The sequence below is a fragment of the Yersinia enterocolitica genome (genome assembly GCA_002082245.2).
Lineage (GTDB): Bacteria > Pseudomonadota > Gammaproteobacteria > Enterobacterales > Enterobacteriaceae > Yersinia > Yersinia enterocolitica_E.
This window is the reverse complement of the sequence record NBTC02000002.1, coordinates 1,499,457-1,730,142: the sequence shown is the minus strand read 5'-3', so window position 1 is coordinate 1,730,142 and position 230,686 is coordinate 1,499,457. Positions and strand designations below refer to the sequence as shown.

Sequence of the window (230,686 nt, the reverse complement as noted above, 5' to 3'; positions counted from 1 at the left end):
TCGATGATATCCGGTCAGGGCGTTTGGTTCAGGTATTGCCAAGCTGGCAGGGCGAAGTCTTACCCTTAAATCTATTGTGCCCCCACCGCTCGCAGGTGTCAGAGCGGGTCAGGGGTTTACAGACTTTTTTGCAACAACGATGCCGCGATTGGATGGGCGCTTACGGTGATTCCTGACCATTGTTGGATAAGCCCGCAGGGCCAATATCAGACAGTGGGGAGGATTCGGTCGTTTCAGTTTCATGTGGGGTGGTTGAACGAGTATAGATGTTCAACCCGGCGAGAAAAACGCCACCTAATGAACTCAGTGCCATTATCGCAATCAGGATAATGAGTGCTTTTCTTAGCATAATTTTTTCACTTTTTATCGAAACAGAGGGAATTATAATCTGTTCACTGAATGAAACAACCATGTTACATGGTTGATGCATCTATATTCTGGATAAAATAAACACGTCGGCCGTTGCAGCTTAACGAGGCTTAAACAGAAATTTCCCCAATGTGACCAATATTACCGCAGAAACAATCACCGCTAATGCACACCATTCAGTAGTTGATAAACTTTCACCGGCAAAGCCAATACCGAGCAACACCGCAACAACCGGGTTCACATAGGCATAACTGGTGGCGACCGCCGGGCGCACATTTTTTAGCAAGAACATATAAGCGCTAATGGCGAGCATTGAGCCGAAAACAATCAGGTAAAGTAACGAGAGAATGCCACCCATGGTCGGCATTTGTTCCAGTTGTTCACCACTTAGCGTACTGGCAAGTAACAACACCACACCTGCAACCAGCATCTGTGCGGCACCGGACATGGCACCACTGGGGAGCGCCAGCCGTGAAGCCCAGACCGAGCCAAATGCCCAACTGGCTGAGGCCAATAATATCAACATTGCCCCCACCGGATTACCTAATAAGTTGCTACCAGTATTGAGCAAGATGATACCTACCAACCCGAGAGCAATCCCAGACCATTCCAGTTTTGTGTTACGCATCCCCCATAACATACTGAAACACAAAGTGAATAGTGGAACAGTCGCCACCATGACGGCGGCAATCCCTGAGGGAACATGTTGATGTTCGGCGATGGTAACCAGCCCATTACCGATAGCCAATAATAAGATACCTATCGCACTGGCGCCCAGCCATTGGCGGAATGTGGGCAGGGCGTGACCACGAATGGCTAAAAAGCTGAACAGCAATACACCCGCAATCAGGTAACGTAAGCCAGCCATCATCAATGGGGGCCAGCTCTCTACCCCGATACGTATGACCAGGTAAGTCGAACCCCAAACGAAGTATAAAGTGAAAAGTGAACCAACCAGCAACCACAGATTACGGCTATTTTGCTTAAGCATAATTATTCAATAAAAAAGGGAGCGGTGAAACATCGAGGTATCAGTAAACATGAGAATAGCTGCCATTAGCAAAGGTTTTTATCATTTTTTTACGTTTTAATTTTTCGTCTGAAATTTACGCAAAAACAGTGAGTTATTCTTGAATATAATAACTGATGAGTTAATAAACAACTGATAGTTTCAGTGCTTCCCATGCAAGCTAAGGTTGCTTCAGGCATGATGCATAAAATCCGATGCTTATATTGTTAATTATCAGATAAGGTGAATTACTTATGACATCAACAGCTTTGCCAATCACTCGCCGGTTTGATTTTCGAACACTAAATCCGGTGCGGAGATACGCCGGGTTGATGGTGCTATTTATTTTGCTCGCAATCCCGTTTGCCGATGCAGCGCAGAGTAATTCGCTAAACAGTGACTATGCTTTTTTGTCTGCCAGTGAATTGCAGCATAACCAGCAGAGTATTGCGCAAAACCAGGCGCCAAAGGAGACCATACGGGCTTACCAGCAGTTATTACAGCAGGCGGATAAAGCGCTGCAACGGCCCGATCAAAGTGTCACAGACAAGAGTATTGTGCCGCCCAGTGGTTCGAAACATGATTATCTCAGTCTTAGTGCCTACTGGTGGCCTGATAGCCAAAAAAGTGATGGGTTACCTTGGATGCGCAAAGATGGGCAGATAAATCCGGCCAGTAAAAATGCGGATAGCGACGGGGTGCGTCTGGCTGATTTTACCGCTCAGGTACAGGCGTTGACGCTGGCCTGGTATTTTTCTGGCCAGCAGAAATATGCTGATAAAGCGATTAGCATGATTCGAACCTGGTTTATCAACCCGCAAACGCGCATGAACCCGAACCTCGATTATGCTCAGGGCGTGCCGGGTATTGCTGCGGGACGTAGCACTGGTATTTTGGATGGGCGCTACTTTGCCACTCGTATTGTCGATTCACTGATTATGTTGCGGCAGAATAAACGTTGGACGGCGCAAGATGAAAAGCAGATGCAACAGTGGATGACGGAATACTTACACTGGCTACAGCACAGCCCGGCAGGTAAAAAAGAGGCGGCGGCGCAGAATAATCACGGTAACTGGTACACAGTCCAGGTGGCTGGAATTGCCTGGTATTTGCAACAACCACAACGGGTTACCGAGATGGCTGAATTATTGAAAACCAAACTGGATACTCAACTCGCTGCGGAAGGCTCGCAACCCCTGGAATTGGCGCGGACCCGTTCTTTTCATTACAGTTATTTCAGTTTGCAGGCGGCGACGCTGATGGCGCAGTTGGCGGATAAAGTGCAAATCGACTTGTGGCGTTATCAAACACCGAATGGCAGTAGTTTGATTAAAGCGCTTGATTTTATGGCTCCCTATTCTGATGAACAGACAAAGTGGCCCCATCGCAGTCTTGATCACATGGGAGTGCGGTTGGTACCACTGATGGTTCAGGCAGATAAAGCGCTAGGCGAGAATCGCTATCAGCGGTGGATCAAACAAGCCGACTTTACTGTTATGCCGAGCAAGGAAGGGGCGAAGCGCAAAGGGGCGGTAACTGAAGCGCGGCGAGATATCTGGTTATTGGCCGTGACTACTCAGCAAAGTGAATAGTTAATTAGAGTATAAATAACAAAAAAAGCCGGGAGTTATCCCGGCGTAATAACAGGTAATAAATTCACAATGAAGCATTCAAACAGTAAATTAATGAGGGTCATACTAAGGCGAAAAATTTAGAACTGATAAACCAAACCGACCGCAACAACGTTGTCAGTATTAAGTTTCAGTTTATTATCATCACTCAACTGGTTAATTTTATAATCAACATAGGTGGACATGTTTTTATTGAAGTAATAAGACGCACCGATATCAACATATTTAACCAGATCAGTATCACCGATCCCTTCGATATCTTTCCCTTTAGATTGAACATACGCCAGCGATGGTTTCAAACCGAAATCAAATAAATATTGTGCCACTAATTCTACGTTTTGAGTTTTATTAGCAAAACCACTTACACCAGTTGACACATTATTAATGGTTGCCGTACCTGAGATAGGGGTCATATTACGGGTTTCAGCATAGGTTGCGGCCAAATAAACACCGTTGTCATCATATTTCAGACCCGTTGTCCAAGCATCAGCTTTATCGCCTTTACCAAAGTTGCCGTTCTTCTGCGCCGTAGTTCGGTTAGAAGAAGCATATGCAGCAGCCACGCTCACGCCAGCACCAATTTCATAACTGGAAGACAAACCGAAACCGTCGCCATTTTGTTTGGTGGCATCTGCGCGGTCGTTATTGCTATCGGCTTCGCTGCCGTTTTTGCCTTGGTATTGTAGCGAGAATTTCAGCCCATCAACCAGACCGAAGAAATCAGTGTTGCGATAAGTAGCCACACCGGTAGTACGACCGGTCATGAAGTTATCGGTTCTGGTGTAGCTGTCGTTACCGAACTCAGGCAACATATCGGTCCAGGCTGCCACGTCATATAACACACCGTAGTTACGGCCATAATCGATTGAACCTAATTTGCCGTAACGTAAACCAGCAAAAGCTAAACGTGTCTTATTGTCTTTTGTTTCCTGGCTTTCTGCGTAGTTAGCGGCAATGTTATATTCCCACTGGCCATAACCGGACAGTTGGTCAGTAATTTGGGTGGCACCTTTAAAACCAAAACGCACGTAAGATTTATCGCCGTCACTTTTATTATTATCAGAAAAGTAATGCAGTGCTTTGACTTTTCCATATAAATCAAGTTTATTACCGTCTTTGTTATAAATTTCTGCTGCATGTGACGTAGTGGCAACTAATAAAGCCGGTACCAGGATTGCCAGAAGATTACGTTTCATATTTTTGCCCTGTTTCTCTTATTTAAAAAGACGCGAGTAGAAGATTTTTTGCTGTATTCAATATCTATCTGAATTCGGCCAGCGCAGAATTTTTACCGCATCTGTGTGATATATTTATGACAAATCATAAATAACTGCGACATTGCGTAAATTTCATCACGCGGTGATTTGCCAGGTCAGAGGATTTCAGCTACTACGGCGGTGCTTTCGGGCTGACGCCAGCGTTGTGGTGTGGGACAATAGGGCAACACTCAGTTTAGATAAGATATGCATGGCGTTGTCCCCGGCAGTAAAAGAACAAATCAGTCAGTGGTATAAGGCTCTCCAGCAGCAGATCCCGGATTTTATCTCCCGGGCACCGCAGCGCCAGATGATCGCCGAAGTGGCGAAAACGCTGGCCGGTGATGCTGGCCGTCATTTGGCTATTGAGGCGCCGACCGGTGTTGGCAAAACGCTGTCTTATCTGATCCCTGGCATTGCAGTCAGCCGAGCAGAAAGCAAACCATTGGTGGTGAGCACCGCTAATGTGGCTTTACAGGATCAGATTTACAGTAAAGACTTGCCGCTATTGAAGAAAATTATTCCCGACCTTAAATTTACCGGTGCTTTCGGGCGTGGGCGATATGTGTGTCCACGTAATCTGGCGGCTATGTGTACGGATGTTTCTGGCCAAGGGGATTTATCGCTGTTTCTCGGCGATGAATTGGCCCCCGCCAATGGTGAGGAACAAGCAACTTGTCTGACGCTGTCTAAGCTACTGAGCAGCCATGTCTGGGACGGGCTGCGTGACCATCATCAGTTGGCGCTTAGTGATAGCCTGTGGACTAAATTGAGTACCGATAAGGCGAATTGCCTTGGGCGTAACTGCCATTATTATCGTGAGTGTCCGTTCTTTATTGCGCGCAAAGAAATCGAAAGTGCCGATGTTGTGGTCGCCAACCATGCATTAGTGATGGCTGCATTGGAAACTGAATCGGTGCTACCCAATCCGAAAGAATTACTGTTGGTATTGGATGAAGGCCACCATTTGCCTGATGTAGCGCGCGATGCGCTAGAAATTGAAGGTGAGATCACCGCGTTCTTTGCCAATATGCAGTTGGATATGATTGTGCGGCTGGTGGATCAATGCATGGTGCAATACCGGCCTAAAAATCCGCCTGGTTTAGCGAATCCAGAGCGCTTGAAAGACCATTGCGAGCAGTTGCGCGAGCTGATGTTGAGTGTGGAACAACAAGTCAGTCAGCTGCTTCCTGCCGATGCCAATCCGGCGGTGTACCGTTTTGAAATGGGTGAGTTACCGGGGAGTTTGACAGAAGATTGCGCCAAATTATTCAAACTGACCGATGCTTTGCGCGGTTTGGTCGAATTTGTACTGAACGATTTGAGTGAGCAAACCGGTAAGCACGATATTGTGCGTCTGCATCGCGCCATCCTGCAAATGAGCCGTACACTGGGTTATCTGGAGGCCATGAGCAAACTTTGGCGGCTTGCGGCAATGGAAAAAGCCTCGAATGCGCCGATATCCAAATGGGTAACCCGTGATTATCGCGAGAATCAAACGCACCTCTATTTCCACTGTGTTGGCATCCGTGTCAGTGACCAGCTAGATAAAATGTTATGGCGCAAAGTCCCCCATGTGATTGTGACTTCAGCGACATTACGTTCACTCAACAGCTTTGCCCGCTTGCAGGAGCTCAGTGGCCTGAGTGAGAAGGCTGGCGACCGGTTTGAAACACTGTCATCCCCGTTTAACCATATTGAACAGGGGAAGTTGATTATTCCCAAAATGCGCTTCGAGCCAACTATGGCCCATGAAGCTGAACATCTGGCTGAAATGGCGCAATTTTTCCGTGCGCAGCAGGCCAGTGGGCGGCATAAAGGAATGTTGATTTTGTTCAGTAGTCATCGGGCGATGCAAACCTTTCTCAGCCATGTGACCGATCTGCGTTTGATGCTGCTGGTGCAGGGGGACCAACCCCGTTACCGACTGGTGGAAGAGCACCGTAAGCGGGTCAATAACGGTACTGCCAGTGTATTGATTGGTCTGCAATCATTTGCTGAAGGGTTGGATTTGAAAGGTGAATTGTTGACCCAGGTTCATATTCACAAAATTTCGTTCCCACCGATTGATAGCCCGGTGATTCTCACTGAAGGGGAGTGGCTGAAGTCGTTAAAACGTTATCCGTTTGAAGTGCAAAGTTTGCCAAGTGCCTCGTTTAATCTGATCCAACAGGTTGGTCGTTTGATTCGTAGTAATCAATGCCACGGTGAGATCGTTATTTACGATCGGCGTTTATTGACTAAGGGTTATGGTTCACGATTGTTGGCGGCACTACCGGTCTTCCCAATTGAACAACCGGAGATGCCGGCGGAGGTGATTATGCCGGCTGCGGTAATAAAAGCCCCGGCGAAGGCGGCGGTAAAAAGAGGGCGGCGGAAACGGACTGTTTTATAAGTATGTTTTCTTTATTCATTAAAACGATATGTTTTCGCGAAGACCAAAACACTCGGTATTCTGTTGAGATAAAAGGCCGGCATCACCGGCCTTAACCTTTAGTTAAACAGTCGGAGTACGTGATCTAGAATTAACGAAGACAATGTAAAGTCTGGATCGGCGAAAGTAACCCCCTGAGCGCCCAAATGAGAGAACAAAGGCAATGTTAGTGCTGGTAGCACGCATAAAAGCAGCCCGTTAATACCACTGGCGATAAGTGCTCCACGGAACCCCCCCGTCGCATTGCCAAAAATAGCGGCTGCACCGCCGGTAATAAAACTGGCCATAATGCCTGGTACGATAATGGGCAATCCAATAAATGGGAAGATAAGGATACAAACCAGCTCGACGGAAAAACTCATCAAAAATCCGATTAGTGTCGCATTAGGTGCTTTGGTAAATAGCACCATAACATCAACGGCAGGTACAGAGCCTGGTGCAAATACTCGCGCGAAGCCTTTAAACGCAGGGACGATTTCAGCGGTAAATAAATTAACTCCAGCCTTAGCTAAATAGAGTCCGCATGTAAAAATAGCCGACTGCTCCAAGATGAAGATAATCACATTTTTATCAGCAGCACCGGCCCCATAAACCAATTTCATTGCATCTGTAATCTGCGGTTGTGTCGCAAAAATACAAGATATCAATAACAAAATTAACATGGTTAATAGTGTGGCAATATTGGGTTCGCGCAGGAAATCAAACTTATTACTGATTTTAATGTTTTCAGTATCAGAGTTTTTATTACCGAACCATTTCCCCATGTAAGATCCTATTACGTAAGAGGAAATTGCGGCATGGGAAATAGCATACTCATTTGAACCAATGATTTCACGACTGAATCGGCTAAGAATATAGGGTGATACGGCCATATAAAAACCAATAATAATTGTGGCGATAATAACTATTGGATAATGGCTGTAGCCCAGTTGCATAAGCACGGCAGTCAATGCAAAAGCCATAAATAAAACAAGGTGTAATGATAAATAGATAAATTTGAACCGGGTAAATCTTGCCAACAGAATGTTGAGTATCATAGAAAATAGCAGAATAAGTGCTGCTGTTGCACCAATTTTATCAATTGTTGCCGCCATGATAGCTTCATTACTGGGTACGACACCGACAATATTAAATGCACTGGAAAATAGTGTGCTGAATGCCGTAAGTACCTTCATTAAAATACTGCCACCGACTTTTATCATCGTAAACCCGATAAAAGAGAGGAAAGTACCGGTAATTAAACGAGAAACAGATGCTTTTTGAAAGAGTAAACCTAAAAATGCCACAATGGCAATTATTACTGCTGGCGTTTTTACTAAACTAAGCAATATATCCAACTTACCACCTCACCCCGAAGATATGCATATCGTAAAATATGTTTTTATTAACATTTTTATGACAAATGATGTTGTCACAAATAAAGTATCCCTTTAATGCTAAAAGTTATTCGAGCTGCGCATCACACATTTAAAACATAATTCCATTTTATATGGAATGCTATTTTAATTTTGTTTTTATTGTGTTCTGAATTTGTTGTGAAAATGCATATAAATACAGTGAAAACTGTTTTCATCTGAAATCTTTTTCTATGCGTATAAATCCAATGACTAAGATTATATAAGCCGCTGGTGAGCTGACTCTAACAAGTCATGCCTGGCAGTACCTCCGGTGTAAATTGCTGGTTATTGGTTAGCGGCAACGTTAACTGTTATCGACATGTTAGCAGGCAGGGGTAAAGCAGAATGAAACAGCTAATGGCAGAGTTTATTGGCACTTTCTGGCTGGTGTTAGGCGGGTGTGGTAGCGCAGTATTGGCTGCAATGTTCCCGGTGGCGGGTATTGGATTTTTGGGGGTGGCATTGGCGTTCGGGCTGACTGTCGTCACGATGGCGTATGCACTGGGGCATGTCTCAGGTGCGCATTTTAACCCAGCAGTGTCACTCGGTTTATGGGTGGGTGGGCGTTTCTCTGGCGCACAATTAGTGCCTTATATTGTAGCGCAAGTGCTGGGGGGGCTGGCCGGGGCCGCCATTTTGTATTTAATCGCCAGTGGCAAAGCCGGGTTTGATGTTAGTGCCGGGTTCGCCAGTAATGGTTTTGGTGTTCGCTCGCCGGGGGGATATAACTTACAAGCGGTACTGGTGGCTGAAGTGGTTCTTACCATGGGGTTTGTGATGGTTATCATGGGGGCGACCGATAAACCTTCTCATGCAATTGCAGCGCCGTTGGCTATTGGGCTATGTCTTACACTGATCCATTTGATCAGTATTCCAGTGGATAATACTTCGGTAAATCCTGCACGTAGTACCGCTGTGGCTATTTTTGCCGGTGGAATAGCATTGCAGCAGTTATGGGTATTCTGGCTGGCCCCGTTGGTAGGAGGAGCCTTAGGTGGCGCTATTTATCGGGTATTGTTTAGCCCACCGGAAGAGTTAAACAAACCACTGTAGTTTGCCTGTCACTGCCGCAAGTTGTTCTGGCAGTGGCGGGTTTCACCCGCTAGCCTACCATCAGTACGACTCATCTCTATTAGCCGCACAGTTCTAATTATTTCGGGTATCGATATCACTATTAGTGATAAAGTTTCAGCAATAAGTTACCTGATTTATGTGTAACCGCGACGGACAGGGGAAATGCCGCACCATGGATTACAGTAAAATTATTAAAGAGATTGGGCGCGGTAAGAATCATGCGCGTGATCTGGAAAAGCTTACCGCTTATGAACTGTATAAAGTCATGTTGGCAGGGCAGGTCCCTGAGTTGGAGCTAGGGGGGATCCTGATAGCCTTTCGTATTAAAGGTGAATCCGAACAGGAGATTCTGGGCTTTTATCAGGCGATGCAAGAACAGGTGATGCCACTACGCGCGCCAATGGATTATCCACTCCCCGTGGTGATCCCAAGTTATAATGGTGCACGCAAACAGGCTAATCTGACCCCGTTATTGGCATTATTACTTTCACGCCTAGGGTTACCGGTGGTGGTACACGGCGTGACTGAGGACAGCAGCCGGGTAACCAGTGCCGAGATTTTCCAGCAACTGAATATTCCGTGGTCACTTGATGCCGCTGAAGCCCAACAACGGCTTGATAGCGGGTTGCCGGTATTTATCCCTGTATCAGCATTATCGACTCAATTAGACCAACAATTACAGTTACGCTGGCGGATGGGGGTTAGAAATAGCAGTCACACATTGGCGAAACTGGCAACACCGTTTATTCACGATAATGCATTGCGTCTTGCCAGTGTTTCGCACCCAGAATATATGCAAAAAGTCGGCGGCTTCTTTCAGGCGATCGGCGCACCGGCACTGCTACAGCAAGGGACCGAAGGGGAGGTTTATGCTAACCCATCGCGTTGCCCACCAATTCATTACATCAATGGGGGGGAACAGCAAATTTTACTGGATCGCCAGTTAGAGCAGGGCGAACTGGTGTTACCCTCGTCGAAAGATGCCGCCATAACGGCCCGCTGGATTGAAGGTTGTTTGGCTGGTGAATGGCCTATTCCTGATGCTATCCAAAAACAGTTAGCATGTTGTCTGGTGGCAGTCGGGCGGGCTGATACCCTCGAGCATGCGCTGCAACAGATTGAGACTATGTGAGTTTTTGCGCGAGCAACGGGGTAAAGTGGTATCAGAGAGTGGCACTGAACTAAGCCCATTTATTCTGAGTAAATCGTGGTGATGACATCAAATGAAGTCGCCTACCGATAGGATTCGCTTTTATTTTGATGGCAATACCCACCACCCGTTCTGCGGCAATTTATGCTATCTTACGCGCCAGAAAATGCCGATCAGAGAGCCAGACGATGGAAAACAAAAAAATATTCCCCAAAGAAAAAAGCGGATTGCATCCCCGAAATCGTCATCGCTCACGCTATGATTTTGATGCTCTTTCAGTAAGTTGCCCGGAGTTAGTTCCTTTTCTGGCAGCTACCGCCTATGGTGATATTTCTATCGATTTTGCCGATCCTCTGGCGGTCAAAATGCTCAACAGGGCATTGCTGAAGCATTTCTACGGTATTGAATATTGGGATATTCCAGCTGACTTTTTATGCCCACCGATCCCAGGTCGTGCTGACTATGTGCACCATCTGGCCGATTTATTGGCCAGTTGTAATGACGGGGTTATCCCGCAGGGTAGAAATATTGCGCTGCTGGATATTGGCGTCGGTGCCAACTGTATTTATCCGATTATTGGTCAGCGGGAATACGGCTGGCGTTTTACCGGGACTGACATTGATCCGCAAGCACTCAGTGCGGCAAAAATGGTGGTGTCAATGAACCCGACGCTGAAAAACACCTTGCGACTTAAACAGCAAAAAGACTCACAAGCTATTTTCGACGGTATTCTGGCGGTGAATGAACGTTACGATGCCACACTATGTAATCCGCCGTTCCATGCCTCCGCAGAAGAGGCCGCAGCAACCACGCGTCGCAAGTTGCACAAACTGGGTAAAAGTGAAGTTGCCGCTAAACCAGTACAAAACTTTGGCGGGAAAAATAGCGAATTGTGGTGTGAAGGTGGAGAAGAAGGGTTCGTTAGTCGCATGGTGGCAGAGAGCGCAACTAAGGCGCAAAACTGTTTTTGGTTCACTTCATTGATCTCGAAGAAGACCACCTTACCGGCAATCTATCATGCCCTGCGCTATGCCAACGCCGTTGAGGTCCGCACCATTGATATGGCACAAGGGCAAAAAGTCAGCCGGTTTGTGGCATGGACGTTCCTGACGCCGGAGCAGCAGGCGGCGTGGAAAGTTGAACGTTGGTAATACCCTTCGTCCTTGACGCCGCAGGGGTGTTGGCTGCGCGCACTTACCCGAATCACTGACTTGAGTCAGCTCATCGGGGTGCGTTTACTGGCCGCCTACCTGCAACGTCAATGACTTTGGGTATGTCCTTCTTCGTCCTTGACGCCGCAGGGGTGTTGGCTGCGCGCACTTACCCGAATCACTGACTTGAGTCAGCTCATCGGGGTGCGTTTACTGGCCGCCTACCTGCAACGTCAATGACTTTGGGTATGTCCTTCTTCGTCCTTGACGCCGCACGGGTGTTGGCTGCGCGCACTTACCCCAATCACTGACTTGAGTCTGTAATATCTATGGGCAATATTCTATTATAGGGATATTGCTCTATTTCCCACGGTTTTATTTCCCTCTCATTGCACTAACAGCAAACCCCCATATTTTCGTCTATGCTAATTAAGATAAATCTTAGTCAGGCGCTATAGCTGACAAATCTTGCTTATATTGTGATGATTTTTTCTTTTTGATTTTATTAACTCAGCTACCTCATCGTCCAGGGTGAAGAATAAAACTTACACCTGCCCTCTTTCACGGGGCAGGGGTTTTATTGTGCAAATAGGTTGATAGCCACATGACTTATTTGCTGCTTAATCATTCGCCATAAGGACTCAATTTATGTTGTTCAATTTCAGCTCATCTCAGGCATCCCCTCGTGCCGAACTGACATCGATTGATAGTGCTGTCCCGATGATTATTTTCAAGCCAGATGGTACGGTAAAACACGCTAATACATTATTTTTACAAGTAATGGGATACCAACAGGATGAGGTGGTCGGCAAACATCATAAACTGTTCTGTGACCCACAATATGTACTCACTGATGCCTACCGCCGCCACTGGCAACTGCTCAATGAAGGGCGACCGATTACCGATAATATTAAGCGTATCCGCAAGGATGGCAGCATTGTTTGGTTGCAGGGAACCTATACATCGGTACTCGATAGTAGTGGAAATGTGATTGAAATTATTAAGCTCGCCAGTGATGTGACCGAGCGTATTTTGCAATCTCAGGAACACCAGAGTTTGCTAAAAGCACTTAACCGTTCAATGGGGATGATCACTTTCACACCACAAGGCATTATTTTGGATGCCAACGAGAATCTGCTGAAGGTTATTGGTTATACACTGGCAGATATTCAACATAAATCTCATCAGATACTCTGCACACCAGAATTTGCACATAGCGATGAATACTACCAGCACTGGCAGCGGTTAGCCCATGGTGAGTTTATTATTGGCCGTTTTGAGCGTCTTAATAGACATGGCAAACGGGTATGGCTGGAGGCCAGTTATAACCCGATTATGGATAACGAGGGACAAGTGATTAAAGTGGTGAAGATTGCTCAGGATATTACACAATTGATGTTGCAGCAGGAGCATGAGGAGAACCTGATCCGCGATGTGCACTATTTATCATTAACCACCGACCGTTCAGCGTCACAAGGGGCTGAGATTGTTCAACAGGCTGTTCGTGGTATGCAAGAGGTTGAGTCTATTGCACGCGAAACCTCTGATGTGGTCAGTGATTTGGGCCGCTGCTCACAAGAGATTGGTACCATGGTGGAAGCGATTCGTAAAATATCGTCTCAAACCAATCTATTAGCGATCAATGCCTCGATTGAAGCGGCTCATGCCGGTGAGCATGGCAAGGGTTTCTCGGTGGTGGCAAGTGAGGTCCGTTTATTGGCGGACCAGTCACGCAAGGCAGCGACTGAAATCGAGCAGATGACAAAGAGCATACAAAATGGGGTGATGGCGGCTATCAAGGGTATGGGGACTTGTGTCGAACAAGCGGGGGGCGGGGTGACGCTGACCCAAGATGCCGGTGAGGTTATTAATCAGGTCAATATTGGGATGCAGGATGTGGTGAAACTCATGACCGCATTTGCTCAGGTCAAGAATCAACAAGCGCCGGTATGATTGGCCTATCAGCATAAAAAAATCTGGCGGGGATCATCAAGATGCCCGCCAGAGGTATTTTAGGGTAATGTCAGCCTGCGCCTCAGGAAACGTGTTGGAGGAATTCCCGTAAACGTTCACTTGGCGGATTTGAGATAAGGCTATCCGGGTTGCCATCCTCAGCGACCCGACCTTTATCAATGAAGATAAGACGCGATGCCACTTTCTGGGCAAAACCCACTTCATGGGTGACGATGACCATGGTCATGCCTTCTTCGGCCAAGTCCTTCATTACCGTCAATACTTCGTGACGTAATTCTGGATCCAGTGCCGAGGTCGGCTCATCAAACAACATCAACTTGGGTTTTACCGCCAGCGCACGAGCGATAGCGACACGCTGCTGTTGGCCACCCGATAGCTCTGCGGGAAAATGATGTGCGCGTTCTGCCAATCCAACTTTGGTTAACAACTCCATAGCGAGTTTGTTGGCTGCTTCTTTAGAAGCACCACGAACGCGAATCGGACCAAAGGCGACGTTTTCCAAGGCCGTCAGGTGGGGGAACAGATAAAACTGTTGGAACACCATGCCAGCTTCCTGACGGATCAGGCGCTCATCGACTTTGGGGTCATTGACATTCAGACCATCGACAATCAACTCACCACTGGTGATAACTTCCAGCTTATTGATACAACGCAGCAGGGTGGACTTACCCGAGCCGGAAGGGCCAATAATAACCACCACTTCACCCTTGGTGATATTCAAATTGATGTCGTGAAGCACTTGGGTTTTACCAAAGTGTTTAGAGACGTTTTTGAATTCAATCATATTATTTTCAGCTTTCTTTCTAACCGGCGCAGAACGAAGCTCAGAGCCAAGGTGATAATCAGGTAGATCACCGCCACCGCACTCCATATCTCCATGGCGCGGAAGTTGCCGGCAATAATTTCCTGACCCTGACGAGTCAGTTCTGCTACGCCAATCACGATAAACAGTGAGGTGTCTTTAATACTGACGATCCACTGGTTACCGAGTGGTGGCAGCATACGGCGCAGAGCCAAAGGGGCTATTACGTAACGCAAGGTATCGCGTTTGGATAAGCCGAGAGCCAGACCGGCCTCGCGAAATCCATTGTGGATTGACAGCACCGCACCACGGGTAATTTCTGCGATGTAAGCCCCTGAGTTAATAATAATGGTCACAACGGCTGCTGAGAAAGGATCGATGCGCACCGGCATCATCATCGGCAACGCAAAGTAGATAAACATCACCTGCACCACAATCGGCGTGCCACGGATCAGTTCAATAAAGACTAATGCGATATTTCTGCTCAGCCAACCGCCATAAGCGCGGGCAAACCCTGCTATAACCCCAATAATCAGGCCGCCAAGCAACCCCAGGACCGAGATCCATAGGGTTAACTTGGCGCCTTCAAGCAGGATTGGGATGGCGGGCCAAATAGCGCTCCATTCAAACTGCATGGATATTCTCCTGGTCTAAAAACGGCAAAAATGAATTACTTAGGTTCTACGCCGAACCATTTTTTATAGATTGCAGCGTAAGTGCCGTCTTCTTTCAGAGATTTCAGAGCAACGTTAACTTTGTCACGCAGGTCACTGCCTTGTGGGAATGCAACACCATATTGCTGAGCTTTGATAGATTCACCCACCGCTTTGAACTGGCCATTGCCGGCAGTTTTGATGAAGTAAAGGATGTTTGGCGTGTCATGCAAAACGGCATCAGCGCGGCCAGTACCTAACTCCAAATAGGCGTTATCGATATTCGGGAATTGGCGCAGGTCTTTGGTTTTGATGTTGGCTTTAGCATAATCGACAGAACCGGTGCCGCTTTTTACTGCCAACACTTTACCTTTCAGATCAGCTTCGCCTTTGATGTCATTGTTGTCAGCTTTTACCATCACCAGCAGGCCGCTGTTGTAGTAGCCATCAGAGAAATCAACGGCTTTTTTACGTTCGTCGGTAATAGTGATACCGGCTAGTGCCAGATCCACGTTCTTGGTTTGCAGTGCTGGAATGATACCGCTGAAATCCATTGGTTTCAGGGTGTATTTCAAATCCAGTTTCTTCGCGATGGCATCCCACAAGTCGATATCAAAACCGACATATTTATCCCCTTGTTTGAATTCAAAAGGGACGAACGCGGTGTCGGTAGCAACGATCAATTCTTTTTCTGCGGCGTGAGAACTAACAGCAAAGGCCAGCGTAAGTGCGACCAATGAAACTTTGACAAGTGACTTCATAAGTGGGAGTTCCTTTGTACTTTTGTGGATGGAGATCCGTTTTTTATATTTCAGATAGCAATATGAAAAGATCGTGCCAGAAATGCAAGTTATTTAAAAATAACGAAATTATTCTAAGTGATTAGCATGCAATTACTTAGCTGACATTGTTTGCACCATCATGACTCACCAAAATAGTGCGTTAATATCATTTTGGTGCAACTAATCCATTATTTACTTATTATTAACTAGTTCGTTAATAATGTACAATCGATAATCAACATCAATGTAACAATATTGTTAACTATCTCCGATTTTTGTTCGATAATGGTGCAATAAGGGGGATGAAGGGGAGGGATTGCTATCTGAGTTGGCTATCTTTACTGCCACGGCGGTTATATCCGGCATGGCTGGCCTGATGCTTGTCTAATTGATTCTGGCAGTTCAGGCAATATTTTACCCCCGCCAGAACTTTACGCCGTGCTTCTGGAATGGCTTGACCACATTCAAGGCAATATAGCTCACTTTCACCACTGCCAAGCGCCTGTCTTGCGCGTTGTACCGCATCTTCAACGGTGGAGTCAATTTGATCTTGTACTGCGCCGTCGCCGGCCCATCCACTTGCCATATGACCTCCGTGCGTAGGGCCGGATAACCGGCCCTGTACCCATCTTCGCTAAAATTGCAGGTGTATTGGCTATTCTCATTACCCGGTCTATCTTCCTGCCATTTTACGATCTATTGGGTATCATACTGAGGATTACTCAATATTTGACTCGATAAACCACAGGAATTTATCCAGATCACGTGATGCGGCAGTAAACATATCAGCACTGTCTTCATCTTCTACTTCTGAAATTGCCTTACGAATATCATTAGCAACCACGGCGTAGCGATCTGCCAGCGCTTTAAGATGTTCTTGCACGCTATGGATATTGGTTGGGTAACTTTTCAGCGGTGTTTTATCATTAATGACTTGTGTGGTTCCGAGCGCGACACCACCGAGTTGTACCGCTCGTTCTGCGAAGGTATCTAGGTGATCAGTGAGGGCTGTGCGGAAGCCATCCAGCATTTCATGCACCGCGATAAAGTTGGCACCGCGCATATTCCAGTGAGCCTGTTTGGTCATCAGCGACAGATCAATAAACTGAATAACCATACGGTTTAATACTTTCACTGTGTCAACTTTGACATGTTCTTCAACATCGTTGCGAGTGTAGAGCAGTTCGGAAGATTTTGTTTTTACCAGTTTTGCTGTACTCATAATAGGTATCCCTTTATTGAGTTGATTACCAATTTCTTCACCGCAATAAGTATAACAAAGATATTTAAGTTTGTAGGGTAGATTCGGCCTATCAATTAAATAGTTGATAGTGGTGTTTATTTGTAAATGTAATTTATTGTTTCTTTTTAATAATATTATCATCGCGGTGTTTATGGCTAATTGAAAATAACTATTGCTGTGATTTGTATGGTTTTTATGAGGCCAATATCCATTTGGATGCTTTCAATAATATTTAATGCCACGGATGAGGCGAAGGTGTTATTAATTAATAGCTTGGCGAACATGAGTAATATATATAATGCGATGAATAGTTCCATACCGGAACGAATCAGCAGGTATGCCAGTCAATAAATTCAACCAGCATACCCGGTATGACTACTGAGCGTGGGCAACAATAAACAAGCGGGGGAATGCCAACAAACGGCGACCATCGGCCTGTTGCGGATAGGCCACATCAATGATTGCCAGATAGTCTTGCAAAAAATCCAATCGCATTGCTTCAGAGAGCGGTTCAAGAAAAGGCCGTAAACCTGTGGCTCGCAGCCAATCGACGATGGCTTGCGCTGAAGGCATCGGGTGGTAATAGGTAGTGCGCCAAATATCTATCCGCTCTGCATTGGGGGCCAGTAAGTCATAATACTGATTGGCTGACAGAACCTTCGCCCGTATTGCCCCCGCCTCTTGTAGTGTTTGCTGCCATGGACCGTTTTCTGCAACTTCACGCATAGCTCGATGGCTGGGCTCCTCCAGATTATCTGGCATCTGGACCGCAAGTATGCCGTGGGTAGCCAACTTGGAGAACAAATAGGGAAAGAGTTGCTGATGATCGGTTAGCCATTGTAACGATGCGTTAGCATAAATAAGATCTTGTGGCTCAGCGGGTTGCCACTGGCGAATATCCGCTTCAAGAAATGCACATGCCGGCAGGCGCTGTTGCGCACTGGCCAACATCGCCACCGAGTTATCAATCCCAACCAGCTGCGCCTGCGGAAAACGCTGGTGCAGCAATTGGGTAGAGTTGCCTGGCCCACAACCTAAATCGCTGATGCGCTGTGGCTGGGTAGTGCTGATATGTGCGAGCAAATCACCGGCAGGGCGGGTACGTTCTGCTTCAAATTGGCGGTATAAATCAGGATCCCAGTCTTGCATGCATAACCTCCGGTAGAAAAAGATCAGTAATGCGGATAAGTGATAGCCGCTGACGCGTGCATATTTATCTATTATAGATTCTGCAATGGCCCGCTAAACAGCACCGCACCGGTTGGCTGGCCAGTGGGCGAGCCGCCGTGAGGCTCCAGACTGATTGCTAATAACGAATTCGCCATTAACTGGTTTTCAGTCAGAGTCAGTTGTGTTGGCCCATGGGTATTGAGTAACCCCAGTGAGTGTGGTTTTTCACCCGCCGGAATACTCCATAATTCAAGGCTATTACGCTCACTGACTACCACGGGGTTAAGGGGAGTTAATGTCAGGCTACGAGTCGATTTCTCCAGACTGACCACCCATTGACCACTTTGCTGACTATTGGAGAGCACGGCCACCGGGACGGATGTTGGTGGCTCTACCAATAAACGTGGGATCACCAGGACTGCGGCCAGTGCGGCGGCGACAGCCCACCCCAAATAAGACCAACGATTACGTTTGATATGGCGCAGGTTGATTGGTGGTAACTCTAACTCCAGCCGCTTCCATACGCGTTCAGGAGGCTCCAGCGGGGCCAATTGATTATCCAGTTGGGTAAACAGACGCTGCCAACTGGCAACATCTGCCGCCAACTGTGGGTCACGACGGAATCGGCGTTCAAAATGCAGCCGGGCAAGTCCGCGCAGGGTTCCCAGCGCATATTCAGCGGCCAATGCTGAGTCATATTCGCGTCTGTTTTTCATAAGCCTACGCAGCCCTTCAAGTGATCGAGTGCACGACGTATCCAGCTTTTTATCGTACCAAGTGGTTGTTGTAGATGAGTAGAGATCTCCCCATGAGAAAGCCCCTGATAATAAGCCAACATAATACTTTGTCGTTGCTCAACCGGCAGATGTGCCAAACAGTCTGCCAATTGTTTAGCTTCACTGTCTTGCTGCAATTGAGCCAGAGGCGTCAGTGTGTCATCGGTCAAATAATCGGTTTGGTCATCGTTCAACGTTTGCAGACGATTATCACTGCCGCGCATCAAATCGATGGCCCGATTACGCACAATATGGGTCAACCAGGTTAATGGGGCACTGAGTTGCGCATTGTAATTATCGGCCCGATGCCAGACGGTGAGGAAACAGTCGTGCAAAACCTCCTCTGCCCGAGCAGGGTTGCGCAGCATTCTTAAGGCGACCGCGAATAGTCTGGGGGAAGTGAGCCGGTATAGTTTTTCAAACGCGGACTGATCACCTTGAGCAATGGCATCGATCAGCCCGATTTGTTGTTCCAGTGAGTATTCATTCATGCGCCAATCCCTAAAAAAGCCGTCAGGTGCAGTGAGACACTGCACCCAGTATAGACGGGTTTTATTTAGGCATCAGAACAGTATCAATCACATCGATCACGCCATTTTTCTGTTGTACATCATAGGTGCTGATATTGGCGATGTTCCCTTTTCCATCTTTAAGCTGAATGTTATGTGGCCCGTTGTTCATAATCCATAGTGATTGGCCATTGACAGTTTTCAGCTCGGCAGTACCCCCTCCGGCTTTAATTTTACTTTCTAACTGTTTCATATCGTAGTTCCCGGCCACCACGTGATAGGTCAAGATTTGGGTGAGCATGGCTTTATTTTCTGGTTTGACCAGACTTTCAACGGTACCGGCCGGCAATTTTGCAAACGCGGCATTGGTGGGCGCGAACAGGGTAAATGGCCCAGGGCCTTGCAGGGTATCAACCAACCCCGCAGCTTTAACCGCAGCGACTAAGGTCGTGTGATCTTTTGAGTTAACCGCATTCTCGATAATATTTTTACTCGGCAACATCGAAGCACCACCTACCATAACAGTTTCGGACATCATGGCGGCCATAGAGACAGTACTGAACAGTAAGGAAGCACAGATAGCAGAACGAAGAAGCGTTTTCATAATGTATTCCTTTTAGGACGGTTGAGGTGAAGTCTTGCCTCACATCTACCTATACGAATCAGCCTGGTGTTTTGGATGCAAAAAAAGGAAAATAATTAATAAAAAACGCCAACCCGTGCAGTGCTGGGCTGGCGTTTGATAAATAACAATAGGATAGAAGGTGAGAGGGCTGAACTAGCCCTGATGCGCGCAGCACCCTTCAGGCAATTTGATCCAGTTGTGGCTTGGGTTTGATAGTCAGTGTGGCCCCGATAGAGGCACTGATAATTGATGCCAGAGCCAACCATTGAACCCATGTCAGATGTTCATTTAAGAATACCAACCCTGAAATGGCCGCCAGTGCTGGCTCCAGACTCATTAACGTGCCAAATGTGCGCGTAGGGAGCCGGGTCAGTGCGACCATTTCTAGTGAGTAGGGTAATGCCGTCGACAAAATAGCGACAGCCAGAGCAACGGGGAGAATGGCGGGATCGAACAGGGCAAGGCCGTTATATGCTACGCCAATTGGGCAAAATACCAGTGCTGCGATCAGAGAACCTACCGCGACAGTCCCAGGACCGTGATCACCGCCGGCTTTCTGCCCTGAAATAATATACAGCGCCCAACAGGCTCCAGCACCCAAGGCACAAGCCGCGCCAAATAAATCAATGGTACCAATGTTATGTCCCAGCGGTAATAAGAACCATAGCCCCAGAACGGCCAACCCTACCCAGATAAAGTCCACCGGGCGGCGAGAAGAGAACATGGCAACCGCCAACGGGCCGGTGAACTCCAATGCGACGGCAATACCCAATGGCACCGTTTTTAGTGACAGGTAAAACAAAAAGTTCATTCCACCTAATGTCACACCATAAATAAGCAGGGGTAAGCGGCTGCCTGAGGTGAATCGCATTCGCCAAGGTTTAAAGATGACAAACAAAATAAGTGTGCCGATACCGAGCCGCAGCGAGGTTATTCCTTGCGCGCCAACCAGTGGGAACAAACTTTTCGCCAACGATGCACCACTCTGGATGGAGATCATGGCAATCACCAGTAACAGAATAGGGACTAAGGGAAGTGAATGTTTGGATGAAGGAGACAAAGACATCCTGTTAAGCCTCAAAGAAAATTATTAGGTAGCTATTTTTGCCAGTGTAAATGAAATGTCAGCCAAGTGTTTGAAAATCACCAAAGGAGCGAAAAAAGAAACGGAAAGCAGTGAAAGAAATAATAAATTTTCAGCATTGCGGTTTTTTAACGCTATTTCTGCTGGTTATTTAAGCGCTAAAACTAAGAATAGTCTGGAATGGCTTTTGGTGATGGGAGTCACAAAAAGGTGTAGAATGGCGGAAATTCGTAAGCGTATTAGTAAGATGGAAGATTCTTGAAACCCTTTGTTACACCAAATAAATGATTAGACAATCATATGTAGGCAGAGTTTCCTACTATTTATTGTTATAATTTCATGGTGTTTTTGTTTCATCTAAAAATTTGCGTCTTTCGAGGTGGTTATGAATAAAATTGCATGTCTTTCAGCAGTAGCAGCTTGTGTATTAGCAGTGACCGCAGGTTCAGCCTTTGCCGGTCAAAGCACCGTTTCTGGTGGTTATGCCCAGAGCGATTATCAAGGTGTTGCTAACAAATCTTCAGGTTTCAACCTGAAATACCGTTACGAGTGGAGTGATTCTCAACTGGGTTACATCACCTCTTTCACTCACACTGAAAAAAGCAGCTTCGGTGACAGCTCGTCGGTATACAACAAAGCACAATACAATGCTATCACCGGTGGTCCAGCTTACCGTATCAACGATTGGGCTAGCGTTTATGGCCTGGTAGGTGTGGGTTACGGTCGTTTCAGCCAGAACTACCCAACTTCTGCTAGCGATAAAAGCAGCACCAGCGATTACGGCTTTACTTACGGCGCAGGTATGCAGTTCAACCCAATGCAAAATGTTGCCCTGGACGTTTCTTACGAACAGAGCCGCATCCGCAACGTTGATGTCGGTACTTGGGTTGCTGGCGTAGGTTACACTTTCTAAGCGACCGCTTAGAATAGTTAGCACTCATCTTTCACGGTGTTATGCTGTGTCTGATAAAAATCCGCTTTCGGGCGGATTTTTTTTCGCCTGTCATATGATGCCGATGTGAGGCTGGCGTGTGATAACTATTTAACCGCATTTACGGCATTGACAATCAGCGCGATTATCTGCTGTGGATGAGAGAGTATCGAGGCGTGGCTGGAGGGTAACTCAATCACCTTTTGGGCCTGAATTCGAGCAGCAAAACCGCGTTGTGTTTCGACCGGCAGCATTCTGTCTTCCGTTGAAACCTGATACCAGCAAGGTTTGACCCGCCAGGCAGGCTGAGCAGACTTATCAGTAAAAGCGCGAGTTGCTAAGGGTTTTTGCACCATAGACATCACCAGTGCTTCATTCTCATCAATGTCCTGACACATATTTTCGTGGAACTGGTCAGTGTCAATCCATAGAAATCCATTATCATCCGGGCGAATATAAGCGGCGCCAACAGGCGGTTCACGCAGTGCAAAAGTACTGGATAAGCTCTCTCCCGCATCGGGGGCAAAAGCGGCGAGATAGACCATACCGACCACATTTTGCAGATGCCCGACTTGTGTAATGACCATGCCACCATAAGAGTGGCCCACTAATAGGGTAGGGCCATATAAGGCGGTAGTTAGCTTAATGGTCCGCTCCACGTCATCTGCTAATGATGTCAGCGGATTTTGTATTGCAATGACCCGGTGCCCCATGGTGTGCAGGGCTGGGATAATATAGCGCCACTGTGAGCCATCAGCCCATGCGCCATGGACCAATACAATATTAAGTTTTGTCGCCATATTTCCTCCTGAACGGGTATTAGTCCAAGCGGTGCATAATATCGTTATGCAGAAATAGCATTCTTGACGAATAACAACTTCTACTCATTTACCTGCATTAATGAAAAATCTTGTTTATAGCCAGATGTTATTAAAATTAAACAAATCTGTTATTAGGTTTAAAGTATAAAGCGCTGAGCGCTGATGGCTTTAGGATAAGGATGAAAATGAAGTACCGAATAATCCATTTGGATATCAATTGGCGATATAAAATTCCTGCGAATAGGATTCGCTATATTTTAAATTAATAAAAACAAGAGATTAACAAGGTTCTCTGTCTGGGTGTTACTGCGTAATTTACTGGTAAAAATGAGATAATATGACACACTACTATTAGTGCGGATTAACCTTCAGGCTCTTATCGTGATTCACGCATTAAGCTAAATAAAAAAATTGATGGTCATAAAACAGTTGGTTGTAATAAACGATAGGTTGTAATAAAACAATAGGTTGTAATAAAAAATGGGTTTAAATCATGACGACACTCAGTGAACAGGCTCCACCTCTGTTACATGACACCAAGCTTGAACAGCAGATTTTAAGACGTTCAATTTTTTGCACTTTGTTTATCGCCATTATGGGGATTGTTTTTGGTATCGTATGCGGTTCGATGTCGATTATTTTCGATGGTATGTTCTCTGCTTTAGATGCTGGAATGTGCAGTTTATCGCTATTGGTTTCCCGATTACTTGGTCAGCCGCACAGTCGGCGTTTTCAATACGGTTTCTGGCATGTTGAACCACTGGTTCTGGCTTTCAATGGCAGCTTGCTGGCCTTTCTTTGTCTTTACGCATTCGTCAATGCCATTAAGGGGATTTTCGACGGCGGCAGGGAATTGGAGTTGGGGTGGGCGATTGTTTATGCATTAGTGGTCAGTATTTTCTGTTTCACCCTCTTTTTAAAACAACGTCGTTTAAATAAACGAGTCAAATCCGAGCTAATTGCATTGGATACCAAAAGCTGGTTAATGTCGGCCTGCATCAGTTCTGCGTTATTAGTAGCCTTCTTGCTTTCATGGTGTATGGAAGGTACCCGCTATGCGCATTTGATTGTTTATACCGACCCCGCTGTATTGGCCTTGTTAACCTTGGTCTTAATACCTGTGCCAATAAAAACAGTCATTTCGGCAGTTCGTGAAGTATTACAAATGACGCCAGACAATCTGGATAATGCCATTGAGAGCTTAATGGATAAGTTAATGGCAAAATATAAATTTATTGATTACTCCCACTATGCCACCCGCATGGGGCGGGGGTTGTTTATCGAGATTCATGTGGTTATTCCACCAGATATGGAGACGAATGGTGTCAGTTATTTTGACAAATTACGCGATGAAATAGCCAAAGAAATTGGCGAGTCCGGCCCTCATCGGTGGCTAACGATCTCCTTTACCCGCGATGCAAAGTGGTTATAGCATCAACATCAATAGCGGGTATGGCGGCGTGTAAATAAATTAACCAAGGTAATGATTCTTATGAACAAGATGATTATTAAGCGTCAGATAAAACTTAACGCTATTGATACGCCGCCAAGGTTTGATGCTGTTACTAAGGTAGCCATTAATGATGAAACCATCGAATATCGCAAAGCTAAAGTTATTAGTAATATGCGCCGTGCCGATATCGATTATTTATTGGTGTATGCGGACAAAGAGCATGGGGGTAACTTTGAATATCTGGCGGGGTTTATTCCCCGTTTTGAAGAAGCGGCTCTGGTGTTACATGTGTCAGGTGAGGTCTATTTATTATTAGGTAACGAGAATTTAAAGTTATCTGACTATGCCAGAGTCAGAAATACCGTGATTCATGTCCACTATTTTTCATTGCCAAATCAACCAATGGACAACAGTAAAACGCTTACTGAATTATTGGCAGCAACCGGGATTCAGCAGGCTAAAAAGATTGGGGTTGCAGGATGGAAACTGTTTACCAGTAAGTTGGACGATAACAGTCAGCTATTTGATATTCCGCATTTTATTTTGGATGCAATTAAAAAGTCTGCTTCACCGGTAGCAACGATTATTAACGCTACCAGTCTATTTATTGGCAGTGATATTGCAGCTAGAGTGACCAATAATGCTAATGAATTGGCGCACTATGAATATGGCGCTAATTTGGCGTCGAATTGTATTCTTAATGCATTGGCGGCGGTTGATATCGGCATAACAGAAAAGCAACTGGGCAGTTATCTGGCAGATGAAGGCCAACCGAACACTGTTGTGATAATTGCTGCGACTGGCGCCAGATTTGAACAGGCAAATTTATATCCCAGTGATAAAGCGGTACAACTCGGCGATAAAATATCATTGACCACTGGGTTTAAAGGCGGTTTGAGCAGTAGAACCGGCTATGCGGTTCATCATGTAGATGAACTACCGCACGCGGAAAGAGATTATCTTGATAAGGTTGCGCTACCTTATTACACAACAGTCGTCGCTTGGCTGGAAAATATTCGTATTGGTATGCCAGGGAAAGAGATGTACGCATTAGTGGAAACGGTTTTCCCTAAATCACAATACCATTGGTCGCTAAATCCCGGCCATTTAGTTGCTGATGAAGAGTGGTTGTGCTCTCCCATTTATAGCGATTCTGAAGAGATAATTCGCAGTGGGATGATATTCCAAATCGATATCATTCCTTCGGTAAAAGGTTATGCCGGAGTGAGTGCTGAGGAGTGTATTGCACTGGCTGATCAGCATTTACGTAATGCGCTCGCTACTCAGTACCCTGATGTTTGGCAAAGAATACAAAAACGGCGTAGTTATCTCAGCGATATCCTGAATATCCATCTCAGCGAAGAGGTGCTACCGATGTCTAACACAGTTGGCTATCTGCGGCCATTCCTGCTGGATAAATACAGTGCATTACAATGTATTGATGAGTAACAGCACGAATAACCTAGGGTTTAGGGTATTTATTTAAGGGGCTAATAGCCCCTTTTAGTGGCATCAAGCTTTTATTGCCGCAGCCACTTACCGTCAGATTTAAGCGCTTGCTGAGATTTCGTGCAAAACTGGAGGCGATACTCTTGCCATCTTGTGGCATAATGCGCGCCGAATCACATTTTCTATAATTCTTGAATATCCCTATTCAGTAATCCAATCGAGAGCGAGCTCTGTGCTAAGTACTAACAATATCACCATGCAATTCGGCAGCAAGCCGCTGTTTGAAAACATTTCAGTAAAATTCGGTGGCGGTAATCGCTATGGTCTGATCGGCGCTAATGGCTGTGGTAAATCCACCTTCATGAAAATCCTTGGCGGTGATTTAGTTCCTAGCGGCGGTAACGTATTCCTTGACCCGAATGAGCGTCTGGGTAAGTTACGTCAGGACCAATTCGCCTTTGAAAACAACACAGTGCTGGACACCGTTATTATGGGTCACGGCGAGCTGTGGGAAGTAAAAGAAGAGCGCGACCGCATCTACGCTATGGCTGAAATGAGCGAAGCAGACGGCTATAAAGTGGCTGATCTGGAAGTTGCCTACGGTGAAATGGATGGTTACAGCGCAGAAGCCCGTGCCGGTGAATTATTGCTTGGTGTAGGTATTCCGGTTGAACAACATTATGGGTTGATGAGCGAAATCGCTCCTGGCTTTAAATTGCGTGTATTGCTGGCGCAAGCCCTGTTCTCAGACCCGGAAATTTTGCTCCTCGACGAACCGACCAACAACCTGGATATTGATACTATCCGCTGGTTGGAACAAGTGCTGAACGAACGTAGCAGCACCATGATTATTATTTCCCATGACCGTCACTTCCTGAACATGGTGTGTACCCACATGGCGGATCTGGATTATGGCGAACTGCGTGTTTATCCGGGTAACTATGACGAATACATGACGGCGGCGACGCAAGCTCGTGATCGTCTGTTGTCAGATAACGCCAAGAAAAAGGCCCAGATCTCTGAGCTGCAATCTTTCGTTAGCCGCTTTAGTGCCAACGCCTCTAAATCCAAACAGGCGACGTCTCGCGCCCGCCAGATTGATAAAATTCAGCTTGATGAAGTGAAAGCATCTAGCCGCCAGAACCCGTTTATCCGCTTTGATCAGGATAAAAAACTGTTCCGTAATGCGCTGGAAGTTGAACTGTTGGCCAAAGGTTTTGATGACGGCCCGCTGTTTAAAAAACTGGATTTGCGCCTGGAAGTGGGTGAAAAAGTGGCTATCCTCGGGCCAAACGGTATCGGTAAATCGACTTTGCTGAAAACCTTGGTAGGGGATTATGAGCCGGATTCTGGCACCGTAAAATGGTCTGAAAACAGTAAGATTGGTTACTATGCACAGGATCATGCCAGCGATTTTGAAATCGATCTGACGGTATTTGACTGGATGAGTCAGTGGAAACAGGAAAAAGACGACGAGCAGGCTGTGCGCAGTGTGCTGGGCCGTTTACTGTTTAGCCAGGACGATATTAAGAAGAAAGTACAGGTCTTGTCTGGTGGTGAGAAAGGGCGGATGTTGTTTGGTAAGCTGATGATGCAGCGCCCTAACATCATGGTAATGGATGAGCCAACCAACCATTTGGATATGGAATCGATTGAAGCGCTGAACATGGCATTAGAAATGTACGAAGGCACGCTAATCTTCGTTTCCCATGACCGTGAGTTCGTTAGTTCTTTGGCGACCCGAGTGATTGAAATGACACCAGGCAAGCTGATCGACTTTACCGGTAACTACGAAGACTATCTGCGTAGCCAGGGTATTCAGTCCTGATTAGTTGATGGTGTGTTGATAAGAGAGCTGATGCATTGCATCAGCTTTTTTTTTGCGCTAAATAGGCGGCTAATCTTTGCCACAGACTTCACAGTGGGCATCTTTGGCTAGCTTCATGGTCCGAAACTCTGCCGTTGCGGCGTCATACATCAATATGCGCCCAGATATCACCTGACCATAATCAGCTAACAGCTTTATGGTTTCCATCGCTTGTAAATTACCAATAATCCCCACCAAGGGCGACATTACCCCGGCTTCAACACAGGTCAGTGCATTGTCACCGAATAACCGACTGAGGCAGCGATAGCAGGGTTGGTTTGGCTGATAAGTGAAAACACTAATTTGCCCCTCCATGCGAATTGCTGCACCTGAAACCAGTGGTTTACGTTGTGCATGACACAGTCGATTGAGTTGCTCGCGGCTGGTGACATTATCGGTACAATCCAACACCAACTGATGTTCAGCAATGGTTGCCGCGAGTTGTTGGTCATCTAACTGACCATCAATGGATTTCAGTGCCAAATGAGGGTTCATTTCAGACAGCGTCAGTGCCGCAGAGGCCACTTTTGACATTCCGATACGATTATCGCGATGCAAAACCTGCCGCTGCAGGTTGGAAAGCGAAACCGTATCAAAATCCAGCAGGGTAAGGTGGCCCACGCCTGCTGCTGCCAGATATTGTGCGGCTGCGCATCCTAGCCCCCCTAATCCAACGATTAACACCTTGGCAGCATTCAGTTTTTCCTGACCGTCAAAATCAAAACCGCGCAGCACGATTTGCCGGTTATAACGCAGGGCTTGGGCATCGGTCAGTTCTGGCAGCATCTCAGCCTCTCCACCATGTACAATTTATTGCCCCAATAGCCCGTTAAACAGTTCGATTTCAACTGTTTCACCGACCGAGACAGAACCGCGTTCTCGTTCCAGCACAATAAAGCAGTTACCTTGGCTGAATGAACTGAATACGTGAGACCCCTGATGACCTGTGGTGCGTACTTCCAATTCACCGTTAGCATTGGTGGAGAAAATACCGCGTTGAAAATCTAAACGGCCGGGGGATTTCTTCAATTTTGTCGCCGCGACCGCGTTGAGGCGCAGTGGTGGACGCCACCCCGCATGGCCGGAGAGTTTAGCAATAAGGGGTTGTACCAACTGATAGAATGTTAGCGCCGCCGAGACCGGATTACCCGGTAAGCCGCAGAACCAGGCGTTATCCAATTTGCCGAAAGCAAACGGTTTGCCGGGTTTTATCGCCAACTTCCAGAAACCGATATCGCCTAACTCTTCCAGCATCTGTTTGGTGTAATCCGCTTCACCCACCGAGACACCACCACTGCTGATAACAAGGTCAGCGGCGGCATCGGCTTGTTCAAATGCTTTGCGCAATGCGAGTTGATCGTCACGGATCACGCCAAGGTCAACTATTTGGCAGCCTAACTGTTGCAGCATCAACCGTACCGCGAAGCGGTTAGTATCGTAAATCTGTCCTTCGCCTAAGGGCTGCCCGACTGGTTGCAATTCATCGCCGGTAGAGAAAATAGCCACTTTCAGTGTGCGAAACACGGCAATCTCTGCAATGCCTAATGAGGCGAGTAGCGGTAATTGCGCCGCGCCTAATTTTACCCCCGCGGGGAAAACGGCAGCACCCTGTTGGATATCTTCACCCGGCAAGCGGATATTTTGCCCAACCTGCACCTGGCTATTGAATATGACACCTTGTTCGCCAGCCACGGCCTGTTCTTGCATGATGACGGCATCGGCTCCCTCAGGAATAGGGGCACCGGTCATGATTCGCACGCAAGTATTGGCTGGCCACTCACCTTTAAACGGTGCACCGGCAAAAGCCTTGCCGGCCACCGGCAGCGGTAATGTGCTGCTAAGCTCATTACAACGCACGGCATATCCGTCCATGGCTGAATTGGCGAAGGGGGGCACAGCAATCGGTGATGTAATTGCACTGGCGGTGATACGTCCCGCCGCTTCGGTCAATGCGATGATTTCTGTTGCCTGCAATGGCGTAACCTGCGACAGCATTTTAGTCAGAGCTTGTTCGAGAGAGAGTAAATCCGAGGTATTACTGTGATCCATGCTGGACTCCGTGGTCAGTGTGCACCGTTAGCTAGAGGTAATTATGGGTGCTGAGCTACCATCAAATAATGAAACCATTATGGCAGAGATTGTCAGGTGGGTGAATGGATGGCGGCGCAAAGAGACGATAGATTGATACTGCCTTGATCAGTGCTATTATTTTCATGGGTATAAACCTTCGGCAGGCAACACAGGGGTGTGACATGGAGTATCAATCGATTCTGGACTTTTGGTTTAACGAGATGGACCCGGCGTTGTGGTTCAAAAAGGATGAGGATTTTGATGCTCTGCTACGCAAGCGGTTTGGCCCGGTTTGGCAAGCGGCATCAAAGGGGGAATTGGCCCACTGGCGGTTTAAAATTGAAGGGCGTTTGGCGGAAATATTGATACTGGATCAATTCAGCAGAAACCTGTTCCGTGATTTACCTGCATCATTTTCTTGTGACGGGATGGCGCTGGTGCTAGCGCAGGAAGCAATCAGCAGTGGTCAGACGAAACAATTATCTGATATTCAACGCGGCTTTCTTTATCTTCCTTTTATGCATTCCGAATCGGCGCTTATTCATAAACAGGCATTAGAACTCTTTACCGAATTGGGTAATGACAATCAGCTTGATTATGAGTTACGCCATAAAGCGATTATTGATCGCTTTGGCCGTTACCCACACCGCAATCATATCCTTGGGCGAGTCTCAAGTGCAGAGGAACAGGCTTTTCTTCTCCAGCCTGATTCTGCTTTCTAGACAGAAAAGGGCAGACGAATACAGGGTCAGCAAAATCGCTGTGCTGGCCACTTATCGTCACTTTGACTACGTACTGTTCCCGTTTTTTCTGTCGTGCCGCTCACAAAAAAACCTTCACCAAACAGTCGACTTAACATATTTATGTAATTGACATCACAAAGGAAATTGAGGTTTTTCCTAAACTACTCTCTGCGCTATAACTCTCATTGAAACGATAATGTTACCAATATATAACAATCTAACAATATAAAAATGAGAGTTCAGTGTCTGTGATTTCTCGGTTCTGAGCTTATATGGCATGGACGTTTAACAATGTGGCAGACGCATCATTATGGTTGAAACAACTTCATTAGACACTACTGTGGTAGAAGGTCAGGGAACATCAGCACGTCTGACAGATAAAGCAGATACCCGGCAACGGATACGAGCCATTGTTGGGGCCTCTTCTGGGAATTTGGTTGAATGGTTTGATTTCTATATTTACTCTTTTTGCGCGCTCTATTTTGCCCCGCTTTTTTTCCCCAGTGATAATCCAACCACCCAATTAGTGCAGACTGCCGGTGTTTTTGCTGCTGGTTTTTTGATGCGGCCGATTGGCGGCTGGTTATTTGGTTATATTGCTGACAAACATGGCCGCAAGTTATCCATGTTGATTTCGGTCTATATGATGTGTGCCGGCTCGTTGATGATTGCCTGCCTGCCAACCTATGCGTCAATTGGTAGCCTGGCACCGGTCTTACTGTTAGTCGCCCGTTTATTCCAGGGGTTATCTGTTGGGGGCGAATATGGTACCAGTGCCACCTATATGAGTGAAGTCGCAGTGAAAGGGCACAAAGGGTTTTATGCTTCGTTCCAATATGTCACATTAATTGGCGGCCAATTGCTGGCATTATTGGTACTGGTTCTATTACAGCAAACACTTTCATCAGAGGTATTGCACAGTTGGGGCTGGCGTATTCCTTTTGTTCTGGGGGCACTGTTGGCAGTGGTTGCTCTTTACTTACGCCGTTCACTGAATGAAACCTCGGATGAGAAGAACCGTAATAAGAAAGATGCGGGTAGTTTGAAAGGGCTATGGAAGAACCGTCGCGCATTTATTATGGTACTAGGCTTCACCGCGGGTGGCTCTCTTTCTTTTTATACCTACACCACTTATATGCAAAAGTATTTAGTCAATACCGCCGGGATGGATGTGAAAACCGCCAGCCTGGTCATGACGGCGGCATTATTTATTTTTATGTTGGTACAACCTTTATTTGGTGCATTATCCGATCGCATTAGCCGCCGTACATCTATGCTAACGTTTGGCCTATTATCAATGCTATTAACGGTACCTATTCTGCACGCCCTAAAAGGGGTAACCAGTCCATATATTGCGTTTATGCTGATTATTACCGCCCTGATTATTCTCAGTTTTTATACTTCTATTGGTGGGTTACTAAAAGCAGAGATGTTCCCGCCAGAAGTCAGAGCCTTAGGTGTTGGCCTGTCTTATGCAGTTGCAAATGCCATGTTTGGTGGTAGTGCTGAATACGTGGCGCTGTCTCTTAAGTCTTTTGATATGGAAAACAGCTTCTTTTGGTACGTTTCGGCAATGTGCTTCGTTACCTTCCTGGTTTCATTGCGCCTGCACCGCAAAGGGCAGGAGGTTGAGTTATAGTGCGAAACCTACATTAATTGCTTTTACCTCCATATGATGAGTTAACTCTTTATTAAATAGAGTTAACTCATCACCATCCAATAATTGGCTAGCAGGGATCTTCCCGATGAGATAGGCCGATAATGCTTTATATTCATGCGAGGTTAATTCCTCCAGTTTTCTAATATTTACGTCTCTAATATTAACGCTATCTATGTTTACGATGGGTATTATATCACGCATGTTGCGCTCCTATTTTTAAGTTAATTTTCCATCTCTCATGGTTATGATTCTATTACCATATGTGGCGGCTTCATCTGAGTGTGTAACCATTATTATGGTTGTTCCGGTCTGATTTATTCTGCTTAATTGTTCAAGTACATTTCGGGTGTTTTTACTGTCCAAATTACCGGTTGGTTCATCAGCTAACAATAATGCTGGATTGGATACCATGGCACGGGCAATGGCGACTCGTTGTTGCTGACCACCCGATAATTGCATTGGTTTATGATCTCTACGATTCTCGATAGCAAAAAGGTTTAAAATCCGATTAACGCGTTCAATACGTTCTTTTTTTGCAACATGGCGATACTTCAGTGGTAACTCAATATTATCGAATATTGATAAATGTGGAATAAGATTAAATGATTGAACAATATAGCCTATCAACTCACGCCTTAATATAATTCGTTGTGAGTAACTTAGGGATACGACATCCTTTCCTGTTAAGGTAAGTGAGCCACTATCAAGTGAGTCAAACATGCCTATAATGTTGAGCAGAGTCGATTTCCCCGATCCTGATGGACCCATAATTGATACGAATTCACCTTGTTCCACAGCGAGGTTCAGGTGATTAAATACCCGGGTTTTAATCGTTTTTGTTATGAAACACTTTTCTGCATTTTGTATGTTTAGCATATTATTTAAACTCAATTATATTATATTGGTTACTGTTTGAATATGAAGGGATGATAATACGTTGACCTGAATTTAGTCCTGCTGTTATTTCTGTTTTTTCTGCGTTGCGGCGCTTAATTTCTACTTTAGTTTTAATCGCATGATCATGTTTTTGTTGGTAGATATAGAGGTAGTTACCCCCATGTTTATCTGAAGTAATACTTTCATTGGGTACTAATAATATCTTCTCTTTCTCATCTTGCAATGAGATTTCTATTTCAATAGATTGGCCTCTTTTTAGCGGGACTTTGTTTAATTGAGTCGGTGTCAGCTTTGCCTTAAACTTGCCATTATCAATAACTGTGGAGACCGATTCAATAAGCAGTACAATATCCTGGCCATTTATTTTTGCAATAACACGAGTTTGTGGTTTTATCTTATCCAAGTAATATTCACTCAAAAAAACATTGAAATAATATGAATTGAAATTATCTACGACTGCTATTTTTTCACCAGGCTTTATTTGCTGGCCTAACTCAATGTCCAAAACAGATAAAGAGCCATCAATAGGTGCAGTTATTACTAATTGATCGATGCCCGTTTCAATCATTCCCATCATTCGTTCAAGTAATAAAATAGAGTCATTAATATTATTTAATTGCTTAGGAAGTGATTTTTGGTTTTTGTTATTATGTTCTAGTAATATCTCACTCTTAGTTTTCCAATTTTTCAGTATATCTTTTTGGTTTTCTAACTCTGATTTTGCAATCATCGATTTTGTATCGAGGACTTGATGCCTGACAAGGTTTTTGCTAACAACCCCGATCTGGTGTCGAGCTTCTTGTAGGCTGAGTTTGGTATCTCGATTATCTTGTTCCAATTGCATTTTCATATTACGCAGATTATTTATTTGTTCGGTGATATCTGCCATTCTGGAGGTTGTTTCTAACATGAAATCATAATTGGATAAACGAACGATAACATCACCTTTGTTAACCGCTTCAAAAGCTTTTTTGGCAATTTCAATGACTTTCCCCCCACGTTCACTTGATATAATCGTGCTTTCCTTCGGTACCGTAATGGCACGTGTAATTAATACGTCCTGAAATTCCTCAGGCTTAACCGTAATGAAAATAGTGTTTTCCCGCGCAACTAATAACGTATTTTGGCTTGTGAATAAAGAGTAAATGTAAAAAAAACAGGCAATCAGTATAAGTGATACACCTATAATAATTAACGTTATGCGTAAGTTTGTATGTGCATTTTTTTAAATTTTTATATCCATGTATTTATTGTTTCTTTTTGGTATTTATGTTGTCATTATTAAAGATCAGCGTAATAGTCATAATGACAACTATGCTAATTATGAAAATAAAAAGTGTAGCAGTGGCATTGACGTATGAAAGATTATCCACAGCATGGTATTGAACCAACCATCGATGCAATAAAAAGAAACCCATCGAGAATGCTATTATAGCAGCAAAAATAATGGGGGCGATATTTTGCTGTATAAAGAAAACGATATGGGTATAAATAGAACCACCAATAGACTCCATTATTCTTAATGTCTTACCGATTCGTTTGGTTTCGGATATACTGATGATTACCGTGCTTATTAATATTAATAAAATTGAAAGTATGGCAACAAAATTAGCTGTTTTTTGCATAAGTCTATTCGTATTGAAATATGCTTGATGTAAATGTTCCACTGTTTGTATTTGCGTGGGGTTAACCCGATATCGCTCAAGTGTTTTTTTAACTTCCCCAAGATCCTGTATATATTGCAATTTTAATGCGCCATATCGTTGGGACTTGTTTTCAATAAATATCAATAGTGGTGTGGTGTTTTTATTGACATCTGCAAGATAAAAATCATTTATTATTCTAAGGATTCTTATTTTATGTTCAGAGTCATTATCATTAATGTAAAATATGCTATTCAATGTTTCATCATAGGAATGTTGCCCCATTAAAGTCATAAAGGATTGAGTTGCTACCGCATGGACAATATTATTATCATCACTCGGCATTAGCACATTATCATACCCTGCTAATACCTTAACTCCCCAGGTATCAAGGAAGTGTTTATTAGCATTAAGTGTATTTACTGTTACTAACTTATCTTTCTCTTGCTGATTAAGATGAAATATTGACGTGTTTGTCCTCGACATGTCAAAGGGTTGCCAGCTACTAAGTGCGATAGACTCTATATTTACAGTATTCTTCAATTCATTTTGTAAACTATTTATTGCTGCTTGATCAATTAACTCATCACTTAAAGTAAATGTCACTATATTGTCTTTTTCATAACCAAAATTATGATGCTGCATAAAATCATTCTGTGTCAATATTCCTGCCCATAAGTAAACTATTATGCCTGCGATTGTTATTTGTATGCACAGTGCTCCTTGATGGACGTAGCGTGATATTGGCTGTTGATTATAAATATTATAATGGCCAGATTGATTGGGAAAAACGGTAACATATAGATATGTTATATGAGAATTGCTGTATAAATTGAAATTAATGTAAAAAAGAAGGAGGCTAGTAATGTTTTAGTTTCTTGAATGAGAATTAACTCTTTAACGCCTGTAGATAGCTGTATTAAAACAATCAGAAAGAGGATTGCTAACAGGAGTACAAAAAAGGCTTGAAGCAGTGCGATGGAAAGTGCTTCAGTCAATAGTTGATAACGAGAGGCTCCGAGAGATTTCTTTATCTGGAAACTGTTTTTTTTATTGGTATTTATTACATTGTTAACATTAAAAAAGTTCATGGTGGTTGTTAGAAATATAAAAATACCGGCTGCATATAAGCTGTATAAATAGGATTTTGCAATAACTGTGCTGATCTCATCAGGTAACCCATTATCGTAATGGATATCGGTAATATTACGTGCAGATAATTGAATGAACTCTTCGGGGCTGAATGGTGCTCCAGGGAGTTGGGGGGCGTAACGGGTAACGAGTGTACCCAATTGTTCAGAATCGGGTTTTTCTCCTGCGTCCATTGTAATAAAGGCATAAGCGTGCATATCGTACCAATCATGCCTTTTATCATGATAGCCATCTATGAGTTCGGGAGAAAATGCAATCACGGCGTTGGTTTTAAAACGGCTATCCTTATGCAAACTAATCATATCTTTAATGACGAATTGGCCTTTGTTCCCTAAGGTGATAACGTGCCCGACCGGATTATCCAGATGAAGATATTGACGATTAAATTCTGGCGTAATAATAATTTCATTCTGGGTCAGATGAGGGCGGTATTGAGAAATATTTGGTTCATATAGATTAGGTTGATCATTACTCAGTTTATAGGGATTAATGACATTGAAGAAATTCGGACTAACGGTATAAATCTCTACTTTCCTGTGAGTTTGGTCATTCACTTGTAAGTCTGTAAATAGACGTAGTGCATAGATAACCTCTTTAATGTTCTTTGCATTCTGCAATGCTGGAATCAATGGAAAAGGTACTTGTGCTGATTTTACATCGTCACCGTTTGGCAAGTTAAACTGAGTTTCTATGCGATATATTTGTGCGTGGTCATTGTGGTAATTTTCAATACTTCTATCCGTTAAATAAAGCAGTAATACTAAAAATGATGAGAGCATACCTAAAGCCGTTATTATTATCGCTAATATACTTGCCATCGGGCTAAGCTTTACATCATTAATGAATTCACTTGTAAACATACAAGAATATCTCAATTTATTTATCCCCATGATTTCAAGACGTAAATGTGTTGGATGCGTTTATTTCTGCCTTCCTTCCTACATATTGAAACCTATAAGGTGTATTGAATTGCTTTCATTGTTACTGCTATGTGGAGCAAGGTTAGGCCATTAATGATTTATGGCCTAACCAATAATTTCTGAATGGTTCATGTTTTTCTATTCTTCAGCAAAGCTTCTTGACCAGTTCCATGCTGTTATTTTGCTTCGCAGGGTATTGTTTTTTATTTTTTCTATTTCATTGTCATTTATATAAAATGCATTACTCTTAAATGATTCTTCTAATGATTGCAACTTACCTTTTAGTGCTATTAAGTGGCTGTATTTTATTTCTTTATCATCTGATTGCTTTGAAATATTCATATAATACTCCATTTAAATAATTATCTTTGAATGTAATTAAGTACCAAAAAGATTCTTACTGTTTATTTGTAATTCTATTTTTGGAGTTTATCAATATTTTTATTTATAGATATGTTTGTATGGAATGTGATTAGCTATCATGTTTTTTTAATTTTTCGATTGTTAATTAGCTATAACTGTAACGGGAATAACTATGCATTTCTACGTTAAAATAAAAAAGCCCCGTAGGGCTTAAAATAGTTATAATTGATAGTCACGTTAATTACATCGATTACGGATGTAAGAATTCCGCATGGAAGCGTAAGTGATCTTCAATAAATGTGGCTATGGTGAAATAGCTATGGTCATAACCCGGTTGAATACGAAGTGTCAGTGGCCAATCGCGCTGTCGCGCCAATTCAGCTAATTTTGCCGGTTGTAACTGGTCAGCCAGAAACTGATCACCATCACCTTGATCTACCAGCATCGGCAGTTGGGTGTGCGCATGTGTAAGTAAGTGGCAACTATCATATTGCAACCACTGACTCTCATCGGTACCCAAATACGCAGTCAAGGCTTTGCGCCCCCAAGGCACCTGACACGGATTGACTATCGGCGCAAAGGCCGAAGCTGATTGGTATTGCTGCGGGTTACGCAGTGCTAGCATCAATGCCCCGTGCCCCCCCATTGAATGGCCACAGATAGACTGACGGTCACTCACTCTGAAATGTTGGGCGATCAAAGCCGGTAACTCTTGGCTGATATAATCATACATCTGAAAATGTTTAGACCAAGGGGCTTGTGTTGCGTTGAGGTAGAACCCCGCGCCTTGTCCTAAATCATAACCTTCGTCATTCGGCACATCATCGCCACGTGGGCTGGTATCCGGCATAACCAGTACCAGACCCAACTCAGCGGCCACCCGCTGAGCACCGGCTTTCAATGTAAAGTTTTCATCATTACAGGTCAGACCCGACAGCCAGTAAAGCACCGGTGGCGGGTTGTCATCCCGTAAGGGGGGCAGATAGATGCTGAAGGTCATATTGCAATTCAGGCTGCTGGCGGTGTGGCGATAGCGTTGCTGCCACCCGCCAAACATCCGGTGCTCTTCGAGAAGTTCAAGTGACGTATTCATGCGTTGCCTGCCTCCTTGCCTTATTTGTTTTGTGAAGAATCATTAAAATGGATCACGGTACGGATAGATTTACCTTCATGCATCAAATCGAAGGCTTCGTTGATTTGATCTAGCCCCATGGTATGGGTAATAAAATCATTCAGAGCGAATTTACCGTCCAGATATTGCTGCACGATGCCCGGTAACTCGGAGCGTCCTTTAACGCCACCAAATGCTGAGCCACGCCATACGCGGCCTGTGACCAATTGGAATGGACGAGTCGAAATCTCTTCACCGGCACCAGCAACACCAATGATGACTGATTCGCCCCAGCCTTTATGGCAGCACTCAAGCGCTGAGCGCATAACATTGACGTTACCAATACATTCAAAGGAGAAATCTACGCCGCCATCGGTCAGCTCGACGATCACATCCTGAATAGGTTTATCATAATCTTTCGGGTTAATCAGGTCTGTTGCGCCCAGTTTGCGGGCCAGCTCGAATTTACTGGTATTGAGATCAATACCAATGATGCGGCTAGCGCCAGCCATTTTCGCCCCAATCACTGCCGATAAACCAATGCCACCCAAGCCGAAGATGGCGACAGTGTCGCCCGGTTTGACTTTTGCTGTGTTCATCACAGCCCCCATGCCGGTGGTGACGCCACAACCGAGCAGACAAACTTCTTCTAATGGCGCTTCTTTATTGATTTTTGCCAGTGATATTTCCGGTACCACTGTCAGTTCAGAGAAGGTTGAAGTCCCCATGTAATGGAAGATCGGTTGGCCATTTTTAGAGAAACGAGTGGTGCCATCAGGCATCAAACCCTTGCCCTGAGTGCTGCGGATCGCCTGGCACAAATTGGTTTTACCGGAGCGGCAGAATTTACATTCACCGCATTCTGGAGTGTACAGCGGAATGACGTGATCACCCACTGCAACGCTGGTAACACCTTCGCCGATTGCTTCTACAATCCCACCACCTTCATGGCCGAGGATCACTGGGAATATCCCTTCGGGATCTTTGCCTGACAAGGTGTAGGCATCGGTGTGGCATACGCCACTGGCGACAATCCGTACCAGCACTTCGCCTTTCTGCGGTGGCATCAAATCAACTTCTTCAACCGATAGCGGCTGGTTTGGCCCCCATGCGACTGCGGCGCGAGTTTTAATCATCTGCATGGTGTTGCTCCTATAGCTTCTGTGTGGTGACTGTTATATAAATTAATTGTTTATGTGTCTAATATGTTGCATCTGGCTGTCTGGACGTAAGTCAACATGGTTTGTATAAATTATGGCCGATAAGCGGCAAGCCGTCAGATAAGTCACTGAATTTCAATCTGCTCGATAATCAGTTCTTTTAAGGTGCGGACATTGGGGCTAAAGGCATCTTTACGCCAGATAAGCCAAGTTGCGGTATCGGCAATATCAGCCGGTAAGGCATGAACTTGTACCCGTTCATGGCCCGGCAGTAGCGCCAATACGGAATGGGGTATCAATGCCAGCCCGGCACCACTGGCAACACAGGCCAGCATGGCATGGTAAGACTGGATTTCCATAATATGGCCCGGTAAGACACCGGCCTGACGGAACCAACTCTCCAGGCGCAAGCGGTAAGAGCAGCTGGGGCGAAAGGCAAACAGTGTCTCATCCACCGCATCGCGGGCTTGCATAATCGGAGGGTGGTCCAAACAAGAAATGATCACCAGTTGTTCGTCGAAAGAGCGACAACCGTGCAGTTCATCATGTTGAACTGGCCCATCAACGAGTGCTGCCGCCAGTGTTCCGGCCCGTACCTGTTCAATGATTTCACCCGATGTCCCGGTGATCAGCGATAAGGACACCTGTGGGTAGCGCTGATGATAGGCCGCCAGCAAATTAGGCAGACGGGTGGCAGCAGTGCTTTCCATCGAGCCTAACGGGAAATTACCCGCCGGTTCGCCAGCATGCGTAATGCGCATTGCCTCTTCGCTTAGCGCCAGGATCCGGTTGGCATAGCAGAGGAAGTTATGTCCCATCGGGGAGAGCCGCAGGCGCTGTTTTTCACGGATAAACAGGTCGGCACCCAGCTCAACTTCAAGTTGGCGCAGGCGGGTCGTCAAATTTGACGGGACGCGGTGCATCTGCTCCGCTGCCCGGGCAACGGAACCGGTTTCTGCTACACAGCAAAACATGCGTAGCTGGGTCAGGTCCATAGGTGTTCTCTTTTTGTGATGAACTTAGTTAGTATTATTCATTTTTTGTGATTCTAATGCTCAGGCATGATATTGGCAACTTTCTTTTAACCGTCTGGCAGGAATTATCTGTCAGCAAACAATGGGCAGGGCAGATGGCATTAAGAATTGCATTAAGTGGTTTTCTCGCGTTAGTGGTGGCGATGGGAATTGGCCGTTTTGCTTTTACGCCGCAAGTACCGCTAATGATCGCAGAGCATCAGTTCACCCTAACCGGTGCCGGGCTGGTGGCAGCCTTTAATTATCTGGGATACCTGTTTGGCGCTTTTGATGCTATGCGTGCCAGCCGCCATGTGGAGCGCCGTTTATGGCTCGGATTGTGGGGAGCGGTAACGCTTACGCTGCTATCCGCAGTAGTTGATGGGCCGTGGTGGCATGGCGTGGTACGTTTTGCCATTGGCTGGGCCAGTGGTTGGTCGATGGTACTTATCGCCGCCTGGACCAATGAACGTCTGGCCCACTTTGGCCGTCCGGCACTCAGTGCCGCAGTATTTGCCGGACCAGGCGCGGGCATATTCATCAGCGGTATGTTGGCAGTGGTTATTCATAGCTATGGCTTATCGGCCGCAGAAGCCTGGCTGGTCTATGGTGTATTGGCGTTAGTTATTATTGCCATGATCAGTATTAATCTGCCGCGAAGTGGGGAACTACATCGCCCGCATATCGCTGCGATTCCACTGACCTTAACGCCAGCACTCAAGCGCCTGGTGTGGAGCTACAGTCTGGCGGGATTCGGTTATATTCTGCCCGCAACATTTTTATCGCAAATGGCAGCAGCGCGCTTCCCAGATAGCCTGTTTGCCCAGTTTGTCTGGCCGGTGTTTGGTGGCGCGGCGGTGATAGGGATCACTATCGGTATTTTGACCCGCCATTGCCTGAGTTCGCAAACCCGCTTGGCATTAACACTCTGGGTACAGGCATTGGGGGTATTGTGCGCGGAGCTAGTGCCGGGAGTTAGTGGGTTGGCATTAGGGGCATTACTGACCGGTGGCGGTTTCCTGAGTGTGGTGCAACTTTCATTGCAGCATGGCCGGGAGCTGGCACCGCAACACACCCGCTATATGGCTGGTTTACTGACCACCGGTTATGCTATCGGACAACTGGTTGGCCCAATATTATCCGCTATCTCAACAACCTTGACTCACCGGTTAGAGCCTGCGCTGTACGTGGCAGTGGTGGCACTGTTCATTGCTGGAGGGTTGGTTATCAAAACGCCACGTCGCGCTCAGGAAACAGTTACCGGTTGATTTACGCTACAGTGGATGCACCAAATGCAACTATTTCATCATGATGTAAATAACGATTCGATATGAATAACAATCACTGGATAATCATTTTGCTCTCAACTAAAGTGGGGAGCAAAATCCGAACGTGATCTACATCATGTTTATACTGTTCGGATGTGTACGCCTGCTGGAGAAAAGAATGTCATCGCTAAGTAAAGAAGCTGAGTTGGTTCATGAGGCATTGCTGGCCCGTGGTCTTGAAACCCCGCTGCGCAAACAAGAGTTAGATGCCCAAACGCGTAAAACCAAGATTCAAGCGCATATGACTGAAGTCATGCAATTGCTGAATCTTGATTTGTCTGACGATAGTCTGGCGGATACGCCAAGACGTATTGCCAAAATGTATGTTGATGAGATTTTCTCTGGACTGGATTACGAAAATTTCCCCAAAATCACCCTGATTCAGAATAAAATGAAGGTCGATGAAATGGTCACGGTACGAGATATCACCCTGACCAGTACCTGCGAACATCATTTTGTCACTATTGATGGTAAAGCCACTGTCGCTTATATTCCCAAAGACAGTGTGATTGGTTTATCTAAAATCAACCGTATCGTGCAGTTCTTTGCTCAGCGCCCGCAAGTGCAAGAGCGGCTGACACAGCAAATCCTGTTGGCACTACAGACACTGTTAGGCACTAATAACGTCGCAGTTTCTATCGATGCGGTGCATTATTGCGTTAAAGCGCGCGGTATTCGTGATGCTACCAGTGCGACCACCACGACATCATTAGGCGGGTTATTCAAATCTAGCCAGAATACGCGCCAGGAATTCCTGCGTGCTGTTCGTCATAATAGCTAACGTCACAACGGCTAATTAGCCTTTTCCAGAGAGGGTACCAGTGGGTGCCCGTACACAGGATGTCGGGTATGCGTCAACGCATCGCAACGTTAGACAGTGCGCGAGGGCTGGCCATCCTTGGCATTCTGCTGCTTAATATCAGCGCCTTCGGTCTGTCAAAGGCTGCTTATCTTAATCCGGCCTATCTGGGCCTTCCTTCGCTATCCGATGCCTGGACTTGGGCCATTCTCGATATTGTGGCACAGGCCAAGTTCTTATCTATTTTCGCCATTCTGTTTGGTGCGGGCCTTGAGCTATTACTTAAACGCGGCAAGAGCTGGATTCGGGCGCGACTTTCCTTATTGCTATTACTGGGATTAATTCACGGTATCTTTTTCTGGGATGGAGACATTCTATTTGCTTATGGTTTGATCGGTCTGGTGTGTTGGCGAATGATTCGTGATGCCAAAGATGCCGCCAGTTTGTTGCGTACCGGTGCGGTGCTTTATTTAGTGGGTGTCGCGGTATTGCTGTTACTGGGGTTTATCACTAATGGCGAACCGGGGCGATTTTGGCAGCCGGGGCCTGCGGATCTGCAATATGAGCAATTTTGGAAGTTGCAGGGGGGCATGGAAGCCTGGAAGAATCGGTTAGATCTGTTGTCATCCAATTTGATTGCTATCGGCGCCCAATATGGCTGGGAGCTGGCTGGCTCGATGTTATTTGGTGCTGGGTTAATGCGTTCTGGCTGGCTACGCGGTGATTTTAGCTTGCGCCACTACCGTTTGCTTGCGGCATGTTTGATACCGCTTTCATTAGTTATCCAAATACCGGGGGTGGCACTGCAATGGGCAGTGGGCTGGGATTACCGTTGGAGCGGTTTTTTGTTGCAAGTTCCCCGTGAGTTAGGGGCTCCATTACAGGCTGTGGGCTATCTGGCTCTGCTGTATGGCTTCGGTCCCACAATATCCGGTTGGCGTGTCAATCATTGGTTGGCACAGGTAGGGCGCATGGCTCTGAGTAATTATTTACTGCAAACATTGATATGTACGTTGATTTTCTATCACTTCGGCTTATATCAACAGCTTGACCGCCTACAACTCCTCGCGATTGTTCCACTGGTCTGGCTGTGTAATATCCTATTCTCCCTGCTATGGCTGCATTACTTTGCCCAAGGGCCACTCGAGTGGTTATGGCGAAAATTGACCGCCTATGCTTGCGGTCAATCGTTACAACCACGCAACACTAAGCCCTGAATGCGTCTGTAAAGTAAAAATGATCGAGCGGGTTGCAAATTTGTATGTAAACGTTTTCTTTCTTGTGACGCATTTCACGTGGCAAATTCAACAAACTGGGTAGGATAAGCCACCTGCCATGCCCAGTTCACATCAACACGCGCATGGTTACTTATTCACAGGATAAGGTCATGGCTGCTCTGCATTCATCTGGAAATAGTATCACCATTCGTGATGTGGCCTCGCGGGCTGGCGTTTCGCTGGCTACGGTATCCCGTGTCCTCAATAACAGCGCTGCTATTCGGCCAGAAACGCGCGCCGCAGTGCTGAAAGCAGTGTCAGAACTGGGCTACCGCCCAAATGCTAATGCACAAAAACTGGCAACACAAAGTAGCGATACTGTCGGTGTGGTGGTGATGGATGTCTCTGATCCCTTTTTTGGTGCCTTGGTGAAAGCGGTAGACACCGTAGCCCAACGACATCAAAAATATCTGTTGATTGGTAATAGCTACCACCAGGCCGATAAAGAGCGTCATGCCATTGAAGTGCTACTGCGTCAACGCTGTAATTCATTGGTTGTTCACGCTAAGGCATTGAGTGACGGTGAGTTAATCGCTTTTTTAGACCAGGTTCCAGGTATGGTTCTGATTAATAGGATTATTCCTGGGTTTGAGCACCGTTGTATAGGATTAGACAATGTTAGCGGTGCGCAAATGGCATGCCGTTTACTGCTTAAACAAGGGCACCAACGTATCGGTTTTCTCGGTTCCAACCACCCCATTGATGATGTTATCCAGCGTCAAACGGGTTACCTAAATGCGCTTGAGACCGCCGGTATCACTGCTCCTGACAGTTGGCGAGCATTTGGTACTCCTGATCTGGCTGGGGGGGAGCGTGCCATGATTGACTTGCTGGGGCGCAATTTACAGCTCAGTGCGGTGTTTGCCTATAACGACTCAATGGCTGCTGGTGCGCTGGCGGTGTTGAAAGAAAACGGTATCAGTGTCCCTGAGCAGTTTTCGCTGGTGGGCTTTGATGATATCCCTATTGCCCGCTATACCAGCCCCAAATTGACCACAGTTCGTTATCCTATTGTTTCTATGGCAACTTTGGCCACGGAACTGGCACTTGAAGGGGCCTGTCGCTCGCCAGACCCGCACGCGGCTTATTGTTTTAAACCCACATTGGTGCCGCGTCATTCTGTCGCAATTTGTGGGGTCGCTCACTAGTTCGGTATTTATTCTTGTGTAACCGTTTTCAATCTGTGAGAAAATTCACAGATTCTTAACAACGGCCCGTCTATGCTCTAGTTGTTTTCTACCTGAATGTATCAAGATGTCATCGGTTACCGGATAAAAAACACACGGTAGCGGGTTTTAGAATAGTAATTTACAAACACACGTTCCGCAGATGTTGAGTTTGTAAGTGGCATGGTTTTTGACGACTCAGGCGGCTTTCTCGGAGTGGAGTGCGCTCAAGGACGATAGATATTCAGTGTCAGCAGCTTTGAACGATGGGTCTTTCTCACGTTAAGGCGACGGTGTTATCACCCTGTACTACCCTACATAAACCCGGAGATACAAATGAATAAGAAGGTTTTCACATTAGCGACCCTGGTTGCCAGCATGATGTTTGGCGCGGCTGCTCAAGCTGATACCCGTATTGGTGTCACTATTTATAAATATGATGACAACTTTATGTCCGTGGTCCGTAAAGCTATCGAGAAAGATGCTAAAGCATCTCCTGACGTTACCTTACTGATGAATGACTCCCAAAATGACCAGTCCAAGCAAAACGATCAAATTGACGTATTGCTGGCTAAAGGTGTGAAAGGGCTGGCCATTAACTTGGTTGACCCAGCAGCAGCACCGGTTGTTATTGATAAAGCCCGCGGCAGCGATATTCCGATTGTGTTTTATAACAAAGAACCTTCACGTAAGGCATTGGATAGCTACGATAAAGCTTACTATGTAGGGACTGACTCTAAAGAGTCTGGTGTTATTCAGGGTGAGTTGATCGCGAAACACTGGAAAGCCAACCCAGCATGGGATCTGAACAAAGATGGCAAAATCCAATTTGTGCTGCTGAAAGGCGAACCGGGCCATCCAGACGCTGAAGCACGTACAACTTATGTCATTAAAACGTTGAATGACAAAGGTATTCCGACTCAACAATTGCAGTTAGATACTGCAATGTGGGATACCGCGCAAGCTAAAGATAAAATGGATGCCTGGTTATCTGGCCCTAACGCCAACAAGATCGAAGTGGTTATTGCTAACAACGATGCGATGGCGATGGGTGCAGTAGAAGCCTTGAAAGCCCATAACAAAACCAGTATTCCAGTGTTTGGTGTTGATGCCTTGCCAGAAGCGTTAGCTCTGGTGAAATCAGGTCAAATGGCCGGTACCGTGTTGAACGATGCCAACAATCAGGCTAAAGCAACTTTCGATTTAGTTAAAAATCTGGCTGCCGGTAAACCTGCTGCTGAAGGGACTAACTGGAAAATCGAAAACAAAATTGTACGTATTCCGTATGTAGGCGTTGATAAAGATAACTTGGCTGAATTTACTAAATAACAGCCTGTCGTAATAGGTGGTGCCCAAAGCCGTGTCAGTGCTAAGGGTAAAGCAGTAATTATTAACCTTCTGGCCCCGATATTGGGTAACCAGCATTGGGGCGGAAGGTTTTTTGCATTGATCCTTATTTTGAATATGCACTTATCGGCGGATAGGGTATTTATCTCGCAGGTGAGTAGCAATTCTTAGCCAGGTATAACTATGGCCGATATTAATACAGCACAACCCCGCGAGTGGTTGCTGGAAATGAGTAATATCAATAAATCATTTCCGGGTGTAAAGGCGTTAGATAACGTAAATCTTAAAGTGCGGCCAAGTTCGATCCATGCATTAATGGGAGAAAATGGTGCAGGTAAGTCAACGCTATTAAAATGTCTGTTTGGTATCTATAAAAAAGACTCCGGGAGTATTCTCTTTCAGGGGCAAGAAATAGAATTTAAAAGCTCTAAAGAAGCATTAGAGCACGGTGTCTCTATGGTTCATCAGGAATTAAACCTGGTGTTACAACGAACAGTGATGGACAACATGTGGCTGGGGCGTTACCCAACCAAAGGCTTTTTTGTCGATCAAGATAAAATGTACAAAGATACCAAAGCTATCTTTGATGAGTTGGATATTGATATTGATCCCCGCGATAAAGTCGCAACATTATCAGTATCTCAAATGCAAATGATCGAGATTGCCAAGGCGTTCTCTTATAACGCTAAAATCGTCATTATGGATGAGCCGACCTCTTCATTAACCGAGAAAGAGGTTAATCATCTATTTACGATTATTCGTAAATTGAAAGAGCGCGGTTGTGGCATTGTTTATATCTCTCACAAGATGGAGGAAATATTCCAACTGTGTGATGAAATCACTATTTTACGTGATGGTCAGTGGATTACTACCCAGCCGCTGGAAGGGCTGACCATGGATCAGATAATCTCAATGATGGTGGGGCGCTCACTGAGTCAGCGTTTCCCTGATCGCCTGAATAAGCCGGGTGAAGTCATTCTGGAAGTGAAAAATCTGACCTCGCTGCGCCAACCCTCGATCCGTGATGTCTCCTTTGATTTGCATAAAGGTGAGATTTTGGGGATTGCCGGCTTGGTTGGGGCCAAGCGCACCGATATTGTTGAAACCTTATTTGGTATCCGCGAAAAAGTGGCCGGGACCATTAAGCTACATGGCAAAAGTATTAATAACCATAGTGCCAATGAAGCCATTAATCATGGGTTTGCACTGGTAACTGAAGAACGCCGCTCAACCGGGATTTACGCCTATCTCGATGTGGGGTTTAATTCCCTGATTGCTAATATCCGTAACTATAAAAATAAATTTGGGCTGTTAGATAATACGCGCATGAAAAGCGACACCCAATGGGTTATCGATGCGATGCGGGTAAAAACACCGGGTCACCGTACCAATATTGGCTCTTTATCCGGTGGTAATCAGCAGAAAGTAATTATTGGCCGTTGGCTACTGACTCAACCAGAAATATTAATGTTGGATGAGCCGACTCGAGGTATTGATGTCGGTGCTAAGTTTGAAATCTATCAGTTAATGACTGAATTAGCGAAGAAAGACAAAGGGATTATTATTATCTCTTCTGAAATGCCTGAGCTATTAGGGATCACTGACAGAATTTTAGTAATGAGTAATGGTCAGGTTGCGGGAATTGTTGATACTAAGCAAACCACGCAAAATGAAATATTACGTCTTGCATCCTTGCATCTCTAATCTAGTCGAAGGTTCTTATTATGAATGCGTTAAATAAGAAAAGTATGCTCACTTACCTTAAAGAGAGCGGGATTTATGTGGTGTTGTTCGTATTACTGGCAATTATTATTGTTAAGGACCCGACGTTTTTAAGTCTGATGAACTTAAGTAACATTCTGACCCAATCATCGGTGCGTATTATTATCGCACTGGGCGTGGCGGGGCTGATTGTTACCCAAGGGACCGACCTGTCAGCCGGCCGTCAGGTAGGCTTGGCGGCGGTAGTTGCGGCAACCATGTTGCAAGCAATGGATAACGTTAATAAAGTTTTCCCTGATTTGCACACTGTACCGATTCCGATTGTTATCTTAACCGTCTGTCTGATTGGTGCGATTATTGGTTTGGTCAACGGTATTATCATTGCTTACCTGAATGTGACACCATTTATTACCACATTAGGTACTATGATTATCGTCTACGGGATTAACTCTCTGTATTACGATTTCGTTGGCGCATCACCGATTGCAGGTTTTGATCCGGCATTCTCAACCTTTGCTCAAGGGTTCTTACGATTTGGTGATTTCAAACTGTCTTATATTACCTTCTATGCTTTGATTGCTATCGGCTTTGTCTGGGTGCTGTGGAATAAAACTCGCTTTGGTAAGAATATTTTTGCCATCGGCGGTAACCCGGAAGCGGCAAAAGTTTCTGGTGTGAATGTGCCACTAAACTTGATCATGATCTATGCCTTGTCCGGTGTGTTCTATGCTTTCGGCGGTATGTTGGAAGCAGGCCGTATCGGTAGTGCGACTAACAACCTTGGCTTTATGTACGAGTTGGATGCGATTGCCGCCTGTGTGGTGGGCGGTGTGTCCTTTAGTGGTGGTGTTGGTACCGTTATCGGCGTAGTGACAGGGGTAATTATCTTTACCGTTATTAACTACGGATTAACTTATATCGGTGTGAACCCTTATTGGCAGTATATTATTAAAGGTGCGATCATTATCTTTGCCGTCGCATTAGACTCACTGAAATACGCTAAGAAGAAATAATCGGTTATTGTGAATTAACGTAACAGCCAGTCAGGGGTAAACCCGACTGGCTGTTCTGTTATGGGTGTCACTTTTATTCACGTCATTTCGTCAAATTTGTCGATATCAATGGCGCTATTGACTCAATGAGCTGGATTGCGCAGATAAATAATCCAATAGGTCAGGCCAACCAATAACCCACCACCAATAATATTGCCGATAGTCACCGGGATTAGATTATCGATAATAAAGTTATTTAGGGTCAGCGCAGAAAATTGATCCGGGGTAGCATTAATTGATAGCCAGAACCCCGGTGATGCATAATCGCGGATGACAATAGCTAATGGGATCAAAAACATATTGGCAATGCTGTGTTCAAAACCGCTGGCGACAAACATGCCGATAGGCAGTAACATCACCACAATTTTATCCGTCAAAGTATGGCCGGAATAGCTCATCCATACTGCCAGACAGACCATTAGATTAGCCAGAATCCCCAAACACACCGCTTCTACAAACGTATGATGCAATTTGTGTTCGGCAGTTTGCAACACATTCAAGCCCCATAAACCATTTGCCGCCGTATGCTGACCGGCAAACCAAATCAATGCCACAAAGAACAGTGCACCAATAAGATTACCGAAATAGACATTCACCCAATTACAGATTAATTGCCGCCAACTGATTTTGCCACTGGCTTTAGCCACCACAATGAGTACTGTGGATGTGAATAAATCAGCCCCACAGATAATCACTAAAATCAGGCCAAGAGAGAAACACAGGCCGCCTACCAACTTTGCTAACCCAAATGCCACCACGCCAGCAGTGCCGGTTGTTGCAGTAATGTAGAAGACAAAAGCGATAGAGATGAATACACCGGCAGTCATGGCTAAATAAAAGGTGGTGGCCGGATTCTTAGTGGCTTTATATATACCGACTTGCTCTGCCAGTTTTGCCATATCAATCGGAAGCCGCAGATCAAAGGGATTTTCAATGCTCATTGATAACTCCTTACTTATTATTTTATCGGTGTAGGGGAATGAAAACTAAATATTAATAAATTATTTTCCTGACCTAAATGTAATGCATTTTTCATACCAGGCATTCATTGAGCGGTTTTTACTGTTGCATTTTGTATTTTTCCTAAAATTGCTTTTTTTCGAATCAGATATTAATACGTATCTTTTATTTCGATATGTATTTATTTATATAGCGCCAGTTGTGATTTGATACTCCATATGTGGTGAGTATCACATGTAACCTAATGTTTTTATTTATCTTACGATGAAAATGAGACGTAATTTCAACTGATTGGTAAGATGGATAAATTGCGGAGAAATAGTTTGTTAACCCAGATCAAGCTTATCGGCTGTTGATATATATTTGTTCAGTTTAATACCTTAAAGTAGTGATCATTTTTCTGGGCTTAATAACGACGTTTATGGATAGAGCAAAAAAACTACCCCGTCCCACATTGGCTCAAGTTTGGCAAGATACACTGTTCACGGTATCAAAAAAGTTATTATTGCTACGGGATATAACCGATTTAGTGAATGAACTCAGAAAGCTCTCTTTTTCTGTGGTGCGTTTTCAGCGGGTCAATTTATTATTGCTTAACCCTCTTTATAACCAAAATACCCTTTATACCCATGACGATGCGACCAACAGGGTGCAGGGATCGCAAAATATCTTGTTTGCCGAAGGCCCCGGTGGCTTAGCCTGGCAGCAGCAGACGCCTTTGCAGACTGACCATCGCCGTATGCAAAGGGAGTTTTCTGCTGTTTGTGATTTGATTCCCTATCAGGAATTGCACTCTGGCTGCCATTTTCCCTTGGGCCATGACAATCATTGGTCAGGCTGTATTGAATTTATTAAAACTGATGACAGTGAGTTTGATGAACAAGCAGTTACTTTTCTGGGGTTACTGGCAGATGTAGTGGCAATTGCCGTTGATAATATTGCTGAGATTAATCGGGCATTTTCTGAGCGTGAAAAACTGCGCTTTGAGCGCGACCATTATCGGATTTTAGTGGATGTGACCAATACGGTTATTTCTAAGCTGGAATTGGATGTATTAGCGGCAGAGGTTTCAAAAGAGATACATCGATTTTTTAATATTGATTACATTAGCTTAGCGCTCTGTGGTACCCATAAGGATAAAAATAAGTTAAATGTATTCTCTACCCGCTACCAGAGTGGTAAGGCCGTACAGTATCAGCAGGCATGGGTGGATATTACCGGCACTTTGGCTGGGCAGGTTTTACAGAGCAAAGCGTTATTGTTGGTTAATTTGGCTGATATCTCTCTTTTAGCACCGGATGATAAGCAACTGGCAAATATGCTGGATGAAGGGTTACAAGTTGTTTGCCTGTTGCCGCTTTTTTTCGGTCACAAAATGTTAGGTGTTTTGAAACTGGCACAATGTCAGAGTGATATTTTCACTGATAGCAATGTAAAACTGTTGCGCCAAATTGCAGCTCGTATTGCCATTGCGGTTGATAACGCGCTGGCCTACAACGAAATTACCCGCCTAAAAGATTCGTTGGTAAATGAAAATCTCTATCTAACGGACCAGATTATTCATAATGAAGAGTTTGGCGAGATAATCGGTAATAGTGCAGGGATTAAAGCAGTACTGGAACAAGTTGAGATGGTGGCTTCCAGTGATTGTACCGTATTGATCCTGGGGGAAACCGGCACCGGCAAAGAGCTGATTGCCCGGGCTATTCATAATTTGAGTACCCGCAAGAATAAACGCATGGTGAAAATGAACTGTGCAGCCATTCCATCGGGATTGATGGAAAGTGATCTGTTCGGTCATGAGAAGGGGGCTTATACCGGTGCATCATCACAGCGTATTGGCCGGTTTGAAATGGCTGACGGCGGCACACTATTTCTTGATGAAGTGGGCGATATTCCTCTGGAACTACAGCCTAAATTATTACGTGTATTGCAAGAGCGGGAAATAGAACGCCTTGGCGGCAGTAAAATTATTCCGGTGGATGTTCGCCTGATTGCTGCGACCAATCGTGATTTAAAATTGATGATGGTGAATCGCGAATACCGCAGCGACCTTTATTATCGTCTTAATGTTTTTCCGATTGTGATCCCTCCGCTGCGTGAGCGGCCGGAAGATATACCGTTGCTGGTGAAATTCTTTACTCAGAAAATAGCCAAACGGATGAATCGCACTATCGACACAATTCCTGGTGAAACATTACGTTTGCTTAGCCGTTTACCGTGGCCAGGCAATATTCGTGAATTGGAAAATGTTATTGAGCGGGCGGTCATCCTTAGCCGTGGTACTACGCTGAATTTGCAGTTACAAGAGCTGGAATATCATCTGTCACCGCTAGAGGTTACTAAACCTGTGGCAGAAAGGGTTGTGCATAAAACCTTATTACCTGAAAGTGAAGAGCCAGAATCTTCAGAGTCTGAGCGCGCGCGAATTATTCGAGTATTACGCGAAACCAACGGCGTGGTTGCTGGGCCAAAAGGGGCTGCCATTAAGTTAGGGCTAAAACGCACCACCTTGTTATCCCGTATGCAGCGGTTAGGAATATCAGTAAAAAGTATCGAAGATGAAGATGGGATGGATTAACTCATTTATTTGCTTCGAATAAAACTAATATCTATTTACCGAATACCGTGTTGAACCAAGCAGTGCCAAACCCTTCTACCTGAACGCGGCGTCGCGAGCAAAGCCAGTCTGGGCGCGCTCAGCGCACAGCCACCGGAGTGTACATATAAGTACATGACGGTGGCGAGCACTGCGTAAACCCAGAATGGCAAAGCGCAGTAGCCGTTAACCGATCACCCCACTTCGGCTTCTCTACGTAACCGCGCCTTCAACTGACTGTATTCCTGTTGCACATAGTTTTCTGCCCACGTCTGATCTGGGATGGCTTCCAGCTTCACCGCGCAATATTTATATTCCGGTGTTTTGGAAATCGGATCCAGATGGTCCAGCGTCAGCTCATTACAGGCACCAATCCACCACTGGTAGGTCATATATACCGCACCGATATTAATGCGTTCACTGACTGAGACCCGCGTGATAACTTTACCACGACGCGATTCAACCCATACCAGTTGTTGATCCTGCAAGCGCATTTTATCTGCATCCTGCGGGCTGATTTGTACATAACCCGGTTCATCGGCCAGCGTTTGCAGTGCGGAACAGTTGCCAGTCATCGAACGGCAGGAGTAGTGGCCGACCTCACGCACGGTACACAACACCAACGGATATTGCTCATCCACCAGTTCCATTGGCGCACGCCATTCACTGGCAAATAACAACCCTTTGCCGCCAGGGCGGTCAAACTTATTACCGGCATATAACCAGGGTGTACCGGGGCTATCTTCAGTGGTACATGGCCACGGGATATAGCCCAAACCAGCCATTTTTTCGTAGGTTGCGCCATAGTACAGCGGGCATAACTCACGCAGTTCATCCCAAATCTCTTTGGTATTGTTATATTTCATCGGATAGCCGAGTGCGGTCGCCATCAGACTAATAATTTCCCAATCTGGTTTTACATCACCTTGTGGTTCAACCGCTTTTTCAAACCGCTGGAAACCACGGTCTGCCGCAGAATAGACCCCTTCATGTTCACCCCACGAGGTGGCGGGGAAGATAACATCCGCCTCGGCTGCGGTTTTAGTCATAAAGATATCTTGCACAATCAGCAGTTCTAATTCGCTGAAGGCTTCACGCATCATGGACAAATCCGGTTCGGTCTGGAGTGGATCTTCGCCCATCACGTAGTTGGCTTTAATTTTCCCCTCTTTCACTTTATGTGGAACATCGGTCAGCGAGTAACCGACTTTATCGGACAGGGATGGTACCCCCCAGGCTTTGGCAAATTTTTCCAGTGTGGCGGGATCGGTCACAGATTGATAACCCGGATACATATTTGGCAATGCGCCCATATCGCAGGCACCCTGCACGTTGTTTTGCCCGCGTACCGGACCAACACCGACATTCGGGCGCCCCAGATTACCGGTTAACAGTGCCAGTCCTGACAACCCTTTCACGACATCTACGCCCTGGCCCCACTGAGTGACACCCATCCCCCACAAGATGGTGGCTGAAGGGGCGGCGGCATAGATACGCATGGCTTCACGAATTGATTTCGCCGGCAGGCCAGTAATGCTTTCGACATATTCCGGGGTGTATTTGGCGACGATTTCACGGTACTCGTCGAAGCCCTCGGTATAGCGGGAGACATAATCTTTATCGTACAGCTCTTCAGTGATCAACACATTGGCAAAGGCATTCACCAGTGCCATATTGGAGCCGTTTTTCAGGGGCAACCAGAGATCTGCAATACGCGCCGTTTCGATATGGCGTGGATCGCAGACAATCACTTTCGCGCCTTTTTCTTTGGCTTTCAGAATACGGCGGGCCACGATCGGATGGGAGTCAGCGGCGTTGTAGCCAAACACTAAAATACATTTGGTATCTTCAATCTCGCAGATTGAATTACTCATCGCGCCATTACCCAATGTCACTTGCAGCCCGGCGACCGACGGGCCGTGGCAAACACGGGCGCAGCAGTCAATGTTGTTGCTGCCGGTAACCGCACGGGCAAATTTCTGCATCACATAGTTGGTTTCATTGCCTGGGCCACGGGATGAACCGGTATGCATAATGGCTTCCGGGCCATATTTTTCTTTGATTGCTCGCAGTTTACTGCTAGCAAACTCAATCGCTTCATCCCAGGATACCGCCTCCAGCTTGCCGCCTTTTTGGCGACGGATCATCGGCTGTTTAAGGCGCGGAGTTAGCAATTTGGTGTCATTGAGAAAGTCCCAACCATAGTAGCCTTTCAGACACAACTCACCCTGATTGGTGACGCCATTTGCGCCTTCAGCGCCAACCACTTTGCCATTCTCAACCAGCAAATTGATTTTGCAGCCGGAGCCACAGTACGGGCAGACCGTTAATGCTTTTTTCATAATAATTACCCTTCGTTCTTGGAGCCGCAGCCTTATTGACTAAAAGCTCATTTCGTTGGCTTCATCCAAAGCAGCGCGCATCTGTTTTTTGCGCAGCATGGCCTGCATGGTGTCGCGGCCAATCATGTGCAGCGCCTGCGTTGGGCAAACGGAGATACACGCCGGGCCGGCGGCTTGCCCTTCGCACAAGTCACATTTCTGTGCTTCGGCTTTCAGGCAGAATCCTTGTGAGAGGCCGTTAAACATCACTTCGACCTGTTTGGTCACGACGCTCATCGCACCATACGGGCAGGCAACGACACAGGTTTTGCAGCCAATGCATTTTTCCTGCAACACTTGAATACTGTCCGCTGCCCGAACAATTGCGCCGTTCGGGCAAACATTGGCACAAGGGGCATCTTCACAGTGCCGACACATAATGGCGGTACTGACATTTAGCCCTTTAACCACCTTCAGCCGAGGCGCGAAATTGGCTTTAGTTAGCGTGTCCAGCTTGCCACCGTTGTGTGCCAGCACGCAGGCCACCTCACAGGTGCGGCAGCCAATACACTTTTTGGGGTCTGCGATTATGAACCGGTTCATTGTGTTCTCTCCTTCCCCTTCATCTTTCAAGTTGCAGATGTGTTGGCTGCACTTGCTTACCCGAATCACTTACTTGAGTAAGCTCATCGGGACTCACTCGCTTGCCGCCTTCCTGCACCTTGAAATCTATTGGGGATAAATATCTTCATCTTTCAAGTTGCAGATGTGTTGGCTGCACTCGTTCGCCCGAATCACTTACTTGAGTAAGCTCATCGGGACTCACTCGCTTACCGCCTTCCTGCACCTTGAAATCTATTGGGGATAAATATCTTCATCTTTCAAGTTGCAGGTGTGTTGGCTGCACTTGCTTACCCGAATCACTTACTTGAGTAAGCTCATCGGGACTCACTCGCTTACCGCCTTCCTGCACCTTGAAATCTATTGGGGATAAATTGATAGATCTGGCAGATTCACGTTTAGAACAGCTAATCTGGCTCATTACCTTACATACTGCATGGTTTATGCCAACTTGAAGTGGTCAGGTAAAAGTGAATAAATGTGATTGTTTTATAAAGGATTAGTGGATGCTGATGTGGGCGGGGAGGTTAACAGGAAACTGTCGGCTGGCATGACGTCGGCAAATTTGACGACGGCATGCCGTCATTTCGCTATAAATGCGCGAAACCACCGTCACCTTGCCAGTGTGGCAGTTGTTGATACACCGTTTCTACCGCCTGTTTTACTGGCTCGGTCATTGGGAAGTAAAACGCTACTAAGGTGGGTTGAATCCCTACAAAAATGACTTCGCTAATATCTTCCTTTAACTGATCAATTAGAAAGTTGAGCGGTAAATTATGGGTGCTCATGATAAACATTTCGGCAATTCGCTCAGGGTCAATGATGCGAATCTCACCCGGCGGCAGCTCCATATCGGCAGCATCGACAATAACTAATCGCGTCGGTTGCAATGCGCGAATACGATGCACCACATTTTCCGGTGCCGAACCACCGTCAATCACCTGCCAGTCAATCAGTGGTTGTTGTGTCATGCGTTCAGCCAGTAGTGGGCCTGCGCCGTCATCGCCCATCATGCTGTTGCCAACGGTTAACACCAGATTGAGGGCGGTGGTGTGAGTGGCGGGGGGATGTGGCATGTTCATGGGCGGCGTTTCACCATTAAATAGATGGCAGGTTCCTGCTCGATATCGTACAGGGTTTGCAGCAGTTGTTGGCTCCATGGCTGGTGGAGTGAGGCGGAGTTTTCAGCCAGTGGTGCGAAGGCTTTTGCCAATAACTGGGTATGGGTACTGTCGATGGTGATTTCACCAAACTTCAGTAAACCGGCCATCTTGCGGTGAGCCTCGCCGGCGGGCAACTGACCAAACCATTGTTCATATTCTGCCAGCGGGCATTCCATGATGGCTTTTAAGCAATCAATCACCCCCACATGGTGGCCGATAGCCAGTGAGTAATACATCACTTGTTGTGCTTGCTCGGGCATATCGTCATCACTGTCGAGGAATTTCTGATTCAGTGCATAGAAAATAACCTTAGCGGACATCAGCTTTGCCTCCCGCCAATTGTATCAGGGCAATGTGTTGCAAGCTGGCGAATATCTCGCTCAGACGCGGATCATCTTGTTGGCGCAGGTAGTTCTGGCAGCGCTGTTCAAATTCCGGTAATGGCTGATTGGCCAGCAGCGACAAGAAACTGTCGGTGATTTCCCGCCCCTGGCGATAGCCGGCCATACGGCGCGCTTCACGCTCCAACAGCACTCGCAGATTGAGCGGTGCATCGGGGTGAATCAGCGCGACGCGTTCATCGGCACTCTCCTGATGCTCTTCGCCTTTCAGTTTTTGCTCCAGCAGACCCAATGCCACGGCAAAACCATAGATGGTTGCGGCTGGGGTCGGCGGGCAACCGGGAATGTACACATCAATCGGTACGATGGTATCGCTGCCACCCCAGACACAGTACAGGTCATGGAAGATGCCACCACCACAACCACACGCGCCGTAAGAGACGCAGATTTTTGGGTCCGGTGCCGATTCATAAGCGCGCAGTGCCGGTGTGCGCATGGCGCGAGTAACCGCACCGGTAAACAGCAAAATATCCGCGTGGCGGGGGGAGGCGACTACTTTGATACCAAAGCGCTCGGTGTCGAACAGTGGGGTGATTGAGGAGAAAATCTCAATCTCACAGCCGTTGCAGCCACCACAATCCACCCGATAGACATAGGCGGAGCGCTTGATATCTTTCAATAATTTACTTTTTAACTGGGCAACCGAGGGATCAAGTGCGATCGGTTGACTAACATGGTGCCCCCAGCCCGGTTTTAATGAATGTGGTTGGCTCATAGCTTGCCCCTCCCTTCGCTATGCTGATCCAGCATGACGTTGTTATTAATAACGATATTCTGTTTGCGCTTACACTCAGGGCAAGTTTCAAAATGTGGCCGCTGCTGCTCGACATCCTCGGCCGCCATCCCGGAATGAATCAGCAGTGCCATGACATAATCCACTTCTTTTTTCGGTGCAAAGGGTTGCTGGCATTGCTGGCAATGGGCAAGGGTAAAACTGGCGCGCTGATACAAATCCGCTTTGTTGAAGACGGCCAGTTCAAACTCTTGTGATAACACAATGGCGCGGGTCGGGCAGACCTCCTCACAGCGGCCACAAAAAATGCAACGCCCGAGAAATAACTGCCACTGACGAGTGCCACTAGCAAGATCGGTTTCCATGGTTAGTGCATTGGCAGGGCAGGCCATGGTACAAGCGCCACAGGCGATACATTGCTCGGCATCATATTGCGGTTTGCCGCGAAAACCGTGGCTGACCTCAAGCGGCTTAAACGGGTATTTCACCGTGGTGTCGCCCACTTTCAGGATGGTTTTAAACAGTTTTAACATTCTTCATCCCTCTATTTGAGCGGCGAATGGGTGCGCTCAATGCCATAACGCTCGATCTCTTTGTACGGCACAGTGACGGATTTTTGCTTGCGCACATCCACCAGAGTGACCCGGTCAGTACAGGAGTAGCAGGGATCGAGGCTGCCGATAATCAGGGGCGCATCGGAGACGGTATTGCCGCGCAACATATAACGCAGCACCGGCCAATTGGCGTAAGTTGCCGCACGGCAGCGCCAGCGGAATAGCTTCTGGTTGTCGCCGGTCATGCTCCAATGCACATCTTCGCCACGTGGTGCTTCCGAGAACCCGAGGGCGAACTTGTAAGGTTGGTAATTGACTTTTTCTTCCAGCAGCGGCCCGCCAGGCATATGGTTCAGGCCATATTCAATCATCACCAGCGAGTCAAAGAACTCGCGCACCCGCACCAGCAGGCGGGAGTGGACATCGCAGCCATCAAGGGTAAACAACTCTTTGGGCACATTGGCATAGTTGGCGTAGCTGTGGTCATGGCGCATATCACGCGCATAGCCACTGGCGCGGATCATTGGGCCGACCGGACTGAAATCGCGGGCGATTTTGCGATCCAGCAGGCCCACCCCCACGGTACGTTGTTCGATATTGGCGGTGCTCATCAACATATCCACTAACTGGCCGATATCGGCACGCATCTCCGAGACCAATTGCAGCGTTTTGATGCGATCCGCTTTCAGGATATCGCGGCGTACGCCACCAATCAGATTCAGACCGTAGGTTTTACGTGCGCCAGTGAGCATCTCAGCAATCGTCATCGCTTTTTCACGCACGCGGAAGAACTGCATAAAACCGGTATCGAAACCAACAAAGTGACAAGACAAACCGATATTGAGCAGATGGCTGTGCAGCCGCTCTACTTCAAGCAAAATGGTGCGGATCATCTGTGCCCGTGGCGGCACGATAATGCCCAAAGCATTTTCAATGGAAGAGGTGTAGGCCACGCTGTGGGTGAAGCCACAGATGCCGCAGATGCGATCTGACAGGAAGGTGACGTCGTTGTAACCCATGCGAGTTTCGGCCAGTTTCTCCATGCCACGATGGACATAAAATAGGCGGTAATCGGCATCAATAATATCTTCGCCGTCGACAAACAGCCGGAAGTGACCCGGTTCGTCAGAGGTAATATGCATTGGGCCAATAGGCACCACCCGGCTACTGCTGCCTGCTTCGTTTTCAAACTGATAGGTTTCTGTATCGCTGGTGGGCGTGGGGCGCTGGCGATAGTCCATGGTGTCTTTACGCAACGGATAGAGGTCATCTGGCCAATCATCGGGCAGCACTAAACGGCGCTCATCAGGCAGACCAACCGGTTGCAGACCATACATATCGCGTACTTCTCGCTCGCCCCAGACGGCGGCAGGTACCCGAGGTGTGACTGACGGGAACTCCGGTCGTTCGGGGCTGATAAGTGCTTTGACAATCACCCAGCACTTATCGCCATACTGCTTACCGGTCTCTTCGCCATATTGTTCACGGCCTTCCATCGACAGCACATAGTAAATGGCAAAATAGCCATTCAGGCTGCGTTCATCATTACCAAACAGCACCGACAACCAGCCACCTTGTTGATAATAAAGGTGCTCTACCACATCGGGCAGGCTATTTAGTTTGATGGTAATGGTCAGTTGATCAGGGGTTTGCCACTCTTCATCTAAAATCGCCGCAGGAAATTGTTCACGCAGGCGGGCTACATAGGCTGCACCCAGCTTTTCACCGCTGTGTGGATGGCTTGACACCGGCTGACCTGAACCCGGAATAGCTGAAATAGGGGTTTCGCGAGTCACGTTACATCTCCTGACGATTCGGGGTTAGTTGCACCGCACTATGGCTCTGTGCAACGGATGGAATGGGCTGAGTTACGGGTTGCGGTGGAGAGAGGTGCTGCCACGGCAGCATAAATTGTTGCTGGGTTGGCTCACTGCCATCGTTATTGAGAACAATCTGGGCCGCATCGGTCAATAAACGGGTCACTGGAGCCGGAATATGCACGCCAAGCAACAGCATCAACAGCAACAGTATCGCCATCGGCGCGGTGGTCAGAATACCCAGTTCGCCTTTGCTGACCGCTGCCGGTGGTGTTCCCAACACGGTGTTGGCTATCATGCGTACCAATCCGGCCAGTACCAGTGTTAGTAGCAAGAGCAGGGCGATAACCAGCCAAATATGGCCGGCGTCAATCGCGGCAGCCACCACCATAAACTCACTGATAAATACGTTAAACGGCGGCATCCCGGCCAGCGCTAATGCGCCACCAGCCAGTAACACCGCAGTCAGCGGTGCGACGCGGATAATGCCTTTAATCGCGCCCATATCCCGCGTGCCGTATTTCAATAACACATTGCCGGAACCACAGAACAGCAAGGTCTTAGCCAGGCTGTGATTCAAGGTGTGGAACAGTGCTGCCAGCACACCTAGCGGGCCGCCAATGCCCAGCGCAACCGCAATTAACCCCATATTCTCGACGCTGGAATAGGCCAGTAAACGCTTCATATCGCGCTGAGCCAGAATAAAGAAGGCGGATACCGCAACCGACATCATGCCGAACACCAACAGCAGCATTTGTGGGAAATGTGGCCCGATGGCGGCGCTGATAATGATGTAGTAACGGATGATAACCAGCAGGGCGCAGTTAAGCAGTACGGCGGATAACAGGGCGCTGGTGGGGCTAGGAGCTTCACTGTGGGCATCCGGTAGCCACGAATGCATTGGGAACAGCCCGGTTTTGGTACCGAAGCCAATCAGGATAAAGACAAACGCCAGATGCATCAGGCTGGGGTCCAACTCTTTAGCGTGTTCAGAAACCACGGTCCAGAAGATAGCACTGCCCGGATCTGCCAGCACATTCGCGGCATTGGCATATACCAGCACTGTGCCGTACAACCCGAATGCCACACCGACGGTACAGATAATAATGTACTTCCACGCCGCCTCCAGTGAGGAGCGCTGCCCGTATAATCCCACCAAAAAGGCTGAGCTGAGGGTAGTGGCTTCAATACCAACCCACATCAGGATCAGGTTATTACTGGTGACCACCAACAGCATGGTGAACAGGAACAGATGGAAGAAACCGTAGTAGTTGCACAGCGTGCCAACTGTGATTTCGCCATTATTCACTTCATGGCGCATATAGCCAAGGGAATAGAGACCGGTGATAAAGCCGATAATGCCCAGAATAGCGAGGAACAGCGCGCTGAGACTATCGATATGCAGCCAATTATGCGCCGCCAGAATCTCCCCGCCCAGCGCAACCCGACACACTACCGTCAGCGCCACCACTAGCAACACAGTGATGCCGGTAAAATGCACCCAAGTGGTTGCCATCCGTGCGGCACTGCCTAACGCCCGGCAAGCGAACGCGAGCAATGAGGCTATTAGAGGTATCGCCAGCAGCAACAACAGCAGGTCAGTATTACTCATTTCATTACCCCTTTAGCGCCGTCAGTTGTTTAACATCCAGCGTGTGCAGCGTGCGGTAAATCTTGCGCGCCATGAGCGTCATCACAATCACCGCGAAGATGGCATCGGTGGCAACGCCAATCTCGACCAATTCCGGTGCGCGGAAGGCCAGCAGCGCCAGCATCAGATGAGCCCCGTTCTCCATCAGGCAATAGCCAAAGATATTTTTCAGAATATTGCGTTGGGTGACGATACACAGCAGGCCAATCAGGAAATGCCCCAATGAGACGGCCAGCGCCGGTTTCAGTGCGCTGACCATGGGCAGTTGCACCGGTTCAACCACGAAGTAGCTCAGCAAGATAATGATGGCGGCGATAAAAATCAGGCTGGCGGTACCAATGATGCCGCCATTGGCTTTGGGATCGTCCATTTGGCGAAAAGCGCGATACATAATCCACGGCACCAGCACCACTTTGGTGACAAAGGCACTCAGCGACCACAGGTACAGCTCGTGGGCACCCAAGGTTTCAGCCAGTACCAGAAAAATCAGCACCAGTACCAGTGACTGCAAGGCATAAAGCAGCGCCGAAGTGGCGGGTTTCTTGGCGATGATTACCAGTAGTGAGGTAATGATCAGCAGCCCTGCGAGGTTATTTACGACCAAATTATTGACAAGAAGTGTTCCGGTCATTTTCTACTCCCTTATCCGAGCCAGGCGACAGCAATAAAGCTTGAGCACACCGACATAATCACCAGAATCACCAATACCCCCTGCATCGCCAGTGGCAGCGGTTTGGCGCAGGCGACCTCTGGTGATGGTTTACCGGGTACGGTTTGCCCGAACCAGTAGAGGAACCAGCCAAAGCTCGCTACCGATTCAAGTAGTGCCAGCACCAGCAGAGGTATCAGTAGCCAATGTTCGTGAGAGAGCGAGAAGCCAGCGGCAAAAATAGGGAATTTGCTGAAGAAGCCATTAAAAGGTGGCACCCCAGTGATTGCCAGTGCAGCGACACAGAACCCCACGCCCAGTAGTGGCATTTTGCCCATGATGCCTTTGAGTTTGGGTAACATACGAGTACCGCAGCTATAGCTCAGCGCACCTGCCACTAAGAAGAACAGACTCTTGGCAAACGCATGGTTAAAGATGTAGGCAATGCCGCCATCAAAGGCCATTTTTGAGCCATAGATAGCCAACGACAGAGCGAAGAAGATGTAAGACAACTGGGTGATGGTGGAGTAGGCCAGCAGCCGCTTCATATCTTTTTGTGGCAGATACATAAAGAAGCCATAGATCAGCGTAATCACTGCCATCACCATGCCCACGGTGCCAATTATTTGGGGTACATCGCCAGCGGAATAAATAGCGCGGGCAAAGATATAAACCCCCACTTTGACCATCGAGGCGGCGTGCAGGTATGAACTGACCGGCGTCGGGGCTTCCATCGCATCCGGTAACCAGATATGCAGTGGCAACTGGGCGGATTTCCCCCAAGCGGCAAACAGGATGCCGCCGAACACTATGATTTTGGTGCTGTTGTCTAATTGCGCCAGTGCCGTTAGGGCAAAGGTGCCGGTATTAACCAGTAACACCGCGGCCGCCAGATACAGGCCGATAGCCGCAACATGGGTTACCAGCAGCGCTTTGAGTGCCGAGCGCAGTGACTTCTGACTCTGGTAGTAACCAATTAATCCCCACGAACAACCGCCGGTGATTTCAAAGAAGAACAACTGACCCAGCAGAGTGGATGACAATACCAACCCGGCCATTGCACCGATAAATACCAGCAACAGGGCGTAGTAGCGGTTAGTGCCTTCGTGCGGATGCTCGCGATTACCCAGGGTCAGATAACCGGTGGAATAGATACTGACCAGCAGCCCAAGAAAGACGACGGCGAAAGCAATCAAGGTACTGATGCGGTCGATAGTCAGGCCAAACAGCGCCATATCGCCGTAGTGAATTAGATCAACCGTGACATCAATCTTCCCGCCACTTAAGTAGATATAGGCCAGCAACAGGGTTCCGAGAGTTGCCAGTAGTGAAAAGAAAGTACAGGACCATTTTGCCCATTGCTGTGGCAAGCAGGCCGTGAGGATGGCACCGGCAAATGGGACCAGAATGGTCGCAAGGGCGATGTTCATTAGGGCGATATTCATAAGAGCCATGTTCTCCATGATGGGTTTATTAGCTCCTTAAAGACCTGTGAGATAGAAAACCAGGGACAAGGCAGCAACACCAAACCCCAGCCAGGTAACACGGGAGGTCAACAGGAAGCGCCCACGGGCGATACTGTTTTCCACGATGGAGGCCAGTACAAACACCACCACCAGCTTGATAATGCAGGCCAGTAGCGCCCACAACAGGCCAAATCCAGTGAGTACTGCCAGCTTGCCGAACGGGATAAACACGGCGAGGAACAGTTGTGCCACCACCACTTGTTTCAGGCTGATGCCCCATTTGACCAGACCCAGCGCGGCACCTGAGTATTCGGTTAGCGGCCCTTCTTGTAACTCTTGCTCAGCTTCGGCGACATCAAACGGGATTTTGCCCATCTCGATAAACACGGCGAAACCACAGGCCAGTAACGCCAGCGCGGTTGCGGTCGGCGATTGCCAGTGGCCGGTCGAGAGTGCAGTACTGATGGTGCCGATATTGGTCGAACCGGCGATTAACCCCACTACCAGTAGCGACAGAATCAGTGTCGGTTCCACCAGCACACCAAGGGTTAACTCACGGCTGGCACCGATACCGGCAAAGATGCTGCCGCTATCCAGACCGGCCAGTGAGAAGAAGAAGCGGAACAGCGCGAACAGATAAAGCAGGGCTATCAGGTCTCCTGCCACGCCAAATGGCGATGCTAGCGTGAAAATGGGCAGCGCCATCGCAATCAGCAACATGCTGCCTAATAACACATAAGGCATCAGACGGAAGATGATGCCTGCATTCGCCGGTGCTACATCCTGACGTTTTAACAGTTTGGCTAAATCACGATAGTCTTGTAGCACGCCCGGCCCGCGGCGTGAGTGCATGCGGGCTTTTACCATGCGCGAAATACCCGACATCAATGGTGCCAGCGCCAGCATGAAAAGCGCCTGCCCAATGGCGAAGGCAATCATAGAGACCGCAGGCATATCAGTAGTTGGCATTGCTCGTCTCCTTAAATAGCCGCGATTATCAGCAGGGTAACCAGTGCGGCGACCACATACAGACAGTAGAGGCGGAAATCACCCTGTTGTAGCCATTGAATACGCTGGCTGAGCCATTGGATCAGGCGAATAAGCGGGGCCACAATTTTGTCGTCCCATAGCGGCTCTACCCGCCCGGCACCACTGATCGAGTGCTCAAGAGCACGTTGCATCATCGGTGCGGGGGAGAGGGTTTTACGCATTCGATAGAGTGGGGCAAACATCATCCGCAAGGGTTGAGTAAAACCACCGGCGGAGACGGTCATTGCTTGTTCGTAGGCATAACCACAGGCCCATGGGTCACCGCCATGGCGAAATGCCAGACGACTGCCTTTGTAGAGACTGGCTATCAGTAAAATCACCAGTGGCAGGATTAATAAGCCGAAGAAGATGTAGAGGGTAGACAGCATCGCTTGAGAACTGTGTTGTGGGAACAACAGCGGCCCTTGTGCAACCTGTAAAGTCTGTGCCGCAGGGGCCGCTATCAGGCTACTGGCAATGCGGGCAATCACCGGTGCTACCTCGGTGGCACCAATCCCCAATGCCAGGCACAGCAGGGCCAGCAACAGCATGGCTGCCGTCATTGGCCACGGCACTTCCCGCGCCTGTGCGGCTTTTTCCGTGCGCGGCAGGCCGCAGAAGCTAATGCCGTAGACTTTAACGAAGCACATGGCCGCCAGCGCGCCGGTAATTGCCAGCATGACGATGGCAATCGGTCCGGCCAGACGAATAATAAATCCACCATCTTTGGTCATAGTAAATAACGATTGATAGGTGAACCATTCACTGACAAAACCATTGAAGGGCGGCAGCGCTGAAATTGCCATACATCCCACCAGAAACGCCAGTGCGGTATACGGCATCATCCTTGCCAGCCCACCCATCTTTTCCATATCTTTGGTGTGCACCCGGTAGATAACGGCGCCAGCGCCAAGGAACAATAACCCTTTGAATACTGCATGGTTAAGCAGATGGTAGAGTGCACCCAGTAGGCCAAGGGCGGCCAATATAGGCTGGTGGCCCGCGATACCTATCATGCCAACCCCAACGCCCATCAGAATAATGCCGATGTTTTCAACTGTGTGATAAGCCAGCAGCCGTTTGATATCGTGTTCGGCTAATGCATACAGCACTCCCAGTACCGACGACACTGCACCAAAGGCCAGCACCACCACTCCCCACCATATTTGGCTGGCACCGAGTAAATCGATACCAACCTTGATGATGCCGAAGATACCAATTTTTACCATCACGCCGGACATCAAGGCCGAGGCATGAGATGGGGCTGCGGGATGGGCGCGTGGGAGCCAGCCATGTAATGGCAGCATCCCAGCTTTGGCACCAAAACCGAAGAAAGCCAGCAGGAAGATAACGGAAGCCATCACCGGCTCTGGATGCACCTGCCGGAAGGCGGAAAATTCCAGGCTGCCGCTCTGGCGGTACAATAAGAAGAAGGCAATCATGATTAACACGGAACCGGCGTGGGCAATCAGAAAGTAGAGTAGGCCGGCGCTGATAGCATCGTCGTCTTGATCGGAAATTACCAAGAAGTAGGAAGCCAATGACATCATTTCAAAGAAAATAATAAAGTAGAAGGCGTTATCCACCACCACCAGTGCCACCATCGAGGCGATGAACAGGTTCATAAATACCCCCATTCCCCATGCCCCACGCCCTTTGTATTCCTGCACATAAGCCAGTGAATACAGCGAAGTGACCACCACTAGCAGTGAGATGACCATCAGCATAAAGGCCGCCAATGGATCAAGGCGCAGACTGAAGGCCGCGAAGGGGAAGGGTCCGGCGGTGATAAAGGTAATGATATCGCCCCCCAGTAAGGTTGGCGCGGCGGCAAACAAGCCAGCAACCCCACCCAGCAATGAAGCCAGCCCAGCGGCATAAATCGCCAGCGTTTCCCGGCGAGCCAAAAGTAGCGAAAGTAGCGCACCAGCCAGATAGAGCAGTAAGGAGAGCCACAGTAGCTCCAGAGAGTTCATCATCTTTTCTGCTCCTCGTGAGAGAGGGTGGGCGAGCTGTCCCCGGTGATAAAGGGCAGGTCGTTGGCAAACCCACGGGCCGCAGCGAGCCGTTTAGCCTGATTGGCTTGCTCGATGCTGTGTTCATCCACCAACATCAGTGCGTTAGTGGGGCAGACCCGTACACATTCCGGTCCCTGTGGTTGGAAGCTACATAAGTCACACTTCACCGCAATGGCACGAACACCGGCGGTCCAGGCCAGGAACGGGTTCATATTGGCCGGGCTGAATGGCACATCAGACAGCTCGGTCATCGGAATATATTCAGGAAAGCTCTCCGGCACGGCTAATGGCTTACTGCCAGCGGGCGTAATTGCGCCAAACGGGCAGGCGATACCACAGAGCTTGCAGCCGATGCAGGTGGTTTCATCCAACTCAACGGCGTTATTGGTCAACGTGATGGCATTGACCGGACAAACTCGCGCGCACCATGCATCCTCGCAGTGGCGACAGAGAATCGGTGCTGTGACCGTGGCATTTCGCATCACGGTCAATCTGGGGTGCTCTTGTAAACCCTTGGCTTTATGCACCTGGCTGCAAGCAGCCATGCAGGTATTGCATCCAATACAAAGCCTCGACTCCGCAATGACAAAGCGGTTCATAGCCATACCCTCCGGGACAAAAATCTGGTGACAGTCAGGCTGATAGCAATCATTTCTAAGCTGCAAAGCATATTCTGTGCCAGCACGCCTGCTGCTGCTGTAAAAGAGCGGTGAAGGCACGCCTGCTGTGCATTGGGGCGGGGGGAGTAAATAGCGGAGATTTAAACGGCAGTGAAAATGGCGTAATTACGGTGGTTAAGTGTCGACATTAGTGACGAAACCGCCGCTCATCAATGACACTTCGACAGTGATTGCTCACCTTAATCATCTGGTCGCGGCCACATCTAAATAATAGTGTTATTTATTAGTTGTTTAGATTATTTTTCGAACAAGTGAAAATCAGCGCGTGGCTGGCATCTTCTTTGCATCGCTATTGTCAGGGATACGCCACAGGAGCAGCACGGTCATGCATGAAATAACCTTGTGCCAACATGCTATTGCCATGATGGAACAGCAGGCTCGCTTACATGGCGCGCAGCGAATTACGGGGGTGTGGTTAGAAACCGGCGCATTTTCCTGCGTCGAACCGCAGGCGTTAGAGTTCTGTTTTGAGTTGGTATGCCGAGGCACGCTGGCGGAAGGTTGTGTGCTGCATCTTAGCCAGCAGCCGTCACAGGTGTGGTGCTTTGATTGCCAGCAGCAGGTTAATTTGCTGAGTAGCAAAGTGATACGTTGCCCATTGTGTGCCGGGAGCCATTTACGCATCGGCGCATCTGATGATGGCGTCATACTTAAGCGACTGGAGGTGGAATGAGTTTACTTTTTTTAACTGAAATTGGGCGATTGAATAACGCAGAGGCTAGGCTATGTGTATAGGCATCCCCGGTCAAATTGTCGCACTGGATGAAACTCAGCCCGGTACTGCCTGGGTGGATGTGTGCGGTGTGCGGCGTTCGGTGAATATTATGCTGGTGGCTGCCGACTCGCAGGCCAGTCTGGCATTAATCGGCCATTGGGTGTTGGTGCATGTCGGGTTTGCCATGAGCAGGCTGGATGAAGAGGAAGCACTGGAAACCTTGCAGTTGTTACAGCAGATGGGGGAGGTTGAGAGTGATGTAGGGGCATTCTTGGGGCAAAGGGGTTAACCGGACGGGTGTATTATTAAAAACAGGATCGGATTAGATTTCGGTTGTTAGTGCCTCATAGCTCACTTGACCTTTGATAAACCCAATCCAATAGCAAAAGCTAATTCAAAATCATGGTGCTGGTGCAGGATTTTTCTGCTTTTCTTCTGCCAGCCGGTGTTCCAGTTCAACCAATTGTTCCGGTGAGACGGCCGGATAACCTTGTGCGTCATCGGGGATCACATGTATCGCAGGGATAGGGATTAATGGCCCAAGAAAACGTGGTTCGCGTTTCAGAATATAGAGATCCGACAATGCGCCGAGACGGGCAAAAATCTCACGCACTCGCACATTGAGCATATCTTTGGGGGACGGGACGGCAAAACACTGCGCCTGAATCCCCATATGGAGGGCGATAAACAGTGCCCGTTCGCAGTGGAAGCGCTGGGTAATGATAATAAAATCGTTGGTGTCGAATACCTTACGGGTGCGCACGATGGAGTCCAATGTACGGAAGCCCGCGTAATCCAGCACGATATCAGCGGGGGCGACACCGGCGGCGATCAGGTCGCGGCGCATGGTCATCGGCTCATTATAACTTTGCAGCGCATTATCGCCGCTAAGCAGTAAATAACTGACTTTGCCACTGTTATAGGCGTTTATCGCCCCTTGGATCCGATATTGATAAAACTGATTAATACCACCAGTGCGATAATATTTAGCTGTACCCAAGACCACACCGACCTGCCGGTGGGGCAAGTCTTGTAGCTCATCATAGATAAAGGGGGCTGTTTTCCAGCTAATCCAGCGATCGAGCGCAATAGCAGTCACCATCAGCAACCCTACGATGGTAATCAAGCTAATAATCAGGCGTTTCCACATTCTCAGGCCTTTGATGCATTCAATCTACTGGTCATATTTGCAAGGCTACTTTACCTGCGCATGCGGCGCAAGCCTTATACCCTTCGTCCTTGAAGCTACAGCGTTGTTGGCTTGTCGGCTGGCTGTAACTCCAATGCCTTTGGGTATTATCTTCGACCTTGAAGCTACAGGGGAATTCGTTATTCGGCCCATACCGAAGTACAGGCCGAATAATAACTAGAACGATGTGCGCTTATAAGTGCGGTACTGCGGCTGCCAATAGTTATGCTCAATGGCTTTTGCCAGCGCTTCTTCTGAGGTAACAATGGCGACACCTTGCAACTGCGCCGCTTTGCCCACCTGCATTGCAATGCTCTTTGACACAGCCTGAATATCGTCGATACGCGGCAGCAATGCCCCTTCACCGTTCGATGCTAGTGGTGAACAGTCAGCCAATGCACGACTGGCTGCCATCAACATACCGTCGGTCACCCGCCGGGCGCCCGATGCCAACACACCCAAACCAATCCCTGGGAAGATATAAGAGTTATTGCATTGTGCAATCGGATACAGCTTCTCCTTATAACTAACCGGTGAGAATGGGCTGCCCGTGGCAACCAGTGCGGCGCCATCGGTCCAGTTAATAATGTCTTCTGGCCGTGCTTCAACCCGTGATGTCGGGTTAGACAATGGCATTACAATCGGCCGTGGACAGTGCTGGTGCATCTCGCGGATCAGCTCTTCAGTAAACAACCCCGGCTGGCCTGAGACACCAATCAGCACGGTCGGTTTAGCATTGCGCACCACATCCAGCAGTGAAATTGAGTCACTGGCCAGATTCCAGCTTTGTAGCGAATCACTCTTTTGCACCAGTTTACTTTGGAAATCCAATAAGTTAGGTAGTTTGTCAGTCAACAGACCAAAACGGTCAACCATAAAGACTCTCGCCCGAGCTTGATCTTCACTCAAACCTTCTGAAATCATCTGTGCAATGATCTGTTCAGCAATACCGCAACCTGCTGATCCGGCGCCGAGGAAGGTGACGGTTTGGTCGCGTAACTGGCTGCCTGCGGCATGGCTGGCAGCAATCAGGCTACCCAGCGTGACCGCCGCGGTGCCCTGAATATCATCATTGAAACAACATAGCTCGTCACGGTAGCGGTTCAGCAGCGGGGTGGCATTGTTCTGCGCAAAATCTTCAAACTGCAACAACACATTTGGCCAGCGGCGTTTGACCGCCTGAATGAATTCGTCAACAAAAGCATAATATTCATCACCGGAAATACGCGGATGACGCCATCCCATATACAGCGGGTCATTCAGGCGTTGCGGGTTGTTGGTCCCGACATCTAACACTACCGGCAATGTATAGGCTGGACTGATACCACCGCACGCGGTATACAGCGACAATTTACCAATGGGGATCCCCATGCCGCCAATACCCTGATCGCCAAGGCCGAGAATTCGCTCACCGTCGGTTACCACGATAACTTTCACGTTCTGTTTAGTGGCGTTTTGTAACATATCGTCAATGTGTTCACGGTTTGGGTAAGAGATAAATAACCCACGCGCACGACGATAGATATCAGAGAAGTGTTCACAAGCCTCGCCAACGGTAGGCGTGTAGATAATTGGCATCATCTCGCTGAGATGGGCGTCCAGCAGGCGGTAAAACAGAGTCTCATTGGTGTCTTGAATGTTGCGCAGATAGATATGCTTGTCGTCGTCATTTTTAAAATCTTGATACTGGCGGTAAGCGCGCTCAGCTTGTTCTTCAATAGTTTCAACCGCTTCAGGCAACAATCCGTGTAAGTTAAAGTGGTTGCGCTCATCATTAGTAAAGGCGCTGCCTTTGTTAAGGAGAGGGAATTCTAACAGGATCGGACCAGCGTAGGGGATATAGAGGGTGCGCTTACTTTCGTATTCAAGTTCCATGAGTTTTACTCTTATATGACTATGGGTATTGATAGCAATTGTTGCCCTGATCCTAAAAGATAAGAAGAATATGTACAGCTTTTGTTAGTTAAATATGTCTGTAATCGGTAAAAGTGCGAGTTAACTTGCAGATTTAGCTGAGCAGTTTATTGGAACCAGGCGTCATTCGTTGCGAGGTCTTGGTGCTATGATCGGCATCGCTCAGGCCAGCTTATGGCTTGGAATACCAGATGACTTATCAGGTCGTACACGCGGGAATGAGTTTCACTGCTATTTAGGGGAATCGGTAGGATTAGCGTGATAACTGGGGGTTAGCCATGTAACCCCCAATTAGTTGGGTGTTATTTAGGCAAAAATGTCACGTGTTTTACATCATCGCAACCTAAGGCTGCCAGTGTTGCCAGTGTGGCATCCCACTGAGTCAGTGTCGGATTACTGCCCTCAATTAGCACCGCACGGCGAATGGCCGCGCAATCCCCACCGGTAATGTTGGTCAGGATCAATGCAGCTTGCAGCGGTGGTAGGCTGGGGTTGAAGGCGGCATTTTCTGCATAACGGCCCACATAGATAGCACCATCAGCCGCTTCCAATGCAACACCGCTATGAGCATTGCTATAAGGAGCATGACTGTGGTTCGCACCTTCGAGGGCTGCCTGAGTCAGTGCATCGGTTTCAGCTACGGTGTAGCCATGAAACACCGGATCCATCAGCAGCGTGGTGATATCCAAATCTTTCGGGCCGAAAGAGTCAGGCAAATAGTGACCCAGGGTTGCGGCAGGGCGGCCCGGCAAATGGATATGCAGGTCGGTTCCGCTATTCAGCTCATTCATAAACTGGCGGCAATGACCACAGGGAGTGTAATTAACAGTAATTGCGACCAGGCTGGCTTCGCCGCGTAACCAGGCATGAGTAACCGCACACTGCTCGGCATGAATGGTTTGTTGTAGCGGTACACCGCTAAACTCCATATTGGCGCCAAAATAGAGGTTGCCGCTGCTCCCCTGAGCGATAGCACCAACCATAAAATGAGAGATTGGCGCCAGCGCACACGCGGCAGCCAGCGGCAACAACGCGAATGCCAGCGCATTGTCATTCAACCCACTGATGCTTTTTACCGTTTCCACTTGCTTCGCTGTCAACATGGCAGGGAAATCGTTTGCGCTCAGAATAGGTTCAAGTGCTGATTGCAGTGAAGCGGGTAGCTTAGCCCAAGGGGCATGAAAACGTGCTTGCATAGGGAGTCTCTCCAAGAGTAACGGGAAACTATTTTAGGCAGCTTAGGGGCTTCTTGATGTGATTAAGATCTCATTACCAATGAAATCGATGCAAGTAAAATCTCAAATGAGAGATGTATCTCAAATTTAAACCTGAAAACAGGCGCTATTTCCCCTTGTTACTGTAGACCCTGATGTGCGTTTGCGCGTCAGGGTCTCACGCCATTAGCCGAACAAATGGAGTAACACCGGGAATAGGAAAGGAGCCAACAGTGAAGTGATAATCCCGCAGATTACCAGTGCCAGTGAGCTAAATGCACCTTCCTGAAAGTCCATTTCAGCACAACGGGCGGTGCCCAGTGCATGGGAGGCGGTACCCATGGCTAAACCTCGCGAGGCCTTAGTGGTTATCTTTAATAAATTTAGCAAGCTATGGCCAAATACCGCACCCAAAATACCGACAAAAATGACGCATACTGCGCTGATGGCGGGTAAGCCATGGATAGACTCAGCGACGGCCATGGCAATAGGTGTGGTGACAGATTTAGGCAATACCGAAGCCGCAATCTCCGGGGTTGCTCCCATCCACAGGGCGACCGCCGTACCACTAACCATGGCGGTAATACTGCCAATAAAACAGATACTGATAATGGATTTCCAGCGGGCGCGAATTTGATGCAATTGTTCATATAGCGGGAAAGCTAGCGCCACCACGGCGGGTTGCAGTAAATCATTCAATACTTTGCTGCCAGCAAAATAGTTGGCATAGGGCATATGCGTGACCAGCAGCAATGGAATGATAACAACCATCGATATCAATAATGGGTTAAGCAGTGGCATTTTCAGCCAGCGGGCTAAGCGACGCGCACCAAAGAATACGATTAAGGTGAGTGGCAGTGACCACCATAAATTGCTGATCATTTGTCGTCCTCGGTATGGGTAGGAGAACCAATGACTTTGCGTTCGCGGTGAACATAATGAGAACTGTAAGCCACCACCAACATGACAATTAGGGTGCTGACAAAGCAGGAAACTACGATGGGACCAAACTGTTTAGTCAGTTGGTCGTAGTACTGCATCACACCGACACCAATCGGCACAAACAACAGCGCCATATAACGGATCAGTAGGTGGCAACCGGGTTTCACCCAGATTGAAGGCAATATCTGGGATGCCAGCAGAGCAAATAGAATCAGCATCCCAATGATACTGCCAGGGATGGTGATAGGCAGCAGCAAAGCCAGTGCTTTACCCGCCCATAAGCACAGATAAATAATGGCGAAAGCCCGCAGGTACTGCCAGCAAAGTGAAGTCACATTGCGCATAGAAAAGGTCCTGAGTTACGGAGTGCATTCATCATACAATTAAGTTTGATTATGTGCTAGCTGTCACACTATGAATAATAGACTCATCATGTATCAAACTGTGAGCGTGTTGATTTGCTACTACACATAACTTATTCGCAGCCCGCCTTGCTGCATCTGGGCGCCTATTGGGTATGTTCTGATACCTGATGGGGTTGAGCCGACTGCGTCTTAGCCAATCGATAGCCACGATAGAAAAATGCCAGCCCCAAAATAGCCGCGATAATCAGCATATAGAACATCATCTGCGGTGCGGCCCAGGCTAGCAAGAAGCCACAAAGTACCGGATTAATCGCTCCGCCTAACTGACCGAGATTTTGTACCCCATAGTAACTGCCTTTGAGATTCGCTGGAGCAATAAAATCGATAAACAAGTATTCGACTGGGATAACAATAATTTCGCCCAATGAGAAAATCGCCATTGCCAGCATCCATAGTGGAATTGAATCTTGAGCCGCCATAAATCCGAGTAGGCCAATGATAAAGAACAGGGTGCCAAACATCAGCCAGCGCATTAAGTTCTGCTGATTCATACGGCGACTTAATAAGTATTGCAGGGTAATCACAATAGTTGCATTAACGGTCATTACTGCACCGATCACCTGATAGGCAAATTTAGCATCTGACACCGTAATCAGATATTGAGATAAATAACCCGAGAATTGGCCAAAGACAATGGCACTGAGCATACTGCCCAGGGTGAAGTAAATCAGCCGTTTATCACAACGTAAGATAGTAAATGTTTGGCGGAAATCCGGTACTGATTCGCTGGCTGAATGTTCTGTTGCTAACATATCGGTACTGCTTATTCTGAATTTCAACGCCACCGCGACCAGCAACGCCAATACACCCGAAATGATAAAAGGCAATTGTGAGCCAAAACCAACCACCAAAACCCCCATCGCCGGCCCCACCGCCCAGCCGACATTGACCAGTGTGTAGTTAGCTGAAAAGGCTTTAATACGTTCATTTACTGGCAGCCAATCAGCAAAACAGGCTTTGAGCGCGATACTGTAAACCGAGTAGGCCGAATGCAGCAGCGCCAAAATCAGAATGATCCAGGCCGGATGCTCAATCCATGGCAAAGTAAAAAATGTGGCAGAAAACAGACTTATTGCGAGCAAAATCAATAGCTTTTTATTGAATTTGTCCACCAGATAGCCACCATATAGGCTAGTGAAAATACCTAACGTCAAACTTGCCCCTAACACCAGCCCGACTTTATCGGGAGCCAACTGAAAATGCTCAGCCAAATAGATAGTTATAAAGGGCAGGGTGATAGCTCGCCCAATAGTCAGGACCAGCGAAGCAATCAATAAATTGGTGACACGTGATGGAAATCCTTTCATGGCATTTTCTTTTTTAATTATTTGGATAATAAGATATATCTATGCGGATTATTTCTAATAAAAAGAATGACTCGCACAGCGCTACGACAGTGGCTCAACCAACTACATTAGACTATTGCGGCGATAAAGAGAGGGGGGAGGGAGGAAAAATTTTTGTAAGCAGCAGATCGGCCTGAATCGATCTGCCAGTAATTGATATCGCCAAGGTCATGGGCGTTACCGCTAACATAGCAGTAACGTCAAGGACGAAGAGGATAATTAACCTAAATATTCGATGATTGACAGCCCAGCGTTATAATCGGTGCTGTAGATAATCCCTTGTGCATCAACAAACACATCACATGACTGAATAACTTGTGGCCGACCAGGGCGTTTATCCACCATTTTTTCCGGGGCTGCAGGCACTAATGCACCGGTTTCCTTCGGTTGGTATGGGTTACTGATGTCGTAAGCGCGCACTCCGGCATTTTGATAGGTAGCAAAAATCAGTGACGAACTGATAAAGCTGCCTGGGCGGTTCTCATGCAGGTTGTGCGGGCCGAAATGCGCCCCTTTTGTGACGTAATCCCGCTCATCAGGTACCGGAAAAGTTGAGATACTCACCGGATTGCTTGGCTCACGAATATCGAACAGCCAAATATGCTTTTCACCATCTTCCTGATTATCCAGCACCGCCTCATCCAGCACCACTAATAGGTCGCGGTCTGGCAATGGAAGTGCAGTATGGGTACCGCCACCAAAGGGGGGGCTCCAGTTGCGATGGCTGATCAGTTTCGGCTCATGCCGGTCAGAGACATCCAGCAGGGTCAGTCCACCATCGCGCCAACTGCCATAGGCTGTATCACCGCTGATAATGGCATGATGCAATGCGTAACGTTTGCCTTCTGGCCAGCTTGGTTGCTCACCCGCCGCAGTATGCATGCCGGGTAAAGCATAACGCCCCGCCACCTGTGGTTTTTGCGGGTCAGCCAGATCAATGGCCAGGAAAATATAATCACTGTAGCCATCCAGCAATGCAGAAACATAAGCCCAGCGGCCGCCAACATACCAGATGCGATGAATACCAATACCATCAAGCGGCAGGAAGCTAATTTCACGCGGTCTATCCGGTATCGAAATATCAAAAATACGTAAACCGGCACTCCAACTGCGACCTTCCTGCCGGGTACTGACGGTTTGTGCCACGGAGCGGGTGTAATAGACTTTCTCTTGCGCAAAACTGGCGTCGGCAAACAGGTCGCGTGCGTTAATCACCAGCAGCAGGTCATCATGGACTTGTAAGTGTACGTTCCAAGTATTGGGGGGAGCGGCGATAAAACCTGCCGGGCGCGGATTTTTCGCATCCCGCACATCAATAATTGATACCCCTTGCGATACCATATGGCCGACATAGGCATAGCCACGGTGCACCATTACCTGTACACCGTCGGGTTTTCCGCCCTGATTGCTATGGCCAATCAGCCGCATATTGCGGCTGTATTCGGGTTGTGGCAAGGAAGCTTGCGTTGCCATCTATTTCACTCCCAGTCGGTTAGATTTACTGGCCGTTTTTGGCGGCAAGGGTGGCGAACCAGGGTGAGTTGAAATCATCGGATTGGCCCCAGCCCGGAATGATTTTACTCAAGCCTGCCACGTTAACCGCGCCGGGTTGACTGGCCAGCAAGGCTTGTGGAATGGATGCAGCACGGAACTCATAACTGGCAGGCGTCTCTTCCCCAGCAATCTTCTTGGCGACCAAACGTAAGTTAACGGCTCCAATCAGTTTAGGATCGACGGCAACACTGACTTTCCATGGGCTATTGGCTTCACGCATCAGTTGTAAATCCTGATTCGATATATCAATGCTGTAGAGTTTGATCTCGGTACGGCCATTTTCCTGTAAGGCTTTATAAGCGCCTTGAGTAAAGGCATCCCAAGTTCCCCAGATTGCGTCGATTTTGCCTTTCGGATATTTTGCCAATACGGCACCGACTTTATTGGCGGTATCACCCTGCACATCAGAAGACACGGCTCCGATAGACTCCAGTTCATGAATACCCGGATTCTGTTTTAGCAGTGCCTGATAAGCGGCCTGGCGACGTTCCATCGGTGGGAAACCGGCAACCCAAAGCTTGATGATATTGGCTTTACCGTTGAAGTCTTTGACCAATTGGCCAAAGGATTCATTGGTCAGGGATGCATCATCCTGCTGAGTGACGGTCAGGCCGGGAATCTCGCCCTGAATAGCGGTATCGAACACCGATACCGCAATGCCGCTGGCTGCAATCCGTTTAACCAGTTCGGTTGAGTACGGGTCACGCCCCTGAGAGAGAATGATGCCGTCATATTTTTGGCTGATGGCCTGATTCACAAAGTCTTGAAAACGGGCGTCGTCACCGTTGCTCAAGAAGGTATCGACTTTGAAACCGAGCTTTTTACCTTCTTTTAATACACCGGACAAAAATTGAGTGGTGTTGTCATCAGATCCCAGGTTACGGATCACGGCAATTTTAATCTGCCCTGGATGTTTGGCGATAGCATCTGGGATCGGGGCTACCGTGGCGGTGTCCGCTGCGAATACCGGCAGTGCTGTCAGTAGGCTCAGGGCCAGTAAAGGGGAAGCAATTTTTTTCATCCAAAACTCCGTCATGGTGTCGATAAGTTATGCAAAGTGAGTGGTGTTGTCGTTGTTATGGCTATCTTTGTGTCTAGACGTCTATTCGCCGCTGTACAGCATCATAACCATAACTATTTTGATTAGGAATTAACTTTGTTATGAATTTTTGGATTGGGTTATATCTTTTAGTTTGGATGGCTTAAATAAGCAGCAAAATAGGGCTAATGGATTATTATGCTGCGAGGAAATAGGCTTAATAACCTTTCTATTACAATGGTTTATTCTTGCGTTGAGTATTCCCTTATTTTTATTAGGATTAATTTTTTATTTCGTTGTTTGCTCAGTACTGATACCCTAATGAAAATGTGTAGTAATCAATAATAGAGGTTCAATTCCATAATATAGATAGGTTTTGCAATTTTAAAGTTAATGATATTTAAAGGATTAAAGTCACTATGGAAAAAGTTAGCAGTCTATATAAATTCAGGCAGGAGAGTGCTGATAGAACACAATTGAGTTTGTGCTGTTTTACCTATAAGAATATCTATTTTTATCTGTCACGCAGTGAGTTTTTATTTCTATTTATTCGCTATTTATTAGCATTGACGGTACTCATTTTTTTAATAATAATACTATTTCCTGATTTAGCAGATGAAGTCTTGTCTTTATCGATTCAGGTTTTCCCCGCAGTCTACTCATTAGTCTTATTGCTGCCTTGCTTCAATCGGTTAACCTACCAAAATCTGACGCCTTATTGGTTGGTTTTTCATCTTTTCCCCATTATTGAAATGGTTATACACAATACAGTTACCTCATTCTTATCAGATTTATTTTTACTGTATCTGATATTTATAAATATTTATGATGTGAAGCTGCCAGATTGTGAGCGAAAAAAACAATTTGCTGCTGTTATAACGGAAGAGTATCCGTTTGGTCTCGCTATTGCTTGCTTTAGTGCATTATATATAAGTTTCTTTCTATTATTTGAACTGGATGATGCCATTATTTCCCTGATGTTACTGTCGTGGATTTTCTTTTTACTGGCAAGGTGGCATTGGCCGGTTGTGATGTTAAATTTATTAGGCGCCATCGGCGTATTTTGGTTTTTCGCATCAGGTTTTGTCGAGATGAAACATCATAAGAATATTATTATTAATGCGCTAATTAAGGTTTCTTTGCTGGACAGTATTCTGTTTCTTATTTTCTCATTAAGCTTATTTATTAATATGCTGTTTTGGTTGGAGGCATGGCAACGGGAGCGGTTGTCCACCATTACCAACATTGTGCGATAAAAAATGCCGGTTAGGTTTCCCCTGACCGGCATTTTTGCTATTTCCTGACAATTTAGTTATTCCCTGACAACCACTTTCGTCAGAGAACACTGTCATACATCAAATCATTTCACTTGCATGCCGGGTTGGGCACCACTGTCTGGGCTAAGCAGGAAGATATCTTTACCGCCAGGGCCTGCCGCCATCACCATACCTTCTGAAAGACCGAAGCGCATTTTGCGAGGTGCCAGGTTAGCCACCATCATGGTCAATCGGCCTTCCAATACTTTCGGGTCAGGATATGCAGAACGGATGCCAGAGAAGACCTGGCGAGTTTGGCCGCCGATATCCAAAGTCAGTTTCAATAACTTATCAGAGCCTTCAACAAATTCTGCCTGCTGAATCAGCGCAATACGCATATCCACTTTAGCAAAATCATCAAAACTGATGGTTTCCTGAATCGGAGAGTCAGCTAATGGCCCGGTGGCTACCACTGTTGGTGCCATATCCGCTTTAGACGAAGTAACCATTTCGTTAACTTTATCTAACTCGATACGATTGAACAGGGCTTTAAAGGTATTGATCTGATGGCCTAACAGCGGTTGTTGAATGCTATCCCACGTTAGTTCGGTATTGAGGAAAGCCTCAGTACGTTCAGTCAGCGATGGCAATACCGGTTTCAGGTAAGTCATCAGTACGCGGAACAGATTGATACCCAAGGAGCAAACCGCTTGTAGGTCGGCATCGCGACCTTCCTCTTTCGCTATCACCCACGGGGCTTGTTCATCAACATAACGATTGGCAATATCAGCCAGTGCCATAATTTCACGGATAGCTTTGCCTGATTCGCGGCTATTATAGGCATCTGCAATGCTGATAGCCGCATCAGTGAAGGTTTTATACAGCACTGGATCTGCCAACTGGTCGGCTAATTTACCGCCAAAGCGTTTATTGATAAAACCTGCATTACGCGAAGCCAGATTCACAACTTTATTGACGATATCGGTATTAACACGCTGGACAAAATCTTCCAGATTTAAATCAATATCATCAATGCGCGAAGAGAGTTTCGCGGCGTAGTAATAACGCAAGCAATCGGCATCAAAGTGTTGCAGGTAGGTGCTGGCTTTAATGAATGTGCCGCGTGATTTCGACATTTTCGCGCCGTTTACCGTGACATAACCATGAACAAAGATATTGGTCGGTTTGCGGAAATTGCTGCCTTCCAACATGGCAGGCCAAAACAGGCTATGGAAGTAAACAATGTCTTTACCAATAAAGTGATAAAGATCGGTTTCAGAACCCTCACGCCAGAACTCATCAAAGTCCAGGTCGCCGCGCTTGTCGCACAGATTCTTAAACGACCCCATATAGCCGATTGGGGCATCCAGCCAGACATAGAAATATTTACCTGGCGCATCCGGTACTTCAAAACCGAAGTAGGGCGCATCACGGGTGATATCCCACTGTTGTAGGCCAGACTCAAACCATTCCTGCATTTTGTTCGCAACTTGCTCTTGCAGCGCGCCAGAACGCGTCCAGGCTTGCAACATATCGCTGAAGGCCGGCAGGTCGAAGAAGAAATGTTCAGATTCGCGCATCACCGGAGTCGCACCAGAAACTGCCGACTTTGGATCGATAAGTTCAGTCGGGCTGTAGGTTGCGCCACACACTTCACAGTTATCGCCATATTGATCTGGCGCTTTACACTTCGGACAGGTGCCTTTGACAAAACGATCGGGCAGGAACATGCCTTTCTCAGGGTCATAGAGCTGAGAAATGGTGCGATTCTTGATATAACCGTTTGCTTTCAGACGGCTGTATATCAGGCTCGACAGTTCACGGTTTTCATCACTGTGAGTGGAGTGATAGTTATCATAACTGATAGCGAAACCGGCGAAATCCTGTTGGTGTTCCTGGCTCATTTCGGCAATCATCTGCTCTGGTTCGATACCCAGTTGCTGAGCTTTCAGCATGATCGGGGTGCCGTGGGCATCATCTGCACAGATAAAATGAACCTGGTTGCCGCGCATTCGCTGGAAACGGACCCAGATATCTGCCTGGATGTGCTCGAGCATGTGGCCGAGATGTATAGAACCGTTAGCGTATGGTAGCGCGGACGTCACCAATATTTTTTTCGCGACTTGAGCCATAGTGGGAAATTGCTTTCTTTATGTCGATTAAAGGGTCTTTGATGTTAACCGATATGCTGGCTTGCCGCTAGGGTAAGGCAACCTGCACTTTGCCTTAAGTCATAATCGGTTTACTTTGGTGACACAGGGGCAACTGAGTTCTGGTACACTATCATTGGTTAATAACGATAAATTCAAGGAGCCGGGATGAGCCCAAAATCCCCCGAGCAGACCACCCCTGACCTGCTGCAATCACAAATTTCAAAGGTTCTTACGGCCTTTACTCACCCAACCTTGCAAAAGGATCTCCATACCCTGCGTGCTATTCACCATTGCGCCTTATTGGACAATGTGTTGCATATCGAGCTGGTGATGCCGTTTGCCTGGCAATATGGTTTTGATGCATTGAAAGAGTCGGTCAGCGGGGAATTGCTGGCAGTGACTGGTGCTAAAGCTATTGATTGGAAACTGTCACATAATATCACCACGCTCAAACGTGCCAATGATCAGCCGGGTATCAAAGGCGTGCGTAATATTGTGGCTGTCAGCTCGGGTAAAGGTGGTGTGGGGAAATCCAGTACCGCCGTTAATCTGGCACTGGCATTGGCGGAAGAGGGGGCCAAAGTCGGCATTCTGGATGCCGATATTTATGGCCCTTCCATTCCCAATATGCTTGGAACCATGAATCAGCGGCCAACGTCCCCTGACGGCAAGCATATGGCACCGATCATGGCTCACGGTCTGGCGACTAACTCGATTGGTTATCTGGTCACTGATGAGAACGCTATGGTGTGGCGCGGCCCAATGGCCAGTAAGGCATTGATGCAGATGCTGCAAGACACCTTATGGCCGGATTTGGATTATTTGGTGATTGATATGCCACCGGGTACCGGTGATATCCAGTTGACGCTGTCGCAAAATATTCCGGTGACGGGAGCATTGGTGGTGACAACGCCACAAGACATTGCCTTAATCGATGCCATGAAAGGCATTGTGATGTTTGAGAAAGTGCATGTGCCAGTGTTGGGTATTATTGAAAATATGAGCATGCATATTTGCAGCAATTGCGGCCATTTGGAGCCTATTTTCGGCACCGGCGGGGCGGAGAAACTGGCGCAGAAGTACCATTGCAAACTGTTGGGCCAAATTCCATTGCATATTTCTTTGCGCGAAGATCTTGATCGCGGCGAACCAACGGTTATTAGCCACCCTGACAGTGAATTTGCTGATATCTATCGCCAACTGGCATCAAATGTGGCGGCAGAGATGTACTGGCAAGGGGAAGCTATCCCAACGGAAATCTCATTCCGCGCGGTGTAACAGCCGCTAACCCCCCTGCGGCGTCAAAGACGCAAAATTATGCCCAAAGTCATTGGCGTTGCAGGTAGGCAGCAAACGAATAAATCCCGATGAGCTGACATAAGTCAGTGATTCGGGTGCGTGAGAGCCGCTAACACCCCTGCGGCGTCAAAGACGCAAAATTATACCCAAAGTCATTGGCGTTGCAGGTAGGCAGCAAACGAATAAATCCCGATGAGCTGACATAAGTCAGTGATTCGGGTGCGTGAGAGCCGCTAACACCCCTGCGGCGTCAAAGACGCAGGGTATAGTGCTGGCATCAAACCCGCTAACTCCTTATAATTGCCGCGCTCGAAGCACCTAGCGTGCTTTGTCTCCCCTCACACTTCGTAATCAGGTCTTTAATTTTATGACTGACAAAGCACACCAGTGCGTCATTATCGGGATAGCGGGTGCCTCAGCCTCCGGAAAAAGTCTTATCGCCAGCACGCTGTATCGCGAATTACGCGAGCAGGTAGGTGACCAACATATCGGCGTTATCCCTGAGGATGGCTATTACAAAGACCAGAGTCATCTGTCAATGGAAGAGCGGGTCAAAACCAACTATGACCATCCCAGTGCCATGGATCACAACTTATTGCTGGAGCATTTGCAATCGTTGAAAGCAGGCCGATCGATTGAGCTGCCGCTTTACAGTTACACTGAGCACACCCGCAAAAAAGAGACCGTCCATTTAGAACCCAAAAAAGTGATTATTTTGGAAGGGATCTTGTTGTTGACCGATATCCGTCTGCGTCAGGAGATGAATTTCTCGATCTTTGTTGATACCCCGCTGGATATCTGCCTGATGCGCCGTATGAAGCGTGATGTTAATGAGCGTGGTCGTTCGATGGATTCTGTGATGGCGCAATATCAGAAGACTGTGCGTCCAATGTTTCTGCAATTTATAGAACCGTCCAAACAATATGCTGACATTATCGTTCCTCGCGGTGGTAAGAACCGAATTGCGATCGATATTCTAAAAGCGAAAATCAGTCAGTTCTTTGAGTAATGTTCGTCTGGACCTTTGCTTCTTAATATGGCAGCTTGCGTAGTAGATAAGCTGTAACATGCGAATTTTGATGGAGATTTTAGCAATGAGACTGTGCGATCGTGACATAGAAGCCTGGCTGGACAGCGGTAAATTAGGTATTGATCCTCGCCCACCGGTAGAACGTATCAATGGTGCCACAGTCGATGTTCGCTTAGGCAACCAATTCCGTGTATTCAATGGTCACACGGCGGCATTTATTGACTTAAGCGGCCCGAAGGATGAAGTCAGCGAAGCGCTGGAACGCGTCATGAGCGATGAAATCAATCTGCCGGAAGGGGAGGCATTCTTCCTGCATCCAGGGGAGTTGGCGCTGGCAGTGACACTGGAGTCGGTGACAATCCCTGATGACTTGGTCGGCTGGCTTGATGGTCGTTCCTCATTAGCTCGCCTTGGATTAATGGTGCATGTTACCGCACACCGTATAGATCCGGGTTGGCAAGGCAGGATTGTGCTGGAGTTCTATAATTCAGGTAAGCTGCCATTAGCGCTACGCCCAGGGATGTTAATTGGCGCGCTGAGTTTTGAACCACTCTCCGGCCCGGCAGCGCGCCCTTATAATAGCCGTCAGGACGCAAAATATCGCGGTCAACAAGGCGCTGTAGCCAGTCGTATCGATAAAGATTAGCCATTTCTTGCGGAAAGTTTAGCCTGTTTGGACTTTTTAGCCTGATTAGACAAGAGGATGTCATGAGACGATTACTGACGACGTTAATTATCCTGCTGGTTGTGTTAGTTGCAGGGATGAGCGCATTAGTATTGCTGGTTAATCCTAATGACTTTCGCGCCTACATGGTCAAACAGGTAGAGAGAAAAAGTGGTTATCAGTTGCAACTGGAAGGGGATTTGCGCTGGCATGTCTGGCCCCAGCTTAGCATTATTGCTGGCCGGACCGCGCTGACTGCCCCCGGTGCGGCGGCACCGGTTGTCAGTGCTGAAAATATGCGCCTGGATGTCAAACTTTGGCCTCTATTATCACATCAACTTGAAGTAAAACAGGTGATGTTGAAAGGGGCGGTTATCCGCTTGACGCCCGACAGTGAAGCCCAACAACAGCCTGACGCTCCTGTTGCACCATCCGGTAATGTGCCTGTTAATGAGCACCGTGCCTGGAAGCTCGACATTAATAAAGTACAAATCGCTGATAGCCTGTTGATTTGGCAGCGGGCAGACAATGATCAAGTCAATGTACGTGATATCAATCTTGAACTTCAACAAGATGCCCAACGCCAAGTACATATCTCTCTCTCCAGCCGTGTTAACCGTAACCAACGTGATGTGACTTTCTCAATGGTCGCGGATGCAGACATGCGCCATTATCCACAGCAGTACAGCGCCAATATCAGCCAATTCAGTTATAAATTGGAAGGTGCGGATATTCCTGTTGGCGGCGTGAGCGGCGAAGGGACACTACAAGCCAGTTATCAACACGATATTCAACAATTATTGCTGAACCAACTGAGCTTCTCAGCTAATAACAACCAGTTGACGGGGACCGCCAAGGCCACCTTGGGGAAGGTACCTGATTATGTTATCAATTTGGCTGCCGACAATCTTAATCTGGACTCTATTTTTGGTTGGGAGTCTAAAAGTACGGTTGTCAGCAAAGAAACGGCCAAACAGCTTGCCGTGACAGCGCCGGTGATTGCGATTCAGGCTGAGGATGATGTCGGGCAGGACTTGCAAGCATTACGCGACTTTACCGCCCAAATATCGCTAACGGCGAATAACCTGGTCTATCGGGCGATTAAAATCAGTCAACTCAATCTTCAAGCCTCTAATCAGCGCGGGAATGTAGAGATTAGCCGCTTAACCGGTAGTGCGGTTGAGGGCGATTTTTCGTTGCCAGGCTCACTGGATGTGACGGGCAAGAGGGTTCTGGCTACCGTTAACCCAGTGATAAACCATATGGAATTGGGGCCGGTTCTATTGGCCGCCGGTTTGCCGCCGATGATGACGGGCAAATTTTCCATGAAAGCTCAGTTGTCTGGTGATGGTCTTAATGTTGAGGCATTCAACCACCGTTGGCAGGGGGATGCGCAGTTCGGCATGACTAATGCGCGGCTGGAAGGGCTGAATATTCAACAGCTTATTCAACAGGCGGTGACCCGCAGTTCCAGTGATGTCAAAGGTCAGGATCGTTATGAGCGTTATACTGAGGTTACACAGCTACAAGCGAGCCTGGCTTTGCACCGAGGATCAATGAAAGTCAGTAATCTTAGTGCCGATTCGGCGTTGATTTCCATTAAAGGTAACGGGTCACTTAATTTACCCGAACAGCAATGTGATATGAATCTGGCGGTACGGGTTATGCAAGGCTGGAGCGGGCAAGATAGCCTGGTAAAAATGTTGCAAGGTACTGATATCCCTCTGCGCATTTATGGTCCGTGGACTCAGCTTAGCTATCAATTGAATGTCGAACAGTTGTTGCGTAATGAATTACAGCAACGAGCTAAAAAAGCACTCAATGATTGGGCTGAGCGTAATCAACAAAACCGTGCTAGCAAAGATCTTAAAAAGCTTATCGATAAGCTTTAATTACCCATTATCTCCGATAGGCATGGCTGTTTATCGGAGATAATGACGGCATACTGTTATCCATTTGTTGTGTAATTGTTCGCCAATCTCGCCATTCAAAACATAAAATCCTCTCTCTTGCTCACAAACTACTATTTGTTTCTAAAATCTCTGCGAATCATTGATAGATGTCATAAACTCGCCGATGGACTTTGGGCAGAGTGCAGAGCCATTTAAGTATTTTAACGATAATAATGCTGAAGCAATATTTAGCAACACACAGCAACAGGCAAGATTCAGAGAGGGTATATGTTAGATCTTTTGATTGGGATAGTCGTGGCCGTAGGTGTAGGCCGTTATATTATTAAAGGCTATTCAGCAACAGGTGTGCTGATGGTCGGTGGTTTACTGCTATTAATTATCAGTGCCTTAATGGGCAAGAATGTATTACCTGCCAGTGCGACCTCAACCGGCTGGCGGGCGACGGACATTGTTGAATATGTCAAAATCTTGCTGATGAGCCGTGGTGGCGATCTTGGCATGATGATCATGATGCTATGTGGCTTTGCGGCTTATATGACCCATATCGGTGCCAATGATGTCGTGGTTAAGATTGCCTCTAAACCACTGCAAATGATCAATTCCCCATACTTACTGATGGTTGCGGCTTATCTTGTGGCCTGCTTGATGTCGTTGGCGGTATCATCGGCAACCGGGTTGGGCGTGTTACTGATGGCGACACTGTTCCCAGTGATGGTTAACGTCGGTATCAGTCGGGGTGCCGCAGCTGCAATCTGTGCATCACCGGCGGCAATTATTCTCGCGCCAACCTCAGGCGATGTGGTACTGGCAGCGAAAGCCTCTGAGATGCCATTAGTCGATTTTGCTTTTAAAACCACCTTACCTATCTCTATTGCCGCGATTGTCTGCATGGCTATCGCTCACTTCTTCTGGCAGCGCTATCTGGATAATAAAAGTCAGGAAAAGCATGAGATGATGGATGTTAATGACATCACCACCAATGCGCCGGGTTTCTACGCCATTTTACCCTTTACCCCGATTATCGGCGTGTTGATATTTGACGGTAAATGGGGGCCGGAACTGCATATTATTACGGTGTTGGTGATTTGCATGCTGATTGCCGCCGTCATTGAATTCTTACGCAGCTTCAGTGCTAAAACGGTATTTACCGGCCTTGAGGTGGCTTATCGTGGCATGGCCGATGCGTTTGCTACTGTAGTAATGCTTTTGGTTGCCGCCGGGGTATTTGCACAAGGGTTGAGTACCGTTGGTTTTATCAGTGGTCTGATTGGGCTAGCTCAATCTTTTGGTACCGGTGGCATTATTATGATGCTGGTACTGGTGGTGATTACGATGCTGGCGGCCATGACCACCGGGTCAGGCAATGCGCCGTTCTATGCGTTTGTTGAATTGATTCCAAAACTGGCAGCTCAGATGGGGATAAATCCAGCCTATCTGGTTATTCCGATGCTACAGGCTTCAAATTTGGGGCGTACTTTATCCCCGGTTTCAGGCGTGGTGGTTGCTGTTGCTGGTATGGCAAAAATTTCACCATTTGAAGTGGTGAAACGCACCTCGGTACCGGTTTTAGTCGGGTTGGTGGTGGTGATTGTTGCCACTGAGATTCTGGTGCCTGTGCACTTGTAATCACAATCTATCACGATAAAAAAGCCGGGCGAGTTTACCCGGCTTTTACGCCAAATCACGATGGTTTATTACACTTCATAATCTGGGTCAGGCACTTTCAGCGGTGTTATTTTTACCTTCAAGATACGATGGCTGCTGACTTCCAAGGGCTCAAATAGGTAGTCACCAATTTTCATCTGTTCACCGACCTGTGGGATGCGCTGGGTATACTCCATGATTAACCCGGCCAAGGTGTGATATTCACGTTTATCATCGATAGGTAGCGGCAGATAGAGCACCAAATCTTCCAGCGGCATATAGCCATTCGCAATCCAGCAACCATCCTCGGTTTGCTGAATATCATGACGGGCATCCAACTCTTCACCGGCCACGGGCAGATTACCAGCAATGGTTTCCATCACATCGGTCAGGGTAACCACCCCTTCGATGGAACCGAATTCATCCACGACAAAGGCAAAATGCGTCTGTGCCTGACGGAACTGCTCTAATGCCATCAACAGCGAAACCTGCTCGGGGAAAATCAACGGTTGGCGAATCAATGCGCGTAAGTCGAGCTTTTCATCTGCTAACTGTTGCCTTAATAAATCAATGACGTGAATAACGCCCAAGGGTTCATCTGTCGAACTATCTTCAGTAACCACAATTCGGGTATGCAAATTTTTTGTCAGCAACTGAGTCAGTTTCTCTGGCGGATCGTTAAGATCCAGATACTCAACATCATGCCGTGATGTCATGATGCTGCTCACGGTACGTTGCGCCAGCCCCAACACCCGTTCAATCATGCGGCGTTCCTGCTCATTGAACACCTCTTGGCCGACACTGGTATTATCAGCGATCAGGTTAGCAGTATGGTTATCCAGCTCGGCCTCTTCGTGTTTGCCACTTAGCATACGTAACACTGCTTCTGCGGTTCTTTCACGTAACGGTCTAACCGTTGACAAAAAGCGACGGCGATTGAATTGTGCGAATTGATTGAGCGATTCAATAATGACGGAGAAACCAATCGCAGCGTACAGATATCCTTTTGGAATATGGTAACCAAAGCCTTCAGCCACTAAGCTGAAACCGATCATCAGTAAGAAGCTCAGACAGAGTATGACAATGGTTGGATGCGCGTTGACAAAACGGGTTAATGGCTTACTGGCCAACAGCATCAAACCTATGGCAATACAGACCGCAGCCATCATGACCGCGAGGTGGTCTACCATACCGACGGCAGTAATAACCGAATCGAGCGAGAATATGGCATCCAGCACCACAATTTGTGCGACGACCGGCCAAAATCGTGCACCTTTGCGCTGCTGACCTTGATGCTGGTCCTTGCCTTCAAGCCGCTCGTTTAACTCCATGGTGGCTTTAAAGAGCAGGAATACCCCACCGACCAGCATGATTAAGTCACGGGCGCTGAACGGGTGGCCAGATAAGGTGACCAAGGGAGCCGTTAATGTGGCCAGCCATGAAATACTGGCTAACAGCACCAAACGCATCAACAGTGCGCACAGTAAACCGGTAACTCTGGCTTTATCTCGTTGATGACGTGGAAGCTTTTCTGCCAAAATGGCGATAAATATCAGGTTGTCAATGCCTAATACAATTTCGAGCACTACCAGCGTTGCCAGTCCTGCCCAAATAGTAGGATCTGCGATCCATTCCATATATCCAATTTCACCTTTGATTTCTACGGCTTATGCCGCCAAAGTGAATAATGGGCTTATACTTGGGAATTTTCAAATCTAAATATAAAAATTGGATGAGATTGAAAATAAAAAGTATGCTAGAGAACTGCCGTAAACTTACATCTAAATGGTTGAAGTGGATATATTATTATGGTATGCGCATTCTGGTGAACATATAAAAATCACAGATGTTTCCTAGTTAAAGTCAAAGTTAATGCTATATAATAGCCATAAAATAAAATGATTAATTGGGTGTGTTTTCCTTGCTAAAATCATGCATTCTGCAATGCAAGATATGCGTAAACTATGCTGTAAATGTGACCCAATAGCTATTGGTAGCTGAAAAGCCAAGGGCGGTAGCATTGTAAAAACTAATTATTTAATAGCATATTATTTAAAGTGAAATGGTTTTCATTCTCACTTGTTGTGGCGGTACCTCTTTAGTTCAAACTTTATGGTGATTAAGGATATATGATGTTACTTCCCGTGATTATGGCTGGCGGTACGGGCAGCCGCCTGTGGCCGATGTCAAGAGAACTCTATCCAAAGCAATTTTTACGCTTGCACGGGGTGAATTCGATGTTGCAGGAAACTGTAAATCGTTTAGAAGGGATTTCTGTCAGAGAACCGGTTGTCATTTGTAACGAAGAACACCGTTTCCTGGTCGCAGAGCAGTTGCGACAAATTAATAAACTTTCACATAATATAATATTAGAACCCGTTGGCCGCAACACTGCCCCTGCAATTGCTTTAGCCGCATTAAATGCTATCTCTCAAGGCGACGACCCGATAATGTTGGTGTTGGCTGCTGACCATATCATCAATAACTGTAATGCATACCACCAGGCTATTATCGGTGCGATTCCTTTTGCTAAAAAGGATTGCCTGGTAACATTCGGGATTGTTCCGACCGGCCCAGAAACGGGTTATGGTTATATTCAGCGTGGAGAATCGACAGTCAAAGAGGCTTTGGAAGCTTTTAGCGTCAAGCGGTTTGTTGAGAAACCTAATTTAGAAACTGCTGAACAATATATCAATTCTGGTGAATATTATTGGAATAGTGGCATGTTTATGTTTCGGGCCAAACGTTATATTCAAGAGTTAGAGAAATTTAGACCAGACATTCTTGATGCTTGTAAAGCTGCGATGAAGGATTCTGATTCAGACAAAGATTTCATCACTATAGATAAAGATCAGTTCAGTGCCTGCCCTGATGAGTCAATCGATTATGCGGTAATGGAGAAAACAAATAACGCCGTAGTGGTGCCGCTGGATGCGGGGTGGAGTGACGTTGGTTCTTGGTCCGCACTTTGGGATGTGAGTAACAAAGATAAATCAGGTAATGCCACTACAGGTGATACATTCCTGCATGATACACAGAATTGCTATATCAATACTGATGAGAAATTAGTTGCTGCAGTTGGTGTGGATAATTTAGTCATTGTCAGCACTAAAGATGCGGTGCTAGTGGTAGATAAATCTAAAGTACAAGACGTTAAAAAGATCGTTGAATATCTCAAGCAGACGAAACGTAGCGAGTATCGCCGTCACCGAGAAACTTATCGTCCTTGGGGGCGCTGCGATATTGTGGTTAATGAACAGCGTTTTAATGTTAACCGGATTACAGTTAAACCTGGTGGCGCGTTTTCCATGCAGATGCATCATCATCGGGCAGAGCACTGGATTGTGTTATCAGGAACAGCAAAAGTGACGATTGGCGACAAAACATTTTTAATTACTGAAAATCAATCGACATTCATCCCTATTGGTTCACTTCATATGTTGGAAAACCCCGGTAAGATCCCACTTGAGCTTATTGAAGTACAGTCAGGTTCTTATCTAGGCGATGACGATATTATTCGAGTTAAAGACCATTATGGCCGTTGCTGATTTAGAGGAAACAATGAATACCTTAACTTGTTTTAAAGCTTATGATATCCGTGGTCAATTAGGTCCAGAGTTGAATGAAGATATTGCTTACCGTATTGGTCGAGCTTTTGGTGAATATCTAAAACCAAAAACTATCGTTGTCGGTGGCGATGTTCGTTTAACTAGTGAATCATTGAAAATGGCATTGGCAGAAGGTTTGATGGATGCTGGTAGCGATGTATTAGATATTGGTTTAAGTGGAACAGAAGAAATCTATTTCGCCACATTTTATTTAGGTGTTGATGGTGGAGTCGAAGTAACAGCTAGCCATAATCCGATGAATTATAACGGTATGAAGTTAGTTAGAGAAAATGCTAAACCCATTAGCGGTGATACAGGGTTATGCGATATCCAAAAACTTGCTGAAGAAAATAACTTTACTGTACCAGTTCAAAGTAAAAGAGGGAGTTATAAGAAGGTATCGGTCCTTAATGAATATATTGATCATTTGATGGGCTATATTGACTTTAAAAACTTTACCAAGCCTTTGAAGTTAGTAGTAAATTCCGGTAATGGTGCGGCCGGACATGTTATTGATGAAATTGAAAAACGTTTTACTGCAGCTCATCTCCCTATAGAATTTGTAACAGTTCACCATCAGCCTGATGGTAATTTCCCCAATGGAATCCCTAATCCGCTGTTACCTGAATGTCGAGCGGACACTGCAAGAGCTGTTACCGAATCTGGTGCAGATATGGGCATAGCATTTGATGGCGATTTCGACCGCTGTTTCTTCTTCGATGAGAGTGGGCAATTTATTGAAGGTTATTATATTGTTGGTTTATTAGCTGAAGCTTTTTTGAAAAAAGAACCTGGTGCCAAGATTATTCATGATCCGCGTTTGACTTGGAATACTATAGATATAGTAGAAAAAGCTGGTGGCATTCCAATTATGTCAAAAACGGGACATGCCTTTATCAAAGAAAGAATGCGTAAAGAAGATGCAATATATGGTGGAGAAATGAGTGCCCACCACTATTTCCGAAATTTTGCATACTGTGATAGTGGTATGATTCCATGGTTGTTAGTTTCTGAATTGCTTTGCGTCAAAAATATGTCTTTGAGCCAATTTGTGGGTGAGCGAATGAAAGCATTCCCGGCCTCTGGTGAGATTAACCGTAAACTCACTGATGCTCACAAACGTATTGCTCAAATTAGAGCTATTTACGAACCTGATGCGACCAATATTGATTTAACCGATGGTGTCAATATTGAATACAGCGACTGGCGCTTTAATTTAAGAACGTCGAATACAGAGCCGGTTGTGCGCTTGAATGTTGAGTCTTTAGCTAATATTGAACTAATGAATGATAAGACTCAGGAAATTTTAGAATTACTAGGTAGGGAATAACAGTGAAAGAGATGTTATTGGCAATATATCGCTATCGAGGGTTTATTTTTGGCAGCGTAAAGCGTGATTTTCAATCGCGCTATCAGATGAGTATGCTGGGTATTTCTTGGTTAGTATTACAACCGTTATCCATGATTATCGTCTACACTGTCATTTTTTCTCAATTAATGCAAGCTAGGTTACCACAAACATCTGGATCCTTTTCATACAGTATATATTTGTGTTCAGGCATCTTAACCTGGGGGCTTTTTGCGGAGATTATATCTAGAAGTCAAAATGTATTTACCGATAATGCAAATTTATTAAAAAAATTAAACTTCCCTAGAATATGCTTACCAATTATTATTAGCATTTCATCACTACTTAATTTCATTATAATATTCACTATCTTTATTATATTTTTAATACTAAGTGGGAATTTTCCTGGAGTCGTTATTCTAGCAATGGTCCCTCTTCTTATACTACAGATAGTCTTTTCCATAGGTCTAGGAATGACCGTAGGTGTGATCAATGTTTTCTTCCGAGATGTTGGGCAATTTATTAGTATCTTACTCCAATTTTGGTTTTGGTTTACTCCAATAGTATATATGGTTGGAACACTACCCGAATGGGCGCAAAAATTAATTAGATGGAATCCAATGGCTGGACTGATTAATTCTTATCAGAACATTTTTGTTCATGGTCAATGGCCACAAGTGGGACCACTAAAATTAGTCATTGTATTATCTATTGTCTTTTGTTATCTAGGATTTAAGCTATTTAAAAAACACTCGGCAGACATGGTGGATGAACTATAATGAGTAGTATCATAGTAAATAATGTCGGAAAAGCTTATAAGCAATATCCGAATAAATTTAGTAGGTTTATCGAGTGGATCTCTATTCCGGCTAAAAAAAGACATACTGAAAAATGGATATTAAGAGATATAACCTTTACTATTAATCCTGGGGATTCTATAGGTATTATTGGCGTAAATGGTGCAGGGAAAAGTACGTTACTAAAGATGATCACTGGGACGACGACACCTACAACTGGCTCAATACACACTGAGGGAAGAGTTGCTGCGTTGCTCGAGCTAGGTATGGGCTTTCATCCCGATTTCACAGGACGGCAGAATGCGTATATGGCAGGGCAACTTTTAGGCTTCAGTCAAGAAGAGATCAGTGGCATTATGCCGGAGATTGAAAGCTTTGCCGCCGTGGGAGATTATTTTGATAAGCCAGTAAGAACTTATTCAAGTGGGATGCAGGCAAGAGTAGCATTCTCTGTTGCTACAGCCGTAAAACCTGATATTTTAATTGTCGATGAGGCATTAAGTGTCGGGGATTTGGCATTTCAAGCTAAATGTATGCAGCGAATGAATTCTTTATTAGCGGATAAAGTGACTATTCTTTTCGTAAGTCATTCATTAGCGCAAGTCAGACAATTTTGTAATAGAGCAATCTATATTGCTGATGGAAAGATTAAATCTATTGGTGATGCTGCGACTGTTTGTGATTTTTACCAAAATGATCTTGTTGAAAACAAATCTAGCAATAAAAATTCTAAAAATGTTGAGGTTAATTATACTGAGGTTGCAGCGAACGAGATTAAAGTCGATCCTAATCTACGGGCTAATTCATTACTTATAGACACAGGAACCAAGAGCCTAGAATTTATTAGTTTTGATATTCTAAACTCAGATGAGATTGAAAGTAATACTTTCTATGCCCAGGATGAGGTAGTATTTAAAGCTGTCATTCGTTGCAATGACGCTACCCCAGAAGGAGCCGTTATCGGATTATTAATCGGAGATAAGGCAGGTTTCCCTTTACTCAGCATGAATTCCAATTACTATAATAAGAGACTTCCATTAATGAATAAGGGTATGGTGTCTATTATAACTTGGCGATTTAAAATACCATTTTTTATGGGAGATTACAGAGTAGATATAGGTATAAAAGAGGACCCGTATTCCCCTAACTTTTATGATAGAGTTTTTTGTGCAAAGGTATTTACCGTGAATACCCCTGGTAATCTTTTAAAAAATAATTTTGGAGGGATACTTTATGTTCCAGCAGATGTTGAAATTTTTCAAAAATAATAAAGATACTACTAACGTAGATTATTCTCAGAATACTAGTGAAGTTAGCAATGTATCTGTTGAAGAATACTTAGATGAAACTAAAGATTATTCCCTTTATAGCGGTGAACGGCAGACCTCTAATACAATTGATGGTATTCGGCGTGATCATACGTCAAGATATGAGTTGGCTATAGAGATCATAAGACAGAAAAAACACATCATCATAAATGCGGCAGATATTTTTTGCGGGAATGGATATGGTATTTTTATGTTATCTTCTGAATTCGAACAGGCCAATTTTATTGGCCTTGATGGTTCTTCTGAAGCGATCTTAGAAGCTAATAAAAATTACGTTAAAGAAAATAATATTTTCGCGAATAAACTTTTTCCATTCACATTGCCCGTCAATGTATTTGATGTAATAACCTGCTTTGAGTCACTTGAGCACGTAGATAAAGATGAACAACTTTTTGACGAAATCAAAAAATCATGTAAAAAAGATGGATTGATTATAGTTTCTGTACCCAATCAGGAGAAACACAGTTTAGATCTGAATCCACATAAATTTCATTTTAGACATTACACTCATTTAGATTTTTTATCTAAATTCAGCGATGGTTTAGAATTGCTAACATGGTATGGCCAAGATGTTTATCAATTTGATGAGCATGGAATCAATACACATCAATTGTTGAATGAAAATGCAATGTTGCCTGTTGAAAAGGTTCAAGGCCAGGTAAATATATATGTATTCCAAAAAAGATAATAAATATATATTCTTTTGGTTACCTTATGATGTGAAATATACGCATAAAACTTTTTTAACTAGCTTATATTTAGCACTAGATAGGTTTCCAATCAAAAATGCTATTCATATAGGCCAAAAAAAAATTTTCGAACCTCCATCTGCTGATATACCTGATAATTGGTTAGCATCTTATGATGCTAACATCCCCACAGAAGATTTATTAACATCGATTGATAAAGTTTTAATCAATCCTGAAATATTTGATGAATTGGAGAAAAAATACAAATCAAAAAATATTGTTTGGGGAAAGTTATTAACTGAGCGGTATTTACCTCTTGAGATTTTACTAAATGACATTTTTAATGATTTAGTATCAAAGTATGAAATTTCTGCCATTGTGCTGTGGTGTAATATTCCTAGTGTTGCTTATATTGCTGAGCAGATGAAAATAAAAGTTATACACAATGAGATGGGGCCTCTGCGAGCACCTAATTATGTAGGAACTTGCTATTTTGATTTCAGCGGCGTGAATGGCAATACAGAAGCTAGTAAAAGGTTTACTTCTTTTAGCAAAGAAAAAGATTTTATTGAGATTACTCAGTTTGATAGAAATTACTTATTAAATTTACTTAAAATAGAAGGGCAAGAAAAAGAAAGATTGATTGAAGAAGTATATGATATTGGTGTTCCATTACAAGTAGAAGATGATTCAAATATTATTGCATTTTCAAATGGATTCTCTAATTTTGAGTTGATAAATTATTGTCGCTCTTTATCAAATGATATTTTGATTCGTAAACATCCTTCTGGATATATAAATTACTCTGAGATAACTGCAAATAGTGAGGTGTTAACTCCCCAAGATTTTATAGATAAATGTCGGAATATAGTGACTATAAATTCTAGTGTTGGTCTCGAAGCTATTTTATATGGAAAAAAGACAATAATCTTAGGTGATTCCCCATTCAAGTTATTAAGTGAATGTACGGATAGAGAATATGCTGGTAAATTTCTTGATTTTACTGTTCTAAATTATTTAATTCCATTAGAGTTTCTATATGATAAAAATTATTATGACTGGAGACTCTCAAATCCTAGTGAAAAGGAAATCCGCAATTTTCATCTTAACTATTATTTAGAAAAACTTATGGAGAGGAAAATGCTTTTTAATGAACTTAGAAAGGAAATTAGTGAGTTCACTAGTAAGCTTAATGAACTTAACCAAGAAGTTTGTGAGCTAAATAATAAAGTCAATGAAATTAAGGATGAATTAGATTGCTATAAAAGGGATAGCTCGCGAGAGGAAATTAATATAATAAAATTTTGTAAGAATATGATATCACTGATAGTCAAGCCTATAAAATATTTTATTAATTCAGTCAGAAGTAAAAAAACAAAGGAATGAAGTCATATATCTATAACAAAATGGTTCTTTTTTTTTGAAATGAGTATCCTCATTAAAATAAGTTATTATTTGAAGGTAAATATGAAAAGTAAGGTGCTTTTGTTAAGTACATATCCGTTAGTCAAACCACGGCATGGGGGGCAAATAAGATTAGCTAATATTAAAAAGGTATATGAAAGTAATGGTTTTGACATAATAAATTTTGCTTTATACGAGCCTGAAAACTATCCTAAAAGTGATGTTGATTCTCATGATCTACCTTTTGATTTTAATTCACCTTATAGGAAATTTGATGGAAAATTAGTTCCACTTATTACTGACCTTCAATGTGGCGAATATGTATCTAAAGATAGGGATTTTTTTGATAAACTGATAAAAATAATACCTAAAGATATTGATGTTATACATGTTGAGCAGCCTTGGTTATGGCCTTTGACTGAGCGATTAATTAGTGAATTTTTTGTTAGAAGGCCTATATTAATATATGGTTCACAAAATATTGAATGGATACTTAAAAAAGATATTTTAGAAAGTTATTCAATCATCGAAGCTGAATCTATTATCCAAAAAATAAAAGAATTAGAAATTAGTGCAGCTCAACAAGCTGATATTGTATGTGCTGTAACAGAAAGTGATTCAGATGTATTATCTACTTATGGTGCACAGAATGTAATTCTTGCCAGAAATGGAATTTCAAAATGGACAGCGGCAAAGGATCGACTAGATTATTGGCGAAGTCAATTACCAATGGTCCCTTGGATTTTGTATGTGGCTAGCGGACACCCCCCTAACTTTACGGGTTTTAAAGCCTGTATCGGTGATTCTTTAGCTTGTATACCTCCAGACTCCAAACTTGTCGTTGTTGGCAGTGTGTGCGAAAGTCTTTACGGTCAATTAGTTGATACTGATTACAATAGTATAAATAAAAGTAGGCTTCAGTTACTTTATATGCTCTCAGATGAAGATTTGGCTGCAGTAAAGGAACTTGCAACGGCTTTTCTTTTGCCAATTCCACATGGTGGTGGATCTAATATCAAAACTGCAGAAGCAATTTTTTCGAAAAAATATGTTATTGCCACTGAAACAGCATTAAGAGGCTATGAACGTTATAAAGATCTTGATAAAATAAAAATTTGTCATAATAGTCAGGATTTTACTTCATCTATCAGGTCTATCTTAAACGATAAATCGCAATGCACTACAACTGAAGAGCCGAATAACCTAGATGATTTACTTTGGGAACATTGCCTTCAGATTATTCCACAAACTGTAAAAAAAGTAATTGAGGGAAAATAAATGTCATCTATCTGGATGGACGTTACTACTATTAGTAAATGGAATCGTCCTGCTGTTGGAATAATTAGAGTCGAAGCTGAATGTGCAAAATATGCTATTGGACAAACTGATGATGATATAAAATTCTGTGTATATGATCCTCTCGTCGGGTATTATGAAGTTAGTCGGGATACTGTAAACTCCTATTTTGCTAATTTTTCTAAATATCAAAAAAAATCAATATTAATTGACGATGCATCTAAAATAGGATTTGAACAGAGGCTAAAGACTTTGTTTTTGAAGTATAACTCCAAACTACCTCGTTCTATTTCATCTTCTTTACATTCGTTTCTTGTCAGAAAAAAAAGTGCTTTTGGATATTTTCTTGGTAGTGCAAGGCACCTGAAGGCTGGTCTAAAAGAACTCTTCGCTAAACATGAAAAAAATTCTTCTCATGTAAAAGCTAAAGCCAATAAATTAGAAAGGGATTCTCCTTTTGCAGCGAATGATATTTATTTATCCTTAGGACTGGATTGGGATCAGAAAGACTTAACCTATTTATATTCTCTTAAAAAAGAGTTTTCTTTAAACGTTATATTATTTTGCTATGACGTAATTCCAGTGAAACTGCCTCACCTTTGTGTCGGTAATGTTTCAGCTGCCTTTAGGCATTATTTTTCAAATGTGGCGTGGTGTGCTGATAAAATATTATGTATCTCAGACTGTTCCAGAAAAGATCTCCGTGAACTTTTAGTTGAAATGGGTACACCAATTCCTGAATTAAATGTTATACAATTGGGATGTGATTTCCCTAATTTGAAAAATAATGAAGTAGTGGAATTACCAGCTGATCTTAAACATAGTGAATATATTCTTTTTGTGTCAACAGTTGAAAGAAGAAAAAATCATGAAGTTTTATATAAGGCATATATCAATCTAATAGAGGAAAAGTGTGAGAATTTACCTATACTCGTATTTGTAGGTATGCCCGGTTGGGGAGTTCATGATTTTCTTCAAGATATTGCTCTTGACCCTAGAGTAAAAGATAAAATTAAAATTTTCAATAATATTGAAGATAGCATGCTCTCACTTTTGTATAGAAACAGCCTCTTCAGTGTATATCCGTCGTTGTATGAAGGCTGGGGACTACCTGTATCTGAAAGTCTAGCATATGGAAAATTTTGCTTAGCTTCAAATGCAGCCTCTATACCAGAAGCTGGAGGAGACTTTATTGAGTATATATCTCCTTGGGATGTTGTTGGTTGGACTGAAGCGCTTAAGAAGTATATTTATAACAAAGAATTACTTGTGGATAAAGAGTACAGTATAAGGAATTATTATAAAGTTAACTCTTGGAGTTTATCTGCCGAGACTATTTTTGAACAAGTAAAAGCTATTAATAAATAAAACAGAGGTTAGAATGAAAACTGCAGTAATTACCGGTATTACAGGTCAAGATGGTGCATATCTGGCTGAATTGTTACTTGAAAAAGGCTATAAAGTTTATGGCACTTATCGCCGTACCAGTTCTGTAAACTTCTGGCGTATTGAAGAATTAGGTATCGACAAACATCCTAATCTCCATTTAGTCGAATATGACCTCACTGATCTTTCTGCTAGCATCCGTTTGTTGCAATCAACACAAGCAACGGAAGTTTATAACCTTGCTGCTCAAAGTTTTGTTGGTGTTTCTTTCGATCAACCTGTAACAACGGCGGAAATTACAGGTATTGGTCCACTGAACTTATTAGAAGCCATTCGTATTGTTAATACTAAAATTCGTTTTTATCAGGCATCTACTTCTGAAATGTTCGGAAAAGTTCAAGCTATACCACAAATCGAAGAGACTCCATTCTATCCACGTAGTCCTTATGGTGTAGCTAAGTTATACGCGCACTGGATGACAATCAACTATCGCGAGAGTTACGGTATTTTTGGTTGTAGTGGTATTCTCTTTAATCATGAGTCTCCTCTGCGTGGACGTGAGTTTGTTACCCGTAAAATTACAGATTCAGTCGCAAAAATTAAATTAGGTAAACTGGATATTCTTGAATTAGGGAATATGGATGCCAAACGTGACTGGGGTTTTGCAAAAGAATATGTAGAAGGCATGTGGCGTATGCTGCAAGCAGATGTTCCTGATACTTTTGTTCTGGCGACCAACCGTACCGAGACTGTACGTGATTTCGTATCTATGGCATTTAAAGCTGCAGGTTTCAATTTGCGATTTGAGGGTAAAGATGACAATGAAGTTGGGATCGACATTGAAACAGGAAATACTTTAGTTAAAGTTAATCCGAAGTTCTACCGCCCTGCTGAAGTTGAATTGTTAATTGGTAACCCTCAAAAAGCCAAGGATATACTTGGTTGGGAGCCTAAAACTACATTAGAAGAACTTTGCCAGATGATGGTGGAAGAAGATCTCCGTCGTAATCAACAAGGTTTCTCATTCTGATGGTAATGAATGGCAAACGTGCCCTGATCACCGGTATTCAGGGATTTACGGGCCATTATATGGCAGCGGAGTTATCCGCTGCCGGCTACCGGGTATTTGGTTTAGGTTCACAGCCTTCAAATGAGCCTGATTATTTTCAAGTGGATTTACTTGATGCTAACGGGCTTACTTCTATTATTGAGCAGGTGAGACCGGATCTTGTTATTCACCTTGCTGCAATTGCATTTGTCGGGCACGGAGATCCTGGCGCTTTTTATGATGTCAATGTTGTTGGTACCAGGAATTTATTGGCCGCATTGAGTAGTGTTGCCGATACTATAGACGCAGTTTTGCTTGCCAGCAGTGCTAATGTTTATGGTAACACCCAAGCTGGTATGTTGAGTGAAACAGCTGTGGTGAATCCTGCTAATGATTATGCCGTCAGCAAGTTAGCCATGGAATATATGGCTAAATTATGGTCTGAAAAATTACCGATTATCATTGTTCGTCCCTTTAACTATACCGGTGTTGGGCAATCAAATAATTTCTTATTGCCTAAAATAGTTTCTCACTTCAAACGTAAAGCCGACGAAATAGAGTTAGGCAATTTAGACGTATGGCGTGACTTTACGGATGTTAGAGCATTAGTAAAAGCATATTTAGGCCTACTAACAGCCAAACCTATTGGCGAGATTGTTAACGTCTGCTCTGGTAGAACCTATTCATTACGTGAAGTAATTAGCATATGCGAAGAAATAACCTCACACAGTCTATCAATTCGCGTTAATCCAGCTTTTATTCGTGCTAATGAAGTAAAAACGTTATGCGGTGATGCGAGCAAATTACAAAGTATTGTTGATGGATGGAATACGCCGCCATTAGAGCAAACACTACGTTGGATGCTGGAAAGAAAATAATGAGAGTGGTTTTTTCTATTGACTCTATTAAATACCCACTGACGGGTATTGGCCGCTACACATATGAGTTAGCCCGAGAGCTGCAAAACAATGACGATATCTCAGATCTGTTGTTTTTACAGGGTAGAAAAATATCTCGGGATTTGCCTGCTGTTAAGGCTGAGTCGAGTGCTACTTCAGGGTTAAAAACTGCGGTAAAAAATAGTGCAATTGCGAGTGAGTTGTATCGGCTTTCTGCTCCGTGGCTAAAAAGTTTGGCATTAAAACCTTACCAGGGTTTTATTTACCATAGCACCAATTTTTATTTACCCCCGCGAGTTGATAATGCTGTCTCAACTTTCCATGATCTTTCGATTTTTAAATGGCCACAGTGCCATCCAGAAAATCGTGTACGATATATGCAAAAAGAATTATTACTCACGATAAAAAGGGCGAAAGTCTTAATTACTGACTCTGAATTTACTCGTAAAGAGTTAGCCGAGTATTTTGATTACCCTATTGAAAAAATAGTTTCAGCGCCGTTAGCCAGTAGTGGTGAATTTTATCCACGAGAGTATGTGTCTCTGCAAAATTTAATGACCCGATTGAACTTGGTTGCAGGACAATACACATTATTTACCGGTACTATCGAACCAAGAAAAAATATTGCAACCTTACTTGATGTTTATGAACGCATGCCTTTGGATCTTCGCTCTCGGTATCCCTTGGTAATATGTGGCTTCTCTGGATGGAACAGTGAGTCATTACATCGCCGTTTTGAATTAGCCACACAACAAGGCTGGTTACTATACCTTGGTTATTTAAGTTCGGATGATCTTCCTTTGCTTTTTTCTGGTGCAAGGACATTTCTATTTCCTTCATTATATGAGGGGTTTGGCTTACCCGTTCTTGAGGCTATGGCATCAGGTATCCCTGTCGTTTGTTCAAATGCGGCATCATTGCCTGAGGTCATAGGTGAGTCGGGTCTAATGTGCGATGCCTTGGATGTTGAGGGGCTGACTACCGCTATCGTTAAAAGTCTGCAGGATGAAGGATGGCGAAATAAGGCGATAGCAGCAGGGCTCGCCAGAGCTAGTACATTCTCCTGGAAACGGTGCACTCAGGAAACAATTAAAGCCTATAAGCAGGTATAATAATATAATGCTAAAAGTACTGCATTTTTATAAAACATATTACCCAGATTCTTTCGGCGGTATTGAACAGGTTATTTTTCAATTATGTGAAGGTGGAGCGAGTAAAGGTATTGATTCTACAGTGCTTTCTTTAAGTAAACGAGGTGGTATTATAAATAAAAAAATAGGAACACATACCGTATATTGTTCACCTGTAAATTTTGAAGCGGCCTCAACTCCTTTTTCTTTTCAAGCGATTAAAGATTTCAAAAAATTGGCGCAGCAGGCTGACATTATTCATTATCATTTTCCGTTTCCTTTTATGGATATGGTTCACTTTATATCTGGTATTAATAAACCAACGGTTGTTAGTTATCATTCTGATATTGTTAAGCAAAAAAATATTTTAAAGATATATACACCATTGATGAATCTATTTCTTGGTAGTGTTTCCCGGATTGTTGCTGCATCGCCAAATTATGTTGCCACAAGTGTAACTTTAAAGAAATTCTCTCGAAAAGTAAGTGTGATACCTTACGGTTTAGATGAGGATTCATATCCAACGCCACTCTCTGAACGCATTGATTTCTGGAAAAATAAATTCGGAACACGTTTTTTTCTGTTTATTGGTGCCTTTCGTTATTATAAAGGTCTTCACATTCTAATCGAAGCAGCTAAAAATTCATCTTATCCGATTGTGATTGTCGGAGCTGGCCCAATTGAATCAGAGTTAAAAAAACAGGCGGAAAAATTAGATATACATAATATCTATTTTCTTGGTGCCGTATCTGACGAAGATAAAGCTTCATTACTATCACTTTGTTATGCCGTAGTCTTTCCATCACATTTGCGTTCTGAGGCTTTTGGCATCACCTTATTAGAGGGCGCGATGTATGGTAAGCCTCTAATTTCGAGTGAGATTGGTACAGGTACGACATTTATAAATATTGATCAACAGACTGGATTAGTTGTTCCCCCATCGGATCCTGTCGCGTTGAGAACTGCGATGGATCAGTTATGGGATGATATTGAGTTATCAGAAAAGTTTGGCCGAAATGCCCGAAATCGCTATTTAGAAAATTTTACCTCCGAGAAAATGGTTTCGAGTTATATAGACTTATATAATGAAATTATCGATAAGTAAGCATTATTGCTAGAAAGTCTAAGACATTATTACTATTTTGATTTGGCTAAGATATTAATCTATAACTTGTTGAAATTATTATTGCTACATTTAAGAATGTAATCAAAGACGTTCTGATGTAAGCTTGTACAAAGTTAAAGGAATAATGAGTAATCATAGATTATTTGACTAATTATTATAGAGTTAATCCTGTAAGTTTTGCTGTCCAAAGTTGAAGAGGTCATAGTAATGAAGTGTTTAAAAGCGGTCATTCCTGTTGCCGGGCTTGGTACCCGAATGCTGCCAGCGACTAAAGCGATCCCAAAGGAAATGCTGCCGGTGGTGGATAAGCCTCTGATCCAATATATCGTTAATGAATGTGTGGCCGCCGGAGTAAAAGAGATAGTGCTGGTCAGCCATTCCTCTAAAAATGCGATAGAAAACCATTTTGATACATCATTTGAGCTGGAAGCTGCACTGGAATCACGTGTTAAGCGGCAGCTATTGCAAGAGATTAAAAATATCTGCCCGCCGGATGTCACTATCATGCAAGTGCGCCAAGGCCATGCCAAGGGCTTGGGGCATGCGGTATTGTGTGCCCAACCGATGGTGGGTGATAACCCATTTATTGTGCTGCTACCAGACGTTTTACTTGATGATTCAACAGCAGATTTATCTAAAGAAAATCTTGCTAGTATGATTAAGCGCTTTGAAGAGACCGGGCGTAGCCAGATCATGGTGGAGCCGGTGCCTAAAGCTGATGTTTCCAAGTACGGTATTGCTGATTGTGATCATGTAGCTTTGTCTCCGGGTGAAAGTACCCTAATGACGGCAGTGGTAGAGAAGCCCTCACTTGCTGATGCGCCTTCTAATCTTGCCGTGGTTGGGCGTTATGTATTGTCAAAAGACATTTGGCCGCTGTTGAAGAAAACGCCACGCGGGGCGGGTGATGAAATTCAGCTTACTGATGCCATTGCGATGTTAATGGAGCAAGAGGATGTAGAGGCTTTTCATATGACCGGTAAATCGCACGACTGCGGGGACAAATTGGGTTATATGAAAGCCTTCGTCACTTATGGCGTGCGCCATAACACCGAGGGCGAGAGCTTTACCGCCTGGCTGAAACAGCAAATTGACTAACTTCAGCTTAGCGGCTGAGTAGGAATAGATTTTAAATTCGCTTCAAGAAATCAGTAGGTTAATTATGACCAAATTGAAAGCAGTGATCCCAGTTGCCGGTTTAGGTATGCGAATGCTTCCCGCGACTAAAGCCATTCCAAAAGAAATGCTGCCTATTGTCGATAAACCATTGATCCAATATGTGGTGAACGAATGTGTTGCTGCTGGTATTAAAGAAATCATTCTGATAACCCATTCTTCGAAAAATGCGGTAGAAAACCATTTCGATACGTCTTATGAGCTGGAAGCCATGCTGGAAGCGCGTGTGAAACGTCAGCTATTGGATGAGGTACAATCTATCTGTCCACCGGGTGTGACTATCATGCATATCCGTCAAGGGCATCCTGAAGGTTTGGGGCATGCGGTGTTATGTGCCAAACCGCTAGTGGGTGACTCACCCTTTGCAGTATTGTTGCCGGATGTCTTGATTGATGACGCCAAGTCGGATTTAACCCGTGATAATTTGGCTCAGTTAGTTAAACGATTTGAAGAATCTGGTACCAGCCAGGTATTGGTGCATGCCGTAGAACCTGAAGCATTATCCAACTACTCGGTTATCTCCTGTGAAGTGTCAGATTTAGCACCTGGTGAAAGTAGCCGGATTAACGCGATGGTTGAGAAACCGCAAAGCCCGGCTGACCTCAAATCCAATCTGTCGGCTGTAGGGCGTTATGTTTTGTCTGCTGATATTTGGCCAATGCTGGAAAAAACCAAGCCTGGTGCTTGGGGTCGTATCCAACTGACTGATGCTATTGATGCATTAGCCGCTGAGAAACAGGTAGATGCCGTCGCTTTAACCGGTCAATCCTATAACTGTGGTGAGAAGCTCGGATATATGCAGGCTTATGTCGCCTACGGTCTGCGCCATCCAAAGCAAGGTGCAGAATTTAAAGCCTGGTTGAAAGAGTTTATGGGTAGCTAGGTTCGGTATCATTGAATGATAATCGAGTAGTCATTGGAAACTGTCTAGTTTAAACATCTTTGAGTATGCTACCTTCTGCAGTCAAAATATTTTTTATCGACACTAATCAATATTTATATTTGGTTGGTGTTTATGACATTATTTATAGCCTTTGAGTTACTTTGAGAAGTTGAAAATATAGAAATAAATCAGTTAAAATATCTATTTAGTTATATTCTGCAAAAGAAGTATTTTGGCTATTGAAGTCGTATTGTTAAATTTATCTAAGTAGTGATGGATGATTAAAATTTTTATTTATGGCAATATTTTAATTAAAATATTAAATTTACACATAAGAAAATTACGATATGATTTTTACCAAGCAATTTTTTATCTATATATCAATTGGTGTCATTTCGGCCTTGGTTGATATAGTAATGCTAAAAATTTCTATGTATTATTACAGCGGTATAATGGAATCAACGCTGATTGGTTATATATCAGGCTTGATAGTTAACTATATACTGCATAGCATTTTTACTTTTAAGACATCAATGGCTATTTCAAAGATTTTGAAATACCTTGTAGTTGTTTTCGTTAACTATTGGATAACAGTGTTTATTATATTTATTTCAGTTTTTTATTTTAGTGATGTTATATATGGAAAAATAATCTCCTTACCTATAATCGCTTTCATTGGTTATATCACAAGTAAGAGATGGATATATGTGTAGTGATCCGAAATTGCATCTGAATTTGAAAGGAAAGGTTGATTTATGATACATGGAAAAAATAAAAACTCAATTATTTTTTTTATTAGTTGTTGTGTGGCAACTATGTTGGTTATTTATCGGGGGCAGATACTTAATGGTTTTACATTTATTTCTGGAGATTCATATGATTATGTGATTTCTTCATCTATACTTGAACATTGGTATAATGTATTTAAAGGGCTATCTCATTGGGCAGAGACTAATTACTATTATCCTTATAAAAATACTATAGCGCAAACTGATGCTTATTTTATCGTGGCCATCTTTTATTCAGTATTTAGGTTCATTGGGATAGAGCCATTCCTTGCTTCAGAGTTATCGAGTGTTACTTTGAAGTTTGTTGGTTTTATATCAATATTTTTCTTTCTTAGAAAAATATTTCATATTCCTGTTGGCTGGGCTTTGCTTGGATCCATTTTATTTACTATAAATAATGCTATGGTAAGTCATAATTCACGGCTTCAATTAGCTACTGTAGCTTTAGCTCCACTGCTCTCGTACCTTATTTATAAAACAATAAATAACTTATTGATAAATAATAATAAGTTATTTAGATGGTATGGTATCTCTTTTGGGATTATGTATGGAGCATGGTGTTTAACCTGTTTTTATATGGCTTGGTTTTGGACATATTTTGTTTTGGTTTTTTTATCTCTCTTTGTAATTTTTAATTACAAAGATGTAATTTATGGTTTATCAAAAATAAAAATTGATAGGAATAAACTCATATCAATTTTTGTTGTTTTTGTTACGTTTATTTTATCAATTATACCTTTTTTATATGTTTTTTATCCTAAATCTCAAGAAGTAAAATTACGAACATATGATATGGTTCTAAACAATACTATACCAGTTTATGATGCTCTGCAGCTTGGGATAAATAATTATTTGTTTGGGAGTGTTTATAATAAAATATTGTTGTTTATTAATCCACAATATACTATATCTAGTGAGTATTATAATACTGGTGTTAGCCCGATACTATTCCTATTATTTTTATTTTCGTCAGCCTATATATTTAAAAATAGAAAAACATCTGTTGTTGGAAAAGTAATTTTTATTCTTTTTTTAACAACAAGTATTACATGGTTATCCGTAATGAATTTTTTCGGTCACAGTCTTTGGTTCTTTGTATATACCATAGTCCCTGGGGCTAAAGCTTTTAATGCTGTATCAACTTATCAGATTTTTTTAGCTTTCCCAATAGTAGTAATTGCCGTGAATTTCTTATCGGTTTTAAAAATTAAAAACATTTATTTATTTTTAATTGCAATGCTAGCTATAGCCTCAGAATTAAGTGCTCAGCATCTTGTATTTAATCGTCAAGAGGAAATTGAAAAAGTTACTGTTGCAACAGCACCTCCTTCTGACTGCCAAGCTTTTTATATCCTTGGCTGGAGTCCTGATAAGATCAGCAAGACATTTCCTGACTGGGTAAATAACATGTATTCACATAATGTTACTGCAATGATGATTGCTGAATTAGTTAATTTGCCTACTGTAAATGGTATCGCATCATTTAATATGCCTGATTGGAATTTTGCTAGTCCTGAGTTTTCTAACTATCCTGAAAGGATTCATGAATATGCTAAGAATCATAACGTAAAAAATCTATGCTCATATAATCCTAATACAAAACAGTGGAAATTAGATTAAATTTAATTAGGTAATTTTATTTTTCTATTTATTCAAATTGGAGTGAACATGATATACACTTCTAAAGTGGCGGTGGTACTTCCTTGTTATAAAGTAAAACAGCATATCCTTTCTGTACTTGATAAAATTGATAATTTAGTTGATAAAATCTATGTTATTGATGATTGTTGCCCAGAAAAATCTGGACAATATGTTGAAGAAAATTCACAAGATATTCGGGTGTCAGTTATTTATAATTCTGCGAATATGGGAGTTGGAGGGGCTGTACTTTCTGGTTATGCTGCCGCGATAAAAGACGGCATAGATATTGTTGTAAAGGTAGATGGTGATGGTCAAATGGACCCGCATCTTATTAAATACTTTATAGCTCCAATATCTAGAGGAGACGCAGATTACACAAAAGGAAATCGTTTTTATGATATTGATACTTTGAAGTCAATGCCGAAAGTTAGAGTTTTTGGGAACGCAGTTCTTTCATTTCTTACTAAATTCTCATCCGGATATTATAATTTATTTGATCCCACTAATGGATATACAGCTATTTCGATAACTGCACTAAAACGTTTGCCATTAGATAAAATTAGTAAGAGATATTTTTTCGAGTCAGATATTCTTTTCAGACTAAATGTAATAAGAGCAAAGGTTGTTGACATACCTATGGATGCAGTTTATGGGAATGAAGTGTCTAATTTAAATATAAAAAAAATAATGTTTCCTTTCCTTAAAGGTAACATAAATAACTTTCTTAAAAGAATTTTCTATAATTATTTTTTAAGAGGTTTTTCTATTGCATCATTAGAGCTGTTTTTTGGTGTGATGTTTTTTTCTTTTGGTGCAATTAATGGTCTTGTTTCTTGGTATAGTTCTTTGGCTACAGGTCAACCAGCCACTAGTGGTACAGTAATGTTAGCAGCATTACCAGTAATGTTAGGTGTTCAATTATTACTGTCTTTTATCCAAGCCGATGTTGAAAATCAACCCCAAATAGCACTGACACGTTTATTAAAAGATGAGCATCTACACTAAATATTCCTTATTACATACATAAAATATAGTATGTATTCTCACTTTACTCTCAGACTAAATATATTCTCTATTTAGTCTGAATTAATAAAAGCTCTCATGTTTTAAATAGAGTCCTAATGTATTTGAGGTTAAAGTAAAACTAATTTTAGATGTTCTAATAGGTGTAGATCTAGAAAAATTGATAACTCGATGTACAATCCTAGAACGGTTTTATTCCAGTTTTTCCTGCTGCGGTAACTAATTTTGAATACACCTATCCATTCTGATTATCTGATAGTTTCACCTGATTAACCATTGCGAACAGCAACTGGTCAGTTGTGCTATCTATCGCACCAATCACTACCCAGCTGACATAATCCTGAGTTAACATGTTTCCCACATCAAAAACCTGTTGGCCTCAAGGCCGGTAACAGGTGTCATCCTTCAGACAGGAGTTTTTTAATGTCCAAACAACAGATTGGCGTTGTCGGTATGGCGGTGATGGGCCGTAACCTGGCGCTCAACATCGAAAGTCGTGGCTATTCCGTTTCTATCTTTAACCGTTCATCAGACAAAACCGACGAAGTGGTTGCCGAGAACCCAGGTAAAAATCTGGTGCCGAGTTATACCGTGGAAGAGTTTGTTGATTCATTGGAAAAACCGCGTCGCATCCTGCTGATGGTGAAAGCGGGTGAAGCCACTGATAAGACTATCGCTTCACTGACTCCACATCTGGATAAAGGTGACATTCTGATTGATGGTGGTAATACTTATTACAAAGACACCATCCGCCGTAACCGCGAACTTTCTGCACAAGGCTTCAACTTTATCGGTACTGGTGTTTCCGGTGGCGAAGAGGGCGCATTGAAAGGCCCATCTATCATGCCAGGTGGCCAGAAAGAAGCCTACGAACTGGTTGCGCCTATCCTTGAGAAGATTGCTGCCCGTGCTGATGACGGTGATGCTTGTGTGGCGTATATCGGTGCCGATGGTGCCGGCCATTACGTTAAAATGGTTCACAACGGCATTGAATACGGTGACATGCAATTGATCGCAGAAGCTTATTCCCTGTTGAAACAGTCTTTAGGTTTAAGCAATGAAGAGCTGGCTAGCACCTTTGCTGAGTGGAACAAGGGAGAGCTGAACAGCTACCTGATTGATATCACCAAAGATATCTTCACCAAAAAAGACGAAGCCGGTAAATATCTGGTCGATGTGATTCTGGATGAAGCGGCGAACAAAGGCACCGGTAAATGGACCAGCCAAAGTTCTCTGGATTTGGGTGAGCCATTAACACTGATCACTGAGTCTGTGTTTGCCCGCTATTTGTCTTCTCTGAAAGATCAGCGCGTAGCTGCCTCTAAAGTACTGACTGGCCCTAAAGTGCAGCCTTTTGCCGGTGATAAAGCTGAATTTATCGAGAAAATCCGTCGTGCGTTGTATCTGGGTAAAATCGTCTCTTATGCTCAGGGCTTCTCTCAACTGAAAGCCGCTTCTGACGAAAATAACTGGGATTTGCATTACGGTGAGATCGCCAAGATTTTCCGTGCGGGTTGTATTATCCGTGCACAGTTCCTGCAAAAAATCACTGATGCATATGCAGAAAATGCAGATATTGCTAATTTGCTGTTGGCACCTTACTTCAAGCAGATCGCTGATGATTACCAGCAAGCACTGCGTGATGTAGTGTCTTATGCAGTTCAAAACGGTATCCCAACACCAACATTCTCTGCGGCGATTAATTATTACGATAGCTACCGTTCAGCCGTACTGCCAGCCAACTTGATTCAGGCGCAGCGCGACTATTTCGGTGCACATACCTATAAGCGTATTGATAAAGAAGGTGTGTTCCACACTGAGTGGCTTTAAGTTAACGGCTACTGCGCGTTCGTATTTTGATATTGGGCAGTGCTCGTCATCCTCACGTACTGAGTGTACGCTCCGGTGACTGTGCGCTGTCTGCAATCAAACTCCTTTCGCTCGCGACGCCTCAGGTGGATAAGTTATTAAATTAAGTGTGTCGCCGAGGTGACTTTAGGTAGGGTAGGTTGGAGTAACCCGCTCGCTGATTTAAAAAGTTTGTCCTAATAAAAACGCCCTCGATGCTAAGTCGAGGGCGTTTTTATGCCAATAAGAAAGCTAACTCGAAAATTACTTCTCGTGGCGTTCGCGCAGGCGTCCAATCACTTTACTCAGATTCAAATCTTGGTCTTGCAGCAACACCAGTAGGTGATAGATCAAATCCGATGCTTCGTTGGTCAACTCTTCACGGTCATTCACTGTTGCGGCGAGGGCGGTTTCTACCCCTTCTTCCCCCACTTTTTGTGCGATACGCTTAGTGCCGCTGGCATATAGCTTGGCGGTGTAAGAACTCGCTGGATCGGCTGATTTACGTGAGGCCAATAACTGTTCTAACTGGTACAAGAAGCCCCAATCGCTGGCCGCCGGGGAGAAGCAACTGTTATTGCCTAAATGACAGGTTGGGCCAATAGGATTAGCCAGAATGAGCAGGGTATCATTGTCGCAGTCGGGATAGATATTAACTACATTCAGCACGTTACCGGAGCTTTCGCCCTTGGTCCACAAACGTTGTTTGGTGCGAGAGAAAAAGGTTACCTTGCCGGTTTGCTGTGTCACCGTCAGTGCTGCCTGATTCATATACCCCATCATCAGAACTTCACCGGAAATGGTATGCTGAACGATGGCTGGCATCAGATTGTCGACTTTATCCCAATCCAGTTGGGCAATTTGTTGTTCGCTTAACACACTCTTATCTCCACGCCTTGTTCAGACAAATACTTTTTCAATTCGCCGATATTAATGATTTGTTTATGGAACACCGAGGCTGCCAGCGCACCATCGACATCTGTGTCACGGAAAGCCTCAAGGAAGTGTTCTGGGGTACCTGCACCGCCAGAGGCTATCAACGGAACATGGCAGATGGCCCGCATCTGTTTCAACTGACGTAAATCGTAGCCGTTGCGCACACCATCTTGGTTCATCATATTCAGCACAATCTCACCGGCTCCACGTAACTGGACCTCTTTGATCCAATCCTCGGTCTGCCAGGTGGTGGCTTTGGTCCGTTTTTCATCGCCAGTAAATTGATAAACCTGATAACTGTCACTTTCCGCGTCATACCAAGTATCAATACCGACGACAATGCATTGTACGCCATAGCGGTCGGCCAAACGGGTAATTAAGGTCGGATCTGCCAGCGCCGGTGAGTTGATAGAGATTTTATCGGCACCGAAGGTCAGGATCTGACCTGCATCTTCAACGCTTTTAATCCCACCCGCCACGCAGAAAGGAATATCAATCACTTCTGCGACCCGCGATACCCAGCTTTTATCGACCACACGGCCGTCAGATGACGCAGTAATATCGTAAAACACCAGCTCGTCGGCACCTTCTTGTGCATAACGCTGCGCCAGTGGCACGATGTCGCCGATGATTTCGTGATTACGGAACTGGACGCCTTTGACCACTTGGCCGTCTTTCACATCCAGACAAGGGATTATACGTTTTGCCAGCATGCGATCGCCTCCTTCACGTTAAACTTGCCGTCCAATAGCGCGCGGCCCACAATCACACCTTGCACACCACTGCCACGCAGGCGGGCAATATCATCCAGACAACCGATACCACCGGAAGCCTGGAATGCCACTTGTGGGTAGCGCTGGCACACTTCCTGATACAGTTCTACATTGGAACCACTCAGGGTGCCATCGCGGGAAATATCAGTACACAACACATGTTTTAGGCCAAACGGCAGGTATTGTTCGACGATTTGTTCCAGCGTAGCATCTGAGTTTTCCTGCCAACCGCTGATAGCCACCTGTTTGCGGCCCGCCTCATTAATTCGGACATCCAGCGCTAATACGATGGCTTCAGCGCCATAGCGCTCAAACCACTGTTGCACCATTTCTGGCTGCTTAACGGCTGTTGAACCCACGACAACCCGTGTTGCACCGGCTTCCAGCAGTGCGACCACATCTTGTTCGTTACGGATGCCGCCGCCCACCTGCACCGGGACATCTACACCGGCCAGTAACTCGCGCAGCAAGGGGATCTGACGGGCTGCCGGATCTTTGGCCCCGGTAAGATCGACCAGATGTAACACCTGAGCGCCTTGCTGCTGATAATCCTGTAAGCGGGGCAGTGGGTGATTACCGTAATCACGCTGCTGGCCGTAATCGCCTTGATGCAAACGCACTACCTTGCCTTCGATCAAATCCAAAGCGGGAATAATCATGGTGCTCACATCTCCAGAAAATTTTTCAGCAATTGGGCCCCAGCCGCACCGGAACGCTCCGGATGAAACTGCACGCCAAAGAAGTTGTCTTTTTCTACTGCGGCGGTAAATGGCTCGCCGTAATTGGCCTGGGCGATGGTATCTGGGCATATTGGCATTGCATATCCGTGCACAAAGTAGAAATAGGTCCCATCCGGGATCCCACGAAACAGATGATTACCCGCCTGTGGGGTAATCTGATTCCAGCCCATGTGTGGCAGCGGTAAACCAAAATCCATCATCTGTTTTACCGGCGTATCAATAATACCGAGAGTTTCAATACCGCCACTCTCCTCGCTGCTGGTCGCCAGCAACTGCATTCCCAGGCAGATACCCAATACCGGTTGAGTACAGCTCTTAATCAGTTCGATAAGTTCGCGTTCTTTTAACTGATCCATTGCCGCATGGGCAGTACCGACACCTGGCAGGAAAAGCTTATCTGCACGCAGTACAATCTCAGGGTCACGGCTGATAACTGGCGCGTACCCCAAACGCTGCACCGCATAGGTGACAGAGGAGAGGTTGGCGCACCCCGTATCCAGAATCACCACATTCATTACAGCACTCCTTTGGAACTTGGCAGGGTATTGCCCTCAACACGGATCGCCTGACGTAAAGTACGACCAAACACTTTAAACAGGCTCTCGACCCGGTGGTGATCGTTACGGCCTTTGGTTTTCAAGTGCAGGGTACAGGCCATGGCATAAGAGAGGGAGCGGAAGAAGTGCTCAACCATCTCAGTGCTCAGGTCACCCACGCGCTGGTAGTTAAATTCCGCTTTGTATTCCAGATGCGGGCGGCCAGAAATATCCAGCGCGCAGCGCGCCAGGCACTCGTCCATTGGTAAGACAAAACCAAAACGGCCAATACCGCGTTTGTCACCGAGCGCGTTGTTAATCGCTTCGCCCAGTGCCAGTGCCGTATCTTCTACGGTGTGGTGGTCATCAATGTAGAGATCACCGCTGACCTGAATATCCATACGGAAACCGCCGTGAGTGGCGATTTGATCCAGCATATGGTCGAAGAAGCCCACGCCGGTTTTGATCTTGCTGCCCCCTTCGCGATCGAGCCACACATTTACGTCAATGGCCGTCTCTTTGGTGACACGGTTAACATAGGCATGACGGTCTCGCTGGCTTAGCTGCTTGGCAATCTGCGACCAGTTCAAACCATCACGCTGATAACGCAAGCCGCTGATGCCCATATTGTGAGCCAATTGCAGGTCAGTTTCGCGATCGCCGATAACATAGCTATTGGCACTGTTCATCACGCCTTCAGCCAGATAACTTTCTACCAACGCGGTTTTCGGCTTACGGCAAGTACAATTATCCGCAGGCAGATGCGGGCAAATTAGCACTTGCTCGAAATTGACGCCCTGCGAGCTAAATATTTGCATCATCAGGTTATGGGGAGGATCAAACGTTTCCTGTGGGAAACTGTGAGTACCTAAGCCATCTTGATTGGTGATCATCACCAAACGATAATCCGCTTTTTGCAGTGCCAGCAAGGCCGGGATCACTTCTGGCTCCAGCGCCAGTTTGTCCAGCCGGTCAACCTGAAAGTCTTCCGGTGGCTCGGCAATCAAGGTGCCGTCTCTGTCAATAAAAAGAAATTTCTGGCTCATATCGTTTCCTTACGGAGGCTGGAGGTATTAGTGCTATTGGGGCTATCAATACCGGGCAGGGGAGCAAGGGCGGCAATCACTCGCTCACATTCCTGACGGGTGCCTACCGTAATGCGCAGGCAGTTGGATAACCCCGGTTGCTTATTTTGGTCACGCAGAATGATGCCTTGATCCCACAGTGTTTTGAACACGCTGCTGGAGGCGGTAAACCGGGCCAGTAAATAGTTACTTTCACTGGTAAATACCTGCTCAACACAGGCACAGTCTTGCAGCGCGCTTTGTAACCATGCACGGTTAGTTCGTACTTTGTTTACCCGCTGGCGCATTTGCTCAAGACCTTGTGGGCTGAGCGCTTGTGCAGCAATATCGGCCACCGGTGTAGATAACGGATAGGGCGCGATCACTTTAAGCAACAATTGGATAATATCGCTGTTGGCCAAGGTAAAGCCACAACGTAAACCGGCCAATGCAAAAGCTTTCGATAAGGTGCGCAAAATGACTAAATTCGGATAATCTTTTAGCCAACCGCTGACCGAGGCCTGTGGGCAGAACTCGATATAGGCTTCATCGATAGCCACGATAGCGCGACCTTGCGCCAGTTCCAGCACTTCACGCAGAGAGGCTGGGTTGATTAAATTGCCAGTTGGGTTATTTGGGCTGCAAACATAGATCAATTTCACTCGATCCAGGTTTTCTTTAATTGCTGGTAGATCTAACTGCCAGTCCGTGGTGGTTTGCACGGTACGCAGTTCCACACCAAAGGTTTCGGCGCTAACGGCGTACATACCATAGGTTGGCGGGCAGAAGAGTATCGCATCCTTACCTGGTTCACAGAATGCACGGATCAGCAGCTCAATACCTTCATCGGCACCACGGCTGACTAACACTTGATCAGTTTCTAAACCGGCATAGGCGGCATAACGCTCAATCACCTGTTTCGGCTGACATTCTGGATAGCGATTGAAGTTTTGTGTCGTAAGTTGGTATTCGGTTGCTAGCGGGTATTCGTTGGCATTAAGCCATACATCGCCATTACCGCCCAAACGGCGGGCAGACATATAAGGGGTCAGGGCACGGACGTTGGCACGGGCCAAATCGGTGACGTTGGTAGATTGGCTCATGCTTGCTCCTCTTGGGCGGCTGTCAAGGCCGCAACACGTAGGGTAACGGCGTTTTTGTGGGCGGTGAGTTGTTCGGCTTGCGCTAAAATTTCGATAGTCGAAGCCAGACCCAGCAAGCCCTGCGGTGTTAATTGCTGTACTGTCATTCGCTTAACAAAATCGGCCAGACCCAAACTGGAATAAGTTGAGGTATAACCATAAGTCGGTAACACGTGGTTGGTACCGGAGGCATAATCACCCGCAGATTCCGGCGACCAGTCACCCATAAAGACTGAACCGGCATTATCAATCTGATCGATAATGTCTTCCGGCTGACGGATTTGCAAAATTAAGTGTTCTGGGCCGTATTGGTTACTGATATCAATACATTGTTGCAAATCTTTGGTGACGATCAAGCGGCTGCTTTCCAGGGCCTGACGAGCGATATCAGCGCGCGATAACAATTTAAGTTGCTGCTCTACCTCAACAGCGACTGCTTGGGCAATGGCGGCATCCGGGGTCAGTAATACCACTTGTGAATCCGGCCCGTGCTCCGCTTGAGACAGCAAATCAGAGGCAATAAACGCCGGTGTAGCACCACTGTCGGCAATAACCAACACTTCTGACGGGCCAGCCGGCATGTCAATTGCAGCACCATCCAAACGTTGGCTTACCTGACGCTTCGCTTCAGTGACATACGCGTTACCGGGGCCAAAAATCTTGTTCACTTTCGGTATTGATTCGCTACCGAATGCCATGGCCGCAATCGCTTGTGCTCCACCAATCTGGAACACTTCTTTAATCCCACACAGTTGCGCGGCATACAGTATTTCATCGGCAATCGGCGGCGGGGAACATAAAATGACCCGATGGCAACCGGCAATGCGTGCTGGGGTACCGAGCATGAGTACGGTAGACAGCAGCGGAGCGGAACCACCGGGAATATACAAGCCGACGGAGGCAATCGGGCGGGTGATTTGCTGGCAGCGCACGCCCGGCTGAGTTTCAACATCTACCACTGGCATTTTCTGCGCGTTGTGGAAGGTTTCAATATTACGTACCGCTTGCGCCATGGCTTGTTTAATGTCGTCATTCAAGCGCCCGGCAGCGGCAGCTATCTCATCGCTACTGATGCGGATATCGGCAACCTGCGCCGTATCAAAGCGTTGGCTGAAATCACGCAAGGCACTATCACCCTCGGCTTTCACCCGATCAAGGATTTCGCTGACGGTTGCGGTGATTCTGTCAGAGGCATTAATTGCCGGGCGGCTAAGCAGTGCCTTTTGCTGCTCTTCACTGCATTGCTGCCAGTCGATTAGGGTATTGAAATTCGTCGGCTGCATCAGTTACTCCATCATTTTTTCAATCGGTAATACCAGAATGGAGCTGGCACCTAACGCTTTCAGCTTTTCCATTGTTTCCCAGAACAGCGTCTCGCTACTGACCATGTGCATGGCGACACGGCTCTTATCACCGGCCAATGGCAGAATAGTAGGGCGCTCGGCACCGGGTAGCAGCGTAATGATTTCGTCCAAACGTTCACTAGGTGCATGCATCATGATGTATTTGGATTCACGTGCTTGAATCACACCTTGAATACGGGTCATCAGGCGATCAATCAGTTGTTGCTTATCGGCTGGCATTTCGCCATCACGCTGAATCAGGCACGCTTTGGAGCGGTAAATGACTTCAACTTCGCGCAGGCCGTTGGCTTCCAGCGTGGCACCGGTTGACACCAAATCACAGATAACATCCGCCAAACCGGCACGTGGTGCTACTTCAACGGAACCGTTCAATAAACAGGATTTAAAGGTAACCCCTTGTTTGTCTAAGTATTGCTTTAAGATGTGCGGGTAAGAGGTGGCGATGCGCTTATTTTGCAGACATTGCGGGCCGGTATACTCGGTATCCAGTGATGCTGCCAGTGAGAGGCGACAGCCACCGAAATCCAGGCGGCGTAATGTGAAGTAACGGGGGTCTTCGCCTTGAGCACGGCGGCTCAGTAACTCTTCTTCCAGCACGTTTTCGCCAATAATCCCTAGATCAACCACCCCATCCATCACCAGTCCTGGGATATCGTCATCACGTACTCGCAGGATATCGATTGGCATATTTTCTGCAAAAGCGATCAGGCGCTGTTGTTGCAAATTGATTTTAATCCCGCAGCGCGATAACAATTCATGGCAATCATCACTCAGGCGGCCTGATTTCTGCATCGCAATGCGTAAACGTGTTTTATCCAGCATGGTAAATCCTCAATCTATTAATTAATCATATAAAATGATGAGCAACAAAAAAGCCCTCGGAAGATAATCTTCCGAGGGCTTTCTCTATTGCGTTCTACCGCCACCTGGAAGATTCGTTAACCGTCTTCCAGCACACATCGGCCTGCAAGACTAGTCAGGATGATGGTGATGATGGTGATTAAATTGAACGCAGTTCATAATAATTTCTCTGTTTGGGCGGTTTTGAGCAAATCAAAATAGCCTTGATGGATACATATAGCCATACGTGGCATAACTTCTGTCAATCAACCTAAACCATCTGCTCGGTAGCGCGCAACCTTTTTTTCGCCTGATGCATTTATTTCACCCTGGAAGGGTGCGGCTTATCAACCAGTAATGGTTTTCTACTTAGTCATTATCACTTTGTTTTATGTCAGTATAAGCATGAAATATTTACCCAGCGTCATTACACCGATTTATAGAAAGAGGCCCATAATAGAGAGTAATTGTTAGGTAACAGTAGTTGGCGTAACTTATGCGTATTACGTGTGTTATCGGTATACACCCGTCATACTTCAAGCTGCATGTGTATTAGCCGCCTTCCTGCAACTCGAATTATTTAGGGTATAGGTTATCGGTATGAATCCGTGGAGAGCAATTGAAATGAAGAAAGTAGCCATTATTGGGTTGGGCTGGCTGGGGATGCCATTGGCGCAATCATTAATCCGTCGTGGAATACAAGTGGTTGGCAGTAAGACTACGTCAGATGGTGTCGATGCCGCCAGAATGAGCGGAGTTGATTGTTTTCAATTGCAACTGACACCAGAACTGATTTGCTCTCCAGACGATCTGGAGCAACTGATGACCGCTGATGCTTTGGTCATTACCTTACCTGCCAGCCGCACCGCCGAACGTGGGGAACAATATCTTCAGGCGGTACAGATGGTGGTCGATAGCGCATTGGCTTTCGGTATGCCGCGCATTATTTTTACCAGTTCTACCTCGGTGTATGGCGAAACCCGTGGCCGAATCAAAGAGAGTTCACCGCTACAACCGGTGACCACTGCCGGTAAAACGCTGATGGAGCTAGAGCTTTGGTTGCATAAGTTACCCAATACCTCGGTGGATATCTTGCGCCTTGCCGGGCTAGTGGGCACCGATCGCCATCCTGGCCGTTTTCTGGCAGGGAAATGCGGTGTGAAAGGCGGCTCATTGGGGGTTAATCTGGTGCATCAGGAAGATGTTATTTCAGCCATCGAGTTGTTGCTTAAGCTGCCAAGGGGCGGCCATATTTATAATTTGTGTGCACCACACCATCCCGCCAAGCGTGATTTCTATCCTGAGTGCGCGCGAGCATTACAATTGACGCCACCGGAGTTTGCTGCCGAGGATATTGAGGAAGCACCACGTGAGATTGATGGCAGCAAAATTTGTAGCGAGCTGGGGTTTGAGTATCAATATCCAGACCCAAATCGAATGCCTTTGAATTAATTATCTTATCGGCTACTGCGCGTTGTCATACTGAGATTGTGCAGTGCTCGTACTCCCCACATACTGCGTGTATGCTCCGGGTACTGCGCGCTGTACGCACTCAGTCTGACTTAGTTCGCTACGCCTTGAATGTATGAGTCGATAAAACATTCGAAATAAACATCAAATATAAGAGGGCCCCTAGGCGCGGCTCACCCTTTCACTCGCCCTATCACCGCTTTTGATGGATATAGGTCAGCGCCAGCGCCATTGCCAATACCAGCCCTTTGATGATATCCATGGCATAATAAGGTACTGACAGCATCACCAGGCCGTTTTGTAATACACCCAGGATCACCGCGCCAATTAAGGTGCCAAAAGCATTAGGCTTGCCAGAACCGGCCAAAGAGAAACCGATATACGCTGCTGCCACGGCATCCATTAGGTAGCCCCCCCCGGCGTTCACCTGCGACGAGCCGATACGTGATGCCAGCAGAATGCCACCCAGTGTCGCTAACAGGGAAGAGAGCACATAGGCCAGCACCCGATAACGCACGGTACGGATACCCGCTAATCGAGCCGCTTCTGGATTGCCCCCAATTGCATACATGCGCCGGCCATGCTTGGTTAGCGACAGATACAACTGCACTACAATTGTCACCGCCAGCATAATCAGCACAATTACCGGCACTTGGCCCAGCGCTGAAAACATCTCAGGAATGACGCCTTCCGCCATATCGCCGCTGGGTAGCAACATATTTTGCGTGATAGACCCGCCATAACTGTAGGTCATCGCCACGCCCTGAATCACAAATAGACTGGCAAGGGTGGCCAGCATGTCAGGGATCTTCAGTACCACGATCAGAAACGCGTTAAACAGGCCGACCAAGGTACAAATCAGTAGCGTTAAAATAATGGCGCCAGTGGTACCAAAACCGTACCAGACAAATAGCGATACCACGATGGCATTGGCCAACGAAGCGGTGGAACCCACCGACAGATCAAAACCACCAATCGACAGCGAAATTGACACTCCAATGGCAATCACCGTCACGATGGCGATAGAGCGCAAAATATTGATAATATTGTTTGGATCGAGGAAGTTATCCGATGCCAAGCCAAATAACGCGATTAGCGCCACAACGGTGAGTAACATCCCCCATTTGTAGAGAAAATCAAAGAGCTGATGACGCCATGGTTGTGCGTCGGCTAGGGGGATTTCTTTGTTCACTGAGGGGTTCCTCCAGTAGAGAGTAGTAATAATGTCTCTTCATCAACATCGGCGGCGTTCAGTTCGGCGACAATACGCCCATCCCACAACACACAGATGCGAGAGCATAAACCGACCAATTCTGAGAATTCACCGGATGCATAAATAATGCCTTTCCCACTCTGGGCTAAAGCGTCAATCAGAGTGAACAGGTCTTGCTTGGCTTTGATGTCGACACCTTTAGTCGGTTCATCAAAAATCAGTACCTGCGCATCACCGCGCAACCACTTGCCGATCGCCACTTTCTGCTGATTGCCTCCCGATAGGCGCGCGAGTTTCTGTTGTGGTGAAGAGGTACGTATCCCAAGACGCTGAATTAACTCTTTGGCCCAATTTAGCTCCTGACGGCGGCTAAAAATACTCCAGCGGGAAAAACTGTCATCGGCCGCCACACTGAGATTCATCGCAATCCCTTCGTGGATAAAAATACCTTCTTTGCGCCGCTCTTCCGGTACCAATGCCAATCCTTGTGCGACAGATTGGTCGGGCGAGCGTGGTTTCCAGTCTTTCCCTTGTAATTCGCCACTGTCGACACGGCTGGGTGTTGCGCCAAACAACGCTTTGCACAGTTCGGTTTTCCCCGCACCGGCTAACCCAGCAATACCCAGAATTTCGCCTTCATGCAGTGTCAGGGAAATATCGCGCAATTTGTGTTGATCATGTAAACCACGTACTGCCAGCAGTGTTTTACGGCTGACCGCCGCTCGTCGAGGGGGGAAAATATCATCCAGCGTATGGCCAAGCATTTTTTCCACAATCTGCTCGCCGCTTAGCTCACCCATGGCATCATGGCTGACACGCCGCCCATCACGTAACACCGTTAATTGATCGCAAATTTCGCGTAATTCATGGATGCGATGTGAAATGAAAACGATTGCCATGCCTTCCGATTGCAAACGGCGGACTACGCGGAACAAGCGCGCGCTCTCTTCTTGATCCAGTGGTGCGGTAGGTTCATCTAAAATCAGGAAACGGCATTGGTGGGAAAGGGCGCGGGCTAATAACACCTGTTGTTTCTCTGCCAGCGTGCAGGATTCCAGACGTTGGCGCACATTTAATTTAACATCAAGTTGCCCGAGTAGCGCTTCTGCCTGACGGTAAAGCTGCGGCCAGTTAAACAGATGTCCCTGCTCCGCCAGCGTATCCAGCATAATATTTTCCGCCACAGACAGGGTGGGGATCAGCGCGACATCAACCTCTTGCTGAACCACATGGATACCCTGTTGCTTAGCTTGTCGGGGGGAATGAATATCTACCTGTTGGCCATCAATATAGATCTCACCACGATAGTGACTGTGAGCGCCGGAAAGAATAGCCATCAAGGTTGATTTTCCTGCACCATTAGCACCGACCAGTGCATGGGTGGAACCACCTTCTAGTGTAAAATCAACTTGTTGTAGTGCATGGAATCCAGAAAACGAAATAGAGATATTGCGCATCTCAAGGCGGGAGGAACTGATGCTGGACATAAATTTCTGTGACTGCCCTATAAAGTATTTTGGCGACCTACCCCTTTTTGCTATTCAGAAATAGGCTTACGATTTTTCTCAGGTCAATCAACCGGAGAAACAGGCAGTCAATAATGCTGCTGATAGCTTTCTTTTTTAACACAGTTTCTATTATTCGCAACAAACTAAAGTAGTTAAGGTATATCAAAAAATTATTAAACATTGCTAGCTTACCCCTTAAGATGAGAAAAACAGCGATAAGAACGTAATTTAAAAGGAACGCGCGATGAGCACGAATGCAATCCGGGTACAGGTAGGTCCGGCCAACTATTTTTCTTTTCCGGGTGCTATCGACAAACTGAGTGAGTTCTACCCTCCGGCGGCCCTGGATAAGGCACTGTGGATCTTTGGTGAGCGTGCTTTGGCGGCAGCCAGTGATTACTTGCCCGCCGCGTTCCACGGGCCGCAAGCGGTGCGTGCTGCGTTTTCAACCCATTGCAGTGAGTCTACTGTTGCGGATTTGGTGAAAACAGCGGGCAGTGATCGCCAGGTGGTGATCGGTATCGGCGGTGGGGCAGTATTGGATACCGCGAAAGTGGTGGCACGTAAGCTGGGGTTGCCACTGGTCGCTATCCCGACTATCGCCGCAACCTGCGCCGCCTGGACGCCACTCTCCGTCTGGTATAGCGACGCCGGGCAGGCACTGAATTTTGAAATTTTCAAAGATGCTAATCACTTAGTCTTAGTTGAACCGCGCATCATTTTGCAAGCACCGGTGGAATATCTGCTGGCAGGTATTGGCGATACCTTGGCAAAATGGTACGAAGCCGTGGTACTTAGCCCACAGCCGGAAACTTTATCTCTCACCGTTCGCCTCGGATTACAGGCTGCGTTGGATATTCGTAATGTGCTGCTAAAGCAAAGTGAAGCCGCGTTACGGGCGGTTAAGCAAGCTGAACTGACACAGGACTTTCTGGATGTGGTGGATGCGATTATTGCCGGGGGCGGCATGGTCGGTGGGTTGGGGGAGCGTAATACCCGGGTGGCGGCGGCACATGCAGTGCACAATGGCCTGACTCTGTTGCCCCAAACCGAACATTTTCTGCATGGCACCAAAGTGGCCTATGGGATTTTGGTCCAGACAGCCCTGCTGGAGCAGGATGAGGCATTACAGTCATTGATTGTGGCGTTTAAAAAGTTGGGTTTGCCAACCCATTTAGCGGCGCTGGATGTTGATATTAATGATCGCGATGCTATTGAGCGGGTGATTGGTCGAATTCTGAAGCCGAGTGAATCAATTCATTATCTGCCTATTGCATTGAATTCAGACAAACTGTGGGCGGCAATTGAGCGAGTAGAAATGGCCGCTCAGCGCTGATAGCACGCGGGAATAGCCGTTTAGATCAAACTGTCATAAGAATATTGTTTCAAGTGCTTTAACATCTTGTTTTTTGCTCTCAACTTAGGGCAGAATACGCGCCATGCAATAACCGACGTTTAAACGCGTCGGTTATTTTTTTGCATTCATGTTTTCACAAATCAAGAGGCCGGACAACGATCCGGATAGATAAACAGGTCCGCGAGCGATTATTCACATACTGAAATCGCCGTTATGAGGAAAGAAAGATGGGGCAATTATTCACACTGGCACCGGTGCCCACCGGTATGCGCTGCACATGCAGCGATTATGGCGCAGCAGGTATGGCAAATACCCGTTACTCCGCTCTTATTTCCCCACTTACGTATCCCAGGCAGATACGAAGTTTCCCCGTCACCTCTAACCTGTGCGCTACACTTGCGAATCGGGTTAAAGGTATGGGGAGGCTGAATCATGACGCATAACGCTACTGTTGCAGTCGGTACTAACCAAACGGGTACCAACAACCGCGTCCAACTCAGAAAAACACTGACACTGGTCCAAGTGGTGATGATGGGTCTGGCTTATTTACAGCCGATGACCATTTTCGATACTTTTGGCATTGTTTCCGGTTTGACCGATGGTCATGTCGCGACCTCTTACGCCATTGCGTTGATTGCGGTGCTGTTCACGGCAATCAGCTATGGCAAACTGGTTAAACGCTTCCCGTCTGCGGGGTCGGCGTATACTTACGCCCAGAAATCCATTAGTCCGAATGTTGGCTTTATGGTGGGTTGGTCATCACTGCTGGACTATCTGTTCATGCCGATGATTAATATTCTGTTGGCAAAAATTTACCTCGAAGCGATTTTCCCTGGTGTGCCATCGTGGATTTTTGTTGGCGCGCTGGTCAGCCTGATGACGCTGTTTAACCTGCGTGGCATCAACGTGGTGGCAAACTTGAACTCGGTTATTGTTGTGGTTCAGGTGGCTATCATGGTGGTCTTTATGGGGCTATTGATTCATGGTGTTTATCAGGGCGAAGGTGCGGGCACATTGGTAAGCCCACGCCCGTTCTATTCTGAAAATGCCCATTTGGTGCCGATGATAACTGGGGCCACGATACTGTGCTTCTCATTCCTGGGTTTCGACGGCATCAGTTCATTGTCTGAAGAAACCCCCAATGCCGGTAAAGTGATCCCGAAAGCGATTTTCTTGACGGCATTGATTGGCGGCGTGATCTTTATTGTGGTGTCTTATTTCTTACAGCTCTATTTCCCGGATATTTCGCGCTTCACTGATCCTGATGCGTCACAGCCGGAAATTATGCTGTTTGTTGCTGGCAAATTCTTCCAGTCAGTTATCTTGTGCTTCTCCTGTGTCACGGTATTGGCATCAGGGATGGCGGCACATGCTGGCGTTTCGCGTCTGCTGTATGTGATGGGCCGCGATGGGGTATTCCCAGAAAAAATATTTGGTTACGTACACCCGAAATGGCGGACTCCGGCAATCAACGTACTGTTGGTTGGTGGCGTGGCATTGTCTGCTATTTCCTTTGATCTGGTGACGGCGACCGCATTGATTAACTTCGGTGCGCTGGTGGCCTTTACCTTCGTGAACCTGTCAGTGATTTCACAGTTCTATATCCGTGAACGCCGTAACAAAACGTTTAAGGATCATTTCAGCTACCTGATTCTGCCAATGATTGGTGCAGGAACGGTGGGGGTGCTGTGGATGAATCTGGAAAGCAGTTCAATGACACTGGGACTGGTGTGGGGCGCGATTGGCCTGGCTTATATGGTCTGGAAAACCCGTGCTTTCCGTCAGGCTCTGCCTCAGTTTAATGGCGAACTGGCACAGTAATCGCATTTAATATTGCGCAATTGCTGACTAAAACGGAGCCTGATGGCTCTGTTTTTTATTGGATAATTTGCTGCCACAGCCCTAGCTCACTAAGCCTCTGGCATACTCAAACAGTGCTTTCAGCAGTGCCAGCTTCTCTTTATCATCTTCATACTGGTTATAGAATTGTTCCAGTTGCAGCACGTAGTCCTGCACTCTTTCAGGATTGAGGGCTTCGCGGCGATGTTCCAGCCAACGCTGTTGCTCACTGTCAGTCAGCGTATTGGGGTAATTACGGGCGCGAAAGCGGAAAAATAGCGCTTCCAGCCGTGGATCTTGAAAGGTCAAATCCAGTGCGGGCAGGTTTTGCGGTTCAGTTTGTAAAATGATCTTCATGGTGGCGCGGTCGGCATCGCTGAAGAAGCCATTATACAGTTGTGCATCGACATCATCGGATACCGCAAAAGGTTCGGCTTCGGCGAACAGTGCCACCACTTTTTCACGTACTTGCGGATTTTGCCGCAATAATTGCAAATTTTGCAGGCAACGTTGGCGATCAATGCCCAAACGATCAGCATTTTCCGGTAATAAAGTTTTAGCGGGAGCCAGTACCGGGCATTTATTGATGTGCACCAGTTTCAGTGGCACCGCTGCATCTTGTGCATTGAGTTTGTCGCGGCGGGTATATAGACGCTCGCGCAGTGTATCGCTATCCAACGCCAGCAATGGCGACATATCACCGGCCAGGTCACACATAATCACCGCATTTTTATTCTCAGGATGCCATGCCAGCGGCGCAACCCAACTGGTATTGCCTCGTGCCGCGCCAAACATGCCGGAGACATGAACCAACGGCGTCATCTCCGCGATATCAATCAGTGCGTTTATTTTATGCTTACTGCGGTGTTGATATAAATAGTCGAATAGGCGGGGTTGCGCCTGTTTGACCAATTTCGCCATCGCAATGGTGGCATGCACATCTGACATCGCATCATGGGCATGCAAATGCTCAACACCATTGGCTTTGGTCAGATGCTCAAGCTTGAAACTCGGCAGGCCATCTTCATTTTCCGGCCAGACAATACCTTCTGGGCGCAGGGCGTAACACGCCCGCATCACATCTAACAGATCCCAGCGGGAATTCCCTCCTTGCCAGCTATAGGCATAGGGATCGTAAAAATTGCGGTAGAAAATATTGCGACTAACTTCATCATCAAAACGAATATTGTTGTAACCGAGGATACAAGTGCCCGGCACATTGAAAGCCTGATGGATTTGGCGGGCAAATTCTGCCTCATTCACGCCATTGGCTAAGGCATGCTGTGGCGTGATACCGGTTATCATCACAGCCTCTGGCTGTGGCAGATAGTCATCGGCGGGAGCACAGTAAATGACCAATGGCTCTTCGATAATGTTGAAATCCAAATCGGTGCGCACCCCGGCAAACTGGGCCGGCCGGTCCAATGCCGGACGCTGACCAAAAGTCTCGTAATCGTGAATGTAAAACGTCTTTTGTATTGGCTTGTCTTTCACTGTATTTATATGCTCTTTGTTTGCCAAGTTTGTACATTAATTTCAATGGGTTAATGTGACTTATGTATTTGTGCGTAATTCAATGTATGTGTTTGTATATTGATGTTTAAGATAGTCCATGTGATATTGAGTACCAAGTTAGTACAAAATCACTATTAATGTTGAGTACAAAAAATAAAATGGCTATCAGTGATACAAAATTACGCGCTCTGTATGGTAAACCATATTCAGGAGCACCAGAAGTAACGGATTTGGATGGGCTTGGGATAAGGGTATCACCAAAGGGCGTAATAACTTTTCAGTATCGCTTTCGATGGGAAGGTAAGCAACACCGTATTGGTTTGGGGCGATACCCGGCTGTAACGTTAAAAGACGCAAGAAACAAAGTTGCTGACTTCCGTGAGAACTTAGCTCGAGGATTAGATCCACGATTGCTCACCAGTCAAAACAAAAACATAAAAAGCCCAACAGTTAAAGACTGCCTTACATACTGGGAAGAGACATACGTGAGCGTCTCCTTAAGGGATAAGACGCAGCAGCTTTATAGATGTACCGTCATAAAGAACATGTCTAACGCTTTCCCTGGTGTGCCTATTGATGAAATAACAGTTAGAAACTGGATGGATTTATTTACTGAAGAAGAAAAAATAAACCAGCGCCGCGCTCGTCATCTTTTAGTACAACTTCGGTCAGCGATTAATTGGTGTATCAGGCGTCAATTTATTGATGGCTGTAGCCTTATGAAAATCAGCCCTCGAGATATAGGTGAGAAACCAGCGGTAGGGGACAAGGTTCTTACTTACAATGAATTGGCTCGCATATGGCTGGCTATCGAACGTAGCAGGGCGTCAACATCTAATAAGCTGCTTCATCAGATGCTCATGTTGTGGGGCGCAAGGAATGGAGAATTAAGGCTGTCAGAACTTAGTGATTTTAACGAAGAAGACAAGCTTTGGATTGTTCCGGCCGAAAAATCCAAAACGAATAAAATAATTCGTCGGCCAATCTTCAGCCAGGTACTCCCTCTCTTTGAAAAGGCAAAACTGACTTACGGAAACGTACTATTCCCAGGGCAAAAGCTTAATGCTCCAATGACGATAGCTGCTGCTAATCGTTATATTGGCAGGATTAGGAACGTTGTTAATGCAGGGGTATGGACAGCGCATGATTTCCGCCGAACCCTCGCAACTAGATTGTCTGAAGAAGGGGTGGCCCCGCATGTAATTGAAAAAATGCTGGGCCACGAACTAGGCGGCATCATGGCTGTTTATAACAAGCATGACTGGATTGAAGAACAGCGCGAAGCTTATGAACTGTATGCCGAGAAGATATTTTGGCATATTAAGAAGCTCGCTGGTTAACCCCGCCGTTGAGTATCCATTGCTCGACCTCTGCCAGTAAGTATTGCTTTGGGTGCGTCCTCACTGGTAGAGGAAAATTATAAATCTTTGTGTACTTCCAGATTGTCATGCGAGAAGAGATCCTGAGCTTAGCCATCACTTCTTTCTCTTCAATCATATCGGTGCTAGACATCAGATACCTCCATAACAAAATCAGTAATAATGGCTTCAGCCATTGCCGCCCACCAGTGCCAATGCCCGTAGCAATCAGCTTCGTCTTCTGCCTCAGTAACCCGCTCGAATGGTGCACCGTTCCACTTGCCTGTACATTTAAATTTCATTTGGCACCGCCAAGTGAAGGTATTGCGATATCACAACACCCGTACCAGTCATCATGGATATCGGCTTTCTTACCCATTAGTGGCCCCCTTGCGATAGCCAGCTGCCAGAATAGACTTAGCGATATAAGCGAAATTAGGTTTGCCTGGGTGGGCTTTCTCATCATCGTGAAGTACCTCACCGAACAATTCGTTCAGCTCCCCTTCTAAAACTTCATTTAAATTCTTAGGCCAACACTCATAGGGCAAATCCAGGCCAACATATGCAGAGATAGAATCAATGGTCAGCACTACCAGCTCTTCGGATGTACGTTCTGGTTTGCGATAACCTGCTTTCCAGATAGCATCGGTCATATCACTAGGGTCGCCGCAGGCCGATTTAATGATGCTAGCCAGTTCAAACACGTTGCTTTCTACCATTGCATGTTCTCCCCCAGCTCACTGGCCACCGCTTCCGGCCCCATATCCTGAATCATTTCACCGAACCGATTAAGGCAAGCGTTAATCCACTGAATACCGCGAGGCTTTAGGGTGGCAATTGTTCCCCAATTAATGAAATAGCCTCTTGGTGTTTTTTCCATCTCCTTCCAGTCTAAAATGGCGTGGTAGCGCTTTATTCGCCGCTCCGCTGACGTCTCATTACCTTCAAGGTATGTACCAATAAAACCGCGTAACGAGGTGCGGTCTATGGCAAAGTCCCCGTACTTATGGCGATATACGGGTCGGCGATGTTTTGCAATCTGGTGATACATATAGGCTTCGCAAATTAAGTTCAAAACAAATTGTTCATAATCACAAAGTCGTTTTTGTTGGATTTTTGTCATTACCGTTTCACCTCAGCCAGAACCACCTTATAGGCATGCATGATCAGCGGCGTACGTCCGGTAATAACGGTTGTGCGACGAATGAAGCCTTTATTTTTTGTCTGAACACTGCCGATACGCAGCAAAACAGCATCCACGCAGCGGTTATGCTGGCGAACATAAGGCAACCAGCTAGTAAGTGTCAGTGATGCAGTTACGCCATGATCGATATAGCTGATATTCATTGCGCCTTCTCCCCATCGTTATTTCCAGATTTCAGGCGCAAGGTGAAGCCGCCAAACACTGGATGCTGCCATCGTTTAAGTTTGCCGGTGGGCGGCGTGGACTCATCAAGCAAGGTTTGAGCCGCCGCCATAAATGACTCACGGTGGATCTGCAAATGGCCTCGCTCACCATTGGTCAGTCGTGTCGGTAACTTCGAGAACGTAGTCAATCGGCGGCAGGCATCATCTGATAACCCACAAGCCCACGACAGATCAGACACAAGGGCATATTCAGATTGTCCGCTATCTGGCGTGTGGTGGCTGACCTGCAAGGCTTCTGGTGCTGGTGGCGCGATAGCTACAACTGGTTCAACTACGGGTTGGTACTTCTGAATGCCAACAATATCAATTACCGCTTTCATTGTTGCCGATGCGGTTGCTTCTGCCACAACGCGAGCCAGGGAAAGAATGTCATTGTTCATGCTGTTTTCCTGGGGTGCTGGCTGTACTGCGATGCGTGGTTGCTCCAGTTCTTCCTTCATAGCTCGCCATTGTTTAACCATCGACATACGACGGAGGGCGTCATAGCCAGTCGCAAGGCATTGCGAGTGTTCAAAGTCAAGAAAGTATTCCCATGCATTAGGATTAGTCATATCGTAATGAACGCAACTAACCCCTTGATTCGTAAGGTTGAGCAGATTTGCGCTACGGATGTAGTCCTTCTCTTCGCCCCCGTAAAGCTGCACAAGCATGACGCGAATATCACGACAGACTTCTTTGTGTTCTTTAAGGACTACCACCGCTATTTCACGGCTTCCCATCATTGGATTATTGCTATTGGTGCTAATTAACTGACTCATTTTGTTAGTCCTCATTATCCTGAATAAACCCGCTATGCACCGAAGTGGCCTTTTCATTAGCAATCAGAACGCACTGTTCAAATTCTTCCGCTGTTACTCGTTGCCGTAATGCTTGAATCAAAAAGTGGTCTTTCGAAATATGCAGATTGATATTCCTTTCTTTTTCCTTCTGCCTTAAAACAGATAGCTGCCCGCAAATCTGAGTCCTGATCCAATGCCACGTTTTATGTGCGGTAGTGGCTCGGATATACCAGTCACTGGCCTTATCACTGGCTTTAGTTAGTTGTGACTCAATTCTGTCCAGAGTGGCGTTAGCAACATTCAATGCCTCAAGGTGGTCTGTAATCGTCAGTAGCGATCCAACATCAATGCGCTCCTGGTTTTTTGCTTTGCTTATTCCCATCACTTAAACCCCCAATTCTTTGTTGTATCGCTGGTGGCTCATGGCCTCCCAGTGCTGCCCGCCGTCTTTCGATAACAACCGCCAGCGGTGGGTAATGCGTAAAGACAGATAGCCATGTTGATACGTGCGGCGAGGGCGAACAGCTCCACGGCGGTACCGGTTTAAAATCTGAGTGGCCCCGATGTAGATACGAAGCGGAATGCGGTTACCTGATAGCGTCATGATTTCACCGCGCTGGTGGCTGGCTTGTCAGATGCGCAGATCGACTCTTCTATCAGGTCATCCATGAATGCATGCCCCACAGAGGACATACCGCCCATTTTCTTTAAGCAGGATTGATAGAGTTCCAGGATGCGGCCACTTGCCGTTGCTTTCCCCAACCCCTCGATCGCTACTAGTTCGTATTGCTCCAGCGCCCGGGTTAGTACTTCAGTGGTCAATTGAACTGAAATGATTTTCCCCGTGGGTGATTTTTTAATTACGCAGGTGCTGCCGGTATTCCGTTGCAATGAATCCAGCTTTGCGGTTACCAGTCGGTTGCGATATCTGCCAATTAATTCAAGATTGCTCATATTCGAATTACCTTATTTTTCGGCCTTTAGGTGTGGGGAGTCCTAACCCGAAGGCCATAGTTAATATTTTGTTTTACGATTACTTAATTAATAAGGTTTGGTTTTCATCAGCTCAATATGCTGGTTTGACCACTTCTCATATTTCTTCTGCCATTTAAGCATTTCGCGTTGCTTGGCTAGCAGGCGACGAATGCGACGCATACAGCGATTATGTGAGGCTATATATCTTGGTGATGGCTCACCTCTTTCCCAGTGAATACAGCCATCCACTTGTGTGTATTTTTCGCCAACCCGAGATTTAACACCTGCGCGTTTAAATACTTTTTCAGTCATGAAGTGAGCGAGACGATTAATCGCAGTTTCACGGCTAAAGCATTTCTTATGGCGACCATGACGCATAACGAAATAAACAGGTTCCGGTCTTAATTGGAATGCAACCTCGATACCACCATCATCAATTAAATCGAATTCCCACTCTTCGAATCTGGCTGGGTCAACTTTTTCAATTTTCATTATTTTCATCCATCAATTTTTTAGCATTTCTGGATGATTGGGATGTCATTATTACCAACTCTTCTGTAAGGCTCCACAGCCTCGCTGCAACATCTTCATCAACCTTTCTAATTGCGTCATCAATGAGCATTGTATATAAATACCTTAATTGCTTTGCATAACGATCAGCGTTGCTAGCAGTATAAGCAAGGTATTCTATTTGCCCTTTCGGAGGGAAATTACCAAAATTTAATGGTGTAAAATTATCAGGTTCTTTGTACAAGATGTCTTTCTTGTCTTGTATGTATACACCTTCGGAAGAACCACCGGAGCCAGAGATGATACCTGGTGTGTTTTGGTTTGATGTCGATAAATTACGCATAAATTCCAGCTCCTTTATTCCTCTGTAAATAGCGTGTCTGAGTCTTAATAATACAGCCAGTTTCTTTGCAAGCATGCGTGATAGTATAATTACCCAATACATCACCGACGCTAGGGAACGGCTCTTCAATGTATATCCCGTAAGCCTCTCTCAACTTCCAATTAGCTAATAACCAACCGTATTCAGTTTTATAGTCACTTGCCAATTTTTGGGCTACATGTCGAGCTTCTTTATCAACTAAAATAATTTTCTCAGATGATGAGTTTGTAGTTGCACTTTTAATTATGATACTATTTGACTTAACCATATAACTAACCTCTCAGGTATGTGTATTTGGCTAGACTCATGTATTCGATTGGCGTCAGTACATGAGTCGTTAAACTAAGCATTCAAGTTTCTTTCTTTATAATTAGAATAACCAATAATTGAATTTTTAAACTTTTCGCATTCATCAATTATTTTTCGAGCTTGTTCATTTGCTGATTCGTAACTGTTAAAAAAATCCACAAGAACAAAGTAATTTTCAATCCGTTCATAAATGGCGTATTCAACTTCACCAACAAAACAAGTTTGAAGTTGGTAAGTTGATTTAGGGTTAAAATGTTTAGCATCAAACAAATACGACCAGTGGGATTTACTCTCACGTAATTTTTTATGAATATCCTGATGGTTAATCTCTGAGTGTTTCATCTTATCCTCAACGCAATTATGTGTGGTGGTGAGGTAATAATACTAAAAGTTTTAATATCTGCAATACTAAAAGTATATAAAATATTATCATAAGTATTAACTTTTTGAATTTTAATGGTATTTATTTTTATTTGGGCGATAAAAAAAGCCCGAGGTTAACCGTGGGCCTTTTCTTGGGGGGGGGGGGTGGGTAGGTGGTTTTTAAGAGAACATAATTTTAGCTTCTACCACAACGCCAATGATTTTACAGTTTCCATTAATGGGGATTAATGGGTACTGAGGGTTTAGGGGCTTAAGGTAGGATGATCCTCCGTCTGTCACTAATTTTTTGAATGTGGCTTCGTTGGCATCAGTTAATTTAGCGATAACAAGGCTGCCATTTTTTGCTTCTCGCCCAGTATCTACCAGAACAATCATTCCCTCTGGAATGCTGACACCTACAGGGGATGTCATTGAGTCACCTTGGACTCTCAACCAAAAGCCATCACCTTCAATGTGAGCTGAAGTATCATACCACTCATCGATATCTTTCAGGGTATAGGGCTCTATAGCCTCACACCATGAGCCTGCACTGACCCAGCTAATTAATGGATAACTCCCCTTGGGAGTATTTTGCTCTACAAATGACACGTTGGAGACTTGTGATAAGCGGGATGCCTCTTTTGCAAGAGATGGACTAAATTCTGATATAGGAACCTGTAGAAAACTTGCAAAAACAGCGGCAACATTTAGGTTGAGAGGGTTTCGCCCATTCAGATAATGACCTACAGCCCCCTGAGAAATATCAAGTTCGTTGGCAATCGCCTGCTGAGTAATCCCTAAAGATTTTTTCTTTGACTCATACAAAGCCTTCAGACGCATCGCATCTTCCAACTGTTCTGTCGTCAGGACTCTTTTGTTTTCCATGTCTTATTTTAATACCTTTAGTTTGATAATGTCTCCTACTTGTAGTAGTATTTATATTAATACTTTTGGTATTATAAATGCAACAGATAGGACATTTATGACTAATATGACGTTGAGAGAGTATGTGGATATGCATGGGCAAGTCCGTACTGGGAAGGCTCTTGGCTTAACCCAGATGGCAATCAGCAAGGCGCTTATATCTGGGCGAAACATCAAGGTTTCTGTTCAGGAGGGAGGAGCTCTTGAGGCATTCGAGACAAAACCCTTCCCTAGTAAGAAAAAAGTAACCAAGCGGAATTAACCCATGACTCCCGATGCATTTACCCAAGTAATCATGCCAACGGTGTTTTGTCCCGAGGATGGGAGGTGGATTCAGGAGCAGTTACAGCAATTGGCACCCTCGTTGCGCAGAAAGGTTGTCGTTAAGTATGCAGAGGCTTATCAGGTCGCGTTTTACACGGAGTCTGTTTCATACCGTCAAGAGAACAAAGCAAGGCATGAAGCTAATACGCGATTGAGATTGTTTGTGAAAAGCCACGGAAAAGCACTACAGGGTTACACGGTCAGTCCGCCGTTGGTAGTGAAGTAATAGCAGCCCCGAAGGTGTGGCGGCTTGAAGCAGTAAATTACACGCTGACTTGAAGGTGTCAGGTGTTAGCAGGTCGAGATTCTTTGTCCGTCTTTTTTCGTATCAATGTACTCGTTAGCTAGTACATGAATAAGGGAGAAGGAGGAGGGGGGTAAGGGGGGAGGTGGATGTGGGATTGGAATAGGCCTTTTCCAACAGACCACTCCATAGGTTGGGTAGATCTCGATCTAGGGTTAGCCCTCCAAAATGCACCGTACTAGCAAGATGATACGCAGAGTAGGCATAGACCAGAAGAAAGGTTTTCTCTGGAATAGTTAATTGGCGAGAGGTTACACAATGCTGAACATTACACCGAACTTCGCACAGGAACGCGCTTTGAACATGCTGCGCCGTGACTGGAAGTCATTTAATTCATTCATGGTCTATGCACCGACAGGCAGTGGTAAAACCGGCTTAGCGGCATTCATCGCTGACGGTTTTGTCAGTCGTGGTATGCGGGTGCTGTTTGTTGCCCCGTTCACCGTTCTGATCAACCAGACTTCCCGCCGCTTTGTTGAATACGGTTTGCCGGAAGATGAAATCAGCTTTATCTGGCGAAATCACCCGAGCTATGACCCAGCACTAAAAATTCAGATTGCCAGCGCCGATACACTGATCCGCCGTGAGTTTCCCGACAACATTGACCTGTTGATTATTGATGAAGCCCACTTACGCAGAAAGCAGATCCTGATTGAGATTAATCGACTGGTTACCGAAACCAATGTGAAAGTTATTGGGTTGTCTGGTACGCCATTCTCACCATTTTTGGGGAATTACTATAGCCGTCTGATTAAACCAACAACTATCGGAGAGCTGATCCAGCGTGGCGACCTGAGCGGTTACGAATTCTATGCACCAGGTAAACCTGACTTGAAAGGCGTCAAAACTACAGTTTCTGCTGAGTTTGGATCTGACTATAACGAAACCCAACTTGCAGAAATCATGTGTGGTGCTGACCTTGTTGGCGACATCGTTGATAACTGGTTACAGAACGGGCGCGATCTGCCTACGGTGGCATTCTGCGTAAACGTAGCTCATGCGAACTACGTCACTATTCAGTTTAATAAGGTTGGGATTAACGCCGAGGTGATGGTAGCTGAAACACCTCATGAAGAGCGTCAACTCATCATTCATCGCTTCGAAATGGGCGCTACGAAAATCATCGTCAGTGTGGGTGTGCTGGTGGCTGGCTTTGACAGTGATGTCCGCTGCGTTATTTATGCCCGACCAACAAAAAGCGAAATCCGCTGGCTACAGAGCTTGGGCCGTGGGCTTCGAACTGCGCAAGGGAAAGAGTCGTGTCTAATTTTCGATCACAGCGGCACAGTGCATCGTTTGGGCTTCCCTGACTCTATCGAATACAACGAACTGCCATCCAAAAGCGACGGAATGAAAGATAGCGCCAGTCGTGAGGCAGAGGAACGCACTGAAAAACTCCCTAAAGAATGCACCGAGTGTCATTTCATGAAACCCGCAGGGGTATACGTCTGCCCTAAATGTGGATTTAAGCCACTGGCAGGACAGGACGTGGATACCGACACCCAGCGCGGACTGAAAAAATTGGGCAAGGGAAAGCGTGTATTCACCCAATCCGACAAGCAAGCCTGGTGGAGTCAGATCAAGTTCTATCAACGTCAGCGCTCATCGATGGGTAAGCCTGTAAGCGATGGGTGGTGCTCACATACCTTCCACGACAAATTTAGCGAATGGCCTAATGGTTTAAGTGATTTTCCGATGGAAATAACACCGGAAGTTAGCAGCTACATCAAACATAAACGCATCTCCTTTGCTAAGGGCAGGGAGAAATTAAAGTCACCAGTTCAGCAATGCAATACCGGAAATATTGACGCCACCGCAGCAATTATTGATGCCAAAAATCACCTTGAAGAAATACGGAAAAGTTTAAGGAAACCAGCATGAAGACAGCAGAAGCAGCAAAGGGCCGATGGGCTGAGATTTTTGAATACTTTGGTTTACCGCCAATCACTGGCAAAAACCACTTCAAGGGAGAGTGTCCAGCATGCGGTGCTCGCGGCAAGTTCCGTATTGATGATCGTGAAGGTGCTGGAACGTGGATTTGTACCTGTGATAGCGGCGATGGCATGAAGCTGCTTAACCTGACGCAAGGTAAATCATTTTCAGCACTGTGCGCCGAGGTGGATCAGCTTATTGGCAATAACTACCGACACATCAGTATTCCTGTCACCAGTTCGGCAGCGAAACAGCGGCAGCGCGTTATTAGTAAGTTTTCAAAGCTGGTGGATTTGCGCGGTACCACTGCCGCAGATTATTTGCGCCAGCGCGGTATTAATCGGCTTCCTGTTGAAGCGGTCCGGTTTTGCGATAAACAGCGGCATGCAGGGCGGGTATATCAGGCGCTTTATTCTCTGGCGACAGATGATAAGGGGGAACTCTGTTACCTGCATCAGACCCTGCTTGATGGGGATAAAAAAGCGAATATCGGTGATAGCGCTAAACGGCTTAAATCACTACAGGAACAGAACTATCTCGATCATGCTCGTTCAGTGGCGATCCGTATGTTTCCAGTTGCCTCCACACTGGGAGTTGCTGAAGGCATTGAAACATCACTGTCCTGCTATCAGGTGTACGGGATAAACACATGGTCAGTAATCAATGCCGGATTCATGGAGAAATTCAGGGTGCCGGCAGGCGTAAAACACCTAATCATTTTCGCTGATATGGATAAACATTCCGCCACTGGACAGGCCGCAGCGTTTAATTGTGCCACCGCCAATCTCAGAGCAAAAAACGATTTGATATCTGTCAGCGTGCGTTGGCCTGATAACGGCGATTTTAATGATTTTGTGATGAACGGCGACCAGGTTCGTGAGCAGGTCTATACAAAGAGGGCAGCATAGTGAAATTAGAATCAGCAATGAAACAGTTCAGCGCCAAGAGCCAGATGATTACGGATTCTCCCCGCGCTACCTCTTCCGACTCGCTCAAGGGACCGGACCTAGCCGCTGCAATGGGAATGGTTGAGGCTCGGGCCAGTTTCGGAATGGCTGCATATCTTGGCAAGGTTGGCATAAGCAAAGAGGACCGGATCAGAACTGTTGAACAGCTTACCCAGTTTGCCATGAAGAATGCCCCGAAACATGTCGGCAAAGCATCGGGCCGCCGAATGGCTCAATGTATGGTTATCCTGGCTAAATTTGCCTACGAGGAATACAGCAGTTCAGCAGCGGCTACTACCACATGTAAACACTGCAAAGGGAAGAGGCTGATTTACAGCATTCAAAAAGTGGTTAAACACCCCGGATGCGGTGAAAAAACAGATGCATGGATAGAGGATGAACTGGTGGGTGAATTGTGCACTCCCTGTAACGGAAAGGGGAAAATTTCCCATCGTTGCCGCTGTAATGGGACCGGTAAAGTGCGTGACCTTGAGAAATCCAAGCGGCTTGGTGTGCCAGTCGAGAAAGAGTGTGAACGCTGCTCAGGAATTGGATACAAACGGACACCATCAACAACAGCTTACAGAGCGATCACAGCACTGCTTCCAGAGCTAACCCAATCATCTTGGTCGCGCAATTGGAAGCCGTTCTATGCGTCGCTGGTGGCTAAATGTGACATTGAAGAGAGTTATGCAGAGGATGAGTTTCAGCGAATTACACGATAGGCGCATGATTGCTACTAATGGCGACACTTTTTAAACATATCGCTTGCATTTTGCATAAAGTTGGCGTAATTTCTCTAAATCATGGGCGTTTCTGTAGATGAGCGCCAAGAAAAAGCTTTGAGAGCCCTGCAGAAATGCGGGGCTTTTTTTGCATCTGAAATAAATTTTTATTGGACTGGAGTTAATTTGATCTGACATTATCCAGAAAAAATAAATGGATTTGAAAATGGTCGAGCTAAGATTCAGCAATAAGCAAATCAATAGAGCTGGTTCAATCCTGCGCGATATTGATGGTTGTAAGATGGATGATCTATTTTGGGCTCTAGAAGCATTAAACAATCTCAGGGAGATGTATGTTCACCCTTTGAATGCTTTCCAAACGACACTGCGTAGAAAGATGAAGGCCGCAGATCAGGATGGGGTCGCTTCGCAAAGGTTAAAGCGCATACCATCAATTATTTCTAAGTTGAATCGTTCTCCAGGAATGAAGTTAGCAAGAATGCAAGATCTTGGCGGGCTTAGGGCTGTCGTCAAGGACATTGTTTCAGTGAGGGAACTTGAAGAAAGTTATGTCAATAATGGGCAAAATAGATTCAAGCATGAACTGAAGTCGCAACGAGATTATATAAACCAGCCTAAAGATTCTGGATATCGAGGCATCCATTTGGTCTATCAGTATCAAGGCAGCTCTAATCCTCATCATAATGGGTTATTGCTAGAGATACAGATTCGAACCAAGCTTCAGCACGCATGGGCTACAGCAGTTGAGACAATGGGTACGTTTGTAGGGCAATCCATTAAGTCTAGCGAGGCCGATACCGAGTGGAATGACTACTTCTCATTAGTAGGTAGCGCCTTCGCTCTCATGGAGGGGTGTCCTCCTGTTGAAGCGTATACCCACATGACAAAATTGCAAACCTACAAAGCTGTTGTTGACCAAACGGAAAAACTTCAAGTTATTGATAAATTATTGGGGTTTCGGTTTGCGATAAAGGATATCTCAGAAAGCAAAAACAGTGGTAGCTATCACCTCATAGTCCTAGACACTCTTGCGGGGACGGTAGATATAAATAGTTTCGGGTTAAAAAGAATCAATGAAGCCACAACTGCATATATTGAGTGGGAAACGAACTCCGAGCAGCTCCCACATGTACAAGTTGTTTTAGTATCAACTGAAAGCATAGGAAACCTGAAGGCTGCATATCCAAGCTATTTCCTGGACGCTGGTGAGTTTGTGAAGTACATTCGAGAAATTCAAGCTGAATGCTTGTAGTTGTTTATGAAATTGGCGGTACCAGAGCCGGCAATTGTCTATAAGAAAATATCTGGCGTAGTGGGCGGGCGTTAACCGCCTGACAAAACATTTAAAGGCTGCCTACGGGTGGCCTTTTTTTATTTCCACTACACGCCCAGCCCGTCCGGGAGGGGGAGATATGAAAATGCATAACAACCCTGACCTTATGGACATCATCACCAAATGGATTGCCGCACATCGCCTCGAATTTGGCTATGGCGGTATCGCTGGGATTATTGCCTGGTTACGTGGACGGTATAACGAAAAACCGTGGCGTAGATGCTTCCTCGATGCGCTGATGTGCGCCGCTATAGCGTTTGCGGTGCGGGACGTTCTTGATTTTTTCGGGTTATCGCCAGACCTCGCCTATATATCGAGCGTCATTATTGGTTATCTCGGTACGGATTACTTATCCAGTTTATTTAAATGGAAAGTAACGGGCCGGCCGATTGAAGAAGGGAAGGGTAATGACAAGTAATTTCAGATTCAGCCAGCGGAGTGAGGGGAACCTCAAAGGCGTTAATGCTGACTTGGTGAAAGTGGTACGCCGCGCCCTTGAGCTATCAACCGTTGATTTTATTGTGATCGAAGGTATCCGCACAGTAGCACGGCAACAGCAGCTATACGCCCAAGGAAGAACAACGGAAGGCAAGATTGTCACTTGGACAATGAAATCCAAGCATATCGATGGCAATGCTGTTGATTTATTGCCGGTGACCGGCTGGGACAACTTAGCTTCTTTTAAGGCCGTGTCTAAGGCGATATTTCAAGCTGCCAGTGAACTGGGTGTGAAAATCACCTGGGGTGCCGATTGGAACGGAAACGGCATTCAAGAGAAGGGAGAAACGGATAGTCCTCACTTCGAGATATCTGCATGAAAGAAACCCTATTGAGATTGATAGCCGTCGCACTGACGATTTCAGTTTTAGTCGGCGGCGGGTACTGGTGGGGTAGCGATAGTAAAAACTCGGAATGGTCTCTCAAGTGGACTAAGCGCGATAAATCAGACCTAACGGCAGAAATAGCCGCCAAAAAAAGTGCTGCCGAAAAAGAGGCTCAACTTCAGGCTGCCCAGTCAGCCGGATTAAAGGCATATCAACAAGGGGTAGTAGATGCTGAGAACAAAGCAAAAGGCACTATTGCTGCTTACCGCGCTGGCAATATCAAGCTGCAAAAGCGTTTCGAGTGTCTCGCCGCTTCAGTTGGGGATATGCCCGTTACTCCCGCCAGTGGACAGCTCACTGATGCAGCCAGAGACTGCGGATTTTCAGACGCAGATGTCGGGTTTCTTATTTCAATCGCTGAACGAGCCGATAAGTTAGTCGAGAAGGTCACCGCGCTGCAAAAGGTTGTCACTGACGACCGGCGAATAATTAACAGCACCACACATCAATAGCGTTGGGTTGTCGCAGTCCACAGGTATTAGCGGTGACGTAGTACCTCTCTATCGAGCGTATCTGTGGAATCAAAAACAACCAATACACCTTGATCGGGCATTAGCGGCAACATCAGCCGTTGTAGGCGAAGCGATGTGACAGTCGGAGAGACGGCCTGTATTGCAGCAGTCATTCAATGAGTGGTTGCGACAATACACGATAAGCAATGCTATCACCTGTTTCCCACCGCTCACCCAGAGCATTAACAGGCTGGTGGCATTTTATTTAATTCTGAAATTGGCGACTGATTACTACTAAGTAGAATTTATTAATGAGGCGCTGCTGAAACACTGATTACAAACAACTTCGAATAATGACCATTGAAAAAATATTGTTAATCCCCATTTATTATTTATGCCTGTCATATTGGCAGGTTTGGCAATTTGGCAAATGGAGTTCGGCATGTTAGAAAATTACCTCTCAACTCAAAGTAAAGAAGTTAAACGGTTGGTAGCAGTTCAGGCAGCTTTGGAAATTATTAAAGCCTCGGTATCAGCTCCTACTGGCTATGACGGAAAAGAAAAGTTAGATAGGGATTGCACCCATACAGTAACTCATGTAGCGACTATCGCTGATGCTATTCAGGAAGCGCTAAAAACAGAATGATGCCAATGCTCACCGCCTACGGGCGGTTTTTTATTTTACGGAGAACGTTATGGCAAAACCGGACTGGGGGGCATTACAAAATCAGTTCCTCACCGATCACGCCAAAACAAACATTTCCCCTAAAGCATGGTGTGAGGCGAACGGATTAAATTACGCTACGGCGCGACGCTACATTAAATTGTCTGCGCAAGATAATGCGCAAAGTGCGCAAAAGAAAGTGCGCAATGCGCAGAGTGCGCAAGACACCCAAACCCACACAGCCACTAGCTCTGATATATCACGCACTAATAGCGGAGAGAGTGAAAGGCCGCAAGAAAGCGAAGGCATTTTAAAACCACAGCATGAGCAATTTGCGCAGAACATTGTGCAGGGCATGCCGATGAAAGATGCTGCAATCTGTGCTGGCTACTCCCCGACGCGAGCAGAATCTCAATCCTCAATTTTAATGAGGCGTCCAGATATACGTTCCCGCATTAAGGAGTTGCGCCAACAGGCAGCACTGCTTGTTACCTTTGATGCAAAAGATTTGGCCGACCTATCTTATAAGGCTGCGAAAGAAGCTAGGGCTGCGGGTAAATTCGGGCAGGTGGCACCCAATATTAAGAACGCCGCGCAATTGACCGGCCTCGACATGAGCACGAACAAGACTGAAGTGAATGTCGATCTCGCAGGGTTGAGTTATGGCAAGGTTTGCATTGTTACCCCTGCTACTTGCCCTCCTGATGTCTGGGCCTCTCACATGGAGAAACTCCGCGAGGGAAAACAGACAGCCCAGTCATAATTGACGGTGTTCTGTACGCCTTTAGTAGTGACTGGGCGACAGGCGTGTTGTATGACGCTCCGATTGGCTCCGTTCGTTGGCGTTGGACTTTCGGCGGGCGTGGTGGTGGTAAATCGGTTGAGATTGCAAGGTCTCTGATCATTCATGGGGCTATAAGCTCGATGATTATCTTGTGTGCGCGTGAGTTCCAAAACTCCATCAGCGATTCCGTGTTAGCGCTGTTGGAGGCTGAAATATATGCGCTGGGCCTCAACCATTTTTACACTGTAAAAAACAATGAAATTACAGGGCTGAATGGTACCCGATTTACATTCAAAGGGCTGCGCAACAACATCAACAGTATTAAATCGATGCATGGCATCAAAATCTGTTGGGTGGAGGAAGCGCAGACGGTATCACAGGATTCTTGGGATATTCTCGGCCCTACCGTTCGAGCCAATAAATCCGAAGTATGGGTATCGTTTAACCCTCGGGAAGCGACGGACCCGACTTATGCACTGATGAAGCGACATGAATCTGATCCGCCAGATGGTGGTGTGATCATTCGCAACGTTAACTATTGTGATAATGCTTTCTTCCCCGATGTTCTCCAGCAAGAAATGATGTATTGCAAGCGCATTGATTTCGAAGCCTACGAACACATCTGGCTTGGACTCCCTCGAGCGATTAGTGAAGCGGTTATTTTCTCCGGTAAGTATCGGGTGGAGGCATTTTCCGATGACTTGTGGATGGATGCAGACCGTTTGTTCTTTGGCGCCGACTTTGGTTTTGCAAATGACCCATCCACGCTGGTGCGCTGCTTTATCCTTGGACGAAGGCTTTACATTGAATATGAGGCGTACGGTGTCGGTGTTGAGTTGGATGATCTATGGAAGTTCTACTCTGGAAAAGAGGGAGCAACAGCAGAGCAGCTAACACAGTGGAAATTTGGCGATGATAAGAAATACCTCGGCATCCCCGGCGCGCGTAAGTGGCCCATTCATGGCGATGGTAGCCGTCCTGAGACTATTAGTTACTTATCTCGGCAAGGCTTTGTTATTGACGCCGCATCAAAATGGCCCGGCAGTGTTGAGGATGGCATAACTTACCTAAAGGGCTTTGAAGAAATCATCATTCATGAGCGGTGTAAGCACATGGTTGATGAGGCGCGGCTCTACTCCTACAAAACTGACCGTCTAACGGGTGATGTGCTTCCTGTTGTAATGGATAAACACAACCACCTATGGGATGCGGTGCGCTACTCCCTTGATGGATACATCACCAGTGAAGGCGATCTGGGCGTCTGGGCAATGTTGGGGAAACAGCAGTAAATAGCCGCTTGACTACAAAAATAGGCTATGCATTTTCACCCCCTCTTTATGCATGTTTTATTCACCTCATTTTGGACCGTTATCCATACCAAATAGCCACAAATAACCCGTTGGTAGTGAACTGCTGGTGAGTGGTGTGCGCTCTGTCTATCCCAGTTTAAAATGTCACCCTGATTTCCCATTTTTGAATGTCACTTTTTATCCAAATTCTGAAGAGAAAAGGGCAGTCAGGTCATCTTTTCAGACTGGGTTTGAACAGGGGCGGGTCGGCAAGTACCGGGTTCATTGCCCTCAGTTGTTCCTGAACCTGAGCACGCCTTTTAGGCATATGTTGGCTGCGATTTCTTTTCCCCGCTGTCTCGAGTTCGTCCTGCTTTTCCTGCGCTAATTTCAGAACTGCCCCCAGTCGCTTGTTGTCCACAATGCGGCCCTGATCGATACAGGCCAGCTTGTCGAATACCTGATACTTCAGCGTTCTGTTGCCATAGCGGAACGCCAGCGTGCCGTCCGGATAGTCAAAAGCCAGGATTTTCTCACCCGCAATATGCGCATTTTCCCCCGAGGGTTCAACAAGATAAAGCATCTTATCATATTGAAAGGTCAACGATTTTGAGAGCGTACGCAGCGTCTGCCAGGCAAAAATATCATCCAGCTCTGAGCGGTTCTCGCTGACAGGTCGATGGAGGTCTTTCGGGTAGGTTGCGGGTCTGGCGAATCGACGATTAAAGTCGCGAATAAAAACGTCCAGCCACGCATTGGCCGCGTCAATGCCACTGATGTTTTCCAGCCGCATCTCCTTAATCAGCCGATCCTGCAGCGTCAGGTTGGCACGCTCGACGCGCCCCTTAGCCTGGCTGCTGTTAGCACATATCAGTTCAATATTGAGATCATGCAACGCACGTCCGAACTGAGTCATGCCGGTCCGACGAGTCTCAGCCTGGCTGACTCTGAACACAGCATGCTTGTCGCTATAAAACGCCACCGGCTTGCCGTGTTTATCCACGTACTCGCGCGTTGCCAGCATGTAGTCGAAGGCTGATTCGCTCTGACAAAATCGCAGATGCATCAGGCGACCGGTGGCATCATCGATGTAAACCAACAGGCAGCACTTGGAGGCACGTCCTTCAAACCAGTCGTGGTGTGAACCGTCGATTTGAATGAGTTCACCCAAACAGTCGCGTCGATAACGGGGCTGATAAACTCGCGGTCGCCGATGGGCATGCGGCACCCAGAGACCGTCGGCAGTCATCCAGCAGCGCAACGTCTCGACAGAAACGGAAATCCCATGGCGCTCCTGAAGCTTTTCTGCGGCAAGTGTGGGCCCGAAACCGACGTAATTTTCACGTAGCAGCGTCAGTATCCGATGGCGCAGTGCAATATCAATGCGATGAGTTCCGGGCAAACCGCGACGGCTGTTCGTCAGCCCGGCAGCACCGGATTCCCTGAAGCGGTTCATCAGACGTTGTACCTGACGTTCTGTGAGATCCAACTGAGAGGCGGCATCACGGCGACGCAGGCGCTTTTCAACAACGGCCTGGATCACCGGCAAGCGGTGAAGTTCTTTATTGGACATGGTTACCAGCATCAGAAGAGATCTCCCAGAAAGGTGGAAAATGCGCCGTATCTGGGTGACATTATAAACTAGCTAAAAAGTGACATTATCAAATGGGACTTACACCACCGGTGCGCTTAAGGGTCTTTATGTTAAAAAGTCACTAAATCAGCACAATTATCTTTTTCTGGATGGTCGCTTAGGCGGCTTTTTTTATGCCCGTAATTTAGCAGGTAACACATGAGATATTTCTACACTGCCAAACTGGGTGATACACGGTTTCTTCAGGCTGACGGCTCACTGTTATGCAAAGACGTAGCCATTGCGCGAACAGGCACACAAAGGTACCGACCGGAAGAGGTTGATCTTATTCCGGGGCCGGATGGTTCGGTTTTGGTGTATCGCACTGAAGATGAAGTGTTTGCGCCGGAAACGATAGCCAGCTTTGAAGGTGTTGCAGTAACACTGGGGCATCCAGAGGACGACGAGGGCAATATCGTTTTCGTTAACCCTTCCAACTTCTCTGAGCTGGCCCACGGACACATTCAGAACGTACGCAGAGGTACTGGTGATAAATCAGACCTGCTGCTGGCTGACGTGCTGATCAAGCGTCAGGAAGCCATTGATGCCGTTAATTCAGGGCTGACCGATGTCAGTTGTGGCTATGACGCGCTGTATGAACAAATCGCCCCTGGCAAGGGCAATCAATACCAAATCACAGGAAACCACCTAGCTGCTGGCATTCCACGCGGTCGGGCTGGTGTCCGTTGTGCTATCGGGGATTCAGCCCCAAACATCAAAAAGGAGAAGCCTGCAATGTCATGGCTTAAGAATCTGGCGAAAGCCATTAAAACTAAAGATGAAGCTGCGTTACAACAGCTTATCGACGAAGCGCCGGATATGCCTTCTGATGGCATGAATTCAATCCCCGGTCACACCATTAACATTAACGTACCGTCACAGGCTACAGCGCTGCCCGCAACAGAACGCACCACTACGGACAACGCACTCGAACCCGAGAGCAAAACGACTGATGAAGATGTACCCGCATGGGCGCAGGCTTTAATTGCACGTATTGCTGCGCTGGAAGGGAAAACCACGGATTCAGAACCCGATCCTGACGTGTTAACGACTGATGAAGATAAGGAAGAGGACGCGAAAGTCACCGCTGATGCCGCCTATCGCCGAAATATTATCTCTGATGCTGAAATTATTTGTCCTGGTTTCAAACCAACGGGTGATAAAGGATTGAAACGTCAGGTGTTGAACAACGCGATCCGTACGGGTGATAGCGCCTACTTGAAATCGTTTGGCATTCAGGATTACGGCAAGGTACCGAAAGCCACTGTAGATGCAGTTTTCAATGGCGCGGCAGCTTTGAATAAAGCTAAAAACCAAATCACTCCACAGTCACTTCACACGGTAGACGGTGCGGTTAATACAAAACACGCCTCTCCGGCAGAGCTGAATAAAATCTACGCTGCTCACTGGGCCAAAAACAAATAAGGTAATTACCATGTCTGGAAATGCTTATACATACCGGATGCCTATGGGCATTGCCGGGGCAGTCACTCGTCCTCGTGAATCAACCATCGAACCAGTAACGCTGAATAACCAAAAGATGTTTAACGACTATGGGCTGCCGGGTAAATACGTGGGAGACAAATTCGTCCCACTTGAAAGCGGCGACACCATTGATCTGGTGAAAGGTATTTTTGTTCGTCCTTTCCCAACCACCTCTCAGTCCGACCTTGCTTATCTCAAAGTCAACGCTAACCCGGTCGGGGACAACCTGAAACGTGGTTACATTTGCGTGAAGGTGACTGCTGGCAATGCCACTACTGCTAAAAAGGGCGCACCAATTTACGTTCGCGTCGCGGGTGGTACTACGCAAAGCCCTGTGGGTTCTTTTGTTCTTGTTCAGGATGCAACGGATACAAACACACCTCGGCTGGTAATGGCAGAGGCAATGGGCCCGGGCGATGCTGATGGTCGTCTTGAAATCGCCTTCAATATTTGAGGAATAATTAATGTTTACAATTGACCGAGCTACTATCGATTCATCCGGTGCGTTCCTGATTGGCGAACTGGAGCGCATGGATCAAACACTGAACATGCCACTGACCTCTGTGAAGTGGTCGCGTGACATGCCCTTACGCAGTGATATCTCTATCGCTGATGAAGTTTCATCTTTCACTAACACCGACTTTGCTAGCGTGGGCGGGCCAAATCCGACCGGTAAAAACTGGCTGGGGAAAAACTCAACCGCTATTCCGGGCATGAATCTTGATATCACCCCAACACGTAACAACTTGACCCCATGGGGGCAAGAGGTGAGCTGGACAGTTTTGGAACTCGCCTCAGCGCAACAGGTTGGGCGTCCAGTTGATACGCAGAAGTATGAAGGCATGCGCCTTAAATGGAACATGGACACTGATGAGCAAGTTTATATCGGTGATACAGAAATCGGCGTTCCGGGACTGTTAAACCTCCCATCCATCGCTGCTATTTCTGCTGCCGCGCCCTGGACTGCAACGACCGATCCAGATGTGATTGTTCAGGATATTAACCTGGTACTTACTGACGGATGGGTGCGGTCTGGTTATGCGGTCTGTCCGAGCAAGTTAGGTCTGGCCCCGGCTTTATTCGGGTTACTGGCAAGCAAAAAGGTTTCTTCCGCAGCGAATATCTCTGTTCTTGAATACGTGAAAATCAATACCATCGCTTTCCAAGAAAACGGGGTTCCGCTGGAGATCGTCTCCATGAAATTTGCCAATGGCCGTGGCGCTGGTGGTGCTAACCGTATTGTTGCGTACACACAAGACGAGAAATATATTCGGTTCCCAATGGTTCCACTGCTGAGTACCCCACTTGAGTATCGTGGTATGCAACAGCTTACTGTGTACTACGGCAAGCTGGGGCAAGTTGAAACCCCATATTCGAACACCATCGCTTATCTGGATGTCCCAGCAGCTTGATTTGTGGCGGGGAAACCCGCCTTTCATGGAGTATTGAAATGAAATATATCGTATCGGGTCATTCGGTTCTTAACCTTGCTGACGGTTCTAATTACACATTAACCCCCGGCATCCACGATGGCTTTTCTGATGAAGTGAAAAAACACTGGGCATTTAGCGCCTATGCCAAACCGCTCGATGAATCCGACCTTGCTAAAGAGGCAGAAAACCTCGATCTGGTTGCGCGAGTCAAATTGCTTGACGACGAAATCACCAGTCTGAAAGCACAGGTGGCAGGAAAGGACGACGAAATCACCAGTCTGAAAGCACAGGTGTTAAGCCTAACCGTTAGCGAACCCACATCAGGTGACGGCGATGAGGCGACAGCAGAAGCCGTGAAGGAATCCGCAAATGCCAAGAAACAGTCTACTGCCAACAAGTGATCAGTTCCGCGCCAGTTTCCCCGAATTTACTGACGAAACCCGCTACCCCAACACCTCAATAAACTTTTACCTCAGCATGGCTGATGACCTTCTGGATCAAGATAGGTTTGGGGATAAGTTTGTCTATCTGGCTGAGTTAATGACGGCGCATTACGTTGAATTACGAGGTAAGCGCACAGCATCAGCAGCACTGGGGGGCGTAAATACCTCCGGTGGTGGTGTGGCGACATCCAAGTCGGTTGATAAGGTCAGCGTCAGCTATGACGTCTCAGGCATCATTAATCCTGACGCCGGTTTTTGGAATAACACCGATTATGGCCGCGAGTTTTTCTGGTGGTGGTCGATGTTTGGTGCGGGTGGAAGGCAAATTCTATGAAAAGCGGGTTGAAGGTCAGAAAGGACAATGCCGAGTCTGTTTTGTCCTCTCTACGCGCCCTTTCAAAAATGGATGTGCTGGTGGGAATTCCAGAGGCCAATGCGACGCGAAAGGAAGGGGAAACCCTGAACAACGCAGAAATTGGCTATCTGCAATCCACAGGGGCCACGATACAGATTGGCGGTCAGACCGTCACACTAGAGCCTCGCCCGTTCTTGGATATGGGCATTGAAGATTCACAGGAGATCACTACCGGACACCTGAAAGCCGCCGCAGAGTTGGCACTTGAGGGTAAGCAGGATGCGGCCAAACGTGAATTGGAAAAGGCGGGGATGGTTGCCCGTGATGCGGCGAAAAAGGTGATCGGAGACGGTGACAGGCTGCATCCACTATCAGAGAAAACACTCGAAAATAGACGGGCGCAGGGTATCCCTGGTGAAAAGCCGCTTTACGCTCACGGGTTCCTTTTACGTTCAATCACCTATGTCGTAAGGAGTAAGTAATGCCATTTCTTGATGTGACAGAGGTGCTTCTTGATCCTGATTTCGTGGACACCACGCTGGTATGTCACCGGCAACTGCAAACGGTTGATGATGATGGGTTCACGACAAATACACCGCAGGACACACCTTTTAGCGGTGTTGTGACGGTTGACCGGTCACTGGAAGCCAAGCGCATGCAGGCGGGACAGAACATTAACGGGGCCATTCTCATTGTTACTCAGTTCCGGCTTACCCAAGGGCAACCAGGGCTTGATGCTGACGTGGTTACATACCGAGGCAGAAAATACCGAGTGACCTTTGTCGATCCCTATACCGCTTATGGTGCTGGGTTTGTCCAATCCCACTGCGAGTTGATGGACTTTGACGGAGGAACGCCGATTGAGTAACGACAGCACAACGGCGGGCTACCTGACACCGACAGGGCCGCCGCCTCTCTACGATGAGGAACTGGAGCGGGAAATCAGTAGGTGGATCAGAGCGGTTTCTGGATTACCGGCCAAGATGGTTTTCCCCCGCATGACTGATCCACAAACGCAGATACCCCAAAACGGAACCACCTGGTGTGGCTTCAGCATATCTGACTTTAATCAGGACGCTTACCCCGCCCTTATTGCGGGGGAGGAAAGCAGCCAACAATGGGATCATGAAAGCCTAAATATTTTATGTTGTTTTTATGGTCCAGCCGGGCAGCAAACAGCTACACGCTTTCGTGCCGGGATATTCATCTCACAAAACAATGATGAGCTAAAGCGCCTCGGCCTCACGCTCTGGCAATGCGGGAAAATGTATAACGTCCCCGAACTCATTAATAACCAGTGGGTGCGGCGGTACGACATCACCGTAATCCTGCGCCGCAAAGTAATACGCGAGTACGGCATTAAATCGCTGACCTCCGCCCCCGTTAAATTCTTCGGAGAATAACCATGTCGCAGGGATTACCTGTTTCTAACATCGTCAATGTGACGGTGAATATGGCTGTGCGTGCTGCCATGGCGCGGAACTTTGGTTCCCTGCTGGTGGTTGGCCCGTCGCCTGTTATCGATGCTCACGAACGTCTGCGCAGCTATTCAAGCGCGACAGATATAGCATCTGACTTTGGTCTGGATGCGCCTGAGTATAAAGCCGCTAATTTGTATTATCAGCAATCCCCACAACCGATTGATTCCTATGTCGGCCGCTGGGTGAAAGAGGATGCGGCCGGACTGTTGCGCGGGGCGATTTTGAACCCGACGCAGCAGCTTATGGCTAACTTTACCGCCGTGGTAGATGGTTCGATGAAAATCACGGTAGATGGTACGGTCAAAACAGTAACTGGCGTTGACTGGTCAGCGGAAACCAATCTGAACGGTGTCGCCGCGCGCGTGGCTGACAAGCTCACCACTGCAACCGTTATCTGGAATGGTTCTCGCTTCATCATCACATCCAAAACCACGGGTGCAGCATCGGCGGTTGGTTATGGTTCTGCCAATACCACCGGCACCGATATTTCTGTACTGATGGGATTGATTGAGAGCGCCGGTGCGCTGCCGGTTCAAGGTCTGACGAGTGAAACTATTCAGGCATGCATCTATAAATTGGCTGACATGTCTACCCGCTGGTATGGGCTGGTTATTGCCGACCCATCATTAAGCGATACAGACGTGATCAGTATTGCCTCGTTTATCCAGAGTGATGATGTTTCGCGGGTTTACGGGCATACCACGCAGGTAACCTCTGCCCTGGATGCGGATATTGATACGGATATTGCCAGCAAACTGAAAGCGGCTAAATATGCCCGTACCCTGGTGCAGTATTCCAGTGCCAGCCCGTATGCCGCCGCCTCTATTTTTGGTCGTGCGTTTACCGTGAACTTTAACGGTAATAACACCACCATCACGCTGAAATTTAAACAGCAGCCGGGCATTACCGCTGAATCACTTTCCCAGTCGCAAGCCAATGCGCTGAAAGCGAAGAATTGCAATGTGTTCGTCAATTACGACAACGACACGGCGATTATTCAGGAAGGTGTGATGTGCAATGGCGATTTCTTTGATGAGCGCCACGGCCTCGACTGGTTGCAGAACTACGTACAGAACAACCTCTACAATCTGCTATTTACCAGCACTACCAAAATTCCACAGACAGATGCCGGTGTGACTCGCTTGCTGACCAATGTAGAGAAATCACTGGATCAGTCGGTCACTAACGGGCTGGTGGCTCCGGGTGTATGGGGTGGTGATAGTTTTGGTGTACTGGAAACCGGCGACACGCTGACCAAGGGCTATTACGTGTACGCACCGCCAGTGGCATCACAGGCGCAGGCTGACCGTGAAGGGCGTAAAGCGCCGGTGATGCAGTCTGCAACCAAGCTGGCCGGTGCTGTTCACTACGCCGATGTCATTATCAATGTTAACCGCTAAGGAGCTGATGAATGTCTACTTATAGCTTTATGGACGTTACCGCCTCTATTACTGGTGTAGGCGGTTCATTCGATCTGGGTTATGGCGCCGCCGTCGCCGAAGAGGGGATCACGACCTCAATGATCGAGAATAAAAACACCATGACCATTGGTGCAGACGGTGAGGGTATGCACAGTCTGCATGCGGGGAAAGGTGGCACGGTAACGGTAAACCTGCTGAAAAACAGCCCGGTTAATCGCAAGTTATCAGCCATGTATAACGCGCAATCTCAGTCGAGTGCGACGTGGGGTAATAACATTATTCTTATCCGCAACACTGCCAGCGGTGACGAGTTCGCGGCGCGTGGCTGTGCATTCCAAAAACAACCGGATTTCAATAATGCTAAAGACGGCGCACTGGTGCCGTGGGTATTTGACTGCATCAAGGTTGACCAACTGCTGGGTACTTTTTAAGGAGTAATTAATGGAATTCACGATTAAAGGTATCGAGTACCGCTCTAAGAAACTCGACGTATTCGCGCAGTTGAAAGTGTCGCGTAAGTTGCTGCCTTTGCTGGCTGGCATCCTCAAAGACCTGCGAAGCGGTACCGTGACGATTGAAACGGCGTTACCCAGTATCGCCCAGTCACTTTCGGATATCAGCGAAGAGGACTGCAACGCCATTATTCACCCCTGCTTGGCGATGGTGTCACGTAAGCACGGCAGCGCCTATAACCCGATTTTCACCAATAGCGAACTGATGTTTGATGACATTGATTTGATGGCAATGTTGCAAATTGTTGGTCGGGTGGTAGGCGACTCCATGGGAAATTTTTTGCGCGAACTCCAAGAGAGCGAAACGGTGGAGCCGCCAGCGGCTTAATGCTGGATACGTTGCCGGGTGGTGAGGATTTTATCTTGCGCCCGGTAAAGCATCAGCTCACGACCATGGGGGAAATCAAAAGCGGGAATATCGACTTACTCGATATCGCATTGTTGAATGATTACCTCGATCTGGAGGCTGAGAACCAGGCGAAAATAGACAAGTGGAGATCCGATAAATGAGCAACGCTGAAACCATTAAGGATTTCCTGGTCAGTCTTGGCTTTGAACTGGATGAGGCAGGGGAGAAGAAATTCTCCGCTGTGGTCGCTGGCGTCACGGCCAATGTGTTGAAGATGGGCGCAGTGGTCGAAGGGGCGGCGCTGGCCGTTGTTGGTTTTACTACCAAAATTGCCAGTGGGTTGGATAAGGTTTACTTCGCTTCTCAGCGTACCGGTGCATCGGTGGCGGGTATTAAGGCGCTGGGTTATGCCGCTTCACAAATGGGCGTGGATGCTGCGTCAGCGCAAGGCTCACTCGAAAGTCTAGCCAGATTTATTCGCAACAGTCCCGGTGCTGAGGGTTTCCTTAATAGGCTTGGCATTCAGACCCGCAGCGCGAATGGCAGTATGCGCGATACATCAGCAATTTTTACCGGCCTTAGTGCAAAACTGAGCAGCATGCCGTATTACCGTGCTAACCAATACGCGCAGATGCTGGGTATTGATGAAAATACACTAATGGCAATGCGTAAGGGGCTGGGGCAGTTCAGTTCTGAGTATGCGCTAACCGCTAAAAAGATCGGCTTTAATGCTGAAGTTGCTGCCAAACAATCTAACCGCTTCATGACGTCCATGCGTGATCTCTCTATGACGCTCGGTCAGGCGAGAGACAAAATAGGTTCAAATCTGGCGGATGGGCTGGCGGGGGATATTGATTCTCTGCGCAAGCAACTTCTGGATAACTGGCCGAAGATTGAAGCGGTGTTGATGAAAGTTATCAAGGGAGTTCTATGGGCGGGGGATGCGGTCACGCGCGTATTATGGCGTACCGGTCAGGCGGTCGGTGATGTCATCAACTGGTTTAAAAAGCTAGACCCGATAACGCAGCAACTCATTATGTTGTTTGGCGGTTTGCTGCTGGCATGGCGTTTACTCAACACTGCGTTCCTGACATCGCCAGTGGGCATTGTGTTCTCGTTGGGCGCGGCGATTTTTGCCCTGTACGACGACTATAAAACATGGAAGGAGGGCGGGAACAGCCTGATTGATTGGGGGCAGTGGGAACAAGAAATAAACGCTGCGCTAAAAGGAATGGATGAGTTAACTAAATCCATTAAAGGCGTTGGCGTTGAGATTGCCAGGCTACTCAACATTAATCTGAAAAACTGGACGCTAAAAGGTGACATCGAGAACCTGACGAAGCAATTCGGCGAGTTTGGCAAGATGTTATCGATGATCGGTGACCTGATTAATGCATTGAAAGAGGGCAATTGGGGTGAGGTAGCCAGAATAGGAAAAGCGCTACTTAGTCAGGGCGGTGATCAGCCGGATGCAATGCCAGTCGTAACCGACCTCGGGAATAGTTCTGCCGATTGGGTTAAAGATAAAACCGGATTTGACCCGAGAAGCGTTGGCCGGTGGTTGCGCGGTGAGGGTGATTCAGCAGATCCGAGAGGAATACGGAATAACAATCCGGGAAACATTAACTACGTAGGGCAGGATGGTGCATCACTGGAGCGCCCCGGTGGTCGTTTTGCGAAGTTTGAGACGGCCTATGATGGACTCAAAGCCATGGCTCGACAGTTAATGCGTTACTTTACTGGCAAGACCACAGGTAAACCGCTGCAAACCCTCAATGATATTATTTCGACGTGGGCACCTGGAAGCGAAAACAACACGGGGGCTTATGTAGCTCAACTGTCAAAAATGCTTAACGTTCACCCTGATGCAGTTTTAAATTTGGAGAATCCGCAGGTAATGTCGGCGCTGATGGGGGGCATTATCCATCATGAGAACGGGCGCAACCCCTACAGTAGTGAGTTGATATCACGTGCGGCTGGTGGAATGCAACAGCAAGGATTGCAGCAGGAAACGAACATCTACATCACGGGTGTTTCTGATCCGGTATCAGCAGGTAATGAAGTCGCCGGCAGGCAGACCAATGTCAACGCAAGGCTAACTCAGCAATTAAGTACACCAACCCGATAGGAGGGTGAATGGATATTCTTTCTGCCATCTTCCGGCAGCAAACGCGAAAAATTGGGTTGCTGGTACCCAGTGTGATTATCTCTGAAAAGCATCAAGATGCGCTGGAGATAACCGAGCACCCCGTTGAAGTCGGGGCCGCAGTTAACGATCACGCCTATAAACGTGCCGCTGAGGTAACAATGGAGGTGGGTTTTGCGGGTGGTGGCTCATTACTGGATTTTGTGGATACTTCAACGATAGGCTTGAGCCTGGGTAAAAGCCCGGAGGAGGTCTATCAAGAACTGCGTGAGTTACAGGAAAGTAGAGAGCCATTCGATGTTATTACCGGTAAACGGAAATACAGCAACATGCTGATCCGTGGCATTGAGGTCACAACCGATAAAACCAGTGAAAACGTGTTGATGTGCGTTCTTACCCTGCGTGAAGTCATTATGTCTCAAACTGAGTCGATCAAAGTGGCCGACAAAGAAAATATGCAGGAAGGGGTAAGCACTTCGGCTATGCAAAACACCGGCACCAAAGCACCGGCCCCAGCAAACAATTCACTGTTAAAATCTGGTCTTGATTGGGTAACGGAGAACTTTAAATGAATGTTCAAGAAATCCCGTTAACGGCCAATAATCAGTTTTTCAATATCGCCCTTGGAGAAATCTCACTTAACCTGCGCCTGGTCTATCGTGATGTCGCGGGCTGGATAATGGACGTGAGAGATAGCGGCGGTGCTGACATGCTTTGCGGTGTTCCGCTGGTGGTCGGTGTTGATCTGATTGAGCAATATCCTAATCTGGGTATCAATGGTGTTTTTGCTGTGCTCAGTGATGATAGCCGGGAGGAATACCCGACAAAAACCAACCTTGGCACCGGTAGCCATTTATATTTTGTGCAGAATAGCTAAATCAATCCACGCAATTTAACCCGCCACTGAGCGGGTTTTTTTATGAGGTTTTCATGAGTAAGAACTGGATACGCCACTTTGAGTTGATGCTATTGGATAACGAAGGTAAGGGGATTAATTTCACTGATTTTAAAGTGACGTTTAATATTGAGTGGTACAACACTTCATTCCCTCGAGCGGCCATCTTCAAGATTTATAACCTGTCACAAAATACTATTAACCGGATCACCGGTACCGAGTTTTCAAAGCTCCGATTGATTGCCGGTTACGATGGCTCAACCTCACCAGACGGCCAACAGGAAGATGCTAACTTCGGTGAGATTTTCTCGGGTGATATCCGCTATACCATTACCGGCAGAGATAACCCCACGGATACTTTTATTCTGATACAGGCTATTGATGGTCATAACGCATTTATTAACGCCACAATAAACCAGACGGTGGCGGCGGGTTATACCGTGGCCGATATTAACAATTTGCTTATGCGTAACCTTGCCCCGTTCGGCATAACTCAGGGGATCATGCCGGAAATGCCACCCACGGTATTCCCCCGAGGTAAAACCATGTACGGTATGACGCGAGATTATCTGGATAACGTCGCCAAGCAATGCAAAGCCACCTGGCAGTTTGTGAACGGCAAGGTTGATATGGTGCCGAATGATAAGTATGTGCATGAAGCCATTGTGCTGAATAGCAATACTGGCTTGATTGGCATGCCACAACAAACCATTGGATCTGGTGTTAACGTTCGTTGCCTGATCAACCCTAACATTCGCTTAAATGGCCTCATTCAACTGAACCAAGAATCCGTATATCGTGCGACGCTCTCCAGCCGCGATGTTCAAATGTCAGGCGGCAGGCTTGAAGATCAAAATGATAATGGCAACGTGACCGTTAACGGCCTTGTTAACCCACCGGCTAGCATTGCGACCGATGGAGTGTATATCGTCAGAGGTATTAGCTATACTGGCGATACGCGCGGCAACCCGTTTTATATGGACATGATGTGTGAAGCGCGTGGGGCTAAGGATTTGTGGTCATCTTCCAATTTTAATAAAACGGCGTAAATGCAATGAAATTGAAATCGTTAATTTTGTTTTTTGCTCTGATAGGTTGTGTGTCTACAGCAAATGCCGCTTTCCAGTGTTCTGGTTATCACTTGGCAGCAAACGATAACGATGGTTTTATTCGGGTTAACGGCGAAAGAGTGACCTCTCAGAAAATCACCTTTATCAAATCGCAGGGTGATTACGCAAACACTAAAACCGACATGGGTCTAATGCCTGCCCGCGATGGCAACATGTACGGCTTCCAGTTTATCAAGCGTGATGGCAAAGCCTTTCTGAATGTTCAACTCCTACAAAACAGTATGGATGCCCCAAAAATTATAGGTTCATTCCCCTGCAAGAAAGTAAGTTAGCTAAATAGCTTAGCCCCACAGAACCCGCCAATGTGCGGGTTTTTTATTGGAGTTTTTCCATGACGGTATCAACAGACTCCCGCTCGGGAGAGTTAGCCGAAACACTGCGAACATTACAATCATCAGTATCGTCTCAATTGCGCGTATCGATGCCGGGGATTGTTCAGTCCTTTGATGCTGACAGTGTGACTTGCGACATTCAGATCGGCATTAAAGGCGAATCAGGCGGGGAATCAACAAACCTCTCGGTGCTGACTAATGTGCCTGTTGTATTCCCGCGCGGCGGTGGCGTCACCATGACATTCCCCATCAAGTCAGGGGATGAGTGCTTATTGGTTTTTGGTGATCGGTGTATTGATTTTTGGCACCAGTCAGGCGACATACAGGAAACTGTTGATGAGCGTCAGCATGATTTCTCGGATGCGTTCGCCATCATTGGCCCCCAGTCACAGGCAAAGAAAATTAGCGGCATCAGTACCAGCGCCGCGCAGTTCCGTAGTGACGATGGCTCAACCTACTTTGAAATAAATCCGACGACCAAAAAAATTAAAATCGTGGCACCTGGTGGCCTCGATGTGGAGACACCTAAAGCGGAATTCTCAGCCGAGGTTCTGGTTAATGGACTGTTTACATTCCTTGGCGGGCTGGTGGGGAGTGCGGCGGCGGGTGTTTCTGCGAAAATCACTGGCGCTATCGAGTTTGTCGGCACCCTGACCTCTAACGGCAAGACGATTGACGATACTCACACCCACAAAGACGTGCAGCCAGGTACCGGCAGCTCAGGCAAGGTAAATTGATATGCGCTATCGAAGAGAGGACGAGAACGGCGATTACACATTCGGTCAGGGTGATAACACATTCCTGATTGACTCTCCGGAGGCGGTCGCTCAGGCAGTGAAAACCCGCTTTGAGTTATGGCGCGGCCAATGGTTTTTAGATTTAACTGAGGGTACGCCTTATATCCAGTATGTACTCGGCAAGCAACGGTCTGATGTTTACATTTTGGCTATCCGTGAGCGCATCCTTGATACGCAGGGCGTTAACGCGATCCTTGAGTTTGAAGCCAATTATACCGGCGAGACTCGCCGCGTCACTTTTACCGCAACAATAGACACTATCTACGGGACCACAACCGTTACCAGCGAGGCTTAAATGTTAAACCTTGATACGCTAGGGCTGAATGCAATTGTCAGCGCTACGGGGATAACTGCGCCCGATTTTGAGACTATCCGCAGCACGTTGGTGAGTTATTTTCAGGAGATTTACGGCACTGACAGTTATTTGGATGCTGATAGTAAGGATGGGCAAATGGTCAGTATTTACGCGCTGGCAATCCACGACGCGAACAATAGCGCCATTGCTGTTTATAATTCATTCTCTCCGGCTACCGCAGTAGGAAATGGACTTTCCAGCAATGTGAAAATTAACGGTATTAAGCGCAATAAGGAGACAAACTCAACCGTTGACCTGTTGATCACGGGTAATGTTGGGCTGGAAATTACCAATGGGGCCGCGCGTGATGCTGATGGCGTTCGCTGGGATTTACCGGTAAGTGTGATTATTGGTCTGGATGGGACGGCAACCGCAACGGCTATTTGCTCAGTACCAGGTGCGATTGTTGCACTGGCCAATACTGTGAACGAAATAGCAACACCGACGCGAGGTTGGCTAAGCGTCAATAACCCCATAGGGGCGACTCCGGGGAAACCGGTAGAAGTAGATGCGGAGTTGCGTGTCAGGCAGGCGGTATCAGTGGCGCTACCTTCGCGCACGGTTCTGGATGGTATTTTAGGGGCTATCGCGGGCATCAGTGGCGTTGAGCGGTATCGCGGCTATGAGAACGACACCAGTATTACAGATGGTGACGGAATACCCAGCCACTCAATCTCTATCGTAGTTGATGGTGGGGATGCGACAGAAATCGCCCAAGCCATTGCCCTGAAAAAGGGGCCGGGTTCTGGAACATATGGCACTACAACAATTCCGATTACGGATAAGTATGGGATTGTTCACCCGATTAATTTCTTCCGAAAAGGCACCGTACAGATTTATGTCAGATTAGAAATTAAAGCCCTACAGGGATATACCTCGTCAATCGGAACTGAGATCAAAAACTCAATAGCGGAATATATTAATAAAATAGAAATTGGTGAGCCGGTTCGTATTAAGCGGCTTGATCTACCTGCGCAATTAAATGGCAGCATTGAACGGCTGACTTACGATATTACCCTTTTGGAAATCGGCACTTCCCCAGTAGCGCTATCTGAAAACAATATCGAGATAGCATTTAACGACGCAGCAGCTTGTGTGCCGGAGAATATAACCTTAGTGGTGACTTAATGAGTGAGACTAAATACCAACGTCTCATCACGTCCTATCATAAGAATAAGCCTAAGTTTTACGATCATATATCCTTGATCACCGTACCGTTCCTCGGTATCCAGCAAACGACAAATCAACTTACAAACGACTTTGACCTCGATAGCTCAATAGGCAATCAGGAGGATGCTGTCGGTCTGTGGGTGGGCATTGGACGAAACATCAGAACGCCAATCACCGATGTCTATTTTTCACTGGATACCGAGGGGCTGGGTTTTGATCTGGGGAGTTGGAAAGGACCGTATGACTCGTTAACAGGCTTCACGCGACTGGACGATGAGACTTACCGCACGATACTTCGGGCAAAGATACAGGCCAATCACTGGGACGGTACCGTCGAAACTCTCAGTGATATCTATCAGAGTATTTTCCCTGACGGGCGCACCAAGATATTCGCCGTCGATAACTTTGACATGACCATGACTGTTTACATTGCCGGTGAGCAAATCTCATCAGTGATGCGAGCGGTTATTGCACAAGGATATTTAGACGTTAAACCGGCTGGTGTTGGCGTCACGAATTACATCATTTCAACTGAGGCCGGTGCATTATTCGGCTTCGATTTAGATAACGAATATTCCCGAGGATTCGATAGTGCATCCTGGGGTTCACCATTAAGGGCAACAAATGTCTAATCAAATTCTTCCTTTTGGGATCAGTGCAGGCGCAAACGTCATTCCTTATGCTGATTATGAGGCGCTTCCAGCCCGTAGCGGTGGTTTTGTCTCTGGGGTGGCAAGGTCTGAACAACTTAATACTGTGTGGCGCCAGTCATCATTTGTGGCTTCTGTGCTGGCTCAGTTTATTGCAAGTCATTCGGGGCAGGATGTTCTGGATGATGGTGATACGGCAAAGTTGCAAACTAACTTGGAACTGGCGATTAAAACGTATGCTAATAGCAATTTACCAGCCGCATCGACTACCACACCAGGAATAACTCAGTTGAGTAGCTCAATCAACAGCTCAAATGAAACTTCGGCAGCAACGCCGAAAGCTGTTAAAACGGTCAACGATGGAATACCAGCTTTTTTGACAGGTGTTATTGGCACATCCCGCAATGCAAAAATGAGCGTTACAGCAGCATCGGCAACAGCCACTTTCACGGCAGATGAATTGATCGTGCAAACGGCGCTAGGTGGGCGTCAGTACAAACTGAGTAGTTTTAGTAAAACAATTAACCTTGCCACCACCGGTGCTGGCGGCATGGACACTGGCACCGTTCCGGCGGCGGGCTTTGTCGCGCTGTATGCGATTTATAACCCAACCACCCAGGTATCCGCATTGCTAGCAGTCAATGCTACGTCAGTGCTGGCCCCTGAAGTATATGGCGGGGCCAATATGCCGTCTGGCTACACAGCTTCCGCACTTGTCAGCGTGTGGAGAACTGCAAGCAGCCAGTTTACTGTCGGGTATCAGTTAGACCGTTCTATTTCATTCCCTAGAATAACTGTACTGACTACAACAACAGGAACGACACCGCTACTGCCAATAAATATGCCCAATTACTTACCTATAAATGCTAAGTATTGCAGCGTAGATGGCGCATTGGGGACATCTACTAATGGCGTTGTTGGCATGGCATTTTCATCGTCTCTTTCTGGTATCGCTTGGCGGGCAAGCGCAATGACCACTACGGCAGGTTATGGGTCAACATATGCAGCTATGAATATCCCGGTAATCACTGCACAAACCATTTATTACTCTGCTAATGCAACGGTTGGCACATTAAGCAATTTTGCATCTAATTTAGTTGATTATGTATTTTAACTAGGGAGTCATATGGATATTTTATATGTGCAATTTTCTGATGGAACAGAAACAGTAATTATTAGCTGGTTCTGTTGCCAACAATCATCGGAATATTACCATTTATTAGGAGAGGTTTATGCGAATGACCTAAGATATATTACATATTTTGAATCTCTTCCTGAGTGGTTAAAACCACTATTGCCTCAACCTATATATCTGTAGGTTTACCGGGCAGAAATGCCCGGTTATTATTTGAAAATATTACCATGCATCTTAAGGTATTCAATGCCAAATTGATGCGATGAGTAATCAGTTAAATGTGACCAATCCCTATACACTGGATAGCCATTAATGTCAGTTTTACATACCCCATATGAGCATTGTAAGTCATACATGTTTATTAAAATCAAGGTGGGAAATTTATTTTTTAACCGTAAAAACATATTATCAATCCAAATCCTATATTCGTCATTTTTATAATTACTATCGAAATCACAGGTGGATTTTAATAATTCTCTTGATTTGTATTTTTTCATCACACAAGAGTTTTGCTGTATTTTTGCCAGATAGAATGGATTTTGATTTTTATAAGCGTCAAAAATCCCAATGATAATAATTGGTTTGGCGTTGCTATTAATTATTTTAGTTATGGAGCTTTCAAGGCCTTTCTCTAGTTTTTCCTTTGCTTCGCTGGTGTTGGAGTGATTTTCATTACTAATATATCTCCCCCACGTTTGACTTATAATTACATACTGATAAAACCCTTTTTTGATTTTATTGTAATTTTCATTAGTTCTATTTGTACATATATTTTTTTCAGATTGGTCATCACCTTCTACAGCTAAGCATCCACCAAGTGAACTTGATTCTAGTGATATATCATTATCTTTAATGATAGATTTCAAAAACTGCCAAGAATGATCAGAGTATGAGTCTCCCATGACAATCGCGGATTTTTTTGCGCCTTCATTAAAGTGACAATTAAGCATTATTAGACTTAAATCCTCTACATTGCATTCATTTCTTATTCTATCCATCCAATTGTATTGAATCGTTTTATTATGAACTAAGTTCATATAGCTGCTACCTAATCGCGATGGAATGCCACTAGTAGCTTTACTTTTATGGTTCAGTGTGGATACAAGGATATATGGTATTAGCACTAAAACTACTAAAGTTTTCCAGAAGGATAATGAGTTTTTTCTTCTGAAAAAAGTCTCAACATAACGATAAGAGAAAATAGCAAGTAAGAATGATAAAAGTAACGCTAATGAAATAACGCTCCATGTTTCTTTTATACTTAAGTTTCTAATAAATGCCAGTACCGGCCAATGCCAAATATAAAGAGAGTATGATATCAACCCAATGAATACTATTGGTTTTATCGATAATATTTTTGTTGCAAATCCTTTGTTTTTTGAACCACCCAAATATATTAAAATGGCAGAGCTTAAACAAACGAGTAGTGCATATTTATTTGGGTAGAATTCCAAGATTCCATCACTAACCCCGATAGAAACAATGATTACAATACAACAAAACCCAATAGTCGAGTTTAACCACAGCGGAATTCTGTCAACCTTCAACACTCCAATAACAGCTAAAGACGAACCAATGAGCATTTCAAAAATACGACCTGAAAAACTATAGTAATACTTTAGTGAGTTTTTATCGTTAAAAACAAAAGATAGTTTTTTTATTCCATCTAATTGTATTGAAACTGATCCGAAATGAATTCCTATTATCATCAATGTTGTAAATGGTAATATCCAATATGCCCATTTTTTGATGTTAAGTAATTTAAAAAATACAAACATTAAAAAAGGAAGCAATAAATACCATTGCCACTCCACAGATAATGACCACGTATGCAACAAAGGCATAATGCTTACATCATCTGTAAAATATCCATTATTCAAATTGGAGAAGTAATTATTTGATGAAAATGAAGATGCGTATCTTAGACTGTTGGTATACTTTAAATAATCATCAGGAAGATATGTTAGTGTAGTTATTATTGTTACTACAATTATTAAAGCTATGAAAACAGGCTGTAATCTCCATAATCTTCTTTTGAAAAAATCAACAAAAGAAAAATCACCCTTTTCTAATCCATTTTTTATACCTAATGTTATCAAATATCCTGATATTACAAAAAAAACATCTACACCAACAAATCCAGAATTAACACCGAATACTTTAGCATGAAAAAATAAAACAAGTATTACAGCAATCGCCCTTAATCCATCAATGTCAGGGCGGTATTTTTTATTTGACAGGACTAGTGGTGATTCTTTCATTTTTCTTGTAAACCTTTGTCAAACATGTTGATTTCATTGTAAAAAATCAGTGATTATATAAAATAGATTGTTAATACTAAGCGAGTAGTTACCACACTTCAATGATTTTCCCTGAATAGGTCTAGTCATGCCTATGCCCACGCATGGGGATGGTTGGGAGGGATGCCTATCGAGGTGGTACCCAAATACAAAACCGGGCTTAATGGCCCGGTCTATACATTCGCATTATTGGCTGGTGGCTTAAGGCTGGAACCAATCATCAGCACTTTCCCACGTATCCTGTAAAATTTCTTCGACCGTCTTTTTGTCCTCATTACCCCCACCAAGAACCGTTAACCCATCTGCCCCCGCAAACCTCACTTTTACGTCAAAATCGCTAAATTTACGATTAAGGCGATTCGTTAATTCTTCAGTAAGTGCGTTGGTGTAGCCAGCCGGAAAACTCTTCGCGTTCAGCTTATCTATAGTCACTTCGACACGCAGCATAAATCCCCCTCAATTAAATATCGATAACCAGCCACTGATCTGCTTCATCAAACATTTCCTCAACCAGCCGATTGAGAATAGCCTTATCACCTTTGCTGGCGTCGGTATTGATGCCGTTCGCTTGCATTGGCTTAACCTTGACCTCAGCTTTAGGGAAGGCACGGTGCACACGCTTGGTTAGTTCAGCCAGGATAAGTTCATTGGCACCTGGTATCTCTTTCACGTTTCGCTTATCGTAAACCAGTTCAACTTTCATAAATCCCTCTCAACTGTGATAACAAGTTTTAGTGTTAACATCTTCAATACCAGACTCGATATAGTCCACGCGCCTCTGTAGTTCTCTAATTAGTTTTTTAGCGGCTTCCAAACGAATCATGACTTGTTGGTCTGGGTAATGCTCCGGCTCAATCTGCCTGAAGCCAGTGAGGGTATCGGTGAATGACGATCGCATAATAATGAACTCACCAAAGGCACTGTGAGCCGTATCAAAAGAAGTCAGTTCCCTCATCCCTGTAAATTCATCTTTAGGATTTCTTGCCATTGTATCACCTCGCTAATTTACTGTTTATTTATACAGTAATAGCGGAGAGGAATTCAATTGGTTTTTTAGCGGTAGAGTGGGAGTTGATAGTATTCCAAAGATTTCGCGGACAAATTGAGTACATAACTGAGTACATAACCAAAGGTTTTCATTATATAATGATATATATTTCAAGTGGTTATATCATTTATTTCATAATCGTGAATGTAGAAAGTAGGTTGCTTATTTTTATCTGACATTATTCGGTTTAACCCTTTTTACTATGGTCATTCTTTAGTGATGGGCCACCGTTTTGGTGGTAAGCCGCAGTGACCAATAACGTTAGTGTTAGAATATCATTTCAGGTGCGCCGAGACGTCAGGATTTATTTCGACATACTTATGTTTTGCCAGAAACATGTCGATCTAATTAGTATTTACCTACCGTTTACTCAGCTATTCATACAATTCGCCTACTAAATGACACGGTAGGACTCATGGTGAAAAAACTTCTGCTAACCGGCGCAACAGGGTTTCTGGGCGGGGCAGTGCTTGAAAAGTTATTGTTGGCAGACGCCGATTTTAATTATTTATTATTAGTACGGGCGACTACGCCGGAACAGGGGCTAAACCGTATCCGTGAAAATCTGGCGAAATTTTATCTCCCCAGTCAGCGGCTGAATAAAATAAATATCAACCATATTTTATTAGGCGATTTGGCAGAGCCGGATAGCTTTATTAATGACCCACGTATTGATGATGTGACCCATGTTATTAACTGTGCTGCTGTCGCGTCATTTGGTAATAATCCCTTAATCTGGAAAGTAAATGTAGACGGCACTCTGGCATTTGGCAAAAGAATGGCAAATGTAGTGGGTTTACAGCGCTTTATCCACGTGGGTACCGCCATGTCGTGCACACCAGATGCCGGAACGGTGGTTAGCGAGCAAGTATTATCAGCGCAAGATGATGCGCATTTAGTGGAATATACCAAGTCCAAATCAGCTATTGAGCGATTGTTGGCAGAGCAATGCCCGAATTTACCGCTGGTATTAGCCCGGCCATCGATTGTCGTTGGGCATACCCGTTTGGGGTGTCAGCCCTCTAGCAGTATTTTCTGGGTATTTCGCATGGCATTAATGCTGCGTAAGTTTATGTGCTCATTGGATGACTATATCGACGTTATCCCGGTCGATTATTGTGCGGATGCTCTGTTGTGTATTTTGTTCCATCCCCACTTGACCGAAAATATTTATCATATTTCTGCCGGAGAAAAAGACAGCGTCAGTTTTGCCGAAATTGATCAAGCCATGTCCTCGGCGGCACGGCAAAAACCGATGGGTACAGATTATTGCCAGGTAGACTACGGTGCTTTGGTGCAGATGCGTAACCAACTAAAAAGCATTTTCGGCCCCTGCAATGAGCGCTTAATGTTGAAAGCCATGCGTTTATATGGCTCTTTTGCCGTGTTAAATGTGCGGTTCAGTAATGAACGCCTGCTCAGTTTGGGTATGGCAAGATCACCACGCTTCACCGATTATATTGCCTGTTGTGTGGAGTCCAGCTATGGAATAACTATCCAGCAACAAATGGCGGTTGATTTTAAGTAAGCATCTCTCCCCGCGTGACGACAGACTGCGGGGAATAACTTTTCCCGTTTATGTCTCGTCACTGATTATTCGCTACTTTTACTAACTTTTAACCCCGTGCCAGCCGGTTATAACTCAGCTAAACTTAGGTTTTAGTGTTTTATTGGACGTAGGTATATTGTGCGCTTGAATAAAAAAATCTCGCCACTGGATAACTTGATTTATAGTCACTATCGCCTTACGCATGCTTTGCGAATTACGCTGGCATTTATCTTAACTTTCCTGATTATTCGCTTATTGGCTATCCCAGAAGGCACCTGGCCGTTGATCACGCTGGTCGTGGTTATGGGGCCGATATCTTACTGGGGAAATGTGTTATCCCGAGCGATGCAACGTATTGGCGGCACGGTGTTTGGCGCGATATCTGGCCTGATTGCCCTCTATCTTGAATCCTATTCGCTGACGTTCATGCTGGTCTGGTGCGGGGTTATCATGTTTCTGTGCGGCTATTTGACGTTGGGTAAACGGCCCTATATGGCACTCTTGATTGGTATCACGCTGGCGGTAGTTTGTGGATCTGCGCCGGGTGATATGAATACCGCACTGTGGCGTAGTGGCGATGTTATTTTTGGCTCCCTGCTGGCGTTAGTCTTTACCAGTGTTTACCCACAACGCGCCTTTACGCATTGGCGCATGCAGATGAGCGATAATCTGCGTGCTATCAGCCAGGTCTATGCCGCTTACCTGTCACCGAATGTGGTCGAACGCCCACGATTAGAACCTAAATTGAAAACCGTCCTGAGTCAGTCGGTTAAAATGCGCACTTTTATTGCTCCTGCCAGTAAAGAATCCCATATTAATAAAGATGTTTTTGAAGCCATCCAAACATTGAGCCGGAATTTAATATGCACACTGGAATTGCTGGTGGATGCTTACTGGTCGTCACGTGAAAGCCATTTTATTATGCTTAATGCTAAAGGGTTACGCAGCACCCAACTGATGACTATTCGCACTCTGAATACGTTGAGTGACAGTTTGCGTGATGGCTCACCAGCACGTGAGCGAGAGGTTGCCGCCGAGTTAAGTGAAATTGCGGCCGAACTGAAATCATTGATGCTGGCGGTAACGCAGGGGCAGCAGGTAGAAACGCCCATTTATGGCTATGTTTGGCTGAGTATGGAGCTAACCAAACAGCTTGAGGAACTCGACGATCTGATTAATATGACGTTGCGCAGGTGATCTCTCGCCGCTAAAGGCAGATGAAATTTCTGTCTGGCGGGTAAAGCAGGTAAGATAAGCCAATGAATCTTGTCACCAGGTACGACAAAGCGGTATGGTGCAGGTAGCCTGGTCACCAGCAATTGAATTTGTGTAAAACTTAAGTGAAGGTGTAAAAATGGATAATGCAATTAAGCCGACTTTCCAGGACGTTTTGGAGTTTGTGCGTATGTTTCGTCGCAAAAACAAGTTGCAGCGTGAAATCGTTGATAACGAAAAGAAAATCCGTGATAACCAAAAACGCGTTCTGTTGCTCGATAACCTGAGTGATTACATCAAGCCAGGGATGAGTATTGAAGAAATTCAGGCCATTATCGCGGACATGCGTACTGCTTATGAAGATCGTGTTGATGATTACACCATCAAAAATGCCGATCTGTCTAAAGAACGTCGTGAATTGTCGAAAAAACTGAAAGCGATGGGCGAAGTTAAGTAACTTCACCACGGTTTAATAGCTTATTTTAACGCTATTAAGAGAAAGGCTGGCATCAATTGCCAGCCTTTTCTTTTGGCTAAAATGGCCCTAACTTGACGGTTTGTTCTGCCGCAAGAAACTAAACGCTGGGATTTTCGCACCTTTGACAAAGATAAACGCCAGCAGTAACAAGCCCCACAGCGCCATAGTGATATAACTACTGACACCCATGATATTCAACCCGCTTTCCAGCATTTGCAGCAGGAACAGCGCCAGTACAATGCCGAATACTTTGCCAAATCCACCATCGGGATTTACCCCACCCAGTACGGTTGCCAAAATAGTGATCAGCAACAGCGACTCACCGTAGGATGCTTTGGCTGAGTTCAGTTTTGACATCATTAATAAGGCCGCTACCGCACACAGTAAAGATGAAATTACATACACCCAAACCAGTGTGCGGCGCGTGTTAATCCCAGAGAAGAAGGTGGCTTTCTCATTAGAACCGGACAAATAGATTTGGCGGCCCAATGGTGTTTTAGCCAGAATCAGCCAGATGGTCAGTGCTACCGCGACGAACAGATAAAGTGGCACTGGCACACCGAGAAAGTTGCTGCGATCCAGTGCCAGTACATAGTTCGGGAAGTTTGAGATAGCCGAACCTTTGGAGATAAGTACATTCACGCCTTTGAGCAACGTCATGATGCCCAGAGTGGCCAGAATAGGGGATACTCGTACCACCGAGATAAGTATCCCGTTGATAAGCCCCACAACCAATGCTACCGAGGCACCCGCCAGTAACATCAACATCATTGAACTGAACGTTGGCGCAAGATGGGTACAAACCCATGCCATCACCAGGGCGCTGGCATTCGCGGTAGCAATAATCGATAAGTTAATCCCACCGGTCAGCATAGTAATCGCCATTGCCAGAGTTAATACCCCCGCGACAGGGATTTGCGAAGCGATGGATTGGAAGTTAGCCGCCGACCAAAATACCTGTGGAATAAATAGGCTGAATCCTACGCCGACCAGCACCAGCAGGGCAACCAGCCAGCGTTCGGTATGATCACGTTGCGTTGTTTTCGACATGGTTATATCCCTACCTTATGGCGTTGGCCCCAGGCCGTCACACTGATACTGATGACAATTACCAGCCCGATAACCACGGTATGCCAGTACGACGAAATGCTCAGTAAATTCAAACCATTTTGTAATATTGCCAGCAAAATCACCCCCAGCAAGGTACCGGTAAGTGTTCCACGACCACCCACAATACTGGTACCGCCGAGCACCACGGCTGCCAGCACTGTAAGCTCATAGCCCAGTAATGAATCAGGCGCTACGGTTAATACGGTATAAGACTGTACTACGCCGGCGATGCCGGACAAAAAGCCCATATAGCCATACACGAACAGTTGCAGTTTGAGAATACTGAACCCCATGCGTGACGCCGCTTCCTGATTGCCCCCTAAGGCATAGATTTGCCTGCCAATACTGGTGCGGGTCATCAGTAGAGCGGTAACAATAATGGTAATTAGCAGCGTTAGAATAGGGAGCGACAGGCCGTAGTCATAACCATCGGCAGCGGTAAAGGCGAACAGCATTGGCCCGTGTTCAAACCATTCAGGGTAGCTATACAGCCAAACACCACGGCTGAGATACAACAGTAAGCCATAGAAAATATTCAGTGTGGAAATGGTGATAATGATCGACGGTACGCGTAAGCGGTTAACCAGCAGGGCATTAACCAAGCCCAAAAGTAGGCCGATACCACCAGCCAGCGCAAAAGCTACCGGGAAGTTGCCACCAAACTTCACAATTAATGTCACCATGACATATTGCGAAATAATGGTCATCGCCGGGAATGAAATATCAATACCGCCAGAAATCAATACGATAAATAAGCCACAGGCCAAAATGGTTAACATGGCATAGTTATTTATCAGATCATAAATATTGGCAAGGGTCAGAAAATCCGGGCTGGTGAACGCAAGATAAGTCGAAATAAGCAAAATAGTGAATGCCAGCATCACTTCATGGCGTTTTAGTTGTTCTTTATTGAATAAACCTGTTTTACCTACCGCAGATTTATTAACTGCATGGGGGTTAGCCATTTACTACCTCCGCAATGGCTGCTTCGCTACTGTTACCCGGTAAAAACTCTTGTACCAGTCGCCCGGCCCGCATCACTAAAATACGGTGGCTATTGAAATAAGCTTCATCAATTTCATCGCAGACCATTAACACTGCGATACCGCGAGCTGCCAATGCATTGATAATATTATAGATACCGGCTTTGTTAGCGATATCCACACCTACGGTGGGGGAGTCAAGGATCAAAATTTGCGGATCGGTTGCCAGCCATTTAGCGATAGCAATGCGCTGCGCATTGCCGCCAGACAGCGTATTGACTGGAAGGTCGCTGTTGCCGATTTTGATCGACAGGTGTTTCACCATATCCTCGACCAGCGTATCGACCCGCTCACTACGCATCAGATGGAACACGTTTTTCAGGCGATGCAGAACAGTGGCACTGATATTGTCACGAATGGATTGTTCCATAATCAGCCCGGTGCTCATTCGGTCTTCTGACACATAACCGACCCCCGCCGCAATAGCATCACGGTTACTGCTGAAATACATCGGTTTATCGTTAATTCGGATGGTGCCTGACTCCGGCGAGGTCAAACCGAATAAACTAAGACACAGTTCAGTGCGGCCAGAACCGAGCAGGCCCACCAACGAGACAATTTCCCCCGGATGCAGCGTCAATGAGATGTTGTGATATTCATTACTACGGCAAAGCTCCTCCACGGCCAGCACCGGCGGGTGGGCGGCACTGTAGGGCGGTAGCACCTGAAAATCAAATTTCATGCCGGTCATCAGCCACGCCAGTCGCTGGTTGTCCACTTCGGTGGCCGGGTAAGTGCCAACCCAATCACCATCCTTTAGCACCGTGATGCGGTCTGAAATCTCCAACACTTCACTTAATCGGTGGCTGACAAAGACTACGCAGATATTGCGTGATTTCAGTTCATGTACCACCCGCAGCAAGCCATTAACTTCTTGTCGGGTGAGGGAGGCGGTAGGCTCATCCATCACAATCAACCGGGCATCCTGTGCCAAGGCACGGCAAATAGCCACCAGTTGCTTCTGGGCGATGGGCAAATTCTCAACCAGTTCATCCAGATTGAGATGCGCATCAATGCTGCTGATCACCTGCTCAGCCGTGGCGCGCATCTGGCGTTTGTCCACCCACAGGTGATGGTGATAATGGTTCATGGCGATATTCTCAGCCACAGTCAGGTTCGGGAATAACGACAAATCCTGATAAATTACCTGAATCCCTAAGCGAACGGATTCAATCGGGGTCAGGCTTGAGTAAGTTTTGCCATCAATGGTAATCGTGGCATCAGCATCGGGCTGATAGACACCGGAAATAATCTTGATGAGGGTCGATTTGCCACACCCGTTTTGCCCTGCAAGACAATGTACTTCACCGGGTAACAGGGTCATAGCCACTTTATTTAGCGCTTTGACGCCATAAAAGGTCTTACTAACATTTTCCAGGGTAATAAATGGCTGCATATATCCTGTGTCCTTTTGATTCTTAATTAATTAATTGCGGAACCAGACAGGGCGTCCGGCTCCGCAATAACTTAGTGAATCAATACAGCGAATCCACGTTGTCTTTGGTTACCCGTAATACATTGTGGAACTGGATCAGATGCTTATCTTGGTCAACTTCAGCTTTACCCACGCCAGGAATTTCCATACCTGACTCAATTTTTTCACCTTTCAGCACTTTATCCGCCACTGCGGTCAGTGCATAACCGGCAGAACCTGGGTCATAGGTCACGCCCATTGCGATATCACCGCTTTTAATCAAGGATGCAGCCTGTGAAGGGATCATCATACCGAACACATGGACGTTGTTTTTCGCACGTTTCTCTTTCACGGCACGGCCAGCACCGATCGGACCTTGCGAACCGAAGGCGACAATACCTTTCAGGTCACTGTGCGCTTTCATTAAATCGAGCGTGGTACGGCGTGAATCATCAATACTCTCGGCAACAGGCATGCGGCTGGTCACCTCAAACATATCGGGGTAGTGCTCTTTCTGATATTTAACAAACAGATCAGCCCACAGGTTATGCTGTGGTACCGTCAGGCTGCCGACATAAATCACATAGCCACCTTTACCACCCATGGCTTTTGCCATCTCTTCTACGTTATCTGCGGCAAATTTGGCGTTATCGATGATTTCGATATCCCAGTTGGCGCTGGGTTGCCCTGGAGATTCGTTGGTTAACACCACAATACCGGCCTCACGGGCTTTCTTGAATACCGGTTCCAGTACATCGGCATCGTTGGGCACAATACTGATAGCACTAACTTTTTTCGCGATTAAGTCTTCGATAATTTTAACCTGTTGCGGGGCATCGGTACTGGAAGGGCCGATTTGATAGGCTTTGATAGCCAGATCTTTACCGGCGCGATCCACACCTTCGCCCATGCGGTTAAACCACGGCATACCGGCGATTTTTGAGATATTAACCACTTCGACTTCCTGCGCCAGTGCACTGCCCGAGCACACCATCATGCTGAACAGACTGGCTGCCAACAGGGTTTTCACACTCAATTTTTTCATTTAAGGCTCCCGGAACTCATGTAGGTTGAGGTAATTGTTATTTAAGGTATTGGTGCAATAATCAGCATGCTGTATTACATGAATTTTATTTATGTTTTTAAAAAAATGAAGATTTAACGGGAAACAGATTTTACATCTTCACTACATTTCCTGCTGGTGGGATCTAATACCTTGATAGCAGTTTCCCCCATATACATGAATGCTATTTACATGGACAAAATAGCTGCATTCCCTGTTTGTGACTGAAGTCATGATTTTGAGGGGCAAGACAAACAGAATTACATAAAAATGGTAAGCGGCAGGTTAATAACAGTGAGGTTTACATGGATATTCTGGTTCAGATGATTCTTAATTTTTCGCTATCATGGCCTGATGCTGAATGACGGGTTAACGCACGCCCCCAGGCACCATGGTTAACAGGTGTTGGCGGGGGTAGTGGCGATTGATATTGCGCTGCTGCAATTGCCAGAACACCTGCTCCACGTCATGCCGTTGACGGTCAAGCAATAATCCAACCACACTGCCACTGTGGGCTACGTTCAACCCGTATAAATCCAACTCATCCACTAGCCTCAGCAGGGCGCTAAAGTCAGGTTTTACCAGTAAACGCTGGCTGGCTTGCGCACTCAATGTGGTGGCCTGACCCAGCAGTGAACAATCGTGGCGCTCGGCGGCTTGGGTAAACAGTTGCCATGCCCGTTCCAGTGAGGTGGCACTGGCTAACAGCGCCGGTTGACGATCACGGCGGTGGTAATCCTCGGTTTTGAGAATCTGTGGGCTTTCCAGTAACAAAATATCTACCACTGGCTGCCAGTTATAAGAGATTTGTGTTGCGGCAGTTTGGTGGTCAAACAGTGTCAGTTGTTGAAATAGGGTGCTGTCAGTGGGTTCCAGCCTGACGCACAGTGCTGCCAGTGCGGCTTCATTGAGTGTTTCACCGAGATGGCGGGCGGTTGCCAGTGCGGTGGCGGCGATATCGGCGGTACTGCTGGCAAGTCCTTTTGCTACCGGAATGGTGGAATCAAAACTGATGTGCAGGCCATTAGCCATCTGTGCAGGTTGGCCAAAATAGGTCAGTACCGCCGCCAACATCTGGCGCATGCGTGGGCGTTCATTCTTGCCCGGTACGCCATCGGTCACCGAAACCGTACTAAACCAGTTGACCGGGCAGGAGATAAGCTTCTCCCCCCCCAGTATCCAACCCTGAATCAGTTCACCACAAGAGGCCGGGCAACGGGCTTCAGCCATGACCAAAGACCTGCTGTAAGGCACTGATCAGCCGTTGGTTATCTGCCGCGCTTTTAATGGCTACACGATAGTGGTCGCGGGTTAGACCGGGGTAATTAGCACAATGGCGGATCAGAATATGGTGCTTTAATAGCGCGTGTTGCAGATTAAGTTCAGGTTTAAGGCAGCGCAGGAAAATGTAATTGGCGCACCCTTGCCACACCTGCAACGCTGGCAGGGCGGCTAAATGCTGATATAACCAAGGTCGCTGCTGCGCCAGCCATTGATGTGTGGCTTGAATATAAGGTTGGTCGTCGAGAATAATCTCACCCGCCAGTGCGGCAAAAGCATTGATAGTCCAAGGCTCGCGTTGCTGTTTCATTTGCGCCAGCGCCGCCAGATCGCCACTGAGCAGATAACCGAGGCGCAACCCTGGAATGGCAAAGAACTTGGTCAGTGAGCGTAACAAGTATAAGTGTGGGAAATCCGCTAATTGAGGGGTAAGCCCCGGCGCATCTGGCAAGAAATCGATAAAAGCTTCATCGATAATTAAAGCAATATGGTACTGATGGCAACATTGCACAATGGCTTGCAGCAATTTGGCATCAGGCATCAGGCCGGTCGGGTTATTGGGTGTCGCCAGAAATAGGCAGTCTGGGCGCTGTTGGGCTAATAGCGCCAGTAGACGTTCATCGGGCTGATAGCCGTCTGACTCACTCATCTGATAATCATGAATCTGGCAGCCGACCCGTTGCAGGGCGCGGCGGTATTCAGCAAAGCCCGGAGTCAACAGTACCGCAGTGCGGGGTTGCAGATGCTGCACCACTGCGTAAATCAGCTCAGTGGCACCATTGCCTGCCATAATATTCTCTGGCAGGCAGTGGTGAGCACGGGCCAGCGCTGCATGTAATTGGCGATACTCAACATCAGGATAGTGTTCGGCACGGGCCAATTGTTCGATAATCGCCGTTTTCAAGGATTCCGGCATGCCCAGCGGATTAATATTGGCACTGAAGTCAACGATATTGGCTGCATCTGTGCCGATTTTCAGTGCCATTTCCAGCACATTCCCACCATGCTCACTCATTGCTACTCTATTCCCCTATATAGCTTGTGCGTTTAGAGTACCATACCCTTCGTCCTTGATGCTGTAGGGTTGTTTGCTACACTCACGCACCCGAATCACTTACTTGTCGTTGACCCTATATGAATAAGCTCATCGGGATGCGTTTACTTGCTGCCTACCTACAACGCCAATGACTTTGGGTATATCAGCGAGGGAATGGCGTTTAGCGACAATAGCTCCGGCGTGAAGGCGAGCACATCTCGTAGGCGAACCACGTCGCCAATAACAATCAGCGCCGGTGCCGATAAACCCTGCGCGGCAACCTGATCGGCTAATGTAAGCAGTGTGCCGCTGGCAACTTGTTGCTGCTGGTGGCTGGCGTACATCACCACGGCGGCAGGGGTGGTGGGGGCTTTCCCCCCGGCGACCAATTGCTGGCAAATGGTCGTCAGTTGTGTCATTCCCATCAGGATAATCAGCGTACCTTCCAGCTTGGCTAATGTTGCCCAGTCCTGTGGCTCATTGCCTTGGCGCAAATGGCCGGTTATCACATGAAAGCCTGAGGCATAATCACGATGTGTTACCGGAATACCGGCATAAGCCAACCCGCCAATGGCGGAGCTTATCCCTGGAACTACCTCAAACGGAATACCAGCCAACGCCAGTGTTTCAGCCTCTTCACCGCCACGGCCAAAGACATAAGGATCACCACCTTTGAGTCGCACCACATTTAGCCCACGTTGGGCGCAATCAACCAGAATTTGATTGATTTCTGTTTGTGGCACCAAATGGTGGTTGGGGTTTTTGCCCACGTTGATCATTTCACAACCATCAGGGGCTTCTGCCAGTAACTCAGCACACACCAAACGGTCATAGACCAACGCGTCAGCGCGACGAATAACATGTAATCCCTTCACCGTAATCAGCGCGGCATCCCCTGGCCCAGCGCCTACCAACCAAACTTTCCCACTTTCCATATTGCCTCTTATTGTGCGGCGAGGGCCGGTTGTACCGGCAGATTCAGGGCCACGCGAATGACATCACGGGCAATCATTAATTCTTCATTGGTATTGACGATAGCAATCTGTACCGGCGCAGAGTCATGTTGGATAAACGGCTGATTGTTGATATTTTTCTCTTCGTCCAACTCGATACCGAGAAAGGCTAAACCACGGCAGATTTGCTGGCGGGCTGTGCGGGCATTTTCACCGATACCGCCGGTAAATATCAGTGCATCAATTCCGCCCAGTTGCACGATATAGCTGCCAATCACCGCGCGGATACGTTCGGCAAAGAGGTCGAGCGCTACTTTGGCGCGCGGGTTGCCGTTGGCGGCGGCTTGTTCGACATCGCGATAGTCATGTGAGATGCCGGATACGCCCAGAAAACCGGATTGGTTGTTAATTAAATGGTTAATTTCACTGGCATTTTTTCCTTCTACTTGCTGAATAAATGGCAGGATGGAGGGGTCAATATCACCGCTCCGGGTGCCCATCATGATACCGGCCTGTGGGGTGAAGCCCATCGAGGTATTCACCGACTGGCCGTTGCCGATAGCACAAATGCTGGAGCCGTTGCCAAGATGGCAGGAGACAATGCGCAGTTCTTCCAAGGGGCGCCCCATTCGTTCGGCGCAAACGGCACTGACATATTTATGACTGGTGCCATGGAAACCATAACGGCGAATACCCAGCTCTTCATAGTAGCGCCACGGTAATGGATACAAATAGGCCGTCTGGCTCAGTGTTTGGTGGAATGCAGTATCAAATACCGCCACCGCGCTGGCATGGGGCAGGGCATGTTGGAACACCCGGATACCGAGCGCATTAACCGGATTATGCAGGGGGGCCAGTGCGCCAAGCTGTTCTATCTTATCCAGCACCTCGGGGGTTATCACGACCGAATCGGCGAATGCTTCACCGCCGTGCGCGACACGATGGCCGACACCGGTAATTTCATCCAGTGAATCAATAATATTGTGTTCAATCAGCGCGTGAAGTAGGTGTTCAGCACCTTGGCGGCAATCGGCGATAGGCAGAATCTCGCGCCATTTCACATCTGTGGCGCGGAGGTTAAATATCGCATCATCCATACCGATACGTTCAATTAATCCCTGACAGATCACTTTTTCATCAGGTAAAGAAAACAACTGAAACTTCAACGAAGAACTGCCGGCGTTAATCGCCATAATCTTACCGGGCATGCGACTCTCCAGAATGATTCAAATAAGTAATAAGGTCGGTTAATCCCTCACCGCTCAGCGCTGAGGTCACAAATAGGTGTTGCGCCCCCGCCTGCGTGAGGCTGTCAGCAGCCCAACGCAATTGGTCTGGCTGGTTAACGGTGTCGGCTTTACTGATAATGCCAATTACCGGCTGGTTGAAAACCTGCGCCAACATCGGGGCAAACCAGCTTTGGGTCGCATCCGCATTTTGTACCAGCCCCACCACATCCGCTTCACAGGCGCTTGCCAGTAACGCACTGTATAAACAGCGGTTTTCCAGGTATTCACCGGGAGTATCAATGGCATTGTCCTGCCAGATAATGGCTTGGGTTTTCTGGTAATTAAGCGCCTCACCCTGCAAACGCTGGATAAGCGAGGTTTTGCCGCACTGGCTAGGGCCAATCAACATGATGCGTTGCATGGCATCAGGTCCGGGTCATCGGGCAGGCGGTAAATTTCATCATGTCGCCGAGGGTGTGGATCACCTGTTTCAGCGCATATTCCACCGCTGACACATCACCGGTAAACACCACCGCACCGGTGAAACGGTCGATAAAACCAATCTCAACCGCACCGGATTTGGTGGCGATATCACTGGCAATAATCGAGGCTTCGCTAGGGGTAATGGTCAGGATGCCAATGGCGCTACTGACATCATTCAGCCCCAGTTTTTTGTAAAGTGCCTTATTAGGATTGGCTATCAGATGTGCCAGGGTTATCTGTTTACCGGGAACATATTCCTGAATTACGCGCTCGGGGGTGCTGCTCTTTTCCATCATGCCTCCTGAACTAACTGACGCCATAGCGCCTCATGGGGCCGTGGGATCACTGAGCTGTAAACCAATAATCCCTTCTCACCGGCACACTGGCTGGCAACGTCCACGGCAGTTTGTACATCAGCAATATCGCCGCTGAGCACTTGATAACATTTGCCGCCGATGCCAAACGCCATATGGATGCGCACCAGCGTGACATTGGCCGCTTTAACCGCACGGTCGGCGGCAGTAATACAGGCCGCCACACTCCAGGTTTCCACCACACCCGCCGCTTGACGATTTTCCACCGTATTCAGGCCGCTGATCGCCGGCAATACGGATGGATGAAGGTTGGGCAGGACGATGCTATCGACCAGCAGATGCCCGCTGTGCCGCTCTCCGTTTTGTACCGACTGGGTGACGGCACCGATATCGCCACCGACCATCAACAGATATTTACCGGGGCACAGAGTTTTGCTCACCAATAGGCTGACGTTAGCGCTTTTCAGCATCAAGTCGCAGACCTCCATGCCCTTGGCGATACTGCTTAATTCAACAATTCCAATGGCTTGTGACATAGCCCTTCCTTTTAATAAACATCAGCCCGTTTAATGGTGATGGCATTTGCGCTGATGGCCGTGACCGTGCCGCTGATACTGGCATGCACCGGTGCGCCTAACGCGTTATTCGGAATTTGGCCAATAAGTTGACCGTGATCGACCCGTTCGCCGACCGTGACCACGGGTTCGGCGGCAGCCCCGATATGCTGGCGCAATGGCAATACCACCTGTTGTGGTCGGTAGCCTTGTTCGCTGAATGGCGCGGCCTGATACCAGTCGGTGAGATCCAGACGGGCAATCAGCCGTGATATCGGTACCATGCGGTAATTAGCCATCGGATCGGCCTCACGTAGCGCCCCTTGATAGCGGGCACCTTGCGCCCGCAACTGCGTTTTCAGCAGGCGGTTTATGCGCATCGGTGAGATATCTACCGGGCAGGCGTAGCTTTCACACAGCCCGCATTCCGAGCAGGTCAGAGCGCTGAGTAAAATGTCTGGTGTGGCAACTTGTTGATAGGTTATCGCGCGCACCAGCAGATGCGGGGGTAGCTCATGGCCAATCAAGTGACGCGGGCATAACTCGGTACACATGCGGCACTGCTCACATACGGCACGAGCAATGGCTAACACATCCTGGTCGCTGCGGGCGCGGCGGGTAATCAGTAAGTGATCCGCGGGCAGTACCAACAGGCCGCCGGTAGTTTTGGTTACCGGTTGGTCAAGGTCATGCAGGGCATGGCCCATCATCGGCCCGCCATTGATATAGGCCGGATTGTTGATGGTAGCCCCTCCTGCCAGCGCCAGAACCTCGCGCAGCGGGGTACCCAGCGGTACCGTCAGGGTTAAGGGTTTCGCCACCGCACCATTTACGGTCAGGGTGCGGCGAGTCACCGGCCATTGCTGTTCCACCGCCCGCGCCACATTGAGTAGCGTTTGCACGTTGTTCACCACCACACCGATGCTGACCGGCAGCGCGGCAGGTGGCACCCGGCGACCGGTTGCCAGCCAGATAGTGATAACCTCATCACCGGCGGGATAGACATCGGGCAGAATGTGCAGCCGGATTTGTGATGGTAGCAAGGGGGTTAGTGCGGCAATCGCCTCACTATATTTGGCTTTCAAGGCGATGATGCCTTCGCGTGCGCCGGTGGCTTTCATGCCATACAGCACACCGCGCACCAGTCGGGCTGCCTGGCGCGGCATCAACTGCTGATCCACTTTCAGCATTGGCTCGCACTCAGCCGCATTGACCAGAAAAATCTCGGCCTGCGCTTGTAGCTTCACCGCCGTTGGGAAACCCGCACCTCCGGCACCGACCACACCCGCGTGCTGAACCCGTTGCTGAATAGTCACGGCATCACAATCAGCCAGTTCACCGTAGGCGGGTAGCAAGCAGGTATCCGCACTGTGTAGGTCACTCATAAAGCGCCTCGATAATCCCACGGATATCATTGCCGTCAGCCGCACGCGGGTTAGTGCGCAGTGTCACATCGGCAAGTGCGGCGGTAATTATGTCGGGAATACGTTGCTCTAACTGGCCCTCATTGATTTTCATCGCGGCCAGCGGCTGAGGTAATCCGCATTGGCGTTTGAGTTGTTCAATCTGATGGACCAATTGGTTAACTGCACTGCGCTCATCGCTATTTTCTGCACTGAAATGGCACAGTTTTGCCAATCGCGCATAGCGTTTACATGCCCGCGCATCAAGCGCGTTAAAGCGAATCACCGGCACCAATAGCAAGGCATTCGCCAAACCGTGCGCGATATGAAATTGCCCCCCCAACTGGTGTGCGATAGCATGATTGATGCCCAGACCAGCCTGGCTGAATGCCATGCCAGCCAGCGTGGAAGCATTGTGCATCTTGCCTCGGGTAATTAGGCAATCGCCTTTGCGGCAAGCGGTGGGCAGATGGCGGAACACCAACTGCACCGCTTTTTCTGCCAGCGCATCAGTAAAGTCACTGGCACGTGGTGAAACATAGGCTTCCAACGCGTGAGTCAACACATCCAACCCGGTATTGGCGGTGATAACTGGCGGTACGGTAACCACCAGAGCCGGGTCCAGAATGGCGATGTCCGGGTAAATCTCATCGTCAAACAGGGGGTATTTAATACTCTTTTCCGGGTCGCTGATTACACAGGCACTGGTCACTTCTGAACCCGTGCCGCTGGTGGTTGGGATAGCAATACAGGTCTCGATCTCTATCCCCTGTTTACGACTAAACCAGACAATGGCTTTCGCCGCATCTAGCGCGGAGCCACCACCAAAACCAATCACCACATCGGGGCGCAAGGCATGCATCTGCTCAATGCCCTTAACCACGGTGTTAATGTTCGGGTCTGGCGTAATGTCGCTGAACAGACTGATTTGGTTATCCTCTGCCAGCACTTGTTTCAAGCGATCCAGCAACGGCGAGGTGGCCAGAAAACCATCGCAGACAATCCAGATTTTGCGCTGATGGAAGCGTTGCAGCACCTTAAGGCTGCCTTCCCCGCTGTAGATACGTGTTTGCAGGAAAAAAGTCTTCATACGTCCTCGCTCAGCGAATGGAAAAACCGTTAGTCAGCACACAGCGACGCTGGCGCGCAAAGGTGCGAGCCGAGGTGGTGCCTTCGCCGGTCGGGGTGGCGATGGTAAAGGTGGTAAAGCCTTCACCGCCGACGCCTATCCCGGCATAGGACGGGCCGTTTTTAACAAAAATAGAGGTTTGTAACAGTCGGGCGGCCAGATTCAGGCGTGAGACATTTTGTGAGTGCATGGTGGCGGTATGGTGCAGGCCACCTTCCACTTGCAGTGCCAGCGTCAGGCCGGCATCAAAATCCTTTACCCGGACCACCGGTAACAGCGGCATCAGTTGTTCGGTAGTGACCAGCGGATCGTCACCAGCCACTTCAACCAGCAGCAAGCGCGGTGCTTTGGCCGGACAAGCGATGCCCGCCGCTTTCAGCAGTTCAAGCGGGCTTTTACCCACCAGATTCTTATTGGCGTGGCCTTGAGGGGTCAGGCAGGCTTTGCGCAGGCTGTCGACCTCTTGCGGATTACTGATAAGTAACGCATCGAAGGCTTGCATCTGTTGCAACAACCGATCGGCAACACTTTCCACCACGATCAGGCTCTTTTCAGCGATACAGGGCAGGTTATTATCGAATGAGGCTCCTGCCACGATATCCTGCGCCGCTTTTACCAATTCAGCCGTTTCATCCACCAGACAAGGTGGGTTACCGGCCCCCGCCCCAATCACTTTTTTGCCGCTCTTCATGCCCATTGCCACAATGGCAGGCCCGCCAGTGATAGCCAGCAAGGCGATTTTGTCGTGCGCCATCATCTGCTGAGTGGCTTCAAAGCTTGGCTCTTTCACGGTCACCACCAGATTGCGAATGCCGCAACTGTTGAAGATGATTTCTTCAATTTGGGCGATTAAATCCAGTGATACCGATTTAGCGCCTGGGTGTGGGCTAAAATAGATGGCATTACCGGCAGCTAACATACTGATGCTGTTATTAATAATGGTTTCGGTTGGGTTGGTGCTAGGGGCAACGGAACCTATCACGCCAAAAGGCGAGTATTCGAATAACACCATGCCGCCATCGCCGGTCAGCGCCGTGGTAGACAAATCTTCAATACCTGGGGTGTTTTCTAACGCGGCTTTGTTTTTCAGCAACTTATCTTCTTTATTCCCCATGCCGGTTTCACTGGCACCGCGTTCTGACAGTGAAGGCAACTGTGCTTTTAGCTGTTCACGCAGGGCGCGGATAATCGCGCTGCGGGTTTTCATCGGGCTTTGTTGATAACGCAAAAATGCGTTATGAGCGGCATTGACAGCTTCATCCACGCTGGCAAAAATGGCGCTGGAGGCAGACGCGGGTGTGGGCGTCAGTTGCTCAATGAGGATAGTGCGAATGAGAGATTCAAGGTCATTGGTATTCATTATTCATTCCTCAGATATAAAGCCGATATGGCCGCTTCTGCTATGTGCATATCTTGTTCGACGCTACCGCCGCTGATGCCTAACCCCCCCACCAATTGGCCGTTACGCCATAGCGGGTAGCCACCACCAAAGCTCACTACTTTGCCACCGGTACTGGCCTCAAGCTGGAACAGGTCGGCCCCCGGTTGTACGGCATCGCTAAGTTGGTGAGTTGCCGTTTTCATCGCCACCGCGGTCCAGGCTTTTTTCGGTGCCAGTTCGCTGCTGACCAGCAAGGTGTCGGGCATGCGGTAGGTCATAATCATGTTGCCGTGGCGGTCAGCCAGTGCTATGACCACGGCAATTTGTAATTTCATAGCGGCATCGACCGCCAATTTAACTAACTGATGAACATCAGAAAATCCCAGAGAAGCTGCTGTTTGTGGCTGACTTGTGGCTGGGGGGAGTGCTGTTGCCGCCAGATAACGGGCCACCACGGTTTGCGTGGTGTGTTGTAACTGTTGGCGCTGGTCTTCATCACGAGCCAGTGCATACAGGCAATCCGATAAACGGTTTAGGTATTGCAATAACACCGGGCGTACCGGGACTTGTTCAGCCAGTTCAATCAGCCGCCGTTCACAGCGCCGTGCCAGAGTGCGGGCAAAATGCAATCGGCTACCGGCTTCACTGCTACCCGGCAGAATAAAACCCTGTACCGGTGGCAGCCCCGCCATACAGCGGTCTACGGCTTGCTCCAGCGCTTGGATCTCGGGTTCATTAATACTTTTGCGCCCGGCAGGCGGTGTGGCGATACCTTCGCTTGCCAATTCAGCGCTGAAATAAAACAACTGATGTTGTATGGCATCGAGTAATTGACGGTTTTCCTCGCCCTGCGTCACGCGGGCACACAAGCTCAGTGCTGCATTGAGTTCATCCAGCGTGCCGTAAGTTTCCACCCGGGGATGGCTCTTTTTCACACGTTGTCCGGTGAACAGGGCGGTGGTGCCCGCATCGCCGGTTTTGGTATAAATGCTCATAAGGTCCCCGTTCAATCAGTAAGAACATTAATCATCAGTAAGAACATTCATCGACGATGGCGACAATCGCCAAATCGATGGCATCATTCGGCTCGGAAAATACCCGTCTGGCACTGGAACCGCCTGACAGCAAGACCAAATCGCCCTGACCGGCACCGACCGAATCGACGGCCACTTCGTCCGGCGTTTTGCTGTCGGGTGGCAGTGAGCCATCACCGGCAACACGGCGCACCAGCAGCAGCTTCCTACCGATCAACGTGGGTGATTTTTGCGTTGAGACTACGGAACCTACCACTCTGGCCAGTTGCATGATTTACTCCTGCCTTAACAGTTGAATGTGACGGGCTGACACGGTGTCCTGCGCCAGCGGTGTAACTAGCGTGTGGCTTGCAATGAGTAGCCAGCCGGAGTCGAGAGTGGCGATATCGCGATAACTTAGAACCTTGCCCGCGTGCAACCGTATAGCAACGCCCTGACTGTCGCTGAAACTGAGCGGCAATGAGTGCAGTGCGGCACAAGGCAACGCAGCCAGCAGTTGGCGATGTAAGCTGATATGCACTTTCATGCCCCACGACCATGCCTCGTTTAGCGCCGCCACCGCAGGGCAGGTGGTATCGAACTGCGCCAGCCGGTGGATAAATGCCAGGTCTGGCAACATCAGATGCAGCGTGGCATGGTGCACGAATACCGATGGATCAAGCCCGGCGCGCAATTGAGGCAGTAGCAGGGCGTGAACCCGGCGTTCGCGCTCAACTAACCGCGTGACAATCTGGCTGACCAGTTGTTCGGTTTGCGCCTGAGTCAGATTCATGGCCGCGTTGTCCCTGATGACGTTAATATCGTGGCAAACGCCGCAGGGTCGTCGGCACCCGCCGCATTGGCCTCGTCGGTATCGATATGCATTTCCAGTTTCATTTGGGGTGAAACGCGGATCGCCACATCATCCAGTATCAGGCGACGGCCACTGCCCTGAATGGCAACTTGTACCCGGTCACCGTGTTTTACCCGATAGATAAGGGCATCCAGCGGCGACATATGAATATGGCGCAGTGCCACAATCACCCCGCGGGGTAACGTCAGCTCAGCGAACGGGCTGACTAACGTGATGGCTGGGGTATCGTCCAGATTGCCAGACATCCGCAGGGGGGCATTGATACCCAGCGTGCGTGCATCGGTACGGGAGATCTCCACTTGGCTGTGGCTACGCAACGGGCCAAGAATACGCACATTTTTCAGGCTGCCTTTCGGCCCGACCAGCGTTACCGTTTGTTCGGCGGCGTACTGGCCGGGCTGGAGCAGCGCTTTCTTTTCAGTAATCGGCTGCTGCGGGAACAGCCGTTGGTAGTCCTGCACCGAAAGATGCAGGTGTCGGTTAGAAACCCCAAGTGGGATCGGACGAAGACGCATTTCGTCGAGGATCTTATTGACAACGGGTTCCAGTAACGCTTTTTCCATCAGACTTTTCCTCGTTTACCCAAGTGGATACAGCGAAAGCGAGGCTCGCCTTTATGGCGTCGGCAAGCCGGATCGAGGCAGAGATTACAGCTCACCCGGGGAGCGATTAGAGCCTCACTTTCCACACTACTTTCTTCGGTGCTGATTTTTTCAGCACTAAAGACAGGTTCAGGTACATCATCTGTGGCGGTCGCCGCAGCGGGCTGAGGCTCTGCGGCTTCCGTCTCCTCGTTAATGGGGGCTGTAGCGACAACTGGCTCTATCGCCACGGCGATTTCGGGGGCCGCGACCTCGACAGTCTCTGTCAGCCAATAGGCCAACAGAGCTTTTGTTGGGCGAGCCAGTACCGCGCGCGACACCAATCCGTGATGCAGTTCGGCAAAGGCGGCACCAGTACTGATTGCCGCCTGCACCGAGGCCACATCACCGGTCAGACGAATTAACATCCAGCCAGAACCATTGGTTTTTTCTATACCTATCAGGTTGATAGATGCTGATTTTGCCATCGCATCCGCCGCACTGATCGCCAGCGCTAGACCGCTAACTTCAAGTAAACCCAGTGACGTTTTCACGCTGTGCTCCTCTTCTTACCCTTAGGCAGAGGTCGGTAAAATGGCTTCTACATCGCTGTGTGGGCGTGGGATCACATGGCAGGATTTCACTTCACCCACCGCGCTGGCAGCCGCAGAACCGGCATCAACAGCGGCTTTTACTGCGCCGACATCGCCACGTACCATCACGGTGACCAGACCGGAGCCGATTTTTTCGTAGCCCACCAGTTGTACGTTGGCGGATTTGACCATGGCATCAGCCGCTTCGATAGCAGCGACCAGACCTTTGGTTTCGACTAAACCTAATGCGTTATTCATGTTTCATTTATCCTTGTTATCAAGTAAGGGCTATCTTGTTTGCCATTTTGAACCAGGGCAGTGCTCGCCATCCTCACGAACCTTGGCATTTACAACACCAGGTGTACGCTCCGGTGGCTGTGCGCTGGCCAAGTCCAAACTGCCTGCACCGACAACGCCCTGAGATTTGTATGGGGTTACTTAAATGGTAAGCCTTTGACTAACCGGGCCGCGTTATTGCCAAGCTGCCGTAGTTGGTCCTCGTTCTGCCCGCGCCGCTGCCGAAATAGCGGGTTGGCGGGCGGTAAATTACGAAAATGCACGACCACTTCGTCGCCGGAACAGGCCAGCCCGACCAATAACGGGGAGCGGGTGGCGGCCTGCCAGGCGCGTTGTGCTACATCGCCGTCGTCGTCTTGTTGCCAGCGCCAGGGAATACCTTCCTCCTCAATACCCAGCAGCACCTGATGCCAGACGGCTTCGGGTGTCGGTGTCGTCAGACTGATTACTATTGCGGGGGCGTCATGGGTGAAATTCATCCGTGATTCTCCCGTTGATAGGCCAGAATCAGCCCGGTGGCTACCGCATTACGCGGCCCTTCGCTGGCGCGAATGTTGCCGCGCCCCGCCACCAATTTGTAGTGAGAGAGCGCATCGGTGACCAATTGCGGGATTTCAAAGTCCAGCGACGAGCCGCCAACTAACACCACGAAGGGGATATCGCGGATATTGCCGGTCGGGCTGACTTGACGCAGGGCGCGAAGCGCATTGGTAACAAACACCCGCTCTTTGGCTGAGCGGCGGATATTGCGCACTTTTTCCAGCGCGTAATCCCCCGGCAGTGGCACTAAACCTTCCGGCTTGACTACCACCAGTCGGGCAAAAACCTCTGGTGGCAGCGGTTGTGGGAAGAACTGAACGCTGCCATCTTCATGGCGCAGGTGGAACAAGCTTTCCACTTTTGCCAACGGATACTTTTTGATGTCCTCTGCCAGATAGCGGTCTTGTAAATCTAATTCAGAGGCGATGATCATCGTGACCATATCGCCGGCTCCCGCCAGATGGGTGGCGACGATTTGGCCCTGAGCATTGATGATGGAGGCGTCGGTAGATCCCGCCCCCAAATCGAGGATGGCGAGTGGCCGTTGCGTCCCTGGTGTGGTCAGCGCGCCGAGTATCGCCGCTTCGGCTTCCGCCCCCCCAACCTGAACATCAATATTCAGTGTCTTTTCGATTTCTCTGGCGATATGCGCCATTTGCAGGCGATCAGACTTCACCATGGAGGCGATGCCCACCGCTTGTTCAAGCGAGAATTCGCCCGCCAGACCGCCGGTGACATTGACCGGCACGGCAGTGTCTACTGCCAGCAAGTCTTGAATGAAGATCTCATTGGTGGGTTTGTTGGTCAGTTCCGCCATGGTTTGGCGAACGTGTTCGAGCATGCCGCCGATATTGGTTCCTGCTTCACCACTGACATTGTCCAAATGACGGAAGCTGTTGACCGCCGTCATAATGGCTTCACTTCCGGTCGCCACATCCACCCGTACCGTGCGGCCGTCAGCGAATAACTCCAGATGACCGGCCGGTATCGAGCGTGCTTTAACATCCCCTTCTGGGGTTTTCACTACCACCGCCGAGCGGGTACCAATCAACGCTCGCGCCACCGGCACAATGTTTTTGGTTTCTTCGGCAGTCAGTTCAAATACGGTGGCAATGCCATAGGGGTTAGAGAGGGTTTCAATCACTTGACCCGGCATCGCAACTTCTACCGCCGCCAGCATGCCCATCGGGATGCGGTCGATATGTAGCACCTCATCAACGATTGGTAGCGGGTGCGCCAGCCGATTACTGACCAGCACGCCATCGTCTCGTTGCAAGATAACCGCCGTGATACGATAGCCAGCGCCGTTGGCAGCATTCACCACCGCCGCAACATCGGCGAAATCCACCGCTGATGGCACCACCAGAATATAAGGTTGGGCAGGGTCACGGGTGACCAACTCGTCAATAGTAATGGTCAGCCCAACCCCCAATCCCAGTCCACCGGGGGTTTTCGGGTTATGACCGATCATGGTGGATTCGGTGATGATGGTTTCGGTAATTGTCTCCATCGCCACATCACCGATCACCGGTGTGGCCTCGTTAATGCGGATCAGGCTGATATCGCTTAGCGCAATATCGGCCTTTTCCACCAACATATTCAGCGCCTTGTTAATGCCGAAAATATTGCGTTGAGTCCCTTTGATACCCGTCGTCTCGGTCAGGGTACTGGTAATAAAGTGCAACTGACCACCAGCCGTGCATTGTGCTAATGCCACTTCTGTTGACGAGTTACCAATATCCACACCGACGATGTAATCCATATCCGATCCTTAAATGACTAATAACGGGATGTCGTGATCAACGGGGCTATCGTACCTAGGGGCGCTCCGGCGGCTTACGCCGCTACGACCCCCACGGCACGCTTCCCCTTGATTGATATCACTGCGTTAATCGTCGCCTTTTAGCTTCTTACGCTGGACATACAAAACGGCAGCTTCACGGACGAATGCCGCACAGATGGTCGCTTTGTAGGTCTGTTCCAGGTCGTCGGCGATAGCGTTCAGCTCCTCTTTGCTGGAGCGGAATGGACGTAGGGCGTTATAGATATCCAACACCTTGTCATCCGGTACTGCCGTCAGCTCGGCTGCACGCTCGAAGTTAATTGCCAACAGTGGACGACCTGCATCACGGGCAATAGATGCCTGAATACGCAGGATTTCCGGTGTAATCCGCAAATCTTGCGAAGTGACACTGCCGTTCAAAACGTTAGCCAACGTGAGGTCATCCAGCGTTTTGTTAGTGGCCGTTTTGACCCAATCAGGGTGTTTATTTGCCAGCGGATAATCAGAGACTTTGGCATCATTGCGCGAACTGGCTGCTGGTGCCGCACAAGCAGCCGCAGGTGTCTGGCCTTGCAAGCTGTTCATCTTGCTCAGCACATCGCGAACCATGGATTCAATAGCTTCGGAATTCATTGTGTTTTCCTTTGTTAAAGCGCCACCCGGAGTTCCTGAGGATTCTTGCCGGTCACCACATATTTGGTTTCTTTAATATGCAGAATCGCTGATTTGGCCTGATATTTTGGCCGTGCCATTTGGTCGTTCAGGGTAGGAACCGGTTGTGGTGATTCCCGTTTGGCATAACGCGCGGCGTTTTTACCAATTTGGCGATAAGTTTCCAGCGTCAACAGCGGGGCCTGCGGGAACAACTCCAGATTGGAGAGCGGCGGTAAGCCTTGCTGATGAATCACCGTAGTGCCTTTGGATTGAATACCGATGGAGATACCGGAACCACTCAGGCGGTTACCCTCGACGGCAACAAACGCCACGTCGGAGGATTTAAAGCAGCGGATAACCCGTGCTTTAATGCCTTCTTCTTCAATACCGGCGATCAGTTCGCGCAGAATATTTTTGTGCGGGATACCGACGATGTTAGCCGTTTGCGATAGGCCAAATGCCGGGCCGACGGCAATGATCACTTCATCCTGATTGCTGCCAGGGCGGGCTTCACCCACTTCGGTCAGGAAATTTCCTTCAGCAACAGTAGCCGTAGCCGCTGCGGGTTGGGAATCCTGCTTAAAGGAGACGGTATTTTTGTCTCCCTGCATTTCCTGCAATACGCCTTCGATAATTTGACGTAACAGTTTTTCGTTAATATCCACCATCTCGTGAACCCCTTAACCAAGCTCATTCGGATCAAGCGCGTTTGGAATGTTTTTGATCTCTTCCCAACGTGCACCTTCCAGCCGGTAACCGGTAGCTGGACCCGCGTAGTCATTGACGTCATTCACCGCTGACAGCACTTGGTTGTCACCTTTAATGATCGCCGAGGTATGCAGGTAGTCACCGGCAATTTTGGCTTTCTGGATGTTGAGCATGTCTTGCGCTACATCTTCGAAACCACCTTGTGCCAATGCTTTTACCACTTCCAAACCGGTGCGGTTTTTGCTGATGATTTCCTGAGCGAACTTGATGTCTTCAACGATGTTACGTTCCGGCATATCTTTCGAGCCGTGTGCATATGTCGCCGCAATCACTTCTTCGTCAGTAATGGGTGGCAGGCCCATACCGGCAAATACTGCTTGCAGCGCACGGGCAGCTTTATTACGAATCGCCACCACGTCAGCTTCCAGCACCGGACGCAAGCCACCATCAACTTTCAAGTCGCGCTGCAATACGTTGTAATCGTCAAAGTCTTCGGCATCTTCGTTGGAACCGGCGAACATGTTGTCGTAGTTAGGTACCGCAGAAAAACCAGAGGAGATAAAGTCAGTACCCGGCAGGAACTGCATCAGCAGACGGGCGGTACGGCGCATATCGGAGTGGGTAAAGGTCTGGTCGTTACTGGAGGCGCATTCCAAATCCAGTGCAGAGCAAATCAGGTTTTCTGCCAGGATGGCCCGGATGCCCGATGGCACAGCGGATGGCACACCGACACAACTGACTGAACCATTTTGCAGCCCCTGAACCCCGGCAGCTTTGGTGATATAGATACAGCGAGCTTCCAGATACAGCATGGATTTGCCTTCGGCATAACCCATTTGCACCTCGGAGCCTGAACCAGAGGTAAAACGCATTTTCAAACCGCGTGATGCATAGGACGAGGCGAGGAAGCCTTTGGACCACGGCGTGTCATCACCGTCGGTAAATACCGGCTCAGTACCGTAAACCGAAATGGTTTCGGCATAACAGGTATGGCCCAGCATCCCCAGCTTCAACTCGGTGGCTTCTTCCAGCGAACATTGCGTCAGCACACCAGGGCGACCCACTTGCGAACCGACTAACAGCGCGATGGCATTGAATGGCGCATAACGGGCCACGGCCACAGTAGTTTCCTGCTCATCGAAGCCACGGTATGCGCCTTCGGCGGCATCGGCGGCAATCTGCACTGGGTTATCTTTAACGTTAGTGACGTGAGCCTGTTGTGATGGGGTACGACGTGCGCGCATTTTCTGCATCGACATCATCATTTCCACCACGTTCATATGAGAAACCACCTCGACAATTTTGGCCGGGGTCATCGCTGTAGTGAGTGGCACAATGGTGCGGCGCGATACGTTAGGATCACACAGCATATTGGCCAACTTGATGGAGTCCATCTTCATCACTTCTTCCGCATGCGCCAGATTGATACCGTAGCGGGCGATAAAGTGGTCTATCAGGTCGAAACTGCTTTGTGGCTTACCGTCTAATTCGGTCACCACACCGTTAACAATCTTGATGGAAGGTTTTGGATCATTCGGGCTTTCCATGGCAATAAAGCCTTCCTCGATCCACTCTTTGACAAAGCCGTCCTGATTAACCGGGCGTTTCGCCAATGCTTCAAATCTTTTCGATTTCATGAAACAGCCTCACTGTGGCGTCAGATATAAGAAGGGCGGTCGTTTTTCGGTTCAGAACCCAAGGTCGCTAATACCGTTTTGCCAATCTCACGGGCAGAAATCACTGCCTGACGAACTGCGCCAGAATCACCGGAGATAACCAGAATCACTTCGTTACTGAAGCTGGTGCCATGTGCAGGGGAGCTGTAAGCCACCACGTCAACGTTGGCAGATTTCACGGCGGTATCCGCCATCAAAACACCAATCGACGCCGGTGCACCGACTATCACTCCGCAAGAACGGCCCAATGGCGCGCCAAATGCTTTTTCCAATGCGTGGCTGGCACGTGCGCTGTACTGCAATTCAATGTGACCGGCTTCATTGGCGTAAACATCGCCGAAGGTCCGATCCAGCTCTTTCAGCGCCACTTCGACGGCACGTTTCACATCAGAAACATCATCACCACCGAAGATGATCAGCGAGCCATGACCGGCACCGCCCTTGGTATCGCGGGGTAACTCAATACTGACCACTTCAGTATTAGTGGCTTTGACAGCTTCATCGGCCGCCATGATGTGCGGGCCAGCGCCGGTACGTGCGCCCAAAATACCGATGGAGCGATAGCGTTTTTCCAGCTTCATTGCGTCCAGTAGGGCGCTGTCGACGTTGGCGATCACCAGTCCGACCGTGTCACCGATCGCGGTACCAACAAATTCCGTTAAACTGCAAGTCTTCTCAGCCATAGCCGTATCTCGTTGTTTATAGGAGGGTTGTTTAGAAGACGCCGGAGCGTGTTCGCTGACTTTTGCTATCACCTGCGCCATGATTTGGTCGACCAGGTCATTGCTTTTCATTAGCTATTTCCCTTTGGCAAGAACTTCTCGACATCGGTGTGTGGACGTGGGATGACATGGGTCGATTTCACTTCACCCACTTTCGCAGCCGCACTTGCACCGGCATCAGTGGCTGCTTTAACTGCGCCCACATCACCACGTACGATGACGGTGACCAGACCAGAGCCAATTTTTTCATAGCCGACTAATGTCACATTGGCCGATTTCACCATGGTGTCCGCAGCCTCAATGGCTGCAGTCAACCCTTTGGTTTCCACCATTCCTAGTGCTTCTTGTTGCATAAATACCTCGACGGGGATGTCAGGAACCTGATGTTTGTGCGTTGGAAATGCAGCTATTACGGTTTCAAACGCGCTTCAGGTTCTAAAATAAAAACTGTCGTGTTGGTGCCATTCAGTAAATTTAAAAAAATAAATTCGGTAAGTTTAAAAATAAAGTTGTCAGGTTCGTGCTGAGAACGAATATACAAACAAGCAATGAAAAAGAATGGCTGTATTGAATTTACTGACGGGAATGGTTAGTGAGGAAATAACAAATTATTGTCATGGCTATAACTTAATATTATGTTTTAAAACGTTATTTCGTTGATATTGGGTGGTAATAACTGGCTATTGCATATTCAGAATTACAATTTATTAGGTGACAGTAGGTATTAAATCTGCTAATTGCGCACCCGCCCGATTAATAGTTCGCGTGATCGCGCGCATAAATATAATGATACACCTGAGGGGGGAGTAGCCACAAAAGTGCGAGCTTGATAACAATAACGGAAAGAATAAATGGCAAGAAAGTCATATAGCTGAATAAAGCATAAAAGTGCCTGTTAACACGGTGTTGGCGCTAACTTTTCTGCGCAAATGACAATAATTTGTTATTGAAGGTCTATTTTTTGTTTAATTAATGGCACATCACGACAACACTTTCATTTTTGCTCTCTTTATAGTGGCTGGGTCATGGGCCGTGCATTACTTCATCTATTTTGGATAGATTGATCATAATAATCACAAGCAGGGTAAATCTATGAACGACTCACTAAAAGCGCAGTGTATTGCGGAATTCCTCGGTACCGGGCTGTTTTTGTTTTTTGGTATTAGTTGTTTAGCTGCATTGAAAGTAGCAGGTGCCAGTTTTGGTTTGTGGGAAATCTGTATCGTGTGGGGGCTGGGTATTTCACTGGCGGTCTACCTGACGGCAGGAATTTCCGGTGCTCACCTCAACCCGGCCATTACTATCGCGTTATGGCTATTTGCCTGTTTCCCCGCACGGAAAGTCATCCCGTACAGCATTGCTCAAGTTGCCGGTGCTTTTGGTGGCGCGGCACTGGCCTATATGCTCTATCATAATTTATTTACTGATTTTGAAGCCGCACACCAGATGGTGCGTGGCAGCATGGAAAGTCTGCAATTAGCCAGTATCTTCAGCACCTTCCCATCACCGGCAATCAGCGTATGGCAGGCTGCATTTGTTGAAATTATTATCACCTCGATTCTTATGGGGCTGATTATGGCACTAACTGATGATGGTAACGGTGTGCCACGTGGTGCATTAGGTCCACTATTGATCGGTATTCTGGTGGCGGTTATTGGTGCTTCTACCGCTCCATTAACTGGTTTTGCCATGAATCCAGCACGTGATTTTGGTCCTAAATTATTTACCTTCTTTGCTGGTTGGGGAAAAATTTCAATGACCGGCGGCCGTGATATCCCTTATTTCATTATTCCGATTGTGGCGCCGATTATTGGTGCTTGCCTCGGGGCCGCAGTTTATCGCTTCCTCATTGGCAAAAATCTACCTTGTAATACCTGTAAGTTAGAGGATGAGAAAGTTAATTTATAAAGCAACGTGGATTTCCTCATCTGACACTGGGTGAGGAAATTTCGTGATCCATTCTGGTTAATGGCTCATTAATGGTCCCCTGACGTTTATGACTCTGGTAGAGTAAATTGTTACTTTACCTTTTCAGGGAAATAGATTTTAACCTGGTGAATAGGAATGACTAAATAACAATGTTCTAACATATTACTTATTACAGGGATGCTTTATAACAATAAAATAAAATTTAATAACAATAAATTAACTGAGAGGTTTTATCATGATTTCTGCCAGTTCTCTTAACTCAGAGCTCATAAATAAAATCGCCCAGGATTTTGCCCAAGCCACCGGATTGGCGGTGGTGGTGGTGAATATTCACGGTGAGGAAATCTCTGACCTGTTTAATTTCACCCCATTTTGTCAATTAATGCGTCAAGATCCGGTTAACCATCTGCGCTGTCGGATGAGTGATCGTTGTGGTGGCCTTGAAGCGTCCAAATCCAATGAGCCCTGCATCTACCGCTGCCATGCCGGATTAACTGATTTTTCTATTCCTTTGGTGATTGCCGGCCATCTGGTGGGCTTTGTGTTATGTGGTCAGGTCCGGCTGCATGCAGATGTTTACCTTATTGATATTCTGAATGTCGATAATAACTGGCAGCAGAATCCGGCGCTAATGGATGAGTTCCATAATGTACCGATAATGGATTTTTCTCGAGTAATAGCCTCGGCTGATTTGCTGAAGCTGATTGTTGAGAACTGCCTGAAAAAACACCTCAATTTTGTTGTAATCAATGACAATATGGGGAGTAAAGAGCCGGGCAGAATACGGCCGGTCCACCCGCATGACAGCAAAATGAAGAAAGCACTACGCTATATAGACACGCATTTGTCAGAAGAGCTCCGGTTGGAAGAAGTGGCTGGCAAGGTGTATCTCAGTCCTTACTATTTCAGTAAATTATTTAAAAAATATCAGGGGATCGGCTTCAATGCCTGGGTCAACCAACAACGCATGGCCAATGCCAGAGAGATGTTGCAGCACAGTGATTGGAGCATTGCCAGTATTGCCAAAAATCTTGGATTTTCCCAAACCAGCTATTTTTGCAAGGTGTTCCGCCAGACCTATAATGTGACACCGCAGGTATTTCGTTCACTTTCTTCTGAACGCAGTGAAATGGAATGACAGTTATTGATCTAATAACAATTAGTCATGCTCTATGCTCACGTTTATATATTTAAGAACGGTGATGGGTATTAATATATTAAATAAATAATGACAATTTTTTGTTATGCTCTTAAATGCCGTTATCTTTCTAACTGATTGTTTTTAAATTATTTTTAATAATGAAGTGGCAATTATTTGCTGTGTTGACACCAAAAAATAATCCCCAAAAAATGAAATTAACCATTTTTTATTTGTGGAAAAGAGTATATTAACGTTAACCGGATTTAATAAATCAGTTGACGTTACAACTGTGTAAATAAAGAGATAAATTCTATAACGAAATAGAAATAAAATAATCTACTGTATTAGATAAATACATACCCCAACGTAGTTGGCGTTGCAGCAAGGTAGCAAACGAACAAACCCGTGGAGCTGACTAAGGTCAGTGATGCAGGTGCGTGAGAGTTGCTAACAACACTGTAGCTATCAATACGAGGGGGAAGTTACTGAAATGGTTATGTCGTGTACGCATTGGCACTTAATACACGACAGGGAAGGGGGTGACAATCCCCCGCAGCCCCCGCTGCTGTGATGCCGACGAACCCGCTGAAACCACTGATCCACCGGATTGGGAAGGTGCGGGAGAGGATGACGCTAAGCCAGAAGACCAGCCAAATCGGTAAAATATATTCAACTCCTTCGGTGGGAAGTGGGTTGTCATTAGATGCGCGCTGCGGTGACGTTGCGCAGACGCACCTTTTTGACACTGCATATCCCGCTAGAAATGGCGGGATTTTTTATGCAACGGTCTGGCAAACAAGCATTTATTATCGCAGGTACCGGCAGTGGATGCGGTAAAACAACCGTGACGTTGGGTATTCTGCGGGCGCTGATGGCACGCGGATTATCTGTGCAGCCGTTTAAGGTCGGGCCAGATTACCTGGATACCGGCTGGCATAGCGCCGTCAGTGGTGTTACCTCGCGTAACCTCGATGCTTTTATGCTACCGGCTGCGACCTTGAATGGGTTATATAACCAGCACATGCGCCATGCTGATGTGGCGGTGATCGAAGGTGTGATGGGCTTGTATGACGGCTACGGCACTGATCCCGATTATTGCAGTAGTGCGGCGATGGCCAAACAACTGGGCTGCCCGGTTATCTTACTGGTGGATGGCAAGGCGGTATCCACCTCGGTTGCGGCTACCGTGCTGGGGTTCTGCCAGTTTGACCCAAATCTCACCATCGCAGGCGTGATTGTTAACCGTGTTAATTCAGAAAACCATTATCAGCTAATCCGCCACGCCATCGAGCATTACTGCGGTATTCCCGTGCTGGGGCGCTTGCCGGTGATGGATGATATCGCGCTGCCATCACGCCATTTAGGGTTGATACCGGTGCAAGAGCAGCGTGAGGGCGTGGCGGGTAGAACCCATCAGCCCGACAGCTCGCCCCGCTGGCAACGGCTGGCACAGCAGGTTGAAGCCTTTATCGATCTCGACCGATTACTGGCACTGACGCATTGTGCGGCACAGCCTGCCGGCACCCCGCCTTCCTTACCTCTGTCTACACTGGCTAACGGCCTGACACTGGCCTTGGCCGAAGATGAAGCATTCAATTTCTATTACCCCGATAACCTTGACCTGCTAGAGCAGGCAGGCGTGCGCATCCAACGTTTCAGCCCACTTCATGACCGCCGGTTACCCGATTGCCAGATGATTTATCTCGGGGGAGGTTATCCCGAAATTCACGCGAGCCGCTTAGCGGCGAATACAGCGATGCATGCAGCGTTACAGCAAGCGCATCGCCAACAGATCCCGCTGTATGCCGAATGCGGTGGCCTGATGTATCTCGGTGATGGCTTAACGGATGAGAGTGGTCAGCGCCACCCGATGGTTGGCATTTTGGCCGGTGAGAGCCGGATGGGGAAACGGCTGACTCGCTTTGGTTACTGTCAGGCACAGGCCCGCAGTGACACCTTATTGGCTGCACAAGGTGAAATTCTGCGTGGTCATGAATTCCATTATTCCGATTTTACTAGCCCATTGACGCCGGTATTTGATAGCAGCAAATGGCGTGATGGTGTCGCTATTCAGCGCTGGCACAGTGGCTATCAACTTCAGCGCACTCAGGCCAGCTATCTGCATATCCATTTTGCCCAGCGCCCCGGTTTACTGAATGGCTGGCTGACCGCTGCCCGGAGCGTGCTATGACCCTGAGCGCATGGTTTGTCGCTTTCTTGCTTGATAGCTGGCTCGGCGACCCGCCGCACTGGCCGCACCCGGTGCGCTGGATGGGTAACCTGATCTCTGTAATGCAACGTGCTATCCGTGCGGTTTGCCATAGCGAACGGGCACTGAAGTGGGGGGGAGCAGCGCTGTGGTTGGTGGTGGTCGGCGTGACATGGCTGCTGAGTTGGGGGTTCTTATCACTGATGACACACATCAATCCGTGGCTCGGCTGGTTGGCGCAAGTGTGGATGATTTACACCCTCTTAGCCGGACGTTGCCTGAGTGATGCGGCGCTACTGGTATTTGATGCCCTGAAGCACGGTTCGCTGGCACAAAGCCGCGAGAAGCTGTCATGGATTGTCGGGCGTGACACCTCACAACTAGAGAAGCCACAAATCACCCGTGCGGTGGTAGAGACAGTGGCCGAAAACAGCGTTGATGGCGTGATTGCACCGCTGTTCTTTTTGATGTTAGGCGGCGCCCCGCTGGCAATGGCTTACAAAGCAGTCAATACCCTTGATTCGATGGTGGGTTACAAAACGCCAAAATACCGCGCGATTGGTTATGTGTCGGCACGGATGGATGATGTGGCGAACTGGATCCCAGCCCGTCTGAGCTGGTTATTACTCAGCGTAGCCGCGTGGTTACTACGAGCCGATTACCGTCAGGCATTGCACATCGGCTGGCGTGATCGTTATCAGCACGCCAGTCCTAACTGTGCCTGGTCTGAAGCCACGGTTGCCGGTGCGCTGGGCGTGCGGCTGGGGGGGCCGAATGATTACTTTGGCGTGCGGGTTGAAAAACCCTGGATCGGTGATGAACGGCGCGAGGTGGCGCTGGATGATATCCCGCGCACTATCCATTTGATGCTGATGGCGTCGTTATTAGCACTATTACTGTTTGCCCTGATTCGTCTGCTGCTGGTCGGCATTTAACAAGGATAACCTGATGAACTATATAAAGAACCCGCAGGAAATAGAGCAAAACAGTTTTGCCATCATCGGTGACATTATTGCCGATGAGCACCCGGACTTTCGCTTTGTCAGTGAGATGCAAGAAGCGGTGATCAAGCGGGTTATCCATACCACGGCGGATTTTGATTGGCTGGATATTCTGCATTTCTCACCGCAGGTACTAACCCATATTGCCGAGGGTATCCGCCGGGGTTGCACCCTTTATACCGATACTACGATGGCGATGTCCGGTATCAACAAAGTGCTGTTAAAGCAGATGGGATGCGAATGCCGTTGCTACATCAGTGACCCACGGGTGGTGGAGAGTGCGCCGCTACAGGGTATTACTCGCTCGATGGCCGCAGTGGATGTTGCTCTGGCAGAGTCAGGAGAAAAGCTGTTTGTCTTTGGTAATGCCCCGACTGCGTTATTCCGCTTGTTGGAACGCCACGCCACACCGATCGCGGTCATTGGTGTACCGGTGGGGTTTGTCGGGGCGGCTGAATCCAAAGATGCCTTGGTTGCCAGTGACCTGCCATGCATTGCAGCACTTGGGCGCAAAGGGGGCAGCAATGTGGCAGCAGCCATCATCAATGCCATCCTCTATCAGTTGCGGGGGGCGCTATGAGTGAGGCTACTGTCAATGACAGTCAGATGCTGCAAAACCAGCAATTAGACAGCATTTGGCATAACGGCAAACAATATCGCAAAGGTTACACCACCGGTTCTTGTGCGACGGCGGCGGCTAAAGTGGCGGCGCTAATGGTGTTGCGCCAGCAAGTGATTGACCAGATTTCAATTGTGACGCCTTCCGGTGTCACGTTATGCCTGAATGTAGAACAACCCCTCATTGAGGGCCAGCAAGCTACGGCGGCCATCCGCAAAGATGGTGGTGATGATGTTGATGCTACCCACGGCATGCTGATTTTTGCTCGCGTCACGCTGCGTGAACAGACGGAAATTACTCTGCGTGGTGGCGAAGGGGTCGGGACAGTGAGCCGTAAAGGTATTGGCCTCCCCGTCGGCAGCTCAGCCATTAATCGTACGCCACGCCAAACCATCGAGGCAGCAGTGCGCGAGGTCATCGGCCCGTTACGCGGTGCTGAAATAGAGATCTTTGCTCCCGAAGGGCAAGAGCGGGCGAAAAAAACCTATAACGGGCGGTTGGGGATCCTCGGTGGCATTTCCATCATCGGCACTACCGGCATTGTGACACCGATGTCGGAAGAGAGCTGGAAACGCTCGCTGGCATTGGAATTGGAGATGAAGCGCGCGGCGGGTGAAGATCGCGTCATTCTGGTACCGGGCAATCATGGCGAGCGCTTTGTTCGCGACCATCTGGGCCTCGACAGCCAGCGGGTGGTGACCATGAGTAATTTCGTCGGTTATATGTTGCAGGAAACCGTGCGACTGGGCTTTCGTCAGGTGCTGCTGGTAGGGCATCCCGGCAAATTAGTGAAAGTGGCCGCCGGTATCTTCCATACCCACAGCCATATCGCGGATGGGCGTATGGAAACATTGGTTGCCCATCTGGCGCTGATGGGGGCGCCGCATGCGCTACTGCTTGAAGTGAACCAGTGCAACACCACTGAAGCGGCGATGGAATTGATTGCTGAGCAGGGGTGGCAGGCGGTCTACAGCCGTATTGCCGAACGTATCTGTGAGCGAATTGCTGAAATGATGCGTTTCTCCGTTAATCCGCCGCAGTGCGATGCGATTTTATTCTCTTTCGATAATCAGGTGTTAGGCAGCAGTCGGCCTCTGGATGAAATTGTGGAGGCATTGCGATGATTACGGTTGTTGGCATCGGCCCAGGTGATATCGACTATCTGACCCCTGAAGCCCAGTGGGCTATCAGCCAGGCTGAGGTATTGGTGGGCGGGAAGCGCCATCTGGCAACATTTAGCAGCAATGTTCGTGAGTCCCGCTTGTTAGATGCGGATCTGCTGGGGTTACTGGAGTGGCTGGATAGCAACAAAACTCGCGCCATTGTGGTATTGGCTTCCGGTGATCCTCTGCTGTATGGCATTGGCAAACTGCTGGCGGCGAACTTCGGCACTGACGAGCTACATATCGTGCCCGGCATCAGCGCTATTCAATATCTGTGTGCCAAAGTGGCGCTGGATATGAATGACCTTTTTCTTACCAGCAGCCACGGGCGGGTACCCGATTTTGACTGGATTTTCCAGCATGACAAGGTGGCGATGGTGACTGACAGCATTATCGGCCCGCGTGCCATCGCCGATGCATTACATCAGCGTGGTCTGTCCCGCACCTTGATTATCGGTGAAAACCTGTCACAACCCAATGAACGTATTCACCGTCTGTCGCAACAACAGGTAGCGGCGCGTTATGACATGAATGTGGTGGTGATCCTCAATGAGAGATGATCTGTTCTTACGTGGGCAAAAAGTCCCGATGACCAAAGAAGCGGTGCGCGCATTGGCACTGGAACGGCTGGAGTTGCCTTGTTATGGCCACCTGATTGATGTGGGCGCCGGGACGGGCAGTGTGGCGTTGGAGGCGGCACTGCGCTTCCCCGATTTGCAGGTCACCGCGATTGAGCGCAACCCAGCGGCACTGGAACTGATTAGCGAAAACCGCCAGCGGCTGGGTTGCCACAATGTGGCGATTATTGCAGGCGTTGCCCCCTTGCCTAATACGGCCGCAGCCGATGCCATTTTTATTGGTGGCAGCGGCGGGCATTTAACCGATCTGATTGATTGGGCGCTGATGACGCTAAAGCCCGATGGCCGTTTGGTACTGACCTTTATTTTGCTCAACAACCTTAATGACGCGTTGGCTCACTTACAGCACTGCGCTGTCAGCCAGTTAGATTGCGTGCAGTTGCAACTCTCCACCCTGACCCCTTTGGGCAGCGGACACTATTTTAAACCTAATAATCCTACTTATCTTATTTCCTGCCACAAGGAGGCGCGCAATGTCTGAGCATCCTGATGCTGCATCAACAGCGGTACTACAACCCTGGGATACACAAAAAATCTGGTTTGTCGGTGCAGGGCCGGGCGACAAAGAGTTGATCACCCTGAAAGGCTACCGGTTGTTACAGCAAGCAGAGGTGGTTATCTACGCCGGCTCGCTGATCAATACCGAACTGCTGGAATATTGCTCGCCAGAGGCGCAATGCCACGATAGCGCGGGTTTGAATTTGGAACAGATCATCACACTGATGGTTGATGGTGTGCGGGCTGGCAAGTTGGTGGTGCGATTACAAACCGGTGACCTCTCTTTATATGGTTCGATCCGTGAGCAGGGGGAAGTGCTGAGTGAGCACGGTATTGGTTTTGTGTCGGTACCGGGTGTCAGTGCTTTTCTTGGCGCAGCGGCGCAACTGGGGGTGGAATACACCGTGCCGGAAGTGGCGCAGAGCTTGATTATTACCCGAATCGAAGGGCGAACCCCGATGCCGCCGCTGGAGCAACTGGAGGCGTTTGCCGCGCACCAAACATCGATGGCGATTTTCTTGTCAGTACAAGAGATGGACCGCGTGGCTGAACGTTTGATTGCTGGCGGATACCCAGCGTCGACTCCTGTTGCGGTGGTGTACAAAGCGACATGGGCTGAAAGCCGCACTGTGCGCGGTACGCTGGCTGATATCGCCGAATTGGTTCGCGCCGCTGCTATTCATAAAACTGCACTGATTTTGGTGGGGGCGTTCCTCGGTGATGAATACCACTATTCCAAACTCTATGATGCGGGGTTTAGCCATGAATATCGTCAAGCCTGAATCCATAGCGGTATTTTGCCTGACTCCGGGCGGGGTGCGGTTGGCGCGGCGTTTGCAGACCCACTTGCCGCTGACCTGCTTTACCAGTGAAAAACTGTTGGAACCGGGTTTTCTGCCGTTCAATGGCAGTTTTGGCGACACCATTCGTGAGGCCTTTAAACAGTATTCGGCACTGGTAGTGGTCGGGGCTATCGGCCTGACAGTGCGGGTTATCGCCCCGTTGGTGAATGACAAAATGAGTGATCCGGCGGTGGTGGTGATTGATGAGCGTGGGCAACATGTCATTAGTCTGTTGTCTGGTCACGTGGGTGGCGGCAATACCTTAACCCGTTATTTGGCGGGCATTCTCGGGGCCGATCCGGTGATAACTACTGCAACCGACGTTAACCAGATGGCGGCATTGGATACGCTGGCGACCCAACTGGACGGCGAAATGCAGGATTTTCGTCACGCCGTCAAAGTGGTCAATCAAATGTTGGTCAGCGAACAAAAAGTGGGTTTGTGGTGGGATACGCCTCTGCTGGCTGAGCGTGAACGCTGTGACACTCGTGGTTTTGTAGCGGTTGATTCGCTGGATCAATTGCCAAAACTGGATGCGATAGTTTGTGTCACGTTGCGCGACAGCCTGCCTCCATTACCGTTACCGGTGTACAAACTGGTGCCACGCCGGGTGGTCGCGGGTATCGGTTGCCGCCGGGCCACCTCGCTGCAAACCTTGGTTGAATTGTTACAACAGCAAATGGCCGAGAATCACTTTGACCTCATGGCGCTGCGGGCTATTGGCAGTGTCACTATCAAAAAAGATGAACCCGCGCTACATCAATTGGCTCAGTGCTGGCGAGTACCGTTCGAACTGTTCAGTGTCGGCGAACTGAGTCGCCATGAGCAACGTTTCCCTGCTTCTGATTTTGTCCGCCAAACGGTGGGTGTCGGCAGCGTTTCACAACCGGTCGCCTGGCTGATGAGCGACGGTAAATTGGTTGGCAATACTCTGCGTCAGCAGGGTGTCACCATCACTCTGGGAGTATCGCATTAATGTTAACCGTAATTGGCATCGGGCCGGGCAGTGAATCGATGATGACGCAGGAAGCTATCGCCGCAATCCGCGAGGCGGAAATTATCGTCGGTTATAAAACCTATACCCATCTGGTGAAACCCTTGACCGGGGATAAGCAGGTGATCAAAACCGGCATGTGTAAAGAGATAGAGCGCTGCCAAACCGCCATTGATCTGGCGCTGGCGGGCCATAACGTGGCGCTTATCAGCAGTGGTGATGCCGGGATCTATGGTATGGCGGGCTTGGTGCTGGAGCTGGTAACGCAACAAAAATTGGAGTTGGAGGTGCGGTTGGTGGCGGGGATCACCGCCAGTATTGCTGCTGCCTCGTTACTCGGCGCGCCACTAATGCATGATTTTTGTCATATCAGCCTGAGTGATTTGATGACGCCGTGGGCGGTGATCGAAAAACGCATTGTCGCGGCAGCGCAGGCTGATTTTGTTATCTGTTTCTATAACCCACGTAGCCGTGGCCGTGAAGGGCATCTGGCCCGCGCGTTTGAGTTAATGCAGCCGTGGAAGCGGCCGGAAACGCCAGTCGGGGTAGTGAAAGCCGCCGGGCGTAAAAAACAGGAGAAATGGATCACTACGCTGGGTGAGATGGATTTCGAACCGGTGGATATGACCAGTCTGGTGATCGTCGGTAATCAGGCGACCTATTGCCGTGATGGGCTGATGATCACGCCACGGGGCTATTCATTGTGATGGGCCATCACCCTTATCCACCGATTCATGTCTTTGGCGGTACCAGTGATGCGCGGCTGATTTGCCAATTGCTGGATGCCGCAGAGCAACGCTATAGCCTGTCGGTTGCCACTGATGCCGGTAAACAACTGGCGGGAGATATTGGCGGTGAGGTCATGGTTGGGCGGATGGATGCAGGGCAGATGGCTGATTTTTTGGCGACCAGACAGGTCCAGTGGGTGGTTGATGCCTCGCATCCTTATGCCTGCATGCTCAGTGACAATGTGGTGGCGGCCTGCGAACAGTCAAATGTCACGCTGACCCGTTACCAACGGCCAAGTGAAATTGATGTTCTGAGCCACCCTCTGCTGCACAAGGTCGATAGCGTTGCTGCGGCCTGTGAGGTGGCAAAATGGCTGGGGCCGCGGGTGTTACTCACGACTGGCAGTAAGCAGTTAGCTGAATATCAACGTGGGCTGGTGGGTAAAACCTTACTGGTTCGGGTGCTGCCCACGGCGCAAGTGCTGAACCAATGTGAGGCGCTGGGGCTGGGGGTTGACCACATTATTGCGCTGCGCGGGCCATTCAGTGCGTCGTTCAATCAGGCACTGTATGAGTTTTGCCAGCCGGATGTGGTTATCACTAAAGAGTCCGGTGCCCAGGGGGGATATCAGGAAAAAGTCGCCCCCTGTCTGGCACTGAATATCCCCTGCATTGTGGTGTGTCGCCCCGCCAGCGTGGTATTGGGCGGTATCGGTCAGCAAGTGACGTCATTAGATGAATTTAGCCAACATCTGATCCACTGGCAGCAACAACGAGGACAATAAAATGAAAAAGGCACTGTTGGTGATCAGTTTTGGCACCAGTTATGAACAAACCCGCCAAAAGAATATTGATGCTTGCGAGCAGCAACTGGCGGCAGCTTACAGCGATCGTGATGTTTTTCGCGCGTTTACCTCGGAGATGATCATCCGCAAATTGCGCAAACGCGATGGTTTGCTGATCAACAACCCACGGGAGGCGCTAAAACACCTGGCTGAACAGGGCTATCAGGATGTCGCCATCCAATCGCTGCATGTGATAAACGGCGATGAATACGAAAAAATTGCCAATGAAGTGCGCACCTTTAGCGACTGTTTCCATCGTCTGGTATTGGGTACGCCGTTGTTAAGCAGTTTTGCCGATTACCAACAACTGCTGGTGGCGTTACAGGCTCAAATGCCGGTGCTGGCCGCTGATGAACGGGTGGTCTTTATGGGCCACGGTGCCAGCCATTATGCCTTTTCAGCCTATGCCTGTCTGGATCATCTGATGACCTCGCTGCATTTCCCGGCATTGGTGGGCGCGGTAGAGAGTTATCCAGAAATCAGCCATATCATTACCCGGCTGCAACAGCAGGGGGTGCGTAAAGTGCACTTAATGCCGCTGATGTTGGTGGCCGGTGATCATGCCATCAACGATATGGCCTCTGATGAGCCGGACTCATGGCAATCGCAACTGGAGGCCGCCGGTATCTGTGCTCACTCCTGGTTACAAGGATTGGGTGAGAACCCATTGATACGTCAAATGTTTGTCGAACATCTGGACCAAGCCTTACAACAAAAACAGCAGGAGGCAGCGTAATGAGCGGCAGACTTTATGCATTGGGTGTTGGCCCAGGTGCTAGTGATTTAATTACTGTACGCGCAGCACGGCTGATAGCCAAACTCGATGTGCTGTATGCGCCTGCCGGGCGCAAAGGTGGCGACAGTCTGGCGCTCTCTATCGTGCGCGAATACCTTTCACCACATACCGAAATCCGCACCTGTCATTTCCCTATGAGCGCTGATGATAGTGAGAAGCAAACGGTATGGGATGAGGTGGCACAACAGTTGCAATCTGAAGTGGCCAATGGCCGTCAGGTGGGATTTATCACCCTCGGCGATGCCATGTTATTCAGCACGTGGGTGTTTTTATTGGAACGCATCGGGCGGCCTGATTGGTTGGAAATCGTACCGGGCGTAACCTCATTTGCCGCCATTGCCTCGCGTGCGGCGCTACCGCTGGCGATGGAGCAGCAGTCACTGGCCATCATGTCCTGTACCGCGCCGGAGGCCGAATTGGAGCGCGCACTGCGGGATCACGACTGTGTGGTGCTAATGAAAGTCTATGGCCGTTTTGCTCGGATCCAAGCGCTGCTGGCACGGTTGGAGCTGTTCCCACATGCGCTGTTGATGTCGGAAGCCTCATTGCCTGGCGAAGTGTGCTGGCGTCAGCTTGATAGCATCGCCGCTGACCAGACATTGCCCTATTTCTCGACCATTTTAGTGAATAAGCAGCAACGAGTTAATGGATAACAGGTTAGTTAAATAGAGGGTTAATTAATTTTAAATTACTCCCCAAAGTGATTGGAGCAACTAATGGAAATGGAAAAAGAGTTAAAGAAACTGTCTTATAGCGGAGTGGCAATGGCAATCTTGCTCACGCTGGCACCGAATGACGTTTTTGCCATGCACATTATGGAAGGTTTTTTGCCGCCGATGTGGGCGCTGGCTTGGTGGGTGCTGTTTCTGCCATGCCTATTTATGGGATTGGTGCGCTTAAAGCAGATTGTGGCTGAAGACAGCAATCAGAAAGTGTTATTGGCGCTGTGTGGCGCGTTTATTTTCGTGCTCTCAGCACTGAAAATTCCGTCGGTGACCGGCAGTTGCTCACACCCTACAGGGGTAGGGCTGGCAGTCATCTTGTTTGGGCCGGTGGTGGTGGCGGTGCTGGGGGCGATTGTACTGCTGTTCCAGGCGCTATTGCTGGCACACGGCGGGCTGACAACGCTCGGTGCTAACGGTATGTCGATGGCGGTGATCGGACCGGTAGTAGGTTATTTGGTGTGGAAATTGGCCTGTAAAGCGGGATTACGCCGCGATGTTGGGGTTTTCCTCTGTGCCATGTTAGCGGATTTAACCACTTATTTTGTCACCTCAGTACAACTTGGCTTGGCGTTCCCCGATCCACAATTTGGTATCAGCGGTTCAGTTATCAAGTTTATGGGGGTGTTCTGTATTACCCAGATCCCGATTGCGATTGCTGAAGGGTTATTGACGGTCATGATTTACGACCAATTGACCAAACGGCGCTTAATTCACGCGGAGAGCCACTAACATGAAAAAGACCCTGATCCTGCTGGCAATGGTGATTGCACTGGTTATTATGCCGTTCTTTATTAATCACGGCGGCGAATACGGTGGCTCGGATGGAGAGGCTGAAGCGCTGATCCAGCAAACGGCACCGCACTATGAGCCCTGGTTCCAGCCATTATATGAACCTGCCAGTGGTGAAATTGAGAGTCTGTTGTTCACGCTGCAAGGTTCCATTGGCGCAGCGGTGATTTTCTATATCTTGGGTTACTACCGGGGGAAACGCGGTGAGCATGCTGGGGATTGATAAACTAAGTTATCAAAGCCGCTGGCGGCAGGTTGACCCAATAGGGAAACTGGTGCTGTATGGCGTTTTCCTGTTGCTGGCGATGCTCAGCCCGCCGCTCTATCAGGCGTTATTGCTGATATTTATCGCCGCGCTGACCTGCTACTTGTTACGCGTTGGCCCGCGCCGTTATCTGCGCTGGCTGGCTATTCCGCTGTCATTCCTGTTGGTGGGGCTGGTGACCATTGTGTTATCCCTTTCTCGTCAACCGGAGAGTATGTGGTGGAGTATACAAATCGGTAATTGGTGGTTCGGTATCGATAAAGTCGGTCTAACCACTGCCAATCAGACCTTGTGGCGTAGCCTGGCTGCATTGGCCGCGACTTTCTGGTTTGTGCTGAATACGCCATTCCCACAGCTTATTCAGATACTTAAACGCTGCCATGCCCCCCGTTTGCTGACTGAGCAAATTTTGCTGACCTGGCGCTTTATTTTTATTTTGGCTGAAGAGGCTGCTGCTATCCATCATGCGCAGTCCCTACGGTTTGGTTATATCTCATTGCGTACTGGCTACCATTCGCTGGCTATGTTGGTGAGTATGCTATTTACCCGCGTGATGATTCGCTATCAACAGATGGTTATCTCGCTGGATATGAAACTTTATCAGGGTGATTTCCACCTGTAAGGCAGGATTTGATGTTAGCCACCAGACAGTTAGGTTTCAGCTATCAGGATGAGCAGGTATTGCACGATCTGACGCTGGATTTCAGTCAGCACGCGGTCACTGGTGTCTTGGGCGCCAATGGCTGTGGCAAATCCACCTTATTTATGAATCTGACCGGTATTTTGCAACCCCAACACGGGACTGTGCTGTGGCAAGGAGAGCCGCTGAGTTATAAAAAGGCCAGCCTGCGAGAGCTACGCCAACGGGTGACAACGGTATTCCAAGACCCGGAACAGCAGATTTTTTATACCGATATCGACAGTGATATCGCGTTCAGCCTGCGTAATCTCGGCGTGGAGGAAACGGTGATCGCCGCGCGAGTGGATCGGGCGCTGACACTGGTTGATGCGCAGGGTTTTCGCCATAAATCTATTCAGCACCTTAGTCACGGTCAGAAAAAGCGGGTGGCAATTGCCGGTGCACTGGTGATGGAAGCAGAGTATCTGTTACTCGATGAGCCGACCGCAGGGCTGGATCCGGCCGGGCGTCAACACATGATTACCATCATTGAACGCATTGTGGCAGAAGGGAAACGGGTTATTCTCTCCAGCCATGATATCGATTTGGTCTACAAGGTTTGTGACTATCTGTATGTCTTATCTCATGGTCGCTTAATGATGGCCGGTGAAACGACCGAGGTGTTTCTGCAACAGGATAAACTGCGCGCTGCCGGGCTTATCCAGCCATGGTTGGTCAAAATGCACTGCGAGCTAGGGTTACCGTTATGCAAAACGGAAGAACAACTTTTCGCGTTGATGCGTCAGCGTGAAACCGAGGAGGCGCAATGAGTTTATCGGTGATGGTGCAAGGTACCGCATCTGATGTAGGTAAGAGCGTATTGGTGGCTGGGCTATGCCGTATTTTTATGCAGGATGGCTATCGTTGTGCTCCGTTTAAATCGCAGAATATGGCGCTCAACTCAGGTATTACGCCACAGGGTGAGGAGATGGGGCGGGCACAGATTTTTCAGGCAGAAGCCGCAGGCATCACCCCTGATGTGCGCATGAATCCGGTACTACTCAAACCCACCAGTGACCGTAAGGCGCAGGTGGTACTGATGGGCAAAGTTGCCTGCAATATGGATGCGGTGGAATATCATCAATATAAGCCGCAATTGCAGCAACAAATCAGCGAGGTCTACCAAAGTTTAGCCCGTGAATATGACGTCATGGTGCTGGAAGGGGCGGGTAGCCCGGCAGAAATTAACCTGCGTGACCGCGATATCGTCAATATGGGGATGGCGGCAATGGCCGATGCACCGGTGATATTGGTGGCTGATATCGATCGCGGTGGGGTGTTTGCGGCTATTTATGGCACCTTGGCCCTGTTGCATCCGCATGAAAAAGCGCGGGTCAAAGGGGTGATAATCAATAAGTTTCGGGGTGACATTGCGCTGCTTAAACCTGGGTTGGAACAGATTGAAGCGCTGACGGATGTGCCGGTATTAGGGGTAATGCCGTGGCTAGATATTGATTTGGAAGATGAAGATGGTGTGGCATTACAAAATGGCAAATATCAGGATGCGGTGGAAAAAGCGCTGGATATTGCCGTCATTCACTTGCCACACATTGCTAACTTTACCGATTTTAATGCGTTGGCGGCTCAGCCAGATGTGCGCCTGCGCTATGTTTCGCAGCCCTCAGCCTTGGGGCAACCGGATCTGATTATTCTGCCTGGCAGCAAAAATACCTTGGGCGATTTACAGTGGTTGCATCACAGTGGGCTGGCCGCCGCGTTATTGGCACAACATCAACATCAGGTACCGGTGCTGGGTATCTGTGGCGGTTATCAGATGTTGGGAAAACGTATTATTGATGGTGTGGAGTCTGGCCTGGAACAGATGGCGGGCCTTGGTTTGCTGGATGTGGAAACGCAGTTTGCACAGGACAAAGTGACCACGCGGGTCAGTGGCTATTGTCTGATGGGCCTGCCGGGGATGCTGGAAAGCTGCGGCGAGCAGCAACTGGAAGGCTATGAAATTCATATGGGTGCATCCCTGCTTGGAACGGCCGCCAAGCCTTTCGCACAATTGACATTGCGTAACGGGCAAGTGGAGCAATGGTTGGAAGGGGCGGTGAACGCCGATGGCAGTGTGCTGGGCAGCTATATTCATGGCCTGTTTGACAGCCACAACTTCACTCGCCCACTGCTGGACAATTTGCGCCAACGTAAAGGGCTGGCGGCGTTTGACGGTGTGACGGTGAATTACGCCGAACATAAGCAGCAACAGTTTGATATTCTGGCAGCACATATGCGACAAAATATTGATATTGAAAGTATTTATAAAATAATGAAAACACATCGACAGGAGAGCGCGCAGTGATTTTGATTACCGGAGGTGCGCGCAGCGGCAAAAGTTCGCTGGCTGAACGGTTGGCGGCACAGGCGGCTGAGCGGGTGTTTTACATTGCCACCTCAGTGGTAACAGATGTGGAAATGGCCGCGCGGGTTGAGTTACATCGCGCCAGTCGCCCGGCACACTGGCGTACCTGGGAAGGTTATCGGGATCTGGGAGCAGTGTTGGATCAGCAAGTGGAACCCGGCGAAGCGGTGATGTTGGAGTGTATTACCACCCTTATCACTAATCTGCTGTTTGAACAGGCCGGTGATACGCCGCCGGAGCAGATGGATTTCACGTTACTTGAAGTGGGGATTCAGCAACAAATTACCGATCTGCTGGCCGCCTGTGCCCGAAGTTCAGCACCGATTTATTTGGTGACGAATGAACTGGGGATGGGCATTGTGCCTGAAAATCGTTTAGCGCGACATTTTCGCGATATCGCCGGTCGGGTCAATCAGCGCCTGGCTGCTGCCGCTGACCAAGTGTTTCTGGTGGTTTCCGGCATTGAGGTAAAAATTAAATGAGCCTGCGTCTATTTCTCGCCACCTTGCAGTTTATGACCCGGATTCCGGTGCCAGAGCGCTGGACGCAAGGGTTGGCGATGGATCAGTACGAACGCGGCATTATCGGTTTCCCACTGATCGGGCTGATTGTCGGTATCATCGGCGCGCTGGTCTTTACCCTACTGGTACCTTGGTGTGGCATTCCGTTAGCGGCACTGGGTTATGTGCTGGCACTGGCGCTGGTCACTGGCGCTTTCCACCTTGATGGTTTGGCAGATACCTGCGATGGCGTGTTTTCCGCACGTAAACGCGAGCAGATGTTGGAGATCATGCGTGATAGCCGCCTTGGGACTAACGGCGGTTTAGCCTTGATTTTTATCGTGGTGGCGAAAGTGCTGGTGGTGAGTGAGCTGGCACTGCGCGATGTACCGATGCTGGCAATACTAATGGCAGCTTCAGTGGCGGGGCGTACGGTGATTGTGTTGTTGATGTACCGCCAGCGTTATGCCCGCGCAGGCAATGGCTTGGGCAATATTTACATCGGTAAAGTTACCGGCCGGCAAACTGCCGTCACATTAGTGGGGGGCGCAATACTTACCCTGTTACTGGGGAAAGGGACTGCGCTGTTGGCACTGGTGATTACCATGGCGGTAGTGCTGTTGTTGGCAATCTATCTGCGTAGCCGTTTAGGCGGTCAAACCGGTGATACGTTGGGCGCGGCTGCCGAAATAGGTGAGTTGGTGTTTTTGCTGGCGCTGTTGTAGCTGCTTTGCAATAACAGCGTTATTTCCTGAATAATCTCAATATTGAGTCATTCTATGCGACTTTTTCTGGTACGCCACGGGCAAACCGAGGCCAATTTGCGTGGCGTTTTTTGCGGCCTGACTGATTTGGCGCTAACGCCACAGGGCGTGGAGCAGGCCGGATGGGTGGCCGATTGGTTAGCGGATGTGGATTTTAGTCAGGGCGTCAGCAGCCAGTTGCTGCGCGCCCGCCATACCGCTGACATCATACTCGCCGGGCACCGGGTGAGTGCCGATAGCGACGGGCAACTAAATGAAATGAATTTTGGTGACTGGGAAATGCGCCATCATCATGATTTACAGCGGGAAGACCCGGATGCATGGGCACAATGGGTGGCCGATTGGCAACAGGCAAGTCCCACCGGAGGAGAGTCATTCCCTCAGTTCTCTGCCCGGGTTGAAAAAGTTATCCAGCCACTGCTGTTAGCGTCGGGTACTTCACCACAAAGTAGTGATAACAATCGGCTACTGGTTGCTCATCAGGGGGTATTAAGCCTGATGTTGGCTCGTTTGCTGGCCATGCCAGCGGCGGCTATGTGGCATTTTCATTTTGATCAGGGGGCATACAGCGTATTAGAGATCCACGATGGATTTGTCACGCTGCGTGCGTTTAACAGTCGGGCTGTTTGGCAGCCTGCAATACGAGGTTAAGTACATGCAAACACTTTCATCGATTCTGCGCACGATTGCGCCGCTGGATAGCAAGGCGATGGCCCGAGCACAGGTGCGGTTGGATGGTTTACTGAAACCACCAGGTAGCTTAGGTCGCCTGGAACAACTGGCGGTTCAACTGGCTGGAATGCGGGGGTTATACGGGCATCAGGTTGTGCGCAAACAAATTATTGTGATGGCAGCAGATCATGGCGTCTACGATGAAGGCGTGGCTATTTCACCTCGAGTGGTCACGCTGGTTCAGGCGTTGAACATGGTGAAGGGGGTAACAGGTGTTTGCGTGCTAGCGGCTAATGCCGGTGTTGAAGTAAAAATTGTCGATGTGGGTATTGATAGCGAGACACTACCCGGTGTGGTGGATATGAAAGTGGCGCGTGGCAGTGGCAATATCGCCCGTGAAGCGGCAATGACTCGCCAGCAGGCAGAGGATTTACTTTGTGCCAGTGCACTGCTGACATTACGGCAGGCGGCTGAAGGCGTGAAAGTGTTTGGCGTTGGTGAGTTGGGTATGGCGAATACTACGCCAGCAGCGGCGATGGTCAGCGTGTTTACTGACAGCGATCCTGAATTGGTGGTAGGGATTGGGGCGAATTTTCCTAGCGCGCAGTTACATCATAAAGTGGCGGTAGTGCGCCGTGCTATCGAAACCAATCATCCAGATGCCAATGATGGTATTGATGTGTTGGCGAAAGTGGGTGGTTTTGATTTGGTAGGTATGACCGGCGTGATGCTTGGTGCGGCGGCGGCGGGGTTACCAGTGGTGTTGGATGGTTTCCTCTCATATGCTTCTGCGTTAGCGGCTTGCCGTATCGCACCGGGAGTCCGTGACTATTTGATCCCCTCTCATCTATCAGCAGAAAAAGGTGCGGTCATTGCGCTAAGCCATCTGCAACTCGAGCCATACTTGCAAATGGGCATGCGGCTAGGTGAGGGCAGTGGCGCCGCAATTGCCATGCATTTAGTGGATGCCGCCTGTGCCATGTATAATAATATGGGGTTGTTGGCTGAAAGTAATATTGAATTACCCACCCCCCTTCGTCCTTGAAAATACAGGGGCGTTAGCTACGTTCATTCACCCGAATCACTTACATGAGTAAGCTCATCGGGGTTCATTCTCTTGCTGCCTACCTGTAATCACAATGACTTTGGGGGCCTTAGTCCTTGAAATTACAGGGGGTGTTAGCTACGTTCATTACTCGGCCCATCCTTGGGCCTCGTCTCGTTGAGGCCGCCGCAAGCGGCGTTCAAATCGGTTCCTGACCGATTTGTCACCCGAATCACTTACATGAGTAAGCTCATCGGGGTTCATTCTCTTGCTGCCTACCTGTAATCACAATGACTTTGGGGGGCCTTAGTCCTTGAAATTACAGGGGGTGTTCCCTTTATCCTTGACGTTGCAGGGGATTGGCTACATCTACCTGCAACTCGAATGGTTTTGAATTGTTCGGGTGGTTTTTAGTCGTTGAATAATCAGATAGTGTTATTATCAAAAGATAAGTTAGGTTACGCATTAACATAATTGGATAGTGGCATGCAGAAGCTTCTTTTTTCCGGTCGTATCAATTTGAAAATGATCCGCTATTTCTTAGCCGTATCAGAAGAACTGCACTTTGGAAAAGCCGCTGAACGCCTTCATATCTCGCAACCACCGTTAAGCCTGCAAATTAAAGAGTTGGAAGATGCTTTGGGTTTCCCTTTATTTATCCGGGACAGCCGTAATGTGGTATTAACTCTGGCGGGTGAGATGATGCAGGCTGAGATGAAAGAAGTCTTTGAGAATATAGAAAACTCATTAAGCCGTGTGTCTTATATTGCCCGCCATGAGCAAAGCCACCTCAATATAGGCATTATTGGTTCGGCGCTTTGGCACCAATTATTAGAGAAATTCAAACTTTTTAAAACGCTTAACCCTAACACCACGTGGTCTTTGCATGAGTTTCCGCCCAGCAAACAGTATGAAGCGCTATTAAGTAAGAAGCTTGATATCGGCTTCTGGCGTTGTGCTTCCCTAGAGCAAAGCCCGGCGCTGGTCTATCAGTGCGTTGAGAAGCAGCGGGTTGCGGTTGCGGTGTCTAATGAGAGCGTGCTGGCAGATAAAAAAATGCTCACTTTGAAAGAACTCTCCGGCCAGAACCTGATATTCCTCACTTTTGCTAACTCTGGCTACTCCAAAAATTTATATAATAGTTGCCTCGCCGCAGGTTGTAAGCCGCTGACTATTTATCAATTTGATGAACCACAGACCCAACTGGCTTTTGTAAACAGCAATCTTGGCATCGCTCTGGTTCCTGAAAGCATGCAGGAAATCCCATGGCCTAATATTAAATTCATCCCGCTGATAGACAATCTCTCCGCTGATCTGTTTGCCGTTTATCATCCCGGTAGCATGACGCGGCCGCTGGAGCGGTTGCTTGCGTTATTTTAATGCCGCTGTCACTTAGCTTTAACCAACATGACCATCGCAATAACCACTAAAGTGACCCCAGCGGCGATCTCCTGCCAATTTATTGCCTGCCCTAGCACCACATTGGTCGCAATAACCGACAGCGGTATCAGATATACATAACCTGATACTTTGGCCGGAGAGAGCACAATGCAAGCTTTTTGAAACAGGAAGAAACTTAACGCGGTGGCAAAGGTTGCAAGATAGAAAACCCCACTCCAGGTTATAACGCTAATATTTCGCCATTCGATTTCTGGCAGTTGATAGGCGACGACTGCGGTTAACAATAGCGTGGCACAGATCAAACTCCAGCCAGTGAGAACCAACGCCAGTTCGCCACGATGTAACTTCTTTACTACGATGGGATTAAGTGCCATTCCTAAGCAGCCGAACAGGAATAAATAATCAGACGGCATAAGCGACAGATGTAAAAGCTGAGATAAATCGCCCTTAAAAATAATAAGCAACGCGCCTAAAATCCCCATTAATAAGGCCACCAGCACTGACCATGTCGATTTCGATTTGATTAACAGCATGCTCATTATCAGGCTCATTAATGGCACGGTGGTATATAACGCACTCGAATTTAATGCGCTGGTGGTCTGTAGTGAAAATATCATGCAAGCAAAATAGAGTAATGGCGGCAAACTAATTAACGTGTAGCGGCCTAAATCGCGCAATTTAGGTAATTTAAATAACCTCTGACTCACCAGTAACACCATAAAAAGCAAGCTGGCGATAGCATATCTTAACCAAGTGATAACCATGGGGGGCAAGGCATTGCTGATGGTGGCGCTGGCAATAAAAGAACCTCCTAGCAGGGCGGTAAACCCCAGCATTTGCAGATGTGCTTTAACTATTTCTGTTGTCATGTGCATACTTATTACCCTCTTGTGATCGACGATAATTGCGTGGAAATGCACCATGAACCATTACCTTTTCAGTATGGATAAGCGGGATTTTAGTATTGGTTGTGTCATAACCCCCTGCATATGATGGAGAGGAATATCTATCTCGCTACCTATTTATTATTTAGCCGGTTTATTGGATGACCCGTTTATTTGATAAATAAAAAATAATTAAGGGGTTTTATTATGACGACAGTAAATTCAAACAGTAATGCTGATTTCAGTGAATTACCCTTTCAGGCTGCCGCGTATATTCAGAAAATAAAGCCCGGATTTAAGCCTCAGGCGGCGTTTATTTTAGGTTCAGGCTTAGGCGATTTGGTGGCACAAATTACCAATGAAACCACCCTCAGTTATGCCGATATTCCCGGCTTCCCGGTCAGCTCGGTGCACGGGCATGCGGGTGAATTGGTTCTCGGTGAGCTGTTTGGTGTCGCTGTGATGTGTATGAAAGGCCGTGGTCACTTCTATGAAGGGCAAGGCATGAGCATTATGACCAATCCGGTACGCACCTTTAAACTGATGGGATGCGAGTTCTTATTCTGTACTAACGCCGCCGGCTCATTACGGCCAGAAGTATTACCGGGTTCAGTGGTGATGCTTAAAGATCACATCAACACCATGCCAGGAACACCGCTGGTTGGGCCTAATGATGATCGTTTTGGCCCACGTTTCTTTAGCCTGGCGAATGCCTATGATAAAGGCTTGCGTGCCGAGATGGCCAAGATTGCCCAACAGCTTGATATCCCTCTGACCGAAGGGGTGTTTGTCTCCTATCCCGGTCCTTGCTTTGAGACGCCAGCCGAAATCCGCATGATGCAAATCATAGGGGGAGATGTGGTGGGGATGTCGGTGGTGCCAGAGGTTTTGTCTGCGGCCCATTGCGGCTTAAAAGTGATTGCGTTAACGGCAATTACCAATCTGGCAGAAGGCTTGTCTGATGTGGTTCTGTCTCACGAACAAACCTTAAAATGCGCCAAATTGGCCTCGGTTAATTTCACCAAACTAATTGAAGCTTTTTTGAAAAGCAAAGCATCAGCCGTTCGATAAATACACTATCAACCTTTTGGTTAGTCCCCTATTGGCGTCATTGCGGCTCGCAGGCAGTAGGGGATACCGCTGAAGAGGGAAGTACCCTACAGACTCAATAAGCAAATCATATTCCCTCGACACCTTTGTATCACGGAGAATAAAAATGATAATAAAAAAACGGCTTAAAGTTATGTTCTTCCTCCAGTTCTTTATCTGGGGTGCCTGGCTGGTGACCTTGGGTGCCTATATGATGAATACCCTCCATTTTACCGGTGCGCAGGTGGGGCTAGTTTATGGTGCGAAGGGAATTGCCTGTATTTTAATGCCAAGCATTATCGGTATTATTGCCGACCGCTGGATTAAAGCCAATATTCTCTATACCTGCTGCCACCTATTGGGTGCTGTCGCGCTGCTAATTGCGGCCAATGTTTCCGATCCTAAGATCATGTTCTTAGTGATGCTGTTTAATGCGATGGTTTATATGCCGACAATTGCATTAGCGAATACGATTTCTTATATCTGTCTGGAAAAGGCCGGGCTGGATACGATTAAAGATTTCCCGCCGGTACGTGTTTTTGGCACGGTGGGTTTTATTTTTGCCATGTGGGCTATCAGTTTATCCGGTTTTGAATTGAGCAATATTCAACTCTATATTGCTTCAGGTGCGGCGCTGGTATTGGCTATGTATGCACTCTCATTACCCAGTTGCCCCACCTCTAATGCTAAGAAAGATCGCTCATGGGTTAACCTTTTAGGGCTTGATGCTTTTGTTTTGTTTAAACAAAAGAAGATGGCTATTTTCTTCTTATTCGCCATGTTACTGGGTGCTTCATTACAGATTAGCCATACGTTTAGCAGCCCATTCCTGCACGATTTTGCCAAGAATCCACTTTATCAGGATAGCCTCGTGGTGCAGTACCCGTCGCTTTTGTTATCGATGGCGCAAATTGCCGAAGTCTTTTTCATTCTGACCATTCCCTTCTTTTTATCTCGCTTTGGTATTAAGCGTGTGATGATGATCAGTATGATTGCCTGGACTCTGCGTTTCACCTTGTTTGCCTATGGTGACCCGTCCGCCAGCGGCATTGTTCTATTACTGTTATCCATGGTGGTCTATGGCTGCGCCTTTGACTTCTTTAATATTTCAGGGGCGATTTATGTCGAAAAAGAAGTCGACCACAATATCCGTGGCAGCGCACAAGGTTTGTTTATGACGATGGTAAACGGCGTTGGGGCGTATGTTGGCGCGATAAGCAGCGGGCATGTGGTTGATTACTTTACGGTCGATGGCGTAAAAGATTGGAATAGTATTTGGTTATCTTTTGCTGCTTATACTGTCGTACTGGCGGTTGTTTTTGTCTTTGCTTTTCACTATAAGCATGAACCGACTGAGTTGAATGAACGCCAGCTATCTAATTGATTATATATTATATTTTTACTATTCATGGCTCTGATTGAGGGGCGTGGCATAGAAACAAAAAAACCGCCAGGTAGGCGGTTTTTTGTGCTGGTCAGGTAAGCGGCCTTTCCAGCAGGGCTTTGTTAGCAACGTAACGCAAGCGCGATCTAGTGCCGATATTTGGTCTGATTGCTACTCACTGTCAATTTTAGTTCAAGAGAATAATTACTTACTCTTGTTCTGAATACCGCGTGCACCTAAGTTGTTATTATCAACTTGTGGCAGCCCAGTGGTTGCTGAAGAGGACAATAAACCGGTTTCAACATAGTTAAACAGCTTCTCACGGGTGTCGGTGATATCCAGATTACGCATAGTCAACTGACCGATACGATCATCAGGTGAGAATACGGAATCCCCTTTCTCCATGGTCAGCCGCTCTGGTTTGTAGGTCAGATTGTCAGATACAGTATTGAGAATCGAATAGTCATTGCCACGACGCAGTTCCAGTGTCACTTCACCGGTAATCTCGCTCGCAACCCAACGTTGTGCAGAATCGCGCAGCATCAATGCTTGTGGATCAAACCAACGGCCTTGATACAGCAGACGGCCCAACACCCGGCCATTGGCATGATATTGCTCGATAGTATCTTCGTTATGAATACCGGTCAGCAGGCGCTCATATGCGATATGCAACAACGCCATCCCTGGGGCTTCATAAATGCCACGGCTCTTGGCTTCGATAATACGGTTCTCAATTTGGTCGCTCATCCCCAAACCATGACGGCCACCAATACGGTTGGCTTCCATCATCAGCTCAACACTGTCGTCAAACACTACGCCATTTAGAGCAACCGGATACCCACGTTCAAAACGGATAGAGACTTCTTCCGCTTTCACTACCACGTTTTCATCCCAGAACTTCACGCCCATAATCGGGTTAACGATTTTGACGCTGGAATTAAGGAATTCCAAGTCTTTGGCTTCGTGAGTGGCTCCAAGCATATTGGAGTCAGTGGAATAGGCTTTCTCCGTCGACATTTTATAGTCGAAACCGGACTGAATCATAAACTCGGACATTTCATGGCGTCCGCCCAATTCATCAATGAAATCAGTATCCAGCCACGGTTTGTAAATTTTCAACTCAGCATTGGTCAACAAACCATAACGATAGAAACGCTCGATATCGTTACCTTTATAGGTACTACCATCACCCCAGATATTGACACCATCTTCTTTCATCGCGGCAACCAGCATGGTACCGGTGACAGCACGGCCCAGCGGGGTGGTGTTAAAGTAGGTTACACCGGCGGTGGTGTTATGGAATGCACCACATTGAATGGCTGCGATACCCTCAGCAACCAGTTGTTTGCGGCAATCAACCAGACGGGCTTTCTCTGCGCCATACTCCATTGCCTTACGCGGAATTGCATCGTAATCTTCTTCGTCAGGCTGACCCAAATTGGCGGTATATGCATAAGGAATTGCACCCTTTTTCTGCATCCATAACAGTGCTGCGCTGGTGTCCAGGCCACCAGAAAAAGCAATACCAACACGCTGATTAATAGGAAGGTGTTTGAGAATAGTTGTCATCAATTAAATCCTGTATGAATTAGGTCTGTCTGGCAAAGGTTTCAATGCCTACATTGATATCGCAAAACCCCTATTCTAGTCAAAGACATTTTGCATATTTATGTATGTTTCATTGCATAAGTATTTCATCACCACTTTGGTGAAATGATGTTTCACTAAAATTTATCGCATGTTCTATTATGAGATCTGCAAGGATTTTTTACCGCGGACAAAACGTTAAAATTTAACGCGGGTAATCACCATTGTAAATCAGCGCATCGGGATGTTTCACCATAGTGGTGGAAAGCGTTGATGTATGCAAATGGACGTGATTCCAGGGACTGTTAAGTTGAAAATCTTTCACGCAAGCGCGTGGTATAAAAAGCGAAAATCCTATCGGGTACTGTTTTGGCGTGAGATAACGCCACTGGCTATCCCACTGTTTATTGAAGGGCTTTGTGTGCTGCTGATGGGGGTGTTTAGCACACTGCTGGTGAGTTGGTTGGGTAAAGAGGCCATGGCGGCGGTGGGGCTGGCGGATAGCTTCAATATGTTGATTGTGGCTTTTTTTGCCTCTGTTGCGCTGGGAACATCGGTTGTGGTGTCATTTAGTCTTGGTCAGCGTAAACGCAAACAAGCACAAACGGCAGCGCGTCAATCGATCTCTCTACTGGTGCTCATCTCATTATTTTTGGTGTTACTGGTGCATTTTACCGGTGAGACGATTATTAATCTGATGGCCAGTCAAGCCGATCCCTCCGTTAAGGCGATGGCGCTGACCTATCTGCATCTGACCGTCTGGAATTATCCCGCAATGGCCATCACCTTGGTGGGTTGTGGTGCACTGCGCGGAGCCGGTAATACCCGATTACCCATGGTCATCAATATTATGATGAACATTCTCAATATTGCTATCAGTAGCATATTGATTTACGGCCTATTTAGCTGGCAGGGCTTAGGCTTTATTGGTGCCGGTATCGGTATCACGCTTTCTCGCTATATCGGCGCGTTGGTGGTGGTGCTAATGCTAATTTTTGGTGCCAATCACACTCTGCGCATCCCGTTCAAAGCATATTTTATGCCGTTTACCTCGGCGATTATGTTTGAGGTGTTGAGTATTGGTATTCCCGCGAGTGTTGAATCAGTGATGTTTAGCATTGGTAAGCTGATTACTCAGCGTTTTGTGGCGGGGATGGGGACCGAAGTGATCGCCGGTAATTTCATCGCATTCTCAATTGTTGGGCTGATTAACTTGCCGGGCAACGCGTTGGGCTATACCTCGACGATTATTATCGGCACGCGGTTAGGGAAAGGGCAGATCTTGCAACCGATCCGCCAACTCAAGCATATCTTCTGGTTATCGACGGTTGGGGTGTGTTTTATCGCGCTATTATCGATCCCCAGCGCAGGTTTTTTGGCTTCGTTGTATACCAACGAGCCGGGCGTCATTACTGTCGTTAAACACCTCATCTGGATAAATGCACTGTTTATGCCGATTTGGGCCGCCTCTTGGGTGTTACCATCCGGCCTAAAAGGGGCGAAGGATGCCAGTTACACGATGTGGGTGGCACTGGCCGGGATGTGGGGTTGCCGGATTATCGCCGGTTACATTCTGGGTGTGACGCTAGGATTTGGCGTCATTGGCGTGTGGATGGGCATGTTCCTCGACTGGATAGTGCGTGGTGTGCTGTTTTATCGGCGAATGTCCTCTGGCCGTTGGCTATGGCGCTATCGGCCCACAGCCTGACCACTAAAGTTCATTTGCGCCCGTTTGCGGGCCAGCGCATGGCGACTTTTATCGCATTTCCCAGTGGACGCAGATGGTCGTTAAGTGATGTGCAGCGGCGACGTCAGGCAGTGTTCGGTGCCGCGTTTTTCTCTTAAGTCGAATTATTAAGCATTTTCTCCCACGTGCCGATAACACTATAAGTTCCACCATGGTGAGAATGAGAAAAGGCAATGGACAGACGTGGGACGAGAGGGCACCGTGCGTGCTGTATTTTCCTGTTCCCGAATGAAAGGGTGAAGCATTAGTTGCCGCTGAGCAGAATGTTATTCCTTATTTTCCGAATGGCTGATATCGCCTTGTTATTGCACATCAACAATTATTTGCATTGGGGAAAGTATGGATAATTTTCAAAAAGAGATTGAAGAGAGAACAAATCTCACCTCATCAAACCGATTTGAACTTTTGTTGTTCCGACTGGGGGTATCTCAAGAAGAAGAGAAATCCGAGTTATTCGGTATCAACGTGTTCAAACTGCGCGAAATTGTACCCATGCCTACGCTGACCAAAGCCGCGGGTATGGCATCTCCGATGATGGGTATTGCGAATATTCGCGGAGAAATCATTCCGGTGATTGACCTCCCGTCTATCGTCGGTTGCGTGCCAAAAACTGGACTAAATATTCTGCTGGTGACTGAGTACGCCCGGAGTACACAGGCTTTTGCCGTGGAATCCGTTGACGATATCGTGCGCCTTGAATGGAGCCAGGTACTGGCTGCCGACGCGGGTGTTAAGAGCCGCAATATTACCAGTATCGCGCGCTTGGATAACGATCCTACGAGCAACCGATTGGCACTGGTGCTGGATGTTGAACAGATTCTATATGACATTATTCCTGCTAATCGCAATGTTCAAATCGACAGTGAGAAGACCAAGGCATTTGAACTTAAGCCCGGCTCAGTCGCGATTGTGGCTGAAGATTCTAAGGTGGCGCGTTCGATGCTTGAACAGGGTCTGAAGATGATGAATATCCCTGCCGTGATGCATATCACTGGTCTGGAAGCGTGGAATAAGATCAAGAAGATGGCCGATGAAGCGCGGGCCGAAGGGGTACCTATCTCGGATAAAATCGCCTTTGTGTTAACCGATTTAGAAATGCCGGAGATGGATGGTTTTACCTTGACGCTGAATATAAAACGCGATGAGTTCTTAAAAAATATTCCGGTGATAATCCATTCGTCATTATCGGGTAGTGCCAATGAAGACCATGTCCGCAAAGTGGGGGCAGATGCTTATGTGGCAAAATTCGAAGTCAACGAATTGGAAGCCGCCATCCATAGCGCTCTGGATTCAAAGAAAGCGATAAACGCGTAACCACCATGATACCTACGGCCTTTTCCTGCCTGCTCATATGAGCAGGAACGGGCCGACTGATCACCCTAGCCTAAAACCGTTATGGCACTGTGCTATTTAACGACCCGCGATACTTCCCTCTACTCACAATTTTAACTCTCGCACATCTTCTATCATTTTCTCCACATTTCTTTCTTCGCCAGAAATAGCCAATGGCAATAATTTGACCTTCATCACGAAAACAACAAAACAAAATAAAACAACAAAATGCCAATTTGTGATTTTTAATTTCTAATTATCTTAATTTAATGGAATATTAGTTTGATTATATGATTTTTTAATTAAATTATTGGTATTAATCACTGTTGTGTTAGTGGGGTTAATGGATGGTTTTATGTTGTTTAATGTTGCTTTGAATTATTATTTCTGTGATGGTGAATTGCAGTTAAAAACATAATAACACTTTCTAATATTTCTTATCTTTTGAGGCCCGACATGAAAAATGTAGCAATACTCGGAAGCAGCGGGGGAAATCTGTTCAATCTCGGTGGTGCCTACCCCGAAAGACTTCTACAAGAAATCTATACCCAACTCCACTCTGCTGGGTTAGGTGTCAGTGCGGTGCAATTTATTGCAGCGGAAGAGTCGATGGATGTGGCAAAGCCGACCACCGCCGCCGCCGTTTATTCAATAATCGCGGAAGAAGGGGATAAACCACGGATTAGCTTCCAGGGGAAACTCTCCGAGGTGAATGACGCGGTAAAATCATCGGATGCGGCCATTGCGGCACAAATTCGAGCCGGTGATATTGATGGCATCATTATCATGAGTGCCGACCCTGATCGCAGTAATAAAGACGCTATTTTGGCGGCGATAGAAAAGAAAATCCCTATTGTGGGCACTGGCGGCACCTCGATGGCAATTATCACCTCCAAAGGTGCCAATGTGATTGCCACCTCTGGCACAACTGGAACCAATAGCCGCACACGGGCTATCTCTTTTACCGCCTCGCTATGCAAACACTGGCAGATAAAATATACCCCAGTGCTGGGCAGTAGCGAGGCCAACATGCCGGGCAGTGACAAGAGCCTGCTAAAAAGAATCAATATCCGTAGCATCATGATCCCAGCTCTGCCTGGTTTTATCGCCATGGCTATTGTATTGGCGCTAAGCCATATCCCAGGGTTGCAATCACTCAATGCCATTTTTGAACTGTTGTTGAAGGGGTTGCCGGTTATTGTCGCGGTTATTGCGGCTAAACAGGTTTCTGAGCTAGATGAAGTGTCGATTGTGGCGGGGGTTGTCGCCGGGGTGCTGTCGGTAGAAGGTGGCTTAATCGGCGGTATTTTGGGAGGGATCGGCGCCGGTATTATGGTGCGTTACCTGTTCGGGCTCTGTCTGAGATGGCAATTCCCAATGACCACCATCAATATCGTAGCGGGTGGTTTGTCCGGTTTATTCTCCGGTTTAGTGATGTATTACCTGCTTAGCCCATTGGCATTAGCCGCTGGTGACTATATCAAATTGGCTATCGAAGCCACTCTGGCTTTTAGCCCGATTTTAGCCGGATTACTGGCCGGTCTGGTTATTTGGCCAGCTATTCTGGGTGGAGTTTATCACGCAGTTATATTGCCACTGGTATTACTGGAAATGGAAAAGTCCGGTGTCAGCTTCCTCGGCGCGGTCGATATGGTCGGGCTGGTGATGGTGGCAGCCGGTATTAATCTGGCAAACGTGATTGCTCCGCGCGAGAAAAGTGAAGCCGCAGTAGCTGCCCCAGGGTTGTTAATTAACCTCGGTTTTGGGACGTTCGTCGAATCTGCTTACCCGTTCATGTTTTCTAATAAAGTCGTCTTTGCTGGTGCAATATTCTCCGCCGGCGTTGGCGGCATGTTGCTGGGATTATTAAATATTAAAGGCGTGGCATATGTACCTGCATTCGCCTCCCCATTCTTGTCGAATAACGCTTTTTATATGGCGATAGTCATGGCGGTAACACTGGTGTTGACCTGTGTAATCACCCTATTAGCCAACAAGTTTGTCGCAATTAAAAAAGCAGTACCCGAATCACCAACACCAGGGATCTCGGGCTAAGAGTTAACAATTAAAAAAGCCGTTTTATATAAATCAAGTAGAGGTAAATATGTTCAACGCTGATATGAGTAAGAAACGTTCCGTCGCTATGGATAAAGTACGAAATGCAATTTCATTACATGGCGGTCAAACTATTCTCAGTACTGGAATAACCGGAGATGATGCTCGCTTAGCGAAAGCAGTATGCGATTCAGGTGTTAAATTATTGGAACCTAATCACCCGGCGTTGGCACTGGCTCGCGGCCATAATGGCGTGACGAATATGCATGCTGCGGAGCGTATTCGTCATGAGATAACCATCGGCCAAATGGCACAAGCCGTGCGGGGGGTGCGTAATGTGGTGGCTGACGATATTTTTATTACCGTCGGCATCGCCGGGGGCTTTACTGAAACTGTACCTACACCCGTGACAGAACAAGATATTTTATTGATAGCTCAATCAGGGGCTGATGGTTTACATACCCATAAGTCCAGTTTTGAAGATTTAAAGGAACTGGTGGATTTAGCCCATAAATATGGTCTGACGGTGGATGCTTATATTGGTCATCCGAGTGACTTGCATACCTTCGGTATTGCCGCTGAAACCCCCGCTGATGTTGCGCAAGTGGCTAAAACGATGGAAGCACTGGGTGTTGATATGATTGGTTTAATGACTGGCATGAGCTACGAAGGTGTCAGTGCGGGTGATATTCCTGATGCTATCAAACAGAGGCTTCTGGCGTTGGTCAGTGCGGTTTCGGTACCAACATTAGCAGAAGGGGGGATCAATCTGGAAAATGCCAAAGCATTTAAAGATACCGGTGTAAATATTCTGGTGGTGGGCACCGCCATTGATAATGTTGTCTGCAACGCGGCAAAGGATGTGGTATCGCGCTTTATTACCCACTGATAGTATAATGTGAGCAAGGAGGGAGAGTATATTAGCAATAATATATTCTCCCTTTTTTATTGGAGTCAACGTATGTATAAGTTATTAGCACTTGATCTTGATGGCACGTTACTCACTCAGTAAAACCAGCAATCATTATTATGAAATAATGAAACATGGCATCAGTAAGGGGTAAGGATTGCATTATTTATCTCAGCACTTAAATATCAGTGCTCAAGCCATGGTCAGTATTGGCGATCAGCAGAATGATATCAGTATGTTTCAGTTTTCTGCTGTGGGTGTGGCAATGGGGGAATGCCAGTGATTTTGTCAAATCTTGTGTGGATAGGGTAAGTCAGGATAATAACCAACACAGGGTCGCTTTTACCATTAATCAACTCTGGCCGGTGTGATTGAATCGCCTTTTGTTTCATAAAATTATTCAGTAGAATGACACTATGTATCGCACAGTTTCGGGCCGCTATTCCTATGAATCAGATCAAACGTAAACAGTTTATTTTAGAAAAGCTGGATAGTCTTGGTGAGGTTTCGGTTATTGGTCTTTCTGAAGAGTTGGGTGTGACGTCTGAAACCATCCGCCGTGATCTTTCCTATTTAGAAAAGAGCGGTGAGGTCACTAAAGTCCATGGCGGTGCGATAAAAGTTCAGAATATACAAGAGGGCAGTTTTGCCCAACGAATGGATTTAAATCGCCAGGAAAAAATGCTAATTGGTCAATATGCTGCATCGTTGGTGACTGAAAACGATACTTTATTTATTGATTCTTGTACCACCACACTTATTTTTGCTTCATTCTTACCATTAGTGAAGTTTACTGTTTTTACTAATTCATCATTAATTGCTGATCAAATTAAAAGTAAAAATAATATGGCTGTCGTGCATGTATTAGGTGGTGAATATAATCATACCTACAAGGCTAACTTAGGCATTCAGACCATTGAACAAATGAACGATATTCATACTGATTTCACTTTCGTCGGAGTTGGCGGAATAGACAGTGATTTTGGCGTGATGGTAAAAAATTTAGATGAAGGGCGTATTGCCAAGAAAATGTTGGCGATGGGCAGACAGAAAGTTATTTTATGTGACACCAGTAAATTTGGCCAAAGTGGGTTAATGAAAATAAGTGACATCAATGATATTGATATTATTGTCACCGATAAAAAGAAGAATATTCATAAACAAGCAATTGAAGCTATCTATTCAGATAAAATCATCTACGCCAATTAATATTATTTTACAACACCCACCGCAATAGCGGGTGTCTTTATATGTATTACCTCAGCATTTTTCAACGTGCATTGCACTACGAATACCCGGTTTGAACCCGTATTGTTGAGCCTGCCAGACAATAATCAACCCAAGGAGTAATAACCCCAACACTGTCCACGGGAAACTTACTGCTCCGGCGCTTTGTAACAACAGGCCACCGATGATCCCGCCCCCTGCAATGGCTAAATTCCAAGCCACCACAATCATTGACTGCGCCACATCGGCATTTTGTCCTGCGGCATCCGCCGACGCGGTTTGCAATAGTGTGGATGCGCCACCAAAACTGAGGCCCCAGAGCAACATGCTGCCATAAATCGCGGAGGGGGATCCCCCGGCGATTGCCAATATCAATGCAGCCAGAATAAAGGTACCAAGACTCAGTAATACCGCGCCACGTAACCATCGATCCACGACTAATCCGGTGAAGCAAGTTCCCGCTAGCGCACTGACACCAAATACCAACAGCACTTTATCGAGCTGATTTTCCAACCCGACTGGGGTGATAAAAGGGGCAATATAGGTATAAAGAATATTATGTGCCAGCATCCAAAGGACAATAACCGACAAAATGGGGCGTATGCCAGGGGTGGTGAACACTTTGCGCACCGGTTGCTGCTGTTTGGCCGATTGCCCTGGATAATCAGGTATTTTCACGATAACCCAGACAATCAGCAGCAAAGTTAATCCCGACATAATGGCAAATGCATTGCGCCAACTGAGCACCATACCCAGCCATGCCCCCAATGGTACCCCTAGTGCCAGGGCGATAGGGGTGCCGGTCATGGCGATCGCCATTGCGCGCCCTTGTTGATGAGGTTGTACCATACGTCGTGCGTAACCTGCGATAAGCCCCCATGCCAGTCCAGCGGCAGCACCGGCCATAAAACGGGCCAGTAAGGTTAAACTGAACCAAGGCGAAATAGTGGTTAAAGTATTGAATATGAAAAAACCGACAATGGCGCTGAGTAAGGCTTTACGCCGCCCCCAACTGCGGGTCAAAGTAATTAAGGGGATCGCAGCCAGTAACGAACCCAGAGCATAGAGTGTCACCAATTGGCCAGCCAATGCTTGTGAAACCCCCAATCCTTGGCCGATCTGCGGCAACAATCCAGCTGGTAATGTCTCGGTCATGATGGCAATAAAGCCCGTCATCGCGAGAGCCAATAATGCCGAGAGAGGAAAGGGCGCTGCTTTCATTATTGTTTCCCGACGCCATAGATGGCGTCCCGCAGATCGTTGACAAATTGCCCGGACATACCTTCGTATAGGGTATTAGTTAATGCGACTGCGGATATCCCTTGAATCCTATCAACAAACCATGAGTGACCATATGCACCTCCCCAACGCCATGTACCAACGGACTCAGGTGAATCAGCCTCGTGTGGATCGCGCAAGACCGAAAAGCCTAACCCGAAGCCCAAACCGGGAGAGTCAGGTAAGATAAGACCCTGAATTTGGTCTCGGCCCATCTCATCGACTAAAGCCGCTGGAAGCAGTGGTGAGCCACCCCGACGTAGCGTTTCCAGCAAGCTCAACAGGTCGTTGGCACTGCCTATCATCCCCGCACCGCCAGAAGGGAAAGCATGGCGATTGAGTGCACGGGCAGGGGAAAATCGAATACCGATGGTATCGGGGAACGCGGCGACAAGTTCATCTTCCTGCAAGGGGTGTGGCGCAGGTGTATCACTGACATAAGGCGTAGCTAGCCGACTGACATCATGGGTGAAAAAATCCGTGTCCTGCATATGTAGTGGCTCGGTGACCAATGCCCTTACTGCTTGATCTAATGGCCGACCACAAACTTGCTCGATAACTGCACCTAATACATCAATTGCCAATGAATAAGCCCATGCAGTTCCTGGGGCATAATATAGTGGCACATCGGCTAACCGACGTAAGTTCTCGTTGAGTGTGATTGCTGATCGATCCATGCCATCGGAGATCCCCGCGCGCGCATAGGGCCCATCCTCATCAGCTTCACAAAAGCGATAGCTCAAACCGGCGGTATGGCTGAGTAATTGGCGTATCGTAATGGTTGGTAATTCCTCATTTGCCAGCCGGGGTTGAAAGTCAGGTAACCAGCGCCGGATATCGCCATCAAGGTCGAGCTTACCCTGTGCGACTAATACCATTGCTGCTGTAGAAACGATCGGCTTACTGATGGATGCCAAACGAAACAGGGTATTGGAGGTCATCGGTTGTCCGGTTTCGCGATCCGCCCATCCTGCTGCCCGGCTGAAATGTGTCTCGCCGTTAAGCGCCACCATGACTACGGTACCCACCAAGCGCTGTTCGGTGAGCGCCTGATCAATCACTGTATTAATTCTGGCTGCCAGATGCACTGGCTGTATTGGCACTAACGAACTCGCAGACATAGTAATTCCTTAATCTGAATGAAGACTTAACCATAGATGGCCATCTAACAATAGATAACTACGCAATCAGGAAAAAGTGGGGTAGATTTCCAGTATTAGAGGATAAAAATGTCCGCAATCGGAGCCGTGATGGATAGCCTAAGCAGTCTGAGTGTTTTTGTTCAAGTGGCCGAGACCCGTAGTTTTGTGATGGCAGGGCGTATATTGGGTGTTTCCGCTTCAGCGGTTGGTAAGAATATCGCACGGCTCGAGGGGCGGTTAGGCGTGAGATTATTTCACCGCAGCACTCGCAGCATAGCACTGACTTCCGAAGGTGCGCTTTTTCTTGAACGTAGTCGGCGGATTCTTGCTGAGGTAGAGGCCGCAGAGCTTGAGCTGTTACAACTTACCGATAAGCCGCGCGGCAGGTTGCGGGTCAGTTTGCCACTGGTGAGCACATTGTTGTTACCCGTATTGGCCGATTTTATGCTCGCATACCCCGACATTGAGCTAGATCTGGATTTCAGTGATCGGATTGTTGATGTGGTCGAAGAGGGATTTGATGCCGTCGTCCGCACCGGTGAACTGACTGATTCCCGTTTGTCAGCACGTAAGTTGGGGCAGTCCACCATGCTACTGGTGGCATCGCCCGCCTATCTGGAGCAGCATGGTGAGCCTATGCACCCTGTTGAACTGGCGAATCATATCTGCCTGCATTATCGTTTCCCTAACAGCGGAAAATTGGAAACCTGGCCCTTGCCTAATGAGTCTGATTTGCGGATCCCAATCTCGATGGTATGCAACAACATTGAAACCAGAATGTGTTTTGCTTTAAGAGGATTGGGCATCGCCTGCTTACCGGATTTTTCGATGGGAAAGGCAGTGGCGGAAGGCAAATTACGAAGCTTGCTGGATAGTTATGTAAAGCGCACAGTGAGCTTGCAT

230 protein-coding genes, 4 pseudogenes and 1 riboswitch (2 of these 235 only partly in view) are annotated in these 230,686 nt (G+C 47.3%); of the genes and pseudogenes, 125 read left to right on the top strand and 109 right to left on the bottom strand.

Translation table 11 applies throughout. The annotated features are described in order from the left end of the window. Positions 1–176: the end of a LysR family transcriptional regulator gene (locus A6J66_009335; GenBank protein ID PNM24375.1), read on the top strand. It extends 739 nt beyond the left edge of the window; 176 of the gene's 915 nt are visible here — the last part of the coding sequence; its start codon lies off the left edge, out of view; its stop codon occupies positions 174–176. Here the strand turns inward: A6J66_009335 and A6J66_009330 are convergent. Both A6J66_009330 and A6J66_009325 read right to left on the bottom strand, forming a co-directional pair. Continuing rightward, on the bottom strand, positions 161–349 hold the full coding sequence (locus A6J66_009330) for a hypothetical protein (GenBank protein ID PNM26960.1): 189 nt from the start codon (positions 347–349) through the stop codon (positions 161–163). The two genes, A6J66_009335 and A6J66_009330, sit on opposite strands and share 16 nt — an antisense overlap. A gap of 120 nt (positions 350–469) precedes the next feature. Next, entirely contained in the window at positions 470–1,360 is an 891-nt protein-coding gene (locus tag A6J66_009325; protein PNM24374.1) for a drug/metabolite exporter YedA, read from the bottom strand. Positions 1,361–1,632: 272 nt separating this feature from the next. Between A6J66_009325 and A6J66_009320 the strand changes: the two genes are divergently transcribed. Beyond that, positions 1,633–2,970, top strand: coding sequence for an alginate lyase (locus tag A6J66_009320; GenBank protein ID PNM24373.1), 1,338 nt, complete (start codon positions 1,633–1,635; stop codon positions 2,968–2,970). A gap of 119 nt (positions 2,971–3,089) precedes the next feature. On the opposite strand, the gene A6J66_009315 is transcribed toward A6J66_009320, so the two are convergent. Beyond that, complete coding sequence (locus A6J66_009315; protein ID PNM24372.1) at positions 3,090–4,205, bottom strand: porin OmpC; 1,116 nt, start codon at positions 4,203–4,205, stop codon at positions 3,090–3,092. 271 nt (positions 4,206–4,476) lie between these two features. Here A6J66_009315 and A6J66_009310 point away from each other — a divergent pair, with 271 nt between their 5' ends. After that, positions 4,477–6,660 (top strand): ATP-dependent DNA helicase DinG, encoded by a 2,184-nt coding sequence (locus A6J66_009310; GenBank protein ID PNM24371.1) that lies wholly within the window; start codon positions 4,477–4,479, stop codon positions 6,658–6,660. 98 nt (positions 6,661–6,758) lie between these two features. Here A6J66_009310 and A6J66_009305 read toward each other — a convergent pair whose 3' ends face one another. Continuing rightward, positions 6,759–8,036, bottom strand: a complete 1,278-nt coding sequence (locus tag A6J66_009305; protein ID PNM24370.1) for a hypothetical protein — start codon at positions 8,034–8,036, stop codon at positions 6,759–6,761. A gap of 405 nt (positions 8,037–8,441) precedes the next feature. On the opposite strand from A6J66_009305, the gene A6J66_009300 reads away from it, so the two are divergent. From A6J66_009300 to A6J66_009285, 4 genes are all read left to right on the top strand, one after another. After that, complete coding sequence (locus tag A6J66_009300) at positions 8,442–9,149, top strand: aquaporin Z (GenBank protein PNM24369.1); 708 nt, start codon at positions 8,442–8,444, stop codon at positions 9,147–9,149. A gap of 193 nt (positions 9,150–9,342) precedes the next feature. Then, on the top strand, positions 9,343–10,302 hold the full coding sequence (locus A6J66_009295; protein PNM24368.1) for a DNA-binding protein YbiB: 960 nt from the start codon (positions 9,343–9,345) through the stop codon (positions 10,300–10,302). A gap of 128 nt (positions 10,303–10,430) precedes the next feature. Beyond that, positions 10,431–11,471 (top strand): 23S rRNA (adenine(1618)-N(6))-methyltransferase RlmF, encoded by a 1,041-nt coding sequence (locus tag A6J66_009290; GenBank protein PNM24367.1) that lies wholly within the window; start codon positions 10,431–10,433, stop codon positions 11,469–11,471. Positions 11,472–12,191: 720 nt separating this feature from the next. Then, positions 12,192–13,424 carry a PAS domain S-box protein gene (locus tag A6J66_009285; GenBank protein PNM26959.1) on the top strand — a complete coding sequence of 411 codons (1,233 nt, stop codon included), beginning with the start codon at positions 12,192–12,194 and terminating at the stop codon, positions 13,422–13,424. A gap of 82 nt (positions 13,425–13,506) precedes the next feature. On the opposite strand, the gene glnQ is transcribed toward A6J66_009285, so the two are convergent. The 10 genes from glnQ to A6J66_009235 all read right to left on the bottom strand — a co-directional run bounded on the left by glnQ (position 13,507) and on the right by A6J66_009235 (position 21,071). Continuing rightward, positions 13,507–14,229, bottom strand: a complete 723-nt coding sequence (gene glnQ, locus A6J66_009280) for a glutamine ABC transporter ATP-binding protein (protein PNM24366.1) — start codon at positions 14,227–14,229, stop codon at positions 13,507–13,509. Continuing rightward, a complete protein-coding gene (locus A6J66_009275; protein ID PNM24365.1) occupies positions 14,226–14,882 on the bottom strand; it encodes a glutamine ABC transporter permease GlnP in 657 nt (218 codons plus the stop codon). The genes glnQ and A6J66_009275 overlap by 4 nt, the downstream gene beginning before the upstream one ends. Before the next feature lie 35 nt (positions 14,883–14,917). After that, positions 14,918–15,661, bottom strand: coding sequence for a glutamine ABC transporter substrate-binding protein GlnH (locus tag A6J66_009270; protein PNM24364.1), 744 nt, complete (start codon positions 15,659–15,661; stop codon positions 14,918–14,920). A gap of 340 nt (positions 15,662–16,001) precedes the next feature. Next, positions 16,002–16,268, bottom strand: a complete 267-nt coding sequence (locus A6J66_009265) for a DksA/TraR family C4-type zinc finger protein (protein ID PNM24363.1) — start codon at positions 16,266–16,268, stop codon at positions 16,002–16,004. Between the two features lie 132 nt (positions 16,269–16,400). Further along, on the bottom strand, positions 16,401–16,904 hold the full coding sequence (locus A6J66_009260) for a DNA starvation/stationary phase protection protein Dps (GenBank protein PNM24362.1): 504 nt from the start codon (positions 16,902–16,904) through the stop codon (positions 16,401–16,403). Between the two features lie 396 nt (positions 16,905–17,300). Further along, positions 17,301–18,074, bottom strand: a complete 774-nt coding sequence (locus tag A6J66_009255; protein ID PNM24361.1) for a trans-aconitate 2-methyltransferase — start codon at positions 18,072–18,074, stop codon at positions 17,301–17,303. 71 nt (positions 18,075–18,145) lie between these two features. Beyond that, positions 18,146–18,811 carry a hypothetical protein gene (locus A6J66_009250; protein ID PNM24360.1) on the bottom strand — a complete coding sequence of 222 codons (666 nt, stop codon included), beginning with the start codon at positions 18,809–18,811 and terminating at the stop codon, positions 18,146–18,148. After that, a complete protein-coding gene (locus tag A6J66_009245) occupies positions 18,808–19,362 on the bottom strand; it encodes an RNA polymerase subunit sigma (protein ID PNM24359.1) in 555 nt (184 codons plus the stop codon). The genes A6J66_009250 and A6J66_009245 overlap by 4 nt, the downstream gene beginning before the upstream one ends. A gap of 61 nt (positions 19,363–19,423) precedes the next feature. Beyond that, positions 19,424–19,984, bottom strand: a complete 561-nt coding sequence (locus A6J66_009240; protein PNM24358.1) for a fasciclin — start codon at positions 19,982–19,984, stop codon at positions 19,424–19,426. Between the two features lie 199 nt (positions 19,985–20,183). Next, positions 20,184–21,071, bottom strand: coding sequence for a threonine/homoserine exporter RhtA (locus A6J66_009235; GenBank protein PNM24357.1), 888 nt, complete (start codon positions 21,069–21,071; stop codon positions 20,184–20,186). 55 nt (positions 21,072–21,126) lie between these two features. Between A6J66_009235 and A6J66_009230 the strand changes: the two genes are divergently transcribed. Both A6J66_009230 and ompX read left to right on the top strand, forming a co-directional pair. After that, positions 21,127–21,351, top strand: coding sequence for a hypothetical protein (locus tag A6J66_009230; GenBank protein ID PNM24356.1), 225 nt, complete (start codon positions 21,127–21,129; stop codon positions 21,349–21,351). 123 nt (positions 21,352–21,474) lie between these two features. Then, the gene (gene ompX / locus A6J66_009225; protein ID PNM24355.1) at positions 21,475–22,002 is read left to right on the top strand and encodes an outer membrane protein OmpX; all 528 of its coding nucleotides are present in this window, start codon (positions 21,475–21,477) and stop codon (positions 22,000–22,002) included. Between the two features lie 125 nt (positions 22,003–22,127). Here the strand turns inward: ompX and A6J66_009220 are convergent, their stop codons facing one another. Continuing rightward, the gene (locus tag A6J66_009220) at positions 22,128–22,820 is read right to left on the bottom strand and encodes an alpha/beta hydrolase (GenBank protein PNM24354.1); all 693 of its coding nucleotides are present in this window, start codon (positions 22,818–22,820) and stop codon (positions 22,128–22,130) included. A 514-nt stretch (positions 22,821–23,334) separates the two neighbouring features. On the opposite strand from A6J66_009220, the gene A6J66_009215 reads away from it, so the two are divergent. The 3 genes from A6J66_009215 (at position 23,335) to A6J66_009205 (ending at position 27,571) form a co-directional block, all read left to right on the top strand. Beyond that, positions 23,335–24,273: a cation efflux family transporter gene (locus A6J66_009215; GenBank protein ID PNM24353.1), complete on the top strand. Its 939-nt coding sequence runs from the start codon at positions 23,335–23,337 to the stop codon at positions 24,271–24,273. A 69-nt stretch (positions 24,274–24,342) separates the two neighbouring features. Continuing rightward, complete coding sequence (locus tag A6J66_009210; GenBank protein ID PNM26958.1) at positions 24,343–25,743, top strand: Xaa-Pro aminopeptidase; 1,401 nt, start codon at positions 24,343–24,345, stop codon at positions 25,741–25,743. 232 nt (positions 25,744–25,975) lie between these two features. Beyond that, a complete protein-coding gene (locus A6J66_009205; protein ID PNM24352.1) occupies positions 25,976–27,571 on the top strand; it encodes an ABC-F family ATPase in 1,596 nt (531 codons plus the stop codon). Positions 27,572–27,640: 69 nt separating this feature from the next. Here the strand turns inward: A6J66_009205 and moeB are convergent, their stop codons facing one another. Both moeB and A6J66_009195 read right to left on the bottom strand, forming a co-directional pair. Continuing rightward, positions 27,641–28,393, bottom strand: a complete 753-nt coding sequence (gene moeB, locus A6J66_009200; protein PNM26957.1) for a molybdopterin-synthase adenylyltransferase MoeB — start codon at positions 28,391–28,393, stop codon at positions 27,641–27,643. 27 nt (positions 28,394–28,420) lie between these two features. Then, positions 28,421–29,659, bottom strand: coding sequence for a molybdopterin molybdotransferase (locus tag A6J66_009195; GenBank protein PNM24351.1), 1,239 nt, complete (start codon positions 29,657–29,659; stop codon positions 28,421–28,423). 203 nt (positions 29,660–29,862) lie between these two features. Here A6J66_009195 and A6J66_009190 point away from each other — a divergent pair, with 203 nt between their 5' ends. Together A6J66_009190 and A6J66_009185 are read left to right on the top strand one after the other, a co-directional pair. After that, entirely contained in the window at positions 29,863–30,402 is a 540-nt protein-coding gene (locus A6J66_009190) for a DUF924 domain-containing protein (protein ID PNM24350.1), read from the top strand. Positions 30,403–30,733: 331 nt separating this feature from the next. Continuing rightward, positions 30,734–32,062 carry an MFS transporter gene (locus A6J66_009185; GenBank protein PNM24349.1) on the top strand — a complete coding sequence of 443 codons (1,329 nt, stop codon included), beginning with the start codon at positions 30,734–30,736 and terminating at the stop codon, positions 32,060–32,062. A 12-nt stretch (positions 32,063–32,074) separates the two neighbouring features. Here the strand turns inward: A6J66_009185 and A6J66_009180 are convergent. The 8 genes and pseudogenes from A6J66_009180 to A6J66_009145 all read right to left on the bottom strand — a co-directional run bounded on the left by A6J66_009180 (position 32,075) and on the right by A6J66_009145 (position 40,324). Further along, a pseudogene (locus tag A6J66_009180) lies at positions 32,075–32,284 on the bottom strand (radical SAM protein). A 15-nt stretch (positions 32,285–32,299) separates the two neighbouring features. Further along, positions 32,300–32,959: an ABC transporter ATP-binding protein gene (locus A6J66_009175; GenBank protein ID PNM24348.1), complete on the bottom strand. Its 660-nt coding sequence runs from the start codon at positions 32,957–32,959 to the stop codon at positions 32,300–32,302. 1 nt (position 32,960) lies between these two features. Further along, positions 32,961–34,223: pseudogene (locus A6J66_009170) on the bottom strand (RND transporter). 4 nt (positions 34,224–34,227) lie between these two features. Beyond that, positions 34,228–36,635 (bottom strand): annotated as a pseudogene (locus A6J66_009165) (hypothetical protein). A gap of 198 nt (positions 36,636–36,833) precedes the next feature. Continuing rightward, positions 36,834–37,037, bottom strand: coding sequence for a hypothetical protein (locus tag A6J66_009160; GenBank protein PNM24347.1), 204 nt, complete (start codon positions 37,035–37,037; stop codon positions 36,834–36,836). Positions 37,038–37,308: 271 nt separating this feature from the next. Continuing rightward, complete coding sequence (gene fghA / locus A6J66_009155) at positions 37,309–38,151, bottom strand: S-formylglutathione hydrolase (GenBank protein PNM24346.1); 843 nt, start codon at positions 38,149–38,151, stop codon at positions 37,309–37,311. Positions 38,152–38,171: 20 nt separating this feature from the next. Continuing rightward, positions 38,172–39,305 (bottom strand): S-(hydroxymethyl)glutathione dehydrogenase/class III alcohol dehydrogenase, encoded by a 1,134-nt coding sequence (locus A6J66_009150; GenBank protein PNM26956.1) that lies wholly within the window; start codon positions 39,303–39,305, stop codon positions 38,172–38,174. A gap of 149 nt (positions 39,306–39,454) precedes the next feature. Beyond that, positions 39,455–40,324: a LysR family transcriptional regulator gene (locus A6J66_009145; GenBank protein ID PNM24345.1), complete on the bottom strand. Its 870-nt coding sequence runs from the start codon at positions 40,322–40,324 to the stop codon at positions 39,455–39,457. A gap of 134 nt (positions 40,325–40,458) precedes the next feature. On the opposite strand from A6J66_009145, the gene A6J66_009140 reads away from it, so the two are divergent. From A6J66_009140 to A6J66_009110, 7 genes are all read left to right on the top strand, one after another. Beyond that, positions 40,459–41,610: an MFS transporter gene (locus tag A6J66_009140; GenBank protein PNM26955.1), complete on the top strand. Its 1,152-nt coding sequence runs from the start codon at positions 40,459–40,461 to the stop codon at positions 41,608–41,610. A gap of 178 nt (positions 41,611–41,788) precedes the next feature. Then, positions 41,789–42,451, top strand: a complete 663-nt coding sequence (locus A6J66_009135; protein PNM24344.1) for a GTP cyclohydrolase I FolE — start codon at positions 41,789–41,791, stop codon at positions 42,449–42,451. 68 nt (positions 42,452–42,519) lie between these two features. After that, positions 42,520–43,686: a DUF418 family protein gene (locus tag A6J66_009130; GenBank protein PNM24343.1), complete on the top strand. Its 1,167-nt coding sequence runs from the start codon at positions 42,520–42,522 to the stop codon at positions 43,684–43,686. A gap of 170 nt (positions 43,687–43,856) precedes the next feature. Then, positions 43,857–44,894 carry an HTH-type transcriptional regulator GalS gene (locus A6J66_009125; GenBank protein ID PNM24342.1) on the top strand — a complete coding sequence of 346 codons (1,038 nt, stop codon included), beginning with the start codon at positions 43,857–43,859 and terminating at the stop codon, positions 44,892–44,894. 354 nt (positions 44,895–45,248) lie between these two features. Beyond that, positions 45,249–46,241 carry a galactose/glucose ABC transporter substrate-binding protein MglB gene (locus tag A6J66_009120; GenBank protein ID PNM24341.1) on the top strand — a complete coding sequence of 331 codons (993 nt, stop codon included), beginning with the start codon at positions 45,249–45,251 and terminating at the stop codon, positions 46,239–46,241. Positions 46,242–46,442: 201 nt separating this feature from the next. Then, positions 46,443–47,963, top strand: coding sequence for a galactose/methyl galactoside ABC transporter ATP-binding protein MglA (locus A6J66_009115; GenBank protein ID PNM24340.1), 1,521 nt, complete (start codon positions 46,443–46,445; stop codon positions 47,961–47,963). A gap of 20 nt (positions 47,964–47,983) precedes the next feature. Beyond that, positions 47,984–48,994 (top strand): galactose/methyl galactoside ABC transporter permease MglC, encoded by a 1,011-nt coding sequence (locus A6J66_009110; protein ID PNM24339.1) that lies wholly within the window; start codon positions 47,984–47,986, stop codon positions 48,992–48,994. Between the two features lie 122 nt (positions 48,995–49,116). On the opposite strand, the gene A6J66_009105 is transcribed toward A6J66_009110, so the two are convergent. After that, the gene (locus A6J66_009105; protein PNM24338.1) at positions 49,117–49,974 is read right to left on the bottom strand and encodes a formate transporter FocA; all 858 of its coding nucleotides are present in this window, start codon (positions 49,972–49,974) and stop codon (positions 49,117–49,119) included. Between the two features lie 440 nt (positions 49,975–50,414). On the opposite strand from A6J66_009105, the gene A6J66_009100 reads away from it, so the two are divergent. After that, on the top strand, positions 50,415–52,574 hold the full coding sequence (locus tag A6J66_009100) for a formate hydrogenlyase transcriptional activator FlhA (GenBank protein PNM24337.1): 2,160 nt from the start codon (positions 50,415–50,417) through the stop codon (positions 52,572–52,574). A gap of 212 nt (positions 52,575–52,786) precedes the next feature. On the opposite strand, the gene A6J66_009095 is transcribed toward A6J66_009100, so the two are convergent. The 13 genes from A6J66_009095 to A6J66_009035 all read right to left on the bottom strand — a co-directional run bounded on the left by A6J66_009095 (position 52,787) and on the right by A6J66_009035 (position 67,614). Continuing rightward, positions 52,787–54,934: a formate dehydrogenase subunit alpha gene (locus tag A6J66_009095; protein PNM24336.1), complete on the bottom strand. Its 2,148-nt coding sequence runs from the start codon at positions 54,932–54,934 to the stop codon at positions 52,787–52,789. 39 nt (positions 54,935–54,973) lie between these two features. Further along, positions 54,974–55,516 (bottom strand): 4Fe-4S dicluster domain-containing protein, encoded by a 543-nt coding sequence (locus A6J66_009090; protein ID PNM24335.1) that lies wholly within the window; start codon positions 55,514–55,516, stop codon positions 54,974–54,976. Between the two features lie 608 nt (positions 55,517–56,124). Beyond that, a complete protein-coding gene (locus A6J66_009085) occupies positions 56,125–56,610 on the bottom strand; it encodes a hydrogenase maturation peptidase HycI (protein PNM26954.1) in 486 nt (161 codons plus the stop codon). A 2-nt stretch (positions 56,611–56,612) separates the two neighbouring features. Continuing rightward, the gene (locus A6J66_009080; protein PNM24334.1) at positions 56,613–57,017 is read right to left on the bottom strand and encodes a formate hydrogenlyase maturation protein HycH; all 405 of its coding nucleotides are present in this window, start codon (positions 57,015–57,017) and stop codon (positions 56,613–56,615) included. Next, positions 57,007–57,813 (bottom strand): NADH-quinone oxidoreductase subunit NuoB, encoded by an 807-nt coding sequence (locus tag A6J66_009075; GenBank protein PNM24333.1) that lies wholly within the window; start codon positions 57,811–57,813, stop codon positions 57,007–57,009. Before A6J66_009075 ends, A6J66_009080 begins: the two co-directional genes overlap by 11 nt. After that, the gene (locus A6J66_009070; GenBank protein PNM24332.1) at positions 57,810–58,364 is read right to left on the bottom strand and encodes a hydrogenase 4 subunit H; all 555 of its coding nucleotides are present in this window, start codon (positions 58,362–58,364) and stop codon (positions 57,810–57,812) included. The genes A6J66_009075 and A6J66_009070 overlap by 4 nt, the downstream gene beginning before the upstream one ends. 11 nt (positions 58,365–58,375) lie before the next feature. Continuing rightward, complete coding sequence (hycE, locus tag A6J66_009065; GenBank protein PNM24331.1) at positions 58,376–60,181, bottom strand: hydrogenase large subunit; 1,806 nt, start codon at positions 60,179–60,181, stop codon at positions 58,376–58,378. Position 60,182: 1 nt separating this feature from the next. Next, positions 60,183–61,814, bottom strand: coding sequence for a hydrogenase 4 subunit F (locus A6J66_009060; protein ID PNM24330.1), 1,632 nt, complete (start codon positions 61,812–61,814; stop codon positions 60,183–60,185). A gap of 4 nt (positions 61,815–61,818) precedes the next feature. Next, positions 61,819–62,484 carry a hydrogenase 4 membrane subunit gene (hyfE, locus tag A6J66_009055; protein ID PNM24329.1) on the bottom strand — a complete coding sequence of 222 codons (666 nt, stop codon included), beginning with the start codon at positions 62,482–62,484 and terminating at the stop codon, positions 61,819–61,821. Positions 62,485–62,495: 11 nt separating this feature from the next. Next, complete coding sequence (locus tag A6J66_009050; protein ID PNM24328.1) at positions 62,496–63,965, bottom strand: hydrogenase 4 subunit D; 1,470 nt, start codon at positions 63,963–63,965, stop codon at positions 62,496–62,498. Between the two features lie 18 nt (positions 63,966–63,983). Next, entirely contained in the window at positions 63,984–64,937 is a 954-nt protein-coding gene (gene hycD, locus A6J66_009045) for a hydrogenase 3 membrane subunit (GenBank protein PNM24327.1), read from the bottom strand. A gap of 11 nt (positions 64,938–64,948) precedes the next feature. Then, positions 64,949–66,976, bottom strand: a complete 2,028-nt coding sequence (locus A6J66_009040; protein PNM24326.1) for a hydrogenase 4 subunit B — start codon at positions 66,974–66,976, stop codon at positions 64,949–64,951. Next, positions 66,973–67,614, bottom strand: coding sequence for an electron transporter (locus tag A6J66_009035; GenBank protein ID PNM24325.1), 642 nt, complete (start codon positions 67,612–67,614; stop codon positions 66,973–66,975). The genes A6J66_009040 and A6J66_009035 overlap by 4 nt, the downstream gene beginning before the upstream one ends. Positions 67,615–68,020: 406 nt before the next feature. Between A6J66_009035 and hypA the strand changes: the two genes are divergently transcribed. Further along, a complete protein-coding gene (gene hypA, locus A6J66_009030; GenBank protein ID PNM24324.1) occupies positions 68,021–68,368 on the top strand; it encodes a hydrogenase maturation nickel metallochaperone HypA in 348 nt (115 codons plus the stop codon). A 52-nt stretch (positions 68,369–68,420) separates the two neighbouring features. Next, positions 68,421–68,699, top strand: a complete 279-nt coding sequence (gene hypC / locus A6J66_009025; protein ID PNM24323.1) for a HypC/HybG/HupF family hydrogenase formation chaperone — start codon at positions 68,421–68,423, stop codon at positions 68,697–68,699. A gap of 111 nt (positions 68,700–68,810) precedes the next feature. Here hypC and A6J66_009020 read toward each other — a convergent pair whose 3' ends face one another. From A6J66_009020 to A6J66_008985, 8 genes are all read right to left on the bottom strand, one after another. Continuing rightward, complete coding sequence (locus tag A6J66_009020; GenBank protein ID PNM24322.1) at positions 68,811–69,560, bottom strand: vancomycin high temperature exclusion protein; 750 nt, start codon at positions 69,558–69,560, stop codon at positions 68,811–68,813. 216 nt (positions 69,561–69,776) lie between these two features. Then, positions 69,777–71,474 carry an NAD-dependent malic enzyme gene (locus tag A6J66_009015; GenBank protein ID PNM24321.1) on the bottom strand — a complete coding sequence of 566 codons (1,698 nt, stop codon included), beginning with the start codon at positions 71,472–71,474 and terminating at the stop codon, positions 69,777–69,779. Between the two features lie 341 nt (positions 71,475–71,815). Further along, the gene (locus tag A6J66_009010) at positions 71,816–72,709 is read right to left on the bottom strand and encodes a cytidine deaminase (GenBank protein PNM24320.1); all 894 of its coding nucleotides are present in this window, start codon (positions 72,707–72,709) and stop codon (positions 71,816–71,818) included. 204 nt (positions 72,710–72,913) lie between these two features. Continuing rightward, a complete protein-coding gene (locus tag A6J66_009005) occupies positions 72,914–73,609 on the bottom strand; it encodes a CidB/LrgB family autolysis modulator (GenBank protein ID PNM24319.1) in 696 nt (231 codons plus the stop codon). Continuing rightward, positions 73,606–74,013, bottom strand: coding sequence for a hypothetical protein (locus A6J66_009000; GenBank protein PNM24318.1), 408 nt, complete (start codon positions 74,011–74,013; stop codon positions 73,606–73,608). The genes A6J66_009005 and A6J66_009000 overlap by 4 nt, the downstream gene beginning before the upstream one ends. A gap of 164 nt (positions 74,014–74,177) precedes the next feature. Beyond that, complete coding sequence (locus A6J66_008995) at positions 74,178–75,401, bottom strand: MFS transporter (protein ID PNM24317.1); 1,224 nt, start codon at positions 75,399–75,401, stop codon at positions 74,178–74,180. Between the two features lie 258 nt (positions 75,402–75,659). Next, the gene (locus tag A6J66_008990) at positions 75,660–76,913 is read right to left on the bottom strand and encodes a hypothetical protein (protein ID PNM24316.1); all 1,254 of its coding nucleotides are present in this window, start codon (positions 76,911–76,913) and stop codon (positions 75,660–75,662) included. A gap of 25 nt (positions 76,914–76,938) precedes the next feature. After that, a complete protein-coding gene (locus tag A6J66_008985) occupies positions 76,939–78,030 on the bottom strand; it encodes a sugar ABC transporter substrate-binding protein (protein PNM24315.1) in 1,092 nt (363 codons plus the stop codon). A gap of 422 nt (positions 78,031–78,452) precedes the next feature. Here A6J66_008985 and A6J66_008980 point away from each other — a divergent pair, with 422 nt between their 5' ends. Then, entirely contained in the window at positions 78,453–79,289 is an 837-nt protein-coding gene (locus A6J66_008980) for a hypothetical protein (GenBank protein ID PNM24314.1), read from the top strand. A gap of 104 nt (positions 79,290–79,393) precedes the next feature. Here A6J66_008980 and metG read toward each other — a convergent pair whose 3' ends face one another. Next, complete coding sequence (gene metG / locus A6J66_008975; protein PNM24313.1) at positions 79,394–81,421, bottom strand: methionine--tRNA ligase; 2,028 nt, start codon at positions 81,419–81,421, stop codon at positions 79,394–79,396. A gap of 186 nt (positions 81,422–81,607) precedes the next feature. Here metG and A6J66_008970 point away from each other — a divergent pair, with 186 nt between their 5' ends. From A6J66_008970 to A6J66_008950, 5 genes are all read left to right on the top strand, one after another. Then, complete coding sequence (locus tag A6J66_008970; protein ID PNM24312.1) at positions 81,608–82,720, top strand: iron-sulfur cluster carrier protein ApbC; 1,113 nt, start codon at positions 81,608–81,610, stop codon at positions 82,718–82,720. Positions 82,721–83,108: 388 nt separating this feature from the next. After that, a complete protein-coding gene (locus tag A6J66_008965) occupies positions 83,109–83,750 on the top strand; it encodes a uridine kinase (protein ID PNM24311.1) in 642 nt (213 codons plus the stop codon). Positions 83,751–83,835: 85 nt separating this feature from the next. Next, positions 83,836–84,417, top strand: a complete 582-nt coding sequence (locus A6J66_008960) for a dCTP deaminase (GenBank protein PNM24310.1) — start codon at positions 83,836–83,838, stop codon at positions 84,415–84,417. A 62-nt stretch (positions 84,418–84,479) separates the two neighbouring features. Continuing rightward, complete coding sequence (locus A6J66_008955; GenBank protein PNM24309.1) at positions 84,480–86,327, top strand: outer membrane assembly protein AsmA; 1,848 nt, start codon at positions 84,480–84,482, stop codon at positions 86,325–86,327. 288 nt (positions 86,328–86,615) lie between these two features. Beyond that, positions 86,616–87,974 carry an anaerobic C4-dicarboxylate transporter DcuC gene (locus A6J66_008950; GenBank protein PNM24308.1) on the top strand — a complete coding sequence of 453 codons (1,359 nt, stop codon included), beginning with the start codon at positions 86,616–86,618 and terminating at the stop codon, positions 87,972–87,974. Between the two features lie 68 nt (positions 87,975–88,042). On the opposite strand, the gene A6J66_008945 is transcribed toward A6J66_008950, so the two are convergent. Then, positions 88,043–89,629 carry a TerC family protein gene (locus tag A6J66_008945; GenBank protein PNM24307.1) on the bottom strand — a complete coding sequence of 529 codons (1,587 nt, stop codon included), beginning with the start codon at positions 89,627–89,629 and terminating at the stop codon, positions 88,043–88,045. 495 nt (positions 89,630–90,124) lie between these two features. On the opposite strand from A6J66_008945, the gene A6J66_008940 reads away from it, so the two are divergent. The 19 genes from A6J66_008940 (at position 90,125) to A6J66_008850 (ending at position 111,538) form a co-directional block, all read left to right on the top strand. Beyond that, entirely contained in the window at positions 90,125–91,540 is a 1,416-nt protein-coding gene (locus A6J66_008940) for a mannose-1-phosphate guanylyltransferase/mannose-6-phosphate isomerase (protein ID PNM24306.1), read from the top strand. Between the two features lie 13 nt (positions 91,541–91,553). Further along, positions 91,554–92,930 (top strand): phosphomannomutase, encoded by a 1,377-nt coding sequence (locus A6J66_008935; protein PNM26953.1) that lies wholly within the window; start codon positions 91,554–91,556, stop codon positions 92,928–92,930. Between the two features lie 11 nt (positions 92,931–92,941). Further along, positions 92,942–93,727, top strand: a complete 786-nt coding sequence (locus A6J66_008930) for an ABC transporter permease (protein ID PNM26952.1) — start codon at positions 92,942–92,944, stop codon at positions 93,725–93,727. Then, positions 93,727–95,013, top strand: a complete 1,287-nt coding sequence (locus A6J66_008925; protein ID PNM24305.1) for an ABC transporter ATP-binding protein — start codon at positions 93,727–93,729, stop codon at positions 95,011–95,013. The genes A6J66_008930 and A6J66_008925 overlap by 1 nt, the downstream gene beginning before the upstream one ends. Beyond that, the gene (locus A6J66_008920) at positions 94,979–95,761 is read left to right on the top strand and encodes a class I SAM-dependent methyltransferase (GenBank protein PNM24304.1); all 783 of its coding nucleotides are present in this window, start codon (positions 94,979–94,981) and stop codon (positions 95,759–95,761) included. Before A6J66_008925 ends, A6J66_008920 begins: the two co-directional genes overlap by 35 nt. Continuing rightward, the gene (locus tag A6J66_008915) at positions 95,742–97,148 is read left to right on the top strand and encodes a hypothetical protein (GenBank protein PNM24303.1); all 1,407 of its coding nucleotides are present in this window, start codon (positions 95,742–95,744) and stop codon (positions 97,146–97,148) included. The genes A6J66_008920 and A6J66_008915 overlap by 20 nt, the downstream gene beginning before the upstream one ends. Before the next feature lie 81 nt (positions 97,149–97,229). Beyond that, positions 97,230–98,444 (top strand): glycosyltransferase family 1 protein, encoded by a 1,215-nt coding sequence (locus A6J66_008910; GenBank protein ID PNM24302.1) that lies wholly within the window; start codon positions 97,230–97,232, stop codon positions 98,442–98,444. Further along, a complete protein-coding gene (locus tag A6J66_008905) occupies positions 98,445–99,830 on the top strand; it encodes a glycosyltransferase family 1 protein (protein PNM24301.1) in 1,386 nt (461 codons plus the stop codon). A gap of 13 nt (positions 99,831–99,843) precedes the next feature. Then, positions 99,844–100,878, top strand: a complete 1,035-nt coding sequence (gene gmd, locus A6J66_008900) for a GDP-mannose 4,6-dehydratase (protein PNM24300.1) — start codon at positions 99,844–99,846, stop codon at positions 100,876–100,878. Continuing rightward, positions 100,878–101,774 (top strand): GDP-mannose 4,6 dehydratase, encoded by an 897-nt coding sequence (locus A6J66_008895; GenBank protein PNM24299.1) that lies wholly within the window; start codon positions 100,878–100,880, stop codon positions 101,772–101,774. The genes gmd and A6J66_008895 overlap by 1 nt, the downstream gene beginning before the upstream one ends. Further along, positions 101,774–102,907, top strand: a complete 1,134-nt coding sequence (locus A6J66_008890; GenBank protein PNM24298.1) for a glycosyltransferase family 1 protein — start codon at positions 101,774–101,776, stop codon at positions 102,905–102,907. The genes A6J66_008895 and A6J66_008890 overlap by 1 nt, the downstream gene beginning before the upstream one ends. Positions 102,908–102,914: 7 nt before the next feature. Then, entirely contained in the window at positions 102,915–104,030 is a 1,116-nt protein-coding gene (locus A6J66_008885; GenBank protein PNM24297.1) for a glycosyl transferase family 1, read from the top strand. Positions 104,031–104,258: 228 nt separating this feature from the next. Then, positions 104,259–105,149, top strand: a complete 891-nt coding sequence (gene galU, locus A6J66_008880) for a UTP--glucose-1-phosphate uridylyltransferase (GenBank protein ID PNM24296.1) — start codon at positions 104,259–104,261, stop codon at positions 105,147–105,149. A gap of 64 nt (positions 105,150–105,213) precedes the next feature. Next, a complete protein-coding gene (galU, locus tag A6J66_008875; protein ID PNM24295.1) occupies positions 105,214–106,110 on the top strand; it encodes a UTP--glucose-1-phosphate uridylyltransferase in 897 nt (298 codons plus the stop codon). Positions 106,111–106,457: 347 nt separating this feature from the next. Further along, positions 106,458–106,823: a GtrA family protein gene (locus A6J66_008870; GenBank protein ID PNM24294.1), complete on the top strand. Its 366-nt coding sequence runs from the start codon at positions 106,458–106,460 to the stop codon at positions 106,821–106,823. A gap of 42 nt (positions 106,824–106,865) precedes the next feature. Continuing rightward, on the top strand, positions 106,866–108,518 hold the full coding sequence (locus tag A6J66_008865) for a hypothetical protein (GenBank protein ID PNM24293.1): 1,653 nt from the start codon (positions 106,866–106,868) through the stop codon (positions 108,516–108,518). Positions 108,519–108,566: 48 nt separating this feature from the next. Then, positions 108,567–109,544 carry a glycosyltransferase family 2 protein gene (locus tag A6J66_008860; GenBank protein ID PNM24292.1) on the top strand — a complete coding sequence of 326 codons (978 nt, stop codon included), beginning with the start codon at positions 108,567–108,569 and terminating at the stop codon, positions 109,542–109,544. 441 nt (positions 109,545–109,985) lie between these two features. After that, positions 109,986–111,392 (top strand): NADP-dependent phosphogluconate dehydrogenase, encoded by a 1,407-nt coding sequence (locus A6J66_008855; protein ID PNM24291.1) that lies wholly within the window; start codon positions 109,986–109,988, stop codon positions 111,390–111,392. Positions 111,393–111,418: 26 nt separating this feature from the next. Next, positions 111,419–111,538 carry a DNA metabolism protein gene (locus A6J66_008850; protein PNM24290.1) on the top strand — a complete coding sequence of 40 codons (120 nt, stop codon included), beginning with the start codon at positions 111,419–111,421 and terminating at the stop codon, positions 111,536–111,538. 136 nt (positions 111,539–111,674) lie between these two features. Here the strand turns inward: A6J66_008850 and A6J66_008845 are convergent, their stop codons facing one another. The 8 genes from A6J66_008845 to A6J66_008810 are packed head-to-tail and all read right to left on the bottom strand — an operon-like array spanning position 111,675 to position 118,787. Beyond that, on the bottom strand, positions 111,675–112,289 hold the full coding sequence (locus A6J66_008845; protein PNM24289.1) for a bifunctional phosphoribosyl-AMP cyclohydrolase/phosphoribosyl-ATP diphosphatase HisIE: 615 nt from the start codon (positions 112,287–112,289) through the stop codon (positions 111,675–111,677). Then, positions 112,283–113,059 (bottom strand): imidazole glycerol phosphate synthase subunit HisF, encoded by a 777-nt coding sequence (gene hisF, locus A6J66_008840; GenBank protein ID PNM24288.1) that lies wholly within the window; start codon positions 113,057–113,059, stop codon positions 112,283–112,285. Before hisF ends, A6J66_008845 begins: the two co-directional genes overlap by 7 nt. Continuing rightward, the gene (gene hisA, locus A6J66_008835) at positions 113,041–113,778 is read right to left on the bottom strand and encodes a 1-(5-phosphoribosyl)-5-[(5-phosphoribosylamino)methylideneamino]imidazole-4-carboxamide isomerase (GenBank protein PNM24287.1); all 738 of its coding nucleotides are present in this window, start codon (positions 113,776–113,778) and stop codon (positions 113,041–113,043) included. Before hisA ends, hisF begins: the two co-directional genes overlap by 19 nt. A gap of 5 nt (positions 113,779–113,783) precedes the next feature. Next, on the bottom strand, positions 113,784–114,374 hold the full coding sequence (gene hisH, locus A6J66_008830; protein ID PNM24286.1) for an imidazole glycerol phosphate synthase subunit HisH: 591 nt from the start codon (positions 114,372–114,374) through the stop codon (positions 113,784–113,786). After that, the gene (locus A6J66_008825; protein PNM24285.1) at positions 114,374–115,441 is read right to left on the bottom strand and encodes a bifunctional histidinol-phosphatase/imidazoleglycerol-phosphate dehydratase HisB; all 1,068 of its coding nucleotides are present in this window, start codon (positions 115,439–115,441) and stop codon (positions 114,374–114,376) included. Before A6J66_008825 ends, hisH begins: the two co-directional genes overlap by 1 nt. Then, positions 115,438–116,562, bottom strand: coding sequence for a histidinol-phosphate transaminase (locus A6J66_008820; protein ID PNM24284.1), 1,125 nt, complete (start codon positions 116,560–116,562; stop codon positions 115,438–115,440). The genes A6J66_008825 and A6J66_008820 overlap by 4 nt, the downstream gene beginning before the upstream one ends. After that, on the bottom strand, positions 116,559–117,884 hold the full coding sequence (hisD, locus tag A6J66_008815; protein ID PNM24283.1) for a histidinol dehydrogenase: 1,326 nt from the start codon (positions 117,882–117,884) through the stop codon (positions 116,559–116,561). Before hisD ends, A6J66_008820 begins: the two co-directional genes overlap by 4 nt. Before the next feature lie 3 nt (positions 117,885–117,887). Beyond that, positions 117,888–118,787, bottom strand: a complete 900-nt coding sequence (locus A6J66_008810; GenBank protein ID PNM24282.1) for an ATP phosphoribosyltransferase — start codon at positions 118,785–118,787, stop codon at positions 117,888–117,890. 642 nt (positions 118,788–119,429) lie between these two features. On the opposite strand from A6J66_008810, the gene A6J66_008805 reads away from it, so the two are divergent. Beyond that, positions 119,430–120,257 (top strand): SDR family NAD(P)-dependent oxidoreductase, encoded by an 828-nt coding sequence (locus A6J66_008805; GenBank protein ID PNM24281.1) that lies wholly within the window; start codon positions 119,430–119,432, stop codon positions 120,255–120,257. 211 nt (positions 120,258–120,468) lie between these two features. On the opposite strand, the gene A6J66_008800 is transcribed toward A6J66_008805, so the two are convergent. Together A6J66_008800 and A6J66_008795 are read right to left on the bottom strand one after the other, a co-directional pair. After that, a complete protein-coding gene (locus tag A6J66_008800; GenBank protein ID PNM24280.1) occupies positions 120,469–121,467 on the bottom strand; it encodes a sugar ABC transporter permease in 999 nt (332 codons plus the stop codon). Then, a complete protein-coding gene (locus A6J66_008795; protein ID PNM24279.1) occupies positions 121,464–122,975 on the bottom strand; it encodes a sugar ABC transporter ATP-binding protein in 1,512 nt (503 codons plus the stop codon). Before A6J66_008795 ends, A6J66_008800 begins: the two co-directional genes overlap by 4 nt. A gap of 265 nt (positions 122,976–123,240) precedes the next feature. Between A6J66_008795 and A6J66_008790 the strand changes: the two genes are divergently transcribed. The 3 genes from A6J66_008790 to A6J66_008780 all read left to right on the top strand — a co-directional run bounded on the left by A6J66_008790 (position 123,241) and on the right by A6J66_008780 (position 126,174). Further along, positions 123,241–124,332 carry an oxidoreductase gene (locus A6J66_008790; GenBank protein PNM24278.1) on the top strand — a complete coding sequence of 364 codons (1,092 nt, stop codon included), beginning with the start codon at positions 123,241–123,243 and terminating at the stop codon, positions 124,330–124,332. A gap of 248 nt (positions 124,333–124,580) precedes the next feature. Then, on the top strand, positions 124,581–124,796 hold the full coding sequence (locus A6J66_008785; GenBank protein PNM24277.1) for a hypothetical protein: 216 nt from the start codon (positions 124,581–124,583) through the stop codon (positions 124,794–124,796). Further along, positions 124,786–126,174 carry an APC family permease gene (locus A6J66_008780; protein PNM24276.1) on the top strand — a complete coding sequence of 463 codons (1,389 nt, stop codon included), beginning with the start codon at positions 124,786–124,788 and terminating at the stop codon, positions 126,172–126,174. Before A6J66_008785 ends, A6J66_008780 begins: the two co-directional genes overlap by 11 nt. A gap of 81 nt (positions 126,175–126,255) precedes the next feature. Here the strand turns inward: A6J66_008780 and A6J66_008775 are convergent, their stop codons facing one another. Further along, a complete protein-coding gene (locus A6J66_008775; protein ID PNM24275.1) occupies positions 126,256–127,686 on the bottom strand; it encodes an exodeoxyribonuclease I in 1,431 nt (476 codons plus the stop codon). A 179-nt stretch (positions 127,687–127,865) separates the two neighbouring features. On the opposite strand from A6J66_008775, the gene A6J66_008770 reads away from it, so the two are divergent. After that, complete coding sequence (locus A6J66_008770) at positions 127,866–129,047, top strand: DUF4102 domain-containing protein (GenBank protein ID PNM26951.1); 1,182 nt, start codon at positions 127,866–127,868, stop codon at positions 129,045–129,047. Here A6J66_008770 and A6J66_008765 read toward each other — a convergent pair. The 13 genes from A6J66_008765 to A6J66_008705 form a co-directional block, all read right to left on the bottom strand. Beyond that, entirely contained in the window at positions 129,028–129,219 is a 192-nt protein-coding gene (locus A6J66_008765) for an AlpA family transcriptional regulator (protein ID PNM24274.1), read from the bottom strand. The genes A6J66_008770 and A6J66_008765 overlap by 20 nt on opposite strands. Positions 129,220–129,436: 217 nt before the next feature. Further along, the gene (locus tag A6J66_008760; protein ID PNM24273.1) at positions 129,437–129,784 is read right to left on the bottom strand and encodes a hypothetical protein; all 348 of its coding nucleotides are present in this window, start codon (positions 129,782–129,784) and stop codon (positions 129,437–129,439) included. After that, positions 129,778–130,188, bottom strand: a complete 411-nt coding sequence (locus tag A6J66_008755; GenBank protein PNM24272.1) for a hypothetical protein — start codon at positions 130,186–130,188, stop codon at positions 129,778–129,780. Before A6J66_008755 ends, A6J66_008760 begins: the two co-directional genes overlap by 7 nt. After that, complete coding sequence (locus A6J66_008750; protein PNM24271.1) at positions 130,188–130,412, bottom strand: hypothetical protein; 225 nt, start codon at positions 130,410–130,412, stop codon at positions 130,188–130,190. The genes A6J66_008755 and A6J66_008750 overlap by 1 nt, the downstream gene beginning before the upstream one ends. Next, positions 130,409–131,308: a hypothetical protein gene (locus A6J66_008745; protein PNM24270.1), complete on the bottom strand. Its 900-nt coding sequence runs from the start codon at positions 131,306–131,308 to the stop codon at positions 130,409–130,411. Before A6J66_008745 ends, A6J66_008750 begins: the two co-directional genes overlap by 4 nt. Further along, a complete protein-coding gene (locus tag A6J66_008740; protein ID PNM24269.1) occupies positions 131,256–131,657 on the bottom strand; it encodes a hypothetical protein in 402 nt (133 codons plus the stop codon). The genes A6J66_008745 and A6J66_008740 overlap by 53 nt, the downstream gene beginning before the upstream one ends. Beyond that, positions 131,658–131,876, bottom strand: coding sequence for a hypothetical protein (locus A6J66_008735; GenBank protein ID PNM24268.1), 219 nt, complete (start codon positions 131,874–131,876; stop codon positions 131,658–131,660). After that, complete coding sequence (locus A6J66_008730; GenBank protein PNM24267.1) at positions 131,873–132,226, bottom strand: hypothetical protein; 354 nt, start codon at positions 132,224–132,226, stop codon at positions 131,873–131,875. Before A6J66_008730 ends, A6J66_008735 begins: the two co-directional genes overlap by 4 nt. A gap of 87 nt (positions 132,227–132,313) precedes the next feature. Then, positions 132,314–132,739 carry a hypothetical protein gene (locus tag A6J66_008725; protein PNM24266.1) on the bottom strand — a complete coding sequence of 142 codons (426 nt, stop codon included), beginning with the start codon at positions 132,737–132,739 and terminating at the stop codon, positions 132,314–132,316. Then, positions 132,729–133,100, bottom strand: a complete 372-nt coding sequence (locus A6J66_008720; GenBank protein ID PNM24265.1) for a hypothetical protein — start codon at positions 133,098–133,100, stop codon at positions 132,729–132,731. The genes A6J66_008725 and A6J66_008720 overlap by 11 nt, the downstream gene beginning before the upstream one ends. Beyond that, positions 133,093–133,407, bottom strand: a complete 315-nt coding sequence (locus A6J66_008715) for a hypothetical protein (GenBank protein ID PNM24264.1) — start codon at positions 133,405–133,407, stop codon at positions 133,093–133,095. The genes A6J66_008720 and A6J66_008715 overlap by 8 nt, the downstream gene beginning before the upstream one ends. Before the next feature lie 74 nt (positions 133,408–133,481). Continuing rightward, positions 133,482–133,790, bottom strand: coding sequence for a hypothetical protein (locus tag A6J66_008710; protein ID PNM24263.1), 309 nt, complete (start codon positions 133,788–133,790; stop codon positions 133,482–133,484). Between the two features lie 201 nt (positions 133,791–133,991). After that, positions 133,992–134,696, bottom strand: a complete 705-nt coding sequence (locus A6J66_008705; GenBank protein ID PNM24262.1) for a helix-turn-helix domain-containing protein — start codon at positions 134,694–134,696, stop codon at positions 133,992–133,994. Between the two features lie 97 nt (positions 134,697–134,793). Between A6J66_008705 and A6J66_008700 the strand changes: the two genes are divergently transcribed. The 12 genes from A6J66_008700 (at position 134,794) to A6J66_008645 (ending at position 144,394) form a co-directional block, all read left to right on the top strand. Further along, positions 134,794–134,997: a hypothetical protein gene (locus A6J66_008700; GenBank protein ID PNM26950.1), complete on the top strand. Its 204-nt coding sequence runs from the start codon at positions 134,794–134,796 to the stop codon at positions 134,995–134,997. A 3-nt stretch (positions 134,998–135,000) separates the two neighbouring features. Continuing rightward, entirely contained in the window at positions 135,001–135,285 is a 285-nt protein-coding gene (locus A6J66_008695) for a hypothetical protein (GenBank protein ID PNM24261.1), read from the top strand. A 336-nt stretch (positions 135,286–135,621) separates the two neighbouring features. Further along, on the top strand, positions 135,622–137,244 hold the full coding sequence (locus A6J66_008690; protein PNM24260.1) for an ATP-dependent helicase: 1,623 nt from the start codon (positions 135,622–135,624) through the stop codon (positions 137,242–137,244). Beyond that, positions 137,241–138,203 carry a DNA primase gene (locus tag A6J66_008685; protein PNM24259.1) on the top strand — a complete coding sequence of 321 codons (963 nt, stop codon included), beginning with the start codon at positions 137,241–137,243 and terminating at the stop codon, positions 138,201–138,203. The genes A6J66_008690 and A6J66_008685 overlap by 4 nt, the downstream gene beginning before the upstream one ends. Further along, entirely contained in the window at positions 138,203–138,967 is a 765-nt protein-coding gene (locus A6J66_008680; protein ID PNM24258.1) for an antitermination protein, read from the top strand. Before A6J66_008685 ends, A6J66_008680 begins: the two co-directional genes overlap by 1 nt. A 214-nt stretch (positions 138,968–139,181) precedes the next feature. Then, a complete protein-coding gene (locus A6J66_008675) occupies positions 139,182–140,240 on the top strand; it encodes a (p)ppGpp synthetase (GenBank protein PNM24257.1) in 1,059 nt (352 codons plus the stop codon). Between the two features lie 160 nt (positions 140,241–140,400). After that, on the top strand, positions 140,401–140,739 hold the full coding sequence (locus tag A6J66_008670) for a phage holin, lambda family (protein ID PNM24256.1): 339 nt from the start codon (positions 140,401–140,403) through the stop codon (positions 140,737–140,739). Beyond that, positions 140,729–141,139 (top strand): peptidase M15, encoded by a 411-nt coding sequence (locus A6J66_008665; protein PNM24255.1) that lies wholly within the window; start codon positions 140,729–140,731, stop codon positions 141,137–141,139. The genes A6J66_008670 and A6J66_008665 overlap by 11 nt, the downstream gene beginning before the upstream one ends. A gap of 17 nt (positions 141,140–141,156) precedes the next feature. Next, on the top strand, positions 141,157–141,657 hold the full coding sequence (locus A6J66_008660; GenBank protein ID PNM26949.1) for a hypothetical protein: 501 nt from the start codon (positions 141,157–141,159) through the stop codon (positions 141,655–141,657). A 442-nt stretch (positions 141,658–142,099) separates the two neighbouring features. Then, positions 142,100–142,303, top strand: a complete 204-nt coding sequence (locus tag A6J66_008655; GenBank protein ID PNM24254.1) for a hypothetical protein — start codon at positions 142,100–142,102, stop codon at positions 142,301–142,303. A gap of 49 nt (positions 142,304–142,352) precedes the next feature. Then, entirely contained in the window at positions 142,353–143,084 is a 732-nt protein-coding gene (locus A6J66_008650) for a hypothetical protein (protein PNM24253.1), read from the top strand. Positions 143,085–143,095: 11 nt separating this feature from the next. Next, positions 143,096–144,394, top strand: a complete 1,299-nt coding sequence (locus A6J66_008645) for a PBSX family phage terminase large subunit (GenBank protein ID PNM24252.1) — start codon at positions 143,096–143,098, stop codon at positions 144,392–144,394. A gap of 232 nt (positions 144,395–144,626) precedes the next feature. Here A6J66_008645 and A6J66_008640 read toward each other — a convergent pair whose 3' ends face one another. Further along, positions 144,627–145,967, bottom strand: coding sequence for an ISNCY family transposase (locus A6J66_008640; GenBank protein PNM26948.1), 1,341 nt, complete (start codon positions 145,965–145,967; stop codon positions 144,627–144,629). A gap of 219 nt (positions 145,968–146,186) precedes the next feature. Here A6J66_008640 and A6J66_008635 point away from each other — a divergent pair, with 219 nt between their 5' ends. The 22 genes from A6J66_008635 to A6J66_008530 all read left to right on the top strand — a co-directional run bounded on the left by A6J66_008635 (position 146,187) and on the right by A6J66_008530 (position 162,095). Beyond that, positions 146,187–147,452 carry a DUF2213 domain-containing protein gene (locus A6J66_008635; protein ID PNM24251.1) on the top strand — a complete coding sequence of 422 codons (1,266 nt, stop codon included), beginning with the start codon at positions 146,187–146,189 and terminating at the stop codon, positions 147,450–147,452. 10 nt (positions 147,453–147,462) lie between these two features. Further along, positions 147,463–147,966 carry a hypothetical protein gene (locus A6J66_008630; GenBank protein PNM24250.1) on the top strand — a complete coding sequence of 168 codons (504 nt, stop codon included), beginning with the start codon at positions 147,463–147,465 and terminating at the stop codon, positions 147,964–147,966. Positions 147,967–147,976: 10 nt separating this feature from the next. Continuing rightward, a complete protein-coding gene (locus A6J66_008625; protein PNM24249.1) occupies positions 147,977–148,924 on the top strand; it encodes a DUF2184 domain-containing protein in 948 nt (315 codons plus the stop codon). Positions 148,925–148,962: 38 nt separating this feature from the next. Further along, positions 148,963–149,346, top strand: coding sequence for a hypothetical protein (locus A6J66_008620; protein ID PNM24248.1), 384 nt, complete (start codon positions 148,963–148,965; stop codon positions 149,344–149,346). Then, on the top strand, positions 149,315–149,722 hold the full coding sequence (locus A6J66_008615) for a DUF4054 domain-containing protein (GenBank protein PNM24247.1): 408 nt from the start codon (positions 149,315–149,317) through the stop codon (positions 149,720–149,722). The genes A6J66_008620 and A6J66_008615 overlap by 32 nt, the downstream gene beginning before the upstream one ends. Further along, a complete protein-coding gene (locus A6J66_008610) occupies positions 149,719–150,225 on the top strand; it encodes a hypothetical protein (protein ID PNM24246.1) in 507 nt (168 codons plus the stop codon). Before A6J66_008615 ends, A6J66_008610 begins: the two co-directional genes overlap by 4 nt. Further along, on the top strand, positions 150,225–150,611 hold the full coding sequence (locus tag A6J66_008605; GenBank protein PNM24245.1) for a head-tail adaptor: 387 nt from the start codon (positions 150,225–150,227) through the stop codon (positions 150,609–150,611). The genes A6J66_008610 and A6J66_008605 overlap by 1 nt, the downstream gene beginning before the upstream one ends. Beyond that, entirely contained in the window at positions 150,604–151,146 is a 543-nt protein-coding gene (locus tag A6J66_008600; GenBank protein ID PNM24244.1) for a hypothetical protein, read from the top strand. The genes A6J66_008605 and A6J66_008600 overlap by 8 nt, the downstream gene beginning before the upstream one ends. 2 nt (positions 151,147–151,148) lie before the next feature. After that, the gene (locus tag A6J66_008595) at positions 151,149–152,624 is read left to right on the top strand and encodes a DUF3383 domain-containing protein (GenBank protein PNM24243.1); all 1,476 of its coding nucleotides are present in this window, start codon (positions 151,149–151,151) and stop codon (positions 152,622–152,624) included. A gap of 11 nt (positions 152,625–152,635) precedes the next feature. Continuing rightward, complete coding sequence (locus A6J66_008590; protein PNM24242.1) at positions 152,636–153,076, top strand: DUF3277 domain-containing protein; 441 nt, start codon at positions 152,636–152,638, stop codon at positions 153,074–153,076. A gap of 10 nt (positions 153,077–153,086) precedes the next feature. After that, entirely contained in the window at positions 153,087–153,485 is a 399-nt protein-coding gene (locus A6J66_008585; protein PNM24241.1) for a hypothetical protein, read from the top strand. An 11-nt stretch (positions 153,486–153,496) separates the two neighbouring features. Next, positions 153,497–153,667 carry a lytic transglycosylase gene (locus A6J66_008580; GenBank protein ID PNM26947.1) on the top strand — a complete coding sequence of 57 codons (171 nt, stop codon included), beginning with the start codon at positions 153,497–153,499 and terminating at the stop codon, positions 153,665–153,667. Next, complete coding sequence (locus tag A6J66_008575) at positions 153,664–155,634, top strand: lytic transglycosylase (protein ID PNM24240.1); 1,971 nt, start codon at positions 153,664–153,666, stop codon at positions 155,632–155,634. Before A6J66_008580 ends, A6J66_008575 begins: the two co-directional genes overlap by 4 nt. Before the next feature lie 8 nt (positions 155,635–155,642). After that, positions 155,643–156,224, top strand: coding sequence for a hypothetical protein (locus A6J66_008570; protein ID PNM24239.1), 582 nt, complete (start codon positions 155,643–155,645; stop codon positions 156,222–156,224). Between the two features lie 113 nt (positions 156,225–156,337). Beyond that, positions 156,338–156,529 (top strand): hypothetical protein, encoded by a 192-nt coding sequence (locus A6J66_008565; protein PNM26946.1) that lies wholly within the window; start codon positions 156,338–156,340, stop codon positions 156,527–156,529. Between the two features lie 53 nt (positions 156,530–156,582). Then, positions 156,583–157,596, top strand: coding sequence for a hypothetical protein (locus A6J66_008560; protein ID PNM24238.1), 1,014 nt, complete (start codon positions 156,583–156,585; stop codon positions 157,594–157,596). A 5-nt stretch (positions 157,597–157,601) separates the two neighbouring features. Then, entirely contained in the window at positions 157,602–157,949 is a 348-nt protein-coding gene (locus A6J66_008555) for a hypothetical protein (GenBank protein ID PNM24237.1), read from the top strand. 59 nt (positions 157,950–158,008) lie between these two features. Beyond that, complete coding sequence (locus A6J66_008550) at positions 158,009–158,746, top strand: translation initiation factor IF-2 (GenBank protein PNM24236.1); 738 nt, start codon at positions 158,009–158,011, stop codon at positions 158,744–158,746. 1 nt (position 158,747) lies between these two features. Then, positions 158,748–159,101, top strand: a complete 354-nt coding sequence (locus A6J66_008545) for a hypothetical protein (protein PNM24235.1) — start codon at positions 158,748–158,750, stop codon at positions 159,099–159,101. Then, the gene (locus A6J66_008540; GenBank protein PNM24234.1) at positions 159,102–160,289 is read left to right on the top strand and encodes a hypothetical protein; all 1,188 of its coding nucleotides are present in this window, start codon (positions 159,102–159,104) and stop codon (positions 160,287–160,289) included. After that, positions 160,289–160,963, top strand: coding sequence for a DUF2612 domain-containing protein (locus A6J66_008535; GenBank protein ID PNM24233.1), 675 nt, complete (start codon positions 160,289–160,291; stop codon positions 160,961–160,963). Before A6J66_008540 ends, A6J66_008535 begins: the two co-directional genes overlap by 1 nt. Beyond that, positions 160,956–162,095, top strand: a complete 1,140-nt coding sequence (locus tag A6J66_008530; GenBank protein PNM24232.1) for a hypothetical protein — start codon at positions 160,956–160,958, stop codon at positions 162,093–162,095. The genes A6J66_008535 and A6J66_008530 overlap by 8 nt, the downstream gene beginning before the upstream one ends. A gap of 230 nt (positions 162,096–162,325) precedes the next feature. Here A6J66_008530 and A6J66_008525 read toward each other — a convergent pair whose 3' ends face one another. The 4 genes from A6J66_008525 to A6J66_008510 all read right to left on the bottom strand — a co-directional run bounded on the left by A6J66_008525 (position 162,326) and on the right by A6J66_008510 (position 165,371). Beyond that, positions 162,326–164,377 carry an acyltransferase gene (locus A6J66_008525; protein PNM24231.1) on the bottom strand — a complete coding sequence of 684 codons (2,052 nt, stop codon included), beginning with the start codon at positions 164,375–164,377 and terminating at the stop codon, positions 162,326–162,328. A 240-nt stretch (positions 164,378–164,617) separates the two neighbouring features. Beyond that, entirely contained in the window at positions 164,618–164,863 is a 246-nt protein-coding gene (locus A6J66_008520) for a damage-inducible protein (protein ID PNM24230.1), read from the bottom strand. Between the two features lie 13 nt (positions 164,864–164,876). Continuing rightward, complete coding sequence (locus A6J66_008515) at positions 164,877–165,119, bottom strand: DinI family protein (GenBank protein ID PNM24229.1); 243 nt, start codon at positions 165,117–165,119, stop codon at positions 164,877–164,879. A 9-nt stretch (positions 165,120–165,128) separates the two neighbouring features. Continuing rightward, on the bottom strand, positions 165,129–165,371 hold the full coding sequence (locus A6J66_008510; protein PNM26945.1) for a hypothetical protein: 243 nt from the start codon (positions 165,369–165,371) through the stop codon (positions 165,129–165,131). A 32-nt stretch (positions 165,372–165,403) separates the two neighbouring features. Between A6J66_008510 and A6J66_008505 the strand changes: the two genes are divergently transcribed. From A6J66_008505 to A6J66_008490, 4 genes are all read left to right on the top strand, one after another. Beyond that, entirely contained in the window at positions 165,404–165,640 is a 237-nt protein-coding gene (locus tag A6J66_008505; protein ID PNM24228.1) for a hypothetical protein, read from the top strand. A gap of 242 nt (positions 165,641–165,882) precedes the next feature. Continuing rightward, positions 165,883–166,992 carry an NAD(P)H-binding protein gene (locus A6J66_008500; protein ID PNM26944.1) on the top strand — a complete coding sequence of 370 codons (1,110 nt, stop codon included), beginning with the start codon at positions 165,883–165,885 and terminating at the stop codon, positions 166,990–166,992. Between the two features lie 159 nt (positions 166,993–167,151). After that, positions 167,152–168,210 carry an FUSC family protein gene (locus tag A6J66_008495; GenBank protein PNM24227.1) on the top strand — a complete coding sequence of 353 codons (1,059 nt, stop codon included), beginning with the start codon at positions 167,152–167,154 and terminating at the stop codon, positions 168,208–168,210. Positions 168,211–168,367: 157 nt separating this feature from the next. Then, a complete protein-coding gene (locus A6J66_008490) occupies positions 168,368–168,685 on the top strand; it encodes a hypothetical protein (protein ID PNM24226.1) in 318 nt (105 codons plus the stop codon). An 87-nt stretch (positions 168,686–168,772) separates the two neighbouring features. Here the strand turns inward: A6J66_008490 and A6J66_008485 are convergent, their stop codons facing one another. From A6J66_008485 to pduA (A6J66_008355), 27 genes are all read right to left on the bottom strand, one after another. Beyond that, entirely contained in the window at positions 168,773–169,756 is a 984-nt protein-coding gene (locus tag A6J66_008485) for an ABC transporter permease (protein ID PNM24225.1), read from the bottom strand. A gap of 2 nt (positions 169,757–169,758) precedes the next feature. Beyond that, positions 169,759–170,781, bottom strand: a complete 1,023-nt coding sequence (locus A6J66_008480; protein ID PNM24224.1) for an ABC transporter permease — start codon at positions 170,779–170,781, stop codon at positions 169,759–169,761. Continuing rightward, entirely contained in the window at positions 170,774–172,189 is a 1,416-nt protein-coding gene (locus A6J66_008475; protein PNM26943.1) for a sugar ABC transporter ATP-binding protein, read from the bottom strand. The genes A6J66_008480 and A6J66_008475 overlap by 8 nt, the downstream gene beginning before the upstream one ends. A gap of 145 nt (positions 172,190–172,334) precedes the next feature. After that, a complete protein-coding gene (locus tag A6J66_008470; protein ID PNM24223.1) occupies positions 172,335–173,318 on the bottom strand; it encodes an autoinducer 2 ABC transporter substrate-binding protein in 984 nt (327 codons plus the stop codon). A 387-nt stretch (positions 173,319–173,705) separates the two neighbouring features. After that, positions 173,706–174,566: a GHMP kinase gene (locus tag A6J66_008465; GenBank protein PNM24222.1), complete on the bottom strand. Its 861-nt coding sequence runs from the start codon at positions 174,564–174,566 to the stop codon at positions 173,706–173,708. Further along, complete coding sequence (locus A6J66_008460) at positions 174,559–175,632, bottom strand: threonine-phosphate decarboxylase (protein PNM24221.1); 1,074 nt, start codon at positions 175,630–175,632, stop codon at positions 174,559–174,561. The genes A6J66_008465 and A6J66_008460 overlap by 8 nt, the downstream gene beginning before the upstream one ends. 158 nt (positions 175,633–175,790) lie before the next feature. After that, a complete protein-coding gene (gene cobA, locus A6J66_008455; GenBank protein ID PNM24220.1) occupies positions 175,791–176,588 on the bottom strand; it encodes a uroporphyrinogen-III C-methyltransferase in 798 nt (265 codons plus the stop codon). A gap of 8 nt (positions 176,589–176,596) precedes the next feature. Further along, on the bottom strand, positions 176,597–177,814 hold the full coding sequence (locus A6J66_008450; protein PNM24219.1) for an acetate/propionate family kinase: 1,218 nt from the start codon (positions 177,812–177,814) through the stop codon (positions 176,597–176,599). Further along, positions 177,804–178,256 carry an ethanolamine utilization protein EutP gene (gene eutP, locus A6J66_008445; GenBank protein PNM24218.1) on the bottom strand — a complete coding sequence of 151 codons (453 nt, stop codon included), beginning with the start codon at positions 178,254–178,256 and terminating at the stop codon, positions 177,804–177,806. Before eutP ends, A6J66_008450 begins: the two co-directional genes overlap by 11 nt. 4 nt (positions 178,257–178,260) lie before the next feature. Next, positions 178,261–178,611: a propanediol utilization microcompartment protein PduU gene (gene pduU, locus A6J66_008440; GenBank protein PNM24217.1), complete on the bottom strand. Its 351-nt coding sequence runs from the start codon at positions 178,609–178,611 to the stop codon at positions 178,261–178,263. Continuing rightward, entirely contained in the window at positions 178,611–179,168 is a 558-nt protein-coding gene (locus A6J66_008435) for a BMC domain-containing protein (protein ID PNM24216.1), read from the bottom strand. Before A6J66_008435 ends, pduU begins: the two co-directional genes overlap by 1 nt. Positions 179,169–179,179: 11 nt before the next feature. Beyond that, positions 179,180–180,571 (bottom strand): electron transport complex protein RnfC, encoded by a 1,392-nt coding sequence (locus tag A6J66_008430; GenBank protein ID PNM24215.1) that lies wholly within the window; start codon positions 180,569–180,571, stop codon positions 179,180–179,182. After that, on the bottom strand, positions 180,564–181,679 hold the full coding sequence (locus A6J66_008425) for a propanediol utilization protein (protein PNM24214.1): 1,116 nt from the start codon (positions 181,677–181,679) through the stop codon (positions 180,564–180,566). Before A6J66_008425 ends, A6J66_008430 begins: the two co-directional genes overlap by 8 nt. A gap of 10 nt (positions 181,680–181,689) precedes the next feature. After that, positions 181,690–183,078, bottom strand: a complete 1,389-nt coding sequence (locus tag A6J66_008420; GenBank protein ID PNM24213.1) for an aldehyde dehydrogenase EutE — start codon at positions 183,076–183,078, stop codon at positions 181,690–181,692. Next, positions 183,078–184,094, bottom strand: a complete 1,017-nt coding sequence (locus A6J66_008415) for an ATP:cob(I)alamin adenosyltransferase (GenBank protein ID PNM24212.1) — start codon at positions 184,092–184,094, stop codon at positions 183,078–183,080. The genes A6J66_008420 and A6J66_008415 overlap by 1 nt, the downstream gene beginning before the upstream one ends. Before the next feature lie 34 nt (positions 184,095–184,128). Next, entirely contained in the window at positions 184,129–184,404 is a 276-nt protein-coding gene (locus A6J66_008410; GenBank protein PNM24211.1) for an ethanolamine utilization protein EutN, read from the bottom strand. A 3-nt stretch (positions 184,405–184,407) separates the two neighbouring features. Beyond that, a complete protein-coding gene (locus tag A6J66_008405; GenBank protein ID PNM24210.1) occupies positions 184,408–184,905 on the bottom strand; it encodes a microcompartment protein PduM in 498 nt (165 codons plus the stop codon). Continuing rightward, the gene (locus A6J66_008400) at positions 184,902–185,549 is read right to left on the bottom strand and encodes a phosphate propanoyltransferase (protein PNM24209.1); all 648 of its coding nucleotides are present in this window, start codon (positions 185,547–185,549) and stop codon (positions 184,902–184,904) included. Before A6J66_008400 ends, A6J66_008405 begins: the two co-directional genes overlap by 4 nt. Further along, positions 185,549–186,121, bottom strand: a complete 573-nt coding sequence (locus A6J66_008395) for a BMC domain-containing protein (GenBank protein PNM24208.1) — start codon at positions 186,119–186,121, stop codon at positions 185,549–185,551. Before A6J66_008395 ends, A6J66_008400 begins: the two co-directional genes overlap by 1 nt. A gap of 21 nt (positions 186,122–186,142) precedes the next feature. Then, positions 186,143–186,418 carry a propanediol utilization microcompartment protein PduA gene (pduA, locus tag A6J66_008390; protein PNM24207.1) on the bottom strand — a complete coding sequence of 92 codons (276 nt, stop codon included), beginning with the start codon at positions 186,416–186,418 and terminating at the stop codon, positions 186,143–186,145. Between the two features lie 176 nt (positions 186,419–186,594). Then, the gene (locus A6J66_008385; GenBank protein PNM24206.1) at positions 186,595–186,936 is read right to left on the bottom strand and encodes a propanediol dehydratase; all 342 of its coding nucleotides are present in this window, start codon (positions 186,934–186,936) and stop codon (positions 186,595–186,597) included. Continuing rightward, positions 186,933–188,759, bottom strand: a complete 1,827-nt coding sequence (locus tag A6J66_008380) for a diol dehydratase reactivase subunit alpha (protein ID PNM24205.1) — start codon at positions 188,757–188,759, stop codon at positions 186,933–186,935. The genes A6J66_008385 and A6J66_008380 overlap by 4 nt, the downstream gene beginning before the upstream one ends. A gap of 126 nt (positions 188,760–188,885) precedes the next feature. Then, a complete protein-coding gene (locus tag A6J66_008375) occupies positions 188,886–189,413 on the bottom strand; it encodes a propanediol dehydratase small subunit PduE (GenBank protein PNM24204.1) in 528 nt (175 codons plus the stop codon). A 14-nt stretch (positions 189,414–189,427) separates the two neighbouring features. Next, complete coding sequence (pduD, locus tag A6J66_008370; GenBank protein PNM24203.1) at positions 189,428–190,102, bottom strand: propanediol dehydratase medium subunit PduD; 675 nt, start codon at positions 190,100–190,102, stop codon at positions 189,428–189,430. 12 nt (positions 190,103–190,114) lie between these two features. After that, complete coding sequence (pduC, locus tag A6J66_008365; GenBank protein PNM24202.1) at positions 190,115–191,779, bottom strand: propanediol dehydratase; 1,665 nt, start codon at positions 191,777–191,779, stop codon at positions 190,115–190,117. A 20-nt stretch (positions 191,780–191,799) separates the two neighbouring features. Next, positions 191,800–192,612: a propanediol utilization microcompartment protein PduB gene (locus A6J66_008360; GenBank protein PNM24201.1), complete on the bottom strand. Its 813-nt coding sequence runs from the start codon at positions 192,610–192,612 to the stop codon at positions 191,800–191,802. After that, positions 192,612–192,893, bottom strand: coding sequence for a propanediol utilization microcompartment protein PduA (gene pduA, locus A6J66_008355; protein PNM24200.1), 282 nt, complete (start codon positions 192,891–192,893; stop codon positions 192,612–192,614). The genes A6J66_008360 and pduA (A6J66_008355) overlap by 1 nt, the downstream gene beginning before the upstream one ends. 739 nt (positions 192,894–193,632) lie before the next feature. On the opposite strand from pduA (A6J66_008355), the gene pduF reads away from it, so the two are divergent. The 24 genes from pduF to A6J66_008235 all read left to right on the top strand — a co-directional run bounded on the left by pduF (position 193,633) and on the right by A6J66_008235 (position 215,127). Further along, positions 193,633–194,448, top strand: coding sequence for a propanediol diffusion facilitator PduF (pduF, locus tag A6J66_008350; GenBank protein PNM24199.1), 816 nt, complete (start codon positions 193,633–193,635; stop codon positions 194,446–194,448). A 256-nt stretch (positions 194,449–194,704) separates the two neighbouring features. Continuing rightward, a complete protein-coding gene (gene pocR / locus A6J66_008345; GenBank protein PNM24198.1) occupies positions 194,705–195,607 on the top strand; it encodes a regulatory protein PocR in 903 nt (300 codons plus the stop codon). A gap of 485 nt (positions 195,608–196,092) precedes the next feature. Beyond that, positions 196,093–196,280: riboswitch (cobalamin riboswitch) on the top strand. Between the two features lie 108 nt (positions 196,281–196,388). Beyond that, entirely contained in the window at positions 196,389–197,801 is a 1,413-nt protein-coding gene (locus tag A6J66_008340; protein ID PNM26942.1) for a cobyrinate a,c-diamide synthase, read from the top strand. After that, a complete protein-coding gene (locus A6J66_008335) occupies positions 197,798–198,754 on the top strand; it encodes a cobalamin biosynthesis protein (protein ID PNM24197.1) in 957 nt (318 codons plus the stop codon). Before A6J66_008340 ends, A6J66_008335 begins: the two co-directional genes overlap by 4 nt. A gap of 13 nt (positions 198,755–198,767) precedes the next feature. Further along, positions 198,768–199,400, top strand: coding sequence for a cobalt-precorrin-8 methylmutase (locus A6J66_008330; protein ID PNM24196.1), 633 nt, complete (start codon positions 198,768–198,770; stop codon positions 199,398–199,400). Further along, complete coding sequence (gene cbiD / locus A6J66_008325; protein ID PNM24195.1) at positions 199,397–200,563, top strand: cobalt-precorrin-5B (C(1))-methyltransferase; 1,167 nt, start codon at positions 199,397–199,399, stop codon at positions 200,561–200,563. The genes A6J66_008330 and cbiD overlap by 4 nt, the downstream gene beginning before the upstream one ends. Next, positions 200,560–201,162: a cobalt-precorrin-7 (C(5))-methyltransferase gene (locus A6J66_008320; GenBank protein ID PNM24194.1), complete on the top strand. Its 603-nt coding sequence runs from the start codon at positions 200,560–200,562 to the stop codon at positions 201,160–201,162. Before cbiD ends, A6J66_008320 begins: the two co-directional genes overlap by 4 nt. Further along, on the top strand, positions 201,152–201,721 hold the full coding sequence (locus A6J66_008315) for a decarboxylating cobalt-precorrin-6B (C(15))-methyltransferase (protein PNM24193.1): 570 nt from the start codon (positions 201,152–201,154) through the stop codon (positions 201,719–201,721). Before A6J66_008320 ends, A6J66_008315 begins: the two co-directional genes overlap by 11 nt. Next, positions 201,714–202,520 (top strand): cobalt-precorrin-4 methyltransferase, encoded by an 807-nt coding sequence (gene cbiF / locus A6J66_008310; protein PNM24192.1) that lies wholly within the window; start codon positions 201,714–201,716, stop codon positions 202,518–202,520. Before A6J66_008315 ends, cbiF begins: the two co-directional genes overlap by 8 nt. Next, positions 202,501–203,556: a cobalt-precorrin 5A hydrolase gene (locus A6J66_008305; GenBank protein PNM24191.1), complete on the top strand. Its 1,056-nt coding sequence runs from the start codon at positions 202,501–202,503 to the stop codon at positions 203,554–203,556. Before cbiF ends, A6J66_008305 begins: the two co-directional genes overlap by 20 nt. After that, entirely contained in the window at positions 203,556–204,281 is a 726-nt protein-coding gene (cobJ, locus tag A6J66_008300; GenBank protein ID PNM24190.1) for a precorrin-3B C(17)-methyltransferase, read from the top strand. The genes A6J66_008305 and cobJ overlap by 1 nt, the downstream gene beginning before the upstream one ends. Next, entirely contained in the window at positions 204,281–205,087 is an 807-nt protein-coding gene (locus A6J66_008295; protein PNM24189.1) for a cobalt-precorrin-6A reductase, read from the top strand. The genes cobJ and A6J66_008295 overlap by 1 nt, the downstream gene beginning before the upstream one ends. A 1-nt stretch (position 205,088) precedes the next feature. After that, entirely contained in the window at positions 205,089–205,883 is a 795-nt protein-coding gene (locus A6J66_008290; protein ID PNM24188.1) for a sirohydrochlorin cobaltochelatase, read from the top strand. After that, positions 205,883–206,596 carry a cobalt-factor II C(20)-methyltransferase gene (locus tag A6J66_008285; GenBank protein ID PNM24187.1) on the top strand — a complete coding sequence of 238 codons (714 nt, stop codon included), beginning with the start codon at positions 205,883–205,885 and terminating at the stop codon, positions 206,594–206,596. Before A6J66_008290 ends, A6J66_008285 begins: the two co-directional genes overlap by 1 nt. 69 nt (positions 206,597–206,665) lie before the next feature. Further along, a complete protein-coding gene (locus A6J66_008280; protein ID PNM26941.1) occupies positions 206,666–207,397 on the top strand; it encodes a cobalt ECF transporter S component CbiM in 732 nt (243 codons plus the stop codon). 1 nt (position 207,398) lies between these two features. Beyond that, on the top strand, positions 207,399–207,680 hold the full coding sequence (locus A6J66_008275; GenBank protein PNM24186.1) for an energy-coupling factor ABC transporter substrate-binding protein: 282 nt from the start codon (positions 207,399–207,401) through the stop codon (positions 207,678–207,680). After that, positions 207,667–208,344, top strand: a complete 678-nt coding sequence (locus A6J66_008270; protein PNM24185.1) for an energy-coupling factor ABC transporter transmembrane protein — start codon at positions 207,667–207,669, stop codon at positions 208,342–208,344. The genes A6J66_008275 and A6J66_008270 overlap by 14 nt, the downstream gene beginning before the upstream one ends. A gap of 11 nt (positions 208,345–208,355) precedes the next feature. Beyond that, positions 208,356–209,171, top strand: coding sequence for an energy-coupling factor ABC transporter ATP-binding protein (locus tag A6J66_008265; GenBank protein ID PNM24184.1), 816 nt, complete (start codon positions 208,356–208,358; stop codon positions 209,169–209,171). Beyond that, positions 209,168–210,706 (top strand): cobyric acid synthase, encoded by a 1,539-nt coding sequence (locus A6J66_008260; GenBank protein ID PNM24183.1) that lies wholly within the window; start codon positions 209,168–209,170, stop codon positions 210,704–210,706. Before A6J66_008265 ends, A6J66_008260 begins: the two co-directional genes overlap by 4 nt. Next, on the top strand, positions 210,703–211,248 hold the full coding sequence (locus A6J66_008255) for a bifunctional adenosylcobinamide kinase/adenosylcobinamide-phosphate guanylyltransferase (protein PNM24182.1): 546 nt from the start codon (positions 210,703–210,705) through the stop codon (positions 211,246–211,248). The genes A6J66_008260 and A6J66_008255 overlap by 4 nt, the downstream gene beginning before the upstream one ends. Beyond that, entirely contained in the window at positions 211,245–211,991 is a 747-nt protein-coding gene (locus A6J66_008250; protein PNM24181.1) for an adenosylcobinamide-GDP ribazoletransferase, read from the top strand. Before A6J66_008255 ends, A6J66_008250 begins: the two co-directional genes overlap by 4 nt. Positions 211,992–212,045: 54 nt before the next feature. Further along, positions 212,046–212,681, top strand: a complete 636-nt coding sequence (locus A6J66_008245) for an adenosylcobalamin/alpha-ribazole phosphatase (protein PNM24180.1) — start codon at positions 212,046–212,048, stop codon at positions 212,679–212,681. Between the two features lie 4 nt (positions 212,682–212,685). After that, complete coding sequence (cobT, locus tag A6J66_008240) at positions 212,686–213,747, top strand: nicotinate-nucleotide--dimethylbenzimidazole phosphoribosyltransferase (GenBank protein ID PNM24179.1); 1,062 nt, start codon at positions 212,686–212,688, stop codon at positions 213,745–213,747. A 486-nt stretch (positions 213,748–214,233) separates the two neighbouring features. Continuing rightward, positions 214,234–215,127, top strand: coding sequence for a LysR family transcriptional regulator (locus tag A6J66_008235; protein PNM24178.1), 894 nt, complete (start codon positions 214,234–214,236; stop codon positions 215,125–215,127). Between the two features lie 8 nt (positions 215,128–215,135). Here A6J66_008235 and A6J66_008230 read toward each other — a convergent pair whose 3' ends face one another. Then, positions 215,136–216,017, bottom strand: a complete 882-nt coding sequence (locus A6J66_008230; GenBank protein PNM26940.1) for an EamA family transporter — start codon at positions 216,015–216,017, stop codon at positions 215,136–215,138. Positions 216,018–216,239: 222 nt separating this feature from the next. Here A6J66_008230 and A6J66_008225 point away from each other — a divergent pair, with 222 nt between their 5' ends. Further along, complete coding sequence (locus tag A6J66_008225; protein PNM24177.1) at positions 216,240–217,103, top strand: xanthosine phosphorylase; 864 nt, start codon at positions 216,240–216,242, stop codon at positions 217,101–217,103. 145 nt (positions 217,104–217,248) lie between these two features. Beyond that, on the top strand, positions 217,249–218,505 hold the full coding sequence (locus tag A6J66_008220; protein PNM24176.1) for an MFS transporter: 1,257 nt from the start codon (positions 217,249–217,251) through the stop codon (positions 218,503–218,505). Positions 218,506–218,709: 204 nt separating this feature from the next. On the opposite strand, the gene A6J66_008215 is transcribed toward A6J66_008220, so the two are convergent. Next, on the bottom strand, positions 218,710–220,074 hold the full coding sequence (locus A6J66_008215; GenBank protein PNM24175.1) for an argininosuccinate synthase: 1,365 nt from the start codon (positions 220,072–220,074) through the stop codon (positions 218,710–218,712). A gap of 295 nt (positions 220,075–220,369) precedes the next feature. Here A6J66_008215 and A6J66_008210 point away from each other — a divergent pair, with 295 nt between their 5' ends. The 6 genes and pseudogenes from A6J66_008210 (at position 220,370) to A6J66_008185 (ending at position 227,345) form a co-directional block, all read left to right on the top strand. Next, positions 220,370–221,800: an FMN/FAD transporter gene (locus A6J66_008210; protein ID PNM24174.1), complete on the top strand. Its 1,431-nt coding sequence runs from the start codon at positions 220,370–220,372 to the stop codon at positions 221,798–221,800. 378 nt (positions 221,801–222,178) lie between these two features. Next, entirely contained in the window at positions 222,179–223,153 is a 975-nt protein-coding gene (locus A6J66_008205; protein ID PNM24173.1) for a chemotaxis protein CheV, read from the top strand. Between the two features lie 474 nt (positions 223,154–223,627). Then, the gene (locus tag A6J66_008200) at positions 223,628–225,226 is read left to right on the top strand and encodes a PTS sugar transporter (protein PNM24172.1); all 1,599 of its coding nucleotides are present in this window, start codon (positions 223,628–223,630) and stop codon (positions 225,224–225,226) included. Positions 225,227–225,275: 49 nt separating this feature from the next. Further along, entirely contained in the window at positions 225,276–226,115 is an 840-nt protein-coding gene (locus tag A6J66_008195) for a histidine biosynthesis protein (GenBank protein ID PNM24171.1), read from the top strand. A gap of 100 nt (positions 226,116–226,215) precedes the next feature. Beyond that, positions 226,216–226,507: pseudogene (locus A6J66_008190) on the top strand (hypothetical protein). A 76-nt stretch (positions 226,508–226,583) separates the two neighbouring features. Then, positions 226,584–227,345, top strand: coding sequence for a DeoR/GlpR transcriptional regulator (locus A6J66_008185; GenBank protein PNM26939.1), 762 nt, complete (start codon positions 226,584–226,586; stop codon positions 227,343–227,345). Between the two features lie 51 nt (positions 227,346–227,396). Here the strand turns inward: A6J66_008185 and A6J66_008180 are convergent, their stop codons facing one another. Beyond that, positions 227,397–228,584, bottom strand: a complete 1,188-nt coding sequence (locus A6J66_008180; protein ID PNM24170.1) for an MFS transporter — start codon at positions 228,582–228,584, stop codon at positions 227,397–227,399. Next, positions 228,584–229,762: a serine hydrolase gene (locus A6J66_008175; protein PNM24169.1), complete on the bottom strand. Its 1,179-nt coding sequence runs from the start codon at positions 229,760–229,762 to the stop codon at positions 228,584–228,586. The genes A6J66_008180 and A6J66_008175 overlap by 1 nt, the downstream gene beginning before the upstream one ends. Positions 229,763–229,891: 129 nt before the next feature. Here A6J66_008175 and A6J66_008170 point away from each other — a divergent pair, with 129 nt between their 5' ends. Further along, on the top strand, positions 229,892–230,686 hold the 5' portion of the coding sequence (locus tag A6J66_008170) for a LysR family transcriptional regulator (protein ID PNM24168.1). It continues 87 nt past the right edge of the window; 795 of the gene's 882 nt are visible here — the first part of the coding sequence; the start codon lies at positions 229,892–229,894; its stop codon lies off the right edge, out of view.

Coding starts and splice junctions, on each gene's coding strand:
- A6J66_008970 (PNM24312.1), top strand. CDS start 81,608: ATGAGCCCAAAATCCCCCGAGCAGACCACCCCTGACCTGCTGCAATCA.
- A6J66_008335 (PNM24197.1), top strand. CDS start 197,798: ATGACCCTGAGCGCATGGTTTGTCGCTTTCTTGCTTGATAGCTGGCTC.
- A6J66_008340 (PNM26942.1), top strand. CDS start 196,389: ATGCAACGGTCTGGCAAACAAGCATTTATTATCGCAGGTACCGGCAGT.
- A6J66_008275 (PNM24186.1), top strand. CDS start 207,399: ATGAAAAAGACCCTGATCCTGCTGGCAATGGTGATTGCACTGGTTATT.
- A6J66_009270 (PNM24364.1), bottom strand. CDS start 15,661: ATGAAGTCACTTGTCAAAGTTTCATTGGTCGCACTTACGCTGGCCTTT.
- cobT (PNM24179.1), top strand. CDS start 212,686: ATGCAAACACTTTCATCGATTCTGCGCACGATTGCGCCGCTGGATAGC.
- A6J66_008990 (PNM24316.1), bottom strand. CDS start 76,913: ATGGCAACGCAAGCTTCCTTGCCACAACCCGAATACAGCCGCAATATG.
- A6J66_008785 (PNM24277.1), top strand. CDS start 124,581: ATGGGGCAATTATTCACACTGGCACCGGTGCCCACCGGTATGCGCTGC.
- A6J66_009275 (PNM24365.1), bottom strand. CDS start 14,882: ATGCAGTTTGAATGGAGCGCTATTTGGCCCGCCATCCCAATCCTGCTT.
- hycD (PNM24327.1), bottom strand. CDS start 64,937: ATGCCAACTACTGATATGCCTGCGGTCTCTATGATTGCCTTCGCCATT.
- A6J66_008540 (PNM24234.1), top strand. CDS start 159,102: ATGTTAAACCTTGATACGCTAGGGCTGAATGCAATTGTCAGCGCTACG.
- A6J66_008485 (PNM24225.1), bottom strand. CDS start 169,756: ATGTCGAAAACAACGCAACGTGATCATACCGAACGCTGGCTGGTTGCC.
- A6J66_008820 (PNM24284.1), bottom strand. CDS start 116,562: ATGAGCCAATCTACCAACGTCACCGATTTGGCCCGTGCCAACGTCCGT.
- A6J66_008860 (PNM24292.1), top strand. CDS start 108,567: ATGATATACACTTCTAAAGTGGCGGTGGTACTTCCTTGTTATAAAGTA.
- A6J66_008230 (PNM26940.1), bottom strand. CDS start 216,017: ATGACAACAGAAATAGTTAAAGCACATCTGCAAATGCTGGGGTTTACC.
- A6J66_008730 (PNM24267.1), bottom strand. CDS start 132,226: ATGAGCAATCTTGAATTAATTGGCAGATATCGCAACCGACTGGTAACC.
- A6J66_008960 (PNM24310.1), top strand. CDS start 83,836: ATGAGACTGTGCGATCGTGACATAGAAGCCTGGCTGGACAGCGGTAAA.
- A6J66_009185 (PNM24349.1), top strand. CDS start 30,734: ATGGTTGAAACAACTTCATTAGACACTACTGTGGTAGAAGGTCAGGGA.
- A6J66_008465 (PNM24222.1), bottom strand. CDS start 174,566: ATGGCTGAAGCCCGTTGCCCGGCCTCTTGTGGTGAACTGATTCAGGGT.
- A6J66_008950 (PNM24308.1), top strand. CDS start 86,616: ATGTTAGATCTTTTGATTGGGATAGTCGTGGCCGTAGGTGTAGGCCGT.
- A6J66_008510 (PNM26945.1), bottom strand. CDS start 165,371: ATGAGGGAACTGACTTCTTTTGATACGGCTCACAGTGCCTTTGGTGAG.
- A6J66_008920 (PNM24304.1), top strand. CDS start 94,979: ATGTTCCAGCAGATGTTGAAATTTTTCAAAAATAATAAAGATACTACT.
- hyfE (PNM24329.1), bottom strand. CDS start 62,484: ATGACCGGAACACTTCTTGTCAATAATTTGGTCGTAAATAACCTCGCA.
- A6J66_009120 (PNM24341.1), top strand. CDS start 45,249: ATGAATAAGAAGGTTTTCACATTAGCGACCCTGGTTGCCAGCATGATG.
- A6J66_008420 (PNM24213.1), bottom strand. CDS start 183,078: ATGAATACCAATGACCTTGAATCTCTCATTCGCACTATCCTCATTGAG.
- A6J66_008205 (PNM24173.1), top strand. CDS start 222,179: ATGGATAATTTTCAAAAAGAGATTGAAGAGAGAACAAATCTCACCTCA.
- A6J66_008650 (PNM24253.1), top strand. CDS start 142,353: ATGGCAAAACCGGACTGGGGGGCATTACAAAATCAGTTCCTCACCGAT.
- A6J66_008665 (PNM24255.1), top strand. CDS start 140,729: ATGACAAGTAATTTCAGATTCAGCCAGCGGAGTGAGGGGAACCTCAAA.
- A6J66_008930 (PNM26952.1), top strand. CDS start 92,942: ATGTTATTGGCAATATATCGCTATCGAGGGTTTATTTTTGGCAGCGTA.
- A6J66_008915 (PNM24303.1), top strand. CDS start 95,742: ATGTATTCCAAAAAAGATAATAAATATATATTCTTTTGGTTACCTTAT.
- A6J66_008610 (PNM24246.1), top strand. CDS start 149,719: ATGAAAAGCGGGTTGAAGGTCAGAAAGGACAATGCCGAGTCTGTTTTG.
- A6J66_008545 (PNM24235.1), top strand. CDS start 158,748: ATGCGCTATCGAAGAGAGGACGAGAACGGCGATTACACATTCGGTCAG.
- A6J66_008200 (PNM24172.1), top strand. CDS start 223,628: ATGAAAAATGTAGCAATACTCGGAAGCAGCGGGGGAAATCTGTTCAAT.
- A6J66_009160 (PNM24347.1), bottom strand. CDS start 37,037: ATGAATATTTCAAAGCAATCAGATGATAAAGAAATAAAATACAGCCAC.
- pduU (PNM24217.1), bottom strand. CDS start 178,611: ATGGAAAAGAGCAGCACCCCCGAGCGCGTAATTCAGGAATATGTTCCC.
- A6J66_009295 (PNM24368.1), top strand. CDS start 9,343: ATGGATTACAGTAAAATTATTAAAGAGATTGGGCGCGGTAAGAATCAT.
- hypC (PNM24323.1), top strand. CDS start 68,421: ATGTGTATAGGCATCCCCGGTCAAATTGTCGCACTGGATGAAACTCAG.
- A6J66_008315 (PNM24193.1), top strand. CDS start 201,152: ATGAGAGATGATCTGTTCTTACGTGGGCAAAAAGTCCCGATGACCAAA.
- A6J66_008980 (PNM24314.1), top strand. CDS start 78,453: ATGGAAAAAGTTAGCAGTCTATATAAATTCAGGCAGGAGAGTGCTGAT.
- cobA (PNM24220.1), bottom strand. CDS start 176,588: ATGGAAAGTGGGAAAGTTTGGTTGGTAGGCGCTGGGCCAGGGGATGCC.
- A6J66_008235 (PNM24178.1), top strand. CDS start 214,234: ATGCAGAAGCTTCTTTTTTCCGGTCGTATCAATTTGAAAATGATCCGC.
- A6J66_009075 (PNM24333.1), bottom strand. CDS start 57,813: ATGAGCCAACCACATTCATTAAAACCGGGCTGGGGGCACCATGTTAGT.
- A6J66_009145 (PNM24345.1), bottom strand. CDS start 40,324: ATGGACCTGACCCAGCTACGCATGTTTTGCTGTGTAGCAGAAACCGGT.
- A6J66_008260 (PNM24183.1), top strand. CDS start 209,168: ATGAGTTTATCGGTGATGGTGCAAGGTACCGCATCTGATGTAGGTAAG.
- A6J66_008250 (PNM24181.1), top strand. CDS start 211,245: ATGAGCCTGCGTCTATTTCTCGCCACCTTGCAGTTTATGACCCGGATT.
- A6J66_009000 (PNM24318.1), bottom strand. CDS start 74,013: ATGCGCAATGTGACTTCACTTTGCTGGCAGTACCTGCGGGCTTTCGCC.
- A6J66_009135 (PNM24344.1), top strand. CDS start 41,789: ATGTCATCGCTAAGTAAAGAAGCTGAGTTGGTTCATGAGGCATTGCTG.
- A6J66_008705 (PNM24262.1), bottom strand. CDS start 134,696: ATGGAAAACAAAAGAGTCCTGACGACAGAACAGTTGGAAGATGCGATG.
- A6J66_008410 (PNM24211.1), bottom strand. CDS start 184,404: ATGCAACTGGCCAGAGTGGTAGGTTCCGTAGTCTCAACGCAAAAATCA.
- A6J66_008525 (PNM24231.1), bottom strand. CDS start 164,377: ATGAAAGAATCACCACTAGTCCTGTCAAATAAAAAATACCGCCCTGAC.
- A6J66_008305 (PNM24191.1), top strand. CDS start 202,501: ATGAATATCGTCAAGCCTGAATCCATAGCGGTATTTTGCCTGACTCCG.
- A6J66_009215 (PNM24353.1), top strand. CDS start 23,335: ATGACGACACTCAGTGAACAGGCTCCACCTCTGTTACATGACACCAAG.
- pocR (PNM24198.1), top strand. CDS start 194,705: ATGATTTCTGCCAGTTCTCTTAACTCAGAGCTCATAAATAAAATCGCC.
- ompX (PNM24355.1), top strand. CDS start 21,475: ATGAATAAAATTGCATGTCTTTCAGCAGTAGCAGCTTGTGTATTAGCA.
- A6J66_008690 (PNM24260.1), top strand. CDS start 135,622: ATGCTGAACATTACACCGAACTTCGCACAGGAACGCGCTTTGAACATG.
- A6J66_008625 (PNM24249.1), top strand. CDS start 147,977: ATGTTTACAATTGACCGAGCTACTATCGATTCATCCGGTGCGTTCCTG.
- A6J66_008530 (PNM24232.1), top strand. CDS start 160,956: ATGTCTAATCAAATTCTTCCTTTTGGGATCAGTGCAGGCGCAAACGTC.
- A6J66_008560 (PNM24238.1), top strand. CDS start 156,583: ATGAGTAAGAACTGGATACGCCACTTTGAGTTGATGCTATTGGATAAC.
- A6J66_008615 (PNM24247.1), top strand. CDS start 149,315: ATGCCAAGAAACAGTCTACTGCCAACAAGTGATCAGTTCCGCGCCAGT.
- A6J66_008320 (PNM24194.1), top strand. CDS start 200,560: ATGATTACGGTTGTTGGCATCGGCCCAGGTGATATCGACTATCTGACC.
- A6J66_009125 (PNM24342.1), top strand. CDS start 43,857: ATGGCTGCTCTGCATTCATCTGGAAATAGTATCACCATTCGTGATGTG.
- A6J66_008180 (PNM24170.1), bottom strand. CDS start 228,584: ATGAAAGCAGCGCCCTTTCCTCTCTCGGCATTATTGGCTCTCGCGATG.
- A6J66_008435 (PNM24216.1), bottom strand. CDS start 179,168: ATGTCACAAGCCATTGGAATTGTTGAATTAAGCAGTATCGCCAAGGGC.
- A6J66_008490 (PNM24226.1), top strand. CDS start 168,368: ATGGATAATGCAATTAAGCCGACTTTCCAGGACGTTTTGGAGTTTGTG.
- A6J66_009235 (PNM24357.1), bottom strand. CDS start 21,071: ATGTCTTTGTCTCCTTCATCCAAACATTCACTTCCCTTAGTCCCTATT.
- hisA (PNM24287.1), bottom strand. CDS start 113,778: ATGATTATTCCCGCTTTGGATTTGATCGAAGGCAAGGTAGTGCGTTTG.
- A6J66_008755 (PNM24272.1), bottom strand. CDS start 130,188: ATGACAAAAATCCAACAAAAACGACTTTGTGATTATGAACAATTTGTT.
- A6J66_008895 (PNM24299.1), top strand. CDS start 100,878: ATGGTAATGAATGGCAAACGTGCCCTGATCACCGGTATTCAGGGATTT.
- A6J66_009250 (PNM24360.1), bottom strand. CDS start 18,811: ATGAAAAACAGACGCGAATATGACTCAGCATTGGCCGCTGAATATGCG.
- hisH (PNM24286.1), bottom strand. CDS start 114,374: ATGAATGTGGTGATTCTGGATACGGGGTGCGCCAACCTCTCCTCTGTC.
- A6J66_008890 (PNM24298.1), top strand. CDS start 101,774: ATGAGAGTGGTTTTTTCTATTGACTCTATTAAATACCCACTGACGGGT.
- A6J66_009015 (PNM24321.1), bottom strand. CDS start 71,474: ATGGAACTTGAATACGAAAGTAAGCGCACCCTCTATATCCCCTACGCT.
- A6J66_009020 (PNM24322.1), bottom strand. CDS start 69,560: ATGTGGAAACGCCTGATTATTAGCTTGATTACCATCGTAGGGTTGCTG.
- A6J66_008535 (PNM24233.1), top strand. CDS start 160,289: ATGAGTGAGACTAAATACCAACGTCTCATCACGTCCTATCATAAGAAT.
- pduA (PNM24207.1), bottom strand. CDS start 186,418: ATGAATAACGCATTAGGTTTAGTCGAAACCAAAGGTCTGGTCGCTGCT.
- A6J66_009240 (PNM24358.1), bottom strand. CDS start 19,984: ATGAAAACGCTTCTTCGTTCTGCTATCTGTGCTTCCTTACTGTTCAGT.
- A6J66_008675 (PNM24257.1), top strand. CDS start 139,182: ATGGATTTGAAAATGGTCGAGCTAAGATTCAGCAATAAGCAAATCAAT.
- A6J66_009325 (PNM24374.1), bottom strand. CDS start 1,360: ATGCTTAAGCAAAATAGCCGTAATCTGTGGTTGCTGGTTGGTTCACTT.
- A6J66_009310 (PNM24371.1), top strand. CDS start 4,477: ATGGCGTTGTCCCCGGCAGTAAAAGAACAAATCAGTCAGTGGTATAAG.
- A6J66_009070 (PNM24332.1), bottom strand. CDS start 58,364: ATGTTAAAACTGTTTAAAACCATCCTGAAAGTGGGCGACACCACGGTG.
- A6J66_008910 (PNM24302.1), top strand. CDS start 97,230: ATGAAAAGTAAGGTGCTTTTGTTAAGTACATATCCGTTAGTCAAACCA.
- A6J66_009285 (PNM26959.1), top strand. CDS start 12,192: ATGATTATTTTCAAGCCAGATGGTACGGTAAAACACGCTAATACATTA.
- A6J66_009035 (PNM24325.1), bottom strand. CDS start 67,614: ATGAACCGCTTTGTCATTGCGGAGTCGAGGCTTTGTATTGGATGCAAT.
- A6J66_008620 (PNM24248.1), top strand. CDS start 148,963: ATGAAATATATCGTATCGGGTCATTCGGTTCTTAACCTTGCTGACGGT.
- A6J66_008590 (PNM24242.1), top strand. CDS start 152,636: ATGTCTACTTATAGCTTTATGGACGTTACCGCCTCTATTACTGGTGTA.
- A6J66_008885 (PNM24297.1), top strand. CDS start 102,915: ATGCTAAAAGTACTGCATTTTTATAAAACATATTACCCAGATTCTTTC.
- A6J66_008430 (PNM24215.1), bottom strand. CDS start 180,571: ATGAGTGACCTACACAGTGCGGATACCTGCTTGCTACCCGCCTACGGT.
- A6J66_008630 (PNM24250.1), top strand. CDS start 147,463: ATGTCTGGAAATGCTTATACATACCGGATGCCTATGGGCATTGCCGGG.
- A6J66_008745 (PNM24270.1), bottom strand. CDS start 131,308: ATGAAAAGGCCACTTCGGTGCATAGCGGGTTTATTCAGGATAATGAGG.
- A6J66_009290 (PNM24367.1), top strand. CDS start 10,431: ATGGCAATACCCACCACCCGTTCTGCGGCAATTTATGCTATCTTACGC.
- A6J66_008210 (PNM24174.1), top strand. CDS start 220,370: ATGCAAATGGACGTGATTCCAGGGACTGTTAAGTTGAAAATCTTTCAC.
- A6J66_008695 (PNM24261.1), top strand. CDS start 135,001: ATGACTCCCGATGCATTTACCCAAGTAATCATGCCAACGGTGTTTTGT.
- pduA (PNM24200.1), bottom strand. CDS start 192,893: ATGCAACAAGAAGCACTAGGAATGGTGGAAACCAAAGGGTTGACTGCA.
- A6J66_008360 (PNM24201.1), bottom strand. CDS start 192,612: ATGAAAAGCAATGACCTGGTCGACCAAATCATGGCGCAGGTGATAGCA.
- A6J66_008555 (PNM24237.1), top strand. CDS start 157,602: ATGAAATTGAAATCGTTAATTTTGTTTTTTGCTCTGATAGGTTGTGTG.
- A6J66_008460 (PNM24221.1), bottom strand. CDS start 175,632: ATGAGTGAGCATGGTGGGAATGTGCTGGAAATGGCACTGAAAATCGGC.
- A6J66_009195 (PNM24351.1), bottom strand. CDS start 29,659: ATGGATCACAGTAATACCTCGGATTTACTCTCTCTCGAACAAGCTCTG.
- A6J66_008515 (PNM24229.1), bottom strand. CDS start 165,119: ATGAAAGTTGAACTGGTTTACGATAAGCGAAACGTGAAAGAGATACCA.
- A6J66_008605 (PNM24245.1), top strand. CDS start 150,225: ATGCCATTTCTTGATGTGACAGAGGTGCTTCTTGATCCTGATTTCGTG.
- A6J66_008945 (PNM24307.1), bottom strand. CDS start 89,629: ATGGAATGGATCGCAGATCCTACTATTTGGGCAGGACTGGCAACGCTG.
- A6J66_008575 (PNM24240.1), top strand. CDS start 153,664: ATGAGCAACGCTGAAACCATTAAGGATTTCCTGGTCAGTCTTGGCTTT.
- A6J66_009130 (PNM24343.1), top strand. CDS start 42,520: ATGCGTCAACGCATCGCAACGTTAGACAGTGCGCGAGGGCTGGCCATC.
- A6J66_008725 (PNM24266.1), bottom strand. CDS start 132,739: ATGAAAATTGAAAAAGTTGACCCAGCCAGATTCGAAGAGTGGGAATTC.
- A6J66_009110 (PNM24339.1), top strand. CDS start 47,984: ATGAATGCGTTAAATAAGAAAAGTATGCTCACTTACCTTAAAGAGAGC.
- A6J66_008385 (PNM24206.1), bottom strand. CDS start 186,936: ATGAATTTCACCCATGACGCCCCCGCAATAGTAATCAGTCTGACGACA.
- A6J66_008935 (PNM26953.1), top strand. CDS start 91,554: ATGAATACCTTAACTTGTTTTAAAGCTTATGATATCCGTGGTCAATTA.
- A6J66_008985 (PNM24315.1), bottom strand. CDS start 78,030: ATGACGGAGTTTTGGATGAAAAAAATTGCTTCCCCTTTACTGGCCCTG.
- A6J66_009060 (PNM24330.1), bottom strand. CDS start 61,814: ATGAGTAATACTGACCTGCTGTTGTTGCTGCTGGCGATACCTCTAATA.
- A6J66_008290 (PNM24188.1), top strand. CDS start 205,089: ATGAAAAAGGCACTGTTGGTGATCAGTTTTGGCACCAGTTATGAACAA.
- A6J66_009255 (PNM24361.1), bottom strand. CDS start 18,074: ATGCAAGACTGGGATCCTGATTTATACCGCCAATTTGAAGCAGAACGT.
- A6J66_008805 (PNM24281.1), top strand. CDS start 119,430: ATGAAGAAAGTAGCCATTATTGGGTTGGGCTGGCTGGGGATGCCATTG.
- A6J66_008780 (PNM24276.1), top strand. CDS start 124,786: ATGACGCATAACGCTACTGTTGCAGTCGGTACTAACCAAACGGGTACC.
- hisF (PNM24288.1), bottom strand. CDS start 113,059: ATGCTGGCAAAACGTATAATCCCTTGTCTGGATGTGAAAGACGGCCAA.
- glnQ (PNM24366.1), bottom strand. CDS start 14,229: ATGATTGAATTCAAAAACGTCTCTAAACACTTTGGTAAAACCCAAGTG.
- A6J66_008280 (PNM26941.1), top strand. CDS start 206,666: ATGGAAAAAGAGTTAAAGAAACTGTCTTATAGCGGAGTGGCAATGGCA.
- A6J66_009115 (PNM24340.1), top strand. CDS start 46,443: ATGGCCGATATTAATACAGCACAACCCCGCGAGTGGTTGCTGGAAATG.
- A6J66_008965 (PNM24311.1), top strand. CDS start 83,109: ATGACTGACAAAGCACACCAGTGCGTCATTATCGGGATAGCGGGTGCC.
- A6J66_008940 (PNM24306.1), top strand. CDS start 90,125: ATGTTACTTCCCGTGATTATGGCTGGCGGTACGGGCAGCCGCCTGTGG.
- hypA (PNM24324.1), top strand. CDS start 68,021: ATGCATGAAATAACCTTGTGCCAACATGCTATTGCCATGATGGAACAG.
- A6J66_009190 (PNM24350.1), top strand. CDS start 29,863: ATGGAGTATCAATCGATTCTGGACTTTTGGTTTAACGAGATGGACCCG.
- A6J66_008795 (PNM24279.1), bottom strand. CDS start 122,975: ATGTCCAGCATCAGTTCCTCCCGCCTTGAGATGCGCAATATCTCTATT.
- A6J66_008790 (PNM24278.1), top strand. CDS start 123,241: ATGAGCACGAATGCAATCCGGGTACAGGTAGGTCCGGCCAACTATTTT.
- A6J66_008765 (PNM24274.1), bottom strand. CDS start 129,219: ATGTCTAGCACCGATATGATTGAAGAGAAAGAAGTGATGGCTAAGCTC.
- A6J66_009315 (PNM24372.1), bottom strand. CDS start 4,205: ATGAAACGTAATCTTCTGGCAATCCTGGTACCGGCTTTATTAGTTGCC.
- A6J66_008635 (PNM24251.1), top strand. CDS start 146,187: ATGAGATATTTCTACACTGCCAAACTGGGTGATACACGGTTTCTTCAG.
- A6J66_008770 (PNM26951.1), top strand. CDS start 127,866: ATGGCTATCAGTGATACAAAATTACGCGCTCTGTATGGTAAACCATAT.
- A6J66_009090 (PNM24335.1), bottom strand. CDS start 55,516: ATGAACCGGTTCATAATCGCAGACCCCAAAAAGTGTATTGGCTGCCGC.
- A6J66_008750 (PNM24271.1), bottom strand. CDS start 130,412: ATGAATATCAGCTATATCGATCATGGCGTAACTGCATCACTGACACTT.
- A6J66_008175 (PNM24169.1), bottom strand. CDS start 229,762: ATGTCTGCGAGTTCGTTAGTGCCAATACAGCCAGTGCATCTGGCAGCC.
- A6J66_009230 (PNM24356.1), top strand. CDS start 21,127: ATGTCAGCCAAGTGTTTGAAAATCACCAAAGGAGCGAAAAAAGAAACG.
- A6J66_009175 (PNM24348.1), bottom strand. CDS start 32,959: ATGCTAAACATACAAAATGCAGAAAAGTGTTTCATAACAAAAACGATT.
- A6J66_008480 (PNM24224.1), bottom strand. CDS start 170,781: ATGGCTAACCCCCATGCAGTTAATAAATCTGCGGTAGGTAAAACAGGT.
- A6J66_008735 (PNM24268.1), bottom strand. CDS start 131,876: ATGACGCTATCAGGTAACCGCATTCCGCTTCGTATCTACATCGGGGCC.
- A6J66_008265 (PNM24184.1), top strand. CDS start 208,356: ATGTTAGCCACCAGACAGTTAGGTTTCAGCTATCAGGATGAGCAGGTA.
- A6J66_009010 (PNM24320.1), bottom strand. CDS start 72,709: ATGCAAGCACGTTTTCATGCCCCTTGGGCTAAGCTACCCGCTTCACTG.
- A6J66_008855 (PNM24291.1), top strand. CDS start 109,986: ATGTCCAAACAACAGATTGGCGTTGTCGGTATGGCGGTGATGGGCCGT.
- fghA (PNM24346.1), bottom strand. CDS start 38,151: ATGAATACGTCACTTGAACTTCTCGAAGAGCACCGGATGTTTGGCGGG.
- A6J66_008760 (PNM24273.1), bottom strand. CDS start 129,784: ATGGTAGAAAGCAACGTGTTTGAACTGGCTAGCATCATTAAATCGGCC.
- A6J66_008670 (PNM24256.1), top strand. CDS start 140,401: ATGAAAATGCATAACAACCCTGACCTTATGGACATCATCACCAAATGG.
- A6J66_009080 (PNM24334.1), bottom strand. CDS start 57,017: ATGTCCGCTAAGGTTATTTTCTATGCACTGAATCAGAAATTCCTCGAC.
- gmd (PNM24300.1), top strand. CDS start 99,844: ATGAAAACTGCAGTAATTACCGGTATTACAGGTCAAGATGGTGCATAT.
- A6J66_008375 (PNM24204.1), bottom strand. CDS start 189,413: ATGAATTCCGAAGCTATTGAATCCATGGTTCGCGATGTGCTGAGCAAG.
- A6J66_008585 (PNM24241.1), top strand. CDS start 153,087: ATGGAATTCACGATTAAAGGTATCGAGTACCGCTCTAAGAAACTCGAC.
- A6J66_008655 (PNM24254.1), top strand. CDS start 142,100: ATGTTAGAAAATTACCTCTCAACTCAAAGTAAAGAAGTTAAACGGTTG.
- A6J66_009050 (PNM24328.1), bottom strand. CDS start 63,965: ATGGAGAACATGGCTCTTATGAATATCGCCCTAATGAACATCGCCCTT.
- galU (PNM24296.1), top strand. CDS start 104,259: ATGAAGTGTTTAAAAGCGGTCATTCCTGTTGCCGGGCTTGGTACCCGA.
- cobJ (PNM24190.1), top strand. CDS start 203,556: ATGTTAACCGTAATTGGCATCGGGCCGGGCAGTGAATCGATGATGACG.
- A6J66_008220 (PNM24176.1), top strand. CDS start 217,249: ATGATAATAAAAAAACGGCTTAAAGTTATGTTCTTCCTCCAGTTCTTT.
- A6J66_009220 (PNM24354.1), bottom strand. CDS start 22,820: ATGGCGACAAAACTTAATATTGTATTGGTCCATGGCGCATGGGCTGAT.
- A6J66_008185 (PNM26939.1), top strand. CDS start 226,584: ATGAATCAGATCAAACGTAAACAGTTTATTTTAGAAAAGCTGGATAGT.
- A6J66_008415 (PNM24212.1), bottom strand. CDS start 184,094: ATGAGCATTTATACCAAAACCGGCGATGCGGGCACCACCGCCCTGTTC.
- A6J66_009150 (PNM26956.1), bottom strand. CDS start 39,305: ATGATTAAAACTCGCGCCGCAGTCGCATGGGGGCCAAACCAGCCGCTA.
- A6J66_008870 (PNM24294.1), top strand. CDS start 106,458: ATGATTTTTACCAAGCAATTTTTTATCTATATATCAATTGGTGTCATT.
- A6J66_009105 (PNM24338.1), bottom strand. CDS start 49,974: ATGAGCATTGAAAATCCCTTTGATCTGCGGCTTCCGATTGATATGGCA.
- A6J66_008640 (PNM26948.1), bottom strand. CDS start 145,967: ATGTCCAATAAAGAACTTCACCGCTTGCCGGTGATCCAGGCCGTTGTT.
- A6J66_008955 (PNM24309.1), top strand. CDS start 84,480: ATGAGACGATTACTGACGACGTTAATTATCCTGCTGGTTGTGTTAGTT.
- A6J66_008710 (PNM24263.1), bottom strand. CDS start 133,790: ATGAAACACTCAGAGATTAACCATCAGGATATTCATAAAAAATTACGT.
- A6J66_009140 (PNM26955.1), top strand. CDS start 40,459: ATGGCATTAAGAATTGCATTAAGTGGTTTTCTCGCGTTAGTGGTGGCG.
- A6J66_008380 (PNM24205.1), bottom strand. CDS start 188,759: ATGGATTACATCGTCGGTGTGGATATTGGTAACTCGTCAACAGAAGTG.
- A6J66_008245 (PNM24180.1), top strand. CDS start 212,046: ATGCGACTTTTTCTGGTACGCCACGGGCAAACCGAGGCCAATTTGCGT.
- A6J66_008215 (PNM24175.1), bottom strand. CDS start 220,074: ATGACAACTATTCTCAAACACCTTCCTATTAATCAGCGTGTTGGTATT.
- A6J66_009085 (PNM26954.1), bottom strand. CDS start 56,610: ATGCCACATCCCCCCGCCACTCACACCACCGCCCTCAATCTGGTGTTA.
- A6J66_008570 (PNM24239.1), top strand. CDS start 155,643: ATGGATATTCTTTCTGCCATCTTCCGGCAGCAAACGCGAAAAATTGGG.
- A6J66_008470 (PNM24223.1), bottom strand. CDS start 173,318: ATGAAAAAATTGAGTGTGAAAACCCTGTTGGCAGCCAGTCTGTTCAGC.
- pduC (PNM24202.1), bottom strand. CDS start 191,779: ATGAAATCGAAAAGATTTGAAGCATTGGCGAAACGCCCGGTTAATCAG.
- A6J66_009210 (PNM26958.1), top strand. CDS start 24,343: ATGATTATTAAGCGTCAGATAAAACTTAACGCTATTGATACGCCGCCA.
- A6J66_008195 (PNM24171.1), top strand. CDS start 225,276: ATGTTCAACGCTGATATGAGTAAGAAACGTTCCGTCGCTATGGATAAA.
- A6J66_008405 (PNM24210.1), bottom strand. CDS start 184,905: ATGAATCTGACTCAGGCGCAAACCGAACAACTGGTCAGCCAGATTGTC.
- A6J66_008720 (PNM24265.1), bottom strand. CDS start 133,100: ATGCGTAATTTATCGACATCAAACCAAAACACACCAGGTATCATCTCT.
- A6J66_008810 (PNM24282.1), bottom strand. CDS start 118,787: ATGCTGGATAAAACACGTTTACGCATTGCGATGCAGAAATCAGGCCGC.
- A6J66_008700 (PNM26950.1), top strand. CDS start 134,794: ATGACTAATATGACGTTGAGAGAGTATGTGGATATGCATGGGCAAGTC.
- cbiD (PNM24195.1), top strand. CDS start 199,397: ATGAGTGAGGCTACTGTCAATGACAGTCAGATGCTGCAAAACCAGCAA.
- hisD (PNM24283.1), bottom strand. CDS start 117,884: ATGCAGCCGACGAATTTCAATACCCTAATCGACTGGCAGCAATGCAGT.
- A6J66_008825 (PNM24285.1), bottom strand. CDS start 115,441: ATGAGCCAGAAATTTCTTTTTATTGACAGAGACGGCACCTTGATTGCC.
- A6J66_008715 (PNM24264.1), bottom strand. CDS start 133,407: ATGGTTAAGTCAAATAGTATCATAATTAAAAGTGCAACTACAAACTCA.
- A6J66_008550 (PNM24236.1), top strand. CDS start 158,009: ATGACGGTATCAACAGACTCCCGCTCGGGAGAGTTAGCCGAAACACTG.
- A6J66_009320 (PNM24373.1), top strand. CDS start 1,633: ATGACATCAACAGCTTTGCCAATCACTCGCCGGTTTGATTTTCGAACA.
- A6J66_008925 (PNM24305.1), top strand. CDS start 93,727: ATGAGTAGTATCATAGTAAATAATGTCGGAAAAGCTTATAAGCAATAT.
- A6J66_008905 (PNM24301.1), top strand. CDS start 98,445: ATGTCATCTATCTGGATGGACGTTACTACTATTAGTAAATGGAATCGT.
- A6J66_008285 (PNM24187.1), top strand. CDS start 205,883: ATGAGCGGCAGACTTTATGCATTGGGTGTTGGCCCAGGTGCTAGTGAT.
- A6J66_008685 (PNM24259.1), top strand. CDS start 137,241: ATGAAGACAGCAGAAGCAGCAAAGGGCCGATGGGCTGAGATTTTTGAA.
- A6J66_009300 (PNM24369.1), top strand. CDS start 8,442: ATGAAACAGCTAATGGCAGAGTTTATTGGCACTTTCTGGCTGGTGTTA.
- A6J66_008995 (PNM24317.1), bottom strand. CDS start 75,401: ATGAAAGGATTTCCATCACGTGTCACCAATTTATTGATTGCTTCGCTG.
- A6J66_008400 (PNM24209.1), bottom strand. CDS start 185,549: ATGGAAAAAGCGTTACTGGAACCCGTTGTCAATAAGATCCTCGACGAA.
- A6J66_008865 (PNM24293.1), top strand. CDS start 106,866: ATGATACATGGAAAAAATAAAAACTCAATTATTTTTTTTATTAGTTGT.
- A6J66_009095 (PNM24336.1), bottom strand. CDS start 54,934: ATGAAAAAAGCATTAACGGTCTGCCCGTACTGTGGCTCCGGCTGCAAA.
- A6J66_008450 (PNM24219.1), bottom strand. CDS start 177,814: ATGCCCGGTAAGATTATGGCGATTAACGCCGGCAGTTCTTCGTTGAAG.
- A6J66_008425 (PNM24214.1), bottom strand. CDS start 181,679: ATGAAGACTTTTTTCCTGCAAACACGTATCTACAGCGGGGAAGGCAGC.
- cbiF (PNM24192.1), top strand. CDS start 201,714: ATGTCTGAGCATCCTGATGCTGCATCAACAGCGGTACTACAACCCTGG.
- A6J66_009100 (PNM24337.1), top strand. CDS start 50,415: ATGGATAGAGCAAAAAAACTACCCCGTCCCACATTGGCTCAAGTTTGG.
- A6J66_008225 (PNM24177.1), top strand. CDS start 216,240: ATGACGACAGTAAATTCAAACAGTAATGCTGATTTCAGTGAATTACCC.
- pduF (PNM24199.1), top strand. CDS start 193,633: ATGAACGACTCACTAAAAGCGCAGTGTATTGCGGAATTCCTCGGTACC.
- A6J66_008595 (PNM24243.1), top strand. CDS start 151,149: ATGTCGCAGGGATTACCTGTTTCTAACATCGTCAATGTGACGGTGAAT.
- A6J66_009260 (PNM24362.1), bottom strand. CDS start 16,904: ATGAGTACAGCAAAACTGGTAAAAACAAAATCTTCCGAACTGCTCTAC.
- galU (PNM24295.1), top strand. CDS start 105,214: ATGACCAAATTGAAAGCAGTGATCCCAGTTGCCGGTTTAGGTATGCGA.
- A6J66_008270 (PNM24185.1), top strand. CDS start 207,667: ATGCTGGGGATTGATAAACTAAGTTATCAAAGCCGCTGGCGGCAGGTT.
- A6J66_008330 (PNM24196.1), top strand. CDS start 198,768: ATGAACTATATAAAGAACCCGCAGGAAATAGAGCAAAACAGTTTTGCC.
- metG (PNM24313.1), bottom strand. CDS start 81,421: ATGGCTCAAGTCGCGAAAAAAATATTGGTGACGTCCGCGCTACCATAC.
- A6J66_009245 (PNM24359.1), bottom strand. CDS start 19,362: ATGAATGAATACTCACTGGAACAACAAATCGGGCTGATCGATGCCATT.
- A6J66_009005 (PNM24319.1), bottom strand. CDS start 73,609: ATGATCAGCAATTTATGGTGGTCACTGCCACTCACCTTAATCGTATTC.
- A6J66_008295 (PNM24189.1), top strand. CDS start 204,281: ATGGGCCATCACCCTTATCCACCGATTCATGTCTTTGGCGGTACCAGT.
- A6J66_008520 (PNM24230.1), bottom strand. CDS start 164,863: ATGCTGCGTGTCGAAGTGACTATAGATAAGCTGAACGCGAAGAGTTTT.
- A6J66_009265 (PNM24363.1), bottom strand. CDS start 16,268: ATGGCAAGTGGATGGGCCGGCGACGGCGCAGTACAAGATCAAATTGAC.
- eutP (PNM24218.1), bottom strand. CDS start 178,256: ATGCAACGCATCATGTTGATTGGCCCTAGCCAGTGCGGCAAAACCTCG.
- pduD (PNM24203.1), bottom strand. CDS start 190,102: ATGGTGGATATTAACGAAAAACTGTTACGTCAAATTATCGAAGGCGTA.
- A6J66_009330 (PNM26960.1), bottom strand. CDS start 349: ATGCTAAGAAAAGCACTCATTATCCTGATTGCGATAATGGCACTGAGT.
- A6J66_009040 (PNM24326.1), bottom strand. CDS start 66,976: ATGATGAACTCTCTGGAGCTACTGTGGCTCTCCTTACTGCTCTATCTG.